The sequence below is a fragment of the Methylobacterium sp. J-118 genome (genome assembly GCF_057836565.1).
In genome coordinates this window covers 443387-666091 of record NZ_JBYQFA010000001.1, presented here as the reverse complement: position 1 = coordinate 666091, position 222705 = coordinate 443387, and the positions used below count along the sequence as shown (strand labels likewise).

Below are 222705 nucleotides of genomic sequence, written 5' to 3'. Positions count from 1 at the left end.
TATCGCTACGGCGGCGCACTGGTCCGGGGCGCCGGGGAGCCTCCGGCGCTCCCGGCGGAGATGGTGGGGGCGATCGCAGCGGGCATCGCGCGGATCGTCGCCGCGACCGGGCTGAAGGGGCTCGGCAGCGGCGACGTGCTGGTCGATGGGTCGGACTGGTGGCTCACCGAGATCAATCCCCGCCCCGGGGCGACGCTCGACATCCTCGACCGAAGCGCGACGCCGCTGCTGGCCGCCCATATCGCGGCGTGTCTCGGCGCGATGCCGGATCCCGGCCCGCAGCCGGCGGGTGCAGCGGCCGCGCAGATCTGTTACGCCGATCGGGAGCTTGCGCCTGTCCCGGACCTCGCTTGGCCGGACTACGTGCGCGACCGCCCGTGCCCCGGCTCGGCGGTCCGCCGCGACGCGCCGCTCTGCACGGTGCTGGCCGAAGGCGCGGACCGGGCGGAGGTGCTCGCCCTGTTGGAGACGCGAACGGCGCGCCTGCGGGCCGTCCACGCGGCGAAGAAAACACATCCCGAGGAAGCCCTGTGATGAGTGCCAGCCAATCCTATCCCAGCGTCAACGCGCTCTCGGCGCCGCTGATCGAGCGGTTCGTGGCCGACGCCGCAACCCTGCGTCTTTCCGTGTCGCAGGCGGCCGGGGGCGCCCGCATGGTCGATGCCGGCGCGCAGGCGAGGGGGTCGATCGAGGCCGGGCGGCGCATCGCCGAGATCTGCCTCGGCGGCCTCGGCACCGTGACCATCGCCCCAAGCGGGCCGATCGCCTCCTGGCCGTACTCGGTGACGGTGCATGCCGCCGATCCGGTGCTCGCCTGCCTCGGAAGCCAGTATGCGGGCTGGAGCCTCGCCGACGAGGGGGGTGACTCCGGATTCTTCGCCCTTGGCTCGGGTCCGGGCCGGGCGGTGGCGGCCGTCGAAGACCTGTACCAGGAACTCGGCTACCGCGACTCCGCCACCCGGACGGCCCTGGTGCTCGAGGCGGCCGGCGGGCCGCCCGACAGCGTCGTCGCCAAGGTCGCCGAGGCGTCCAGCCTCCGGCCCGAGGACCTGACCTTCATCTTCGCCCCGACCCAGAGCCTCGCCGGCTCGACCCAGGTGGTTGCCCGGGTGCTGGAGGTGGCGCTCCACAAGGCCCACACGGTCGGCTTCGACCTGCACGCCATCGTGGACGGGATCGGCTCGGCGCCGCTCTCGCCGCCGCATCCGGACTTCATCAAGGCGATGGGCCGGACCAACGACGCGATCATCTACGGCGGCCGCGTCCAGCTGTTCGTGGATGCGGACGACGCGGACGCCCGCCAGCTCGCCGAGCAGCTGCCGTCCACGACCTCGAGCGATCACGGCGCCCCCTTCGCCGAGATCTTCGGCCGGGTGAACGGCGACTTCTACAAGATCGACGGCGCCCTGTTCTCGCCGGCCGAGGCGATCGTCACGTCGATCCGCTCCGGCGCCACCTATCGCGGCGGGCGCCTGGAGCCGACGCTGGTGGATGCGTCCTTCACCTGAGGCGCCTTGCGCGCCGCCTCCCGATTCGGGGCGGCGCGAGAGGGGGCACGGCCACCGCGGCCCGTCTCCCTAACCCCCTGCGGGCTATGGGACTTACGCATCGGGACCGCCCGGCATCAAGCCATTGACACACAGCGCATTTTTCCTCCCCGCAAGGGGAGGAAAGCGTGGTGCGCCTGTCAGAAGGCAAGGCTTGCGCGGATCGGACCTGCCTATGAAATGCGCCCACCCGACCTGGGTCCACTCCCTCCGGCAGAGAGGACCCGCGCGCGGCAACCCCGCCGGGCCCACCCCTGCAAACCAGTCTCTCCCGTGACGATCAGGCCCCCTATGCGCATCGGGCTCGCCGCCGATAACGGCACCTGGCACAAGAACCGGCTGCTGGCGGCCCTGCAGGCGCAGGGTGTCGAACCGGTTCTGTTCTCGCTCGCCGACGTGGCCATCGTCACCGGCCGCGGCGAGCCGCTCCGGGTCCCGGGTTTCCCCGACGCGCTGCCGGATGGCGTGCTGATGCGCACGATCGCGGGGGGCACCTTCGAGGCGACGACCATGCGCCTCGGCGTCCTCCATGCCCTGGTTGCGGCGGACGTCACCGTCTGGAACGCCCCCACCGCCATCGAGCGCTCCGTGGACAAGGCGGCCACCTCGCTGCTCATCGCCCGGGCCGGCCTGCCGACACCCGCCACCTGGGTGTTCTCGAAGCGCGAGGCCGCCGCCGCCCTGGTCGCCGCCGAGGCCCGGCAGGGGGCGCCGCTCGTCCTCAAGCCGCTGTTCGGCTCGCAGGGGGAGGGGCTCGCCCTGATCGAGCGACCGGAGGATCTCCCCGACGAGGAGGCGGTGGCGCGGGTCTATTACCTGCAGCGCTACATGCCGCGCCGGGACGGCCTGTGGCGCGATTACCGGGTGTTCGTCTGCGACGGCCGGGCGGTCGCCGGCATGATCCGCGAGGGCGACGGTTGGATCACCAACGTCCACAGGGGGGGGCGGCCGCTGCCCTGGGCGTTGCCGCGCTCCGCCGCCGAGCTTGCGGAGGCGGCGGCCGGCGCGGTCGGGGTGGCCTATTCCGGAATCGACCTCGTCGAGGACGGGGAGGGCGGTTTTTCGATCCTGGAGGTGAATTCCATGCCGGCCTGGTCGGGCCTGCAGACCGTCTGCGAGACCGACATCGCCGCCGCGATCGTCCGCGGGTTCCTCGCCGCCGTCCGCAGCGCCAGCCGTCCGCGGCGCGTGGTGGCATGACCCGGCTCGATCCGGCGCTGATCGGGACGCTCTACGGGTCCGCTTGCCGCGCCGAACTCGACGCCCTCAAGCCCGGCAACGTCCATGCCTTCGCGGCGGGACACCGCATGGTGGTGGCCGATTTCGTCACCAGCGCCGAGGTCTCCGCACCGGCTCTGGCACAGGCCGGGGCCGGAGTCGGCGCACGGGTCCGCGCCGGAATCGCCGCGACGGTGGCGGCGGTCGGACAAAACACCAATCTCGGCATCCTGCTGCTCTGCGCCCCCCTGGCGGCGGCGGCGGAGTGCGGGCAGACGCTCGGGGCGGTCCTAGACGCCCTCGACCGCGCCGATTCCGAAGCGGTCTTCGCCGCGATTCGGATCGCCAATCCCGGCGGCCTCGGCCGGGCCGCCCGGCACGATGTCGCCGCCGCCCCGCCCGATGCGCTCCGCGACGCGATGCAGGAAGCCGCCGACCGGGACCGGATCGCCCGGGCCTACGTCACCGGTTTCGCAGATATCCCGGCGATCGGCCTGCCCGCGCTGGCCGAGGCGCGGCGGCGGGGACTCGATCCATCCTGGTGCACGACCGCCGTGCATCTCGCCTACCTGACGGCGATGCCGGACAGCCACGTGGCCCGCAAGGCCGGTGCCGATGCCGCCGAGGATCTTCGCCGGGAGGTCGCGGAAGCCATGCGCGGGATCGATCTCGCCAGGGCGCCGGCCGGACCGCTCCTCGCCCTCGACGCGTCGATGAAGGCGCGCGGCCTCAACCCGGGCACGAGCGCGGATTTCACGGTGGCGACGCTGTTCTGGGACGCGCTCGCGACGGCCGGGGCGGCGTTGGCCTGAGTCGCGCCCCAGTTCCGGTGGTGCCCCGGGCGGAGCAATAGAAATTCCGTCGCGGCAGGGCCTTGCGGGTTGTGAGCCGCAGGGTCGCGCTGTAGGGTCCGGCGCGCTGTCCGGCCCAACCGGCTCGGCCCAACCGGCACGGCCGGAGGATCGGGCGCCGATAACAAGGATGGCTTCCCGGCCGCTGGCATCGTCCGGCGCCGCGGCCCTATTTCGGAATCCAGGGAGAGACACCGAATGGCGAAGATCACCAAGGTTCAGGTTGGCGAAGCCCTCGTCGGCGACGGCAACGAAGTCGCTCACATCGACCTGATCATCGGACCGCGCGGCTCGCCCGCCGAGACGGCTTTCTGCAATGGCCTCGTGAACAACAAGCACGGCTTCACCAGCCTGCTCGCGGTCATCGCGCCGAACCTGCCGTGCAAGCCCAACACCCTGATGTTCAACAAGGTCACCATCAACGACGCCCGTCAGGCCGTCCAGATGTTCGGCCCGGCCCAGCACGGCGTCGCCAAGGCCGTGCAGGACGCGGTCGCCGAGGGCATCATCCCCGCCGATGAGGCCGACGACCTGTTCATCCTGGTCGGCGTGTTCATCCACTGGGAGGCGGCCGACGACGCCAAGATCCAGAAGTACAACTACGAGGCAACCAAGCTGTCGATCCAGCGCGCCGTCAACGGCGAGCCGAAGGCCGCGACGGTCACCGAGCAGCGCAACTCGGCGCAGCACCCCTTCGCCGCCAACGCTTAGATCGGGGACGGTCCTGGGCAGATTGAGCCGCCGCCCGCACCGCGGGGCCTGCTCCAGCGACTGGCCTCGATCTTCTTAGGCCGATAGGAACCACCACCGACGGGACGGCGCGAGCCGTCCCGTTTTTTTGTGTTTTGGTGAGGTGGTCCAGACGCCGCGGTCGTGCGGGCGCGGGTTTTCGCACGACGCTGTCGAGATCATTTCGGAACTGCAACGCGCGTCTCCTGCCCCCCATGCCGGGAGGGTAGCCCCAGCGTCAGCAGGAATTCGGAGAGGGAAGCGACGCGTCTGGACAGATCGCGCAGGGATCCAACGCCCGCAGCATGCCGCTGCCGTCTCTGCAGGACCTCACCCAAACGGCGAGGTGGACGGGCTTAGACATGGCGGTTGGCTGCATCCGGCTCCTCTGTATGCCCATCACAGGCGCCGAATATGAAATTTGGACGGTGTCTCCCGCAACGCTTGGATCTCGATACAACAAAAGAAAAGGGGCCGCCTCTCGGCGACCCCCTTCCTCATCTCTACGGGTGCTGTGGACTCAGAAGTCCATGCCGCCCATGCCGCCGCCGCCCGGCATCGCGGGGGCGCCGCCATCCTTCTTCGGGGCGTCGGCGACCATGGCTTCGGTGGTCACCAGCAGGCCAGCGACCGAAGCCGCGTCCTGCAGGGCGGTGCGTACGACCTTGGCCGGGTCGACGATGCCGGCCTGGATCATGTCGACGTACTCTTCGGTCTGGGCGTTGAAGCCGTAGGTCTCCGAGGAGGTGTTATCGGTGATCTTGCCGACCACGATCGAGCCTTCGACGCCCGCGTTCTGGGCGATCTGGCGCAGGGGGGCTTCGAGGGCCTTGAGGACGATCTTGATGCCGGCCTGGACGTCCGGGATCTCGCTCTTCAGCTCAGCGACGGCCTTCTTGGCGCGCAGCAGTGCGGTGCCGCCGCCGGGGACGATGCCTTCCTCGACCGCCGCGCGGGTGGCGTTGAGGGCGTCATCGACGCGATCCTTCTTCTCCTTGACCTCGACCTCGGTCGCGCCGCCGACGCGGATCACCGCGACGCCGCCCGCGAGCTTGGCCAGACGCTCCTGCAGCTTCTCCCGGTCGTAGTCCGAGGTGGTCTCCTCGATCTGCGCCTTGATCTGGCTGATGCGGCCCTCGATGTCGGACTTCTCGCCGACGCCGTCGATGATCGTGGTGTTCTCCTTCTCGATGCGGACCCGCTTGGCGCGGCCGAGCATCGGCAGGGTCACGTTCTCGAGCTTGATCCCGAGATCCTCGGCGATCATCTGGCCCTTGGTCAGGATCGCGATGTCTTCGAGCATCGCCTTGCGGCGGTCACCGAAGCCCGGCGCCTTCACGGCCGCGACCTTGAGGCCACCGCGCAGCTTGTTGACCACGAGGGTGGCCAGCGCCTCGCCCTCGATGTCCTCGGCGATGATCAGCAGCGGCTTGCCGGTCTGGACCACGGCCTCGAGCACCGGCAGCATCGCCTGGAGCGACGACAGCTTCTTCTCGTGGATGAGGATGTAGGGGTCTTCCAGCTCGGCGACCATCTTCTCCGCGTTGGTGATGAAGTATGGGGAGAGATAGCCGCGGTCGAACTGCATGCCCTCGACGACGTCGAGCTCGGTCTCGGCGGTCTTGGCCTCCTCGACCGTGATGACGCCCTCGTTGCCCACCTTCTGCATGGCGTGGGCGATCATCTCGCCGATCTCCTTGTCGCCGTTGGCGGAGATCGTGCCGACCTGGGCGACCTCGTCGGAGGTCGAGACCTTCTTGGCGCGGGCGATGATGTCCTTCACCGCGGCGGCGGTGGCGAGGTCGATGCCGCGCTTCAGGTCCATCGGGTTGATGCCGGCGGCGACGTACTTGGCGCCCTCGCGGACGATGGCCTGAGCCAGCACGGTGGCGGTGGTGGTGCCGTCACCCGCGATGTCGTTGGTCTTCGAGGCCACTTCGCGCACCATCTGGGCGCCCATGTTCTCGAACTTGTCGGCGAGCTCGATCTCCTTGGCGACCGTCACACCGTCCTTGGTGATGCGCGGGGCGCCGAAGCTCTTCTCGATCACGACGTTGCGGCCTTTGGGGCCGAGCGTCACCTTCACCGCGTCGGCGAGGATGTCGACGCCGCGAAGCATCTTGTCGCGGGCGTCGGCGGAGAAACGAACGTCTTTCGCTGCCATGGTTTGCCTCTTGTCGTTAGGTTAGACCCCAAGGCCGGAGCGGCCTCAAAGGGTCGGGACGGGTGATCCGATCAGAGGGCGACGACGCCCATGATGTCGGATTCCTTCATGATCAGGAGGTCCTGACCGTCGATCTTGACCTCGGTGCCGGACCATTTGCCAAACAGGACGCGGTCGCCCTTCTTGACGTCCAGCGGGTTGATGCGGCCGGTCTCGTCGCGGGCGCCGGGGCCGACGGCGACGATCTCGCCCTCCTGCGGCTTCTCCTTGGCGGTGTCCGGGATGATGATGCCGCCCTTGGTCTTCTCCTCGCTCTCGATGCGACGGACGACCACGCGGTCGTGCAGCGGACGGAAGTTCATGAGCTGCCCTCTTGCTTCAGGTCTGAAGTTGGCGTTGATGCGGCCGCGAGGCCGCGTCCAAACCCGACTGTTAGCACTCTGTCTCGGCGAGTGCCAAAGACCGCGGTGAGGTAGGCTCGGCGGCGTGCCGTGTCAAGACGGTCGCACCCCCGCGCGACGGCGTGATGGCGGGGCGGCCGCCCGTTCTTCCAGATGGATCCCATGCGCCGATGCTGAGCCTGCACGGACCCGAAGGCCCGCTGGCGATCGAGCCCGGCGGGCGTATTCCCGACGGGGCCGTCTGGCTCGACATGAACGATCCGACCCCGGAGGAGGCCGCCGCCGTGGAAGCGTCGACCGGGCTGCGCGTCCCGTCGCGGGCGGCTCTGGCGGAGGTCGAGAATTCGAGCCGCCTGCGCCGGGTGAAGGGCGGGCTCTCCCTCTCGACACCGATGATCACCTTCGAACGCAGCGACTCGCAGCTGAAGCCGCTGGGCCTCATGCTGACGAAGGACCACCTGGTCACCATCCGCTTCCACGAGTTGCGCAGCTTCGCCTCCGCGGCGAAGCGGATCGCCGAGGGTGACGGCAGCGTGACGCCGAGCGAGGTCTTCCTGGTCGTGCTGGAAGAACTCGTCGACAACCTCGCGGACGCGCTGGAGGACATGGCGACGGAACTCGACACGCTCTCGTCGCGGATCTTCGATTTCGATGTCCGCGGCCCCGAGCGGCGCCGGTTGGAAAGCCCGCCCCCGCGGCGCCGCGATCTGGCGCTGCGCCGGATCCTGCACGGGATCAGCCGCCGCGGGAAAGCGTTGGGGAAGATTCGCGCCAGCCTCCTCGGACTGGAGCGGATCGTCCCGTTCGTTTCAGCGGCCTGTGACGGGCTGGGCCTTCCCGAGGATGGCCGCTTCGAGACGATCAAACGGGATATCGAGTCCCTCGACGAGTTCGAGACGCGGCTGGCAGAAAACGTTCAATTCCTGCTCGACGCGGCATTGGGTCTTATCAACATCGAGCAGAACAATGTCTTCCGGGTGCTGACCGTCGTCTCGGTGGTCGGCGTGCCCCCGACCCTGATCGCGTCGATGTACGGCATGAATTTCAAGCACATGCCGGAATTGGACTGGACCTACGGCTACCCCTACGCCCTGGCCCTCATTCTCGTGAGCGCGCTCGCGCCGATCATATATTTTCGGATGCGGGGCTGGTTTTGATACTATAATTTTCGAGTTTTTTTTATTATTCGCTATCGATTGTCGATAATACTTAATTAATCACTTTATATAATATTGTTTTTGACTGATATCAGCACCGTATTATTCAGCCCAAATGGCCAAATCAAAATTCAATTTAGGATTAGGATTGGATTAACGCGTCCATGGTTTTGAAAGATGCATCACAAGCGGGTGCAGCCATGTTCAAGCGGACGACCTACAGCGAATCGCAGGCCAAGATTGATGCGCTCAATCGGTCATTGGCAATCATCGAATTCAATATGGATGGTCACGTTACAAGTGCGAACGAAAACTTCTTGAAATTGATGAAATACGCGCTCGACGAAATCATCAACAAGCACCATTCGATCTTCGTCGATGACGCGTCCGTCAAATCGGACGACTACGCGGCCTTCTGGGCGAAGCTGAGGTCCGGTGAATACGTCACCGGCGAATTCCTCAGGCTCGACAAGGAGAAGCACCCTGTCTGGCTCGAGGCGACGTACAATCCGATCCTGGATGCCAGCGGCAAGCCCGTGAAGGTCATCAAGTTCGCGAGCGACATCTCGGTGAAGAAGAACCAGATCGACCTGCTGATGTCGATGATCGACAACATGCCCGTGGCGGTGATGACCGCCGATCCGCGCGACAACTTCCGGACCAATTACCTGAATACAACCTCGCGCCGTACCCTCGGTCCGCTCAAGCAGCATCTCCCGATCGAGGTCGATGAGATGCTCGAACACTCGTTCGACGTGTTTCACAAGAACCCCCGCCACCAGCGCTCGATGCTGGCGGATGCCAGCCGCCTCCCGCACCGTACCAAGATCAAGGTCGGGCCGGAGACGCTGGACCTGCAGGTCACGGCGGTCAACGACGAGAAGGGGAACTACATCGGACCGATGCTGACCTGGTCGGTGGTGTCGGCCCAGGTCCACATGGCCTCCGAGGTCAACCGGGTGGTCGCGGCGGTCGGGTCGGCGATCGAGGAGATGCAGCAATCGGCGGAGGGGCTCACGCAGTCAGCCGATTCCGCCCGACAGAGGGCCACCTCCGTGGCCGCGACCTCGGAGCAGATGAACAATGCCATCCAGGAGATCTCCGGGCAGGTCGGGCGGGTCTCAGAGCGGGCGCAGCAGATCGCCACCCAGGCCGGGACCACCGACGCGACGATGCGGCAGCTGGCCGAGAATGCCCGGAAGGTCGACGCGGTGGTGGGCATGATCAAGTCGATCGCCGACCAGACCAACCTTCTGGCGCTGAACGCGACCATCGAGGCTGCGCGCGCCGGCGCGGCCGGCCGCGGCTTCGCGGTGGTGGCCAGCGAGGTCAAGGCGCTGGCCGAGCAGACCGCCAAGGCGACCGGCGAGATCACCCAGCAGGTCTCGGCGATTCAGAGCGCGACCGGCGAGGCGGTCGGCGCCATCGAGATGATCACCGCGGCCGTCGGCGAGTTGTCCAAGCTGACCCTGGCGATGGCGAGTGCTGTCGAGGAACAGGCGGTCTCGACCCACGAGATGACGGGCAATATCGGCGGCGTCTCACAGGCGGCCAACGCGACCGGCCAGTTCGCCGAGGCGGTCCGGGGCATCGCCGGAAGCCTGGCGGACCACTCCTCGAGCCTGTCGGAGAGCGTGAACCGCTTCATGTCGGCGAACTGATCCGATCGATCGGACGACGCAAACCGCTGCAGGCTCAGTCCCGGGCGAGCTGTGCCCGTCCAATGGCGAAGACCCGCCCGTCTCCCAGGAGGTGGGCGGTGAAACCCTTCGGGAACAGGCCCTCAATGGCCCTGTCGCGGACGTTGAGGCCCCCCGCATAGGCGCCGAAGGCCGGCATCACCACGCGGCTGCCGTCGGTGACGAAGCAGCGGCGGCGGACCGCGCGGCCGCGCATCGCGACCTTGCCGCAGGGATGGAGGTGCCCGGCGATCTCCCCGGGCGCGTCGCCCGGGCTTGGCTCGTGGCGCAGGACCAAGCCGCCCAGTGTCAGCGCGTCGGCGTAGCGGCCGCCGACCCCCTGGCTGATTGCGGCATCGTGATTGCCGGCGATCCAGACCCAGTCCCTGCCGTCCTGGAGCGCCGCCACCATGGCCCGGTCGCCGGGCTCCATGCGCTCGGGTCCGCGGGCATCGTGGAATGAATCCCCGAGGGCGACGACCCGGGCGGGTTCGTGGCGCGCCACCGCCTCGTGCAGGCAGGCGAGCGTCTCGCGGGTGTCGTAGGGCGGCAGGAATTGGCCGGATCGGGCCGCGTAGGACGAGCCCTTCTCCAGATGCAGATCGGACACGATCAGCGTCCGGTGCTCCGGCAGCCAGAGGCCGCCGCACAGGTCGAGCACCAGGGTCTCGCCCGCGAGGTGCAGAGTCGGGTGCTTGTGAGTCTTCTCGAGTCTCAGGCCGGCCGCCAAGATCGCATCCTCGGTGTCGTCGGGGGAGGGCGGATCGACCGTCAGGACAGGGCCTCTTGAAGAAGCTCCGCCTCGGCCTCGGCCAGGATCTCGTCGGCGCCCTCGCCGTAGACCCGCTCACGCCCGATCTCGAGCATCACGGATACGGAGAGCGGCGAGACCCGGTCGAGAGACCTGTACGTGATTCGCCCCCGGATGCGCTCTAGCATCATGCCGAGGCGCCTCACGTCGAGGAGTCCGGTTGCCGCATCCTGCCGCGCGGCGCGGAGCAGGAGGTGGTCGGGCTGGTGCTTGCGCAGCACGTCGTAGATCAGGTCGGTGGAGATCGTGACCTGGCGCCCGGACTTCTTCAGCCCGGGATGGTGGCGCTCGATCAGCCCGGCGATCACCGCGCATTGTCGGAAGGTGCGCTTCATCATCGCCGACTCGTCGAGCCAGGCTTCCAGGTCGTCGCCCAGCATGTCGACGGCGAACAGGTCGCCGATGAAGTCCGGATCGAGGGCGGCGCGCTCGGACACGTCACGGGTCGTCCAGATGGCGATGCCGTAATCGTTGGCTGCAAAACCGAGGGGGCGCAGGCCGTCGCGCTCCAGCCGCCGGGTGAGCAGCATGCCGAGGGTCTGGTGGGCGAGCCGGCCCTCGAACGGAAACGCCGTCAGATAGTGCCGCTTGCCCCGGGGAAAGGTCTCGACCAGGAGATCCTGCTCCCCCGGGAGCACCGAGCGGCGGCGCTGCTGCAGCAGATACGCGCCGATCTGCTCCGGCAGGCGGTCCCATTCGGACGGGTCGGCGATCAGCGCCCGGACCCGCGCAGCCAGGAAGGTCGAGAGCGGGAATTTCGCCCCCGCGTAGGACGGGATCGCCGGGTCGGTACCGGGCGGCGCGCGGGTCACGAGGCACTCGTCCTCCGCGAGCCCCTCGAAGCGCAGGGTCTCCCCGGCAAACAGGAAGGTGTCGCCCACCGTCAGGGTCTCGGCGAACTCGTCCTCGATCTCGCCCAGCACCCGGCCGGACTTGGGCAGGACCGTTCCGGGCTTGCCCCGCAGGCTCCGGCCGAGGCGCACCCGCACCCGCGCCGCCTCCACGATGGTGCCGACATTCATCCGATAGGCCTGGGCGGTGCGAGCGTCGCGCACCCGCCACAGCCCGTCCGGACCGCGCAGGATCTTGGCGAAGCGCTCGTAGGCACGCAGGGCGTAGCCGCCGGTGGCGACGTAATCGACCACCTGCTCGAAGGATTCCCAGGTCAGCCCGGCATAGGGCGTGGCCGAGACAATCTCGTCGTAGAGATCCAGCGGATCGAAGGCGTCGGCGCAGGCCATGCCGAGAACGTGCTGGGCGAGCACGTCGAGGGCGCCCTGGCGGGCGTCGGGGGTGTCCTGGGCGGCCTCCTCGACGGCGTCCAGCGCCGCTTGGCATTCCAGCATCTCGAAGCGGTTCCCCGGGACGAGATAGGCCTTCGAGGGCTCGTCCATCCGGTGGTTGGCCCGGCCGATCCGCTGCATGATCCGGCTCGCCCCCTTCGGCGCGCCGACATTGACCACAAGGTCGACGTCGCCCCAGTCGATGCCGAGATCGAGAGTCGCGGTGCAGACGATCGCCCGCAATTGCCCCGCCGCCATGGCGGCCTCGACCCGGCGGCGCTGCTGCGCGTCGAGCGAGCCGTGGTGGATCGCGATCGGCAGGGCGTCCTCGTTGAGCCGCCACAGCTCCTGGAACGTGTATTCTGCCTGCAGGCGGGTGTTCACGAAGACCAGCGTGGTGCGGTGGTCTTTGATCAGCGCGTAGATCGCCGGCATGGAGTGCCAGGCGGTGTGGCCGGAGATCGGCAGCGCCCGGCCGAGGTCGAGCATGCGCAGATCCGCCCGCGCGCCGCCGGCCACGGTGACGAGGTCGGCCATGGGCGCCGCGGTTTTCCCTCCCCCCTCTGCGGGGGAGGGTGGGCCGGCCGCCAGGCCCGGTCGGGAGGGGGGAGCGACGCGGCAAGACATCGCGCGACTGCCATGAAGGCTTTCGCCCGTTCCGGACGCCGGGTTCCCCTCTCCCCCCCTGCTGCGCAGGGTACCCTCCCCCGCGGAGGGGGGAGGGGGAAGCGGGCCCTGCGGCACCAGATATTTCCGCAATTCATCCGGCTCGCGCACGGTCGCCGAGAGCCCGATCGCCGAGAGCCCCGGGCTCAGGCGGTGCAGCCGCGCCAGCGCCAGCGACAGGAGATCGCCGCGCTTGGAGGTCACGAGCGCGTGGAGCTCGTCGAGGATCACGCAGCGCAGGCCCGCGAAGAACGCCGCGGCCTCGCGGTGGGCGATCAGCAGCGCCAGCTGCTCGGGCGTGGTCAGCAGGATGTCGGGGGGGCGGCTGATCTGCCGGGTCCGCTTGTGCGCGGGCGTGTCGCCGGTGCGGGTCTCGACGCGCACCGGCAACGCCATCTCGGCGATGGGCGCGTCGAGGTTGCGGGCGATGTCGACGGCGAGCGCCTTGAGCGGCGAGACGTAGAGGGTGTGCAGCCCCTTCGGGACCAATTTCTGGCGCCCACGCTCCGAGAGTTCGACGAGGCTCGGCAGGAATCCCGCTAGGGTCTTTCCGGCGCCGGTCGGCGCCACCAGCAGGGCCGAGCGGCCGGTCCCGGCGATCCGCAGGAGTTCGAGCTGGTGCGGCCGGGGCGCCCAGCCGCGCGTCGCGAACCAGGCCCGGAACCGCTCCGGCAGGACCGCGGACGGATCGCTCAGGCGAGCGCCATCAGGAAGCGGTCAATCAGTTCCAGGGCTCGCTCGCTCATGGGGCCCGCGTAGCGGGCGAAGACATGGCAGCCGCCGGGATAGATCGCCGTGTGCCCGCCATTGCCCGCCGCGGCCCAGCGCGCCGACATGTACAGGGTATCGTCGAGGAGCGGATCGGCGGTCCCGATGGTGAACAGGGCGGGCGGAAGGCCCTTCAAGTCCGCGTAGATCGGCGACACGTCCGGCCGGCGCCGGTCGATGCCCTCACGGACGTAGCCATCGGCGAATCGGGTGAGGTCGCGGGTGTTGACCACCAGGCGCTCCTCGCCCCAGTTGCGCACCGACGGGGTCAGGCCGAGGTCGAAGAAGCCGGCATTGAGGTTCGCGCCCCGGAAGGCCCGCGGCAGGCCGTGCTGGTCGCGCAGCCGCAGCAGCACCATCACGGCCAGATGCGCCCCCACTGACTCGCCGCCGATCGTCAGCGCATGGACCCCGAACTCGGCCTTGCCGGGCCCCGCCAGCCACAGGGCCGCGGCCTCACAGTCGAGGAGGGCGGCCGGGTAGGGATGCTCGGGGGCGAGGCGGTATTCCACCGACAGGACGACGAAGCCGCAGGCGTCGGCGATGCGTTCGAGCCAGGGATCCTGCTCGTCCGCGGAGCCCCAGACCCATCCGCCGCGGTGGATGTGGAGATAGGCGCCGCGCAGCTTCGCACCCGGCTTCGGGCGGATCACCCGCAGCTTGAGTGGGCCGCCGGGACCGTCGATGGTCAGCCACTCGGCCCGGGCGCTGTTCGGCATCGCGGGCGCGGCCTTGGTCCCGGCCCGGCGCCGGGCGCGCACTTCGGCGATCGGCAGCGACCAGGGATCGGGCAGCGCGGCGTGGGCGGCGACGATCTCGGCATTGAGCCGGAGCGTCTCGGGATCGATCGTCGCCGGGTCGAAGAGGGCGTGGTCGATCATCGTGCGTCTGGTCCCGTCGGCACTCGAAGCCTCTCACGAAACGTCCGGGATCCGGAAATCGCCCCCTGGCCCGGGCGGGACAACGGGAATTCGGCGACGGCTCCCTCCGTCGCCGAGTCCGACATCTTGGCGAGATCGACGCCGGTTGCCATCTCGGGTTGGCGGCAGAACCCTGCCAACGCCCGATCGGCCCTCGGGTTTCGACGCGGTGTGGTGTCCCGGCCACGGTTCCGCCCGCTTCATCCCCGATCCCCGCGGCACGACTTTTCACGAGGGTACGATGCTCGTCGATCACCAGCGGCGCCCACAGGGCTACGGGCAGGATGCACCGCCGCCGGGCGGTGTCTACGGGGCGGAGCCTTCTCGACCCCGGGACTCGGCCTTGCGGCGCTTCCTCGGCGGCTCTCCGGCCGGCGTGTTCCTGCGCCTGTTGCTCCTGTCGGTGCTGGTCGGTGCCTTCATGTCGATGCTCGGCCTGACGCCCGGGCGCCTGTTTTGGCGCCTGTACGATTCGGCGCGGGCGCTGTTGGAGATCGGCCTGGCATCGCTGCACGATTTCGGCGGCTGGATCGTCGCCGGGGCGATCGTGGTCGTGCCGCTCTGGCTGATCGCGCGGCTCTTCGCCGTCTCGCGCTGACCGACCGTCCGCCGGCGCGGGTTCACGAATCGTTCGCCACCGCTAAGCTGGTGGCATGAGGCCCATGACCACCCGTTCGGGCCGGCCGACGCATCGCCGCGTGCTGGCCCTGGCCCTGCCGATGACGCTCGCCAACGTTACGACGCCGATGCTCGGCTTCGTCGGCGCGGCGGTGATCGGACGCCTCGGCGACGCGGCCCTGCTCGGCGCCATCGCGCTGGGCGCCGTGATCTTCGACGCGATCTTCTGGTCCTTCGGCACCCTGCGCATGGCGACCGCGGGGCTCACCGCGCAGGCGGTCGGGGCCCGCGACGATGGGGAGGTCGACCGGATCCTGGCCCGGACCCTTGCGGCGGGCGCCCTGATCGGTCTTGCCCTGGTGGTGCTCCATTGGCCGGTCGGCGAGGCCGCCTTCGCGATCAGCGGGGCGAGCAGTGCCGTGGTCGCCGGCCTGACCACCTATTTTCACATCCGCATCCTGTCCGCACCCTTCGTCCTGGCGAGCTACGGCGTGCTCGGCTCGGTGCTGGGCCGCGGGCGGACCGATCTCGGCCTGCTGCTCCAGGTGGCGATCAACCTGACCAATATCGCACTGACGCTCGCCCTGGTTCTGGGCTTTGGCCTCGGTCTGGCGGGCGCGGCGCTGGCGACCCTCGGCGCGGAGGCGCTGGGACTGGGACTCGGGCTCGTCATCCTGGCGCGGCTCGGCTCGCACCCGTTCCGGGTGCCGCTGCGCGACCTGCGTGAAGCGGCGGCGCTACGCAGGACGCTCAGCGTCAACGTCGACGTGATGCTCCGGACCCTGGCGCTGATCACCGGGATCGTCCTGTTCTCGGCCCTGGGCGCCCGGCAGGGCGACGTGGTGCTCGCCGCCAATTCGGTGCTGTGGAATCTCTTCCTGATCGGCGGCTTCTTCCTTGACGGCTTCGCCACGGCGGCCGAGACCCTGTGCGGCCGCGCGGTCGGCGCCCGGGACGCGGCGACGTTCCGCGCGGCCGCGGGCTTGAGCCTGCGCTGGTGCCTGGGATTCGGGCTGGGCGTCAGCCTCCTGTCCTTCGCCGGCGGCCACGCGTTCATCGATTTCGTGACCACGAACGGCCCGGTGCGCGAGACCGCACGGACCTACCTGCCGCTCGCCGCGCTGGCGCCGCTCGCGGCTGCGGCACCCTTCGCCTATGACGGCATCTATATCGGTGCGACCTGGACCCGGGCGATGCGCAACCTCATGCTCTGCGCGCTGGCGGCCTATGGAACGGCACTCGGGATCGTGCAGACCCTGGATCTCGGCAATGCCGGGCTGTGGATCGCCTTCGTGACGTTCCTGGGCGCCCGCGGCGTCGGACAGGCCGTCGCCTATCCCGCCCTCGCCCGGGCGACGTTCACGAGCGCGGACTTGCAGGTGCTCCGCCCGGCCGCCTGACGCGGATCGCAGTGCCGCTCATCATGCAGGCCATCCGCGAACCGGATGTCGCCGCGGCTCGGGTACGCCCTAATGCGGATCCTTCCAGGTCGTGGCGACGGTGGCGGGCGCAGCCTGTGCCGCTTGGGCCACCGGACGCGGGGCGCGCGCCGCCACCGCATCCGCCCGGCGCGGGAGCGCCCGCCGCGGCGCCGCATATCCGTAGCGGCGGCTTCTCCGGACCCGGCGATGCCCCCGCTCGGACGCGTGCCCCACGAAGCCGCCGACCACCGCGCCGGCCACCGCACCGATCGGGCCGCCCACCAGCGCCCCCGCGACCGCGCCGGATCCGACCCCCAGCGTCGTCCGGCCTTGAGCCGAGGCAGCCCCCGGTGCCGCGAGGGCCGCGACCACGGTGAGTGCGGCCAACACTGTGCGCATGATTGAATTTCCAAACGTAGAGACTTGCGTTGCGGCCGCCTTTAAGCGGCGGAACATGACCAAACCGCGGCCTCGCTCCGCGAAGACCCGCGCCGGTGTCAAACGGCGGCGGAACTCACGGGACCCGACTTTCTGGGTGTGGCGCGCGCCGCCGCCTGCTTTAGGGTGCGCCGCAACGACGGGAGGCCGCCCGGCGGCCGCGGGACGAAGCAGGAGGAAGACACGCATGGCCATCACGACGGATCTGCGCCTGCGCCGGAGCGTGCTCTACATGCCCGGCTCGAATCAGCGCGCCCTCGACAAGGCGAAATCCCTGCCCGTGGACAGCATCATCCTCGACCTCGAGGATGCGGTCGGCCCGGAGGAGAAGGAGATCGCCCGGACGCAGGTCTGCGCCGCGGTTAAAAGCGGGGCCTATGGCGACCGGGAGCTGGTGATCCGGGTCAACGCGCCGCAGACGCCCTGGGGCGAGGCGGATCTCCACGCGGCCATCGAGGCCAAGCCCGACGCGATCCTGATGCCGAAGGTCTCGTCCTCGGCCGTGCTGGAGAGCATCGCCGACCGGCTCGAATCCCTCGACGCGGCTGAGGATATCGCGATCTGGGCGATGATCGAGACGCCGGCCTCGATCCTCAACATCCAGGAGATCGCCCGGGCCAAGCGCGATCCGCGCAAGCGCCTGACCTGCCTGGTGCTCGGCACCAACGACCTCGCCAAGGACACCTGGGCGAAGATCGTGCCGGGGCGGGTCCCGATGCTGCCCTGGATGATGATGGCGCTCGCCGCCGCCCGGGCCGAGGGTCTCGCGATCCTGGACGGCGTCTACAACGACATCGCCGATACGGACGGATGCCGGGACGAGTGTCGGCAGGCCCGCGACCTCGGCTTCGACGGCAAGACGCTGATCCATCCGACGCAGCTGGAGCCGGCCAATTCCTCCTTCGCGCCCACCGAGGAGGAGGTGCGCCGGGCAAAACTGGTGATTGAGGCGTTCGAGCGCCCCGAATACGCCAAGCGCGGCGCGATCAAACTCGAAGGCCGGCTCTACGAGCGGCAGCATCTCGGGGTGAACCGCCGCGCCGTGACCTGGGCCGAGGCGATCAAGGCGAAGGGGTTCTGACCCACCCTCCGCCGGCTGCCGTGAAGCGCGTCCGCTGGGTGCGCGCGTCGCGGGCCGTGACGGCGACCCGCCCGCCCGCCTCGAGCTCCGCCAAGGCACGCAGCACCAGGGCATGCTCCACCCCGAAGGTGCGGGCGAAGGCGCGGCTGTCACCCGGAAGGCCGAGGTCCAGCGCCGCCAAGAGTCCCGCCGCCAGCGGATCGAGGTCCGAATGCGCCCCCGAGATCCGCGCGAGGGCGGCGACGAACGCCGCCTCGTCGGGCGCCTGACTCACGCGGCGGCACGTGCCCGCAGGGTCACCAGCACCGACTTGGACGTCGGCGTGTCGCTCTTCTCACCGTAGGTCGAGAGCGGCACCAGCACATTAAGCTCCGGATAGTAACCGGCGAGAGAGCCACGGGGCATGTCGAAGGGCACGAGGCGGAAATCCTCAGCCCGTCGGGCGACGCCGTCGTCGTGCGTCCCGACGATGTCGACCCGCTCCCCGAACCGGTCGCGGAGGTCCGCGCAATCGTCCGGGTGCGCGAACAGCACCCGGCGCTCGCCGTAGACCCCGCGGTAGCGGTCGTCCAAGCCGTAGAATGGCCCCGCACCGGGCACAGCCCGGCGCCGGGACGGCCGATATGGCCGCGCAGGAACAGGAGGTTGGCGATCTCGCGGACGGTCGCCACCGAGTGGCGGTGCTGGGTCACGCCCATCGCCCAGGTGGCGATCACGCGCTGCGCCTTCAGATAGACGTCCGCCATCGCGGCGATCGCGTCCATCGTCAGGCCGGACTGGTCGAGGATGGCCTCCCACGCGGTCGCCTCGACGGCGGCGCGGTAGGCGTCGAGACCCGCCGTGTGGTGCTCCAGGAAGGCGTGGTCCAGCAGCGACGGGCGGCCGGCCGCCAGGGCCTCGGCATCGCGGGCGAACACGATCTTGGCGATGCCGCGGAAGGCCGCCATGTCGCCGCCGGAGCGGGGCTGGAGGTACTGGCTGGCGATCGGGCGGCTCGCTCCGCGCAGCATCTCGACGGTGTTCTGCGGGTCGGCGAAACGCTCCAGACCGCGCTCGCGTACTGGATTCAGCACCACGACCTCGGCGCCCCGCTCGGCGGCGCGGCGCAGGTCGCCGAGCATCCGCGGATGGTTGGTCCCGGGATTCTGGCCGACGCAGAAGATCGCGTCCGCCTTCTCGAAATCCTCCAGCAGGACGGTGCCCTTGCCGATGCCGATGGCGTCGATCAGGGCGACGCCGCTCGCCTCGTGGCACATGTTCGAGCAGTCGGGGAAGTTGTTGGTCCCGTAGGCCCGGGCGAAGAGCTGGTACAGGTAGGCCGCCTCGTTCGAGGCGCGGCCCGAGGTGTAGAACTCGGCCTGGTCCGGATGATCGAGCCCGCGCAACGTCGCGCCGATCTCCGCGTAGGCCTCCTCCCAGCTCACCGGCAGGTAGCGGTCGCTTGCCGCATCGTAGCGCATCGGGTGCGTGAGCCGGCCCTCACCCTCCAGGGCGTAGTCGCTCCAGCTCCGCAGCTCGGTCACGGTGTGACGCGCGAAGAAGGCGGGCGGCGTCCGCTTGTCGGTCGCCTCCCAGGAGACCGCCTTCACGCCGTTCTCGCAGAATTCGAAGGACGAGCCGTGCTCCGGATCGCCCCAGGCGCAGCCGGGGCAATCGAACCCGTCGGGCTGATTGGCCTTCAGCAGGGCACGGGCGCCCGTGAGCGGCGCGCGGCTGCCGAGCAGGTGCTTGCCGCAGCTCTTCAGAGCGCCCCAGCCGCCGGCGGCGGAGGAACGCTTGGAAGACCCTTCGGACTGGGCCATGGATCGGTCCTGAAATGGCTGGCGCGAGCGATCTCGCAAACGCGAGATAAGCGTCTGCGCATGGGCCTCACAATGGCGTGCGGGCGCAGGCCCCTCATGCGTCGGACACAGGCTAAGCTTCGGCTCCGCAAAGCCTTTCTAAACGGCGTTCGCGATCGTTCAGGCGGCCCGGGCGAGATCCGCGGCCTCGCGGCCCACCAGCGACGTCAGGCTCGTGACCCCCGCCCGGTCCATCCGCTCCAGCAGGCCCGCCTTGATGCGTCCGACGAGCCCTGGACCGTCGTAGACCAGGGCCGAGTAGAGCTGGACGAGGCTCGCCCCGGCCAGGATCTTGATCCAAGCCGCCTCGGCCGAATCGACGCCGCCGACGCCGATCAGCGGCACCGCATCCCCGATCCGCAGCCGGGCCTGCGCCAGCATCCGGGTCGCCGGCCCGAACAGCGGCCGGCCGGACAGGCCGCCGGTTTCCCGGGCGAGCCCCCGCTCGACGAGGCTTTCCGGCCGCGCCACCGTCGTGTTCGACACCACCAGCGCCTGGACGCCCCGGCGTCGGGCGGTGGCGCAGACGGCGTCGAGGGCGTCCAAGGTCATGTCGGGCGCGATCTTCAACAGGATCGCCGCCGAAGCCCCCGCGGCGTCGCGGGCCTCCACCGTCCGGGCGAGCAGCTCGTCGAGGAACGCCTCCCCCTGGAGGTCGCGCAGCCCCGGTGTGTTCGGTGAGGAGACGTTGACGGTGACGAAATCGACGAGCGGCGCAAGGGCAGCCGTGCAGGCGGCGTAGTCGGCGAGGCGGTCGGTCGAATCCTTGTTGGCCCCGATATTGACGCCCACGATCCCGGGCCGGCCCGCCCGGGCCCGCAGCCGGGCGGCCACCACCGCCAGACCCTCGCTGTTCAGCCCGTAGCGGTTGATCACCGCCCGGTCGGCGCGCAGCCGGAAGACCCGCGGCTGCGGGTTGCCCGGCTGCGGTCGCGGCACGACGCCACCGACCTCCACGAATCCGAAACCGAGGCCGAGCAGGGCGTCCGGCACCCGCGCGCCCTTGTCGAAGCCGGCCGCGAGCCCGACCGGATTGGGGAACCGGCGGCCGAGGAGTTCGACGGCGAGGCGCGGGTCGTCCTTCGGAATCCCCACAGGCGGTATCAGCGCGAGGGCCCGCAGGGTCAGATCGTGCGCGCGCTCCGCGTCGAGGCGGTGCAGCAGCGGCAGCACGAGCGGGAAGGCGCGCCCGATCATGCCGGGGGGAGCCCGGTGGGGAAAACGTGGCGACCGTCCGCGCCCAGGGGCAGCGGCTCCACAGATATCACCGCTTCGAGCGGCAGCGCGCCGTAGAGGTGGGGGAACAGATCGCCCCCCCGCGAGGGCTCGAAGCGCAGCGCCGCACCGAGCGTGTCGGCCTCGACGGCGATCAGGAGCAGGTCGGCCTGCCCGGCGAAATGGCGGGCCGCCGTCTCGGCGACCTGCGCCGCCGTGGAGAAGTGGATGTAGCCGTCCTGGCGATCGATGGGCGCCCCCGTGAACCGGCCCGCCGCCTCGGCCTCCCGCCACAGGCCCCGTGGACAGATCTTGTAGACGAGCGGCATCGAAGCTCCCCGGAACCGACGCGTGGGTGGATAGAGGTGCCGCCCGCCCGCGGCAACTCGGGACCGCCCCGGGATTCGAGGAGCGATTGCATTCTGCGGGCCGTAGTTCTACTTTCCTACGATGAGGCCGAGCGTCATAGCGCAGCGTCCGAACCGGGATATGTGCGCACGACCGTACAACGTCTGGTATTTCCGCTCGTAACCGCGGGGTGTCGACCATACCCGGCGGCGCAACGTTCCAGCGCCCCCACGGCAGCCGATTCCGGGCTGGCGGGATGGGGGTTGCCGGCCTCGTCAGGGTGATCCATCGAGCCCGCTATGCTGTCGCACGAGCAGATCTGGAACGCCATCGACCGGCTCGCCGAGCGCCACGGCTATTCGGCCTCCGGCCTTGCCCGACGCGCCGGGCTCGACGCGACGAGTTTCAACCGGTCCAAACGCGTCGGCGCCGACGGGCGCAAGCGCTGGCCGTCGACGGAATCGGTGTCGAAGGTGCTGGCCGCCACCGGATCGAGCCTGGACGAGTTCCTGCGCCTCATCGAGGCCCGCGAGATCCCGGCGCGCACCATGGTCCCGCTGATCGGCCTGACCCAGGCCGGCGCCGGCCGCCTGTTCACCGATGAGGGCATGCCGACCGGCGGCGCGGGTTGGGAGGAGATCGAGTTTCCCGATCTCGGCGAGGAGCGCGCCTTCGCCCTCGAGATCCAGGGCGATTCCATGCTGCCCCTCTTCCGGGACGGAGACGTGCTGATCGTCTCGCCCACGGCCAGCGTGCGCAAGGGCGACCGCGTCGTGGTCCGCCTGCACGGGGGCGAGGTGCTCGCCAAGGAGTTGAAGCGGCGCACGGCCCGGACCGTGGAGCTGGCCTCCCTCAACCCCGAGCACGAGGACAGGGTCCTGAACCTCGGCGAGGTCGCCTGGATCGCCCGGGTGATGTGGGTGCGGCAGTAGCCGAAACGGCCCGGGGCCCTGTAGCGAATTCGGTCACGGATTCGGTCGCGGCTTGGCCGAAGCGCCGTTCGCCGCTATCGCTGGCCCGTCGCGGGCCTTCCGCATCCGCTGAGCGCGAACGCAGCATGGCGAAGCCCGAGACGGATCGAGATGCCGGGGCCCGCGTGCCGCTGACGCACGAGGCCCGCACGCTCTTCGACGCCCTGCCCACGCCGAGCCTTTTGCTCGACGCGCAAGGCCACATCCACCACGCCAATCCCGCCGCCGAGCGGCTCACGGGCCACCCGGCGGAGGCGCTGGTCCGGCAGGGTCTCGACCTGATCCTGGCCGCCCGTGCGACCGCACCCGATCCGGCCCGCGACGGGGACCAGGTATTTACGGCGGCACATGCCGACGGGACGAGCTTCTGGGCCTGCCTCACCACGGCGCCTCTGCCCGGTACGACCGGACGGATCGGCCAGCTCATCGACGTCACGGCGCGCCGCGAGGCGGAGGGGGCGCTCGCCCTGTCCCGGCAGCGCGAGGCGCTGGGCCTGCTGACCAACAGCGTCGCGCACGAGTTCAACAACTTCCTCCAGATCCTGATCGGCTACATCGACGGTCTGAAGCGCCGGCTCGGCGACCGCCAGGAACCGTTCATCCAGCGGGCGATCTCCCGCTCCGCCGACGCGACCGAGCGGGCCGCCATCCTGACCCGGCAGCTGCTCGCCTATTCCCGCCGCATCGCGCCGGAGGTGCGCGCGGTCGACCTCGACGCCATCGTGGCGGATCTCGCGGACCGCATCGGGTCCGATCTACCCTCCGGGATCCGCCTGACCGTGACGGCCACGCCCGGCCTGCCGCGGGCGATCAGCAACCCGACGCAGATCGAGTTCGCCGTCCGGCATCTCGTGGCCAATGCCTGCGAAGCGATGCCGTCCGGCGGCATGCTGACGCTGTCGACCTTCCGGACCGATCCCGGCGACCGCGCGATGCAGGCGCCGGGCGAGGGGAGCGTCGGCATCCTCGTGGGCGATACCGGGCAGGGCATGTCGCCCGAGATGCTCGCCCGGGCGCTGGCGCCGTTCCAGACCAGCCGCGAAGCGGGGCGTGGCGCCGGCCTCGCGATCGTCCACGGCCTGATGAAACGTCAGAACGGCACGATCACCCTCGACAGCCGAAGCGGGGAGGGGACTCAGGTCCGGCTGTCGTTCCCGGCGGCGCCGGAGCGGACGCTCCACTGAATCTGTGGGAAACGGCATCGCGTGGATCGCGGCCAGGACTAAAACGCGCGGTGGGCCGTTCCCATATTGTTGCTGGCGCTCCGCGCCGTTCAGTTCTCGTCCTCAGAGGCGTGTACATGTTGACCCAGATCTCGCGCCGCCGGCGCGTGGCCGCCCTCCTGGCACTGGCCGCGACGCTGACCGTCGCGGCGCCCGCCGCCGAAGCCCGTCCGGGCGGGGGCGGCTCCATGGGCTCCCGCGGCTCGCGCACCTTCACGGCCCCCTCCGCCACGCCGACGGCGCCGGGCGGCGGCATGACGATGCAGCGCTCGCAGACGGCGCCGTCCCCCGGCATGGGCAATCCGGGCCTGCAGGCTCCGGGCGCGTCCGGCCGCCGGTTCGGGGGCGGGTTCTTCGCGGGCCTGCTCGGCGCCGGCCTGATCGGCGCCCTGCTGGGCGGCGGCTTCTTCGGCGGCCTCGGCGGCCTGACCTCGATGATCGGGCTGCTGTTCCAGATCGGGCTCGTCGTCTTCGTGGTGATGCTGGCCCTGCGCTTCTTCCGGCGCCGGAACGAGCCGGCCGGGGCCGGCGCACCCTACACGCGCTCGTCCATGGACGGCGCTCAGGGTCCCGCCGGCCCGATGGGTGGTGCCGGGGCCGGGGGCGGCCTGTTCGGCGGCTCACGCCCCGTGCAGACGCGCCCGGTGCAGGTCAGCCCGGCCGACTACCAGGCGTTCGAGCGGCTGCTTGCCGATGTCCAGGATGCCTATACCCGCGAGGATCGGGTAACGCTCGGCAATCTGTCGACGCCGGAGATGGTGAGCTACTTCGATGAGGAGTTGCGCAACAACGCCGCCCGCGGCGTCGTGAACAAGATCTCCGACGTGAAGCTCCTGCAGGGCGACCTGGCAGAGGCCTGGGCCGAGGACCGCACGGAATACGCCACCGTGGCCATGCGCTACGCCCTCAAGGACGTGATGGTGGAGCGCGGCAGCGGCCGGATCGTGCAGACCGACGCGCCGGAGGTCACGGAACTGTGGACCTTCCAGCGGCAGCCCGGCCGTGGCTGGGTGCTGTCGGCGATCCAGCAGACCCGCTGACCGCAACCGCGCCCCGGGGGGCGTGATTTACGCCGGCGCCGTCACAGCGGCGCCGGCGTTTCTGTGTGCGTCCCAGAGGTTGGCGAGATCGACGAAGCCCGCCACCGGAATCTCCTCGGCCCGCGCCGTCTCGGCCAGACCGGCGGCGTCCAGCAGGCGGCTGGCCTCCGGCGTCAGCGCCTTGAGGCTCTGGCGCAGCATCTTGCGACGCTGTCCGAAGGCCGCACGGGTCACTGCCTCAAGGGCCCCGGCCCGGCAGGGCAGGGGACGCGCCCGCGGTACCAGCCGGACCACGCTCGACGTGACCTTGGGTGGCGGCACGAAGGCCGAGGGGCTCACGTCGAACAGGATCTCGGCCTCGGTGCGCCAGCCGCAGAGGACGCCGAGGCGGCCGTAATCGGCCCGCTCCTCCGGCCCGGCCACGATCCGCTCGGCCACCTCGCGCTGGAACATCAGCACCGCCTGATCCCACCAGGGCGGCCAGGCGTCGCCGTCGAGCCAGCCGGTGAGCAACGCCGTCCCGACATTGTAGGGCAGGTTGGCGACGATCCGCGCCGGCCCGGACCCCACGAGGGGCCGCGGATCGAAGGCGAGGGCGTCGGCATCGACGACGTCGAGGCGGCCGGGATAGTGGGCGGCGATCTCGGCGAGCGCCGGCAGGGCGCGGGCATCGCGCTCGATCGCCACGACCCGGGCGGCCCCCTCTGCCAGCAGCGCCCGGGTCAGGCCGCCCGGGCCGGGGCCGACCTCCACCACCGTCACGCCCTCGAGGGGCCCCGCGGCGCGGGCGATCCGGCCAGTGAGGTTGAGGTCGTACAGGAAGTTCTGGCCGAGCGCCTTGCGGGGCTCCAGCCCGTGCCGGGCGACGACATCACGCAGCGGCGGAAGACCGTCCCCGGCGCTCACAGCTCGTCCTCGGGTTCGAAATGCCGGGCACCCGGGGACCGGGGCCGACCGGCATAGATGCTGAACGGGATGATGTCGGCGCCGTCGGGCGCCTGCGCGCGACCGGTTGCGTTGGCGGCAAGCTGCGCGGCCAGGCGCAGGGCCGCCATCAGGCTGTCGGCCCGCGCGATGCCCTGGCCGGCGATGTCGAAGGCGGTGCCATGGTCCGGCGAGGTTCGCACGAAGGGTAGCCCGAGGGTGACGTTGACGCCGTCGTCGAACGCGATGGTCTTGATCGGGATCAGGGCCTGATCGTGGGTCGGCGCCAGGGCGACGTCATAGGTCGCGCGGGCGCGGGCGTGGAACAGCGTGTCGGCGGGCAGGGGCCCGCGGATGTCGATGCCGGCGGCGCGCAGGCGGGCCACCGCGGGGGCGAGCACATCCCGGTCCTCATGGCCGATCGTGCCGGCCTCGCCCGCATGGGGATTCAGACCGGCCAGGACGAGGCGCGGCTCGGGCAGGCCGAATCTTTGCCGCAGGTCCCGGGCGACGATGGTGGCGGTCTCCTCCACCAGTTCCTGTGTGAGGAGGCGGGGGACGTCCTTGATGGGCACGTGGATCGTCACCGGCACCACGGCGAGGTCGGTGCTCCAGATCATCATCACCGGCCGCGGCGGCGTGAGGCCGGGGGGCACCGCGAGGGCCGCCAGGAACTCGGTGTGGCCCGGATGGGCGAACCCGGCCCGGGTCAGCACGAACTTGGCGATCGGATTGGTTACCACGGCGCTGGCACGCCCGGCCTTCACGAAGCCCACCGCAGCGGTGATCGACTCGATGGTGGCGCCGGCATTCACCGTATCCGGCAGCCCGGGCACCGCTTCGACGGTGGCGCCGCTCGGCAGCGGCACCACCGGCAGGGCCCGGGGGAAGACCTCGGCGGCGGTCTCGGGATCGACCTCGGCCACGGGAACGAGGCGTCCGAGACGGTTGGCCAGGCGCTCGATGAAGGCCGGATCGCCCACCAGGAAGAAGGGCGGCAGCGGATCCGCGCCGCCGCGCCCGAGCCAGGCGCTGAGCGCCAGTTCCGGACCGATCCCGGCGGGGTCTCCGAGGGTGAGGGCAAGCGGCGGCATGGACGGTCTATAGCGCCGGCGCGGCGTAGGCGCACCCGCGCTGTTCTGTTCCCACCTCTCCATTTGAGGAGGCCGGATCCGCGTGGTTCTCCCCCCCTCTCCGGGGGAGGGAGGGCGCGTGCCACCTCCGCGGTGCCATACCCGGCGACCCGACTGTGTTCCCAACCGCGATGGGTGAAGCCGCAAGCCAATCCGCGGACCGTCACCGCACCGAGGCGATGCCGTCCGCCGTGGTCGCCGTGCCGACGTTCTGGCGAAGATCCGCCTCGCCGAGCGTCTTCAGCTCGACCCGCAGCAGCACCGTCTGGTTGCGCTCGCGCACGCCCGTGGCGGTGGCGATCGGCGAGTTGATGTAGTTCAGCGAGACGGTGGTGCACTCGTCCTGATAACCGCCGCCGAAGCTCGCCCCCGAGAGGTAGAACCGTCCCGGATTCTGGTAGACCGGCACGGTCCCGACCGAGTTCGCCAGGTAGGAGGTCAGCGCGTCCTGATAGGTGTTGCGCACGTCGAGATAGTGCGTGAGGTCGACCAGCAGCGAGCCCGAGATGAACCAGTTCGGCGTGATGTTGTAGGTGGCGGTGGCGGTGATGCCCTCGCGGTAATGGCTGTAGCCCAGCAGCGGCTGCGCCTCGTAGTAGGAGTAGAAGGCCGACAGGGTCAGCGGCAGGAACGGCGCGAACCGTGCCGTCGCGCCGGTCTCGAACCGCGCCACGTGGAAGTCGGCCTGGTTGAAGCGGGCGCGGGTGATGAAGGTGATGTTCTGGTTGGGCGAGACTTGGAACCGCCCCACGAAATCCGACCGCTGGGTCTCCAGTCCGGAATCGAGGCCGACATCGGCGATGTCGCCGCGGCGGAACGAGTTGACGCCGGCGAGCTGGATCGACTCGCCGAACAGGACGTTCGCGTACCAGCCCGACGGCGTCACGACCGAGTACTGGCCGCCGAGATTGGTGCGCACGCCGCCCTCGACCCGGTCGTAGCCCGAGAACTTGTCCCACTCGAACAGCGACGTGTCATCGAAGACGAGGCTCTGGGCGTCCTCGTTGGGCAGGTGGCCGATCCGCGTCTCGGACGGGCGCGCGATGATCTGGCCGATCGGCTCCAGGGTATGGACGCCGAGCGCGCCGAAATTGGCGACGAACGGATACCGGTAGTCCAGGCCGATCGCGGGCATCACCCGGCCGGCCAATCCCTGATCGACGTGCGCGATCTGTGGGACGAGGTCGTTCTGGTAGCCCGAGAAGCTGGTGCTGTTGAAGAACGCGTCGGTGCGCAGATAGGCGAAGGGCGTGAACTTCTGACCCATGTCGTCGATGAAGCTGCGCCGCCAGGAGAGTTCCGCCGAGGCGCGGGTGTTGTTGCCGGCGAGCCCCTGGATCGCGCAGGTCCCGCGCTGGAACACCGTGCAGGTCTGATAGAGCGGGAAGCTCACGCCGTTCACGCTCGGCGAGAACAGGTAGCTCGCGGTGCGCGGCAGGCCCTGATACTGGGTCGTCTCGCGGTTCAGGCTGGTGATGTTGGCCTGGAAGCGCACCTCGCCGCCGATCTCCGCGGGGCCGTTGATGCGCTTGTCGTAGTCGATGACCGGCGCGACGATCGGCTGCTGCTTCTGCCAGTCGAAGCTCGACAGTCCCTTGAAGTAGTAGCCCCGCGCCTCGAACCACGAGCGGTCGCCCTGGCCGATCAGGTAGCCGGTCGAGGTCGCCTCACGGAAATAATCCGTGGTGATGTTCTGGTTGCGGATCCGATAATTGTCGAGGAACCACTTGTCGGTGACGCCGACGACGTCCCAGCCGGTGCGCCAGCGCTCGTTGATGTAGAACCGGCCCTGCGATTCGACCGAGCCGCGGAAATCGCGCTCGCCGGCCCCGAGGGGGCTCGGCAGGAAGGCCGAGGGCGTGGTCTGCGAGATGCCGGACAGGCGCAGGTTGTAGAAGCCGTTGTCGATCCGCTGGCGGAACTCGCCCTGTGCCAGCACGCCCTGGCGGCTGAGCACGGTCGGCGTCAGGGTCAGGTCGTAGTTGGGCGCGAGATCCACGAAATAGGGGAGCGACACGCCGCTGCCCAGGGCCGTCGTCGAGATGAAACGCGGCGTCAAGAAGCCGGTCTTGCGCTTCACCGTGGGATCGGGTGCCTCGAAATACGGCAGATAGGCGACCGGGATCCCGGCGATCTCAAGGGTCGAATCGTCGAAGTAGACCGTGTGGGTCTCGTTGTCGTGGATGATCTTCTGCGCCTTGATCTGCCAGAGCGGCGGCGTCTCGGGGTGGTCCTTACAGGGCTCGCAGGCGGTGTAGCTGCCGGACTCGAAGCTGGTCTGCTCGCCGTTCAGGCGCTCCGCCCGGGGGGCGGAGAAGCGGGTGCGCACCGTCTCGAACTTGCGCTGCACCGTCTGCTGGCCGCGGAAGGCGTCGACGAAGCCGGTCTTGAAGTCGTCGGTGAGTTCCATGCGCGCGCCGGTCACGACGCCGCCATCGGCTTCGGTGAGGCGGACGTTGCCCTCGGCGAAGACGCGGCCGGTGTTGCGGTCGTAGCGCACCCGGTCGGCCTGAAGCGTCCGCGGGCCGTAATGCAGCTCGGCGTTGCCCCGGGCGGTCACGGTGCTGTGGTCGTTGTCGTAGATCAGCTCGTCGGCCTCGACGAGGAGCTTCTCGCCCGGCTTGCCGGTCCTGAGTTCGGGCAAACCCTGGGCATGCGCCGACAGGCCTCCCGCCAGCGGCGCGGCGAGCGCCAGCATCGCCAGGAGACCTACCTTCCGCAGGATGTCGGTGACCTTACGCAACGCGCGTCCCAACCCCTGTGACGTCTGCCGCCACCAACCTCACCACCGGTCTCCCTGCCCGCGACGGATCGCGGGTGTCAGCCGTCTTCCTGGTACAGAAGCGTGAGCGTACCGAGAAGACTGCCTACCACGGCGGGGAACCACGCCGCCACCGGTGCGGCCACGAGTCCGGACGCGCCGAGCCCCTCCATGACCTGTCGGATCACGTAGAGGGCGAAGCCGGCCGCGACGCCACCGAGGACGAGTTTGCCAACACCACCAAAGCGGAAGAACCGTAAGGAAACGGTTGCCGCGACGATGACCATGGCCACGAACAAGACCGGTCTTGCCCACAGGACATCGTACTGGAGACGGTATCGCGTGGCGTCCAAACCGGCCCGTTCGGTCCGTGCGATGGTTGTGGGAAGTTGCCAGAAAGGCACAGATTCCGGGGGGGTGAAGCGCTGCCGCACCTGTCCGGGGTCGAGATTCGAGGCGATCAGGTAGGTGTCGAACGACTCGGGCGGTGCGTCCGGCGTCAGAACCCGCACATCCGAGAGCTCCCAGTAGCCGTCGTGGAGCGCGGCCCGGGCGGCCACGAGCTGGTCGACGAACTTGCCGGCATCGTCGAAGGCGAAGACCGACACACCGGAGAGGGTCGTGGTGCCCTCGATGGCGGTCTCGGCGCGCAGGATCGCCTCGCCGTCGATGCCCTTCTGGCGGATCCAGAGGTCCTTGCCCGAACTCGCCTTGGTCGCCTTCGCGAAGATCCGGGCCTCGATCTCGGTGGAGCGCTGCTTCAGCAGCGCCGAGACGGGGTTGTAGATCCCGACCGCGGCGGCCCCAAGGGCCAGAGCCACGAAGATCCCGGGCTGGAGGAACTGCCACGCGGAGATCCCGGCGGCCCGGGCGACGACCAGTTCCAGCTTGCGCGAGAGCTGGAGCAGCGCCGCCATGGATCCGAACAGGACCGCGAAGGGCAGCACGCCCTCCGCCACCGCGGGGGTGCGGTACAGGGACAGCTGGGCCATCAGGCCCGTGGAGGCACCCTCGGCCTCGCCGGCGCGGCGCAGCAGCTCCACGAAGTCCAGCGTGTAGACCAGCGCGAAGACGGTGACGAAGACACCCAGCACCGTGCGGGCGAAGCGGGCGGCGAAGTACCGCCCCAGGGTCGGACCGATCAGCATCACGGGATCAGGCCGCCGGGGCGAGGCGGCGGCCCGACCCGGGGCCGCGCAGTCCCCGCGCCAGGGCGGCGTTGAAGGCCTGCACCCGAGGCCGGCAATAGATCAGCAGGCAGGACAGCCCGATCGCGAGCAGCGGCACGCCGTAGATCGCCGCCACCGCGGCCTGGCTGCGCGCGGCCGCGCTGACCGCGGCGAAGCCGGCGATCCGCAGGCCGACCACGGCGAGGATCGCGCCCGCGATGGCGAGACCGCGCCCCTGGCGGGTGGTCCTCGGATCTCCGAGCGCCGCGAAGGCGATGAAGGCGAGGGCAAGGGGATAGAGGCAGGCGGACAGCCGATCGTGCAGTTCGGCCCGGAAGCGGCCCTTCTGCAGCTTGTAGTAGCCCTCGCTCTGATCGGGGAACAGGAGCTGCGTGGTCGAGCGCTCGCGCGGCTTGTAGATCGTGTCGGAATCCGGGGGCGCGAAGGCGGCGAGGTCGATCGTGTAGCGTTCGAAGGTCAGGATCGAGGAGTCGCGCGAGTCCTTCTGCTGCTGGTGGACGCTGCCGTTCTCCAGGATGAGGTAGCTCTGCCCGTCGATATCCACGGCGTTGCCGCGATCGGCGAGATAGACCTTGGTCTTGCCGGCTTCCCGGCGGTCCTGAATGAACAAGCCCTTCAGCGTGCCACCGGGTCCGCGCTCGCGGAAGTGGAAGGTGATGCCGTTGTCGAGCTGGGTGAACTGCCCCTCCTTGACCACGTTGGCGATGAAGTCGCCGCGGACTCGGGTGATCACGTCGCGCAGCTCCTGGAAGCTCGCCGGCATGACGACCACCACCAGGAACCCCACCAGGAAGCTGACGATCACCGCCAGCCTCCGGAACGGGCGCAGGAGCGCGCCCGGCGGCATGCCGGCCGCCGCCATCACGATCAGCTCGGAATCGCCGTTCAGCTTGTTGAGGGCATAGACACTGCCGATGAACAGCGCGACCGGGGCGATCACCACGATCAGCGTCGGCAGCGACAATCCCGTGACGAACAGGAAGACCAGCAGCGTCTGGCCCTTCGCGGTCACGAGATCGAGTTCGCGCAGGGCCTGCGTCAGCCAGATCGTCCCGGTCAGGCCGACCAGGCAGGCCAGGGTGGCGCCCAGGGCGATCCGGAAAATGTAGCGCTCGATCTGCCTCATCGGCCCGGCAGTCCCGCTCCAGCATCGTCCCGCAAGGCAGCCACGGCGTCCGGCGAAAGACGATGCGTATCGAGTGAACGCGCCCGGCGCACCGAATCCGTCATCCGGCCCGTCGCTCCAATCCCTACGCGCCCCCGGTGCGGCAGGGACCCGACAAAAGGGGCGATTCGAGGGCTCTCAAGCCGCGTTGCGTTCTCCGCCTCAGCGGCTACACAGGGCGGATGGCCCGCGCGGCGGCGTGCGGGCGGTATGGACGGCTCCGGACAATCGGGCAGGGCGGACGGGTATGGCGGACGGTATCGAGATCGGTTTCGGTCCCCTCGAACGGGGCGGCCAGGGCCCGGGAGGATCCGGCGATCTCGTGGTTTTCGTCGGCGACGACCTCGCCCTCGGGACCGGAGCCCGGGAGGTGCTGGGCGCCGCCGGGGCGGATCTCGTCGCCCGCGCGGCCACGTCCGAGAAGTTCAAGGGCCGGTCCCTCAGCGCCATGGTCCTGGCCGCACCCTCGGGCATCGAGGCCGACCGCCTCGTGGTGGTGGGCCTCGGCTCCGACAAGGACCGGGCCAAGACCGACTGGCCGGTGCTCGGCGGCTTCACCGCCGGCAAGGTCTCGGGCCGCACGGCCCGCGTGGTGCTCGACTGGCCGGGCGCGACCGTGACCGCCCATCAGGCCGGTGAGTTCGCCCTGGGCGCGCGGCTGCGCGTCTATACGTTCGATCGCTACAAGACCAAGAAGAAGCCCGATGCCGAGGATAAGGCCGGCACGGCACTGACCCTGCTGCTGGCGGATCACGGCGCCGCTACCCGCGAGGGAGAGGGTGCCAAGTCTCTGGCCGAGAGCGTTGTCCTGGCCCGCGACCTCGTGAACGAGCCGCCGAACGTGCTATTCCCGGAGGAATTCGCCCGGCGCGCCTCCGAACTCACCAAGCTCGGCGTCGAGATCGAGGTGCTGGAGCCGGCCCGGATGCAGGAGCTCGGCATGGGCGCGCTGCTGGCTGTGGCGCAGGGCTCGGTCCGGGAGCCGCGGATCGTGATCATGCGCTGGAACGGCGGGCCGGCCGGCGAGGCGCCGGTGGCCTTCATCGGCAAGGGCGTGATCTTCGATTCCGGCGGCGTCTCGATCAAGCCCGGCGGCGGCATGGAGGACATGAAGGGCGACATGGGCGGGGCGGCCGCGGTGGTCGGCGCCCTGCACGCGCTGGCCGCCCGCAAGGCGCGCTGCAACGTGATCGGCGCCATCGGCATCGTGGAGAACATGCCGGATGGCGGGTCGTATCGGCCGTCCGATATCCTGACCTCGATGTCCGGCCAGACCATCGAGGTGATCAACACCGATGCCGAGGGTCGGCTCGTGCTGGCGGACGTGATCACCCATGTCGTCCGCAGCTACAAGCCGAAGGCGATGGTGGATCTCGCCACGCTCACCGGGGCGATCATCGTGGCTCTGGGCCAGGACATCGCCGGGATGTTCTCGAACGACGACGCGCTGGCGGGCAACATCCACGCCGTGGGCGAAGCGACGGGCGAGAAGGTCTGGCGGATGCCGCTGATCCCCGCCTACGACAAGGCGATCGACTCGAAGTTCGCCGACATGAAGAACACCGGCGGGCGTCATGGCGGCGCGGCCACCGCGGCCTCGTTCATCAAGCGCTACGTCGAGGACGTGCCGTGGGCGCATCTCGACATCGCCGGCGTGGCGATGTCGTCGAATGCCAGCGAGATCAACCGCAGCTGGGGCGCAGGCTGGGGCGTGCGCCTCCTCGACCGGCTGGTCCGGGACCATTACGAGGCCCGGTAGGATCGGCCCGGCCATCCCGGCCCTGCCCGTTCGGATCGCGTGCCCGGCATGAAGCCCGCCTCCCCGAGAACCGTGCCCGATCCGGGTCGGGGTGGTGCGCGCCTGGGGGGCGCGCTGCTCGCGGCGTCCGCTCCGATCCTGGCGATGCTGGCCGCGCTGGTGCTGGTGGCGGTCACCGGCTTCAGCCAGCGCTCGGCGATGCCGGAGACCGTCGAGCCCTGGGTCTTCGGATTCTTCGCCGGGCGTTACCCGCTCTTCGCCTTCGCGCTGGTCTACGGGCTCGCGCATCTGGCCCGCGTAGCGGCGGAACCGGGTCCCGCCTCCGGCGCGCGCCGCATCGTGTTCGGTGTCGCCGGCGCGGTGATCCTGGCCCTGGCGGGGCTGTATCCGACCTTCGGCGGGGTGATCCTGCGGGCGGGCTTCGCCACCGGTGGGATGGCCTACCTGACGCATCAGCCCCTGTGGCTCGCCTACGGGCTCGGGGCCGGGGTGGCGGCGGCCCTGTTCGGCGGCGTCGCGGGCGTGGCCGCATTCGCCGCGAATCGCCCGCTGCGGCCGCGGCTGAGGCGGCTCGGCGTCGGGGCGCTCGCCTTCCTGACCCTCTGGTTCGGTGCCATCGTGCTGGGTCTCTCCGGCCCTCTGGGGCTCGGCCCCTGGCCGCGCCGGGCCCTCCGGCCCGAGGAGGCCGGCCTCGCCGCACTGCTGCTGGTCGCCGCCGCGCTGCCGCACGCCCTGCTGACGACAGCGCGCCGACTTCGTCCAGCCGCCTGAGCGCCGCGCCTTGCGGGGCGCCCGTCGTTCCCGCAGAGTCGGCGCGTTCTGCGTTGAGGGACTCGGCCGTCGAGAGTCGGGCCCGAGGGAGGCTTCGCGATGGAAGAGGCGAACGTGATCGCGCACGGCGCTCAAGCGGCCACGTCGCGGTCGACGACGGGCGCGTCGGTCGAGGCGGGCTCACCGGACCGTCCCTGGCTCGATGCGTATCCCCGCAGGGTCCCGGCGGAGATCGATCCGGCGCGGCTCGGGACCCTGGTCGACCTGTTCGAGACCAGCGTGACCGCCTTCGCCGACCGGCCGGCGATGCTGTGCTTCGGTTCGACCCTGACCTACGCGACCCTGGGCCGGCAGGCCCGCGACCTTGCGGCTTGGCTCCGGGCCGAGGGGCTGTCGAAGGGCGACCGGGTCGCCATCATGCTGCCGAACGTGCCCGCCTACGCGGTGGCGATCTTCGGCGTGCTGCTCGCGGGCGGCACGGTCGTGAATACCAACCCGCTCTACACCCCCCGGGAGCTCACGCAGCAGATCGCGGATTCCGGGGCGCGGATCCTGATCGTGCTGGAGAATTTCGGCGCCACGGTCGCCGCCACCCTGTCGGACCTCGCCCTCGACCGGGTCGTCCTCGTCGGGCCCGGCGACGGCCTCGGCGTGAAGGGCCACGTCGTCAATCTCGCCAGCCGGCACGTGCGCAAGGCGGTGCCGCCGTTCCGGCTGCCGGAGGGTCTCGCGGTCCCGTTCGCCACCGTTCTGCGGCGCGCGCGGGGACTGCCCCGGGCCGCGGCCGCGGCCTCGGTCGGTTCGGAGGATCTCGCCTTCCTGCAATATACCGGCGGCACGACCGGCATCGCGAAGGCGGCGATGCTGAGCCACCGCAACATCATGGCGAATGTCGAGCAGTCGCAGCTCTGGTTCGACTCGAAGGATCCGAGCGTCCCGCGCTGCTGCGTCACGGCGCTGCCGCTCTACCACATCTTCGCGCTCACCGCGTGCTTCTTCCAGTTCATGCGCAGCGGCGGATCGTGCCTGCTCATCCCCAACCCGCGGGATTGCGACGGCATGGTCAAGACGCTGAGCCAAACGCGCTTCACCCACCTCATGGGCGTGAACACGCTGTTCAACGTGCTGATCAACCACCCGAAGATCGGGACGGTGGACTTCTCGAAGCTCGACTTCGTAGTCGGCGGCGGCACCGCGGTCCAGCGGGCGGTGGCCGAGCGCTGGAAAGCGCTGACCGGCAACACGATCATCGAGGGCTACGGCCTTTCGGAGACCTCCCCGGTCGTCTGCGTGAATCCGCGCGGGATGCGCGACTTCTCCGGCACCATCGGTTTCCCGCTGCCGTCGACCGAGGTCTCGATCCGCGACGCGGCCGGCCGGGCGGTCCCGCCCGGGCAGCCGGGGGAGATCTGCGTGCGCGGTCCGCAGGTGATGCGCGGCTACTGGAACCGCCCGGAGGAGACCGCGCGCGCCCTGACGGCGGACGGCTTCTTCCGCACCGGCGACGTCGCCGTGATGCTCCCGGACGGCCAGTTCAAGATCGTCGACCGGATGAAGGACATGATCCTCGTCTCCGGGTTCAACGTCTACCCGAACGAGGTGGAGGAGGTGCTCGCCGCCCATCCCAACGTGCTCGAATGCGCCGTCGTCGGAGCGCCGAGCGAGGAGACCGGCGAGATGGTCGTGGCCCACGTCGTCCTGAAGGATCCAACCGTCGCGCCCGAGGCCCTGCGTGCCTACGCGCGCACGCAGCTCACCGGCTACAAGGTGCCCCGCCGGGTCGTGCTCCACGACACGCTGCCCAAGACCAATGTCGGGAAGGTGCTGCGCCGGGTGCTGCGCGACGGGACCCCGGAGGCCTGACGGGCCCGCGACCGCCGGACGCGGCCCGACGCAGGTAACTGCCCGACCCCGCTCGCCGAAAGGTGAGACTGCGGCGCTTGCGCCCCTGTCGGCCCGGGCCGATCTGTGGGCTGTTCGCGCCGAGGATGCGAGGAGGCGACCATGCTGATCAAGACCAGGCGCGGATGGGAGATTTCCGAGCACCTCGCCACGCCCGAATCCGTGTTCCTGAACCGCCGCACGCTGATCGGCGGCGCGGCCGGTCTGGCCGCCGGTTCGCTGCTCGGCAGTCGCGCCGCATGGGCGGCGGGGGGCGATCAGCCGCTCTACCCGGCTCAGCAGAACCCGGCCTACACCCTCGATCGACCGGTCACGCCCGAACGATTCAGCGCCGACTACAACAATTTCTACGAGTTCGGCACATCCAAGACCGTGCTCCCGGCCGCGAATGCGCTCAAGACCCAGCCCTGGTCCCTGAAGATCGACGGTCTCGTCGAGAAGCCGTTCGAGATCGGCGTCGACGACCTAATCCGGAAGGTCGGCCTGGAGGAACGGCTCTATCGCCACCGCTGTGTCGAGGCATGGTCGATGGCGGTGCCCTGGACCGGCTTCCCGCTCGCGAAGCTGGTGGCCCTCGCCAAGCCGACTTCCGGGGCGAAGTACATCCGGTTCGAGACCTTCATGGACAAGGCCATGGCCCCGGGCCAGCGGGCGTTCTTCTATCCCTGGCCGTACACCGAGGGACTGACCCTGGCGGAGGCCGGCAACGATCTCGCCTTCGTGGTGACCGGCATCTACGGCAAGCCGCTGCCGAACCAGTTCGGCGCTCCGATCCGGGTCGCCGTGCCGTGGAAATACGGCTTCAAATCCGCGAAGTCGCTGGTGAAGATCTCGTTCACCGCCGACCGGCCCAAGACCTTCTGGGAGGGCCTGCAGGCCTCGGAGTACGGCTTCTGGGCCAACGTGAACCCGGCGGTGCCGCATCCCCGCTGGAGCCAGGCGAGCGAGCGGGTGCTCGGGACCGACCAGCGCGTGCCGACCCTGATCTACAACGGCTACGGCGATCAGGTCGCGGGGCTGTACAAGGGCCTGGAGGGCGAGCGGCTGTTCGTCTGAGCCGCCCCTGCGCCGCTCAGTAGGTCCAGCGCTGGGCCTTCGAGACCAGGAAGTCACGGAACGCCTGGACCCGGGCGACGGAGCGCATCTCCTCGGCGTAGACGAGGTAGCTCTCCAGGCTCGGCATTTCGGTCTCGCGCAGGACCTGCACGAGCTGCTGGTCCCCATCCACGGCGTAGTCGGGCAGGATCCCGATTCCGGCGCCCGCCTCCATGGCGCGCTGGAGGGCGCCGATATTGTTCACCGTCAGGTGGACGTGGCGCCGCTCGCGGCCGTCGCGCCCGGCATCGGCCAGCCAATGGGCGGCGAGCAGGTATGACGGCTCGTTGCCGCCGAACGACACGAGGCGATGGTCGTCGAGGTCCTCGATCGTCTTGGGTTCGCCGAAGCGCTTGACGTAATCCTGGCTCGCGAACGCATGGTAATGCACCGTGAATAACCGGCGTTGGATCAGGTCCGGCTGGGCCGGGCGGCGCATGCGGATCGCCACGTCGGCCTCGCGCATGGCGAGATCGAGTTCCTCGTTGGTGAGGATCAGCTCGATGCGCACGTCCGGGTAGAGGTCGAGGAACTCGCCCACGCGCTGCGACAGCCAGGACGTTCCGAGCCCGACCGTCGTGGTGACCTTGAGGTCACCGGTCGGCCGCTCCGAAGTTTCCACGAGCCGCGCGCGGGTGTTTTCCAGGCGCAGCTTCATGTCCCGCGCCGCCCGGAACAGCAGGTCGCCCTGTTCGGTCAGCAGCAGACCCCGCGCATGGCGGTGGAACAGCGGCGCCTTGAGCTCACGTTCGAGGGCACTGATCTGACGGCTCACCGCCGACTGGCTGAGGCCGATGTCGTCGCCCGCCTTCGTGAAGCTGCCGGCCTCCGCGACGTTGAGGAAGATCCGGATCTTATCCCAATCCAAGGCCTGAACCCCTACCAGCGCGTGCCCGGGGCCGCATCCCGGCCAGTCCGGCACGCGGCGCATCGGGCGGTTCACCGGGCGACCGGCACGGCGTCGAACGCGGACATCCGCGCGCGTCACCGCGTGGGCATGCAAGCGCAGCATCCCGGCGCAGTCGGCACTCCTATGCACACGGTGCATGGTCGCGCGCAAGCGCCGGCTGGGGATTTGTGAAAATACCGGTGCACCGGTACCGGTCGCACTCCGCCGGCGGGATTCTACTCAGCCGCGGCTGCCCGGATCGGATCCTCGCCGATCTCCAGATTGGCCAAAAACTTCTCCGCTTCGAGTGCAGCCATGCAGCCCATGCCGGCGGCGGTGATCGCCTGACGGTAGACGTCGTCCGTGACGTCCCCCGCGGCGAACACACCCGGAATCTCGGTCTCCGTGGTGCCGGGCTTCACGGTGAGGTAGCCGCCGTGGCGCATCGGCAGTTGCCCCTCGAAGATCGCGGTCGCCGGCTGGTGTCCGATCGCCACGAACACGCCGTCGGCCTTCACCTCGTCGATCGCACCCGTGCGCGGGTCCTGAAGACGGACATGGGTGACGCTCGGCGCCGGCTTCTGCACGCCGCAGATCTCGGCGATCTCCCGGTGCCACAGCACGGTGACGTTCGGATGCTTGAACAGGCGTTCCTGCAGGATCCGTTCGGCCCGGAACGAATCGCGGCGGTGGACCACGGTCACTTTGCTGGCGATGTTGGCGAGGTAGAGCGCCTCCTCGACCGCGGTGTTGCCGCCGCCGACCACCACCACCTCCTTGCCGCGGAAGAAGAATCCGTCGCAGGTGGCGCAGGCCGAGACGCCGCCGCCCTGAAACGTCGCCTCGGAGGGGATCCCGAGCCATTTGGCCTGGGCACCCGTGGCGATGATCAGCGCGTCGCAGGAATAGGTCTCGCCCGAATCGGCCTCCAGCCGGAACGGCCGCTGCTCGAGATCGACCTTCGTGATGTACTCCGACACGATGCGGGTGCCGACGTGCTCGGCCTGTAGCCGCATCTGCTCCATCAGCCAGGGCCCCTGGATCGCCTCGGCGAAGCCCGGGTAGTTCTCCACATCGGTGGTGATCATGAGCTGGCCGCCCGGCTGGAAACCCGAGATCAGCAGCGGCTCGACCATGGCGCGGGCTGCATAGATCGCCGCCGTGTAACCGGCCGGACCCGAGCCGACGATCACCAGCTTGGCATGCGTGTGGGCCATCTCTCTCGGTCTCCTCAGGCGCGATCGGCCGTGCGGCGTGCGGCATAGGCATCGGCCAGCGCCTGCGCGATCACCGGCGTCGCGTCGATGGGCTTGTACGTCAGGTCCACCAACTGACCGGTGAACGGCCGCAGCGCTCCGGCGATGGCCAGACCGGCGAACATCCGCCGATGGCGGATATAGGTGCGCGGCAGGTCGAAGAGCAGGACCGGCGCACCGGTCGCCACCGCCTCGCTCACCATGTTGGCGGAGTCCGAGGTGACCACGATCGCCTCGGCCAACGCCAGCATGGCGACGTAGGGGTTGTCCCCGGTCCCGTCCCAGAGGAACCCGCCCGTGTCGGCGGCGAGGGCCTTCACGGCGTTCCGGAGCGGGTCCGGGGTGCGGCGGGAGATCGTCACCATGAGACGGCAGCCCTGCGCCACCAGCCCGTGCAGATCCTCCACGAGGCGGATCATGTCGGTCTTGCGGTAGCTCAGATGCCGGCTGTCGCCGCCGACCAGGACCGCCACCCGCGGCCCGTCGAGGCGCGCGAGCCGCGGATCGGGGCGGGCGCGGGCCGCGGCCAGGCGCGCCGCGGTGACGAGATGCGGGGCTGTGAGCGTCGTGAAGACGTTGGGACCGCGCAGGTCGTCGTAATCCGGAACCCAAATGAAATCGGCGCTGTCCTCGCCCGTGCGCGGGTCCTTGAGGAAGGCCGTGAAGGTGCGGCCGCCGGTGGCGTTCCGAACCGCCCGGAGATAGGGCACGGCCCGGCGCCCGGAGGCGATCAAGAGGTCGGGATAGGGCCCCGCCAAAGCGCCGGCGCGGCGACGGGGTCCCTCCCGCGGGTCGATGGGCCCCCAGGGCGCCATCCAGCCGAACGGCCCGGACGCGGGGACCTGCCGGATCTCGAAGTCGAGGCCCAGCGTCTCGGCGATCCCGACGCACTGGTTCTCGTCGCCGGCCTTGCCGTCCGTGACGATCCAGGCGCGGGCGCGCGCGAGCTCGGGCAGGAGTTCGGATCGCGCCTCCGGCCGGTTGCGCAGGGCGGATTTCGCCTCCGTCACGTCGATGCTTGCCATGCCCCTCGCTCAGGAAACCCGCTTCTGCTCCGGTGCCAAGCCCGACCGCCGGCGCACCGCATTCCGAGATCGGCCCCTCGATCCCATCCCTTCCCCTCATCCTGACGTGACCGCGTCAGCGGGCCACGAAGGAGGGCTGCACAAATCGCGCGGCCAGCTGGAGGCCTCCGCTGCGCTCCGGCACCCCAGGATGAGGTGGTGGAATGGCGAACTTCACCTGAAGACATCCCGCATCGCCGCATCTCGCCTGCCTTGGCAACGTCTGTCGGCAAAGCACACCTAATCCCGCGGGAGATCCCGCGCGAGCCACTGGGCAAAGATGTCGGCGATCGCTGCCAGCCGACGCCCCTCGAATTGCGGATCGTACCACGCGCCGCCGTAGCTCGACGGCGTCGCGGTCATCTGCGGGTGTCGCCCGAGGATCTGCCCCGTCTGCCCGATGAGCAACGCCTCGCCTTCCAGGTAATCGGTCTGGAAGTTGCCACCCGAGCCATGACGGGCGCCGCTGCCGACATAGGGCCGCAGCGACAGGCCGCTCACTACCACGACGAGGCGCGGTCCTCGCCCCCCGATCCGATCCGCGAACGTCCTGCGCAGGGCCTCGGTCAGGTCGGTGGCCAACGCCTCCGCCTGCAGACCCGCGCCCTTGTCGCGCAAGGGTCGCACGTCGACGCGGATATCGGAAAACCGGGCGGTCGCCGGAAAATCATCCGCCGCCGCGGAGCCCGCGGCGGCGAGGACGATCAACCCGGCGAGCCGGCCCCGAAAACGCGGGCGCATGCGCTCAGCCGCCGAACCGGACAGCCACGACCTCGTAGGACTTGCCTCCGCCCGGCGTCGTGACTTCGACAGTGTCCCCGACGCCCTTGCCGATCAGCGCCCGGGCGATCGGCGAGGTGATCGAGACGCGCCCCGCATGCACGTCGGCCTCGGGCTCTCCGACGATCTGGTAGGTCTTCTCCTCCTCCGTATCCTCGTCCACGAGCTTCACGGTGGCGCCGAACTTGATCTTGTCGCCGGACAGCTTCGCCACGTCGATGATCTCGGCACGCGCGATCATGCTCTCCAGCTCGATGACGCGCCCCTCGTTGTGGGACTGAGCTTCCTTGGCGGCGTGATATTCGGCGTTTTCCGACAGGTCTCCGTGCGCGCGGGCCTCAGCGATGGCCGCCACGATGCGCTGGCGCTCCACCTGCTGGCGGTGTTTCAGCTCCTCTTCGAGGGCTGCGAAACCACGCACCGTGATCGGAACCTTGTCTATCGTCATCGTCTCGCGCCACAATGAAGAGGCCCGGCCGAGAGTGTAGCACTCCCTCCGGGCCACGAGATTAAGTCAGCGGAACCCTGAGGCTCAGGCCGCAAAGTATTCCTGCAACGCGCGGACCTTGAGATCGCCTTCTAGATAGGCCTTGATCCCCTCGGCCGCAGCCATCGCGCCGGCTAGAGTGGTGTAATACGGCACCTTATGCAAGAGGGCGGCGCGCCGGAGCGACCGCGAATCCGAGAGTGCGCCTGCCCCCTCGGTGGTGTTCAGGACGAGCTGGATGCCGCCGTTCTTGATGGCGTCGACCACGTGCGGCCGCCCTTCGAGGACCTTGTTGATCCGCTCGGCCGGGACGCCGTTCTCCACGAGGAAGCGCTGCGTGCCGCCGGTCGCCAGGATTGAGAAGCCGAGATCGGACAGGAGCTTCATGGTCGGCAGGATGCGGACCTTGTCGGCGTCGCGTACCGACACGAACACAGCGCCGGCCTTGGGCACCTGCGTGCCCGAGCCGAGCTGGCTCTTCGCGAAGGCGACCCCGAAGCTCGTGTCCAGACCGATCACCTCGCCGGTGGAGCGCATCTCCGGCCCGAGCAGCACGTCGACGCCCGGGAACCGTGCGAAGGGGAACACGGCCTCCTTCACGGCGATGTGCGGCAGGGTCTTCGGCTTCAGGCCGAAGGTGGCCAGCGGCTCCCCCGCCATGACCCGGGCGGCGATCTTGGCGATCGGCTCACCGATCACCTTGGCGACGAACGGGACCGTGCGCGAGGCCCGGGGGTTCACCTCCAGGACGTAGATGGCCCCGTCCTTGATGGCGTATTGCACGTTCATCAGGCCGACGACGTTGAGCGCCAGCGCCATGGCCTTGGTCTGCCGTTCCAGCTCGGCCATGATCTCGGGAGAGAGCGAGCGCGGCGGCAGGGTGCAGGCCGAGTCGCCGGAATGGATGCCGGCCTCCTCGATGTGCTCCATGATGCCGGCGATGAACACGTCCTTGCCATCGCAGACCGCGTCGACATCGACCTCCACGGCGTCCGAGAGGTAGCGGTCGAACAGGAGCGGGTTCTTGCCCAGAACCGTGTTGATCTGCCCGGTCTTGTCGTTCGGGTAGCGGGCCTTGACCTCCGAGGGGATCAGGCTCGGCAGGGTGTCGAGCAGATAGTCGGCGAATTGGGTCTCGTCGCGGATGATCGCCATGGCGCGGCCACCGAGCACGTAGCTCGGGCGAACCACGAAGGGCAGGCCGAGATCGGCGGCGACCAGGCGTCCCTGCTCCACCGAATAGGCGATGCCGTTCTTGGGCTGCTTCATCCCCAGCTTGTCGAGGAGCCGCTTGAACTGGTCGCGGTCCTCGGCGAGGTCGATGGCGTCCGGCGAGGTGCCGAGGATCGGCACGCCGGCGGCCTCGAGCGCCCGGGCGAGCTTCAGCGGGGTCTGGCCGCCGAACTGTACGATGACGCCGTGCAGGGTGCCGGCCTGCCGCTCGGTCTCGATGATCTCCAGCACGTCCTCAGCGGTCAGCGGCTCGAAGTAGAGCCGGTCCGATGTGTCGTAGTCGGTCGAGACCGTCTCCGGATTACAATTGACCATGATGGTCTCGTAGCCGGCCTCCGACAGCGCGTAGCAGGCGTGGCAGCAGCAATAGTCGAACTCGATGCCCTGGCCGATCCGGTTCGGGCCGCCGCCCAGGATGATGATCTTGTTGGCCCCGGTCGGCTGCGCCTCGTCCACCACCGTGCCGGCGAAGGGCGCCACGTAGGTCGAGTACATGTAGGCGGTGGGCGACTTAAATTCGGCCGCGCAGGTGTCGATCCGCTTGAAGACCGGCCGCACCGCGAGCGCCCGGCGGGCGGCGCTGACCGCGGCGTCGTCGGTGCGGGCGAGCACGGCGAGGCGGGCGTCCGAGAAGCCGGCCGCCTTGAGCTGGCGGAAGGCGCCGGGCGTCGTCGGCAGGCCGTGGGCCTTGACCCGGTTCTCGAGGTCGATGATCGCCTGGAGCTGCTCCAGGAACCACGGGTCGATCTTGCAGGAGGCGTAGACCTGCTCGTGGCTGACGCCCAGCCGCAGGGCCTGCGCGACCTTCAGGAGCCGGTCCGGGGTCGGCGTGCCGATGGCCGCCTTGATTGCGTTGTGGTCGTCGCCCTTGCCGAGGCCCTCGATTTCGATGTCGTCCAAGCCGGTCAGCCCCGTCTCCAGGGAGCGCAGGGCCTTCTGGAGGGATTCCGCGAAGCAGCGGCCGATCGCCATGGCCTCGCCCACCGACTTCATGGCGGTGGTCAGCGTCGGTTCGGCGCCCGGGAACTTTTCGAAGGCGAAACGCGGAATCTTTGTGACCACGTAGTCGATCGTCGGCTCGAACGAGGCCGGGGTCGCGCCGCCGGTGATGTCGTTGGCGATCTCGTCGAGGGTGTAGCCGACCGCGAGCTTGGCCGCGACCTTGGCGATCGGGAAGCCGGTGGCCTTGGAGGCGAGTGCCGAGGAGCGCGACACGCGCGGGTTCATCTCGATCACGATCATCCGCCCGTTCTCGGGGTTGATCGCGAATTGCACATTCGAGCCGCCGGTCTCGACGCCGATCTCGCGCAGCACCGCCAGGGAGGCGTCGCGCATCACCTGGTATTCCTTGTCGGTGAGCGTCAACGCGGGCGCCACGGTGATCGAATCACCGGTATGCACACCCATCGGATCGATGTTCTCGATGGAGCAGACGATGATGCAGTTGTCGTTCCGATCCCGGACGACCTCCATCTCGTACTCCTTCCAGCCGAGCACGCTCTCCTCGATCAGCACCTCGTTGGTCGGCGAGGCATCGATGCCACGCTCGACGATGTCGAGGAATTCCTCACGGTTGTAGGCGATGCCGCCGCCGGTGCCGCCCATGGTGAAGGACGGGCGGATGATCGCCGGCAACCCGACCTCGGCCAGCGCCATCAGGGCCTGGCCGATGGCGTGCTCGCCGTAGCGCTTGCGCCGGTCGGTCTCACCGACCGCCCAGGTCTTCTCGAAGGCGGTCAGCGCCGCCTGGCGCGCCGCGGGATCGGTGTCGGCGGCCTCGATGCGGGCGATCTCGGCAAGATACTTCTCCCGGTCCGCCTTCTTGGCCGCGGAGGCGTTGGCGAGCGCCGATTTCGGGGTGTCGAGCCCGATCTTGGTCATGGCGTCGCGGAACAGGTGCCGGTCCTCGGCCTTGTCGATGGCCTCGGCGGTGGCGCCGATCATCTGGACGCCGTACTTGGCCAGCACGCCCATCTTCTGGAGCGACAGCGCGCAGTTCAGCGCGGTCTGGCCGCCCATCGTCGGCAGGATCGCGTCGGGGCGCTCCTTCTCGATGATCTTGGCGACGATCTCCGGGGTGATCGGCTCGACATAGGTCGCGTCCGCCATGTCCGGGTCGGTCATGATGGTCGCGGGGTTCGAGTTTACCAGGACGATCCGGTAGCCCTCTTCCCGCAGCGCCTTGCAGGCCTGGGTCCCGGAATAGTCGAACTCGCAGGCCTGCCCGATGATGATCGGCCCCGCACCGATGATCAGGATCGAGGAGATGTCGGTGCGCTTGGGCATCTGCGGCCTTGTCAGGCCATGCGTATCCGATCAGGCACGGCCGGTCTCGGCCCTGCTTTCGGACGCGCGTGGCGGGATTGTCGTTGAGCGCCGCGTTTACACGGGCCTCGGGCGCTTTGAAAGACCGGGGTCGGCCTGCGCGTTCCCCGGCGCCGCAGCCCGCGGATCGCTTGGTCAGCCCAGACTCGAACAATTCTCAAGTCTTTGAGTCCGCGCGCACCGTATTGCCGAGTCTTTTCCGGATCCATAAAGGTCGACCGATCGACGGTCCCGTCGATTCAAACGAGACCCATTCGAGATAGACGATGATCAGGGAAACGGTCAGCGCCGCGGTGCTTGCGTTCGCCGCAGCGACAGCGGCTCACGCTACGGAAGTCTCCATCAAGACGCTCAACAGCGGCCCGGGCGGGATGATGGTCTTCGATCCGGCCTTCGTGAAGATTCAGTCCGGCGACACGGTTCGGTTCGTGCCGGCCGACAAGGGACACAACGCCGAACTCATCAAGGGCATGGCGCCCGAGGGCGCGCCGACCTTCAAGACCGTGGTCGGCAAGGAGGAGACCGTGACCTTCAAAAAGCCCGGCCTCTACGGCTTCAAGTGCTCGCCGCACTACATCATGGGCATGGTCGGGCTGATCGAGGTCGGCGACAGGCCGGAGAACCTGGAGACCGCCAAGGCGGTGCAGCACGGCAAGCTCGCTGCCAAGCGCTTCGAGCCCCTGTTCGAGCAGGTGCGGTAGCGGTGCCGGGGGTGGCGCAGGCCACCCCTCCTCAGAAGCCGGCGTAGAGCGCAGCCAACGCCCGGTCGATGGAGAGATAGAAGATCCCGAAGGCGACCACGGCGGCGGCGGCGAATTCCAGGGCGACGTTGGGGAGCGTCTGCGCCCGGCGCAGGGCCTCGCGGCCGAAATACACGGAGACCCAGGCGAGGGCGAGGACGGCCGGCAGGGCGAACAGGTACGACACCGTGCTCTCGACGCGGTCGAGGCCGCCGGTCGGGTCGATCAGCGCCCGGATGTTGCGCACCCAGGGGGCGTAGACGGCGGCGTAGAGGGCCGTCAGCCACGACAGGCCGACCGCGATACCGAGATGGACCGTGAAGGTGCGGTGCAGGCGGGAGAAATCGTCGCGTGCCTCGTCGATGGTCATCCGGCATTCCCCTGCGACGGAGCCGGCCGGCGCGGATGCGCCGCCGCTCTCTGGCCGTCGTGGGTGTTCTTAAGCCGGCGGATTCGGCGGATTTTATGGCCCGGGCGCGGCCCGATTGGGATCGCGCCCGGGATCCGGTCAGGCGGGCTTCACCGTCTCGGGCTCGCCCGCGCGCATCAGCGTGACGAAGCGCTCGAACAGGTAGTGGCTGTCGCGCGGGCCGGGCGAGGCCTCCGGGTGATGCTGCACCGAGAAGGCCGGACGGTCGGTCAGCGTCAGCCCGCAATTCGATCCGTCGAACAGCGAGACGTGGGTCTCCACGGCGGTCGCCGGCAGGCTCGCCGGGTCGACCGCGAAGCCGTGGTTCATCGAGACGATCTCGACCTTGCCGGTGGTCTTGTCCTTCACCGGATGGTTCGCGCCGTGGTGACCCTGGCCCATCTTCACGGTCCGGCCGCCGAGCGCGAGGCCCATGAGCTGGTGCCCAAGGCAGATCCCGAAGGTCGGCACCTTCGCGTCGAGCAGGTTGCGGATCACCGGCACCGCGTAGGCGCCGGTCGCCGCCGGATCGCCGGGGCCATTCGACAGGAACACGCCGTCCGGTTTCATCGCCAGGATTGCCTCTGCGCTGGTGGTGGCCGGCACCACGGTGACGTCGCAGCCGGCCTCGGCCAGCAGCCGCAGGATGTTGCGCTTCACCCCGTAGTCGATGGCCACGACCTTCAGGCCCTGGCCCGGCGCGCGCGTGCCGTAGCCGTTGCCCAGCGCCCACACGGTCTCCGACCATTCCGAGGCTGCGCGGCTCGTCACCGGCGGCACGAGGTCGAGCCCTTCCATCGGCGCCAGCGCCGCCGCCCGGGCCTTCAGGGCCTCCCGGTCGAACCGGCCCTCCGGATCGTTGGCGATCACGGCGTTGGGCATGCCCCGGTCGCGGATGCGAGCGGTGAGCGCCCGCGTATCGACCCCGGTGATGCCCACGATGCCGCGGGCCTTGAGCCAGCCATCGAGATGCGACGACGAGCGCCAGCTCGACGGCTTCGTCACGGCCGAGGCGATGACCGTGCCGCGCACGCCGGAGGCCGGCGCCGCTTCGAGGCTCTCCAGATCCTCGTCGTTGGTGCCGACATTCCCGATATGGGGGAAGGTGAAGGTGACGATCTGCCCGGCATAGGACGGATCGGTCAGGATCTCCTGGTAGCCGGTCATCGCCGTGTTGAAGCAGACCTCGCCGTCCGCGATCCCGGTCTGCCCGATGCCGAAGCCTTCGAGAACGGTCCCGTCGGCGAGGACCAGCAGAGCCGTGGCGACGGGCTCCGACCAGGGCTCGGGGGCCCGGGGCCCGGGGGCATGCGCGGCGGAGTCTTGCGGCATGGGCTGAGTCTCGCTTATGTCCGACCGAAGGCGGGCGCCGCAACGCGGCGCTCTCGGCTTGCGGCATGATCGTGTGCGGCGCTCTTAGCGAGCGGCCCGCGATGGGGTCAATGTGGCCCTGCGGCCCGCAGGGCTCAACACCGACGAGCCGAAAGACCCGCAATCCGCAGGCCAGCCCGCCGTTTTTCCGTTGGAAGGTTCCTCGACATGCTGCGCGCCCGCTTCACCACCGAGATGAAGGAGGCCATGAAGGCCGGCGACAAGGGCAAGCTCGCCACCGTGCGGATGATCCAGGCCGCCCTCAAGGACCGGGACATCGAGGCCCGCGGCAACGGCAAGGATCCGATCGCCGACGAGGAGATCCTGTCGCTCCTCCAGAAGATGATCAAGCAGCGCACCGAATCGGCCGCCGTCTACGAGCAGGGCGGCCGCCCGGAACTCGCCGCCAACGAGCGTGCCGAGATCGGAATCATCGAGAGCTTCCTGCCCAAGCAGATGGACGAGACCGAGATGAAGGCGGCCGTCGAGGCGGCGATCCTGGAGACCGGCGCCGCCGGCCCGAAGGACATGGGCCGGGTGATCGGCGCCCTGAAGGGCACCTTCGCGGGGCGGATGGATTTCGGCAAGGCGAGCGGCCTGGTGAAGGACGCGCTCGCCGCGAAGGGCTGACGAGCGATCAGCGCTCGCGAGCCGTCCGCGCCCTGACGTAGCTGCGCAGGACCGCGTTGATTCGGCTCTGATAGCCGGTGCCCGCGTGCTTGAAGTAGGCGAGTACGTCGGCATCCAGGCGGATCGAGACCGGTACCTTGCGCGGTGGCAGCACCGCCTCGGCACGCGACCAGTCGATGTCGAGGGGCGCGGCATCGGGATCGCCCGCGACCGCTTCCGCGATCTCCGAATCGCGCATCGAGCCGATCCTGTTCAGATCGGTCGATCCGCGCGCACCCTCACGCTCCGAAGCGCGTCGTGTAGGCTTGTCTCTCATTGCGCCTCGCCGCTCGCGCGGAGATGATCCGGATGATGCCAGCCCGATCGGTCCAGACCACGGCGATCACGCACTGCGCGAGCCGACCAAGGCTGACCTTCCGGACTTCGCCATTCCTGATCGTCTGTACGGTCAGGTGGGGATGATCGAAGACGCCGATCGCGTCCCGGAAATCGATACCGTGCTTCTCGAGATTGAGCGTCCGCTTGCGCTCATCCCATTCGAAGCCAACCACCGGCATGTCATAGTCCGGAATCAGGGCTGTGTCGATACAAACGTATATACAGGATCGGCGATCGCATCGCACCGGACTCGCAGCCGTGGAAGCTTGCAGGGCCGGTCAGAGCGCATTCTCCACGCTATCCCCACCCGACATCACTCCGTCCGTGGGGCGGGACTCAACCCCCTTCGCTACGCTAGGATACGCGGTCCCGAAGCCGACCCCAGGTCCCGTGCGCTATCCGTCCCACATCCTGGAAGAGATCCGTGCCCGGCTGCCGGCCTCCTCGGTGGTGGGGCGGCGGGTTCAGCTCAAGAAGGCCGGCCGGGAATGGCGCGGCCTGTCGCCGTTCAACGCCGAGAAGACCCCGTCCTTCTACGTGAACGACCAGAAGCAGTTCTATCACTGCTTCTCGTCCTCGAAGCACGGGGACATTTTCACCTTCCTGATGGAGACGGAGGGCCTGAGCTTCCCGGAGGCCGTCGAGCGGCTGGCCGGGGAGGCGGGCGTCAGCCTGCCCGCGCCGACCGAGGACAACCGCGCCGCGGAGACCAAGCGCGCCGGGGCCATCGAGGTGATGGAGATGGCTGCCCGCTGGTTCGAGGAGCGGCTGCTCTCGAACCAGGGCAGCGAGGCCCGCGCCTATCTCGAACGGCGCGCCCTCGGGCGCGAAACCCAGCAGGCCTTCCGCCTGGGCTACGCGCCGAACGACCGCTATGCCCTGCGCGATCATCTGGCCGGGCAGGGTGTCGACAAGACGCTGATGATCGAGATGGGGCTTCTGGCGACCGGGGAGGGCGTCTCGGTCCCGTACGATTATTTCCGCGATCGGGTGATGTTCCCGATCACCGACACGCGCGGCCGGGTCGTGGCCTTCGGCGGCCGGGCGCTGTCGAAGGACGTGCGCGCCAAGTACCTGAACTCCCCCGAGACGCCGCTCTTCCACAAGGGCCGGACGCTCTACAACCTCCACGGCGCCCGGAAGGCCGCGCACGAGCGCAGCTCGATCATCGCGGTCGAGGGCTACGTCGACGTCATCGCCATGACGCTCGCCGGCCACCCCGAGACGGTGGCGCCGCTTGGCACCGCACTCACCGAGGATCAACTCGCCCTGCTCTGGCGTCATGCCGACGAGCCGATCCTGTGCTTCGACGGCGACAAGGCCGGCCAGCGTGCGGCCTTCCGGGCCCTCGACATCGCGCTGCCGCTCCTCGAACCGGGCCGCTCGCTCCGGATCGCCCTGCTGCCCGGCGGACAGGACCCGGACGACCTGCTGCGCTCCGGCGGGCCGGGGGCGATCGACCAGGTGCTGAAGGCGGCACTGCCCCTGTCCGAGCTGCTCTGGCGGCGCGCCCTGGAATCCGGACCCGTCGACACGCCCGAGCGCCGGGCCGGGCTGACCCAGACCTTGCGCGCGACCGTCGCGGCCATCCGCGACGAGACCGTGCGGCGCTACTACCGCGACGACATCGAGGAGCGGCTTCGCGGCCTGTCGCCCCGCGGGGCGCGGGTCGCCGCGGGACCGGGTGCCCGCGGCCGTACGCGGTTCGTACGGCCCGGCGAACCGGTCTCGCCGCGCATCACCAGCAGCCCGAGCGCGTCGATGACGGCCTCGGCGGGGTTCACCGGCGCCGCTTCGGTCCGGGAGGCGGTGATCGTCGGCACGCTGCTGGCGCATCCCGAGATGATCGGGGAATTCGGCGAGGCGATCGGCGATCTGGACTTTGAGGACCCGGATGCGCGGGCCCTGCTGTCGGTTCTCCTGGACTGCGCGGCCGAGGGCGAACGCACCGATCCGAACGTGTTGCAGAGCCGCATCACCCGCGCCGGGCTGAACGCAGGTGCAGAGAGGATCCTGGCGCTTGCGCGCTCGCGGGACCGCTCGACGCTGGCTCCGCACGCGGATCCCGCACACCGTATGGATGCCCTTCGGCAAGCCATGATCTTGCACCAGCAGGCAGGCGCGCTACATACCGAACTTCGCGAAGCACGGCAGGCGTTTGAGAACGATCCGACCGATGCCGGGTGGGCATGGCTCTGCGAAGTGAAGGCGAGGCTGGAAACCGTCATCGCCGCCGAGGCTGAGGCCGACTTGCCGGTGTCGGGTGACTCGACGGCCGCGTGACGGCTGTGTCATGGCGGAGGCGGCGGCAGGGAGCGGCTCGCCATAGTTAACAATCGGTCAAGCCTCAGGCTTGCATACGGAAACCGACGCAGGCGACCGGAGCGATTCGGCGCCGTTCTCTTACAGCGGCGCCGACGGCGTAGACCGGCCCAGCCAGGGCCTCCGCAACGCGCCACGTGCGAAACAATAGGCTGAACATGGCGACGAAGGCAACGGAACGGGACGAGACGGACGCTGCCCCTGAGCAGCAGACCGACGGGCCGCTCCTCGACCTGACGGATGCTTCGGTCAAGCGGATGGTCAAGCTCGCCAAGAAGCGCGGCTACGTGACCTACGAGGAGGTCAACGAGGTCCTGCCCGAGGGCCAGTCCGACCCGGATCAGCTCGAGGACGTGCTGTCGCAGCTGTCCGAGATGGGCATCAACGTGGTCGAGGCCGAGGAGACCGACGAGGCCGCCGGCGAGAAGCCCGCCGAGAGCGACGAGGAGGAGCCCGAAGGCGGCGAAGTCGCCGAGGTCGCCCCGGCGCGCGCGGTCACGGTTGCGACCACCACCAAGGAGCCCACCGACCGCACCGACGATCCGGTGCGGATGTACCTGCGCGAGATGGGCTCCGTGGAGCTGCTCTCCCGCGAGGGCGAGATCGCCATCGCCAAGCGCATCGAGGCTGGCCGCGAGGCGATGATCGCGGGCCTCTGCGAGAGCCCGCTGACCTTCCAGGCGATCATCATCTGGCGGGACGAGCTCGTGGAGGGCAAGGTCCTCCTGCGCGACATCATCGATCTGGAGGCGACCTATGCCGGTCCGGACGGCAAGAACGCGCCGCAGATCGCCGAGGGCGAGGACGCCGCCGAGGACGGCGAGCCGCCGGCCCCGCCGGAGGGCGGCGACGACGAGGACGACCTGGAGAACAACGTCTCGCTCGCCGCGATGGAAGCCGAGATCAAGCCGCGGGTCCTCGAGACCTTCGATGCGATCGCCGCGAATTACCGCAAGCTGCGCAAGTCCCAGACCGAGGGCACCGAGCGCAAGGCCGCGGGCGAGAAGAACACCCCGGCCCAGAACCAGAAGCAGGCCGAGCTGAAGGACATCGTCGTCGCCGACGTGAAGTCCCTGTCGCTGAACAACAACCGCATCGAGGCGCTAGTCGGGCAGCTCTACTCAATCAACAAGCAGCTAATCGGCCACGAGGGCCGCCTGATGCGCTTCGCCGAGAGCCACGGCGTGGCCCGCGACGAGTTCCTGCGTCACTACCAGGGCTACGAACTCGATCCGAACTGGATGGAGCGCGTCGGCACGCTGGGCGGCAAGGGCTGGAAGAACCTGGTCGAGAAGGGCTCGCGGCAGGTCACCGACCTGCGCGCCCAGATCCTCGACCTCGCCTCCGAGACCGGGTTGGAGATCGGCGAGTACCGCCGCATCGTCAACATGGTCCAGAAGGGCGAGCGCGAGGCCCGGCAGGCCAAGAAGGAGATGATCGAGGCGAACCTGCGCCTCGTGATCTCGATCGCCAAGAAGTACACGAACCGCGGCCTGCAGTTCCTGGACTTGATCCAGGAGGGCAACATCGGCTTGATGAAGGCCGTGGACAAGTTCGAGTACCGGCGCGGCTACAAGTTCTCGACCTACGCCACGTGGTGGATCCGGCAGGCGATCACCCGCTCGATCGCCGATCAGGCGCGCACGATCCGCATCCCGGTGCACATGATCGAGACGATCAACAAGATCGTCCGCACCTCGCGCCAGATGCTCCACGAGATCGGCCGCGAACCGACGCCTGAGGAACTGGCCGAAAAATTGGCCATGCCCTTGGAGAAGGTGCGAAAAGTCCTGAAGATCGCCAAGGAGCCGATCTCCCTCGAAACGCCGATCGGCGACGAGGAGGACAGCCATCTGGGTGACTTCATCGAGGACAAGAACGTCGTCCTGCCGATCGACGCGGCGATCCAGTCGAACCTGCGCGAGACGACGACGCGGGTTCTGGCCTCGCTCACGCCGCGCGAGGAGCGGGTGCTGCGCATGCGCTTCGGCATCGGCATGAACACCGACCACACCCTCGAGGAGGTCGGCCAGCAATTCTCGGTGACCCGCGAGCGCATCCGACAGATCGAGGCGAAGGCCCTGCGCAAGCTGAAGCACCCGTCGCGCAGCCGGAAGCTGAGGAGCTTCCTGGACAATTGAGCCCCCGCCGCGGCCGCTGCCGCGGCGCTTTCCCGTCGTCCGCGCCGTCACGACGCCGCGCGGCATTCAACCTGGCGCCATGCTCGAACGCCGCCCGCCAACGCCCGGAGTGCCGACGGCCTTCGCGGACGGCACCGAGGCCGACGATGTCCCGTTCGGGGCCATCCAACCCTCCGTGGGCATCCGCGACTGGTTGCTGGGCGAAGGCGCGCGTCTTCAGAACGCCGATGACATGCTGTCCGGTCTAGCCGAGCGGCTGATCGCCATCGGCGTGCCGGTGGACCGGGCGTCCACGGCCATCGACACCCTGCACTCGGAATATGCCGGCATCGGCCGGATCTGGACCCGGGATGGCGGCACCACGGTTCGATTGTTCCCGCACGGTGCCCGCTCGACCGATGCGTACCTCAACAGCCCGTTCCACACCGTTCACGAGACCGGCGAGTGGCTGATCCTGGACCTCAGCGAGACGTCCGACGACGCCTACGCGATCGTCCCGGACCTGAAGGCCGAAGGCTACATCCACTACGTCGTGGCCCCGCTGTTCTTCACCAACGGCACCAAGAACGGCATCACCTTCGCGACCCGCTCGCCGGAGGGGTTCGGGGCCGACGACATCGCGATCCTGCGCTTCGTCATGCCGGCGCTGGCCGCCGTCATGGAGATGCGCGTCCTCAACAAACAGCTCGACCACGTGCTGCGGCTCTATGTCGGCGACGAGCCGCACCGGGCGATCCTCGCGGGCGACATCCGCCGCGGTCAGGTCACGCGGATCCGCTCGGCGATCCTGTTTGCCGACATGCGCGACTACACCCGGACCTCCGCCGACATGAGCCCCGAGGAGGTGGTGGGCCTGCTCAACGTGTTCTTCGACTGCCTGGTGCCACCGATCGAGCGCGAGGGCGGCGAGGTGCTGAAATATCTCGGCGACGGACTGCTGGCGATCTTCCGTGAGTCGGGCGACGATCTCGGGGGCGCCGCCAAGGGCGCGTTGACGGCGGCGCAGCACGCCCTGGCGGCCTTGGACGAGGCCAACGCCCTGCGCCAATTCCCGGTGCCGGTGGCCGCCGGGATCGCCCTGCATCACGGCGAGGCGGCCTACGGCAATGTCGGCTCGGGCTCCCGGCTCGACTTCACCGTGATCGGCCGGGACGTGAACCTGGCCAGCCGCCTCGCACAGCTCAACCGCATCCTCGGCGAGCCGCTGCTGATGTCGAAACCGTTCGTGGATTTCCTCTGGGGCGACCCGATCCCGCTGGGCGAGCACGTGCTCGACGGATTTCGGGAGCCGATGGCCGTGTTCAAGCCGAAATTCCTGCGCCCGCGCAAACCGGTTTGAGGCCGCGCCGCGACGGGTTCGTCCGCGGCAGCAGAGCGGCGGTTTCGTGCGGGACTTCGGAACCGTGGGCACAGCACCCCCGAGCTCCAACGCCGTCAGAATTGCCAAGCCGGAGCGAACTCGGCGCTGTAGGCCGATTGCCGGCAGCCCCAGACGGGATCGATCATCCTCGCGAGCGCGCGCCGTGCCAGGGCACAGGAGCGCGCCAAGACGTCGTTCGGAACGTTCGGCTTTTTCAATACCTCGAGACAGGCATGAAGGCTTATGTTATATTGGCCGACATGATAGGCGTTGGCTGAATATTCCTCCAGCATTCCATATTCATAGACCCAGGGATTCAGCGATATGCCTTCGCTCGGCAATGTCAGGGCAATGCCCGCCTCGGCATAGCGGAACCCCTCCGGAAATCTGTCCTTACTCCGGCAATACCGGCTGGCCCCGTGGCGCGCTTCTGCCCGCGCCGGGCGGACCACGATCGCCCGATCGTACAGATGCAACACCGTGTCTTCGGGCTCATCGACGCGTTCCGCGTTGACGGCAGCCATCAGCAGGCTGAAATAGACTTCTTCATCCCATCGACATAGCTTAGCGCTCTTCACAAAACAATCAAGCGCGTTACGGTAGTCCTTCGCTGCATCGTATGTACTGCCCAGATACATCGTGTACCGCGCGACCATGAACGGGTCTTTCTCGACCGCCAGCGCCTGTTCCAGGACGGCGATGTCGCGGGCATCCGCGGTCGTGTCGTGATGGCGTGCCCCGTCTTCGCCCCGGCGCATCGCGAGGGGGAGGATCGGCGTCTCCGGATCCCCAGGGCATTCGAGAAACTCGTGCAGAACGCCGCGATAACGCCAGTTTTTCTTGCTGCTGACCAGTTGTTTACGCCAGTAGCGCGTATGGGTGTCGACGATCTCGAACCTGTATCCTGCCTCATGAAGCTTCGGCATGACGAAGTCCGGAGGGATGATCAGCTCGTCATCGGCGTCGATGATGAGCGCGTACTGCGCGTGCGGACGGGCGAGCTTCAGGGCCTCGTTCCAATTGAACGCGAAATCGACCCAGGGCCGCTCGACGAGCCTGCCGGGCATGTCCGCCATCGCGGCGCGGATGACATCCTGCGTCCCATCCGTCGATCCGGTGTCGACGATGACCCAGTGATCAATGATCGGGCGGACGGAATCGAGGCACCGCCGGATGACATGCGCCTCGTCCTTGACGATCATCGACAAGCAGACGGTCTGACCGGATCTTTTCACGCCAGCATCGCCTAAACATACGTGCGTGCGTCGCACGCACGAACCTGTCAACTCATAGCTCAGCTCGCCGCGCGTCACAAATCAGAGAGTTTATTTTGCTATTGGATGCATAATAGTTCAGCGATTATCATACGTTATTGGCAAATAATACTGCGTGAAAGATGATTATCGATCGATAGCGATCACGATACAGAAAAGTTTCATAAACCAGGCCCGCCCATGACGGACACGGTTCCCGGCCGGCACGGTCGGAGAGGATCCGCCTGCCGCATTCCCTGTAACGCGAACGCCCCCCCCCCTCTTCCCGAGGCGGCGAACCGGCGTTTTGGGAGGAGGGCATTGGTCCCCGCGGCCAACACGCCCGACAGGCTTCCCGCCCAGCGCTTCGTGCGGTGACGAGGCGCACGCAGACATGGCCCCACCGGCTGGCCCGCCCCGGGCGAAGCCCCGGCGCGGTCAGCCCCGCAGCGTCATCGTGGCGCCGGCGACGCTGAAATCGCGCAGGCGGCGTAGGAACGACATGCCCAGCAGGCTGGTGCTGAGGCGGCCGCGCGGGATCACCACCGCCTCCACGTCGCGCACCGTGATCGAGCCGATCTGCATCACCGCAATCCGGATCGGCGCGACCCGGACGGCTCCGTTCGCGGTGTTCCAGACACGGGTGAAGTCGGTGGGACCGACCCGGATCCCGATCCGCGCGGCATCCTCCTCGGAGAAGGCGCAGGCGCTCGCACCGGTATCCACCATCATCGGCAGCGTGCGGCCGTCCAGCAGGACGGTGACGAGGAAATGGCCGTTGCGACCGGCCTGCAGGGCCACGCCCGCGGGCGCTCCGGCGTCGGGTGCCGGTTCGACCGCCGGGGCGATGATATGGGCGACCGGCTCTGTCCGGGACCGCTCACGCAGCTTCTGGACGGCGGTGGCGGCCAGGAAGCCGAACGTACAGACGAGCAGGATGGTGCGCACGCAAGTCCGTTTCTGTGCGTCGGTGCCGGCGCCCGGGACGCGAGCCGAGATCGGGCCGATGAGACCTCGAACCCATGAAGGGATCGTGCGCGCGGGCTGCGGCAGTGGCCGGGGGAAGGCCGATTCCGTTCGGCTTGGTGTCCGATCGGTGACCGCGATCCACGATTGTCGCCGGCCCGGACGGAGCTGGCCCGGCAGCGGGGTTGACCGGCGCGGGCCGTAGCGCCACATCTGCATCTGTTCCAGGGAGATCCCCGGCAAGGGGCTGAGAAACCGCTGGCACGTCCGTCAGGACTTGCGGCGCGGAAATCCTTCGAACCTGATCCGGCTCATACCGGCGTAGGGATTGGACCGCGGCCGCCCGTAAGGCCGGCCACAGCTTCTCACCGAAGCACAGGGCCCATTCTCCGCGACGTCACCCTGTGGAGAGATGCGTGTCCCTGGACCGCCCCCCGTCACCGATCGGACGCCGCCGTGGCGCGGCCAGCCCCTCAGAGCGGGCCGGCCTGCCCGTTCGCGCCGACATCGCAATCGTCGGCGGCGGCCTGATCGGCCTGTCGATCGCCTGGCGGCTGGCCCGTGCGGGCCGGTCCGTGGTGGTGCTGGAGCGCGAGACGATCGGCGCCGGGGCTAGTCTCGCGGCCACCGGCATGCTGGCACCGGCGGCCGAGCACGAGCCAGGCTCCGATCCGCTGCTGCCGCTCGCCCTCGACTCGCTCCGGCGTTGGCCGGGGTTTCGCGACGCGCTGGAGGCCGAGTCGGGTCAGGCGATCGATTACCGGCCGGATGGAACCCTGGTGCTGGCCGTCGGGCGCGACGAGGTCGAGCGCCTGCGCTTCCGCCACGATCTGCAGCGCCGGTCCGGCCTCGACGCGACGTGGCTGCCCGGCAGCGAGGTCCGGCGCCTGGAGCCGGGCCTGCGCCCCTCCGTCACCGCCGGCCTTCACTGCCCGCTGGATCATCAGGTCGATCCGTGCCGTGTCATGGCGGCCCTGGCGGAGGCCTGTCGGCGGGCCGGGGTCGTCGTGGTCGAGCACGCACCCGTGACCGCCCTGGACTGGTCGGGGGGCCGCGTCACGGGCCTGCGCGTCGGCGAGGACGGCGTCGCGGCCGGAACCGTGATCCTGGCATCCGGCGCCTGGAGCGGTGAGGGCGGGTTGCTCCCGCCGACGCTCACGCTGCCGGTGCGCCCGCTCAAGGGCCAATCCCTGGCCCTGCGCACCACCGCGCGCACGGGCACCCTCGGCCGAATGGTCTGGACCGAGCAGGTCCACATGGCCCCGAAGAGCGACGGCCAGCTCATCGTCGGCGCCACCGTGGAGGATTGCGGCTTCCGTCCGGGCGTGACCGCCGGCGGCCTCTACGCACTGCTCGAAGGCGCCCGCCGGGTGCTGCCCGGGATCGAGGAGATGGAGGTCGAGGCCGTGTGGAGCGGCTACCGTCCCACCTCCGACGACGACGCACCGATCATCGATACGCTGGCACCGGGTCTGGTCGTCGCCACGGGGCACCACCGCAACGGCTACCTGCTCGCCCCCGTCACCGCCGATGCCGTGGCCGAACTGGTCATGGGCGGCGCCCTGCCGGAGGTCGCCCGCCCGTTCACCCGGGCGCGGTTCGCGCAGCCGGAGCCCAAGAGGGCGTCGGCATGAGGCTGTTCGTCAACGGCGAGCCGCGCGACTGCGCAGCCGAGACCATCGACGGCCTGTTCCGCGTCGAGGCGGAGGAGACCGGCATGGAGAGTCCGCAGGGCATCGCCATCGCGCTGAACGGCCGCGTCGTGCGCCGCCGGGATTGGGGCGAGACCCCGGTCGCCGAGGGTGACCGCGTCGAGATCGTCCGCGCCATGCAGGGAGGTTGAGCATGGACCCCACCGTCACGCCGCTGCGCCCCGGGACCGGGGCGGATGGTTTCACCGTGGCCGGGGTGGCTCTGTCCTCCCGGCTGTTCATCGGCACCGCCGGGTATCCGACCCAGGCGATCATGCGCGACGCCGTCGCGGCGAGTGGCGCCGAGGTGGTGACCGCCTCGATCCGCCGGGTCTCGCTCCAGGGCCACGGCTCCGACACGGTGACCATCCTGAAGGGCAAGCGCTTCCTGCCGAACACCGCCGGCTGCGAGACCGCCCGCGATGCGATCATGACCGCCGAACTCGCCCGCGAGGCCCTCGACACCAACTGGATCAAGATCGAGGTGATCGGCGACCGCGAGACCCTCTACCCGGACGTGACCGAGCTGATCGAGGCCTGTCGCCACCTCGTCGATGACGGCTTCGTGGTCCTGCCCTACTGCAACGACGACCCGATCGTCTGCCAGCGCCTGGAGGATCTCGGCTGCGCCGCGATCATGCCCATGGGGTCGCTGATCGGCTCCGGGATGGGAGTGGCCAACCCGGCAAATCTCGAACTGATCTGCCGCCGGGCCAAGGTGCCGGTGGTGGTCGATGCCGGGATCGGGACCGCCTCGGACGCGGTGATCGCCATGGAGCTCGGCGCCTCCGCCTGCCTGATCAACACCGCCATCGCGAAGGCCGACGATCCGGTCCGCATGGCCCGCGCCATGGGCCGGGCGGTCGAGGCGGGGCGCGACGCGCATCTGGCCGGGCGGATCCCCCGCCGGGGCCGGGCCGAGCCGTCGAGCCCGCAGCTCGGCCTCGTCGGCTCGTGAGGATGCTGCCGTCGCCGCTGCTCGCGGTGACGGACCGGCACGGGCATCCACGGCCCCTCGCCGAGACCGTGCGGGCGATCCTCGATGGCGGCGCCCGCTGGATCTGGTTTCGCGACCGCGATCTGGAACCGGACGCGCGCCGCCGCCTCGGCGCGGCCGTGGCCGAAGCTGTCCGGGCCCGGGGCGGGGTCCTGACGGTGGGCGGCGACGTCGCCCTGGCGCGCGCCCTCGGCGCCGACGGGGTGCATCTGGGCGGCGGTTCGGGTCCGGAGGCGATCGCGGCGGCCCGGTCCGCCCTGGGGGCGGCGGCGCTGATCGGCGTGTCGGCCCACGCGTTTCAGGAGGCCGTGCGGGCCGCGGCGGCCGGCGCCGATTACGTGACGCTGAGCCCGATCTATCCGACCGCGAGCAAACCGGGCTACGGACCGGCGCTCGGTCCGGACGGTCTCGCGGCGGCGCGGGCCGCCGGCCTTCCGCTGGTGGCGCTCGGCGGGATCGGCCTCGACCAGATCGCGGCCTGCCGCGCGGCGGGCGCGGCAGCGATCGCCATCATGGGCGGATTGATGCAGGCCGACGATCCGTCGGACGCCGCGCGGGACCGGCTGAAAGCCTGGAACGCGGCGCCATGCGCGCGCACGTGATCGGTCTAGCGTCTACGCGCCGCTGATCCGAGCCGGCTATCCGCCTGACCAGCCGAGCCGTCCGAACGGGGTCTCATCGAGGGACCCGTCCGAGATCTACTTCTCAGACGGCCCATAGGGCGGCCGCGGAATCGCCCGGTGCGCGGCCCGCAACGCCGCCGACCAGCGCTCGCGCAGGTCGTGGAAATAGCCCTCGCCGGCCTCGATCCGGTGGTTCACCTCGAGCGTCGGCGCGTTCCGGCGGGCGACCGCGATATCGATCGGCAGGCCGACGCCGAGATTCGACCGCATGGTCGAATCCATCGAGACCAGGCTGACCTTCAGGGCGTCGTACAAATCGGTCCGGTAGGTCACCGCCCGGTCGAGGATCGGCTTGCCGTATTTGTGTTCGCCGATCTGGAGGAACGGGGCGTCCGTGCTGCACTCGATGAAGTTGCCGGCCGAGTAGATGAGATACAGCCGCATGTCGCCGGTGCCGATCTGTCCGCCGAACAGCAGCGAGATCGAGAACCGGATGTTGGCCGCCTCGAACCCATCCTTCTCGATCGACCGCACCCGGCGGATGGCACGGCCGATGAGCTGCGCCGCCTGGAACATGGTCGGCGCCTCAACGAGCTTCTGCGCCGGCTCCTCCCCCTCACCGGGCACGCCCTCCTGAAGCAGGCTCAGCACCGATTGGGTGATCGACAGATTGCCCGCCGAGGCCAGCATCATCACCCGCTCGCCCGGCACGTTGAAGTGGTGCAGCTTCCGGTAGGTCGAGATGTCGTCGAGCCCCGCGTTGGTGCGGGTGTCGGCCACCATCACCAGCCCTTCTTCGACCAGGACACCGACACAGTACGTCATCGTCTTCGGGCTTTCATGCGATGGGACCGCCGTCGCGGGACTCAGGACTGGGCGGCGGCCCTGCCTTGCTCGACGCGAAGCTTCACGTCCAGTGTCTCGGTCCCGCCACCGGTCCGGCTGCCCCGGATCGGCGCGGCGCCGAGATAATCGAGCCCGGTGGCCACGCGGATGTAACTGTCGGACGGGCTCATCGCGAAGCACGGATCGAACGCCACCCAGCCGAGATCCGGCACCAGCGCCTCGGCCCAGCCGTGCGGCGCCTCGACCGTGGCCTCGCCGTCGTCGCGGGCGCGGTAGCCCGCGACGTAGCGCGCGGGGATGCCGACATGCCGGGCCGCCGCGATGAAGACATGCGTCAGATCCTGACAGACACCCCGCTCCGCCGCGAAGGCCTTCGCGGCCGGGACAGCATTGGCGGCCGGGCCGGGCTCGTAGGCCACGACTTCGGGAACGGCCCCCATCAGGCGGTGGAGCAGCGCCAGCGGCGCCGCGTCGCCGGCCGTGGCGACGCGCTCCGCGAAGACCTGCAGCTCCGTGCTAGTCGCGCAGAGATCCGTGTCGCGCAGATAGAACGAATCCGGCAGACGTTCGACGGTCCCGCGCACGATCCCCTGGGTGTCCTCGGTGTCGACCTCGCCGCTGACCCGGATCGTCAGGGCGTCGGCGGCCTCGTCGGGGGTGAACCAGTGAACCAGGTTCCCGAATCCGTCCTCGCGGGCGGTCAGGCGCCCGTCGACGGTGGTGTCGATCCGCCACCCTCGGACGTACTGGCCGTCATGGTCCCGCGGTGTCAGCCGCAGGACCTGGACGAGCCCGCGGGCCGGCTGCTCGTAGGTGTAGATGGTCTCGTGGATCACGCGGATGCGCATGCGCGGGGGGCCTGTGCGTCTTCGTCAGCCGACCAGATACTGCTTGGCGATGGCCTCGCCCACCCTATTGTTCTCGGCGATGAACGCCTCGACGAACTCGTGCAGGCCGGAGGCGAAGACCCGGTCGATATCCTCGGCCTCGAGCTTGGCCAGCATGTTGCCGGCGAACCGCTGGCTCGGTCCGCGCCGGCCATAGGCGTCGGCAATCAGGTCGAGATACTCGACGATCACCCCGTAGCAATTCGCGAAGGACCGGGGCATCTGCTTGTTGAGGATCAGCAGATCGGCCACCAGGAGCGGCTTCACGCTCTCCCGGTACACCCAGTGGTAGGCGTTGAAGGCTGAGACTTCGCGCAGGATTGTGGTCCACTGGAAGTAGTCGAGGCTGCCGCCCACCGTCTCGTCGTGGGGCAGAAGGATCTGGTATTTCACGTCGAGGATGCGCGCCGTGTTGTCGGCCCGCTCGATCGCGGTGCCGAGCCGGGTGAACCAGAAGGAGTCGTTGCGCAGCATCGTGCGGAAGGCCGAGCCGTCGAAGGTGAGCGAGACGGTCTTCACCCAGTCGAGGAAGCGGCCGAACTCGTCGCGGTTGAGGTCCTTGCCGGCATAGTTGCGCAGTTCGAGCCAGGCGCCGTTGATCGCGTCCCACATCTCGGTGGTGAGCGCCGTGCGCACGGAGCGGGCGTTCTCCCGGGCCGCCTCGATGCAGGAGCGGATCGAGGAGGGGTTGTGCGGGCTGAAGGCCAGGAAGTCGCAGACCGTATCGGCGTTGACCGCGCTGTAATGCGTCTTGAACGCGTCCGGGTCGCCGGCCGAGGCGAGGGCGGAGTCCCACTCGTTGCCCTCGCCGCCGCCGTAGCTCGTCGGCAGCGACGCGAAGCGGTGCGCCGCGTCGAGGATGCGCGCGACGAAGTCGGCGCGCTCGACGTAGCGCGAGAGCCAGAAAAGGTTGTCGGCAGTCCTGGAAAGCATTCTTTTTCAGCCACGTCGAGCGGACCGGGGAGCCCGCGCCTCGGGATGTCCGACCCCGTGAAATCAGGCGTCCAGCACCCAGGTATCCTTCGTACCACCACCCTGGCTCGAATTGACAACCAGCGAGCCCTCTTTCAGCGCGACCCGGGTCAGGCCGCCCGGGACGATGCGGATCTGGTCGGCGCCGTTGAGCACGAAGGGCCGCAGGTCGACATGGCGCGGCGCGACCCCGGAGGCCACGAAGGTCGGGCAGGTCGAGAGCGACAGGGTCGGCTGCGCGATGAACCCGTCGGGGGCATGCTTGAGCTTCTTGGCGAAATCGTCGATTTCGCGCTTGCTCGCGTGCGGCCCGACCAGCATGCCGTAGCCGCCCGAGCCGTTGACCTCCTTCACCACCAGCTCCGACAGGTTGTCCATCACGTAGGCGAACGAGTCCTTCTCGCGGCAGCGATAGGTCGGCACGTTGTGCAGGATCGGCTCCTCGCCGGTGAAGAACTTCACGATCTCCGGCATGTAGCTGTAGACCGCCTTGTCATCGGAGATGCCAGTCCCGACCGCGTTGGCCAATGTCACCGAGCCCCGCTCGTAGGCATTCATCAGGCCCGGCACGCCGAGGACTGAGTCGGGGCGGAAGACGAGCGGATCCAGAAAATCGTCGTCGAGGCGGCGGTAGATCACGTCAACCCGGCGCGGACCCTCGGTGGTGCGCATGTAGACCACGTCGTCCTTGGTGAAGAGGTCCGAGGCCTCCACCAGCTCGACGCCGAGCTTGTCGGCAAGGAAGGAGTGCTCGTAGAAGGCCGAGTTGTAGCGGCCGGGGGTCAGCAAGACGACCGTGGGGTCGCGGGTCGCCGAGACCGGGGCGAGGCTGCGCAGGGTGGCGAGCAGCGCGTCGGGATAGTTCTCCACCGGGGCGACCCGGTGCTTGGAGAACAGGTCCGGGAACAGGCGCAGCATCACCTCCCGGTTCTCCAGCATGTAGGACACGCCGGACGGGATCCGGGCGTTGTCCTCCAGGACGAAGAAATCGTTTTCGCCCGTGCGCACGATGTCGATGCCGGCGACGTGGACGTAGAGGTCGTGCGGCACCCGGAACGAGCGCATCTCCATGCGGTAATGGGCGTTGCGATAGACGAGATCGGCCGGGATGATGCCCGCCTTGATGCATTCCTGGGCGCCGTACACGTCCTTCAGGAACAGGTTGATGGCGGTGACCCGCTGCTTCAGCCCGCGCTCCAGGAATGTCCATTCCGGCTTCGTGATCACCCGCGGGATGATGTCGAACGGAATCAGGCGTTCGGTCGATTCGTTGTCGCCGTACACCGCGAAGGTGATGCCGATCCGGCGGAACAGCAGCTCGGCCTGACTGCGGCGGGTGTTGAAATGCTCCGGGGGGGTCGTTTCGAGCCACGTCTTGAGCGTGCCGTAGGCGTCTCGAATCGCGGCCGGATCGGCCGTGCCGGTGCCGAGCCCGGTCATCTCGTCGAAGGCCGTCACCGCCATCTCGCTCCTCCCTAACGCTCCCGCTCTGAGGCAAGAGGCGCGCCATCTGCTCGTGGCTATATCTGCCCTCGATAACGCTCAAGGCGGCGAGAGGATCAGATCAGCTTGAGGCCTTTCAGGCTCGCGTGACCGTTTCGCCCGAGGATCACGTGATCGTGGACGACGATCTTCAGCGGCGCGAGCACGGCCACAATCTCGCGGGTCATCGCCACGTCGGCGGCGGACGGGCTCGGATCGCCGGATGGGTGGTTATGGGCGAGGATGATGGCGGTGGCCGAGAGTTCCAGCGCCCGCCGGGCGACCTCCCGGGGATAGACCGGCGTGTGGTCGACGGTGCCGCGCCCCTGCACCTCGTCGGCGATCAGGTGGTTGCGCTTGTCGAGGAACAGGATCCGGAACTCCTCGCGCGGCGCGAAGGCCATCGTGGCGCGCAGGTAATCCTGCAGTGCGCCCCATGAATCCAACAGCGCCCGCCCGCGGATCGCCCCCCGGGCGAGGCGCCGCCCGGCGGCCTCGATCACCTTGAGGTCGGCGGCGACGCCGGCGCTGACGCCCTGGACCTCCATCAGCCGGGCCGGCTCGGCGCTCAACACCTCGGCGAAGCTGCCGAACCGGGCGACCAGGGCCTTGGCCAGGGGCTTCACGTCGCGCCGCGGGATCGCGCGGAACAGGACCAGTTCCAGCAATTCGTAATCCGGCAGCGCGTCGCCGCCCGCGGCCGCGAACTTCTCGCGGAGCCGGTCGCGATGGCCGTGATAGTGCGGCGCGTCCTTGGCCAGCGACGACGCGCCGCCGGCGTCGGCGAAGAGCCCCGCCTCGGCATCGTCCGGCCGCGGCGCCATGGTCGGTCAGGATGCGGGATTGACGGGCTGGTGCAGCCCCTTCGGCGAGATCGTGAAGATCTCCACCCCCGTCTCCGTCACCGCCACGGTGTGCTCGAACTGGGCGGAGAGCGAGCGGTCGCGGGTCACCGCGGTCCAGCCGTCGCCCAGCACCTTCACGGCCGGCCGCCCAAGGTTGATCATCGGCTCGACGGTGAAGAACTGGCCGGGCTTGAACGGCACGTCGTAGCTCGCCTCGACGTAGTGCAGGATCGTCGGCGCGTCGTGATAGGTGCGCCCGAGCCCGTGGCCGCAGAAATCCCGCACCACCGAGCAGCGCTCGCCCTCCGCGTAGGACTGGATCGCCCGGCCGATATCGTTGGTCGAGCCGCCCGGCTTCACCGCCGCGACGCCGCGCATCAGCGCCTCGTAGGTGATCTCGCACAGGCGCTGGGCCCGGCGCGAGACCTCGCCGACATAGGCCATCCGGCTCGAATCGCCGTGCCAGCCGTCGAGGATCAGGCAGATGTCCAGGTTGACGATGTCGCCCTCGCGCAGGGGCTTGTCGTTGGGGATGCCGTGGCAGACCACGTGATTGATCGAGGTGCAGATCGACTTCGGATAGCCGCGATAGAGCAGCGAGGCCGGATAGGCGCCGTGATCCATGGCGAACTCGTAGGCGAGCCGGTCGAGCGCCTCCGTGGTGACGCCGGGCAGGGTCGCCTCCATCAGCAGGTCCAGGGCCTCGGCGGTGAGCCGGCCGGCGCGGCGCATGCCTTCGAAGCCCTCGGGACCGTGGATCGGCGGCTCCGGGGCGCGGCGCGATCCCTGCGCGGTGGCCTGTTCCTGCTGCATGTCGGGACTTTTCGCGGCGTCATCAATCGGGCGTCCGACCTATGTACGGTGCGCGGCGCGGGAGGCCAAGCCGTGTCCGGCACGCGGACGGGCGTGGCTTGCGCCGGAAGCGGGGCTGGCGGCATAAGCGGCCGCATGGCGCCCGGTGCGCGCGGGTGGATTCGCCGCGCGATCGGTACGGGTCAGGCGAGGGCCGGATGGCAGGCAAGGCGGTACCCCACTTTCACAACGAGCCGGGTGTGCCGGTGGTCGCTGTCGGGGTGAAGGAGTTCATGTGCATCGGCGCGCTGCCGCCGTTCGACCACCCGCACGTCTTCCTCGACATGGGCGCCGACACCGAGATCATCTGCCAGTACTGCTCGACCCTGTACCGTTACCGCGCCGGCCTGAAGGCCGACGAGGCGGATCCGCAGGCCTGCGTCTGGCACGACGACGCCAAGCTCGCGGCGGAGTAGGCGCGCCGTCGCGGTGTCCACCGACAATCGACCATTGCGGATCGGGATCGTCGGGGCCGGGATCGGCGGCCTCACGGCGGCGCTGGCGCTGTCGGATGCCGGCCATGCCGTCACGGTGATCGAGCGCCGCACCGGCTTCAGCGAGGTCGGAGCCGGAATCCAGATCTCCCCCAACGCGAGCCGCGTACTCGCGGGGCTCGGCCTTTCGCCCGCCCTGCGCCGGGCCGCGAGCGAGCCCCCGGGCGTCGAGGTACGCGCTCTCGACAGCGGCCGCCGTCTCGGCGGCGTCGCCCTCGGGGCGGCGGCGCAGACGGTGTTCGGCGCGCCCTACTACGTGATCCACCGGGCCGATCTGCAGACCCTCCTGCTCGATGCCCTGCGCGGACGGCCGGCGATCCGCCTGATGATGGGCCGCACCGTAACGCGCCTGGCCGAGACGGAGTCGGAAGTCCTCCTCGCCGCGGAGGGCGCCAGCGGCGTGCAGGATCTGGCCTTCGATCTGGCGATCGGGGCCGATGGGCTGCGCTCGCGCCTGCGCGGACATCTCGATGCGGCGCCGCTCCGGCCCGGCCATGCGGCGGCGTGGCGGGCGCTCATCCCGATCGAGGCCGTGCCGGAACCCCTGCGCGGTGCGGCGACGGGGCTCTGGCTCGGCCGGAACCGGCACGTGGTGCATTACCCGGTCCGGGACAGCCAGTTCCTCAACGTCGTGGCGGTCGTCCCCGAGGCGGTGGGCGACGAGGGCTGGGGCCGGCTCGGGGAGCCGGCGGTGCTGCGCGCCTGCTTTCGCGGCTGTGCCGAGCCCCTGCGCGGATTGCTCGGCCTGCCGGATTCCTGGCTGGTCTGGTCGCTGGCCGATCGGGCCGTGGCGCGCCCGCTCGCCCGCGGCCGGATCGCGCTGATCGGCGACGCCGCCCATCCGGTGCTGCCCTATCTCGCGCAGGGCGCCGCCCTCGCCATCGAAGACGCCGCGGTACTGACGCGCGCGCTCTCCCACCAAGTCCAGGTGCCGGCCGCGCTCGCCTCCTTCGCGGCGGACCGGGCGGCCCGCGTCCGGCGCGTCCAGAGGGCCGCCCGCGCCAACGGCCGGACCTATCACGCCAGGGGATTGGTGGCGTTCGCCCGCAACGCCGTGATGGCGCGGCTCGGCCCCGACGGCATGCGCGACCGCTACGCGTGGCTGTACGGCTGGACGCCCCCGGCTTGATCGCGCGGCCGGCCGCGGCTACCGAAGGCCCGATGCGGACGTGGCGGAACCGGTAGACGCACGAGACTTAAAATCTTGCGGCCGCAAGGCCGTGCGGGTTCGAGTCCCGCCGTCCGCACCACCCCGTTCCTTCGCGCGCAGGACAGCCTTCGGATAAGGCAGCGATCCCTCAAATCCGCGCGATCTCCGCAACGGTCCCGCAGCGTTCGCCTGGCAGGATCGGCGCAGGGAGATTGCGCATGATCGACGCCCTTCAGACCGCCACGACCGGCATGACCCGGGCCTCCGACCTCCTCGGAAATGCGGCCCAGACCATCGCGTCCGCCGGGGCGCCCGTCGCCGAGACGGCTTTGCAACCCGCCGCGCAGGTGGACCTGTCCAGCGCCGCCGCCGAACTCGTCGGCTCCAAGTCTGCCTTCGCGCTGAACGCCGCCGTGGCGCGGACCGCCGACCGGATGACCGGTCAGCTCCTCGACATCAACGCCTGAGCGCCGGCAGCGCCAGCGACGCCAGGATCGCGGCCGCCGCGAACAGCAGGGCCACGCCGACGGCGCGATAGGCGACGACGCCCACGAGCCCGCCCGCGAGGAACGCCCCGACGGTCAGCACGTGAAGGCGCAGCCGCGTGGGGTCGTGGCGCTTCAGCGGAATCCGATCGGGCGCGGCGCGATCCAGCCAGCGCGCCAGCTCGATGCCGATATCGGTGATCGTGCCGGTGACATGCGTCGTCCGCACGCGCGCCTCGGAGATCTTCGTCGCCGCGGCGTTCTGCACACCCAGGGCGAAGCTCAGGCCGAGCACCAGGGCATGGCCCCGCGCCGGCTCCGCGAGGGGAAGCGCCACGAGGCCGATGGCGACGAGGAGCACCGCTTCCGCACAGACGCTGTAGGCGTAGGCCCCGTGCTCGGCGCACCGGCGGCGGTAGCGGATCAGCAGCGTCGACACCGCCGCACCGAGCACGAACAGCAGGACGAGGAGCAGCGCCTCCGCCGCCAGGACGAGATCGCCGGTTCCCGTGCGGTCGGAGATGGCCGAGACGTTCCCGGTCATGTTCGAGGCGTAGAGGCCGACCGCATAGAACCCCGCGGTGTTCAGCGCCCCGGCCACCGCCGCTAGGGACAGGCCGAGCTTGCGATCGGCTTCAGGGGTGCGCGTCGCGCCTTCGTGGACCAGCATCGAATCGTCTTACCGCCGCGACCTGAACACCCGGTTCACGCCACGTGCGAGTGGGCTGAATGGGGCGCTGCCGGAGCGGCGCCGCGCCATGTCGCTAGCGTATCGCCCCGGACACCGAAACCACGATGGATGGCGGCCGCCGTCCGGGCCCGGGGTCGTCAGACCCAGGGAGCCATCTCACCAGCCGTAATGGCTGCGGTCGCCGTAGCCGTAGCCGCCGTAGCCGTCATCCCAGTCCCGGTGCCAGCGGCGGGCGGGACCGTAGCCGACCGGCACCCGTTCGTAGGTGACCGTCCGGCGGGTGGCGTAGACCGGTCCGTCCTCCTCGTACACCCGGTAGGCGGGGGCGGGCCGCACCACCACGGGCGTGTATCCGTAGGACTCACCGTACCCGTAAGCGGGCGCCGCGTGGGCCTGGGTCGCGGCGCCGATCAGCGCGCCCGCCGCGAGGCCGCCGATGATGCCGGCCGCGATGGCCCCGCCGCCGCGGGCTTCCGCGGTCGAAGAGGCCAGGCTGCCCGCGCCGATCAGCGCGGCGGCCGAGAGCAGAGCGACGCGTGTCATGACCTGTCTCCATGGATGCCCGGATGCACGAGACGTCCGGGATCATGGGGCGGAGGATTCCACAGCCACGCTGCAGCCAGCCTGAATCGCGCGTGCAGCGTGCGTTCAGCTGGCGCGGCCGGCCGCCGGATCGAAGGCTTCCCGCACGTAGCCCCGGGAGATCAGGCGGCTGCGTTCGCGGGTGCGCCGCTCGGCCTCCATCAGGTCGGACAGGGCATCGGCGATCGCGCAGCGCAGGGCGATCCCGGCATCGCCGCCGGCGAAGCCGAGATAGGCGGCGCTGATCGCCTCGACGGGACAGGCATGCGCGTCGCGCGCGGGACTGGCAGCGGTCAGCATCGTGTTCTCCTCGTTCGCGTTCGGGAACGAAAAGAGAACAGGCCATAAAGGTTAACGAATGGTCAACGCCGGCCCCGCGGCCCGATCTTCGGCCGCGGAACCCTGTGGACAACGGGGATGCAGATGCCCGGACCCTGTGGATAAGCGGGCTCACTCGGGCATGCGCGGCAGGGGTTTGCCATCCTCGGGTATCGGGTAGCGCGCGGCGTTCAGCTCCATGGCGAGCAGCGTGTAGTAGCCGGAGATCGCCGCAAGATCGACGATCGCCGGCTTACCGAACCGGGCCTCGGCGCGGGCGTAGGTCGTGTCCGACACGCGCTTGGTGTCCTGCAGTTCCGCGGTGAACTCGTAGACGATGGTCTCGTCATCGCTCATCCGCGCCGGCCGGCGCCCGTCGCGGATCGCCGCGACGATCTCCGGGGCGATCCCCGCCTTCTCGGCGATGGGCGCATGGACGTACCACTCGTAGTCCTGCGTCCAGCGCCGCGCCGTCATCAGGATCACCAGTTCCGACAGGGTTGTGCCGATCTTGGGCTTGAACCGCAGGTAGTCGCCCATCGACCGGGCGAGGGTCATGACCTCGGGCGAATACATCAGCGGCTCGAAGGGCCCGAAGGGCGGTTTGCCCCGGGCCTGCGCGAAGGCCTCGGCCGCCTGCTTCTGCTCGGGCGTGTAATCCTGCGGCGGTATCGTCGGCAGCCGATCCTGCGCAAACGCGGGCGCGAGCGCGAGAGGCAGCGCGGCCAGGGCCAGCGCCATCGGGCGGAATTTCATCGTTTCACTCCGGGGTCTTTTGAATGCGCCGCACGTTCGCGGCTCGGCGTGCCGGAGGCCAGGGCCGCGGAGTCGGATCGGTATCGAACGCCGCCCGGCGTCACCGGTCGGCCGCCGCGGTTGCGCCCGTCGCCGGTCCGCGCCATCAGCGGCATCGATGCCCGGTCTTCCCACCCCATTGCCGATCGAGGCGGCCCTGCCCGACCTGCGCGCCGCGCTCGGCGCGCGGAACGCCGCCGTGCTGGTGGCGCCGCCGGGCGCGGGCAAGACCACGCGCGTGCCTCTCGACCTGCTGGGGGCACCCTGGCTCGACGGGCGCAAGATCGTCCTGCTGGAGCCGCGCCGCCTCGCGGCCCGGGCGGCGGCGGCCCGGATGGCGCAGACGCTCGGCGAGCCGGTCGGCGGCACGGTCGGCCTGCGCGTCCGGCTCGGATCGAAGATCTCGGCCCGCACCCGGATCGAGGTGGTGACCGAGGGCGTGTTCACGCGGATGATCCTCGACGACCCGGAACTCGCCGGCATCGGCGCGGTGCTGTTCGATGAGTTCCACGAACGCTCCCTGGATGCCGATCTGGGCCTCGCGCTGGCCCTCGACGCCCAGGGCGGCCTGCGCGAGGATCTGCGGATCCTGGTGATGTCGGCGACCCTCGACGGCGCCCGGGTCGCGCGGCTGATGGGCGATGCGCCGGTGGTCGCCTCGGAGGGTCGCGCCTTCCCGGTGGAGACCCGCCACGTCGAGCGCGACCCGAACCGGCGGATCGAGGAGGCGGTGGCCGAGGTCACCCTCCGGGCCCTGCGCTCCGATCCGGGCTCGGTGCTGGTGTTCCTGCCCGGACAGGCGGAGATCCGCAGGACCGTCGCCCTCCTGGCGGATCGCATCGGGCCGGACGTGCAGCTCGCGCCGCTCTACGGCGCCCTCCCACCGGCCGAGCAGGACCGCGCCGTCGCCCCGGCGCCCCCCGGAACCCGCAAGGTGGTGCTCGCCACCAGCATCGCCGAGACCTCGCTGACCATCGAGGGGGTCCGGATCGTGGTCGATTCCGGGCTCTCGCGGGTCCCCGTCTATGAGCCTGGGCTCGGCCTGACGCGGCTCGTGACCGCGCGCGCCTCCCGCGCCTCCGTGGATCAGCGGCGGGGCCGCGCCGGCCGGACCGAGCCCGGCTTGTGCTGGCGGCTCTGGTCGGAGGCCGGCACCAGCGCCCTTGAACCCTTCTCGCGGCCCGAAATCCTGTCGGCGGATCTGGCGAGCCTGCTCCTCGACTGCGCCGCCTGGGGGGTGGCCGATCCGTGCACGCTCGCCTTCCTCGATCCGCCCCCGGCGCCCGCCTTGACCGAAGCCCGGACCATGCTGTCGGACCTCGGGGCGATCGACCCGAATGGACGGCTCACGGAGGCCGGCGCGCGGCTGCGCGCCCTGCCGCTTCCGCCGCGTCTCGCCCGTATGGTCACGGTCGCGGCCGGGTCCGGGCGGGCGCGTGCCGCCGCGGAACTCGCCGCGGTCCTGGTGGAACGCGGCCTCGGGGGGGACGAGGTCGATCTCGACGCGCGGGTCGAACGGTTCCGCCGCGACCGGGCCGGGCGTTCAGCCGACATGCGCCGGCTCGCCGAGGGCTGGGCGCGGATCGCGGGCGGCGGCCCGGATGCCGGACCGGCGCCGGCCGGCCCGCTCCTGGCCCTGGCCTATCCGGACCGCGTCGCGCGGGCGCGGGGGCGCGAGGGCGAGTTCGTCATGGCGAGCGGCCGCGCCGGCCGCCTCGATCCGGCCCATGCGCTCGCCCGGGAGACCCATCTGGTCGTCGCCGACCTCGTCGGCGCGGCGGGCAATGCCCGCATCCTGGCGGCGGCGGCGATCGACGCCGGGGCCATCGAGCAGCTCTTCGCCGACAGGATCGAGTCCCGCACCGAGATCACCTTCGATGCGGAAACGGCGTCCCTCCGGGCCCGGGCGGTCCGGCGGCTGGGGGCGGTCAGCCTCGGCGCCCGGCCGCTGCCAGTCCTGACTGATCTGGAGAGCGCCGCGGTCCTGGCCCGGGCAATCGCCGCACTGGGGATCGATCGGCTGCCCTGGACGCAGGCCCTGTCGCAATGGCGCGCCCGGGTGCGCTTCCTGCACGCGGCGGAGGGCGATGCCTGGCCAGACCTGTCCGACGATGCGCTCGCCGCGACCGTGGATGCGTGGCTCGCGACGTCCCTCGTCGGGCGCACCGCCCTGGCCTCGATCACGGCCGACGACCTCAGCGGTGCCGTGCAGGGCCTGCTGCCCTGGACGTTGCGCACCCGCCTCGACGCCGAGGCGCCGACCCATGTGGAGGTGCCCACCGGCTCGCGCATCGCGGTGGATTACGCCGCCGACGAGCCCGCCCTATCCGTGCGGGTGCAGGAGTTGTTCGGCCTCGACCGGCACCCGCGGGCCGGCGGACGGCCCCTGGTCCTGCACCTGCTGTCGCCCGCCCACCGCCCCATCCAGATCACCCGCGACCTCCCGGGTTTCTGGCGCGGATCCTGGGCCGCGGTGCGGGCCGAGATGCGCGGGCGCTATCCCCGCCATCCCTGGCCGGAGGACCCGCTCACCGAGGCTCCGACCCGGCGGGCCAAGCCACGGGGAACCTGACTGACGGTACCGGTTTCCACCGCCGCGACAGCTACGGACGATGCACGATGACCGACGATACCGATCCCTTCGACCCATCCGACCCGGGCTGGACACCCATCGAGGATGCCGGCTTCATCGCCCATGTCGGGCCGGTGCATTGGCGCGAAGCGGACGGCGCCTACGCGTTCCGGGCGGAGCAGAAGCACGCCAACCTCATCGGCGTGGTCCATGGCGGCATGCTGATGAGCTTCGCCGACCGGGCGCTCGGCGAGACGGCCATGCGGGCGGCCGATGGCGCCAATTGCGTGACGATCCAGCTCGAGATGAAGTTCATCGATGTGGGACGCCTCGGGAACTGGATCGGCATCCGCCCGCAGGTGGTGAAACGGACCGGCTCGCTCGTCTTCATGCGCGCCGACGTGCGGGACGGGAGTCGCCTGTTGGCCTCGGCGGATGGGGTGTGGAAGATCCTGCGGCGCAGGCCCGGTTGACGCGAACAGGATTTTGGTCCCAGTCTTTGGACGCGGCGCGCCAACGATGCGCGCAGACGCGAACCGGGGGGATCGCATGCGACACGGGGAGACAGGCCGATCCGGAGGTGAGGCGCATCGCGGGCCCGTTCCGCCCTCGCGCCGTTCGGTCCTCGCAGGGTTGGGCGCCGTCCTGGCCTCGGCCGGTCCGGCGTCCGCCGAGCCGGCGCCGCCCAGCACGGTGACGAACCCGCCGCGCGACTTCCGCCCCGGCGCAGCCCCCACCACCTATTTCACCGATCCCGACGTGCTCGCAGTGGATCCGGCTTTCGAGGCCTGCATCGTCCCGAACAGCGCGATCCGCCGCCTCTGGACCGGCGCCCTCTGGGCGGAGGGGCCGGCCTGGAATGCGGTCGGCCGGTATCTGGTCTGGAGCGATATCCCAAACAACCGCCAGATGCGGTGGCTCGAGGAGGACGGGCACGTCTCCGCCTTCCGCGCGCCGAGCAACAATTCCAACGGCAACAGCTTCGATCGGCAGGGGCGGCAGCTCAGCTGCGAGCACACCAGCCGGCGCGTGGTCCGCTACGAACTCGACGGCTCGGCGACGGTTCTGGCCGACAGCTTCGCGGGCAAGCCGCTGACCTCGCCGAACGACGTGGTCCAGCACGTCGACGGATCGTATTGGTTCACCGATCCGCCCTACGGCGGCCTGCTCTACGAGGGTCTGCCGGACGAGCCGGGCGGTCCCTCGAACCCCCAGGGCCATCTCAACCCGCGCCTCGGTCAGCCCGCCGGGGTCGCACCAGGACGGCGGGCGCTGCCGAACGCGGTCTACCGCATCGACCCGTCCGGCCAGGTCGACCGGGTGCTGACCGACGATGCGGTTCCGGACCCCAACGGCCTCTGTTTCTCCCCCGACCATCGGACCCTCTATGTCTGTTCCACCGGCAAGGGACCGGGCGAGACCGGCCCCGGGGGCAAGGGCGAGATCTACGCCTTCGACGTCGGAGACGGCGGCAGGCTCTCCGGACAACGGCTGTTCGCCGATTGCGTGGTCGACGGCGTCAAATGCGGGCCGGACGGCGTGCGGACCGACGTCGACGGCAATGTCTGGGCGTCGAGCAACGCCGGCCGGGCCGTGGGCTATAACGGTGTGACGATCTGGAACCCGGCGGGGAGACTGATCGGGCGGATCCGCCTGCCGGAGGTCTGCGGCAACCTCACCTTCGGCGGCCCCAAGCGGAACCGCCTGTTCATGACGGCCAGCCAGTCGCTCTACGCCCTGACGGTGAACACCCAGGGCGCCGGACCGGCCTGACGGCCGCGACCCGGGCCGCCATGGCTGTCCGGGCGCCGGAGCGCTATCTGTCATGGGCATGAGTGAGGATTCCGCCGACCCGACCCTAGCCCGCCTCAGCGCGGCCCTCGGGGATCTGCCGACCCGGGGGCTGCCGCCGGTGGAGCGCTGGAACCCGCCCTATTGCGGCGAGATCGACATCCGCATCGCCGCGGACGGGACCTGGTACCACAACGGCACGCCGATCCGCCGGACAAAGCTGGTCCGCCTGTTCTCCACCATCCTGCGGCGCGAGCCCGACGGCCGCACCGTGCTGGTCACGCCGGTGGAGAGCGTCGGCATCACGGTCGAGGACGCAGCCTTCGCGGCGGTCGAGATGGCGGTCGACGGTTCCGGGCCGAACCGGCGCCTCTCCTTCCGGACCAATGTCGACGACCTCGTGCCCGTCGACGCCGAACACGCCCTGCGCTTCGAGGAAGAGCCGGACGGGGCCCTGAAACCCTATCTGCATGTCCGCGGCGGCCTCTGGGCGCTCGTCACCCGGGCTCTGACCTACGACCTCGTGGATCTCGCTGAGGAGCATCCCGTCGACGGACGGTCCTGGCTCGGGCTATGGGCCGGGGGCACCTTCTATCCCATCGCACCGGCCGCCGCGTGAGCGATCCCCGCGCCGCATTCCTCGCCCGCGCCGCGTCGGGCCTGTCGCCGCATCCCCCCGGGCCGGACGATCCGACCTCCAACCCGCGCGGCGACCATAGCCTCGATCCGGACGGCTCGGCCGTGATCCCGCCGCCGCCGCACCGGCGGGCCGCCGTGCTCGTGCCGGTGGTGTTCCGCCCGGAGGGGCCGAACCTCATCCTGACGCAGCGCGCCGCCAACCTCCGCGACCATTCCGGACAGGTCGCCCTGCCGGGGGGCAAGATCGACCCGTCCGATCCCACCCCCGCCGCCGCGGCCCTGCGGGAGGCCGAGGAGGAGATCGGCCTGCACCCCACCGCGGTGCAGCTCGTCGGCTATATCGACCCCTACCTGTCGGGAACGGGTTTCCTCGTCACCCCGGTGATCGGCCTCGTCGCGCCTGAGGCGACCTACCGGCCCAATCCCGCCGAGGTGGCCGACGTGTTCGAGGTACCGCTGCCGGTGCTGATGGACCGGGAGCGCTATCGGCTGCGGTCGCGGGACTGGCAGGGCCGCACCCGCTGGTTCTACGCCGTCAACTTCGGCGAGCGACTGATCTGGGGTGTCACCGCCGGGATTTTGAACAACCTCCGCGAACGGCTCTATCCGGAATCCGAACCGGGCGGGATCCGTCGCCCGGCCGTTTAGGCAACGAACACCCATGCTGCGTCGCGTCCTCGAAGAGTTCGGCCTCTTCCTCATCCCCTTCGGGTTATTTCTGGTCTACCTGCTGCTGGCGGGCCGCAACCCGCTGCGCCGGGTCCACTGGGATCCGCACCTTTTTCGCCTCGTGCTCGCCGGGTTGGCCGTTGTGATCGGCACGCTCGTCTACGAGGGCCTGTTCTCCGAGCGCCGGGCCGGCGGCTACGTGCCCACGCACATGGAGAACGGCCGATTGGTCCCCGGCGGCTTCCGGTGAGGCAGATCCTCGACCGCGCCGGCCTCTCGGCCCTCCTCGACCGGCCGGGCGTACGCCGGGCGCTCATGGCCCTGGACGATCCGGGTGCCGAGACCCGTCTGGTCGGCGGATGCGTCCGCGATGCCCTTCTCGGCGTGTCGGCCGCCGATATCGACCTCGCGACGACGCTTCGGCCGGACGCCGTGATGACGCGCGCCCGCGCGGCCCCGGGCCTGAAGGCGGTACCGACCGGGATCGCGCACGGAACCGTCACGCTGATCACCGAGGACGGGCCGATCGAGGTCACTACGCTTCGCGAGGATATCGAGACCGACGGGCGCCACGCGGTCGTCCGGTTCGGCAGCAACTTCGCGCGGGACGCGGAACGGCGCGACTTCACGGTCAACGCCCTGTCGCTCGGCATCGACGGGCAACTGCACGACACCGTCGGCGGGTTGGCGGATCTGGCGGGCGGACGGGTGCGTTTCATCGGCGATCCCGCGACCCGGATCCGTGAGGATGCCCTGCGGATCCTGCGCTTCTTCCGTTTCCACGCACGCTTCGGCCGCGGGGCGCCCGACGCGGCGGCGCTCGCGGCCTGCGTGGCCGCCCGCGACAGCCTGGACCGGCTGTCGCGGGAGCGAGTCCGCGACGAGTTTTTGAAACTTCTGGCGGCAACCGGAGGCCCGACGATGGTCGTGACTCTGAGCGGCACCGGCCTGCTGCAGCGGATCACGGGCGGCGTCGGCGAGCTCGGGCGGCTGGAGCGCGCCGCCGGGGCGGGTCTGCCGCCGGTGATGCGGCTCGCGGCGCTGGCGGTCGCCGGCCGGCACGACGCGGATCGGTTGCGCGATCGGTTGCGGCTCTCGAACCAGGCCCACGCGCAGCTCACCGGCTACGCCGACACCCTGGCGGATCTGCACGGTCGGGCGCTGATCAGCACGATCGAGGCGCGGGTCCTCGCGGCCGCACACGGCTTCCCGCTCCTGACCGCCACACTGGCGATTCTGGCCGGCGAGCCGAGGCCGGACATCACCGAGGATGCGTGGCAGACGCTGCGGATGATGGACGGGGCAGGGGGCGCGCCGACCTTTCCGCTGGCCGGGGCGGATCTGGTGGCGGCGGGCGTGGCGCCCGGTCCGGCGATTGGCCGGGGATTGTCCGCGGCCCGCAGGCTCTGGCTGGAAAGCGGCTGTCCCATCGGACCGGACGCCCGGGCCGAACTCCTGGCCCAGGCGCTGGCCGGCGCCGGCAAAGCGTAGCGTCTCGATCCGTCGGCCCGGCGCTGTGATCGGGACGATCCGATCGGCCGTCAGAGCTTGAGCAGCGCCTTGGTCTCCCGGAGCTGGACGATCTGGCCGTTCAGCTCCTCGCGCTTCTGCAGATCCTCGGTGGAATCGCGCAGCAATTCGGCCGCCTCGATATCCTTGTCGAGCGATTCGGGCGTGAGTTCCTCGATCGGCGCGGCACGCTCGGCCAGCACAGTCACGGCGGTGGGACCAATATCGGCGAACCCGCCGCGGACATAGATGCGCTTGCCGCTGCTCTGGCTCTCGGTGACCACGATCACCCCGACCCGCAGGGAGGTCAGGACGGGGGCGTGGCCCGGCATCACGGTCATCTCGCCTTCGGTACCGGGCAGCTGAACGGCGGTCACCTCGCCGGAATACAGCGTCCGCTCGGGGCCGACGAAATCGAAGTGGAAGGTGGCCATCTCAGGACAATCCCGGATCCGCGACAAGCTCTCCTCCCCCTTGCGGGGAGGAGGTGGAGGTGGGGGTGGTGCAGGATCGAGCGCAGCGGTTCCCTCTGCACCACCCCCACCCCCCGGGCCCCTCCCAACTAGATCGGGCATGCCCGATCCGGGCAAGTCCGATTCTGATCTCAGGCATGCCTGAGATCATGGGGGAGGGGAGGGTGCAGCCTTACGCGGCCTTCAGCTTCTTGGCCTTCTCCTGGGCCTGCTCGATCGTGCCGACCATATAGAAGGCCGCCTCGGGCAGGTCGTCGTAATCGCCGTTCACGAGGCCCTTGAAGCCCTTGATCGTGTCCTCCAGCGGCACCTGCACGCCGGGCGAGCCGGTGAACACCTCGGCCACCGTGAAGGGCTGCGAGAAGAAGCGCTCGATCTTGCGGGCGCGGGCCACGGTGAGCTTATCCTCCTCGGACAGCTCGTCCATGCCCAGGATCGCGATGATGTCCTGGAGCGCCTTGTAGCGCTGCAGGGTCTGCTGGACCCGGCGGGCGACGTCGTAATGCTCCTCGCCGAGGATCGCCGGCGACAGCATGCGCGAGGTCGAGTCGAGCGGATCCACCGCCGGGTAGATGCCCTTCTCGGCGATCGAGCGCGACAGCACGGTCGTGGCGTCGAGGTGGGCGAAGGAGGCGGCGGGCGCCGGATCGGTCAGATCGTCGGCCGGCACGTAGATCGCCTGCACCGAGGTGATCGAGCCCTTGTTGGTGGTGGTGATGCGCTCCTGGAGGGCACCCATGTCGGTGGCCAGCGTCGGCTGATAGCCTACCGCCGAGGGGATGCGGCCCAGCAGCGCCGACACTTCGGAGCCGGCCTGCGTGAAGCGGAAGATGTTGTCCACGAAGAACAGCACGTCCTGGCCCTCGTCGCGGAACTGCTCCGCGATGGTCAGGCCGGTGAGCGCCACCCGCGAGCGGGCGCCGGGCGACTCGTTCATCTGCCCGTAGACCAGGGCGCACTTGGAGCCCTCGGCCGAGCCGCCATGCTCCTTCGGGTCGACGTTCACCTTGGACTCGATCATCTCGTGATAGAGATCGTTGCCCTCGCGGGTCCGCTCACCGACGCCGGCGAACACCGAATAGCCGGAGTGCACCTTGGCGATGTTGTTGATCAGCTCCATGATCAGCACGGTCTTGCCGACGCCCGCGCCGCCGAACAGGCCGACCTTGCCGCCCTTCGAGTAGGGGGCCAGCAGGTCCACCACCTTGATGCCGGTGACGAGGATCTGCGCCTCGGTCGACTGGTCGGCGTAGGACGGGGCCGGCTGGTGGATGGCGCGGTAGGTGTCGCACACCACAGGGCCGAGCTCGTCGATCGGCTCACCGATCACGTTCATGATCCGGCCGAGGGTGTTCATGCCCACCGGAACCTTGATCGGCTCACCGGTATCCGTGCATTCCTGGCCCCGGGTCAGGCCCTCGGACGTGTCCATGGCGATGCAGCGGACGGTCTGCTCGCCGAGTTGCTGGGCGACCTCGAGGACGAGGCGGGCGCCGTTGTTCTTGGTCTCCAGGGCGTTCAGGATCTCGGGCAGATGCCCGTCGAACTGCACGTCGACCACGGGGCCGATGACCTGGGTGATCTTGCCGACCTTGTTGGAGCCGGCGCCGGGGAGTGCGGTGTTGGCCATGATATCCTCGTTGTCCGTGCCGGCGCACGAATCGCGCCGGCCATATCCTCGATCGATCAGATCCGGCTCAAGCGTCCGTCAGCTCGAGCCGTACTTCGACACGGGCCATACGCTCGTCGAAACGGTCCATGCGCCCATTCATGGTCGCAACCTGCATCTCGATGGCGGTCAGCCGCGACTTCACGTCCTTGAGGTCGAGGCGCGCTTCGGAGACGTCACGCCGGAGGGCGCGCAGGTGCTCCAAAACCAGGTTCTCGACCTCGCTCGTCATCGTGTGACGCCTCCGGCACGCCCTCTTATCACAACGCCTCGGCGCCGGAGATGATCTCGATGAGTTCCTTGGTGATCATGGCCTGACGCGTGCGGTTGTAGATAAGCGTCTGCTTCTTGATCATCTCGCCCGCGTTGCGGGTGGCCGAGTCCATGGCGCTCATGCGGGCGCCCTGTTCGGAGGCGGCATTCTCGAGGAGCGCCCGGTAGATCTGCACCGTCAGGTTCTTCGGCAGCAGCGTCTCCAGGATCGCCTCCTCGGAGGGCTCGAATTCCAGGGCGGCGTCGCCTCCGACCGCCTTCGCGCTGGTGTCGGCCTCGGGCAGTTCGGCCGGGATCAGCCGCTGGGCGGTGGGGACCTGCGAGATGACCGACCGGAATTCGGAGAAGAACAGGGTCGCCACGTCGAACTCGCCGGCCTCGAAGCGGGCCAGGATCCGGTCGGCGATCTCGGCGGCGAACGGGTAATCCACCGGACGGTTGCCACGGATATCCATGCTCTCGACGATCTGGTCGCGGTACAGGCGCCGCAGCTGGTCGTAGCCCTTCTTGCCGACGGTCATGATCTTGACGGTCTTGCCCGCGGCGGTGAGCTTCTGGGCATATTCGCGGACCGCGAGACGGACGATCGAGGAGTTGAAGGCACCGCACAGGCCGCGATCACCGGTGCAGACCACCAGGAGATGGGTCTGCTCCGAGCCGGTGCCGGACAGGAGCCTCGGCGCGCCGACGCCGCCGATCAGGTTGCCGGCGAGATTGCCAAGAACCATGGCCATCTTCTCGGCATAGGGACGGCCCGCCTCGGCGGCCATCTGCGCCCGGCGCAGCTTGGCGGCGGCGACCATCTGCATAGCCTTGGTGATCTTCTGCGTCGCCTTCACCGAGGTGATGCGGTTACGCAGGTCCTTCAAACTCGCCATCGGGTGAGGTCCAGGTCCGTTCCAAAGGGCCTCTCCTCCCCGTAGCGGGGAGGAGCCGGAGGTGGGGTGGTTCAGGATGGAGCGGCGCCGGTGCCTCCTGCACCACCCCCACCCCTACCCCTCTCCGCAAGGAGGAGGGGCCGCTGCCTCAGCGGATCGGGATGCCTTACCCAATCGACTTGGCGACGCTTTCGACCACGCCCTTCAGCTTGCCGGCGCTCTCGTCCGACAGGTCCTTCGAGGTGGCGATCGCGTCGAGCAGATCCTTGTGCTTCGTGCGCAGGGTGCTCAGCAGCGCATCCTCGAAGGGACGGACCTTGCTGACCGGCATCTTGTCGAGATAGCCGTTCACGCCGGCGTAGATAACCGCGACCTGCTCCTCCATCTTCAGCGGCGAGAATTGCGGCTGCTTCAGGAGTTCGGTGAGCCGCGACCCGCGGTTCAAGAGCTGCTGGGTCGAAGCATCGAGATCGGAGCCGAACTGCGCGAAGGCCGCCATCTCGCGGTACTGCGCCAGCTCGCCCTTGATCTTGCCGGCGACCTTCTTCATCGCCTTGGTCTGGGCCGAGGAGCCCACCCGCGACACCGAGAGGCCGACGTTCACCGCCGGGCGGATGCCCTGGTAGAACAGGTCGGTCTCGAGGAAGATCTGGCCGTCGGTGATCGAGATCACGTTGGTCGGGATGTAGGCCGAGACGTCGTTGGCCTGGGTCTCGATGACCGGCAGCGCGGTCAGCGAGCCGTTGCCAGCGGCGTCGCCCATCTTGGCGGCGCGCTCGAGCAGGCGGCTGTGCAGGTAGAACACGTCGCCCGGGTAGGCCTCGCGGCCCGGCGGGCGGCGCAGCAGCAGCGACATCTGGCGGTAGGCCACCGCCTGCTTCGAGAGATCGTCGTACACGATCACGGCGTGCATGCCGTTATCGCGAAAATACTCGCCCATGGCGCAGCCGGCGAAGGGCGCGATGAACTGCATCGGCGCGGCGTCCGAGGCGGTCGCGGCGATGACGATGGAGTATTCCAGGGCGCCCTGGTCCTCCAGCACCTTCACGAACTGGGCCACCGTCGAGCGCTTCTGGCCGATGGCGACGTAGATGCAGTAGAGCTTGGACTTCTCGTCCCCGCCTGCGGCGTGGCCGGGCTTCTGGTTGAGGATCGTGTCGAGGGCGATGGCGGTCTTGCCGGTCTGGCGGTCGCCGATGATCAGCTCGCGCTGGCCGCGGCCCACCGGGATCAGGGCGTCGATCGCCTTCAGACCCGTGGCCATCGGCTCGTGCACCGACTTGCGCGGGATGATGCCCGGGGCCTTCACGTCGACCCGGCGACGCTCGGTCGAGGTGATCGGGCCCTTGCCGTCGATCGGGTTGCCCAGCGCGTCGACGACGCGGCCGAGCAGGCCCTTGCCCACCGGCACGTCCACGATGGCGCCGGTCCGCTTGACGGTCTGGCCTTCCTTGATCTCGCGGTCGGAGCCGAAGATCACGATGCCGACGTTGTCCTGCTCGAGGTTCAGGGCCATGCCGCGCACGCCCGATTCGAACTCGACCATCTCGCCGGCCTGGACGTTGTCGAGGCCGTAGGCGCGGGCGATGCCGTCGCCGACGGACAGTACCTGCCCGACCTCGGAGACCTCGGCCTCCTCGCCGAAGTTCTTGATCTGCTCTTTCAGGATCGCGGAGATCTCGGCGGCGCGGATGTCCATACTCGGGCCTCTGTCGCTGATGCGTTCTGTGCGTGTTCGGATCGGATGGGGGCGCTTACGGCGCGGCCCGCATCGCGAGGCGGATACCGTTGAGCTTGGTCCTGAGGGACGCGTCGACCATGCGCGATCCCATCTTCACGATCAGGCCGCCGATCAGGCTCGGATCGACGATCAGGTCGAGGTCGATATCGGCCTTGGCGATGTCGCGCAGCGACGCCTTGATCTCCTCGATCACGGTGTCGGAGGGCTTCTCGGCCACCCGCACCTGGGCGCGCACGATCCCCTTCGAATCCTGCACCAGGGCCCGGAACGCGGTGATCATGTCGGGGAGGGCGAAGAGCCGGCGGTTGGAGGCCGCCAGGCGGATGAAGTTGGCGGCGAGTCCGCCGATTTCGGCCTTGTCGAGCACCGCGCCGATGGCGGCCGCCTGCTCCTCGGCGCCGAAGACGGGGCTGCGGACCAAGCGGCGCAGATCCGCGCTCTCCCGCAACATTGCCTCGAACCGACCGAGCGCCTCGGCGACGGCGTCGACCTGGCGCTCGTCGCGCGCCAAGTCGAACAGGGCGGAAGCGTACCGGCCCGCCACGCCTGCGACCAGGGGACCAGCCTCGGAACCGTTCTGCGCCACCCGTCGCTCTCTTCTCTGGTTGCCCGCCCGCTCCGTGCGCTCCGGCGGGGAGCGCGGTGCGAGACCGTTCGGGACGTGGGGTCGCGCCGACAGCGGGCAGGGTCGAAGACCGCCCCTTGTGGCGCGGCGACCGCCTAGCATGCCGGCATGGCCGCGCGCAACACGGACGCGGCTGTCGCTGCGCGGTAGGACGGCGGAAGTGTGACGCCGGGCGGCCCTCAGCAGGCGAGCCGGTCGCAGCGCCGCATGCTCGCGATCATCTTCGCCATCGCGCGGGCCCCCGGATGGCCGAGGATGCCGCTGTTGCCGAGAACGTAGGACGGCGTGGCGTAGAGCCCGAGATCCGCGGCCATCCGCATCTGGCTCTTGAGTGCGACGCGCACCTCGTCGCTGTCGGCGATCTCCTCGATCTCCGCCTGCGGAACGCCCAGGGCGGTGGCCGCATTCAGCGCGCCGGGCCCGTCGATCCGGCCTGGCTTGCCGAGAACGGTCCGATAGAAGCCCCAGGCCGCCTCCGATCCGAGCCTGCGCTGCACGGCCAGCATGACCTTGGCGGCCTGGGCCGATTGCGGCGACAGAATCGGATTGTGGACAAGCCCGATGCGCAGTTCGGCGTCGCCGTCGTGCAGTGCCACGACGTCGGCCGCGGCCTTCCGACAATACGGACAGTTGAAGTCGAAGAACTCGTAGAGGGTGGTCCCGGGATCGCGCGGCCCGACATAGGTGACGCCGTGCAAGGTTGGGATCTGGCCTGTGATCTCCCCGGGCAGGATCGCGTTGGCGACCGGCTTCCCGTCGTCGCCGTTGACCGCGACCCGCTGTCCGTAGGATTGCGCGGCCGCGCGGCCGAGGCCTGAGCCCAGCACGACGCCGGCGGCGGCGAGGAGGTGACGTCGGGAAAAAGGCATGAGTCTCGTCCGGGGCATCGCGGGTCCGCTCGGGCCGCAGGCGGATCGGAACGACGGGGTCGCGTCGGATTGATGGCCGGGCCGGGTGAACGTGGCCCTACCGGAGGCCCTTCGGCCGCTCGCCCACGGCCCAGGCCAGTGCCTGCTCCAACCGGTCGTTGCCCCAGAACAGCTCGCCGTCATCCGCCAGGAAGGTCGGGGCCCCGTAGATTCCGCGGGAGCGCGCCTCCTCGACGCTGACCCGCAGCTTGGTCTTGTTGGCCTCGGCGGCGGCGGCCCGCACGGTCTGCGTCCCGTCTAGGCCCAGCGTGTCGAGGATCTCGGCGACGGAAGCGGGCTCCGCGATGGAGCGGCCCTCGGCGAAACTCGCGGCAAAGACGGCCTTCGAGAACGGCACCAGCCAATCCTGGTCCTGGCCCAGGATGGCGACCCGCACGGCGCTGAGGCTGTTCTGCGGGAATTGGGCCGGGCGGGTCAGCGGTGGCAGGCCGAGGCGCGCGGCCTCGCGCTCGACGTCCCGCCACATATTCTTGCCCTTGGCCGGGTAGAGGTTGAACGGTGAGGACGTCCAGCCCTGCGAGGCGAAGAGCGGCCCGACCAGGAAGGGCCGCCACCGCACCGCGACCCCGGCCTCCGCGGCGGCGTCCTCGACGCGCATCGCCGCGAGATACGAATACGTGGAGGCGAATTCGTACCAGAACTCCAGAATCGGCTGGCGCGCCATAGACTTCGCTTCTCCGATGCACTCACGCGGCGATGACGACAGGCAACGCCCGCGCCGTTTCTTGCACAGCCGCAAGGCCGCCGTGAGGCGAAACGCGGCCGATCCTCCGGCATCGGGCCTACGCGCGAGACGGCACGCCGGTTGCAGGCCGATGACACCCGCGATAAGCCGCGGATGCCCCGCCTCAGTTCCGGAAGCCGCATGTCCGTCCCCGCGAAGAGCCCCGTGAAGAAGGTCGTGCTGGCCTATTCCGGCGGCCTCGATACCTCGATCATCCTGAAGTGGCTGCAGACCACCTACGGCTGCGAAGTGGTGACCTTCACGGCCGATCTCGGCCAGGGGGAGGAGCTGGAGCCGGCGCGCCGCAAGGCCGAGCTGCTCGGGATCAAGCCCGAGAACATCTTCATCGAGGACCTGCGCGAGGAATTCGTCCGCGACTACGTCTTCCCGATGTTCCGGGCGAACGCCGTCTACGAGGGTGTCTACCTGCTGGGCACCTCGATCGCCCGGCCGCTGATCGCCAAGAAACAGATCGAGATCGCCGAACGGGTCGGGGCTGACGCGGTCTGCCACGGCGCCACCGGCAAGGGCAACGACCAGGTCCGATTCGAGCTCGGCTACTACGCCCTGAAGCCGGACGTGACGGTGATCGCGCCGTGGCGCGAATGGGACCTGCGCTCCCGCGAGCAGCTGATCGCCTTCGCCGAGCAACACCAGATCCCGATCGCCAAGGACAAGCGCGGCGAGAGCCCGTTCTCGGTGGACGCTAACCTCCTGCATGCCTCCTCGGAGGGCAAGGTGCTGGAGGATCCGGCTGTCGAGGTGCCCGATTACGTTTTCTCCCGGACGATCTCGCCCGAGCAGGCGCCGGACACGCCGACCGTCATCACCATCGGGTTCGAAAAGGGCGACGCGGTCTCGATCGACGGCGAGAAACTCTCGCCCGCGAGCCTGCTGGCCAAGCTCAACCAGCTCGGCCACGACAACGGCATCGGGCGGCTCGACCTCGTGGAGAATCGCTTCGTCGGCATGAAGAGCCGCGGCATGTACGAGACGCCCGGCGGCACGATCCTGCTGCCGGCCCACAGGGCGATCGAGTCGATCACGCTCGACCGCGGCGCCGCCCATCTCAAGGACCAGCTGATGCCGCAATACGCGGAGCTGATCTACAACGGCTTCTGGTTCTCGCCGGAGCGCGAGATGATCCAGGCGCTGATCGACCGGAGCCAGGAGAAGGTCACCGGCACGGTGCGGTTGAAGCTCTACAAGGGCGGTGTCCACGTGATCGGCCGCGAGAGCCCGTACTCCCTCTACGACCAGGATCTCGTGACCTTCGAAGAAGGCGCCGTCGCCTATGACCATCGCGACGCGGCGGGCTTCATCAAGCTCAACGCGCTCCGGCTGCGGACGCTGGCGCAGCGCGGGAAGCGCGGGGGCTGAGCCGCCCGCCGCTCAGGCGGGTTCCCACGCCGGGGACCCGCCGGTCCGACGGAACGTACCGGGCCCGAGATCGGCGTAGCGCAGGAAGATCTGCAGGGCCGGCTGCATCTCGCGGTGGAGGCGGACGAGATGCGTCTGCGCATCTTCGTCGTCATTGGCGGCCGCTCCGGGGACCGCAGCCAAGTGGCGGGCCATATCGGCGGTGTAGGGACCCGGTCCGCCGTAAGGCTGGGCGGGATCGACATAGGGCACGCCCCGGGCGGTATCCCAGGCGTAGCCGAGCCTTGGAATCAGCGCCAGATGCTCCGGGGTCACCGCGAAGGTGATGTGCTCGGGCGTCTCGCCGGTCTGCGCATCCCGGAACACGTCGCCGACCGTGCTGTGGTCCAGCTTGGCCAGCGCATTGTGATACTGGTAGCGGCCGGGCTTCAGCTGCGCATTCTGTGCGAAGACCGCGAGGCCGTCCTCCAGGGCCCGGTGCTCCTCCTCGGCGCCCTCGTCGTCACCGGTGACGTTGGCGATATCGCCGTCCCGGTCGAGGCTGCCATAGGGCGCCTCCGGGTGGACGGTGGGCGCCCCCGGCTCGACACCGCCCCAGGCGACGACCATCCGGCGGATCAGCGCGATGCGCTCCAGGGTGAGGTCGTAGACGGCGTCGGTCATTGGAGGTCGGCCCCGGGTGTCACGTTTCGAAGGCACGTCTTACAGAGACGGATGGGCGCCTGCTACCGCCGCAGGCACCCCGTCAGCCCCTCGACCTGACCCATCATCGCCTGGATCCGCGCGGCGCGGCGGCGCACCCCGGGGGAGGGGTGGCCGGCGCTGCGGGTGATCGGATTCGGCAGGACGGCAGCCAGGAGCGCCGCCTCGCCGCGGGTCAGCCGGCTCGCATCCTTGCCGAACCAGTGCCGGCTTGCGGCCTGCGCGCCGTAGATCCCGTCGCCCCACTCGGCGACGTTCAGGTAGATCTCCATCATCCGCCGCTTGCCCCAGAGGGCGTCGAGGGCCAGCGCCAGCGGGATCTCCAGGCCCTTCCGGATGTAGGATCGGCCCGGCCACAGGAAGACGTTCTTCACCGTCTGCATGGCGATCGTCGAGGCGCCGCGGCTCGGCGAATCCTCGTCCTCCACAACCTCGCGGATCGCCCCGAGATCGACGCCGTTGTCGAGGCAGAAGCGCTGGTCCTCCGAGGCGATCACCGCCTGCGGCAGCACCGGCGCGATCGCCGAGAGCGGGACCGGATCCCGACTGACCGGCTGAAGCGTCAACCACCGTCCAAGCATCAGGGTCGACGGCGGCATCATCGCGCTATAGACGAGCGCCAAGACGAGCACGAGACCGAAACCGGTGGCGGGGAGCAGCAGCAGCATCCCCACGACTTGGCGGACACGGCGGGGGCGTCGCGGGCGGGCGCGCGGGAGATCGCGTTCCGCCGCATCGCCCCTGCCTTCGACCCCGCCCACCGTGATTTCGTTCCCGTGCAACAGACACGCGATTGGTTTTCGCAAGGCCAGGACCGGACGCAGCGCTCGATGACCCCGACCTCCTCAACGCAGGCTCAGACTGGTTCGGTCAAGACTGGTCCGCAAGCCGTCGACTTTACCCACAGGCTGACCGAGGTCGCCGGGACGGTCGAGACCTTCCTGGTGGAACGGCTCGGACCGGAGGTGGGCGCCGGCGAGATCACCCGGCCGCCCCGACTCATGGCGGCGATGCGGCACGCGGTGCTGGGCGGCGGCAAGCGCCTGCGGCCGTTCCTGGCCATCGAGACCGCCCGGATGCTCGGCGGCTCCGAGGCGGCGGCGCTGGCCGCCGGCGCCGGGGTCGAGCTGGTGCATTGCTACAGCCTCGTTCACGACGATCTGCCCGCCATGGACGACGACGACATGCGCCGCGGCAAGCCGACGGTCCATAAGGCCTACGACGAGGCCACCGCGATCCTGGTCGGCGACGCCCTGCAGACGCTGGCCTTCGAGATCGTGGCCGACCCGACCTGGCAGCCGGACGCACGGATCCGGGCCGACCTCGTGCTCGGCCTCGCCCGGGCCTCGGGACTCGGCGGCATGGTCGGCGGACAGCTCCTCGACCTCACCGCCGAAGGCCGCTTCGGCACGGCCACCCTGGACGTGGACGACACCCTGCGGATGCAGGCGATGAAGACCGGCGCGATCCTGGCCTTCTCGGTGGAGGCCGGCGCGATCGTCGGCGGTGCCGACGAGGGCCAGAAGGCAGCCCTGCTGCGCTACGGTCTGGCCCTGGGCCAGGCCTTCCAGATCGCCGACGACATCCTCGATCGGGAGGCCTCGCCCGAAGCCATGGGCAAGGCCACCGGCAAGGACAAGGAGGCCGGGAAAGCGACCCTGGTCGACCGCCTTGGCCTCGACGGGGCCCGGGCCGAGTGCGACCGCCTCGTCGGCGTCTGCGAGGTTGCGGTCGGCCCCTGGGGCGAGGGCGCCCGGATCCTGCGGGACGCCGCCCGCTTCACGGTGGCGCGCAAGACCTGAGGGCCGGAACCTCGACATTTGAGCGGATCGGTTTGACCGGGCCGCAACCGGGCTGCGCCGATGGAGAGGCGTGCCGTCCCGCGATTCGACATACCGTCTCCTGGCCGCCGGCTTCGGCCTCGGCGGCCTCGCTTATCTGATGAGCCGGTCCGAGCCCGACCTGGACGACATCCTCATCGGCCTCGGCTGCCTGGTCCTCTGCGGCGGTTTCTCGGCCATCGCACCCGCCAAGCGGCCTGGGCAGGTCGAGACCCTGCCACCGGAACCCGCCGGTCGCGCGATCGCGAGCGCGGAGGTTCCGAAATCCCATCGGCTGCTCCGGATGGAGGTCCCGCAATCGGCCTCGCGCCTGCCGGAGGCACCCGCCCACCGGCGGCGCGACGGCGATCGGCGGCCGCCGGGGCAGTCGTGAGCGGCGCCGGCTCGGTCAGGCCCGGTTGTTCTTGTTGTAGACGTCGAGGCAGACGGCGGCGAGCAGGACCACGCCCTTGATCACCAGCTGCCAGTCGCTGCCGATGCCCATCATCGACATGCCGTTGTTCATGATTCCGATGATGAAAGCGCCGATCACGACACCCGACACTTTGCCGATGCCGCCGGCCGCTGAGGCGCCGCCGATGAAGCAGGCGGCGATCGCGTCGAGTTCGAACCCAACGCCGCCCTTCGAATTCGCGGTGTTGAGACGGGCGACCAGGATCAAGCCCGCGAGGCCCGCGAGCGCGCCCATGTTGGCGAAGGTCAGAAAGGTCAGCCGCTCGGTCTTGATGCCGGACAGGCGGGCGGCCTTGACATTGCCGCCGAGCGCGTAGATCCGCCGCCCGATCGTCGTCCGCGTGGTGACGAACTGGTACAGCATCACCAGTGCGAACATCACGAGCAGCACGTTGGGCAAGCCGCGATAGTCGCTCATCTGGTAAGCGAAGGCGAGGATCACGATCGTCGTCACACCGTTGCGGGCGAGGAACGCCGCCGGAGAATCGGCCGGGCCGCCGTTTCTGACCCGCGCCTGCCGGCGGCGCCAGTTCAGGCCAACGAGCGACATCGTGAGTCCGAGAGCGATCAGAACCGCGGTCCAAGGCCCGGCGAAATTGGCGAGGAAGCCCTTGGAGAGCGCCTGAAAGACTTCCGGGAACGGCCCGACAGAGGCGCCCTGCAGGAGCGCCTGCGTCAGACCGCGGAACACCAGCATGCCGGCCAGGGTGACGATGAAACTCGGGATACCGAGATACGCCACGAAGTAGCCCTGCAGCCCGCCGATCGCGGCGCCCACCACCAGGCACAGGACGGTGGCCGTCAGCGGATCGACGCCGAACCGGACCATCAGCAGCGCCGCGAGCGCCCCGACGAAGGCGACCACCGAGCCGATCGACAGATCGATATGCCCGGCCACGATGACAAGCAGCATCCCAAGCGCCATCACCACGACGTAGCTGTTCTGCAGGACCAGGTAGGTCAGGTTCAACGGCTGAAACAGCACGCCGCCGGTCGTGTACTCGAAGAACAGGGTGATGACGGCCAGGGCGAAGACCAGCCCGTATTCGTGCAGCTGGGCCGTCGGGAGGAAGCCGCGCCAGGATCGAGGCGCGCTGCGGGGCTCACTGGCAGCCATGGGGCCTGATAGTCCTTCGCTCACGGGGATCATGGGGTTGCGCACAGTGGAGTCGGTCATCCGTTCAGGTCCTTGGAGCGCATGATCGCGCGCATGATCGCTTCCTGGCTGGCCTCGGCGCGGGGGAACTCGCCGACGAAGCGCCCCTCGTTCATGACGTAAATCCGGTCGCACAGGCCGAGGAGTTCGGGCATCTCAGACGAGATCATCACGACGCCCCGGCCCTCGTCGGCCAGTGCATTGACGATGCTGTAGATCTCGTACTTGGCGCCGACATCGATGCCGCGGGTCGGCTCGTCCAGGATCAGCACCTTGGGCTCGGTAAACAGCCACTTGCTGAGCACCACCTTTTGCTGGTTGCCACCCGACAGGTTCACCGTCTGCTGGGACACGCCGAAGGAGCGGATCCGCATCTTGCTCCGATAGGCGCTCGCGACCCGGTGCTCCAACGCCTCGTCGATCACCGCGGCGGTGGAGACCCCCGGCAGGTTCGCCAGGGTGGTGTTCTTGGTGATGTCCTCACCCAGGACGAGGCCGAGCTGCTTGCGGTCCTCGGTGACGTAGGCGATCCCCGCCGCGATCGCCCGGTCGATCGTCGAGACGTCCACCGTCGCGCCGTCGATCCGGACGGTGCCGCTGATGCCCTGTCCGTAGGACCGCCCGAAGATGCTCATGGCGAGCTCGGTCCGACCCGAGCCCATCAGGCCGGCGATCCCGACGATCTCGCCCCGGCGCACGGTCAGGCCGACCCTGCGCACCACCGCCCGGTCGGGATGGATCGGGTGGTGGACCGTCCAGTCGCGCACCTCCATCAGCAGGGCGCCGATCTTCGGTTCGCGCACCGGATAGCGGTTCGCCATCGTGCGCCCGACCATGCCCCGGATGATGCGATCCTCGTCCACCGCCTCGCTCCGGCAGTCGAGGGTCTCGATGGTGGTGCCGTCGCGCAGGACGGTGATCCGGTCGGCAACCTTCGAGATCTCGTTGAGCTTGTGCGAGATCAGGATCGACGCGATGCCCTGGTCCTTGAAGTTCAGCAGCAGCTGCAGCAGCGCCGCGCTGTCCGTCTCGCTCAGGCTGGCGGTCGGCTCGTCGAGGATGAGCAGCTTGACCTTCTTGGACAGGGCCTTGGCGATCTCGACGAGCTGCTGCTTGCCGACGCCGAGATGGGTCACCAGGGTATCGGGGCTCTCGTGGAGCCCCACGGTGGCCATGAGCGCGCGCGCCCGCGCATAGACCTGCTCCCGGTCGATGATGCCGAACCGAGCCGGCTCGTTGCCGAGGAAGATGTTCTCGGCGATCGACAGGAACGGCACCATGGCCAGTTCCTGGTGGATGATCACGATGCCCAGGCGCTCGCTGTCGGAGATGTCCCGGAAGCGGCCCGGATGCCCCTCGTAGACGATCTCACCCGCATAGGAGCCGTGCGGATAGACTCCGCTCAGCACCTTCATGAGCGTCGACTTGCCGGCGCCGTTCTCGCCGACCAGGGCGTGGATCTCGGCGGGCGCGACCGTGAGGTTGACGTCGTTGAGGGCCTTGACGCCGGGGAACGTCTTGGAGATCCCCCGCATTTCGAGGACGGGCTGCATGCGACCCCTTCAGGCTCGGCCTGCACAGATGTGGCTGCGCCGGTGGGATGCCGGCTCAGGATTCAGGGCACCGTCCCGAAAGGTGGCCTTCGGCTTTCGGAACGGTGCGGATCGGGACGCGGGCGCAGCGTGCCGGTTCCGCGATCCGGCACGCTGCGCGAGGGGCCGGCGCCGGCCCGACGGTCACTTTAGCTGTTCGAGGGTATAGTAACCCGTATCGACCAGGGCCGACTTCCAGTTGTCCTTGGTGACGATCACCGGTGTCAGCAGGTATGACGGGACGACCTTCTTGCCGTTGTTGTAGGTCTTCGAATCGTTGATCTCGGGTTGCCGGCCGGCCTCGATGGCGTCGATCATCGCCACCGTGACCCTCGCGAGCTCGCGGGTATCCTTGAAGATTGTCGCCGTCTGCTCGCCCGCGATGATCGACTTGATCGATTGCGACTCGGCGTCCTGGCCGCTGATCACCGGCAGCTTGAGCCCCCCGGATCCGTAGCCGAAGCCTTTCACCGACGAGATGATCGCCGTGGAGATGCCGTCGTAGGGGGAGAGCACCGCGTCGAGCCGGGCATTGCCGTAGAAGGCCGAGAGCAGGTTATCCATCCGGGCCTGGGCGGTGGCCGAGTCCCAGCGCAGGGTCGAGACCTTGTCCATGCCGAACTGGCCCGACCGCACCACGAGCTTCTTCGCGTCGAGGTACGGTTTCAGCACCGACATGGCGCCGTCGTAGAAGAAGTAGGCGTTGTTGTCGTCGGGCGATCCGCCGAACAGCTCGATGTTGAACGGTCCCTTGCCGTCCTTCAGGCCGAGCGCATCGACGATGGACGTCGCCTGCTGTACGCCGACCTTGAAGTTGTCGAAGGTGGTGTAATAGTCGACGTTCGGCGTGCCCCTGATGAGCCGGTCGTAGGCGATGACCTTGACCCCGCGCTCAATGGCCTTCGACAGCACGTCGCCTAGGGTCGTTCCGTCGATCGAGGCGACCACGAGAACCTTCACCCCCTTGGTGAGCATGTTCTCGATCTGCGCGAGCTGGGTCGGGATGTCGTCGTCCGCGTATTGCAGGTCGGGCTTGTAACCTTTGGTCTGCAGCAGCTTCACGATGTTGTTGCCATCGTCGATCCAGCGCTGGGACGACTTGGTCGGCATGGCCACGCCGATGGGATCGCCGTTCGCGGCCTGCGCCGACGGCATGGACACGCCACCCAGGAGCGCGGCACCGAGAACCAGCTTGAGAAACCTCTTCTTGGCGAACATGATTCCCCCCGTCCGTGTTGTCGTGCCGGTGACGGCGTGCGGGCTACCGAACCCGCCGCGTCATCCCTGTCTTTCGGCACTGTCAGATCGTGATCTTGGAACCTCACCTACAGGCCCGCGTGTTTTGACAGACGAATATCGAAATTCGCCGCCCCATGTGCCGAGTGCGGAATCCGATAGTCTGTCAATGTCTTGAAACATCACGGCCGCCCTGGGCGGTCCGTGGCGGCATGGCCGCTCAGTCGGCGTGGAGGTGGCGTGATCCCGCTCCCAACTCAGGCTGGGTTGGCCCCGCCCGCTCTTCGTTGTCGAATTTGTATGAGTTATAGATCGAGCCGTCAATCGCGTCGCCGCGCGTATGGCGCGGATCGCCACGACAAATGCACAGCCGGCAACGACGCCGTGCGGCCTGGCGGCGGGTCGGCGCGGAACCGGCACACATTGTCGCCCGGCCGAAACCTCGGATCCGGGCGCGAGGACGCGGCGCGCGGCGGCGCCGACCGGTCCCCGCTCAGCCGCGTCCGACGAACGGCATCTTGGTGGCCATGATCGTCATGAACTGGACATTGGCTTCGAGCGGCAGGCTCGCCATGGTCAGCACCGCCTGGCCGACATGGTCGGGATCCATCACCGCCTCGGCGCGCAGAGACCCGTCCGCCTGCGGGACGCCGGCCTTCATCTTGCCGCCCATCGGCGTGTCGGCGTTGCCGATGTCGATCTGGCCGCAGGCGATGTCGTAGGCGCGCCCATCAAGGGACGTGGCTTTTGTCAGACCCGTGACGGCGTGCTTGGTCGCGGTGTAGGCGATCGAGTTGGGTCGCGGGGCATGCGCCGAGATCGAGCCGTTGTTGATGATGCGTCCGCCCCGGGGATCCTGGTCGCGCATGATCCGGAAAGCGTGCTGCGTGCACAGGAACAGCGCGGTCAGGTTGGTGTCGACCACCTGGCGCCAGGTCTCCAGCGGCAGGTCCTCCAGGGGCACCGCCGGAGCGCCGATCCCGGCATTGTTGAACAGCAGGTCCAGGCGCCCGAATCGATCCCGGGTGCGGGCGAACAGGCTGGCGATCGACTCGGGATCGGTGACGTCGGTGGGGACTGCGAGGGCGCGGTCGTCCCCGATCTCGGCCGCCGTCTCTTCGAGGGGGGCCGGCCGACGCCCGGACAGCACCACGCGCCACCCGGCACCGGCGAGCGCCAGGGCGGCGGCCTTGCCGACTCCCGTGCCCGCCCCGGTCACGATCGCGATCCGCTCCGACATCGTTTCCTCCCGGCTGTTCTCCGGTCCGCCTGTACCGGATGGCGGCCACGGCGCGAAGGGATCGGCGTTTCAGAAGCCCCGCGCGGTCACGGAGAAGGCCTGGCGGAGCCGCTGCGCTATGTTGGCCTGAGGCTCGTGAATGGGGGGACCGAGACGATGCGCCTGCGCCCGGCGGCAGGACCACCCGCGACCGTGGATCCGGCGGTGCGGCGGTGAACGCGCCCGAAATCCCGTTCCTGGCCGGCCTCGATGCGGAGGCCGGCGCGGCCGTGCGCGCCCGCATGGTACCGGTCGCGGTGCCGGCAGGCCGGATCCTGTTCGAGCAGGGTGCGACCGGCGACGCGCTCTACACGCTCGTCTCCGGTGCCGTCGGCGTCTCGGCCCGGGACCACAACGGGGTACCCACGCGGATCGCCCGCCTGCGGCCGCCGGCGATCTTCGGCGAGATGGCGCTCCTGTCCGACGCCCCCCGGGCGGCCACGGTGATCGCCCTGCGCGACACGCACCTGCTGCAGCTCACCCGCAGCGCCTTCGAGGCGGTGATCGCCGAGCATCCGCAGACGCTGCTCTACTTCGCCCGGATGCTCGCCGACCGGCTGCGCGCGCTCTACGACGGCTACTCGGTCCACCACGCACCGCGGATCTTCACGATCCTGGCGGTCACCGACGGGCCCGACCCCGAGATCCTGGCCCGCCGGCTCGCCGCCGCCTTCGACGCGCTCCTGCCCGGGGAGACCGGCTGCCTGACCGACTGGCCCGGGGGTGCCGACGAGGCGTGGTTCCAGGCCTTCGAGGCGCGGCACGCGCGCACGATCCTCGCGGCGCGGAACATCGACTGCCCCTGGTGCCGGCAGAGCCAGCGGCGGGGGGACCACGTGCTGCTGCTGGCCGAGCCGGGAGCGCCGCCGCGGCCGGGCGCGGCGGCCTATCTTGAGCGGGTGCGCTCCGACTGGATCCGGATGGATCTCGTCGTCCGGCAGGACGCCGCGGCGCGGCGCCCGAAGCCGGTGCATCCCGCCGTCGCCGCGCTGCCCGCGGCGCTGCGCATCCAGCTCCGGGACGGCTGGGCGGCGGATCTCGATCGCCTGGCCCGGCTCGCCTCCGGCGCCGCCCGGGGGCTCGTCCTCGGCGGCGGCGGCGCCCGGGGGCTCGCCCATCTCGGGGTGCTGAAGGCCCTCGACGAGGTGTCCTGCGCCCCCGACTTCGTCGGCGGCACCAGCATGGGTGCGATCATCGCGGCGAGCCTCGCCATGGGCTGGAGCATCGCGGAGATCCAGGCCCAGACCGAGGCCTTCTTCGCGACCAGCAACCCAATCAACGACTACACGCTGCCGCTCCACGCCCTGACCCGGGGCGCCAAGGTCGATGCCGGACTCGCCGCGCGCTACGGCGGCGCGCGGATCGAGGATCTGTGGCTGCCGTTCTTCTGCGTCTCGTCCAATCTCACCACCGGCAGCACGATGGTGCATCGCGCGGGGGCGCTGACGCAGGCCCTGCGCGCCAGCATCGCCATCCCGGGGCTGCTGCCGCCGGTGATCTGCGACGAAGGCGTGCTGGTCGATGGCGGCATGATGAACAACCTCCCGGCCGATGTCGCCGCCGACCTGGAGCGCGGGCCGGTGCTGGCCGTCGACGTCGGCAGCGACCGGGCCTTCCAGGACATGCCCCGGCGCGGCTGGACCGGACGCCTCGTGCGCAGGCTCATCGGCTCGCCGCCGGCCATGCCGGGGCTCGCACCGCTGCTGCTGCGCGCCGCCACGGTGTCGAGCGACGCCCAGAGCCTGATGGCGGCCGCCCACGCCACGGTCGTCCTGAAGCCCCAGCTCTCCGGGATCGACCTGCGGGCCTGGTCGCGGTTCCGCGAAACGGCCGAGCTCGGCTACCAGGAGACCCGTGCGGGCATCGCCAGCGGCAGCCTCGCCCGCTGGTTGGACCCCCTGCGCTGATCCGTCCGCGTGCGGCAGCGCACCCGGACGCCGCGCGGCCCTGTAACCCGCGGGGCCGTGCGCCGATCTCCCGAGTACAGACGGCCCTTGGAGCTCGACGCCATGACCCAGCCCGACACGATCCGCACCGACGCCCCGCCCGCCGCCGATCCCGCCCGCGGTCTGCTGGAGGGAGCGGCCTTCGTCCTGCTCTGCCTGTGGACCCGAACCTCCCCGGTCCGCCTGCGCGACCAGCTCTCGCCGGAAGCCGGTGCCTGCGCCACGCTCGGCTTCTGACGGGACCGCCCCCGGATAGACGGAGCATCGACGCCGATGGATGTCGCAGGTGTCACCTTTCGCCGGGTCGCGCTACCCGGGCTGAGCCTGAACGTGGCTGAAGCCGGCCCCACTTCGGGCGCGCCGACGATCCTGCTGCACGGTTTCCCGGAGTTCTGGTACGGCTGGCGCCACCAGATCGGCCCGCTCGCCGAGGCGGGCCTGCGGGTCCTGGCGCCGGATCAGCGCGGCTACGGCCTCAGCGACAAGCCGTCCGGCATCGAGGCCTATCATCTGGACCGGCTGGCCGGCGACGTCCTCGCCCTGGCCGACGCCTACGGCTTCGCAGAAATCCGGTTGGTCGGCCACGATTGGGGTGGGATCGTCGCGTGGTGGCTGGCGAGCCGGCATCCCGACCGGATCGCGCGGCTCGCCATCCTGAACGCGCCGCATCCCGCCATCGTCGGCGACTACATGCGCCACCATCCCGGCCAGTGGCTGCGCAGCTCCTATGTCGGCCTGTTCCAGATCCCCGGCCTGCCCGAGCGCCTGCTCACCGCGGATCGGTGCCGGGCCCTGCGGCGCGCGCTGACCAACACAAGCCGGCCGGGGGCCTTCGCGGCCGCCGATCTCGACCGCTATGTCGAGGCTTGGCTCCGGCCCGGCGCGATGACCGCCATGCTGAACTGGTATCGCGCTCTGGTTCGCCTGCCCCGGGCGACGCCACCGCGGGTCCGCGTCCCCACCTTGATCCTCTGGGGGCGCCAGGACACCGCACTGCAGCCGGGCCTGGCGGAGGCGAGCCTGGCCTTCTGCGACGCCGGCCGGATCCGCTGGTACGACCGCGCCAGCCACTGGCTCGCGCACGAGGAGCCGGCCTCGGTCAACGCCGATCTCGCCGACTTCCTCGCTTGAACGCCGCTATAGTAGAGGGGCAGAGGATCCGGCACAGTCGAAATGTGCCGTGGCTTGCAGGTCCTCTTCTAGTCTCGGAAGCGTCGAGGGATCGGGCGCGGTGTACGTTCAGGACGATCGATTAATCCTGCGTCCAGAATAAATTCAATCCTGCGTTCTCCGCAACATTCCGGAACTATTCGATCACTTTCCGTTTGGGTGGGTGCTCATGAGAGCGCTCCGGAGATACGCGACGATGTCTTTACACACCCTGTTGACTGCGGGCTTCGTCTTCGGCGGCATCATGGCCGCCACGGCGACCGCCCAGGCCGCTCCGGCCGTGCCACAGTCCGGCCTGGCCGGGCACGACTTGGTCGAGACCATCGCGATGCATCACCATCACCGGATGCACCGCCATCATTCCACCCGCCACGAGCGGCGGATGCGCCGCCTCAACACGATGCGCCACGGCAATCCGAACGCGCGCAATCCGTCGCGGCCCGGCTATCAGCAGCAGCTCGGCAACACCACGGGCGGCCCGCGCTACTGAGCCTCAGGATACGGGTACGGCGCCGCGCTCTTTCGGGAGCGGCAGCCTGCGATCATCCACCGCCGCGGCGGCTTCTCCCCAGCCGCGTCGGTGTACGTGTCCTGATTCGCGGACGCCGCTCTGCTAAGAGGCGTCATGGCTCGAACCGCCGTCCGCCCCGCCGCCGATATCACGCACGCCCCCGGCCTCGACCCGGCCGGCGCCACGCCGATGATGGCGCAGTACATCGAGATCAAGGCCGCTAATCCGGATTGCCTGCTGTTTTACCGGATGGGCGACTTCTACGAGCTGTTCTTCGAGGATGCCGAGATCGCCTCCCGGGCGCTCGGGATCGTCCTGACGAAGCGCGGCCGGCACGCGGGGACCGAGATCCCGATGTGCGGCGTGCCGGTCGAGCGCTCCGACGATTACCTGAGTCGCCTGATCGCCCTTGGGCACCGGGTCGCCGTGTGCGAGCAGACCGAGGATCCCGCCGAGGCCAAGAAACGGGGCCCGAAATCGGTCGTGCGCCGGGAGGTGGTGCGCCTCGTCACGCTGGGCACGATCACGGAGGACCGGCTCCTCGATCCGGCCCGGGCCAACCTTCTGCTGGCGATCGGACGTCGCAAGACCGGGGAGGGGGTGGTCGCCTACGGTCTGGCCGCCGTCGACATCTCCACCGGGCGCTTCGCCCTGAGCGAGGTCGCGGGTGGCGATCTCGCCGGCGCCATCGCCCGGCACGACCCGCGGGAGATCGTCCTGTCGGAGGCGATCCACGCGGATCCCGCCCTGGCGCGGCTCTGGCAGGAGAGCCGCGCCGCGATCGTGCCGCTCGCGCAGGCGGAACTGGAACCGCAGGCGGCCGAGCGGCGGCTGCGCGAGCAGTACGGCGTCTCGACCCTCGACGGCTTCGGCCAGTTCACCCGGGCCGAGATCGCGGCCGCCGGTGCCGCGCTCCTCTACATCGCCCGGACGCAGCTCGCGGCCCGGCCGACCCTGGCGGTCCCGACCCGCGAGGATGCGGGCGGCACACTGGCGATCGACGCGGCGACCCGGCTCAATCTCGAACTCACCCGCACCCTGTCCGGGGAGCGCGCCGGCAGCCTCCTCGCCACCATCGACCGCACCGTGACGGCCAACGGGGCACGTCTCCTGGCCGAGCACCTCGCCGGACCGCTGACCCAGCTCGAGGCCATCGCCCGGCGCCATGCCGCCGTGACGCATCTCGTGGACGATGCCGCCCTGCGCGGCGGCCTGCGCGACGCCCTGGCCCGGGCCCCCGACCTCGCCCGCGCCCTGTCGCGGACCGGCCTCGGCCGGGCGGGACCGCGCGACCTCGCGGCGATCCGGGACGGCCTGGCCGTGGCGGCGGAACTCGGGGGGCGCATGTCCGCCATCCCGGCCCTGCCGGAGGATCTCGCCCGGCTGGCCGGCCACCTCGCCGCGGCCGATCCGGAGCTGATCGCGACGCTGACGGCGGCGCTTGCCGACGACCTTCCCCTGAGCCGGAGGGACGGCGGCTTCGTGCGGGCCGGCTACCATGCGGAAATCGACGAAGCCCGGATCCTCGGCCAGGATTCCCGCAAGGTCGTCGCCGCCCTGCAGGCGCGCTACGCCGAGCAGACCGGCTGCCGGACGCTGCGCATCAAGCACAACAACCTCCTCGGATATTTCATCGAGGTTCCGCAATCCGTCGGCGAAGCCTGTCTGAAGGGACTCCAGAGCGACTTCGTCCATCGCCAGACCATGGTGGACGCGATGCGCTTCACCAGCGTCGAACTGGGCGCGCTCGAATCCAAGATCTCGGGGGCCTCCGACCGGGCGCTGGCCCTGGAGGCGGCGGTGTTCGACGACCTCTCGGCCCGCGTCCTCGCCCGGGCCGACGCCGTCGCCGAGGTCGCCGAGGCGCTGGCCGGCCTCGACGTGGCGGCGAGCCACGCCGAACTCGCGGTCGAGCTCGACTGGCGCCGGCCCGTGGTCGACGATTCGCTAAGCTTCGTCGTGGCGGGCGGCCGGCACCCGGTAGTCGAGGCGGCCCTGCGCCGGGCGGGGGAGCCGTTCATCGCCAACGATTGCGACCTCACGGGCGAGACCCGCGGCCGGATCCGGTTGATCACCGGCCCCAACATGGGCGGCAAGTCCACGTTCCTGCGCCAGAACGCGCTGATCGCGGTGCTCGCCCAGATCGGCGCCTTCGTGCCGGCCGCCGAGGCACGGATCGGGCGGGTCGACCGGCTGTTCTCCCGAGTCGGCGCCGCCGACGACCTCGCCCGGGGGCAATCGACCTTCATGGTCGAGATGGTCGAGACCGCCGCGATCCTCAATCAGGCGAGCCGCCGCTCGCTGGTGATCCTGGACGAGATCGGCCGCGGTACCGCGACCTTCGACGGCCTGTCCATCGCCTGGGCCTGCCTGGAGCACCTGCATGAGGTGAACGCCTGCCGGGCGCTCTTCGCCACGCATTTCCACGAGCTGACCGCTTTGGGCGACCGCCTCGCCCGCCTTGAGAACGCCACCCTGAAGGTGGCCGAGCACCGGGACGGCGTCGTGTTCCTGCACGAGGTCGTGCCGGGGGTGGCCGAGCGCAGCTACGGCCTTCAGGTGGCCCGCCTGGCCGGGCTACCGGGCAGCGTCGTGACCCGGGCCGGGGCGATCCTCAAGAGTCTGGAGAAGGCCGAGCGCGGCCGCCCCGCCCGAGCCCGAATCGACGACCTGCCACTCTTCGCCGCCCTGGCGCCGCCTCCGCCCCCGGAGGCGCCCCCCGAGGATCCCCTCGGGGCGATGCTCGACACCATCGATCCGGATGCGCTGACGCCCCGGGAGGCGCTGGATGCCCTCTACCGGCTGAAGCGCGAGCGGGCAGGGCGGGGCTGAGGGGTTCGCCTCTGGCACGTCGCGGTTGGAGAGTGGGAGCGGCCGATAGCGCGCTCCCACTCACCCCTGCGGAACCACCGGATTTACAGATCGCTGCCGGATAGGGGTAATGATTGGACCCACGCGCGGGTCTCCGCTCCCGTCCAAGGGAAGGGAAATGGTTTGGCAGTCCCGGGCTGCGCGTCTTCTCGATCAGCCCAAGAATCGTCCCTCGCAGACGGTTCAGTGCCGCCGCACCGGTTCGACCCAGCCCTCAGACCGGTGCAGGCCAGAACCCGTCCGGACAAGCCGGCTCGCCGCGGCCGGCGCGCCGGTCGGCCACGTAGTCGAGGGTGCTGGCCACCACGCGCTCGGAATAGGGCTTGGCGATCACCCCGATGGCGCCGGCGAAATCCTTGGGGATGCGCTTCGCGTTGGCGGTCATGAACACCACGGTGGTGCGCCGGTCCTGCGAGAGCGCCCGGGCGACCTCGATGCCGGTCGGGCCGTCGATGAGATGAATATCCACCAGCGCGACGTCGGGTGCGGTCGAACGGCCCATGGCGATGGCCTCGGTGGAATTTCCGGCGATACCCACCGTGATATGGCCAAGCTCGTCCAGCAGGCATTCGAGTTCGAGCGCGATCAGCGCCTCGTCCTCCACCACGAGGACGCGGAGCGCGGCTTCCAACGCGGCGTTCCCGGTGCCCATGCGTTCTCCGTGTCACCGTGCCGTGGACGCCGCCGCAAGCTTGGAGCGTTCACACGCAAGACTCAAGACACGGACTTCAGCGGGATATCGATCTCCACGACGGTGCCCGGTCCGGCATCCGCCCAGGCTATGGTTCCGCGCATCTGCCGCACAACCATCTCCACGAGATTGCGCCCGAAACCCGCCGGATTGGGCGACACGGCCGCCAGCCCGACCCCGTCATCGCGGATCGTCAGGTGCATGCCGCTCTCCGTCCGCCGGGCGGCGATCGAGACCCGCCCCTCGCGGGCGTCCGGGAAGGCGTGGCGCAACGCATTGGCGGTCAGTTCGTGGATGAGCAGGGCCAGCGGCGCCGCCATGGCGGCCGCCACCGCGATCGGCTCAACGTCGGCCTCGATCCGGCGCAGTTCCGGATCGAGGCCGGCATTCATGTCGGCCAGGAACTCGGCCGCGAAGTCGCCGAGGTTGAAATGCGCGCAGTCCCCCTCGGAATAGAGCAGGCGGTGCGCCGTCGACAAGGCACCGATGCGCTCGGCCATGTTCTGAAGCGCGTCGCGCGCCTCGCCCTCCGGCGTCCGGCGGGCCTTGAGAAGCATCAGCGAAGAGATCACCTGCAGGTTGTTTTTCACCCGGTGATCGACTTCGTGCAGCAGGGCAGTCTTCTGCTCCAGGGCTGCGCTCAGGGCATGCGTGCGTGCCTCGACCAGGCGTTCCAGCTCGCCGGTGGTGTCACGCATGGTGTCTTCGAGCTGATGGACATAGGTCATGTCCGCCTGAGCGGCGTAATAGAACGCCACGCCCTCCGTATCGCTCACCGGCGTGATGGTCATCGCGTTCCAGAACGGCGTACCGTCCTTGCGATAGTTCAGCAGTTCCACCGAGATCGGTTCCGCCACCTGAATCGCAGCGCGGATCCGCTCGACGGCGGTTCGGTCGGTCGCAGGGCCCTGAAGCATGCGGCAATTGCGCCCGACGACCTCCTGCAGGCCGTACCCGGTAACCTGCAGGAACGCATCGTTGGCCCAGGCAACAGGATTGTCCGGCGCGCGCGCGTCGGTGATCACCATGGGCGACGGGCTTCGAGCGAAGGCATCGACCAGCGTCGCCGGCGGCAGGGCGGGCTCGGACCGGGCACTCAACGCATCATTCCATACTCTGTGCAGCGACGTGGGGGTCCGCCGGCGTCTTCTGCACGCCGCGATCCCCCGGTGGTGGACATCGCGTTAAGCGGCGTTCGATCAAGCCTCCGGCAAGTGGCATCACAATCCGGCGAGACACTCCGCGGCGCAAGGTTGCCACGATTTCGCGAGATCAAGGCCATGAGGGCTCAGGAGTTCCATGCCATGGGCAACCCACCACAGGCGATGCGCCGCTTCCGCCTCCGCGACATCGTCGAGGATCGGCGCATCGCGCTGATGCTTGCGCTCGGATTCTCGTCTGGCCTGCCGCTGCTGCTGGTGCTGGGGACCTTCACGCTCCGCCTCGCCTTCTCGGATATCGACGTGCGGGCCATCGGGCTGTTCAGCTATGTGGCACTGCCCTACTCGCTGAAGTTCCTGTGGGCCTCGGCGATCGACCGCCTGGACGTGCCGGTCCTGAGCGCCCGGCTCGGACGCCGCCGGGCCTGGATGGTCACGACCCAGGCAGCGGTCGCCCTGTGCCTCGTCCTGATGGCCTTCGCCGACCCGAAGACGAACCTGGCGCTGCTGGGGCTCGCGGCCTTCTTGATGGCGTTCTGCGCGGCGAGCCAGGACGTGGTCATCGACGGCTGGCGCATCGACGCGGCGGGCAGCGACTTCCAGGGCATCCTGGCGGCGACCTCGAACCTCGGCTACCGCCTCGGCCTGATCGCTGCGGGCGCGGGCGCGCTGTTCATCGCCGCGGCCGGGGGCTGGACGCTGGCCTACCTGATCATGGCCGCGCTCATGCTGGTGGGGATGGTCGCGGCCCTGCTGGCGCCGGCCTTCGACGTCGCCCGCGCAGCCCCGGCGGAGACCATAGGCGGCTCGCGAATCCAGTCGATGCGCCGCGCCATCCTGGAGCCCCTGACCGAGCTCCACATCCGCTTCGGGAACGCCCTCTGGGGCATCCTCCTGCTCGTGGCCCTCTTCCGCCTGCCGGACTTCCTGTCCGGGGTGATGGCGAGCCCGCTCTATCGGACCCTGGGCTTCGACCTCCGGGAGATCGCCACCGTCACCAAGCTCTACGGGATCTGGGTGGGGATCGCGGGCGGTTTCGCCGGCGGTTGGGCGCTCGCCCGACTCGGGCTGTTCCCGACATTACTCCTCGGCGCGTTCCTGGCCGCGGCCTCGCACCTCGCCTTCGCGTGGCTGTCGGCCGGCGGGCCGGAGGTCTGGCGCCTGACCGTGGCGATCTCCGTCGAGAATTTCTGCGGCTCCTTTGCGGGCATCGTGCTGATCGCCTACATGTCGAGCCTCACCAGCACGGCCTACGCGGCGACGCAGTATGCGCTGTTCTCGTCGCTCTACGCCCTGCCGGGCAAGCTGATCGCGGGGGCGTCGGGCTTCGTGGTCGCGGCGATCGGGTATCCGGCCTTCTTTGTGATAACATCGCTGGTCGGCATCCCGGTGCTGGTCCTCTGCCTCGCCGTCGGGCGCCGCGGCACCCGGCCGGCCGCCGAGGCGGCGCGGGCCGCCGACATGGCGGGGAACCGCATGCCGGGCGCCGAGCTTCCTTCCACGGCGCGGGCCCCGGGCACCGCGTGACCGGAACAGATCCAGGGATCTACGGATGAGCACGACCGACCTCACCCGCGCCGGCGAAATCCTGCCGGCGGTGACCCGAGAGACCGTGCTGAGCGACGCGGATCTCGCCGCCCTGCGCCGGGCGGTGGCGGCCCTGGAGCGCCCGAGCCTCGCCGCGCGCCTCTCCGCGGCGGCGGGAGCCCCCCTCGACCTCATCGGCCGCTCGCTGCCCGCCCCCGTGACCGAGGCGGTCAGCCGCAGCACCGAGGCCGCGATGCGGGTGGCGCTGCGGGTCGCCCTGGCGACGCTGCCGCGCAAGGCCTTGGCGCCCACGTCGGACGATGCCGTGGGTGTGGCCACCGCGAAGGCCGCGAGCCGGATGACGCGGCTCCTCGGTTCGGGCGATGCCAAGCACAAGGCCTTGGCGGCGCTCTCCGGAGCGGTGGGAGGCGCGTTCGGCCTTACGACCCTGGCCGTCGAACTCCCGGTCTCCACGACGCTGATGCTGCGCTCGATCGCCGAGATCGCCCGCGAGGAGGGCGAGGATCTTGAAACGCCCGAAGGCGCGCTCGCCTGCGTCCAGGTCTTCGCCCTGAGCGGCCGGACGTCGGCCGCGACGGAGGCGGGCTCCGCCCTGACGGAGAGCGGCTACTTCGCCGTGCGCGCCGCCCTGGCCAAGACCCTGGCGGAGGCCGCCCGCTATGCCGGCAGCAAGACGCTCCTCGACCAGTCGGCCCCGGCCCTGATCCGGTTCACCGCGCAGATCGCGGCGCGTTTCGGCCTCGTGGTGTCGCAGAAGGTCGCCGCGCAGACCGTACCGATCCTGGGCGCGTTCGGGGGCGCTGCTGTCAACACCGCCTTCATGAACCACTTCCAGGCGACGGCGCACGCCCATTTCACGGTCCGGCGCCTGGAACGGACCTATGGGGAACCGGCCATCCGCGCCGCCTACGAGGTCGAGAAGGCCGCCCTCGGCACCGCTTGATCGGCCGGCGCTCCATCCTCCAGGATAGGCCGCTTCCCTGCGGAGCGGCGGAGCGGAGGCGGCATTGATCGGCAACGGGGAGATGGTGGCGCGGCTGGCACTGGCGGCACTGTCCGGCAGCGTGATCGGGCTGGAGCGCGAGCGCTTGCTCTGGGCGGCCGGCCTGCGCACGCACATGCTGGTCTGCGTCGGGTCCTGCCTGATCATGATCGTCTCGGCCTACGGCTTCGGCGACGTGCTCGGCGCGGACCATGTCGTCCTCGATCCCTCGCGCATCGCCGCGCAGGTGGTGTCGGGCATCGGCTTCCTGGGTGCGGGCACGATCCTGCTGCGCGGCGAGGTGGTGAAGGGGCTGACAACGGCGGCGAGCCTTTGGGGCGTCGCAGCGATCGGCCTGGCCGTAGGCAGCGGGCTCTACGTGCCGGCGCTGACGACGACCGCGCTCGTCGTCGGCATCCTGGCTGGCGTGAAACCCTTCGAGGAGCGCTGGCGCGCGCGGATGCGCGCGCAGACCCTGCGGCTCACCATGCGGAAGGACGCACTGTCGATCGACACCCTCCAGGCGGCGACCGGCGAGCGCGCCTCACGGGTGCGGACCTTCACGGTCCGGCCGAGCGCCGACCCGGACTACGACGAGGTTGCCATCACCTTCGTGCGGCTGTCCCGGACGAGCGTCGCGGCGATCGCCGCCAAGCTGCGGGCGCTGCCGGACGTCGTCACGGTGGAGGAGGCGGAGGCGTGATCCGACTCCGCCGTCAAGCCGCACCGCGACTTTCGCCGTCGAGGAACAGCCGATAGGCCGGGTTCTCGGTCTCGTCGGTGGCCGGGTAGCCCAGGGCCTCGATCACGGCATCGAACCTGGCCCGCTCCGCCGGCGGGACCGCGATTCCGGCGAGCACGCGGCCGTAATCCGCCCCGTGGTTGCGGTAGTGGAACAGCGTGATGTCGAAATCCGGACCCAGCGCGTCCAGGAACTTCATCAGCGCGCCCGGCCGCTCCGGGAACTGGAATCGGAACAGGCGCTCATGCGCCACGCCCACGGCCCGCCCGCCGACCATGTAGCGGACATGGACCTTGGCCATCTCGTTGTCGCTCATGTCGAGGGCCCGGTAGCCGGCCTCCCGCAGGGCGGCGAGCAGCGCCTGCTTCTCGCGCCTGCCGCCGGCGACGTTGATGCCCACGAAGATCTGCGCCTCGGCGCCCGGCGCGTGGCGGTAGTTGAACTCGGTGATGGCCCGCGGCCCGAGGGCGTTGATGAAGGCCCGGTAGGCGCCGGGCCGCTCCGGGATGGTCACGCCGATCAGGACCTCCCGCTGCTCACCGATCTCGGCCCGCTCGGCGATGTGGCGCAGGCGGTCGAAATTGAGGTTCGCCCCCGACGAGATGGCGATCAGCGTGCCGGTGCCGCCCTCGCGCTCGGCGTAGACCTTGGCGCCCGCGACGCTCAGCGCGCCGGAGGGCTCCGACACCGCGCGGGTATCGTCAAAGATGTCCTTGACGGCGGCGCACATGGCGTCCGTGTCGACGGTGATGACCTCGTCGAGGTGCTCCCGGCAGAGCCGGAACGTCTCCTCGCCGGCCTGGCGCACGGCGACGCCATCGGCGAACAGGCCGACCGAGGGGAGGCTGACCCGGGTGTCCGCCGCCAGCGCCGCGGCCATGCAGGCGGCATCCTCCGGCTCGACGCCGATCACCTTGGTGCCGGGCCGCAGGTACTTCACGAAGGTGGCGATGCCGGCGGCGAGCCCGCCGCCGCCCACGGGCACGAAGATCGCCTCGATCGGGCCGGTATGCTGCTCCAAAATCTCCTTGCCGATCGTGCCCTGGCCGGCGATCACGTCGGGATCGTCGAACGGGTGCAGGAAGGTCAGGCCCTCCTCGGCCTCGCGGATCTTCGCCTCGGCGAGCGCCTCGTCGAAGGCGTCGCCGTGCAGCACGACCTCGGCCCCGCGCGCCCGGCAGGCATCGACCTTGATCGACGGGGTGGTGCGCGGCATCACGATCACCGCCCGGGCGCCGAGCTTGGCGGCGGCCAGGGCCACGCCCTGGGCGTGGTTGCCCGCGGAGGCGCAGACCACGCCGCGGGCGATCTGGTCCGCGCTGAGGGCCGACATCTTGTTGTAGGCGCCGCGCAGCTTGAACGAGAAGACCGGCTGCAGATCCTCGCGCTTCAGCAGCACCGGCCGGCCGAGCCGCTTTGTCATCCGCGGCATCGGATCGAGCGGGCTCTCGATCGCCACGTCATAGACGCGGGCGGTGAGGATCTTGCGGATGTAGTCCGTCACGGTGCGGGGTCTCGAGCGGGTGCGATGGAACGTGCCCGCCAGATAGACCCTCCCGGCCAGGGATGCGAGCGCCCGGCCGGCGGGGCAGATCAGCCCAGCCGCTCCACGAGTGCCGCCACCCAGACCAGCAGCGCTGCCGCCTGTGCCATGAAGGTGCCGGCGGAGGCGAGGTCCTTCACGGTGCCGATCATCGGGTGGTGGCTGGGGTGGACGTGATCGCAGAGCTTCTCGACGGCGGTGTTGAGGAATTCGGCGGCCAGCATCAGCAGCAGGCTGACCATCAGGGCGACGCGCACCCATAAGGTCGCGCCGAGAAACAGCGCGAGCGGCACGCCCAGCGCCAGCAGCGCCAATTCCTGGCGCACCGCCCGCTCGGTGCGCGCGCCGTGGCGCAGGCCGCGCCAGGAATTGAGGAAGGCGAGGACCAGGGCGTTCATCGCGCCGCGCCTTCGGGCACGGACCGGCTGATCCACTTGGCGAGCAGCGGACCGGTGAGCAGCACCACGAACAGGCGCAGCGTCTGGACTGCCAGGACGAAGGACACATCGGCCTTCGAGCCCACGGCGATGATCGCCACCGAGTCGAGGCCGCCGGGGCTCGTGGCGAGGACGGCGGTGAGCAGGTCGATCGGCAGCAGCAGGGTCAGCCCCCAGCCCCAGGCGGCGCAGAGGGCGATGACCGAGAAGGTCGCCACTAGGATGCCCGGCAGGGCCGACACGGTCAGGCGCAGGGTCTCCCGGGTGAAGCGCAGGCCGACATAGATGCCGATGCAGGCATAGGCGAGTTCCAGGATCGGCACCGGCAGCGCCATGCGGACGAGCCCGGTGGCGTGGAGCAGGCTGCCGAGCACCATCGGTCCGACCTGCGCGCCGGCCGGGACCCGGAGAGCCAGGGCCGCGCCGGCGCCCACCACGGCGACCGACAGCGTCGCCAGGAGCGAGAGCGGCCCGGTCACCTCGCCGGCCCCCGCCGAAGCCCCCGGGACCGGCGTCTCCATCAGGAAGCGGGCGGCGAGGGAAGCCGAGAACACCACCGCCGCCACGCGGACATATTGCATGAAGGCCACCAGGCGCGGGTCCGCGCCGAAATCCTCGGCCATCGCCACCATCGCGGAGGCGCCACCCGGCGACGAGCCCCAGGCGGCCGTGGTGCCGGGCAGCACGCGCAGGCGGGTCAGGACCCAACCGACGACGCCGCTGACCGCCACAGTCACCAGCACGACGGCGACGATGAGCGGGCCGTCCTCCAGCAGGGTCTGGGCGATCTGCCCGGTCACCGCATGCGCCACGAGGCAACCGATCATCGCCTGCGCGGCCTGGAAGGCGGCGCGCGGCACGTGCAGCCCGGATCCGCCGACCCCGAAGGCGATCGCCCCGATCATCGGCCCGAGCAGCAGCGCAGCCGGGAACTGCGCGGACATCAGGCCGAACGAGATGGCCGCGGAGGCGGCAGCGAGGGCGGCCCAGAGGCCGAGGGTGCGGAAGGAGGGCAAGGCGACCGACGGAGGCTACCCGCGCGGAACGTCGGGCGTGAGGCGCGCTATAGCGCAATATTGGCCCTCTTACGGCGACGTTTCGGCACGGTGGCCCCGCGCCGAGATCAGGGCTCCCGGGCCAAGTCAGAGAAGGCGGCGTCGCGTTTCCCCCGGGCGGTAGCGAGGCCCGCACGGCGTCCGGCGAGCCAGTCGCGATCGGCCTCCAGGCGCGCCCGGGCACCGGAGAGCATGCGCCGGACCTCCGCGGGCTGCGGGCCGCCGAGCCCCTTCGCCGCATCGATCATGCCCCGGGCCGACAGCGACGCCCGGAATCGGGCCTCGTCCAGGGGCAGGTCCGGCTTCAACCCCGTCCCGGCGGCCGCCTCGGCGTAGATCCGTCGGACCTCCAGGAAGGGCAGGTCGGCCGGGCGCAGGTCGTGGCTGCGCCCGTAGCTCACGAGCTCTGACGCGAAATGGTGGCCGAGGCGGAACGGCACGTCCGCCTCGCGCTGGAGCGTATCGGCGAGTTCGGTGGTGGTCGCGTAATCGGCCGCGACCTCGTCGGCGGCCCGCGCGCGGTCGACGACGAGACCATCGAAGATGCTGGTCCAGCGCCGGCACATCGTGGCGGCCTCGGCGAGGGTCCGGCCCGGCGGTTCGGCCTGATTGCGCTTGTAGTCCGGCATGCCGGAATCGACGTTGTGGGCCATGACCGCGAAGGCCTGCGCGGCGCCCACGACGTCGCTGGCCTTCATCCGCAGGGCGTAGAGCGCCACGGGATTGCGCTTCTGCGGCATGATGCTGCTCGGGCCGGTCAGCGCCCCCTCCCGCAGCAGGATCCACGGCCGGGTCTGGTGATACTGCGCGTAGAGATCCTGCGCGAAGCTGCCCGCGGTGGTCGCGAGGTTCGCGGCGAGCGCCGTCAGCTCCAGGCCCATATCCATCGGGGCGAGCTGGCCCGCGTCGTAGCTGTTCTCCACGGGCGCGTCGAAGCCGAGGAGCGCCGCCAGGCGCGCGCGGTCCACCGGAAAGCTCGACGTCCCGAGGGCCGCGGCGCCGAGGGGCGACAGGTTCAGGCGGCCCCAGGCCTCGTGCAGCCGATCCGCATCGCGGGCGAGCACCTCCGCGTAGCCCAACAGGTAGTGGCCCAGCGTCGTCGGCTGGGCCTGGACCCCGTTGGTGTAGGCGGGGACGATCGTGTCGGCCTCGCCCTCGGCCCGCGTCAGCAGGGCGGCCCGCGTTTCGTCCAGGGCCTCGGCGAGGGCGAGGAGGCGGTCGCGCTGTTCGAGCTTGAGCACCGTCGGGATGATGTCCTGGCGGCTGCGGCCGGAATGCAGGCGCGTGGCGTCCGGACCGGCCTTGGCCACGATCAGGGGCTCGATCCGGAGATAATCGTCCGGCCGGTCGGCGCCGGGCTTGGCGGCCTCCGCGGCGACCTGATCCAGGGCCCGCGCGATACGGGCTCCGAGGGCGCGCGGGACGATGCCGATCTCGACAGTCATCACCAGGGAGGCGCGGTTGATCGCGTCGACGCGGGCGAAGCTGTCCTCGGGCTCGGCCCGGGCCGCCGCGGGGGCCACCATCGCGAGAACCGCCCAGAGTGCCGTGCGCCGCATCGACCCGTTCCCGCCCCTCGCCGAGATCTCGGACGATCCACCTATCCCATCCCCGCCCGCATCCCGCGGTCAAGGCCCACGGATTCGGGGCGTCGGGCGCCGGGTCCGAACGGTCGGCCCGGGCCGGCCTTGACGACCCGCGCGGGGCTTCGAAGCGCCGTCAGACCACCGGCTCCCCGTCGCGGCAGGCGGCGGTGCCGGGCGGCGCATGGGCCCGGAAGAAGGCGGCGAGGTTCGTGAGCCCCGCGGCGCGCGGGTCGCTCGCCCGCCAGACCAGTGCGATGGTCCGCCCCGGCCCATCGACGTCGAAGGCCCGGGTGACCGTCAGCCCGGTCGGATCGGGGCCGGCAGGCACCGCGAGGGCCGGCAGCAACGTGTATCCCGCACCAGCCGCCACCATCGAGCGCAGGGTCTCCAGGCTCGTGGCGTGCCGCCCGACCGACGAGCCGGCGCCGCAGGCCGCGATCGCCTGGTCGCGCAGGCAATTGCCCTCGTCGAGCAGCAGCAAATCCGGCCCGGCGATCTCGGTCGCCGAGAGCGCGCCGCCCCGGGCCAGGGCGTGCTCGGCCGGACAGGCGAGCCAGAACGGCTCCACGAAGAGCGGCGAGACGGCGAGCCCGTGCAAAGGCAGCGGCAGGGAGACCAGGGCCGCGTCGATGCGGCCATCGCGCAGGCCATCCACGATCTCGGCGGTGCGCGACTCCGACAGCGAGAGCATCAGCGACGGGTACTGCTCGCGCAGCGGCCGCAGCACCAGCGGGAAGAAGTACGGACCCAGCGTCTGGATCGCCGCCAGCACCAGACGTCCCGTCAGCGGGGAGCCGCGCCCCTCGCTGGCGAGCGCCAGCAGGCGCTGCGCCTCCGCCAGCACGACCCGTGCCTGCCGGACGATCGCCTGACCAGCCTCGGTGAGCAGGACCCGCCGGTTCGAGCGCTCGAACAAGGTCAGGCCGAGGGCGGTTTCCAGCTTGCGGACCTGCACGCTGAGGGTCGGCTGGCTGACATTGCAGCGCTCGGCCGCCCGGCCGAAATGCCCCTCGTCGGCGACGGCCACGACATATTCAAGATCGCGGAGCGAGAGGCCAGCGAGATTCATAGACTGCGCCTATCACGCTCTTTGCAACGATGCATTTGCCTCCGGGTCATGCCGGGGTCATAACGTTTCACCAGAACACTTCCAGGTTGGCTTCGCGCACATGAGCGAGCCTTCGCCCCATGGAGAGATGCTGCGCATGAGCGATCAACGCCCGATCCTGACCACCCGCCAGGGCCATCCGGTCCGCGACAACCAAAGCACCCGCACGGTCGGTGAGCGCGGCCCGGCGACCCTCGAGAACTACCAGTTCATCGAGAAGATCACCCATTTCGATCGCGAGCGGATCCCGGAGCGCGTCGTTCATGCCCGCGGCGCCGGCGCCCACGGCTATTTCGAGGCCTACGGCAAGATCGGCAACGAGCCGGCCTCCAAGTACACCCGCGCCCGCGTGCTGACCGAGACCGGCGTGAAGACGCCGATGTTCGTGCGCTTCTCCACCGTCGCCGGCGCCAAGGAGAGCCCCGAGACCGAGCGCGACCCGCGCGGCTTCGCGGTGAAGTTCAAGACCGTCGACGGCAATTGGGACCTGGTTGGCAACAACCTCAAGGTGTTCTTCATCCGCGACGCGATCAAGTTCCCCGACATGATCCACGCGTTCAAGCCGGATCCGGTGACCAACCGCCAGGAGGCGTGGCGCTTCTTCGACTTCGTGTCCCAGCACCCCGAGTCGATCCACATGGTGACACATCTGAAGTCGCCCTGGGGCATCCCGGCCAATTACCGTGAGATGGAAGGCTCGGGCGTCAACACCTACAAGCTGGTCAACGACCAGGGCGAGGCCGTGCTCTGCAAGTTCCACTGGATCCCGAAGCAGGGCGTCCGCAACCTGACCTCGGCCCAGGCCGCCGAGATCCAGGGCAAGGACGTGGGTCACGCGACCCGCGACCTCTACGACAACATCAAGGCCGGCAATTTCCCAGAGTGGGAATTCGCCGTGCAGATCATGCCGGACGGCCCGAACGACCATCTCTCGTTCGATCCGCTGGACGATACGAAGCTGTGGCCGGTGGACCAGTTCCCGCTTCTGCCGTGCGGCCGCATGGTGCTTGACCGGGTGCCGGACAACTTCTTCGCCGAGGTCGAGCAGTCGGCCTTCGGCACCGGCGTCCTGGTCGACGGTGTCGACTTCTCGGACGACAAGATGCTGCAGGGCCGGACGCTGTCCTACTCGGACACCCAGCGCTACCGGGTCGGCGCCAACTACCTGCAGCTGCCGATCAACGCGCCGCAGCCCGGTGTGAAGGTCTATTCGAACCAGCGGGACGGCCAGATGACCTATTCGGTCGACGGGACCGGTCCGAACAAGCACATCAACTACGAGCCCTCGACGCTCGCCGAGGGCCTGCGCGAGGCCCCGAAGCCGGCCCGGGACTACCACCAGCCGGTGGAGGGCAATCTCGGCCGCTACCAGACCTCGCGCACCGAGGACGACTACACCCAGGCCGGCGTCCGCTACCGCTCGTTCCAGGATTGGGAGCGGGACGACCTGATCGCCAACCTGGTCGGTGACATGAAGCAGTGCCCGGAGCCGATCCAGCTGCGGATGGTCTGGCACTTCTGGCATGCCGACGCGGATTACGGCCGTCGCGTGGCCGAGGGCGCGGGCATCGATCTGGAGAAGGCCAAGGCCCTGCCGCCGCTGCCGGGCCGCGCCGCCCCGGGCAAGCGTCTGCAGGCCGAGACCTATACGGACGGCTCGCAGGCCCACCGGGTCGCCGCAGAGTAGGTTTTTCTCTACCTCACTCGGCCGACAGATGAGAGGCCCCGCGGATGCAAATCCGCGGGGCCTTTTCCTTGGACCGGGCGTCATCGCGAGGGGCGGTCGCCGGAAGTCTCGAGACGATGCGCCATGCCCCTTCAAGGGCAGCGGCGGCGCACATAGCCTTTGCTGACATAGGTCCGGCTCGCCGGATCGTAGGTCTTGAACCGATGCGCGCAGGCCGCGACGGCGGCAGGCTCATCCGGCGCGGGTTCTTCGGTCTCGACGATCACCTCGACCGGAGGACGATCGATGGGCGGCCTGTAGACGTAGACATCGTCGTACCAGGGATAGCCGTACCCGCCGAACAGGCCGCCGTAGCCGAGGCCCAGGCCCAAGCCTCCGAGCCCGTACACGTAGCCCCAGGGGCCATGACGCCACGGATGAGAGACGTGGGGCCGGAAGGCGAAGCCGGGGCGGACCGGCCCGAGGGGCCGCCCCCAGGCGCCGACCCGGGGCCCGATCATGCCGCCATGGAACCCGCCGCCGAACCCGCGCGCCTCAGCCTTGGCCGTCATAACAGCCAACGCGAGCAGGGCCGCGGATATCCGCGGGATCCTCGCCGTGTCGACGCCCGTCATTCCGATTCTCCGATACCCGACGCAGACACGCCGACCGGCGGACGGCGCGCAATACTCTGAGTAATCGAAGGCCGCGGGGACCTTTCGTCAAGGGCGTTTTTCTGCTGAGCTGGGGTGCACGCTGGACGTTTTACCTGCCAACCGCATCGGCACCGCATGATTGGCGCCCTGCCATGGCACCAATGCGCTGAGTATTGCGAGGCGGCGCAGCGTCTTTCGGGATGCTGCACCGCCATCGCATGTCCGGGGACGGCAGCTCGCCCCTCGGATCGCGCCACGAGGAGCGCCGTCAGGGTGCCCGACGATCAGGACCCGCTCGCCGGGCCTGACGTCTGGAACGCGCCCAGCGGCTGAGCGGCAGGTCCGCGCGGGTCCGGCGCTACGCCGCTGACCTTGCGGTCGCGGCCGGCGGCGAGGCCGAACAGGATCGCGGCGGTCGCGATGCCCACGAACAGGGTACCGGGCACCGCCCAGCCCCCCGTGGCCTCGTGGGCGAGGCCGAACGCCAGCGGGCCGAGGCAGGCGCCCGCGTAACCGATGCCCTGCGCCATGGCCGACAGGCCCGCGGCGCTCGCGGCATCCGCCGCGCGGAGCACGATCAGCGTGAGCCCGAGACCGAAACAGCCGCCGATGCCGAAGCCGAGCGCGCAGGCGGCCGGGATCCGCAGGGAGGCCGACCCGAAGGCCAGGACCAGGAAGGCGGCCGCGGTCAGCCCAGCGATCGCGACGATCCACCCCCGCTGGTCGCGGGCGCGGGCGGCCAGCATCGCCGTCAGGAGGGCGCCGGGCGCCTGGACCAGCGTGGTGAGCGACGCGTAGAGGCCGGCCTCCAGCGGTGACAGGCCCCGCCCCTGGAGCAGCAGCGGCAGCCAGCCGAACAGGATGTAGGCGAGCGACGATTGCAGGCCCATGAAGCCCGTCACCCACCAGGCCAGGGGGTTGCGCAGCAGCCGCCCGGCCGAGGGCGCCGCGCTCGCATGGGTCCGGCGGGCGAACGGGATCCAGAGGAAGGCGGAGACCAGCGCCGGCAGCGCCCAGACCGCCAGGGCCGACGGCCATCCGCCCCCGAGGGCATTCTCGACCGGCACCGACGCGCCGGCCCCGGCGGCGGCGCCGAGGCAGAGCGTCATGGTGTAGAGCCCGGTCATCAGACCGCCGCTGGCGGCGAAATCGCGCTTCACCAGGGCGGGTAACAGGACGTTGTCGAGCCCGATGCCGATGGCGGCGAGCGCCGTCCCGGCGAAGAGCGGGACGAGGCCGCCGAGGCCGCGCAGCGCCAGGCCGGCCGCCAGGATGGTGGACCCCAGGAGCACGGCCAGATCGGGTCCGATCCGGCGGATCAGCGGGGCGGCCAGGGCGCAGGCGATGCCGAGGCACAGGACCGGCAGGGTCGTGAGGATCGCGGCCCCGCCGGCGCCGAGGCCGGTCCCGTCCCGGATGGTCGCCAGCAGGGGACCGACCGAACTCAGGGCCGGCCGCAAGTTGAACGCGACCAGCATCAGGGCGAGGGCGAGCAGGATCCGGCGGGGGCCGGCCGGGTCCGTGCTCATGTCCGGCGTCCCGCGTGCAGGGCCCCGCCGAGACAGGCGGCGAGCATCAGCGCGAAGGCGGCGTCGCCGAAACGGCCGTACAGGGTGCCGCCGACGATGCGGGCGGGCAGGTCGGCATCGAGCCAGGTCTCCTTGTCGAGCGGCGTGCGGGCGACGATCCGGCCATGCGGATCGATCACCGCAGAGATCCCGGTATTGGCGTCCCGGACCATGGGCAGCCCCTCCTCGACGGCGCGCAGGCGCGCCTGCGCCAAATGCTGGCGCGGGCCCGGGGTGTCGCCGAACCACGCGTCGTTGGTGACGTTCAGGATCAGCCCGGGCGGCCGATCCGACGGCGCGACGTGGCCCGCCGGCAGGATGGCGCCGGGGAAGATCGCCTCGTAGCAGATCGTGGCCACCACCGGCGGCAGACCCGGAACCGCCAGGATCCGCTGGGCCGCGCGCGCCCCCGCCGAGAAGCCGCCCGGGATCGCCACGAACTGGCGCAGGCCCAGCGCCCGCAACGCGGCGTCGAGGGGTGCGGGCAGGTACTCGCCGAACGGGACGAGATGAACTTTGTCGTAGCTGTCGGAGATCGTCCCGTCGGGACCGATCACCAGGACGGCGTTGAAGTAGCGCAGGCGCTCGCCGGGCAGCGGCTCCTCGGCCCGGGCCGCGCCGGTGATCAGGTGTTGCCCCGGCTTGAGGCCGGCCGCCACCTTCGCCAGGGCGTCGGGATCGCGCTGGATCAGGAACGGGAAGGCGGATTCGGGCCAGACGATGTGGGTCGGCTCCGGCTCCCCGGCCTCCGCCGGGCGCTGGCTCAGCTCGATGTAACGGTCGACGATGTCGGTACGGTTCTCGGGCCTGAACTTGGCATCCTGCGGCAGGTTCGGCTGAACGAGCCGCAGCCGGACGCCCGCCACCACCGGATCGAGCGGCCCGAGACGGACGGCGCCGTAGAGGGACATGCCGATCAGGACGATCGCGGCCGCGGCGCTCGGACCGAAGCGGCTGCGCGGGCGGGAACCGGTGGCCAGCGTCGCCGGGGCCGCGCAGATCAGCACCGCCAGCACGGTGAGGCCATAAAGGCCGATCGCGGCGGCCCATTGCATCAGCCAGAGGTTCTGGGCGAGGGCCATGCCCAGCGTGTTCCACGGGAAGCCGGTGAACAGGTGGCCGCGCAGCCATTCCGCGGCCCCGATCCCGAAGGCGAGGGCGGCGATCCGCCCCGGCCCGCGGCGCCACATCAGGCCGGCGGCGCCGAAGCCGGCCCCGTAGAACAGGCCGAGCCCGAAGGGCAGGCCGATGACGCCGAGTGGGAGCGCCCACAGGAACGCGTCGGCTTCCACCAGGAAGGCCTGGCCCAGCCACCACAGGCCGGCGGTGAGATAACCGAAGCCCCAGGCCCAGCCGATCAGGAAGCAGGGCCAGAACCGCCGCGGGGTGGTCCGGTCGGAAGCGGCCCCGTCCAGAAGCCACGTTGCCGCCGACAGGGACACGGCGAGCGCCGGAAGCATACCGAAGGGCGGCATCGCCAAAGCCGCGACGGCGCCCACGAGCCAAGCCAGCCCGAGGCGGCGCCAGCCGGTCAGGCGCCTGATCGCCCGGACGAATCCAGGCGCCGGGACGTTCTCGGTGCCCGATGCCGGTGCGACCCGGGCGGGCCCCGCCGCCGTGCGCGTCACGCCTGGACCGTCACGGGTGCGACGTCTCGGGGGCCGGCGGGCTGGAGGGCGGGGGCAGGGCAAGGGGAACGACATTTCCGATCCGGGTGGCGCCCTTGTGGAAGCGCAGCCGCTTCAGGCGCCGCGGATCGGCATCCAGCACCTCGAATTCGAGGTCGCCGGGGCCGGCGATCAGCTCTCCGCGGGAGGGGACCCGTCCGGCCAGCGTCACGATCATGCCGCCCAGGGTGTCGATCTCCTCGGCCATCTCGCCGACCGCCGCCACCAGATCCACGCCGGTCGCCTCGGAGACCTCCGCCAGGGGCGTTCGGGCATCGGCCACGAAGACCTCGCCCTCGCCGTCGACGCGCTGGACATGCTTGTCCTCCGCGACGTCGTGCTCGTCCTCGATGTCGCCGACCACCACCTCGATCAGGTCCTCGATGGAGATCAGCCCGTCGGTGCCGCCATACTCGTCGATGACCAGCGCCATGTGGGTACGCGTGGCCTGCATCCGGACCAGCAGGTCGATCGCTGGCATGGAGGGGGGGACGAACAGCACCGGCCGCTGGATGCGCGCGGCCGCCAGGGTGGTCGTCAGATCGACCTTGCCGAGGTCGAGGCCGCGCGGGACCCGGGGGACCGGCCGGCGGATCCGCGGGGGTGGGGCCGGGGGCTCGCCGGCCTCGACCTCGACGACCGGCGCCGGGGGCTTCGCCGCCGCCGCGACGCTGCGCCGGGACGGCTCGGCCTTCGCGGCGATGTGGTCCACGAGGTCGCGGATGTGGACCATGCCGCGGGGGTCGTCGAGGGTCTCGCCGTAGACCGGCAGGCGCGAATGCCCGGCCGTGCGGAACAGCTTGAGCAGGTCGCCGAGGCTCGTCTCGTTGGAGACCGCCATGATATCGGCCCGGGGGACCATCACGTCGTCGACGCGCACCTTGTGCAGGCCGAGGACGTTCTTGAGCATGATGCGCTCGAGCGGGGTGAGGCCGCTCTCGCCGGCATCCGGCTCCGCCAGCGCTTCCTCGAGCCCCTCGCGCAGCGAATCGCGCGGCTTGAGGTGGAGCGCCTGGAGCAGGCGGTCGTACCAGGGCTCCCGGTTCTGGGATTCACCCTCGGTGGAACTGGGCGCGGCCAGGGCCGCGCCGCGACTTCGATCGTTGCTCATGTCTCTCGGGTCTGGGGTCGTTCGGGCGTCGCGCGCTCAGGCGTAGGGGTCCGGGATGCCGAGGGTCGCGAGCGCCGCGACCTCGAGGGCCTCCATGGCGTCGGCCTCGGCCTCGCCGGTCTCGTGGTCCTGACCGAGACAATGCAGGGTGCCATGGACGAGGAGGTGGGCGAGATGATTCTGGAGCGGCTTCGACTGCTCCGCACTTTCGCGCACCAGGGTCTCGTACGCAAGGACCACATCGCCGAGCGGACGCGCGGACCCGGCATGAAGCGGTTGCGGGGCTGCCGGGAAGGACAGGACGTTGGTGGGCTTGTCCTTGCCGCGCCAGGTCCGGTTGAGTTCCCGCACGGCGGCGTCGTCCGTCAGCAGGACGCTGACTTCGACCGGGCCGTCCGGCCTCCCGGGGGCGACGGCGAGCCCGGCCTCTACGGCGCGGGTGACGAGCGATTCGAGGTCGGGGACGGCGGCTTCCCAGCGCGCATCCTCGACGGCGAGGTCGATTTCGTTCGGCATGGTCACCCCAGCGGCCGGCGCCGGGGGTTCGGGTTGCGGTCGGCCTCGTCCACCCCGTGGGCGGCGCGCTCGTAGGCGGTGACGATCCGGCGCACGAGGTCGTGGCGCACCACATCGACGTCCTTGAACGTCACCCGCCCGATTCCCTCGACTCCGTCCAGCACCTTCACCGCCTCCACCAGGCCCGACTTCTGCCCCGGCGGCAGGTCGATCTGGCTCGGATCGCCGGTGATGATCATGCGCGATCCCTCGCCGAGGCGGGTGAGGAACATCTTCATCTGCATGGAGGTGGTGTTCTGCGCCTCGTCGAGGAGCACCACGGCGTTGGTCAGGGTCCGCCCGCGCATGAAGGCCAGCGGCGCGATCTCGATCGTACCGGTCTGCAAGCCGCGGTCGACGTGGCGCGCCTCCATGAAGTCGTAGAGGGCGTCGTAGATCGGGCGCAGATACGGATCGACCTTCTCGCGCATGTCGCCGGGCAGGAAGCCCAGGCGCTCGCCGGCCTCCACCGCCGGACGCGACAGGATCAGCCGCTCGGCATGGCCCTGCTCCAGCAGCGACACCGCGTGGCCGACGGCCAGCCAGGTCTTACCGGTGCCGGCCGGTCCCTCGGCGAAGACCAGCTCGTTGGTGCGCAGGAGCTTGATGTAGGCGTCCTGCGCCGGGTTGCGCGCCCGCACGGCGCCGCGCTTGCGGGTTGCGATCTGCTCGAAATGCGGCTTGTCGGCTTCAGCCGTGATCGCCTCGGCCGGGAACAGGGTCGCCTGCGCGGAGGCCTCGCGGATGGCGCCGTCCACATCGCCCAGGGTCAGCGTGCTGCCGCCGGTGCGTACCCGCGCATAGAGCTTCTGGAACACCCGGCGGGCGGTCTCCGTCGCCGCCGGAGAGCCCTTGATCACGAGATGATTGCCGAGCGCCGTCGCAGTGACGTCGAGCCGCCGCTCGAGATGGGCCACGTTCTGATCGTATTGACCGAAGACGAGGCTCGCGAGGCGGTTGTCGTCGAAGGTCAGCTGCACCTCGACGGGCTCGTCCGAACCCGACGGCCGCGTCGCTGGACCGCGTCCCCGAAGAGCGCCCCGCGCGCCCGCCCCGTCCGAAGCGCTCAAGCCGTCATCCTCGTCCATCCTCAGGCGGCCGCGGCCGCGGAGATCAGCTGTCCGAACAGGCTGTTGGTGCCCGCCTCGGTGATCCGCACCGGAACCACAGTTCCGATATGGTGAGCCGCGGCGTCGAACTGGACGGCGAGCAGGTGCGGCGTCTTGCCCGCCACCTGACCCGGATGCCGGCCGGGCTTCTCCACCAGGACGTCGAAGACCCGGCCCGCCGCGGCCCGCTGGTAGGCATAGCGCTGGCCGTCGAGCAGCGCCTGGAGTTCGGCCAGCCGCGCCGCCATGACGGGTTCGGGCACCTGATCGCCCCGCTCGGCCGCCGGGGTCCCGGGGCGGGGGCTGTACTTGAACGAGTACGCGCTCTCGAAGCCGATCTCGCGCACGAGCCGCAGGGTCTCGGCGAAATCCGCGTCGGTCTCGCCGGGGAAGCCGACGATGAAGTCCGAGGAGAGGGCGATGTCGGGCCGCGCCGCGCGGACGCGGTCGATCAGGCGCCGGTACTGGTCGCCGGTATGCTTGCGGTTCATAGCGGCGAGGATCCGGTCCGCGCCCGACTGCACCGGCAAGTGCAGGTAGGGCATCAGGGCCGGAACCTCGGCATGGGCCCGGATCAGCGCGTCGTCGAAATCGTTCGGGTGGCTCGTGGTGTAGCGGATCCGGACGATGCCCGGGATCCGTGCCACCGCCCGGACCAGTTCGGCGAGGCCCACCGGCGCCCCGTCGGCGCCGGCGCCGTGATAGGCGTTGACGTTCTGACCGATCAGCGTGACCTCGCGGACGCCGCCTTCGGCCAGCCGCTCGGCCTCGGCCAGCACCGCCGCCACCGGCCGCGAGACCTCGGCGCCGCGGGTGTAGGGCACCACGCAAAAGGCGCAGAACTTGTCACAGCCCTCCTGAACGGTGAGGAAGGCCGACGCCCCGACGGTGCGGCGCCGGGGCAGGTGATCGAACTTGTCGTCGATGGGGAACTCGGTATCGACCACGCGCCGCTCCCGGGAGCGGGCCAGCAGGTCCGGCAGACGGTGATAGCTCTGCGGGCCGACCACTACGTCGACGGCCGGTTGGCGGGCCTGGATCTCGGCGCCCTCGGCCTGGGCGACGCAGCCGGCCACCACGATGCGGGTGTCGAGCCCCTGCGCCTTGCGCTCACCCTTCAGGACGCGCAGGCGGCCGAGTTCGGAATAGACCTTCTCGGCGGCCTTCTCGCGGATGTGACAGGTGTTGAGGACGACGACGTCGGCCTCCTCGACCGAATCGGTCGGCGCGTAGCCCTCGGCCCCCAGGACGTCGGCCATGCGGGCCGCGTCGTAGGCGTTCATCTGGCACCCGTAGGATTTGACGTAGGCCTTCTTCAACGCGCGCCGTCCCGAACCCGTCCACGTGATCCCTGCGCCGGCCCCGCAGGATCCGGCCTGCGGCCTGTAGCACGGATCGCGCGGGCCGTCGCGACACCCGAAACGCGACCGGCCGCCCGAGGGCGGCCGGCCATTGGGTGCAGCGGAGAGAATCGGCCTCAGTGGGCGGCCGGCGCCGCCGCGGGCAGGTCGATCACCATGTGCTGAAAGAACGGCACGTAGGCCTGCAGCATCACGAAGCAGCCGACCAAGCAGGCGAGCGCCACCGAGTGCCAGAACACGAAGCGCAGGATCTTGCCCTCCTGGCCGAAATAGCCGGTGGCCGTGGAGGCGACGACGATCGACTGGGCGTCGATCATCTTGCCCATCACGCCGCCCGACGAGTTCGCCGCCGCCATCAGCACGCCGGGCAGGCCGAGCTGCTCGGAGGTGATCCGCTGCAGGCTGCCGAACAGGACGTTCGAAGCCGTATCGGATCCGGTCAGCGCCACGCCGAGCCAGCCCAGCAGCGTCCCGAAGAATGGGTAGAGGATGCCGGTTCCCGCGAAGGCGAGGCCGAGCGTGGCGTCGACGCCCGCGTAGCGGGTGAGAACGCCGAGCGCGAGCATCGCCGCGATGGTGATCAGCGAATACCGCAGCGCCCAGATCGTCTCGAAATAGGCGGTCACGAGGCGCAGCGGCGAGAACCGCATGATCAATCCGGAGATCAGCGCCGCGATGAGCACCCCCGTCCCGGTGAAGGACATGTAGGTGAACAGGAAGACCGCGCCCTCGGGTGCCGGCTTCGGCACCACCGGCGGCACCTTCATGATCATGTTGTGCAGGCCCGGCACCTCGTACTTCCAGGTGAAGAGCGGATTCACGATGCCCTTGAACCAACCGGTTCCCCAGATCGCCACGATGATCGAGAGGATGATCCACGGCAGCCAGGCCATCAGGATCTCGCCCTGCGAGGCGGTGCGCGCGCCGGTATGGACCGGGGGCGCCCCCGGAACGCCGGCGCCGACCGCCACCGGGCGCGGGCCCGCCACGGCGAGCGACGGGTCGTGCCCGCGCAGGGCCGGCGACGTCCAGATCTCCCGGGGCTGCCAGACCTTCAGGAACAGCACCAGGGCGAGCATCGAGGCGAGCGATGCCCCGATGTCGACGATCCACGGATTGACGTAGTTCGAGATCAGGAACTGCGCCACCGCGAAGGAGGCGCCGCAGACCAGGATCGGCGGCCACACCCGGATCATGCCGCGGAAGCCGGCGAACACCCAGATCAGCCAGAACGGGACGATCAGCGAGAACAGCGGCAGCTGCCGGCCGATCATCGCGCCGAGGATCTCCGGCGCGTAGCCGGTGACCGAGGCAAGACCCTGGATCGGCGCGCCGAGCGCCCCGAAGGCGACGGGGGCGGTGTTGGCGATCAGCGACAGGCCCGAGGCGGCCAGCGGCGAGAAGCCGAGTCCGATCAGGATCGCGCCGGTGACGGCGACCGGGGTGCCGAACCCGCCCGCGCCCTCGAAGAAGGCGCCGAACGCGAAGGCCACCAGGAGCAGCTGCAACCGCCGATCGGCGGTGATGCCCGCCACCGATTGCTGGAGCACGGAGAACCAGCCCTTCTCCACCGTAAGCCGGTAGAGGAAGATGACGTTGAGGATGATCCAGCCGATCGGGAAGAAGCCGGTGACCATCCCGAGGATCGCCGCCCGGGTGGCGAGCCCCGTGGGCATGCCGAAGCCGACGATGGCCACCAGCATGGCGAGGCCGAGGGCGATGACGGCCGCGAGATGGGCTTTCACACGCCCGCTGGCGATCATGGCGAGCAGTGCGATGACCGGCACTGAGGCGGCGATCGTCGAGAGCCAGGCGCTCCCGAACGGATCGTAAACCTGATTCCAGGTTTGCAACGGGCGTCCTCCCATGGTCCCGACTGATACGGGTTCCGGCCTAGCTAGCAGAGCGCTTCCGAGCGCTCAACGGAGATGAATCATGTATTCTCCGCGATTTCCGCCGAAATGTACGCAGAGACGGATCCAGGTCTGACGGCGGCGATCGAGACCTTGTCGATCCTGCGGGCCGCGAAAAGACGCGGAATCGACGTGGCCTGACGGTTGTGCGTCGAAAGCATTCATCCGCCCGTCATCCCGATCACCATAAATAAAATGCCGTCGGTCCTTGAACATGGACGTCATCGCCATGATTTTTTTTCGCAAAAAATCATTGTTATTTCTATTCAACACAGTATCATCGTTGTGTTGCGCTACAATATTGCTTGCCAATAGCGATACGTCGGCCACTGAGAGCCGCAGAACGCAGACCGACGATCTGACCCTGTATGCCGGCAAGAGGGGCTCGGACAAAATCGGGGGCGTCGACATCCTGCACCATCCGAAGTTCCTGGATGCAACCCGCGCGGCCGTCGCGGATCCGGTCGCCCGGGCGTGGATACAGGGACGGAAGGTGCCTCAGAATGACCCGTCGATCTCCAGGATCGGAGACTACGTGATCGTCTCCGGTTGCGAGACGCACGGCTGCGGCCCGCATCAATGGGCGGTCTACATCACGCCGGACGGATCGCGCGTGAAGGCGTGCTATTTCGATGAGGGGCGGGACCCGACGCACGCGGTCTGGTCCGCGCCGCATGGCGTCGTCCGCCTCGCCCCCCCGCATTGCGAAGCCGGTAAGGACGCCAGCGGTATCGAACTGGCGATGCCGCGCCCACAGCGGTCGTGAGGGCGGTCCGGGCGATCGCTGCCGGGGAGCAGGCCGATCCGGTGGCGCGCGCGACCGGGACGCTCTCCCTGTCGCGCCTCCGCGGGAATCGTCGCTCCTGACAGCCGGAGATGAGTCAAATACCGATCCGTGGATCGGCCGGCCCGCACGGAGACGGCCCGTCGGTCAGACGGCCGCGGCCTCCCGCTCGCGGAGGCCGACCTCCGGCGGTACCAGCCGCGCTGCCGCCGAAGCGCCGTCGTCCTCACGCCCCGTGACGACGCCCCGCAGGGCGGCTCGGACCTCGGCCTCCGCGGCCGCCGTGACGGCCTTTCGGTCGGTGCCCGCCTCGAAGGCGATCGGCGCACACCAGGTCACGTGCACGTCGATCGGGCCGCCCTGCACGAAGGCGGCGAGGTGCGGGGCCAGGTCCATGTCGCCGTACCAGGCGATCCCGGCGCGCTCGGAACGCACCACCGGCAGGCCGTTGCGCCGGGGATAGGCGATGGCCAGGGGCTGGAGGCGGACGCGGCCGCGCTCGACCTCCCCCTGCAGCGCCGTGCGGGCGGCACCGACCAGCGACGAGCGGAACGGCAGGAGCCGGGTGCCGTCGCCGGTTGTGCCTTCCGCGAACAGAACGACGAGCTCACCCTCGGCCAGACGATGCCCCATTGCGGCGCTGACCGTGGCGGTCGCCCCGCGCCGTTGCCGGTCGATGAAGATCGTGCGCTGCAGCCCGGCCAGGATCCCGATCACCGGCCAGCCGGCGATCTCCGACTTCGCCACGAAGGAGAGCGGGCGGAGGGCGCCGATCACGATGATGTCGAGCCAGGAGACGTGGTTGGCGAGGATGAGAGCCGCCTCGCCGGGGGCGGGCGGCGTGCCGGTCTGCGTTACGCGCACCGCGAACAGGCGCAGGAAGACGCGGTGGAACAGGAGCGGCGCCAGGGTAGCCCGGCGGCCGAGCAACCGCAGCGCGATCCAATGCGACGGCGCCAGGATCGCGAGGGCGAGGGCCAGGGCCGCGACCCGATACGCGACGCCGAACCGGCTCACGGCGTCACAGATCGGCGCTCATCGTCAGCGCGGTCGCCCGGCTGCCGTCGGCCTTGAGATAGTAGCCCGTGCGCGCCCCCACCTGGCGGAACCCGTGACGGGCATAGAGGCGCAGCGCCGGCGCGTTGCCCTCGTCCACCTCCAGATGCACCCGGGCGGCCCCCGCCAGCGCGAGGCTCGACAGGTGCTCGCGCAGGAGCCGCCGGCTGTGGCCGCCGCCGCGGAGCGCGGGCGACAGCACGACCGTCAGGATCTCGGCCTCGTCGGCCGCCCGGCGCGAGAGCACGAAGCCCTGGAGCGCCCCCGCCCGCCACAGGCCATGCGCCTGCGTCGAGCGCTCGCAGAGCATCCGCTCGAATTCGTGGGCCTCCCAGGGGCGCGCGAAGGCGGTGGCATGCAGGCGGGCGAGGGCCGGGGCCTGCGCGGCGTCGGCGAGCGGCGCGACATAGGGCTCGGGGGTCAGCGCGTCCCACCACGCGAACCACCAGTCGAACGGCCAGAAGGGCAGGGGACGCGTCATCGCCGGGCGATCCGCGCATGGTCCTGGGGCCGCGCATCGGGACCGTGCAGGTACATCGGACGCGGCAAGGCCTGGACCGGATCCGCCAGGAAGCCGAGGGATGCCACCGAGGCGATGTCCGGTCCCGTGACGCCGGCGACCTGCGCGCGCACGCCGCGCGCCGTCAGCGCCGCCGCCAGCAGCGGTGCCCCCGAACCGGCGATCGCCACGGGCCCGCGGCCCACCAGGCGCTCGGCGGCCGTTTCGATGCTGAGATGCGCCGGGGCGATGCCGTCGCCGGGACCGAGGGCGTGGATGTAGATCGCGCCGTGCCGGGCATCGATCGCCGCCGCGATCGACCCCTCGACGGTATCGGCCAGCAGGGAGGTGAGCAGCGCCGACAGGGTCCCGACGCCGACCACGGGCTTGCCGGTGGCCAACCCGATGGCGCGGGCCGCCGAGAGACCGACGCGCAGGCCGGTATAGCTGCCGGGCCCGACCGTCACGGCGATGCGGTCGAGCGCCGCGAAACCGCCCTCCACCCGGGCAATGACCCGCTCGATCAGGGGCAGCAGCGATTCGGCATGGCCGCGCGCCATTGGGAGCGACTCGGTTGAGAGGGGCGCTTCGGCATCCTCGTCCGCGACGCAGGCGGCGCAGGTATCCAGCGCTGTGTCGATGGCAAGAATACGCACGCTCACTCCCGCGGCCGGTCCGGGCCGCCGTCGCCTCCCTCCGGCCGTGGACGGCACGAAGAGCCGCCAGCGATAGAGCAAATCCGCCGCTCCGTCAGCGCCGGGGCGGGCCGGTCGCGCGCATCGCCCGCGGAGTGTTGCCGGCTTGCGCCGGTCCCGGACCACCGCCGGCCCGGAGGCCGGCGATCCCGGAGCTGGACGGCGCGAAGGCCCGGATGGGCCTCAGATCGCCTGGACCTCGCGCACCTCCGGGAGGAAGTGCTTGAAGAGGTTCTGCACGCCGTGCCGCAGCGTCGCGGTCGAGGACGGGCAGCCGGAGCAGGCACCCTTCATCTCCAGGTAGACCACGCCTTCCTTGTAGCCGCGGAAGGTGATGTCGCCGCCGTCGCCGGCCACGGCCGGCCGCACGCGGGTCTCGAGCAGGTCCTTGATGGTCACCACGGTGTCGTGGTCGGCCTCGTCGTAGAACTCGTCGCCCGCCTCGGCCTCGTCGTGGCCGCCCTCGGCCATCACGGGCGCGCCGGACTGGAAATGCTCCATGATCGCGCCGAGCACCGCGGGCTTGACCTGCGCCCAATCGGAGCCGTCCTCGGCCTTCGTGACGGAGATGAAATCGTGTCCGAAATAAACGCCGGACACGCCCGGAACCGCGAACAGAGCCGCCGCGAGGGGCGAGCGGGTGGCGGCCTCGGCGTCCCGGGCTTCGAAGGTCGATTCGGAAAGGACCACGCGCCCGGGGAGGAACTTCAGGGTCGCCGGGTTCGGCGTGGCTTCGGTCTGGATGAACATGGTGGACTCACTCCGCTGCGCCGGTTCAAGGCCGGCCGGGACAGGCGCCCTCAGGGCGCTGCGTTCCATGTGGACCGGCGACCGGATTTTCTCAACCTGGACCGAGGGTCTGGAGAGTGGACATTCCGCCCGGCGCGCGAGAGTGAGGTGCCGATTCGGGGCGCAGAGGAGCCGGCGGTGACCGTGACCGGGGATGAGACGTCCGTGCAGGATCTGCTCAAGGACCTGCGCGAGACCCAGGCCAGGCTGGAGGCGGCCCAGGCCGAAGCGGCATCCCTCAAGGTCCTGCTCGCGCTGCGTACGCACCAGTACGACCAGGCTTGGCAGGCCGGACAGCGCGCCGCGGCCGAGCTCGACGTCGCGCGGTCCGGGGAGGTCGCCCGGACGGCGGAGCGTGCGGGCGCCTGGGCCCGGGAGGCCGACCTGGCGCGCCAGCTTGACGCGGCACGGGCGGCAACCACGTCCCTGGAGGCCGTCGGCCGGGCCGAGGCGCGTGCGGATGCCGTCCGGACCGTGCTCGGAGCGGTCCTCGCCAGCCTGCGCGCCTGGGGCCTGGACCGTCGCCGCTTCCGAGGCCTCATCGATCAGGCCAGCCGCGACGCACCGGACGCGGGATCCGGGGCGGAGCGACATGCCGTCCTGCTGGCGGAGGCACGACGCGTTCTGGGGCTGACCAAATAGGCGGCGTTCGCACCGTCGCTTCCCCCTTCGCCGGCGGGTGATCCGCCGCACCGATAGTCTTGATCGCGGAACGACGGCGTCGTCGGGGGACTCTTCGCGCGATCACGGCGTTCGCCGCGCGGACCTCGCGCGCGACACTCGGCCCGCCCCGCCGAGGGCAGGATTAACGGCCCTTTAACCACGCCCTCCCATCGTCTCTCACGGGACGGACAGGAGATCGACGGCATGCAGATCAGCGAGCATCAGGTGCGCGAGTGCGCCTACTTTATCTGGGAGAACGAGGGCCGCGTTCACGGTCAGGCCGCGGCGCACTGGCTCCGCGCAGAGATCGAGCTGCGCGCCAACGCCACGCTGGCGGCCGGCGCAGCCGTCCCGGCCCCGAAGGCCGCCGCGAAGGCGCCGGCGAAGGTCGCGGCGCCCAAGAGCATCGCTCAGAAGGCCGCTGCTCCGAAGGATGCTGCCCCGAAGGCAGTGATTGCCAAGCCTGCGGCCCCGAAGGCCGTCCGGGCCCCCAAGGCTGCGGCGAATGCCGCCCTGGCCGCGAAGGCGAAGCCCGCCCGCGCCCCGGCCTCCATGCACTGACACGCCCGCGCACCGGCGCCAGGCTGACGTCCGAAGCCCGCTCCCCAACAGGGGGCGGGCTTCTGCCGTTACGGCGCCGGCCGACGGAACGGGTCGCCGGTCGCCCCTGTTGACGGGCCGGAAGCGGGCACCATGCGCCGCGATGAGGCGGCTATGCGCGCGGCGATCTTCGACATCGACGGGACCCTGCTCGACAGCGTCGATCTGCACGCCCGGGCCTGGGTCGAGGCCTTCGCGCATTTCGGGGTCGAGACCGATCAGGCGCGGGTCCGGAGCCAGATCGGTAAGGGCGGCGACGAGCTGATGCCGGTCTTCCTGTCGCAGGATCGGATCAAGCGGGAGGGCGAGGCGATCGAATCCTATCGGTCCGATCTGTTCAAGCGCAGCTATCTGCCGGAGGTCCGGCCATTCCCGAGCGTCCGCCCCCTGTTCGAGCGGATCCGCGCGGACGGCCTCACGATCGCGCTGGCCTCCTCGGGCAAGCGCGCGGAGGTCGAGCGCTACACGGACATCCTGAAGATCGGCGACCTCGTCGACGTATCGACCAGCTCCGACGACGCCGAACGCTCGAAGCCGCATCCCGACATCTTCCAGGCCGCCCTGACGAAGCTCGGCGCGACAGCGTCCGACACGATCCACGTGATCGGCGACACGCCCTACGATGCCGAGGCCGCCGCGAAAGCGGGCTTGCGCACCATCGGCCTGCTCTGCGGCGGCTTTCCGGAGGCCGATCTCTCCGCCGCCGGCTGCGTGGCGATCTTCCGCGACCCGCAAGATCTGCTCGACGGATACGCGCGCTCACCCCTCGCCACCCGCTGAGCGCCGGGCCGACCCTATGGATCGAAAGCATCCACAGCTTTCGTTCGGGCTGTTGCCGTGCGGTGACTCAGACCGATGCCGGCTACGTAAAACGGCGAAAAGGGCTGGTGCGGCGCGGGGGAAAGGCGTAGCGACCCGGCCGCCAATCTGGATCCTTTCGAAGGACGAGCGCCTCGCATGCCCCAGACCCATCAGGCCGAGCCGGCGGCGCGTTTCATTCCCGCCGCCAAGCCGCTTCTGGAGCAGATCGCCGACGCCATCGCGTGCCGGTCGACCCCGCTCAGCCACCTGCTGCGCCTGATGTCGGCGCTCCAGGCCGAGGGCGGAAACGAGGCCCTGCGCCTGCGCCTGCGTGCCCGGATCGGCGCCCCGCTCGACGCCTGATCGGCTCCACGCCCGCCGTTCAACGGCGCCGATGGCGGCGTGAATGGCGGCGGCCCACCCGCTGAACCGGCTCGGCCGCCTGGCTGAGGCGCTTCATGCAGGCATAGTAGATCTGCCGCCCAAGTTCTTCCAACTCCAGGCCGCGCGGGTTGGGTGCCACGAACACCTTCGCGCGGGCCTCAATACGGCACGCCGCATCCTCTGGGCTGCGGATCGGGGGCTCGGCTCGACTGGGGCTCGCAGCCATCACAAGGCCAATGAGCGCCCCGAACGTCATCCAGGCAAGACTGCGCGTTCTGGCCCGGAAACTCGGCATACGAACCGTGGTCCTCACTCCAACGAGACGCCGACATAGAGCATCTCGGTCCACAGTGAACCGTGTTCGAAATACGTGGCCGCCCGCAATCGCCTCGGGCGCCGCTCAGGGTACGATCCAGAGGCAGCGTCCCGCGCCGGTGATCGTCATGCACTCATAGGGCGCACCACCGATCAGCGCCCGCTGCTCCACGGACCCGATCGTGCTCCGGTCGACACTGTGGCAGCCGGCATCGACGGCCGCGTTGCGGTCTGAGCCGGACGCCGCATTGACCCGGCGGGCCGCCAGCAGGCTGTCGCAGGCGATCGCCGTGACCTTGTCCTGTCCGAGGGCGGCGCCTGCCCACAGGATCGCGGGAACCAGCGCGAGGATCGTTCGGGAGGGCATCGCGTATGCTCGCCAATATACGGACCGCACGAATAAGTTTGGCGGGCCTGAGCGTTTGCAACACCACCGGCGAGGTTTTGGTTTCGCGAGGCCAACCTTCATCCACTTACGGTTTGGGTCGGGCGCGGATTTCGCAGTACCGCAGGGCCTATTCTGAAATGCCGCTGCGTTGAGACGCCTGGAAACGCGACGACGCCCGCCATGGGGCGAGCGTCGTCCGGTTCAAACGGCCGTCTTGGAGGCCGCGCGACCTCAGCGCTTCACTTTGACCTTGGCCTTGCGCGCCGCATAGCGAGCGTCGCGCTGGGCTTTCTTGGCGGCCAGTTCCGCAGACTTGCGTTCCTGCGCGGCGGCGAGCTCCGCGGCCTCACGGGCGAGTTGCGCGGCGAGTTCGGCCTCTTCGCGTTGACGCTTCTCCGCGGCGGCCTTCAGCTCGGCGGCGATGCGCGCAGCCTCGCGTTCGCGGGTGCGCTCCTCGCGCGCCTTGGCGATTTCGGCCCGGGCCCTGGCCTTGGCGATCATATCCGGATCGTCGGCCGGGGTCCGCGCCTTGAACTTGGCCAGGAGGGCAGCCTTGGCGTTCTGCGAGTTCTGGCGGCGGTCGTCGAAATTCCTGTAGTCGAATGCGCTCATCTGACCTTTCTCAGTTCGGTAGGTTGGGCGTCGGGCAGGGACATCCGGCAGGGCCGGAGAGGGACCTCAGTCTGCAGGCTCCGACGGCGTCCCCGGACACCGGAACCATGCCGATCCATCGGCTCACCGATGGTTCGACCTGAGCGCTCAGCCTGCGCCGGAGCGCTCAGGTCGAACCAAGTTTTGAAAAACGGAACGCCCTTAACCAGAGCGACCAGGCGGATGCAATCGCGCCCGCACACGCAGTCGACCGCCGGAGGGACAATCCGTAGCGTCTCTGTAAGAGTCTCGCCGGGCGATGCAGAAAAACATCACGTGGAGGCCGCGTTGAACACGCCGTGGCATGGGGAACGGCGTCTGTGCTGCGTGGATCCGAGATAGGTCGACGGGTGAGCCGCGGCAAGGCTACTGACGCAGCATGGATCGCCACGATGCGCTGGGAAAAACGCGCAGATGCCGAGCTTTAGGCTGAGTGGACGACCCGACCCAAGCAATGTCCGTCTTTAAAGGGGTCGCTTACTCAAGTTGATCAACCCAGGCCTGCGAATGCGGCATCGGCTCCGGCACCCGGATTGGGGGAAAGGCGACATCGGCCGATAAAGGTTGCTGCGACAGAGCGACTCCTGCCACGCGATAAGTTGGACGCCCCATCGACGAATGCCTAGAAAATAATCAGATCTGACTGGCTAACGTGCAATCCGCCGATGGCGGCGGTGTTGCACAACCATTGGGCAGCCAATCGGGTGCGTCATCGGCGGTGCGCGCGGCACGAGGCCTGCTACCAACTCGATCCATCCGCCACGAACCCGCTGAAGGATCGCGATGCCCGAAAGTCCCAGCCCGTTCGATCCGGAGACCTACGCGGCGGCAACGGCACCGCTTCTCGGCCTCACGCTCGATGCAACGTGGATTGCCTCCGTCACCGCCAATCTGCGCGTCCTGGCCGCAGCCGCCGCGTTGGTGCAGGACTTCCCGCTGCCCGACGAGGTCGACGCCGCTCCGAGATTCGAGGCGTGAGTACAGACAATCAGATGGATGCGGCCTCGATCGCCGCCGCGGTCGCCGGGGGACGGACCAGTGCCCGGACCATCGTCACCGAGGCCCTGGGCCGGATCGCGCGATGCGACGACCAGCTCAATGCCTTCACCGACGTGCTCGGCGCGCGGGCCCTGGCCCGGGCCGATGCCGTCGATGCGGCCCTGCGCGGCGGTGACACGGCCGGGCCGCTGGCCGGTGTCCCCTTCGCGGTGAAGAACCTGATCGACATCGCGGGCCTGCCCACCCGGGCCGGCTCCAAGATCAATCGGGACCGCGCCCCGGCCGCGCAGGACGGGACCCTGGTACGCCGCCTCGAAGCGGCTGGGGCGATCCTGATCGGCGCCCTCAACATGGGTGAATACGCCTACGACTTCACCGGCGAGAACGTCCACGACGGGGACGCGCACAATCCGCACGCCCTGGATCGGATGACCGGCGGCTCGTCCAGTGGGTCCGGGGCGGCGATCGCCGCCGGGATGGTGCCGCTGACGCTCGGCTCCGACACCAACGGCTCGATCCGGGTCCCCGCGGCCTTCTGCGGCTGCTTCGGTCTGAAGCCGACCTACGGCCGGCTCAGCCGGGCCGGGAGCTTCCCGTTCGTCGGCAGCCTCGACCACCTCGGGCCGATGGCCCGGACGGTCACGGACCTGGCGCTCGCCTACGACGCGATGCAGGGCCCCGATCCGGACGATCCGGTGGCGACGGCCCGCGCTTCGGAGCCGACGCTGCCGATCCTCGAAGCCGGCCTGGACGGCCTGCGGATCGCGGTGGCGGGCGGTTACTTCGCCCGGGGCGGCGATCCGGACGCCTTCGCGGCCGTGGCCCGCGTCGCCGAGGCCCTGGGGGCGAGCCGGACCGTGGAATTGCCGGAGGCGCAGCGCGCCCGCGCCGCGGGCTACCTGATCACCGCAGCCGAGGGCGCGACGCTCCATCTCGACCGCCTGCGCACCCGGCCGCGGGACTTCGATCCGGCGGTGCGGGACCGCCTGATCGCCGGAGCGATGATCCCGGCGCCCTTCGTCGAGCGGGCGCAGCGCTTCCGCCGCTGGTACCAAGCGGCGGTCCTCGGCCTGTTCGACAGCGTCGACGTGATCCTGGCGCCGACCACGCCGTGCCGGGCTCCGAAGGGCGGACAGACCCACTTCGTCCTCGACGGCGTCAGCCTGCCGGTGCGGGCCAATATCGGGGTGTTCACGCAGCCGATCTCGTTCATCGGGCTGCCGGTGGTCGCCGCGCCGGTCTGGCTCGACGACGGCCTGCCGCTGGGCGTGCAGGTGATCGCCCCACCCTGGCGCGAGGATCTGGCCCTGCGCGTCGCCCGCCACCTCGAACGGATCGGCACCTGCGCGGCGCCGATCGCGGAGCTCCCCTGATGGTGATCGACGATCCCTCCGTGAAGGCCGAGGTCGAGGCCGCCTTCCGGGCCTACGAGGCGGCGCTGACCACCAACGACGTTCCCACCCTGGAGGCGCTGTTCCGGGACGATCCGCTGACCATCCGCTACGGCATCGGCGAGAACCTCTACGGCATGGCGGCGATCCGTGCCTTCCGCCGTGCCCGCTCGCCGGTCGGTCTCGACCGGACGCTCGCCCAGACAGTGATCACCACCTATGGGCGGGATGCGGCCACCGCCATGACGCTGTTCACCCGCGCGAACGCCCCCGGCAAAGTCGGTCGCCAGAGCCAGACCTGGATGCGCTTCCCCGAGGGCTGGCGGGTGGTCGCCGCGCATGTCAGCGTCATCGACGCCGCGTAGCCTCGCGCCGCCGCGGGGCGAGTGGCCGCGCGCTTGCATATGGTCGAGTGTATGCCGGCCCCTCCGGACCCGGCCAACGCGAGTACCCGATCCGCGATGCTGTCCCGTCTGAGAAACTTCGGCGCCCGTGCGGCGCTGGCCAGTGCCCTGGTGTTGTCGGCAAGCACCGCCGTCCTCGCCCAGGGGACGCTGCGGATCGGCATGACCGCCTCCGACATCCCGCTGACCACCGGCCAGACCGACAATGGCGGCGAGGGCATGCGGTTCATGGGCTACACGGTCTATGACGGCCTCATCAATTGGGACCTGTCGAGCGCCGAACTCGCCTCCGACCTCGTACCCGGTCTGGCGACGAGCTGGGGCGTCGATGCCAGCGACAAGACCAAATGGACCTTCAAGCTGCGGCCCGGCGTGAAATTCCACGACGGCTCTGACTTCACCGCCGACGCGGTGGTGTGGAACCTCGACAAGCTCCTGAAGGCCGACGCGCCGCAATACGACCCGCGCCAGTCCGCGCAGGGCAAGACCCGGATCCCGGCGGTGGCCAGCTACCGCGTGGTCGATCCGCTCACGGTCGAGATCACCACCAAGGCCCCGGATGCGACGCTGCCCTACCAGATCGCCTGGATCATGATGTCGTCCCCGGCCCAGTGGGAGAAACTCGGCAAGTCCTGGGACGCCTTCGCCAAGCAGCCCTCGGGCACCGGCCCGTGGAAGCTGACCCTGTTCGCCCCGCGCGAGCGCGCCGAGATGGTGCCGTTCAAGGCGTATTGGGACGCGAACCGGGTGCCGAAGCTCGACAAGCTCGTGCTCGTGCCGCTGCCGGAGGCCAATGCCCGAGTCGCGGCCCTCCGCTCGGGCCAGGTCGACTGGATCGAGGCGCCGGCGCCCGACGCCGTGGAATCGCTGAAGGGTGCCGGCTTCACGATCGTCACCAACGCCTACCCGCACAACTGGACATGGCACCTGTCGCGGGTCGAGGGTTCGCCCTGGAACGACATCCGGGTGCGCAAGGCCGCCAACCTCGCCATCGACCGCGACGGCCTGAAGGAGCTGCTCGGCGGGCTCGCGATCCCGGCCAAGGGCTTCATGCCCCCCGGCCACCAATGGTTCGGCCACCCGACCTTCGACGTGAAGTACGATCCGGAGGCCGCCAAGAAGCTGCTCGCGGAGGCGGGCTACAGCCCGGCCAAGCCCCTCAAGCTCAAGGTCGCGATCTCGGCCTCGGGCTCCGGCCAGATGCAGCCGCTGCCGATGAACGAATTCGTCCAGCAGAACCTCGGCGAGGTCGGCATCCAGGTCGATTACGAGGTGGTCGAGTGGAACACGCTGATCAACATCTGGCGCGCCGGGGCCAAGGCCGACATCTCCCGCGGCGTCTCGGCGATCAACTACTCGTATTTCATCCAGGACCCGTTCACCGGCTTCATCCGCCATCTCCAGTGCAATTTTGCCCCACCGAACGGCACGAACTGGGGCTATTACTGTGATCCCGCGATGGACAAGCTGTTCGATCAGGTCCGCAACACCTTCGACAAGGTCGAGCAGACAAAGGTCCTCGAGAAGGTCCACGAGAAATACGTGGATGATGCCCTGTTCATCATGATCACCCACGACGTGAATCCCCGGGCCATGAGCCCGAAGGTCAAGGGTTTCGTCCAGGCGCAGAACTGGTTCCAGGACTTTTCGAAGATCACCATCGCGACGGCGGGGCGGTAGCCGGGCGGGACCCATCTCTCCTCCCCTTTGCGGGGAGGAGCCGGAGGTGGGGGTGGGGCAGAATTGAGCGCAGCGGTTCCGTCTGCACCACCCCCACCCCTAACCCCTCCCCGCAAGGGGGAGGGGAGTCGCCTCGACTGTGCATGACAACAGGTCTTGGAATGCTGCTCTACATCCTCAAACGACTGGTCTACGTGACGCCCGTGGCGTTCGGGGTCAGCGTCGTCTGCTTCCTTCTGGTGCACCTCGCGCCGGGCGATCCCTTGAGCGCGGTGCTGCCGGCAGACGCCACCCAGGCCACCATCGACGAGATGCGGGCCGCCTACGGCTTCGATAAGCCGCTCCCGGTCCAGTATCTGATCTGGCTGTGGCACGTGCTGCACGGGGATCTCGGCGTCTCGATCGCCACCGGCCGGCCGGTGCTGGGCGAGGTCACCCGCGCGGTGGTCAATTCGCTGATCCTCGCCTCCGTGGCGACGGTGATCGGCTTCACCTTCGGCACGCTGTTCGGCTTCGTGGCGGGCTACCACCGCAACTCGCTGGCCGACCGGGCGGCCTCGGCCCTCTCGGTCTTCGGCGTGAGCGTGCCGCATTACTGGCTCGGCATGGTTCTGGTGATCGTGTTCTCGGCGACGCTCGGCTGGCTGCCGCCGACCGGCGCCGGGCCCGACGGCTCCGGCAACTGGCGGCCGGACTTCGAACACCTGCGCTACCTGATCCTGCCGGCGGTGACGATGTCGGTGATCCCGATGGGCATCATCGCCCGCACGGTGCGGGCGCTTGTGGCCGACATCCTGTCCCAGGACTTCGTCGAGGCTCTGCGCGCCAAGGGCATGGACGAGCGCGGCGTGTTCAAGCACGTGGTCCGCAACGCCGCTCCGACGGCGCTGGCCATCATGGGCCTCCAGCTCGGCTACCTCCTCGGCGGCTCGATCCTGGTCGAGACCGTCTTCGCGTGGCCCGGCACCGGTTTCCTCCTCAACGCCGCGATCTTCCAGCGCGACCTGCCGCTGCTGCAGGGCTCGATCCTGGTCCTGGCGATGTTCTTCGTGGTCCTCAACCTGCTGGTGGACGTGATGCAGACCGCCCTCGACCCGCGCATCGAGCGCGCCTGACCCGGAGGCCGACGATGACCGCACCCATCACCGCCGCCTCCGTGGCCCTCGACGGCGGCGTGCTGGCCGCCGAGGATGCCGCGCACGGCCCCGCAGCCGCCTTCGTCCCGTCGCGCGGCTTCTGGGGCCATGTCGGCCACCGGCTGATCCGCGACCCCGTCGCCATGGCTGCGGGCGCGGTGATCGTGCTCGTCGTCCTCATGGCGATCCTGGCGCCCTGGATCACCCCGATGGACCCCTACAAGGGGTCCATGCTGCGCCGACTCAGGCATGTCGGCGACGCAACCTACTGGCTGGGCTCCGATGAACTCGGCCGCGACATGATCAGCCGGCTGATGCTGGGCTCGCGGCTGTCGCTGTTCATCGGCGTCACGCCGGTGCTGATCGCCTTCGTGCTCGGCTCCGGCATCGGAATCCTGGCGGGCTATGTCGGCGGCTGGACCAACACGATCCTGATGCGCACCATCGACGTGTTCTTCGCCTTCCCCTCCGTGCTGCTGGCGATCGCGCTGTCCGGGGCCCTGGGGGCCGGCATCTTCAACTCGATCGTGTCGCTGACCTGCGTGTTCGTCCCTCAGATCGCCCGGGTTGCCGAGAGCGTGACCACAGGCATCCGCCGCCGCGACTACATCGACGCCGCCAAGCTGTCCGGAGCCTCGGCGCTGACGATCATGCGGGTGCAGGTTCTGGGCAACGTCGTCGGGCCGATCTTCGTCTACGCGACCAGCCTGATCTCGGTCTCGATGATCCTGGCCTCGGGCCTGTCGTTCCTTGGCCTGGGCGTGCGCCCGCCGGAGCCGGAATGGGGCCTGATGCTCAACACCCTGCGCACCGCGATCTACGTCAATCCGGTCGTCGCGGCCCTGCCGGGGGTGTGCATCTTCATCGTCTCGATCGCCTTCAACCTGTTCTCGGACGGCCTGCGCACGGCCATGGAGATTCGCCAGTGAGCGTCATCCCGGACGCCTCCGATCCCTTCGCCCGCGACCGCGGCGGCCCCGCCCAGCCGCTCCTGTCGGTCTCGGGCCTGATCAAGCACTTCCCGGTCCGCAAGGCCGGGGGCAAGAAGCAGGTGGTCCGCGCCGTCGACGGTGTCGATTTCGACGTGCTCAAGGGCGAGACCCTCGGCATCGTCGGCGAGTCCGGCTGCGGCAAGTCGACCACCGCCAAGCTGCTCATGGGCCTGATCGCGCGCGACACCGGCACGCTGCTCTACGACGGCCAGCCGGTCGGCGAGCGGGTGATGCCGTGGCGGTCCTACCGCCGCCAGGTCCAGATGGTTTTCCAGGACAGCTATGCCTCGCTCAACCCGCGCATGACCGTGGAGCAGTCGATCGCCTTCGGCCCGAAGGTCAACGGCGTGCCCGGCCGGGAGGCGGTGGAGCGGGCGCGCGCCCTGCTCGCCCGGGTCGGCCTGGAGCCCAAGCGCTTCGCCGGGCGCTACCCGCACGAGATCTCCGGCGGCCAGCGCCAGCGGGTCAACATCGCCCGCTCGCTGGCCCTGGAGCCCCGGCTGGTGCTCCTCGACGAGGCGGTCTCGGCGCTGGACAAGTCGGTGGAGGCGCAGGTGCTCAACCTCCTCCTCGATCTCAAGGCCGAGTTCGGCCTGACCTACATCTTCATCAGCCACGATTTGAACGTCGTCCGGTTCATCTCCGACCGGGTGATGGTGATGTATCTCGGCCGGGTCTCCGAGATCGGCCCCTCCGACACGGTGCTGGCCGCCCCGGCCCATCCCTACACCGAGGCGCTGCTGGCCTCGATGCCGTCCCTCGACCCGGACAACCGCACCCAGGCCGCCCTGCTGCAGGGCGATCCGCCGAATCCGATCGATCCCCCATCGGGCTGCCGGTTCCACCCGCGCTGCGCCCTCGCCGAGCCCGTGTGCAGCGAGAAGGAGCCGCCGCTCGACACGACCGGGCCACTGCACCGGGTCGCCTGCCTCGCCCGCCAGCCGGGCTCCGGCCATTCCGCCGCCCCGGCCCGGGCGCTCGCGGCATGAGCGCCCAGATGTCGGGATCCGAGCCGGCCGTCACCCTCGAGAATCTGCGCGTCGCCTTCGGCAAGGTGCAGGTCGTCGACGGCGTCGACCTCACGGTCGAGCGCGGGCAGGCGATGGCGCTCATCGGCGAGTCGGGCTCGGGCAAGAGCGTGACCCTGCGGGCGATCCTGCGCCTGTTCGCGCACGGCCGCAGCCGGATCGAAGGCACGATCCGGGCGGCCGGCAGGGACGTGCAGGCGCTGACACAGCGCCAGCTCGCCGATTTCCGCGGCGGCGACGTCTCGATGATCTTTCAGGAGCCGCTGCTCGCCTTCGACCCGGTCTACACGGTCGGCCAGCAGATCACCGAGGCGATCCACCGGCACGAAAAGATCTCCAAGGACGAAGCCCGCAAGCGCGCGCTCGCCCTGTTCGAGCGGGTCCGGATCCCGAGCCCGGAACGGCGGCTCGACAATTACCCGCACGAGATGTCGGGGGGCATGCGCCAGCGGGCCATGATCGCCCTGGCGCTCGCCTGCCGGCCGCAGGTGCTGCTCGCCGACGAGCCGACCACGGCGCTCGACGCCACGGTGCAGATCCAGGTGCTGCTGCTCCTGCGCGAGTTGCAGCGCGACCTCGGCCTGTCGATCGTCATCGTCACCCACGATCTGGGCGCCGCCGTGGAAGTCGCGGACCGGATCGCCGTGATGTACGCGGGCAAGATCGTCGAGACCGGGACCGCCCATCAGGTGGTGCTCGACCCGCACCACCCCTACACGATCGGCCTCCTGCGCAGCCGGGCCGAGGGGGCGCTGGCCAAGGGCTCGCGGCTCCAGACCATTCCCGGCAGTCCGCCCGACCTCGCCAATCGCCCGCCGGGCTGCCCCTTCGCGCCGCGCTGCTTTCTGGTCGAGGAGCGCTGCCGCCGGGAGATGCCGCCGGTGGCCGAGATCGGCCCGGGCCACAGGGTTGCCTGCTGGCGGACCGAGGAGGCCTCGGCGGCCTACCGGGCAGGCCCGACCCCGGTCCGCGCTGCGGAGCCGGTTCCGGCCTGAGCTTCAGGGTCGCCGATCCCGAAGCCTCATCCAGAACGGGCGTCGCCCAAGGGCGGGCCCCGCACGCCGGCGGCGCGCCGCAGCGCCTCGGCCATCTGCCGCACCGCCGGCCCGATGGCGCGTTCCGGCACCGCGGCATAGCCGAGCAACAGGCCGGGCTCCGGCGGTCCGGCGTGATAGGCGGAGAGCGCCACCGCGGAGATCCCGGCGCGGCCGAGCGCCGCCGCGGCGGCCGCGTCGGAGAGGGACGGGGCCCAGGCCGGGCCGGGCCTGGCGATCAGGTGCATCCCGCCCTCCATCGGCGCCACCGTGATCACGTCGGCGGCCACGCGCCCCGCGGCCTCGACCAGGGCACCCTGCCGCTGGGCGTAGAGGCGGCGGGTCCGGCGCAAATGGCCGGCGAGGTGCCCGTCCTCGATGAAGCGCGCCAGCGCCCATTGCCCGATCCCGGGGGGCGTCGGGCCGATCTCGGCCAGAGCCTGGTTCACCGGCGCCACGAGGCCGCGCGGCAGGACGAGGTAGCTGAGGCCGAGGGCCGGGAGCAGGACCTTCGAGAAGCTGCCCACGTAGATGACCCGCCCGGTGCGGTCGAGGGCGCGCAGCGGCGCCAGCGGGCGTCCGGCGTAGCGGTAGGCGCCGTCGTAATCGTCCTCGACGATCCAGCCCGCGGTGGAATCCACCCAGGCCAGGAGATCGAGACGGTTCTCGAGGCTCATGGCGTGTCCGAGGGGATAATGATGGGCCGGCGTAACCACGGCGAGCCGCGCGCCGGGCGCCAGGATCGCGGCCCGGGCCACCGAGAGCCCGCCCGGGCCGACCGGGACCGGGACCGGCCGGAGGCCGGCGCTGGAGAGGGCCTGCGCGATCCCGGGAAAGCCCGGCTCCTCGATCAGGGCTGTCTCCCCGGGGTCGAGCAGCAGCTCCGCGAGCAGCCTCAGGCTCTGCCGGATCCCCGCGGTGACGATCACGTCCTCGGCCTCGCAGGCGACGCCCCGGGCCTGCGCCAGATAGGCGGCGATGGCACTCCGCAGCGCCGGCGAGCCGCGCGGATCCGACTCCTCGGCCGGTCCCCGGCGCCACTCGGCCTGGAGCAGCCGGGCCCAGACCGCATACGGGAAGGCATCGTGCGCCGGCCGCCCGAGGGCGAAGGCGTCCGGGGCCGCGGATCCGGCCATGTACCGCCGCGGCGGCGCGGCGGCGAGGTCGGTGCCGCGCTGCGAAAGCCGGGGCGCGGACACGGTCGCCGGATGCGCGATCCGGCCGGGCGACGGCACCGTATCGTCCGGCAGGGTCGCGGCGACGCGGGTGGCCGAGCCGGGACGCGCCGTCAGGTATCCCTCGGCGGCGAGCTGTTCCAGGGCGAGGACCACCGTACCCCGGGCGCAGCCGAGATCTGCCGCGAGTACCCGCGATGCTGGGAGCCGGGCCCCACGCGGCAACCGGCGGTCGAGGATCGCCGTGCGCAACGCCTCCCGGAGTTGCACATGCAGCGGGACCGGACTCGACGGATCGAGGCTGACGGGCGACGGCAATGGACCCCGGGCCATGGCGCAAAGCGGTCCAGTCGGTTTTTCGGAACTGGACCTTTTCGCTGGTCCACCGAACCGTCAAGCATCCGCGGATCGAGGCGCCAGACAGGACGTGGCCCGTGTACCAGCCGCCGCACTTCAGGGAGGATGATCGGGACGCGCAGCACGCGCTGATCCGGGCGTATCCGCTCGGCCTGCTGATCACCGCCGGGCCGGCGGGACTCATCGCCAACCCGATCCCGTTCCTCCTCGACGACAATGCCAACGGGATCCTGCGCGCGCATCTGGCGCGGGCGAATCCGCAGGGGCAGGATCTCGCCACGGTCGAGGAGTGCCTGGTGGCGTTCCAGGGACCGCAGGGCTACGTCAGTCCGAGCTGGTACGCGAGCAAGCGCGCCCACGGCCGCGTCGTGCCGACCTGGAACTACGCCACCGTCCATGCCTGGGGCCGGCCGCAGGTGATCGAGGATGCGGCCTGGCTCCGGCGCCAGATCGCGGATCTCACCGCGCTCCGCGAGACGCCGCGGGCCGCACCCTGGGCGGTCTCCGACGCGCCGGAGCCGTTCGTGGCCGCGCAGGTCCAGGCGCTGATCGGCGTCGAGATCCCGATCACCCGCATCGAGGGGAAGTGGAAGATGAGCCAGAACAGACCCGAGCCCGACCGGGCCGGTGTCATCGCGGGGTTCGAAGCGGAGGGCGAGACCGTGCTCGCCGGGCTGGTCGGCGGGCGGAGCGGATCATGAGCGCAGGCGTGAACACCTTCGGCCAGCCGGTCGGACCAGCCCTGCCGGACTGGACCCCGCGCCCCCGTCCACCGCGGACGCCCCTGGAGGGCCGCACCTGCCGGGTCGTGCCGCTCGACGCGGCAGCCCACGCGGCGGGCCTGTTCGCCACCTACAGTGCCGCCCCCGACCGCAGCGGCTGGACCTATCTCCCCGACACGATGCCCGAGAACGAGGCGGAACTCCGCACGCGGCTCGAATCCCGGGCGGCGAGCGAGGATCCGCTGTTCCACGCGATCCTGGACCGGGGAACCGGCGCGCCCCTGGGGATCGCCTCGTATCTCCGGATCGACCCGGGGAACGGCGTGATCGAGGTCGGCCATCTCCATTTCGGGCCGACGCTCCAGCGCGCCCCGGCCGCCACGGAGGCGATGGCGCTGATGATGGGCCGGGCCTTCGACGAACTGGGCTACCGGCGCTACGAGTGGAAATGCGACAGCCTCAACACCCCGTCCCGGGCGGCGGCCCTGCGCCTGGGCTTCACCTTCGAGGGGATCTTCCGCAACGCCGTCGTGGTGAAGGGCCGCTCCCGCGACACCGCTTGGTTCTCGGTCACCGACGCCGAGTGGCCGCGTCTGCGCGCAGGCTTCGCGGCCTGGCTCGACCCGGCGAATTTCGACGCAGGGGGCCGGCAGAAGCGCGGATTGGCGGATCTGCGCGCCACGCTTGGGTGAGCGCGGCGACGCCGCGCGCTCAGCCCTGCCCCGAGGGTCCGGCCGCCAGGAATGCCTCGGCGGTGCGCAGGCTGAGCGCCATGATGGTGAGTGCCGGGTTGGCGGCCAGCGAACTTGGGAAGGTCGAGCCGTCGCAGATCCACAGGTTGTCGATGTCGAAGCTGCGGCCGACCGGATCGACCACGGCGCTCGACCCGTCACGCCCCATCCGGCAGGTGCCGATCGTGTGGGCGACGCGCTCCAGCACCCAGATATCCTCGGCACCGGCCGCCTCCCACAGGCCGCGCATCACCTTGGTGGCATGCGCGTTCAGCCGGTCCTCGTTGGTGCCGTAGCCGAAGCTGACCTGAGCCTTGCGCATCCCGCGCGCATCGGTTTCGTCCGACAGGGTCAGCACGTTGTCGTCGCGCGGAAGGGTTTCGCCGTTGATGCCGATGCCGGCGAGGTTGTTGTAGCGGTCGAGATAGTCGAGAAGCGGCTTGCCCCACAGGCCGCGCCCCCGGGCCACGGCATTGCCGAAGGTCACCGGCACGACGCCGAGGCTCTGGATCAGATAGCCGCCGGCGAAATCGGCACCCGCCCGGATGAAGTCCTCGGTGATCAGCGACGAGGGGTAGCCGCGGTTCATCCGCACCTCGTGCGGGAACGTACCCCAGACCTGGGTCGCCACGTGGCCCATGTAGTTCCGGCCGACCTGATCGCTGGAATTGGCGAGTCCCAGATGCAGCAGGAGCCGCGGGGTCTCGACCGCACCGGCGCAGAGGAACACCGCCGCGCAGCGCTGGCGCCGGTCCTGGCCGCCCTGGCGGTAGACCACCCCGGTGACCCGGCCGTCGGCGCCGCGCTCGAGGCCGTGCACGAAGGCTTCGGCCCGGATCTCCGCCCCGCGGGCGACGGCCAGCGGCAGGTAGGTGACGTCCATGCTGGTCTTGGCGCCGTTGCGGCAGCCCTGATGGCAGTAGCCGCAATTGATGCAGGCCTCGCGCAGGGGGCCGTCCTCGGACTGGAAGTCCCGTGAGACCACGGCGGCGGGGGCGTCGGCCCAGCGGATGCCGCGTGCCTCGCAGGCCTGCGCCATGATCTGCGCCGGGCCGTTGCGCGGCACGGGGGGGAGGGGGTAGCGCCGCCCGGGATCCCACGGATAATCCTGCGCCCCCGAGACGCCGATGAAGCCCTCGACCCGCTCGTAGAACGGCACCAGATCCTCGTAGGCGAGGGGCCAGTCCACGCCCTCGCCGCTCTCCGTATGGAGGCGGAGGTCGCGGGCGTCGGCCCGGGGCACGAAGGCGCCCCAGTGCAGCGTCGAGCCGCCGACCCCGGTGCCGCTGTTGTTCGCCCCGAAGGCCTCCGGGGTCGCGCCGCCGCTGAGCCGCTCCTCGGTCCAGTAGATCTCGGCGGCGAGGGTCTCGTCGAAGGCGAAGCGCTCCGGCGTGAAGTTCGGCCCGGCCTCCAGGGCCACGACCTTCAGGCCGGCCGCGGCGAGTCGCGCCAGGAGCGGCGCGCCGCCCGCCCCGGTCCCGACGATCACCGCATCGACCACGTCGTCCTCGCGGTAGCTCCGCATCCCCGCGAGGTTCATCGTCCCGCCTCCATCCGTTGCAGCGTGCCCTGTTGAGGTTCGGGCTCCCAGGCCTCCGGTGCGTCGAGCCCGACTTCGTGGAAGCCCGGTAGATCCGACGCGATCTCGCCCGGCCGGTCGCCGCCGGCACCGATCCCCGAGAAGCCGATCCGCGCCAGTGCCGCCGGATGGCCGAGCCAGAGGCGCACCGCGTCGGCGCGCAGATCCTCGAACCAGAACCGCATCCGGTCTGCGTCGAGCCGGCCGCCGAGCGCGTCCGGGACCTTCAATCCGGTCTGTGCGCAGAGCGTGAGCAGCGCATCCTGGTGCGCGCCGTCGAGGGCCACGAACGGGCGGTCCTGCGCCGCGCGGGCGGCTGCGTCGAGGGTGCGCAGGGCCGCCCGGTAGGCCTCCGCGTCCGGCGGCAGGGCCGAGAAGCGCCAGCCGTCGCCGTCCCCGGAGGCGAGGCGCCGATCGAGCCGGGCGGCGAAGTCGATGCCCGACGCCGGCAGGACCCGGGCGAAGGCGGCGCGCAGGATCGCGAGTTCCACAGGATCCAGAGCCTCCGGGCGGTAGGCGGGATCGTCCGGCTCGGCGCGCGCATGGAGCGCGCCGCGGAGGCGGCCGTTGACCCGCTCCGAGGCGATCAGCGCCGCGTAGGCCGGCGGTACCGTTGGCGCTGGCCGGTCCGGTCCCGCGGGCCGCGCCCCGAGATGCTCGCGAATCAGACCGGCCAGGGCGTCGGGACGTTCCAGCGGCAGGAGATGACCGACGCCGTCGACGGTGACGCGGCGATGGTGCGCGAGGTGCGGGGCGGTCAGGGCAAGCTGCGCGTCGGGGCCGAGATCGGCATCCTCCGAACCCGCCAGGATCAGCGCCGGCGTGCGCAGGAGACCGACGCGGCGGCACCAATCCTCGCGGGCGCCGGAATCGAGCCATGCCTTCCACGCCGCCGGTGCGGCCTGGAGTACGTCGGCCACCGCCCGATCCTCGGTCTCGGCGTCGAGACCGGTCCCGACATTCGCACGGACGAAGTCTCGCGCCTCGCGCTGGCGCGTCTCCGGATCGGCGTCGATCCAGCTGCGCATGTGCGAACGGCGCTCCTCGGGGATCGGCTCCGGGCTCGGCGGCGAGCCGGAAACCAGGATCAGGTCCGTAAGCCCTTCGAGGCCCGGCACACCGTCCTCGGATCGCCGGGCCAGCGCCAGCGCAACCTTGGCGCCCATGCTGTGGCCGGCGATGGCGAAGGCGGCGGGCGCCCGCGCGCGGATCGCCTCCGCCACGTGATCGGCCATCGCTTCAACGGAAAACCCCGATTGGCCGGCTTCTTGGCCGAAGCCCGGCAGCTCCACGGGGACGCAGGTCAGTGTGCCGTCGAGCGCCCGGGCGAGGGGCGCCCAGCTGCGGGCACTTCCGCCCAGGAAATGCAGGCAGAACAGGAGTTCGGGTTCAGACATCGCGGTGACATCGCGCGACCCGGACAGGCTTCAAGCGTACGCGACGCCGCACGGGCGAAGCCTTGCCACAGGGCCTGTTGGCCCGATCGCGGCCCCGTGCGATCACGGCCGCCGGAGGTTCCCATGAGCACGGACGCCGACCTCGCCTGGCGCGTGGAGGAGGCCTGCCTCAACGCCTGGCCGAGCCCGCGCCAGATCCTGGTGGACGGATACCTGCTGCGCGCCGCGGGCGGCCGGTCGAAGCGGCAGAACTCGGTCAATCCGATGCGCGGGAGCGGCGCCCCCGAATCGGCGATCCCAGCTGCATGCGCGATCTACGCCGCCCTCGGGCAGCGTCCGATCTTCCGCATCCCGACGATCGCACCGCAGATGGAACCGCTTCTCGCGCGCGCCGACTACGCGGTCGCCGACGCGACTTGTACCCTGTACCGCGCCCTCGATGACCGTCCGGCTGAGCCGGATCCCGCCGTCACCGTCGCGCCGGCGCCCTGGGCCGACTGGCTGGCTCTGCGCGACACGGTGAACCGCGCCGACGCCGCGGCCGCGCGAGTGTTCCGCGACACGGTCGCCGCGCTGATGCTGCCGCGGGCCTTCGCGGCGACCTCCGAGGCGGGCGGGATCGGCGCCATCGCCTTCGGCGTGCTCGACCGTGCCCTGCTGGTGATCGAAGCGGTTGCCACCCCCGAGCCCCTGCGCGGCCGCGGCCATGCGCGGCGCGCCGTGGGCGCGCTGCTCCGCTGGAGCCGGGCACAGGGCGCGGAAGCCGCCTGCCTGCAGGTCGTGGCGGCGAACGCGCCGGCGCGGGCGCTCTACCGCGGGCTCGGATTCGAGCGCGAATTGTACCGCTACCATTACCGCATCGGACCGGAGCCGGGTTGAGCCGCCCGGCGGATCGCCGTCGACGCGGTCCACGCCAACGGCGAGCGCTCTCGCTCTGATGGCGGAGACCGGGACGCGGCGGGTTGGGAACTGCCTCAGAACCGCGCCGTCAGGAACAGCCGCAGGTTCCGCCCCGGCAGCAGGATCTCGTCCTTCTTGAACGAGGTCGAATTACGGATGTCGGCGTTCAGCAGGTTGCGCCCCTGAAGGCCGAGAGTGATCGCGCTCGCCCCATAGACCGCGGGGTCGAGGGCCTTGGTGTAGCTCAGCTCGGCGCGCAGGTCGTCGTAGCCGGGGGTCGGGGTCTCGAACATCGCCGTGGCGTCGTGGCTGAAGGCGTGAAGCAGGTTCACCCGGGCGAACCAGCCGTCGGCCCGCAGGTAGACGCCGCCGCCGAGCCGGTAGGGCGGGATGCGCGGCACGTTGGTGCCGTCATCGAATTGGGCGCGCACGAAGTCGAACTGCGCCTCGATCCCGGCAAAGCCGTTGCCCACCGGCACGAGGTCGTACTGTCCGATGATCTCGGCGCCGTAGAAGGTGGCGTTCTGCTGCTGGTAGACGATCTGCCGGTTGTCGGTGCCGATGCCACAGGAGGCGAAGTCGTCGTCGCAGGTGAGCCCGGTGTAGTTGCGGTAGATGAAACCGGTGTAGCGCGTGTAGTAGCCGGTGGCGTCGAGGCGCAGCGGCCCCTCGGCCCGGCGGATGCTGGCCTCCACCGTCCGGGCGCGCTCCTTCTTGAGGTCCGGGTTGCCGATCTCGAAGGTGGCCGTCGCGTCGTGCGGCCCCTGGGAGAACAGTTCGTAGCCGGTGGGACCGCGCTCGACATAGGACCCGGTCAGGCTCGCCACGAATCCGTAGGGCAGGTCCTGCAGGGCGCCGAAGCTGGCGCTCTTCGGGGCGAAGCGGCGGGTCCGGGCGTATTGGAATGGCTCCTGCCCGTCGACCGGAACGTAGTCGGCGGGGAACTGGGCGGCCGTGCTCGACAGCCGGTCGACCTCGTAGCGCCCGGCCGCCTGGATCCGGGTGCCCGGGCGCAGTTCCAGCTCCTCGAACAGGTAGACCGCGTTGGCGCGGGACTCGGTCTTGGGCAGGAAGGATTCGAGCTGGGTGTTGATCACCCGCCGGTCCGACTGGAAGCCCAGCGCCCCGGTCAGTTTGCCGAACGCGGTGAAGACCGGAACGTGTTGCAGTTCCAGGCGCCCCTCCGCCTCCCGGTTCTTGAAGATCGCCTGGACGCCCTCGATCCCGTCCGCGCCGAAGCCGACCTCGTCGTGGCGGTAGACCGAGTAGCCGGCCCAGTAGCGGATCACCTCGAACGGGCCGTCGAGGGGTCGGTACTCGCCGCGGGACAGCACCCGGTCCTGGTTCGGGGTCAGGCGGGTGCGGTCCTGCTCGGCCACGCCGCCGGGGATCGCGTAGACCGCGTCGTAATGGCTGAAGGAGATGCCGACGAAACCGCGGTCGCCGATCGCCGAGATGCCGACCGCGCCGCCCTGCGACTCGTTGTAGGAATTGCGCTGAATGCCGCCGGGGATCGCGTAGCTGTCGTTGGCGGTCTTGAAGCCGTCGGCATGAACCGCGATGCCGTCGCCGCCGGCATCCACCGTGGCGGCGCCGAGCCGGCCGTTGTCGACGCTGGAGAAGCCGCTGGTCACCTGACCCTGGATGCCGTTCGCCGGGATGAAGGTCGGCACCCGGTTGTTGTCAGCCGAGACCACGTCGCCGATGGCGCCGGACCCGTAGCGCAGGGTCGCGGGCCCGCGGATCACCTCGATCCGGTCGGCGACCAGTGGGTTCACCGGAACCGCGTGGTCCTCGCCGAGGTCGGACACGCCGCCGTTGACGATGCCGTTCTCCTGGATCCGCACCCGGGCATTGTCGAGACCGCGGATGATCGGCCGCGAGGCCGCGCCCGGGGCGTAGCGGGTGCCCGAGATGCCGGGCCGGTCGAACAACGCGTCGCCGAGCGTCCGGGGCTGATCGCGGGCGATCTGGTCCTGGGTGACGACCGTCACAGGCGAGAAGGTGTTGGTCGCCACCGGCAGGATCCCGATCGGAACGGGGGGCTCCGCGGCCGGCGCAGAACGCGGCGCCTGGATCGGGCTGGGGCTGGTGACGCTGATCTCGTCGAGGGCGACGGCCTGCTGGGCCTGTGCGGCGGGGGGAGCCAGGAGGGTGGCGCAGACGGTCGAGGAGAGGACCATGCTGGCGAGGAAGCCGGAGTGGCGCGTGGCGGACATCGAAACTCACGTATTGTTATACTGTTTCAGTGCCGCGGTATGTCTGTTCCGCGCAAGGGCAGATGAGGCCGGCCGCCCAACTCGCCGAGCAACGTTACATCATTACAACATTTTCTGACGAGCGCGCGATCGACAGCCCAGCGATCGGGCCGATGCCGCAAAAACCAAACGGTCAATCAGCACTGGGCTAAAGGGCGATGCGCACCTGCCAGCACGTCCTCCCGTGGGCCTTCAGAAACGGGACTCCGGACCGGCGCGGCGGGGCTGCCGAGGGTTTACCGGTGGCATAGCCGCGCTGCGCGCGGCGACACCGCCGCCGGGGATAGACCAACACACGGGACGCGGTCGGCGCAGGGAATGGACTATCGGCGCAGGATGCGTCGCCGGACGCGCTCACCAACCGAACGCCACAGTCAGGTCGGCAGCACCTCGGCCTCGTCGTCGACCTCGGCCTCGATTTCGGCGTCGACGTCGGTGGATTGTCCGGAGGCGCCGGCCGCCTCGGCGAGACCGCGGGCGGCCTTGCGCAGGAGCTTGCGAAGGCGGCGGCGGTCGGTCTTGTCGAGGTGATCGAGCAGCTCGGCCTCGACCTCCTCCTGGATCTGCTCGATGGCCTCCGCCTTCGCCAGACCTGCAGGGGTGAGCTGGACCCGGACCACGCGCCCGTCGCCCGATTCGGCGCGGCGCTCGACGATGCCGAGGGCGGCGAGCCGGGTCACGGTCTTCGACGCCGTGGGCGGGCGCACCCGCAGCAGGGCGGCGAGATCGCCCATCGTCATCGTGCCGGCGGAGGCCAGAGCCTGCACCACCTGCTCCTGCCCGGCAAACAGGCCGAGCTTGGCGAGGCGGTCGCCGGTGCGGGCGCGATGCAGGCGCGCCGCCTGCACGAGCGCCCAGCCGACACTTCGGACGCCGGGCGGACGCATCCGCTTGGATGACAGCTCCTGAGCCGCATCCTCACCGTCCCGACGATCGCGTTTCTGTTTATCGCCCACCGGAGCGCCCGAGTTTGTGCCGGCGGCGGCCGGATGATCCAGGGTCTGCACGATCCATCTCCGTCACCGGCCGCCCGGGACCCTGTGGCGCCGGCCGGTGACGCTGAGATGACGGGCCCGGGCCCGGAGCCGCTCAGCAGTGCATGAGTCGATGGAGGCGATCGAGGATATCCTCGCCCGTGCACGGCCGCGCGATGAAGTCGGCGTGCCCGGGCATGCGGGCCGGGTCCGGCGCCGCCCGGCCGGACACGATCAGGATCGGCAGCTGTGGCCGAGCCTCGGCCACCGAACTGGCGAGGTCGAACCCATCCGTCTTGCCCGAGAGCTGGACGTCCGTGACCAGCCCGCAGATATCCGGGCGCGCCTGGAGTATGCTGAGCGCCCGCTCGGCGGACGCGCATTGTACGGTCTCGTAGCCGCCTTCCTCCAGCACGTCGCCGAGGTCCATGATCGTCAGTGCCTCGTCCTCGACGAGGAGGATTACCGGCCGATCGCCGCCCGAAGCCGTCTGCTCACTCGCCACTGTGCACTCCCTCCGGCAGCGTCCGGCTGCGAGGGCCGCCGCACGCGTCTTCAGCCGCAGGTCCAACGGCAGAAACGGTTCCGGGTTGCAGCCGTCACGGCGTCGCGGCGCCCCGTTCGGTCACCACGGCGGTCACCGCGTCGATCAACCGGTCCAGGTCCGCCGCGCCGATGGTCAGCGCAGGCGTGAGATACACGATGTCGCCGAACGGCCGGACCCAGACGCCCCGGTCAAGAAACCGCGCCTTTAGGCCGGCGAGATCGGGAGCGCCGGCGAACTGGACTGCACCGATGGCGCCGAGGATCCGGACATCCGCCACGCCGGGCACGCGCCGGAGGGGTTCCAGCCCGTCCGCCAGCCGGGCTGCGATGACGCGGGCCTGTTCGAGGCGCGGCTCGGATTCGAACAGGTCGAGGCTGGCGTTGGCGGCCGCGCAGGCCAGCGGATTGGCCATGAAGGTCGGGCCGTGCATCAAGGCCGCCGCCGGATCCTCGGACCAGAACGCCTCGTACACCTCCCGCCGGGCGACGGTGGCGGCGAGCGCCAGGGTGCCGCCGGTCAACGCCTTCGACAGGCACAGGATGTCGGGCACGATCCCGGCCTGCTCGCAGGCGAACAGGCTGCCGGTGCGGCCGAAGCCGGCGAAGATCTCGTCGGCGATCAGCGGCAGGCCGTGGCGACGGGCGAGACGCGCCACCGTGGCGAGCACCTCCGGCGGGTGCATGCGCATGCCGCCGGCCCCCTGGACCAGCGGCTCGACAATGACGGCTGCGAGTTCTTCGCGGTGGGCGGCCAGAGTCGCATCGAGGGAATCGGTCTCGGCGAGGCTGCGCGGCAAGTCACAGAAAACCTGGGTGGGCAGATAGGCGCCGAAGCGGCGGTGCATGCCCTCCTCGGGGTCGCAGACCGACATCGCCCCCATCGTGTCGCCGTGATAGCCGCCCCGGAACGCCAGGACCTTGGTACGGCCGCGCACCCCGCGGTTCAGCCACATCTGGGCGGCCATCTTCAGCGCGACCTCGACGGCGACCGAGCCCGAATCGCTGAGGAAGACGTGGTCGAGGTCGCCCGGCAGCAGGGCGGCCAGACGGGCCGCGAGGCGCTCGGCCGGGGCATGGGTGAGGCCGCCGAACATCACGTGCGGCATGCGCGCCAGCTGGTCGGCGACGGCGCCGGCTATATGCGGGTGATTGTAGCCGTGAACCGCCGTCCACCAGGAGGCGATACCGTCCACGAGCTCGCGCCCGTCGGCGAGGACGATGCGGCTGCCATGGGTCGCCACGGCCTCCAAAGGCTGGGCGGCGCCGCGCATCTGCGTGTAGGGCCGCCAGAGGGTGTTCCGGGACGCGTCTGAGGACATGCCTCCCGCATGGTCAGCTGCCTGCGCCCGGTCAAGGGCGCGGATCCGGCTTGACATCGGGCCGGCCCGCGGCCCCATCCCGCCGGATGGACAGCCTCGACGCCTTTGCCCGCACCAAGCTCGCTGCGCTGGAGGTCGGCAGCCTGCGCCGCCGGCTGGTCCCGACCGAGCGGGGATCCGGCGCTTCGGCGGCCCGCGGGGGCAGGGCGCTCGTCTCCTTCTCCTGCAACGACTATCTCGGCCTGTCGCATCACCCGCGGGTGATCGCCGCCGCCCAGGACGCCGCGGCGCGGTACGGTGCCGGGGCCGGCGGCTCGCGGCTGGTGACCGGCGACCACCCGTATCTCGGCGCCCTGGAAGACGGGCTCGCGCGCCACAAGGGCACCGGGGCGGCTTTGGTCTTCGGCAGCGGTTACCTCGCCAATCTCGGGATCACCCCGGCGCTGGCCGGGCGCGGGGACCTCGTCGTGTTGGACGAACTCTCCCATGCCTGCATGTGGGCCGGGGCGCGGCTGTCCGGGGCGCGGGTGCTCACCTTCCGCCACAACGATCCCGGTGACCTCGCGGCGACGCTCGCCGCGCACCGAGCCGGGCACGGCCGCGCCCTGGTCCTCACCGAGCGGGTGTTCAGCATGGACGGCGACCGGGCGCCGCTCGGCGACCTCCTGGCCGTGGCCGAGGATTTCGACGCCTGGACGCTGGTCGACGACGCCCACGGGATCGGGGTGGTCGAGGATGGGCCGCGGGCGCCGCTGGAGATGGGCACCCTGTCGAAGGCGCTGGGCTCCTACGGCGGCTATCTCTGCGCCTCGCGGGCGGTGGTCGACCTGATGACGAGCCGCGCCCGCAGCTTCGTCTACACGACCGGCCTGCCGCCGGCCTCGGCGGCCGCCGCCCTGGAGGCCCTGGCGATCCTGGAGGCCGAGCCGGAGCGGCGCGCCCGCCCCCTCGCCCTCGCCCGGCGCTTCACCGCCCGCCTGGGGCTCCCGGACGCCGTGAGCGCCGTCGTGCCGGTGATGGTGGGTGAAGCCCAGGCGGCGCTGGACATCTCGGCGGCTTTGGAGGCGGAGGGCTACCTCGTGGTGGCGATCCGTCCGCCGACCGTGCCCGCCGGGACCGCGCGGCTGCGGGTCGCTTTCTCGGCGGCCCATGACGAGGCCCAGGTCGATGGACTCGCCGAGGCGATCGCGGCCCTGACCGGCCGCGCCGGGGCACACTTTCCGTCCGCCAGGCCCGGACCTATACCGCAGGCCTGACACGTTTGGCAGACGGACAACCCGTTCCGGCGCTGAGCCGCGCCCGAGACCGGGACGGACACCATCGAGAGGACGACGCCATGGACGCGACGGCTTTGCGAGCCCTCCAGGCTCCGCTCAAGGACCGGTACCGCTCGGCCCCGGATTCGGCGGTCGTGACCCTGAAGGCGAAGGGTACGCTCGACGACACGAAGATCGCCTGCAAGGTCGAGACCGGCCGGGCGATCGCCGAGGCCGGGCTGCACCCGGCGACCGGCGGTTCGGGGATGGAGCTGTGCTCGGGCGACATGCTGCTCGAGGCGCTGGTCGCCTGCGCGGGCGTCACCGTGAAGGCGGTGGCGACCGCGCTGGAAATCCCGTTGCGGGCGGGCACGGTGAGCGCCGAGGGCGATCTCGATTTCCGCGGCACGCTCGGCGTCGACAAGGAGGCGGCGGTCGGGTTTCGCGCGATCCGCCTGTTCTTCCAGCTGGACACGGACGCCTCGGAGGAACAGCTCGCGCAGCTCCTGAAGCTCACCGAGCGCTACTGCGTTGTGTTCCAGACGCTGAACCACAAGACGACCTTGTCGGTGGCGGCGACCACGGCCTGAAGGGAAACGGCCATGGCCGGCGACATCACCCAGATCGAGTACTGGAACGGCGAAGTCGGCGCCCGCTGGGCCCGCAACCAGGCGGTGCTCGACGCGGTGTTCGCGCCGCTCACCGAGGCCCTGTTCGACCGTGCGGGACTGAGCCAGGGGGCATCGGTACTCGATATCGGCTGCGGATCAGGGACGACGAGTCTCGAGGCCGCGCAGCGGGTCGGGGCCGCGGGCGCCGTCATGGGCGCCGACATCTCGGCGCCGCTCCTCGCCGTCGCCCGGTCTCGCCTCGGCGCGCAGGCGCCCGGCGCCGCGCCGGTCACGTTCGTCGAGGCCGACGTGGAGCACGCGGATCTCGGCGGCTTCGACGCGGCGTTGTCCCGCTTCGGCGTGATGTTCTTTCCGGATTCGGACCGCACTTTCGCCAATCTCCGGCGCATGCTGCGGCCGGGGGGACGGCTGACCTTCCTGTGCTGGCGGGCCCTGCCGGAGAATCCGTGGGTTCAGGTGCCCCGCGAGGCGGTGCTGCCGCTCCTGCCGGAGGTACCGCCGCCTGTGACCCCAGATGCGCCCGGGCCGTTCCGCTTCGCCGACCCGGACCACCTCGCCGGGCTCCTCCGGGGCGCCGGCTTCGGGACCGTCGCCTGCGAGGCGGTCGACCGCGACGTCGTCCTCGGCCGGGGCGAGTCCGACGCCGCCGCCGCCGAGGCGGCGGCACACGTGGCGCTCAACCTCGGGCCGAGCGCGCGCCTCGTCCGCGAAGCCGAGCCCGACCTGCGGGCGCGGGCCGAAGCGGCGGTGACCGAGGCCCTGCGCGGCTATGCAGTGGGCGGTGCGGTGCGCCTGCGCGCCGCCTGCTGGCTCGTTCAGGCGGGGTGAAGCTGGGCCGCTTCACGGGGTGGCGGCGAGACGGGCATCGGAGCCGTCAGCGCGCCAGGACCTTGGCGGCCTCGCGGGTGGTCCCGACCGCCTTCGAGACGTCGGAGACCGACGTCACGATCGCTCCGATGTTGCCGGTGATGGCGGAGACCGCCCCCGAGGCGCTCTGCATGCTCTCGGCGAGGTCGCGGGTCACCGCGCTCTGCTCCTCGATCGCCGCCGCGGTGGCCACCACCGTCTCGCGCATCACCGAGACCGAGGCCCCGATCGAGCTGAGCGCCGTCACCACCTCCTGCGAGACCCGTTGCACGCTGGCGATCTCGCCGTTGATCTGGCCGGTGGCGCGGGCCGCTTGGTCGGCCAGGGCCTTCACCTCGGCAGCGACCACCGCGAAGCCGCGGCCGGCCTCGCCCGCACGGGCCGCCTCGATCGTGGCGTTGAGCGCCAGCAGGTTGATCTGACCCGCGATGTTCTGGATCAGGCCGACGATGCCGGTCATCGCGGTGGCGGTGTCGGCCAGCCGCTTGGTGTGGCCGTCGGCGTCCTGGACGCAGGCATAGGCCGTGTCGGTGGCGCCCTGCGAGCGGACGATGCTCTGCGACATCTCCGCGACGGAGGCGGCCAGCTCCTCGGCGGCGGCCGCGACGGTCTGCACATTGTCGGCGGTCGAATCCGCGGCCGCGGAGGCCAGGGTGGCCGCCTTGGTCGAGTGCGCTACCGCGTGCTCGATCTCGCCGAAGTTGCGGTCGATGAGCGTCCGCAGATCGGCCAGCAGGCGGACCTGCTCGGTGATGTCGGTGGCGAACTTCACCACCTTGTAGGGCCGACCGGCGGCGTCGAGGATCGGGTTGTAGGAGGCCTGGATCCAGACCTCGCGGCCGCCCTTGCCGAGACGCCGGAACTGGGCAGCCTGATAGGTGCCGTTCCGCAGCGACGCCCAGAACGCCCGATAGGCCTCGCCGTCGCGATAGGCCGGCTCGACGAACAGGCTGTGATGCTGGCCGATCACCTCGGCGCGGCCGTAGCCCATCGCGGCCAGGAAGTTGTCGTTCGCCTCGATCACGGTGCCGTCGAGGTCGAAGGTGATCACCGCCTGCACCTTGTGGATCGCCGCGATCTGCCCGGCCCGATCGGCCTCCTCGGTCCGCTGCTGGGTGATGTCGGTGGCGAACTTCACCACCTTGTAGGGCCGGCCCCGGGCGTCGAGCATCGGATTGTAGGAGGCCTGGATCCAGACCGGGCGACCGCCCCGGCCGACCCGCTGGAACTGCCCGGATTCGAAGGTGCCGGACCGCAGGCGATCCCAGAAGGCGCGGTATTCCGGCGAATCCCGCTCGGCCTGGGCCATGAACAGGCTGTGGTGCTGGCCGACGACCTCCGGAAGCGTGTAGCCGACCACATCCAGGAAGTTGCCGTTCGCCGCGAGGATCCTGCCCTGGAGGTCGAACTCGATCACGCCCTGGACCCGGTCGAGGGCCGCCAGCTTGGCATGGGCTTCACGGACGTTCAGGCTGGAGAACATGGCGCGCGTGCTTCCGCTGGGCGGACCGACCGTCGCCGTGCGGCCATCAGGGCAGGCTGCACGCCGATCCGCGAATTACACGCGAAAGTTGCACTGAGAGATTTAAAATAGAGTGACTTCTGGTCAATATAGAACGGAGGGAATACCGGTTTCGTGAGGCGAAAAACGTCCCGGGATCGCCGGTCGAGCGGGTGCAGGCGGGACCCCGGCCCGGCAGCTCATCGGCCACCGTCCGGCGGCGAACGGACGGACGACGGGGCCTGGCATAAGTCTCCGTTTACCATTCGCGCACAGGATCCCCCCGACCCGTGCGGACCGGCTTCCGCGCGGCCTGGAGTCGTTGCCCGGCATGATCTCACGCGCCGAACGGACCCCCCTGACCGACTGGTGGTGGACGGTCGACCGCGGGCTGCTCGCGGCCTTGTTCGCCCTGATGGTGGCGGGTCTCGTCTTCCTGATGGGCGGCGGGCCGCCGGTGGCCGAGCGGATCGGCCTGCCGACTTTCTATTTCCTGAACCGTCAGGCGATGTATCTCGCCCCGACCATTCTGCTGATCTGCCTGGTCTCGTTCCTGTCCCTGCGCGGCATCCGGCGTCTGGCGCTGATGACCTGGATCTGCGGCGTCGCCCTCTGCCTGCTGGCCGGCAAGTTCGGCCCCGAGATCAAGGGTGCGCACCGCTGGATCCAGTTCGGCCCCTTCGGCCTGCAGCCCTCGGAATTCGTGAAGCCGGCCTTCGTTGTTGTGGCCGCCTGGGCCTTCTCCGAGGGCGCGCAGCGCCGCGACATGCCGGGCGGCATCCTGGCGCTGCTGCTCCTGCCGATCACCATCGTGCCGCTGCTGCTCCAGCCCGATTTCGGCCAGACCATGCTGATTACCATGGTGTGGTGCGCGCTGTTCTTCGTGGCCGGCCTGCACCTGATCTGGGTCGCGGTGCTCGGGGTGCTCGGGCTCGGGGGCGTCTTTGCGGCTTACCTGTTCTTCCACCACGTGCGCGAGCGCTTCAACAAGTTCCTCGACCGGGATTCGGGCGGCGGCTTCCAGGATTTCTGGTCGCGGGAATCGTTCCGCTCCGGCGGCTGGTTCGGCACCGGCCCGGGGGAGGGGGTGGCCAAGCGCCACCTGCCGGACGCCCATACCGACTTCATCTTCTCGGTCACCGGCGAGGAGTTCGGCGTGATCGTCTGCCTGTGCCTCGTGGCCCTGTTCGCCTTCATCGTGCTGCGCGGCCTCAAGCTCGCCCGCCGCACCGACGATACGTTCTCGCGGCTGGCGATCACCGGACTGACCACCCTGTTCGGCCTCCAGGCCTGCATCAACATGGCGGTGAACACCCAGCTGATGCCCGCCAAGGGCATGACGCTGCCGTTCGTCTCCTACGGCGGCTCGTCGCTGATCTCGCTGGCGCTCGGCACCGGCTTCCTCGTTGCCCTGACCCGCAAGCGTCCCCGGACCGTGATGCTCAGCCAGAAGCCCCCCGGCACCGCGCCGGCTACCGTCGCCGGGGTGATGCGGTGACCGTCTTCACCCCCACGATCCTGCTCTGCGCGGGGGGCACCGGCGGCCACCTGTTCCCGGCCGAGAGCCTCGCCCATGCCCTGCGCGCCCGCGGGATCCGGGTGGCGCTCGCCACCGACGCGCGGGTCGACGCGATCTCGGGCGAATTCCCCGCCTCCGAAGTGATCACGATCGCCTCGGCGACGCCCTCGGGGCGCTCGCTGGTGCAGCGCGCCGGCGCCGTGCTGACCCTCGGCCGCGGTTTTGGCGTGGCCGCCAGGGAGATCCGGCGGATCAACCCGGCCGCCATCGTCGGATTCGGAGGCTATCCGACCGTGCCGCCGGTTTTGGCCGGCCAGATCCTGCGGGTGCCCACGGTGCTGCACGAGCAGAACGCCGTGATGGGCCGGGCCAACGCCTTCCTGGCCCGGGGCGCCCGGACCATCGCCACCGGCTTCAAGGACGTGCGGGGCGTGCCCGACAGCGCGCGCGCGCCCCGCATCCACACCGGCAACCCGCTCCGCCCCGCGGTGATCGCGGCGGCCAAAGTCCCGTATCCGCCCTTTGGCGCGGACGAGGTCCTGCGGCTCCTGGTGTTCGGCGGAAGCCAGGGTGCCCGGGTCATGGGCGAGGTCGTTCCAGAGGCGATCGCGCGCCTGCCCGAGGCCCTGCGGGCCCGGCTGCACCTCGTTCAGCAGGTCCGGCCCGAGGACCTGACGGCGGTCCAGAACCGCTACCTCGCCCTGGGCCTCGCCGGGATCGAGGCGGCCCCGTTCTTCAAGGACCTGCCGGCCCGCATGGCCGCCAGCCACCTCGTGGTGGCGCGCTCGGGCGCCTCGACGGTCTCGGAACTGGCGGCGATCGGCCGGCCCGCGATCCTCGTGCCGCTGCCCGGCGCCCTCGACCAGGATCAGGCCGCCAATGCCGCGACCCTCGACGCCATCGGCGCCGCGCTGGCCATCAAGCAGTCCGATTTCACCCCGGATCGCCTCGCCGCGGAACTCACCGCCTGCTTCACCACGCCGGCAAAATTGACCGCGGCGGCCGATGCCGCCAGAAGCGCGGGCATCCACGACGCCGCCGAGCGGCTGGCCGAGGTCGTCGTCGAGACGGCTGCCCGCACCTGATCCTCAAGGGCTCTCGCACCGGCGATCCCGCCACCAGACGGTTCGACCCATGAAGCTGCCCGACAAGCTCGGCCCCATCCACTTCATCGGCATCGGCGGCATCGGCATGTCCGGCATCGCCGAGGTGATGCACAATCTCGGCTATACGGTGCAGGGGTCGGACGCCTCCGACAACGCCAATGTCCGACGCCTCGCCGAGAAGGGCATGCGCACCTTCGTCGGCCACGACGCCGCGAATGTCGAGGAGGCCGCCCTCGTCGTCGTCTCCACGGCGATCCAGCGCGACAATCCAGAGTTGCAAGCCGCCCGGGAGCGCCGGCTCCCCGTAGTGCGCCGGGCCGAGATGCTGGCCGAGCTGATGCGCTTCAAGTCCTGCGTCGCCATCGCGGGCACGCACGGCAAGACCACGACCACGTCCCTGGTCGCGACCCTGCTGGATGCCGGCAATCTCGACCCGACCGTCATCAATGGCGGCATCATCAACGCCTACGGCACCAACGCCCGGATGGGCGCGGGCGAGTGGATGGTGGTGGAGGCCGACGAGTCCGACGGCACCTTCCTGAAGCTGCCCGCCGACGTGGCGATCGTCACCAATATCGACCCCGAGCACCTCGACCATTTCGGCTCGTTCGACGCCATCAAGGACGCGTTCCGGCGCTTCATCGACAACATCCCGTTCTACGGCTTCGCGGTGATGTGCATCGACCATCCGGTGGTGCAGGACCTCGTCGGCCACATCGAGGACCGGCGGATCATCACCTACGGCGAGAACCCGCAGGCCGACGTGCGCCTGATCGACGTGGACCTGCGCGGCGGCCAGAGCCGGTTTCGGGTGATGATCCGCGACCGCCGCCCCGGCTACCGGATGGAGATGGAGGATCTGGTCCTGCCGATGCCGGGCAAGCACAACGCGCTCAACGCCACGGCGGCGCTCGCGGTGGCGCACGAGCTCGGCGTAAAGCCCGAGGCGCTTCGCAACGCGCTGGCCGGGTTCGGCGGCGTCAAGCGGCGCTTCACCCGCACCGGCGAGTGGAACGGCGCGACGATCTTCGACGATTACGGGCACCATCCGGTGGAGATCAAGGCAGTGCTCAAGGCCGCCCGCGCCTCGACCGAGCACGGGGTGATCGCCATCGTGCAGCCCCACCGCTACACACGGCTGCAATCGCTGTTCGACGATTTCTGCACCTGCTTCAACGATGCCGACACGGTGATCGTCGCCCCGGTCTACGCCGCCGGCGAGCCGCCGATCGAGGGCTTCGACCGCGACAGCCTCGTGGCCGGCCTGCGCTCCCGCGGCCACCGCGACGCCCGGGCGCTCGAGCGGCCGGAGGAGCTGGCGGGGATCGTCGCGGATCTCGCCAAGCCCGGCGATTACGTGGTGTTCCTTGGCGCGGGTAACATTACGCAGTGGGCCTACGCGCTGCCGGGCGAACTCGCCGCGCGGGGGCGGTGAGGGGATGCGCGCGGCCGATCCGGAACGGACCCGCTTCCGGCGGGGCCTGCGCGGATCGCAGACGGAGGTGGAACGCCATCTCTGGGATCGCCTGCGCGACCGGCGCCGCGCTGGGTTCAAGTTCGTGCGGCAGGAGGTGATCGGACGTTACGTCGCCGACTTCAGCTGCCGGGAAGCACGGCTGATCGTCGAACGCGATGGCGGCCAACATGCCGGCAGCGAGCACGATCGCGATGCATGGCTGACCGAGCAGGGTCACCGTGTTCTGCGATTTTGGAATACCGCGGTCGTAGACACCATCGTAAGCGTTTTGGACACCATCCTGGCCGCGCTTCCCCCCTCTCCCCGCGCGCGGGGAGAGGGACGCGACGCCCTCGTCGTCGGCGCGGCGAGCCCGAAGGGCGAAGGTGAGGGGGCGGCTCCGGTCGAGATACACCCGGAACCGCCCCCTCACCCTCGGCTGCCGCCTCGCTCCAGCGACGACAAGGTCGCCGGAGCCCTCTCCCCGCAGGCGGGGCGAGGGGAGAAACACCCATGACCGCATCCCTCCACGATCGCATCCGTGCCGCCGCGCCGGACCTCCGCGGGCGCCTGCTCGCGGACCAGCCTCTGGCCGACCTGACCTGGTTCCGGGTCGGCGGCCCGGCCGAGGTGCTGTTCACCCCGGCCGACGAGGAGGATCTCGCCCGGCTCCTCGCCGCCCTCGATCCGGACGTGCCTGTCACGGTGATCGGCCTCGGCTCCAACTTGATCGTCCGCGACGGCGGCGTGCCCGGCGTGGTGATCCGCCTCGGCGGCAGGGCCTTCGGCGGAATCACGATCGACGGCGACCTCCTCGCGGTCGGCACCGCCGTTCCGGACATGCGCCTCGCCAAGGCGGCGGCCGAGGCCGGGCTCGACGGGCTCGCCTTCTATCGCGGCATCCCGGGGTCGATCGGCGGGGCGCTGCGGATGAATGCCGGCGCCCATGGCGGCGAGACCACGGACGTGCTGGTCGAGGCGCGCGGCATCGACCGCCGGGGCGAGCTGTGCACCTTCAGCCACGCCGCGATGGGTTTCTCCTACCGGCATTCGGGGCCCCCAGAGGACGTGATCTTCACCCGCGCGTCGTTCCGGGGCAGACCCGGTGACCGGGGCGCCATCGAGGCCGAAATGGAGCGGGTCACCGCCGCCCGCGAAGCGGCGCAGCCGATCCGCGAACGCACCGGCGGCTCGACCTTCGCCAACCCCGAGGGCGGCAAGGCCTGGCAGCTCATCGACGCCGCCGGCTGCCGCGGCCTGACCCGGGGCGGCGCCCAGGTCAGCCCGATGCACTGCAACTTCCTGATCAACACCGGCGGCGCCACGGCGGCCGATATCGAAGAGCTGGGCGAGGAGGTCCGGCGCCGGGTGCGGGAGACGAGTGGAGTTGAACTGCGCTGGGAGATCCGGCGGATCGGATTGCCGTCACCATCTGTAAGTCGGTAAGATGTAAGCCGAATGCGGGGGTGACGAGCATGCCGGATCGATCCGCGCGGACGGCCTATTCGAAGATCTCCGTCAAGAGCCAGACGGTCCTGCCGGTGGAAGTCCGTGAGCACCTGGCGATCGGGCCGGGGGACCGCCTGCGCTACCGGATTACGCCGGACGGCATTCGGATCGACAAGGCGCCCCTGGACGGCGAGGACCCGTTCGTCGCCTTCACGGAATGGGCCGGCCCGATCGACGATGAAGATTATGCCGACCTCTGAGACGCCGCACCTGCCGGCCGGGGCCGTCGTGGTCGTGTCGTTCCCCTATTCGGACCGCTTGGCGGAGAAGCGGCGGCCCGCCGTAATCGTGTCGGGCGGGGCCGTCGCCGAAGCCGGCTATGTGTGGATCGCGATGATCACGAGTGCCCGCAACACGCGCATCGCCGGCGATGTCCCGATCGACGATACCGCGTCCGCCGGGCTCGGTGTCGCCTCGGTGGTCCGCCCGCTCAAGCTCGCCTGCATCGAACCCGCCCGGATCCTGCGGCGCGTCGGGACGCTGCCGGACGACACGGCCGCGCAGGTCTACGCCACGATTCGAAGCCTGGTCGGCGCGGCATGAGCCGATCGCCCATCCCAAGTCCCGCCCCGGAGCCTACCATGTCCAAGCACGTCGCCGTCCTCCTGGGCGGCACCTCCGCCGAGCGCGCGGTCTCGCTCAGTTCGGGCAAGGCCTGCGCGGACGCGCTGGAAGGCGAAGGCTACCGGGTCACCCGGGTCGATGTCGGGCCCGATATCGCGTCGGTCCTCACGATGCTGCGGCCGGACGTGGCCTTCAACGCGCTCCACGGCCCCGACGGGGAGGACGGCACGATCCAGGGCCTGCTGGAGATCCTCAAGATCCCCTACAGCCATTCCGGCGTCCTCGCCTCGGCCCTCGCCATGAACAAGGAGCGCGCCAAGACCGTGATGCGCGCCGCCGGGGTCGACGTGCCGGAGGGCCGGATCGTTAACCGCTTCGAGGCCGCGAAAAACCACCCCCTGCCGCCACCCTACGTGGTGAAGCCGATCGCGGAGGGGTCCTCCGTCGGTGTGATCATCGTGCGCGACGGCCGCTCGCACCCGCCCCAGATCCTGGCATCGGAGGAATGGCGGTTCGGCGAGCAAGTCCTTGCGGAGCCTTACATACCTGGCCGTGAGCTCACCTGCGGGGTGATGGGCGACCGGCCCCTGGGGGTCATCGAGGTGAAGGCCGCGACGGGGGATTGGTACGACTACGACGCGAAGTACGCCCCGGGGGGCTCGGTCCACGTGCTCCCCGCCGAACTTAAACCAAATGTTTACCAGCGTGTCCAAGAACTGTCGTTAACGGCGCATCAAGCACTGGGCTGCCGGGGCGTCAGCCGTGCCGACCTTCGCTACGACGACACGCCGGGTGGAACCGGCCGGCTCGTGGTGCTGGAGGTCAACACGCAACCCGGCATGACCCAGACGAGCCTTGTGCCGGATATGGCGGCCCATGCGGGCCTGAGTTTCGGTGAGCTCGTCCGATGGATGGTGGAGGACGCTTCCCTGAATCGCTGAGCGGCGGTGACGCCGCCGGCCGGAGCCGTCCCGCGCGTCTCGCCGGGATGGTCCTCGGCCGGCTTCCGTCCCGGTCACTCTCGGTCCGCCGGGCCCGGTCCGGGCAGCGCCTGAGCGAGCGCCTGCCCCGCGGGGCCGGCACGGTCGGCGCTGCGATGACCCTGGCCGCCGTGGCGCTCGCCGGTTTCGTGGCGAGCGGCCGCTACGATGCCTTCGTGGCCGATCAGGGCCGTCCCCTCGACATCGCCGCGCGGCTCGCGGGCTTCGGCGTCGAGCGCGTCACGATCTCGGGCATCTCCCGGATGTACGAGCGCGAGGTGCTGGCCGCCGCCGGCATCGACTGGCGCTCCTCCGTGCCCTTCCTGGATGTCGGCGCGGTGCGCGAGAAGCTGCTGCGCGTGCCGCTCATCGCCCAGGCCTCGGTCCGCAAGATCTATCCGAACGAGATCGCCATCACCCAGGTGGAGCGCGAGCCCGCCGCCCTCTGGCAGAAGAATGGCGAGATCAGCGTGATCGCAGCCGACGGCACGGTCATCGACGCCATGCGCGACGACCGCTACGCCAGCCTGCCCCTGGTGGTCGGCGACGAGGCCAACGCCAGGCTTCCCGAATATCTCGCCCTGATCGCCGCGGCGGGTCCGCTCGCGGATCGGATCAAGGCCGGCACCTACGTCTCCGGCCGCCGCTGGACCCTCAAGCTCGACGGCGTCGACGTGCGCCTGCCCGAGAACGATCCGGCCGCGGCGCTCGCCCGCCTCGTCCGGTACGAGCGTGAGGCCGGGCTTCTGGAAAAGGATATCATCGCGGTCGACCTGCGCATGCCGGATCGCCTCGTGGTGCGCCTGACCGAGGAGGCCGCCGCCGCCCGTGCGGAAGCCCAGAAGGCGAAGAAGAAGGGCGCGGCCAGCTGATGCCCTTCCACGCGATCTCCGCCCGTCCCGCCTTCCGCGTCCGGTAGCGTCAATGCACAGCCAACACGGCCTCACGCCGCGCCTGAAGCCGCTCTCGGCCCGACGCTCGACCACCCTCTCGGTGCTCGACATCGGCACCAGCAAGGTCGTCTGCCTCATCGCCGAGCTGCAGCCGGCCGAGGCGCTGACGACGCTGCGCGGCCGCACACACCTCGCGCGGATCATCGGCATCGGCCATCAGCGCTCGCTCGGGCTGAAGGGCGGCGCCATCGTCGATCTCGCCGCCGCCGAGGGGGCGATCCGCCAGGCGGTGCACGCCGCCGAGCGGATGGCCAAGGTCGAAGTGCAGTCGGTCATCGTCAACATGTCGGGGGGCCGGCTCGCCTCGCAGCATTTCCAGGCGCGGGTCAACGTCCGGTCCGGCACCGTCACCGGCAGCGACGTCGAGCGGGTCCTCGAGACCGCGAGCGCCCACGGGGTCAGCCCGGGCCGCGCGGTCCTCCACGCCCTGCCCACCGGCTACGGGCTGGACGGGCAGGGCGCGGTGATCGACCCGTCGGGCATGATCGGCGAGGCGCTCAGCGTCGATCTCCACGTCGTCACCAGCGAGCTGGCCGCGGCCCGCAACGTCATGCTGGCGGTGGAGCATTGCCATCTCGGCGTCGAGGCGGTGATCGCCACCCCCTACGCGGCCGGCCTCTCGGCGCTGGTCGACGACGAGGCCGAAATGGGTGTCTGCGTCGTCGACATGGGCGGCGGCACCACGAGCGTCGGCGTGTTCTCCGGCGGCCACCTCGTCCACGTGGACGCCGTCGCGGTCGGCGGCCACCATGTCACCATGGACATCGCCCGCGGCCTCTCGACCCGCATGGCGGCGGCCGAGCGGCTGAAGACGCTCTACGGCTCGGCCCTCTCCACCCCCTCCGACGACCGGGACATGATCGCGGTCCACGGCGTCGGCGAGGACGAGGGCGACGCCCCGGCCCACATCCCGCGCTCGCAGCTGGTGCGGATCATCAAGCCGCGGGTCGAGGAGGTGGTCGAGCTGGTGCGCGACCGCCTGCGCGAGGCGGGCTTCGCCGCCCAGGCCGGGCGGCGGGTCGTCCTCACGGGGGGGGCCAGCCAGCTCGTCGGCCTGCCGGAGGTCGCCCGGCGCGTGCTCCAGGGCCAGGTCCGGATCGGCCGGCCCCTGGGGATCCGCGGCCTGCCAGAAGCCGCCAAGGGTCCGGCCTTCTCGGCGGCGGTCGGACTGCTCGTCTACCCGCAGGTGGCCCATGCCGAGCATTTCGAGCCGCGGGGGCATGGCGCCTTCGCGGCGACCGGAACCGACAACTACCTGAACCGGGTCGGCCGTTGGCTCCGGGACAGCTTCTAGTTTCGCGTCCGCCCTCGGGCGGGTCGTAGAGAATCCGGCGCCTCGGCGTCGCACGGAAAGCAGAGTAAGCGAGAGGCTCGACACCATGGCCATTACCCTCCAGGCGCCGGACATCCGGGAACTCAAGCCCCGCATCACGGTCTTCGGCGTCGGCGGCGCCGGCGGCAACGCCGTCAACAACATGATCGAATCGGGCCTCCTGGGCTGCGAATTCGTCGTGGCCAACACCGACGCGCAGGCGCTCACCTCCTCGAAGGCCGAGCGGGTGATCCAGATGGGCCTGGGCGTCACCCAGGGCCTCGGCGCCGGCTCGCACCCGGAGGTCGGCTCGGCGGCCGCCGACGAGGTGATCGACGAGATCCGCGACCAGCTCTCGGGCGCCCACATGTGCTTCATCACCGCCGGCATGGGCGGCGGCACCGGCACCGGCGCGGCCCCGGTCATCGCCCGCGCGGCCCGCGACATGGGCATCCTGACCGTCGGCGTCGTCACGAAGCCGTTCCAGTTCGAGGGCGTGCGCCGCATGCGCACCGCCGAGTCGGGCATCCAGGAGCTGCAGGCCGCAGTCGACACCCTGATCGTGATCCCGAACCAGAACCTGTTCCGGGTCGCCAACGAGAAGACGACCTTCGCGGACGCCTTCGCGATGGCCGACCAGGTGCTCTATTCCGGCGTCGCCTGCATCACCGACCTGATGGTGAAGGAGGGCCTCATCAACCTCGACTTCGCCGACGTGCGGGCGATCATGCGCGGCATGGGCAAGGCCATGATGGGCACCGGCGAGGCCTCGGGCGAGAAGCGCGCCAACCGCGCCGCGGAAGCCGCCATCGCCAACCCGCTCCTCGACGACGTCTCCATGAAGGGCGCCCGCGGCCTGCTGATCTCGATCACCGGCGGCTCGGACCTGACCCTGTACGAGCTCGACGAGGCCGCCACCCGCATCCGCGAGGAGGTCGATCAGGACGCCAACATCATCCTGGGCGCCACCTTCGACGAGAGCCTGGACGGCATCATCCGCGTGTCGGTGGTCGCCACCGGCATCGAGCCGCTGCTGATCTCGGCCAACTCGCCCAACAACCCGGCCATCGCCGAGACCGAGCAGCGTATCGCCGAGGTTGCCGAGCGCCTGCGGGCCGAGGCCCGCGCCCGCGCGTCCTCGCCGGTGCCGAGCATCCGCACCGAGGCGGCCGCCCCGGCGCCGAGCCCCGCTCCGGCCCCCGCGCCGCAGCCGGCTCACGAGATGCGGCCGGAGCCCCACGTCGCCCGCGAGCCCGTCGCTCCCGTGACCCGCGACGACGTGGTGCTCGCCCAGGTTCAGCCCCGGGCCGCGGCCGCCTTCGTCCCGCCGCCCGCGCCGCTCCCGGCCGAACCCGCCCCGCAGTACCAGGCCGGCCCGTTCGTGCCGCCGCGCCCGGCCGCCCCGGGTGCCACGCCGCTCGCCCGCGCCCCGCGGATGCCGCAGATCCACGAGCTGCCGCCGATCGCCCAGAACCAGATCATGGCGAACCGCGCCGCCGAGGATTCGGCCCCGGAATCGAAGCGGACCTCGCTCCTGCGCCGGCTCGCGACGGTGGGTTTCGGCGGTCGCCGCGACGAGGTCGAGGGCGCTGCGCCCGCGGCCAGGAATGCGGCGCCCGCCATGCCGCAGCCGCAGATGGCGCAGCCGCACGTGCCCCCGGCGCCGCGCGCTCCCGTCGCTCCGGCGGTGCCGCAGTACCGCCCGGCCCAGGGCCATCTCGACCCGCAGGGCCGGGTGGCACCCCAGCCCCGGATGATGGACGACGACCAGCTGGAGATTCCCGCCTTCCTCCGCCGTCAGGCGAACTGAAGGTCCGGCAGACTCTGGCGACGCGGAGGGCCGGCGGGCGACCGCCGGCTCTTCGCGTCGCCGCATTTCAACCTGAAGTTCGGCACGGCTGGCCGTTGCCGGCCCTTGAAGTGCCGCGTGCCCTGTCGTGAGGGGATGCGTGGTGCATCCGCGACACAGAACGGCCGCGAGTTAGCCACGCATTAACCAATCTTTAAACCTCTGACGGGACAGCACTTTACGACCGCGAGGCCGCAAGCGTGTCTGTAACAGAGCGTAAGAATCCGTGATTTGGCTGCCCTGTGCAGTGCAGCTATAGAAGCATCGAGACCGACGAGACATGCATCGGGATACAACCTGATCGCGTGGGCAGGGGCATCAAGCAGCGGACGGATCAGTCAGTTTCCTCCATTCCCGGTCGGAATGGCGGACCCTGATCGCGGCCGGGGGCTAAGGAATGCGAACGCTTAAACAGACGACCCTCAAAGGGCCGGCGACTCTCTCGGGCATCGGGGTCCATTCCGGGAACCCCGCCGAGATCACGCTCCGCCCCGCCCCCGCCAATCATGGCGTCGCCTTCCTCCGCACCGGTACCACCCACGGCAACGATCGCCTGATCAAAGCGCATCATGCCCTCGTCTCCGCCACCGAGCTCTGCACCGTCCTCGGACAGGTCGACACCGGCGCGGTGGCCACCGTCGAGCATCTGATGTCCGCCCTCTACGGTCTGGGCGTCGACAACGCCCTGGTCGAGATCGACGGGCCCGAGATGCCGATCCTCGACGGTTCCGCACTCCCCTTCATCCAGGCGATCGACCGGGTCGGGATCGCCACCTGCGACATGCCGCGGCGCTGGCTCAAGATCCTGCGCCACATCCGCATCGAGACCGGCCGCTCCTTCGCGGAACTCCGGCCGATCGACAGGGGCTTCCGCCTCGACGTCGAGATCGATTTCGAGAGCCCGGTGATCGGCCGCTCGCGCAAGGCGATGGACCTGTCGCCCGCCGTGTACCGCCGCGAGATCGCCGGCGCCCGTACCTTCGGGATGATGCGGGACGTGGAGCGCTACTGGAAGGCGGGCTTCGCCCTGGGCGCCTCGCTGGAGAACACCGTGGCGGTCGGCGAGACCGCGGTGGTCAACCCCGAGGGGCTGCGCTTCCCGGACGAGTTCGTCCGGCACAAGATTCTCGACGCGATCGGCGACCTCGCTCTGGCCGGTCTGCCGATCCAGGGGGCCTACCGCTCCTATTGTGGCGGCCACCGGATGAATGTCGGCGTGCTCTCCGCCCTCTTCTCCGACCGGGCGAACTACGCCATCGTGGAGGCGCAGGGCTCGCGGCGCGAGACCGTTCTCTCGGAACTCGGCGTCGGCCTCGGCATCGCCGCCTTCGCCGGCGATCTCTGAAACGTCTCTGTGGCCTGCGGGACACAGCCGGCCAAGGATCCTCGCCGCCTCAGCCTTGCCGCTTTCGTGCCCGAATCGAACGGCACGGTTTAACGGTCCGTGAACGGCGGCCGAGACCCGAACGGGTCGAGTCCACCCACGCGATGGCATGACGGCGCAGGATGGCGCCAGTTCGGGAAAGAGCGCCAGATGCCTGTCACCATTCGTCATCGCCGGGCGGCGGCCTTCGCGGCCCCCCTCGTGGCCATCCTCGGCCTGGGCCTCGGCGGCTGCGACTTCGACCCGACCAACCTCTTCTCCGAGAAGTACAAGCCCGAGGTCGTCCCCGACGTCCCGGCCGACAAGCTCTACAGTGACGGCTTGGCCAAGCTCGAGGACAGCGACTACGAGGGCGCGGTCAAGAAGTTCGACAGCCTCGACAAGCAGTACCAGTATTCGGAATGGTCCCGGAAGGCGCTGCTGATGACGGCCTACGCCAATTACGAGGGCCAGAAGTACGACGACGCGATCAGCGCCTCGAAGCGCTACCTGCAGCGGCACCCGGCCAGCAAGGACGCGGCCTACGCGCAGTACTTGATGGCGATGTCGAACTACAAGCAGATCCCGGACGTGACCCGCGACCAGGAGCGCTCCGAGAAGGCGCTCGCCTCCCTGCAGGAGCTGGTCCAGAAGTATCCGACCTCCGAATACGCCACCGACGCCAAGGCGAAGATCCAGATCACCCGCGACCAGCTCGCCGGTAAGGAGATGGAAGTCGGACGCTTCTACCTGGAGCGGCGCAACTTCCCGGCGGCGATCAACCGCTTCCGCGACGTGGTGTCCAAGTATCAGACCACCCGCCATGCCGAGGAGGCGCTGGAGCGCCTGACCGAGGCCTACTGGGCGCTCGGCATCACCCAGGAGGCGCAGAACGCCGCCGCGGTGCTCGGGCACAACTTCCCGGAAAGCCCCTGGTACAAGGACGCGCACGCGCTCCTGGCCCAGAACGGCGTGGAGCCCCGCGAGGAGAAGTCGTCCTTCCTCTCGAAGATCTACCGCACGGTCACGGGCAAGACCGCCTCGGCCGAGTGAGGGGCCGGCCCCCGATCGGGCCGTTCTCGATATGTCAGGGCCCGGAGCCTCCGCTCCGGGCCCTTGCCGTTCTTGGGCACCGGGCGACCGGGCGGCCGCATTTTTGGGGTGAATCGGCGCCCCGTCGGGCTTATGTCTGCGATCCCGCCCTGAGGAACAGTCTCGCCGCATGCTGGCGCAGCTCGCGATCCGCGACATCGTCCTGATCGATCGACTCGAACTCAATTTCCGCTCGGGCCTCAGCGTCCTGACCGGGGAGACAGGCGCGGGCAAATCGATCCTGCTCGATGCCTTCGCCCTGGCGCTCGGCGGCCGCGGCGACGGCCGCCTCGTCCGGCACGGGGAAGCGCAGGGCGTGGTCACGGCGGTATTCGACCTGCCCCTCGGCCATCCGGCGCGCCGGATCGCCGCCGAGGCCGAGATCGACACCGAGGGCGACCTGATCCTGCGGCGGTCCCAGATGGCGGACGGCCGCACCCGCGCCTTCGTCAACGATCAGCCGGTGGGCGTCCAGGTCCTGCGGGCGATCGGCGCGGCTCTCGTGGAGATCCACGGGCAGCACGACGACCGGGCGCTGGCCGATCCGGCCACGCACCGGGCGATCCTCGACGCCTTCGGGGGCCTTCAGGGCCCGCTCGCCAAGGTGGCGACGGCCTCCCGGGCGGTGCGCTCGGCCCGCGCCGCGCTCGCCGAGCACCGCGCGCGCATCGAGGCGGCCCGCAAGGAGGCCGAGTTCCTGCGCCACGCCGTGGAGGAACTGGCCGCGCTCGCGCCACTCCCGGGGGAGGAAGCCCAGCTCGCCGAGCGCCGCAGCATCATGCAGCAATCGGAGAAGGTGGCGCGCGAGCTCAACGAGGCGCTCGAGGCCGTGGGCGGCCCCCATTCGGGCGTACCCCACATCTCGGCCGCCCTGCGCAAGCTCGAACGCCGCGCCGCGCAGCTCCCGGCCCTCGTGGATCCCTGCGTCAACACCCTGGACGCCGCGCTGGTCGCCCTCGACGAGGCCCGCGCCGTGCTCGACGCGGCGGTGGCGGAGACCGAGTTCGACCCCCGCGATCTGGAACGGGTGGAGGAACGCCTGTTCGCCCTGCGGGCCGCCGCCCGCAAATACGACGTCCCGGCCGACGATCTCGCCGCCCTAGCCGAGCGCTACGCCGGCGACGTGGCGGCGATCGATGCCGGCGAGGCGGCGCTGACCGGCCTGGAACAGGCGCTCGCCGGGGCGGAGACCGGCTACGCGGAGGCGGCCGAGAAGCTCAGCGCCGGCCGCCGCCGCGCGGCCAAGCAGCTCGACGCCGCCGTGAAGGCCGAGCTGCCGCCCCTGAAGCTGGAGCGTGCCCGTTTCATCACCGAGATCGCCACCGACCCGGAGTCACGCGATCCGGCCGGCACAGACCGCGTCGAGTTCTGGGCGCAGACCAATCCCGGGACCAAGCCGGGCCCGATGATGAAGGTCGCCTCGGGGGGCGAGTTGTCGCGGTTCATGCTGGCGCTCAAGGTGGTGCTGGCCGACAAGGGCTCGGCCCCGACACTGATCTTCGATGAGATCGATACCGGCGTCGGGGGTGCGGTGGCCGACGCCATCGGCCTGCGCCTTGCCCGGCTGGCGACCACCGTGCAGGTCGTCGCCGTCACCCACGCCCCGCAGGTAGCCGCGCGCGCCGACACGCATTTCCTGATCGCCAAGGCGCCGGTGAAGGGCGCCGGCCGCGTCGCCACCCGTGTGGAGAGCTTGCCCGTCGCCGAGCGCCGGGAGGAGATCGCCCGGATGCTGGCCGGCGCCACAATAACCGACGAGGCCCGCGCGGCCGCGGCGCGGTTGCTCCAGGGTGCCGACGGTTGAGACTGCGTCCCGCGCGGCGGCCTTCGTAGCGCGGGAAGCGGTCGGATAATGGTCGAGGGTCCGAGGTTCGCGCCAAGGTCTGTCGTGACAGGTAAGCTTAACCGTTGGTTGAGAGTAACGGTTCGTTAACCATTCCGGCTGACACTTAACAAATCCCGGCGCCGCAGCGGGTTTGGGCGGTCGATGGGCGGGAGGTAAACATGAAGCTGTCAGTCGTCGAGCCCGATGCGCTCCCGTGCGCGGGACAGCCGCTCAAACAGGCGATCGATACGCGCCAACTCGGCCTGTCCCTGCGCACAGTCTACGAGGGCAGCGTCGATACGCAACCGATCACCGACACCCACGTGGAGCTGCTGCTGCGCCTGCGCCAGAAGGAGCGGGAGCTGCGCCGGGCGAGCTGACGCGGAACTCCGCAGCCCCGACGCTACCAGCGGCGCGCTCCGGGCGTCCGGCGATACTCGGCGGCCCGAATCAAGGTCAGCACGCGATCGAGATTGACCAGCAGGTCCGCCTCGTCGCGCCGTGCCGCGGCGGCGGCCTCCGGATCGGTGCTGAACTTCTGGCGCGCCTGCGCGAGGGTGAGGGCGCGCTCCACGGCTTCGCGCTCGGCATGCAGGGCAAGCCAGCCCGGATCGGCCTCACTCGCTGAATCGGCCCGTTCGCCCGCCACCAATGCAACGTCCTTCCGATGCCATTCCCGGTGAGGAACGCGCGAGACCCATGAACCGTGCCGCCGGAACTGCGGCGCGATGTCATGCCGGTGTCATCTCCCTGTCGTAACCGCGCCCCATCGGGCGGCCGGCGCTAAGTCTCATCGTAGACGGCCGCAAGGCTCTGCCGCGGGCATGAGCATGCCGGCGGGGCAGCGCAGGCTCTCGCCCGACGGCAACGGAGATACCATTGAGACCCTTCGCTTACGCGCTCGCCGTCGGCCTCGCGACGGTTCAACTGGCGTCCGCTGCGCTCGCCGCCGACATCACCGGTGCCGGCGCCACATTTCCATTCCCGGTCTATTCGAAGTGGGCCGAGGCCTACCGCAAGGATTCCGGATCGGGCCTGAACTATCAGTCGATCGGGTCCGGCGGCGGGATCAAGCAGATCCAGGCCAAGACGGTCGATTTCGGCGCCACCGACGCGCCCCTGAAGGGCGAGCAGCTCGCCAAGGACGGTCTCGTCCAGTTCCCGACGGTAATGGGCGGCGTCGTTCCGGTCGTGAACATCGCGGGCGTCGAGCCCGGCAAGCTCAAGCTCACCGGCGAGATCCTGGCCGACATCTACGCCGGCAAGATCTCCAAATGGACCGATCCGCGGATCGCCAAGCTCAATGACGGTCTGAAGCTGCCCGAGACCAACATCACCCCGGTCTACCGCTCCGATGCCTCGGGCACGACCAACATCTTCACCACCTATCTGGCCCAGGCCTCGGAATCCTGGAAGAAGGATTACGGTGCGGCCACGACGATCTCCTGGCCGGTGGGTCAGGGCGGCAAGGGCAACGAGGGCGTGACCGCCACCGTGAAGCAGGTGCCGAATTCGATCGGCTACGTCGAATCCGCCTACGCCAAGCAGAACAAGCTTGCCTACGCCCTGCTGCAGAACAAGTCCGGCAAGTTCCCGCAGCCGGACGACAAGGCGTTCCAGGCCGCCGCCGCCAGCGCCGACTGGAAGTCGGCCCCGGGCTTCGGCATCTCGCTCACCAACCAGGCGGGCGACGACGCGTGGCCGATCACCGCCGCGACCTTCATCCTGATCCACAAGGATCCGGCTGATCCGACCAAGGCCGCCGCCGTGCTCAAGTTCTTCGACTGGGCCTACAAGAACGGCGACAAGCTCGCCTCCGATCTCGACTATGTTCCTCTGCCCGACAACGTCGTGGCACTGATCCACGACGAGTGGAAAAACGTGAAGGACAAGGACGGGAAGCCCGTCTTCAACATGTGAGCGTGGCGGGGAGGAGGTTTCGGCCTCCTCCCTCGCTTCTGGGATCGCACCGCGTTACCACGCCACCCTTCGCAGAGAATCGCGGATGCCCGCCTTGACTGAAACGATTGTCCTCGCCCGAACCCGAGCGACCGCCGCGCGGAAGGGGCCGAGCAAGAATCTCGACACCCTGTTCCGGGCCAGTGCCTACGGGGCGGCGCTCCTGGTGCTGATCGTCCTCGCCGGCATCCTCAGCGCCATCATCTACGGCGGCCTTCCCGCCTTCCACCAGTTCGGCCTCGGTTTCCTGACCTCGAGCGCCTGGAACGTCGGCACCGAACAGTACGGCGCGCTGGTGGCCGTCACCGGGACGCTGATCTCGGCGCTCCTGGCCCTCGCCATCGGCGTCCCGATCTCCCTCGGCATCGCGATCTACCTGACGCAGCTCTGCCCGAACTGGGCACGCAAGCCCGTCGCCATGACGATCGAGCTCCTCGCCGCGGTGCCGAGCATCATCTACGGCATGTGGGGCCTGTTCATCTTCGCCCCGCTCTTCGCGCAGTTCGTCGAGATCCCGGTTTCCAACATCGTCGAGGGCCTGCCGATCATCGGGACCGTGCTGTACGCTCGGATCCCGTCAGGCGTCGGCGTGCTCACGGCGGGCATCATCCTGGCGATCATGATCGTGCCGTTCGTGGCCTCCATCGCCCGCGACATGATCGACCAGATCCCCACGATCATGCGGGAGAGCGCCTACGGGGTCGGTTGCACCACCTGGGAGGTGGTGCGCTTCGTGCTGATCCGGCACGCCTCGGTGTCGATCATCGGCGCGATCATGCTCGGCCTCGGCCGTGCGCTCGGCGAGACGATGGCGGTCACCTTCGTGGTCGGCAACGCCAACAGGCTCTCGGCCTCGATCTTCGATCCCGGCTCGACCATCGCGTCCCGGATCGCCAACGAGTTCAACGAGGCGGACGGCATGCAGCTCAACGCCCTGATGGCCCTCGGCTGCATTCTCTTCGTCATCACCTTCATCGTTCTGGTCGCCGCGCGCATCCTGACGCGGCGCGTGCGGGTCGGTTGAGGAGCCCCATGGACGCGACCAACACCCTTGCGGCGCCTCCGCTCGCGCAGAGCCGCGTCCGTCCCGGCCGGCGCCGGGCCGACGCGGTGCTCCGCGGCTTCTGCGCCCTCGCCACGCTCCTCGGCGTCATCGTGCTGGGTTCGATCCTGCTGATGCTGATCGTCCAGGGTGTGCGCGGGTTCACGTCGACCCTGCTGACCCAGCCGACGCCGGGACCCGGCAGCGAGGGCGGCGGCATCGCCAACGCGGTCCTCGGCAGCCTCGTGCTCACCACCATCGGCATCGTCATCGCGACCCCGGTCGGCGTGATGGCCGGAACCTTCCTGGCAGAATACGGCCGGACCTCGAAACTGTCCTTCGTGATCCGCTTCCTTAACGACATCCTGCTCTCGGCCCCGTCGATCCTGATCGGCCTGTTCATCTACACGCTGATGGTGCGACCGATGGGCAGCTATTCGGGCTGGGCCGGCGGCGTCGCCCTCGCCATCATCGCCACGCCCGTGATCGTGCGCACCACCGAGGACATGCTGAGCCTGGTCCCCGGCACCCTGCGGGAAGCGGGCGTGGCCCTGGGGGCGCCGCCCTCCACGGTGATCATGAAGGTGACCTGGCGGGCGGCCTCGGCCGGCATCGTCACCGGCATCATCCTGGCTCTGGCCCGCATCGCGGGCGAGACAGCCCCGCTCCTGTTCACGGCCCTCAACAACAACAGCTGGTTCAATGCCGACCTGATGGGCGGCATCCCGAACCTGCCCGTGATGATCTACCAATTCGCGCTCTCGCCGTATCCCAACTGGCAGCAGCTCGCCTGGGCCGGGGCACTCCTGATCACCATGACCATCCTCGCCCTCTCGGTCATCGCCCGCGTGGTGATCAAGCCGCAGCGTGCCCGCTGAAGCGCAAGCCCGAAGGATCAACCCGATGAGCACCGCCGCAGCGTCCGTCACCACCGACCGCCAGTTCCAGGCCTCCGCCAAGACCGTGGCCGACACCAATGCCCCCGTACGCATCGCCGTGAAGGGGCTGAACTTCTACTACGGCCATTTTCACGGCCTGAAGAACATCGACCTGAACTTCCACGACCGGCAGGTGACGGCCCTGATCGGCCCCTCGGGCTGCGGGAAGTCGACCCTGCTGCGGACCTTCAACCGGATCTACAGCCTCTATCCGGAGCAGCGCGCCGAGGGACAGATCCTTCTGGACGGCATGAACATCCTGGATCCCAAGATCGATCTCAACGATCTGCGCGCCCGGGTCGGCATGGTCTTCCAGAAGCCGACGCCGTTCCCGATGTCGATCTACGACAACGTCGCCTTCGGCATCCGCCTCTACGAGAAGCTGGGGAAATCGGATCTCGACGACCGGGTCGAGACGTCGCTGCGCAAGGCGGCGCTCTGGGACGAGGTGAAGGACAAGCTCAAGCAGTCCGGCATGGGCCTGTCGGGCGGCCAGCAGCAGCGCCTGTGCATCGCCCGCACCGTGGCCCAGCGCCCGGACGTCATCCTGTTCGACGAGCCGACCTCGGCGCTGGACCCGATCTCGACGGGGCGCATCGAGGAACTGATCGAGCAGCTGCGCGACGAATTCACCATCGCGATCGTCACCCACAACATGCAGCAGGCGGCGCGCATCTCGCAGTTCACCGCGTTCATGTATCTCGGCGAGCTCGTCGAAGTCGGGCCGACCGACAGGCTGTTCATGAACCCGACCGAGCGGCGGACGCAGGATTACATCACCGGCCGTTTCGGCTGATCAGCCTCGGAAACCGCACCCCCGCGGCGCTGCGCGCGAGCATAGCCGCCGCGGCCGGGTAAGATCTGCATCAGACCCGAGGCATCGCACGTCCCCGAGGCATCGCACGTCGCGGCCCCCATCGAAGGATCTCCCCCATGCCCGGCCATATCGTCTCGTCCTACGATACCGACCTGGAGAACCTGCGCCGCTCGATCTCGGAGATGGGCGGCGTGGCCGAGAAGATGACCGCCGAGGCAACCGACGCCCTCGTCCGGCGGGACGACGGGCTCGCCCAGGCGGTGATCCTCGCGGACAAGCGCCTCGACGCCCTCCAGCGGGACATCGAGGAGCGGTCCGTCCTGCTGATCGCCCGGCGCCAGCCGCTCGCGATCGACCTGCGCGAGACCATCTCGGCGATCCGCGTCTCGGGCGATCTCGAGCGGATCGGCGACCTCGCCAAGAACGTGGCGAAGCGTGTGGTTGCGATCTCCGATCAGGCCCCGGCACAGAAGATCGTGCTGGGCGTCCGCCACATGAGCGACCTCGCAGAGGGCCAGCTCAAGGACGTACTGGATGCCTACGCGAGTCGCGACATCGAGGCCGCCCATGACGTGTGGGAGCGCGACGGCGAGATCGATGCGCTGTACAATTCGCTGTTTCGCGAGCTCCTGACCTATATGATGGAGGATCCGCGCAACATTTCGTTCTGCACCCACCTGCTGTTCTGCGCCAAGAACGTCGAACGCATCGGCGACCACACCACCAATATCGCCGAGACCATCCACTATCTCGCCACCGGCGAGACTCTGGCGGGCGACCGGCCCAAGAACGATGCGTCGAACTACGCGACGGTCGAGCACGAATAGGTCCCGGAGCGAACCCACGGCGCCTCACCATCTTCGGGGCGGTCGCCGCGGCGACGGCTGGTTCCAGTTGAGACGGGCTGGGCCTCCAGAACGCGCGGCGGGTTCGCCCTTAGAACAGGTCATCGAACGTGAGCATGCAAGTCCTGATTGTCGAGGACGAGGAGGCACTGACCACGCTGCTGCGCTACAACCTGGAGGCCGAGGGCTTTCTGGTCGATACGGCGGCCCGCGGTGACGATGCGGAACTGCTCCTGGCCGAGCGCATGCCCGATCTGGTCCTGCTCGACTGGATGCTGCCGGGCCTCTCCGGGATCGAGCTCTGCCGCCGCATCCGCGCCCGGCGCGAGACCGAGCGTCTACCGGTGATCATGCTCACCGCCCGGGGGGAGGAGGGGGACCGGGTCCGCGGCCTCGGCACGGGCGCGGACGACTATATCGTCAAGCCGTTCTCGGTCCCGGAGCTGCTCGCCCGGATCCGCGCCCTCCTGCGCCGGGCCAAGCCCGCCCATGTCTCGGATCGGCTGGCCGCCGGGGATCTCGAACTCGACCGCACCGGCCACCGGGTGCGCCGCGCCGGCGAGGAGCTGCATCTCGGCCCCACCGAGTTCCGCCTGCTCGAATTCCTGATGCTCGCCCCGGGGCGGGTCTTCTCCCGGGAACAGCTCCTCGACGGGGTCTGGGGCCACGACGTCTATATCGACGAGCGCACCGTGGACGTGCATGTCGGGCGCCTGCGCAAGGCGCTGAACGGTCCGCGCCAGCCCGATCCGATCCGCACCGTCCGCGGCTCCGGATACGCCTTCGACGAGACCTTCTCGCTCGAGGCTTGAGCGGCGCGGTCTCTCGGATTCAAAATGTCCGGGATCCAGCCCGTTTGGAAACCCTGCATCGACACCGGCCGCGCTGCTCAGCGGGTCAGCGCGGCGCTCTTGTCGGCGGTCGGAACCGAGGCCAGAGCCTGAAGCACCGTCCCCTCGGTGAGGATCTGGGGCAGCACCAGAGGCTCCCCCGCGCCGGCATAGAGCAGGTATAGCGGCACGCCGCTCCGCCCGTGCTTTTCCAGGAGGCGGGTGATCTCGGGATTCTGGTTGGTCCAGTCGCCCTTCAGGTACGTCACGCCCCGCTCGGTCATCGCGGTCCGCACCGCCTTCGTGGAGAGGGAGGTGGTCTCGTTGACCGCGCAGGTGATGCACCAGGCCGCGGTCATGTTGACGAAGACAGGTCTGCCCGCGTTCACCAGCGTGTCCAGGCGCGCCTGGGTAAATGGCTCGGCGCCGCCGGTGAAGGCCTGCGCGCCCGGACCCGCACGGTCCTGCGGGAGGGTGAGCGCGAGGGCCGCGACGGCGAAGAGCGCCAGGGCCGCGCCGACCTGCGCGATCCGGGCGGCCCCGGGCGCAGCGCCGCGCCCGCGCTCCCAGGCCCAGGCGGCGAAGCCCACCAGCACCAAGCCGATCAACGCCGCCAGAAGGCCCCTCGGCTCGACCTGCTGCGCCAGGACCCAGATCAGCCAGGCCACGGTGGCATAGACCGGGAAGGCGAGCCCCTGCTTGAGGGTCTCCATCCAGGCGCCCGGCCGCGGCAGCGCCCGCAGGGCCGGCGGCCAGAGGGTCAGCGCCAGGAATGGCAGGGCCAGGCCGAGCCCGAGGCTCGCGAAGACGGCGAGCGCCACGCCGACGCTCTGGGTCAGGGCGAAGCCCACCGCCGAGCCCATGAACGGCGCCGTGCAGGGCGTCGCCACCAGCGTGGCGAGCACGCCGGTGAAGAACGAGCCGCTCAGGCCGGCGCGCCGGGCCAGCCCGTCGCCGAGACCGGCGAGCCGGCCCCCGATCTGAACCGCCCCGGACAGGTTCAGGCCCATCGCGAACAGCAGATAGGCGAGCCCCGCCACCACGGCGGGCGATTGCAGTTGGAAGCCCCAGCCGATCGCAGCCCCGCCGCCCTTCAGGGCGATCAGCAGGGCGGCGAGCCCCAGGAAGCTCGCCAGCACGCCGGCCGTGTAGGCGAAGCCGTGCAACCGGAGGCGGGCCGGGCTCTCGCCGGCATGCCGGACGAGACCCAGCACCTTGATCGACAGCACCGGGAAGACGCAGGGCATCAGGTTCAGGATCAAGCCGCCGAGGAAGGCGAAGGCGGCGGCGGTCGCGAGGGTCAGCGCATCCCCGTCGGGGACGGACGCCGGCCGCGGGGTCGCCGCGTCGACCGGCGGCCCAACGGCCGGGAGCATGGGCTCGTCGCCATACGCGAAGGCGAGGTGGCGGCTGCCGTCCTCCGTCACTTCGTCCAGGGTCAGCACGCCGGGAAGGGCCTCGGGCGCCGGATCGGTCGGGCTGCTCCGGGCGAGGGTGAGGTGCAGGCCGGTCCCGTCGGCCGACATCACCTGTGCGGCGGCATTGTCGATCGCGGTTTCGGCATAGGGGAAATAGGCGGCGTTCCGGACCGCGTCGGGCCGGAGGCCAGCCGCCGCGAAGTCGAGCCGCAGAGTGTCGCCCTGGCTCGACAGGCGCAGTGGCCAAAGCGCCGGTGCGGGGAGGGCGGCCCGGGCGCGGGCGAACAGGGCCGCGATGTCGGGATCGGGCCGCGGTGCCCCCACCGGCAGGGTCAGGGCGAGGTCCGCCGAGCCCGGCACGCATTCGGTTTCGCAGACGAGGTAGGTCAGCTTGGCCCGGATCTCCACCGGGGTCGCGGGATCGAGGCTCGGCGGCGGCGTCACGGGGACGAGGAGCGTGACCTCGCCCTCGTAGCCGTAATTCATCAGCGTCGCGATCGGGATGCGCTCCGGCGCCGGCCACCGGATCGCCCCGGCGTTGAAGCCGGCCGGCAGGGTCCAGGTGACCTCGGGCGGCAGCCCGGAATCCCCCGGATTGCGCCAGTAGACGTGCCAGCCGGGCTTCACCTGCATGCGCACGGCCAGGGTGAAGGGCTGCGCCCCCGTCACCGCGCCGGGCTCGGCCACGAGGCTCGACCGCACGAGATCCGGCGGCGTGCGCAGGCCCTGCGCCAAAGCGGGCGTGCAGCAGGCGGCGAGCAGCAGGAGTTGGAAGGCGAAGCGGCGGATCATGCTGTCCCTTCGCGCGCCGGGCGGGCGCGGTTTCACGCGCGGTCTCTTCGAGCCTGGGGCGGACTTTTCCGTGACGGACGCCTTATAGCGCGCCGAATCGATGCGTGTCCCGCACCCGGATGATCGACCCATGGGCCGCGACATCGACGGCCTTCAACCGCGGGGCTCAAAGAGCACCAGGTCGAGGAACGCCGTCCGTTGATCGTCCCGCAACCGGCAAAAGTGGTCGACTGCCGAGCGGGCGGAGTCCGAGGGCGGCGCGCGCATCTGTCGGAACGAACGACTGTGCGGGATCGTCATCGGCGGCCTGCCGCCGCTTCTGCAATTCCACGACCGCACGGGCGATCGAACGAAAGGGCGCCCAAATCCTCCAGCCGGCTCGGCGAGATACAGGGCACGTTGAGGCATGTGCCGATACGCTCCGGGACCACGGCCGGAGCGCGCACCGGCTTCGAGACATCTGTCGATCCGTTCTGCGCCGCGCGGCAGCACAAGAGCGGCCATCTTGCGCCCCAAGGCCGTAACGGCGTCAGCCCGGCAGCGGCGCCGTCGCCCGCTCCAGCCATGTGCGCGCGCCGGCATCAAGGACCGGTATCAGGACCTCGCGGACCCGCGCGTGATAGGCGTCGATCCAGATCCGCTCGCCCGGATCGAGCAGGTCCGGATCGATCAACCGCCGGTCGTAGGGCGCGAGCGTCAGCGTCTCGAAGCCGAGCATCGGGCGCTCGCCGCCCGCAACCGCGCGCGGCTCGACCAGGACGAGGTTCTCGATCCGGATGCCGTAGGCGCCGGCGGCGTAGTAGCCAGGCTCGTTCGACAGGATCATCCCAGGCTCCAGCGCCACCGTGCCGGTCTTGGCGATGCGCTGCGGCCCCTCGTGGACCGAGAGGAACGCCCCGACTCCATGGCCCGTGCCGTGGTCGAAATCGAGCCCCGCCTGCCAGAGGGGCGCCCGGGCGAAGGCGTCGATCTGGGCGCCGGTCGTGCCCCTCGGGAAGACCGCCCGGGCGATAGCGACGTGGCCCTTCAGCACCCGGGTGAAGCGATCGCGCATCGCGGCGCTCGGCTCCCCCATCGCGACGGTGCGGGTGATATCGGTGGTGCCGTCCAGGTATTGCGCCCCGGAATCGATCAGGAACAGCTCGCCGGGCCGGACCGCCCGGTCGCTAGCGCGGGTGACCCGGTAGTGGACGATCGCCCCATTCGGTCCGGATCCCGAGATCGTCGGAAACGACACGTCGCGCAGGTCGCCACCGGCGGCGCGGAAATCCTCCAGCGCCTCGACCACGGCGATCTCGGTGAGACCGCCCGCCGCGGCCGCATCGTCGAGCCAGGCGAGGAAGCGCACGACGCTCGCCCCGTCGCGGCCATGGGCATCGCGCGCGCCGGCGATCTCGGCGGCGTTCTTCACCGCCTTCATCCCGGTGATCGGATCCTTGCCGACATCGACGGTGCCGCCGGCCGCCTCGATCTTTTCCTTCAGGGCGACGGCGCCCGTCGCCGCATCGAGCCGGACCCGTACCCCGCTCAAGGATCCGAGCCCGTCCTCCAGCGCGGCCCGGGGCAGGATCTCGGCGACGGGGGCGAGGGCCGCGCGCAGGGCCGGGTCGACCTCCGCCGAGACCAGGAAGAGGCGTGCCAGCCCCTCGCGGGGCAGAATCGCGTAGCCGAGCGCCAGGGGCGTATGGCCGATATCGGCACCCCGCAGGTTGAACGCCCAGGCGAGGTTGTGAGGGTCCGAGATCACCAGGGCGTCGCAGCCGGCCTCGGCCAGGATCGCGCGCACCCGAACCAGCTTCTCCTCGACCGTCTCGCCCGCCAGGGCATCCGGGTGGCGGACGACCGGCCCGGCGGGCGGCTTCGGCCGGCCGGCCCAGACCGCGTCGACCAGATTCGGCACGGCGCGCATCGCGCCCCCCGCTTTGGTGGCGGCCCGGTCCAGGCGCGCGAGCCCGTCCGGCGTATGCAGCCACGGATCATAACCGAGCACGTGGTCGCGCTTGAGGTGAGCGCCGATCCACGCCTCCGGCGTCGACTCGGCCAGGGGCACGACCGTGAGGATGGCGGTATCGATTTGCTCGGGCGCCTGAAGGGTGTAGCGGCCGTCCACCACCAGGGCGGCGGAATCCGTCAGGATCACCGCGGTCCCGGCGGAGCCGGTGAAGCCGGTGAGCCAGGCCAGCCGCTCGGCATCGGCGGGCACGTATTCCGACTGATGCTCGTCGGCGCGCGGCACGACGAAACCGTCGAGGCCGGCCTCGCGCAGGGCCGACCGCAGCGCCTCGATCCGCTCGGCGCCCTTGCGGTGGCCCGGATCGTCGAAGGTCTGGAAGCGCTGGCGCGGTCGGGAAGGAGGCGGCTCGATCATGCGGCGAGGGTAGAGCGCCCGCCGCCAGGGTGGCAACCGGCCTGTTCGGCGCGCGTGCCGGTGACACGGCACGCGCGCGGGGCCGGCGGCGTCGAAGGAGCGATAGCCGCGACGGGTCCCTGTTTTACCGTGAAAAAATCGCGAACAATCTTATCACGCCGCGGGTTTTGGCCTATTTTCGAACCATGGCACGGCGCGTCTATTACTGGATCAGCGACGGACCGGACGGCACTTTCGACGCCGTAGTGACGATCGAACCCGAGACCGTGATCCGGCGCGACAGCTTCGCGTCGCTCGCCGAGGTCGAGGAGTGGATCGACGGTCTGCGCATTCTCATGGCGGCGCTCGGCGCGCCGGTAGCCCAGACAGACGCGGCCGATGCGCCGGCCTCGATCGAGGCCGAACCGGACAGGTTCTGCCGACCGGGGATTCTGCGCACGGCGCGCTAGCGGATCGGATTGTCGATCGAGTCGGTGAAGCGGAATCTTGCTGGTGGAGCGGACGGCGCTGAACGGGTAAGCGGCGACCCACCGGGCACCGCGCTCACGCGCCAGGATCGTGCAGCCCGTGGACGGGCCCTTGGCGAGAAGGCCGGCCCGGCCCGCGTCTGAAGTGCCAAGCCCCGGGATTGGGCCGCTGGCTCGCTCCGGGACGGCCCGCCGAGGCCCGGGGGTGCCAGCGGCTCCCTCAGCATCCGCTTGCGCCCCGGGGCCGCTTCGAGCAATCCTCGACCCTCCCGTCCCGGTTCTCGACGGCACCCGTGAGGTTTTCGAGAGAAGGACCGCGTTGTCCGTGCATCTGCTGATCGTCGACGACCACCCGCTGTTCCGGGACGCCCTGGCGGCCACGATTCGTCTCGCGCATCCGGACGCGGTGCTGGACGAGGCCGACGGCATCGAGGCGGCCTGCGCGGTGCTGGGGGCCAACCGGGGCATCGACCTGACGCTCCTCGACCTGTCGATGCGGGGCACCTCCGGCTTCGACGGGCTGATCTCGATCCGGGCGCGCTTCCCGCGCGTCCCGATCCTGATCGTCTCCGGTCACGAGGACCCGCGGATCATGCGCGAGGCCCTGCAGCACGGGGCGGCCGGCTTCGTCCCGAAGGCCATGGACAAGGCGACGCTCACCCGGGCGATCGACGCTGTGCTGAGCGGGTCGCTGTTCCTGCCGCCGGGCCTCACCGAGGCGGATGCGCCGGAATCCCGGTCCAAGAAGGCGCCGCTGCCTGAGCGCCTTGCCCGCCTCACCCCGCAGCAAGTGCGGGTTCTGATGATGATCCGGCAGGGCAAGCTGAACAAGCAGATCGCCCACGAGCTTCAGGTCGGCGACTCGACCGTGAAGGCCCATGTCTCGGAGATCCTGCGCAAGCTCGAAGTGATCAGCCGGACGCAGATCGTGATCGACACGGCGTCCCTCGACTTCGACCAGATCCACAACGCCCAGCCAGCCTGACGGTCGCCGGATCCGCAGGCGGGCAGTCGCGGGCCGCCGGTGGCGCCCGACAGCCCGCTTCCCGAGCGGCGTCAGCCGCCGAGCCCGCCGACGCAGAGGTACTTGGTGTTCAGGTAATCCTCGATGCCCTGGTAGGAGCCCTCGCGGCCGAGGCCGGATTCCTTCACGCCGCCGAAGGGCGCCACCTCAGTGGTGATGATCCCCTCGTTGATGCCGACCATGCCGTATTCCAGCGCCTCGGCGACCCGGAAGGTCCGGCCGAGGTCGCGGGTGTAGAAGTAGCAGGCGAGCCCGAACTCGGTGTCGTTGGCCAGGCGGATCGCCTCGGCCTCGTCGCGGAAGCGGAACAAAGGCGCCAGGGGCCCGAAAGTCTCCTCGCGGGCCACCGCCATGTCGGGGGTCGCGCCGGTGATCACCGTGGGCTCGAAGAACTGGCCGCCCAGCGCGTGCCGGTGGCCGCCGGCGATCACCCGACCGCCCTTCGCGACGGCGTCGCGGATATGCGCCTCGGTCTTCTCGATCGCCGCCATGTCGATCAGCGGACCCTGGGCCACGCCTTCCTCGGTGCCGTTGCCGACCTTCAGGCGGTTGGCCGCCTCGGCCATCTTCTCCGCGAAGGCGTCGTAGATCCCGTCCTGCACGAGGAAGCGATTGGTGCAGATGCAGGTCTGGCCGGAATTGCGGAACTTGGCGAGCATCGCACCGGCCACCGCCCGGTCGAGATCGGCGTCGTCGAACACGATGAACGGCGCGTTGCCGCCCAGTTCCATCGAGACCTTCTTCACCGTGTGGGAGGCCTGCTCCAGCAGCACCTTGCCGACCTCGGTGGAGCCGGTGAACGTGATTTTCTTGACCAAGGGGTTGCCGGTCATCTCCCCGCCAATCGCGCGGGCGGAGCCGGTGAGGATGCTCACCACCCCGGCCGGGAAACCCGCGCGCTCGCACAGCACGCCCCAGGCCAGCCCCGAGAGCGGCGTCTGCGAGGCGGGTTTGATCACGATCGGGCAGCCGGCCGCCAGCGCCGGGGCGATCTTGCGGGCGATCATCGAGGACGGGAAGTTCCACGGGGTGATCGCCGCGACCACGCCCACCGGTTCCTTGGTGACGAGGATCTTGCGGTCCCCCCAGGGGGAGGGGATCACGTCGCCGTAGACGCGCCGGGCCTCCTCGGCGAACCACAGCACGTAGGCCGCCGACATGGCGACCTCACCGCGGGATTCGGCCAGCGACTTGCCCTGCTCGGCGGTGAGGATCTGTGCGAGATCCTCCTGATGCTCGGTCACGAGCGCGGCGAGCTTGCGCAGCAGCACCGCGCGCTCGTTGGCGGTCATGGCGCGCCACGCCTGATAGGCCGCATGCGCCGCCTCGATCGCCTTGCGGGTCTCCGCGGCGCCGGCATTCGGCACCCGGGCGATCACCGCGCCGGTGGCCGGGTTGGTGACGTCGATGCTGCCGGAGCCGGCCTCCGACCATTGGCCGCCGATCAGGCAGGCTTCGACCAGGAGGGCGCGGTCCTTCAGGGACAGGGTTTCGGTCTCAGGCATTCAACGGTTCCTTCGGCGGCTGCGGCCTGTCGGGCTCGGACATGGCCGTCCGCGTCTTGAGCGGCACGCTCTGGGACGTATTCCTCGCCTGCGCCTCGGCTTTTGTCTCGAACACATGGGGAGCCAGATCGCGGCTCGCCAACGAGGCACCGAGTTTCAATCGCAGGAACGCGCTGGTCGTGTAGCGCGACGCGGTCTCGTAGTACCGCTTTTCCAGATAGGCGATCGCCGAGAAATAGGCGTCGCTCACCGTCGGGTCGATCTCGAACCCGTCGTAATTGGCGATCAGATGGACCTTGCGGCCGATCTCCTGGCAGGCACGCTCGTATTCCCGGCGCACCAGCTCGACATCGTCGATGGTCCGGACCTGAAAACCCTCCAGGTTCGAGAACAGGATGTTGCGCTCCGGATCGTAGCTGATCCGCTCCGCCATGGAGAGGCCGAGCAGCCAGGGTTCCAGCCCCATCACGGCCTCGCGGAACAGGCGGGGATCCATCGGCTTCGGATCGCGCACGATCGGCGTGAAGCCCATCCGGCCCAGGATGTCCCGTTCGATGTCGATTCCCGGGGCGACCTCGGCGAGTTCCATGCCGGCCCGGGTCCGGCGGAACACGCAGCGCTCGGTGACGTAGAGCACCGGTTGGCCGCGCTCGGCCGCGTAGGCCCCCGAGAAGGTCACCTGCTCGACCGCGGCGATGAATTTCTGGGAGCGGCCCTCGGCGAGGATGCGGACGCCGCCGTCCTCCACCGTCACCTTCAGCCCATCGGCCGTGAAGGTGCCGGCGAAGACGAGGCTCTTGGCGTTCTGCGAGATGTTGATGAAGCCGCCTGCGCCCGCGAGCCGCTTGCCGAAGCGGCTGACGTTGACGTTGCCCTCCGCGTCGCACTGGGCGAGCCCGAGGCAGGCGAGGTCGAGGCCGCCGCCGTCGTAGAAGTCGAATTGCTGGTTCTGGTGCAGCACCGCGGCCGGGTTCAGCGCGGCGCCGAAATCGAGCCCGCCCTGCGGCAGGCCGCCGATCACGCCGGGCTCGGCGGTGAGCGTCAGGTATTTGAGCACTCGCTCCTCGGCGGCGACCGCCGCGACCCCCTCGGGCATGCCGATCCCGAGATTGACCACGCCCCCCGGGGGCAATTCGAAGGCGCAGCGGCGGGCGACCACCTTGCGGGCGTCGAGGGCCATGGGCGGGATCCGGTCCAGCGGGACCCGCTGCCGGCCCGTGAAGGCATGGTTGTAGGGCGTGCCGTAGGTCTGGCGGTGGTTCTCGGGTTGGCTGAGCACTACGCAATCGACCAGGATGCCCGGCACCTGGACCTCGCGGGGGGCGAGCGAGCCGGCCTCGGCCAGCCGCTCGACCTGGGCGATGACGAAGCCGCCGGAGTTCTTGGCCGCCATGGCGGCGGCGAGATTGTCGAGGGTCAGCGCCTCCCGCTCCATGGTGATGTTGCCGGCGGGATCGGCCGTGGTGCCGCGGATCAGCGCGACGTTCACCGGGAAGGCCTTGTAGTGGAGCCAGGACTCGCCGCCGAGCTCGACCACGCTGACGAGGTCTTCCTGTGTCACCGCGTTGAGCTTGCCGCCCTCCAACCGCGGATCCACGAAGGTGCGCAGGCCGACCTTGGTGATGTGGCCCGGCGTATGGGCGGCGATCTCCCGGTAGAGGTGCGAGACCACGCCGAGCGGCAGGTTGTAGGCCTCGATCAGGCCCTCGACCGCCATCGCGCCGAGCTTCGGTACCAGGGCCCAATGGCCGCCGACCACGCGCTGCACGAGCCCCGGGATGGCGAGCCGGTTGAGGCCGCGCTCCTTGCCGTCTCCGGGGGCGGCGGCGAACATCAGCCCGATCCCGCGCGGGCCGGCGCCGGACTCGAACCGCCGGGCCAGCGCCAGGATCAGCTCGTCCGGCGTCCCGATGCCGACGAAGCCCGAGACCGCGACCATGTCGCCGTCCTGGAGGATGGCGATGGCCTCGTCGGCACTGACGATCTTGTTCTTCAGGCTGCCCATGGGGTGGTCCTCTGGGCCTGGCGCGCGCGCGTCTCCCTCCCCCCTCTGCGGGGGACTACGATGCCCCCCGATCTGCATCGAGCACTGGCGTTGGCGGCGGAGCGCGGCGCGCGCCCTCTCCCGTGCGGGAGGGGGTTGGGGTGAGGGGCGAGAAACTTCAGGATGGAACACACCAGAGACGTGCGTTCAGGGCGCGTCTCGTCCTGATAGTTCTCGTCCCTCACCCTGTCCCTCTCCCGCACGGGAGAGGGGACCTGCGCTTCATCCTGCCGCCGCAGCGCCGCGCGCACTGTGTGGGTCCCGCATTCTTCTCCGGAGAGAGGGGAGGGCGGGGGCGTCGCGCTTTGCGAGGACCGTGGCGCGATCATCCTATCCCCGCTCGCCCAGCCACTCGGCGATGCCCGACCCCAGCAACTTCTGCGCCTTGCCGCCGACGAAGACGCCGACATGGCCGCCGGGCAGGCCCATCTCGGTATAGTCGTCCGTGCCGATCTGATCCTTCAGCGCCTGCGAGGTGGCCGGCGGGATGATGTGGTCGTCCTGGGCGAAGACGTTCAGCACCGGGCAGGTGATGGCCTTCAGGTCCACCGTCCTGCCACCGAGCTCGAAGGCGCTCCGGACGAGCTTGTTGTCCTGGTAGAGGTCCTTCAGCCACTGCTTGGCGGCCTCGCCGGGATGGTCCGGACGGTCGGCGATCCACTTCTCCATGCGCAGGAAGTTCAGGAACTTCTTCTTGTCGTCCAGGGCGTCGAGCAGGTCGAGGTTGTACTTCGTCATGGTGCGCATCGGCGTCATCATCGAGAAGACCGAGCCCATGAACGACCCGGGCAGTGAGCCCTGCGCCTCGATCAGCCGGTCGATATCCTCGGGGGTGAGCGACCGCATCCAGACGTTGATGAAGCCGTGGCCGGCCCGCTCGTCCCGGACATCGGCGTGGAAGTCGATCGGCGTGATGGTCAGCACCATCGCGTTGACGGTCTCGGGGTAGAGCGCCGCGTAGCAGGTGGTGAAGACCCCGCCCTCGCAGATGCCGAGCAGGCTGATCCGCTCGCGCCCGGCCGCCTCCTGGATGAAGGCGACGCACTCGGCGAGGTAGCCGTCCACGTAATCGTCGATGGTGACGTAGCGGTCGGCCCGGCCCGGATTGCCCCAATCGACCACGTAGAGGTCGAGGCCGAGGTTCAGGAGGTTGCGGACCAGCGACCGGTCCTCCTGCAGGTCGGCCATCGTGTAGCGGCCGATCAGCCCGTAGACGATCAGCACCGGCGGCAGGCCTCGGCGCTGCGCGAGCGGCCGGTAGCGGTAGAGCCGGACCTTGTCCTGGCTCCAGACCAGATCCTTGGGCGTGGTGGCGATCTCCACGTCCGCGTCGCGCACCTCCGCGAACAGCTTGGCGCCCGCGCTGATGCGCTGGCCGAGGGCGCCGACCTCGGCCAGCATCTCGGCGGGGGAGAGGGCGAGCGGCACCGCCGGGCCCGTCGGACCGTCCCTGTCAGCCATGATGCATCTCCCCGTTGGCCGCGGCCCCGCCGCCGCGGGCCGGCCGCGCCGCCGCCATCCGGCGTTCCCGGCGCAGGGCCCGCACCTCTCGGCGCAGTTCGGTGAGGCTCCTGTGCACGTCGTCGAGTTCGGCCCGGGTCGGTTGGCCGTAGAAGTCCGCCAGGAAGGCGGCCAGATCCTGCTGCGCGAGGCGCAGATCGGTCGAGGCCTTGAGCACGGCGCGCTGCGAGGCCAGGAATTTCTCCGAGCGCTGGACCTCGAGCAGGATCGCGTTGGCGGTCTCGACCCAGCGCGTCACCATCGCCCGGGCGGAGGCGAAGCCCTCGCCGCGTTCGGCACGGGCGTTGGCCTCCTGGGCGAAGGTACCGGCAGCCCGCGTCCAGGCGTCGAGCATCACGGCCTGATGCTCGCCCTGCGTCCGGCGCAGAGCCGCCCAGGCGGTGAACACGGCCCCGTAGCGCCGTTCCGTCTGCCACAGGTCGGCGAGCTGCGGGCCCTCGGCCATGCGGGTCAGCGCCGCGTCGAACTCGGCCGAGCCGCCGAGCCAGGCCTGCGGATCGAAGATCCGGGCGAGCACCGCCCCGGCGGTCGGGTCCGGCGCGCCGGGGCCGCCCTGCAACGACTCGGCCAGGGTCTGCGACAGGGCGGTGGCGGCGGTCCAAGCCTCGGTCAGCTTGGCCTGCGCGGCGGCGAGGCCGGCGAGATCCCCCTCCGGCAAGACCGGCCAGCCGGAGCCGGGCGCGGCCTGGCCGGCGCTCCCCGACAGGAATCCCAAACCGGTACGGGTCCAGAACTCGCCCATCGCCCGGAACGCGTCGAACTGATCCATGCTGGCGTTCCCTCCCGGTCTTTTTGGGCTTCGCGTATTCGCGAAGCCTGTCGTCAGCTTACAGACTCGATCGCATGACCCGCCTCTTCCCTCCCCCCTCTGCGGGGGAGGGAAGGCGCGCGTGGGTTGGTCGTCGGTCTCATCCGTCGATGTGCAAATCCGCAAGGGATGAGGTGGATGGCGGGACATCGCACGCCACCCGCACCCTCACGCCGCCGGTCGTGTCTCTCCCAGCGCCTCGGCGTAGATCGCGAAGGCGTCGTCGTAGGTGACCTCCCGCGGGTTGTTCACGAGAAGCCGCGTCTGCTTCATCGCGTCGGCGGCCATGCGCTCCAGATCCTGGCGGGCGACGCCGACCTCGGCGAGCGAGGCCGGCACCTTGCAGTCGCGGCAGATCGCGTCGAGGCAGTCCACGAAGCGGGCGGCGGCCTGGGCCGGCGGCAGGTCCGCGGCCGCGGGATCGAGGATCGGCGCGAGTTCCGCGTAGAGCGCCTCCGCGTGGGAGAGGTTGAAGCGCATCACCCCCATCAGCACCAGGGCGTTCGAGAGGCCGTGGGGCACGTGGAAAAGCGCGCCGACCGGGTAGGCCAGGGCGTGCACCGCCGCCACGGGGGCGTTGGCGAAGGCCATGCCGGCCAGCATCGAGCCGAGCAGCATGCCGGAGCGCGCCTCGAGGTTCCTGCCGTCCGTGCAGGCCGTGCGGATGTTGGCCGAGAGCAGCGCCAGCGCCTGCTTGGCGAGCTGGTCGGAGATCGGGTTCTTCCTGTTCTTGCTGGTGAAGGCCTCGATGGCGTGGACCATGGCGTCGATGCCGGTGGCCGCCGTGACGTGGGCCGGCAGGCCCAGGGTCAGCTCGGGATCGAGCACCGCCCAGTCGGGCAGGAGTTTGGGTGCGACGACGCCCTTCTTCTCAGTGGTGGGCGTCGTGACGATCGAGATCGGCGTCACCTCCGAGCCGGTGCCGGCCGTGGTCGGCACGAGGATCAGCGGCAGCCGGTCGCCCTTGGCGAGACCGACGCCGTAGATCGAATCGAGCGACTCGTCGGACTTCGCGAGATAGGCCACGAGCTTGGCGGTATCGAGCGCCGAGCCGCCGCCGATCGACAGGACGAGATCGGTCCCGAGTTCCCGGGCACGCTTGGCCGCCGCCTCGATCACCGTGGAGGGCGGGTCAGCCACCACGTCCTCGTACACGTCGAGGGTGACGCCGGCCTCCGCCAGCGCCGCTTCGGCGGCCCGCGTCAGCCCGGCGCTGCGCACGCCCTTGTCGGTGACCAGCAGGACGCGCTTGGCGCCGAAGCTGCCGACGATCTCCGGCAGCTTCCTGGAGGCGCCGGCCTCGAACAGCACGTTCGGTGTGGTCTGGAAGGTGAACGGGTTCATCGCACAGCCCTGTCTTTGCCGACCGATCCGCGACGCCGAACTCACTCGGCGGGTTCGAAGTCCTTCACCTTGGCGCGCAGCTCGTCGACCAGCACCCGGGTGTTCTCGGAATAGTCGATCGGCACCGCCACGAGGTGGACGCCGCCCGCCGCGAAGGCGCGGTCGAGGGTCGGCACGAGGTCGTTGACCGTTTCCACCCGGTGGCCGCTGGCCCCGTACGACTGGGCGTAGAGGACGAAATCCGGGTTGTTGAAGGTCATGCCGTAATCGGCGAACTTGTCGACCGCCTGCTTCCAGCGGATCATCCCGTAGGCCGAGTCGTCGAGCACCAGCACGACGAGGTTGAGCTTGAGCCGAACCGCGGTCTCCAGCTCCTGGCTGTTCATCATGAACCCGCCGTCGCCGCACACCGCCATCACGCGGCGGTTGGGGTAGAGCATCGCCGCCATCATGGCGGAGGGCAGGCCCGCGCCCATCGTGGCGAGCGCATTGTCGAGGAGCAGCGTGTTGGCGACGTAGGTGCGGTAGTTCCGCGCGAACCAGATCTTGTACATCCCGTTGTCGAGGCAGACGATGCCGTCCTCCGGGATCACCCGGCGCACGTCGCGCACGAGGCGCTGCGGCGTCACCGGGAAGCGGTCCTCGCCGGCCCGGTCGGCGATGTGGCTGAGGATGTGCTCGCGCAGGTGCAGCAGCGCGCCGGCGTTGGGGAGCTTCCCGTCCAGCCTGTCGGCCAGCAGCTTCAGCGTCGGCCCGAGGTCGCCGACCACCTCGGCATCGGGGAAGTACACCTGCTCGACGTTGGCCGGCATGTAGCCGATGTGGAGGACCTTCTGGTCCGCCTGTCCCATGAAGAACGGCGGCTTCTCCACCGTGTCGTGGCCGATGGCGATGATCAGGTCGGCCCGGTCGATCGCCTCGTGCACGTAGTCGCGCTCCGACAGCGCCGCGGTGCCCATATAGAGGTTGGTGCCGCTCGCGACGGTGCCCTTGCCCATCTGGGTGGTGAAGAACGGGATCTGGGTGCGCTGCACGAAGCCGCCGAGTTCGCCGGTGGCGCGCGGGCGGCTCGCGGCGGCACCCAGCATGATCAGCGGCCGTTCGGCCTTCAGGATCATGGCGGCGGCGCGCTCGATGGCGGCCGGATGGGCGACCGGGATGTCGATCGGGTGCGAGGGCACGAGGTCGGCTTCGGCCTTCTCGGCGGCGATGTCCTCAGGCAGTTCCAGAAGCACCGGGCCCGGCCGCTCCTCGGTGGCGACCCGGAACGCGTCGCGCACGATGGTGGGGATCGAGGAGGCGGAGACGATCTGCCGGGCCATCTTGGTGATCGGCTTCATGGAGCTGATCACGTCGACGATCTGGAACCGCGCCTGGCGGGACGACAGGATGCCCTTCTGGCCGGTGATGATGATCATCGGCATCGCGCCGAGATACGCGTAGGCCGCGCCGGTGGAGAAGTTCAGCGCCCCCGGGCCGAGGGTCGACAGGCAGACCCCGGGCCGGCCGGTGAGGCGGCCGTGGGTCGCCGCCATGAAGCTCGCCGCCTGCTCGTGGCGGGTCAGGACCAGCTCAATCTTGGAGTTGCGCAGGGATTCGACGACGTCGAGATTCTCTTCGCCGGGGATGCCGAAGATGCGGTCGACACCCTCGTTCTCGAGGGCCGCGACGAGGAGATCTGAACCCTTGGGCATGCGAAGTCCCGCTGCTGCATCGGCGTGCCTGCGGCGCCCGGACCGTCCCGGCCAGCGCGTCGCACCGTCCCGGCGGAGGAAGCCCGTCCGAGGCGTCGGTCGGTTAGAGTGCCGCCACCGGAAGTGGTCAAGGCCGGTCCGGGCCTTAACCGTCACAAGGGTGCGTCGATGCTATCCTCCGGAGACTCGGCGAGGCCCGGAACGGCGTCGCACGGTCAAGGTTGACCTCCGCTTAGGGAATTATGAATTCATGGATCGGGCGACCAGCGAACGGGTAGAATCGGCGGATGCCGCGCCGCAATCGTCGGCGCCGGAGACGGATCCGGTGCTGGCACCGATCGCGGATTTCCCGCGCATCGACCTCCGCACCGGGGTCGAATCCTGGGACAAGCGCCGTCACGCGGGCAAGCGGCTGCGGGCGGAGGTTCCCTTCGCGGCGCAGGGCACCTTCGGGTCCGATCCCGAGCGCCCCGATCCGGTCGCCCTGATCGAGGGGGCCCATCGCGGGCGGCAGCCGCACCTGATCCCGCTGCGGGTCGCCCGCATGGCGACGTCGCCCTTCGCGTTCCTCCGGGGGGCCGCCCATGTCATGGCCTACGACCTGTCGCGCGGGCCGCGCAGCGGCATCGACGTGGTGATGAACGGAGATGCCCACACCGACAATTTCGGCCTGTTCGGCACGCCCCAGCGCGACATCGTCCTCGACCTCAACGATTTCGACGAGGTCACGATCGGCCCGTGGGAATGGGATCTGAAGCGCCTCGCCGCCGGCCTGACGGTCGCCACCGCGGATGCCGGTGCGCCCGCCACCGCGCGCCGCGAAGCCGTCATGGAGGCGGTCGCCGGCTATCAGCAGACGATGCGCCGGCTGGCGCCCCAGGGCTCCCTGGAGGTCTGGTACCAGACGACGCGGGCCGACACGCCCCACCTCGCCGGCCTGCGGCTCGACGCCGAAGCCCGGGCCATGGTCCGGCGGGCGGTGGACAAGGCGCGGCGGCGGAACAACCGCAGCCTCCTCGCCCAGGTGGCCGAGCGGCGCACCGACGGGAGTTGGCGCCTGCAATCGGATGCGCCGATCCTCACGCCGGTGGACGACGCCACGCGGGAGGACATCGTCACCGGGTTGGAGCGCTACGCCGAGACCCTCCCGCGCGAGCGGCGCTTCATGCTCGACCGCTATCACGTGGTCGATGTCGCCCACCGGGTCGTGGGCGTCGGCAGCGTCGGGACCCGGGCCTATCTCGCCCTGCTGTTCGGCAATTCCGACGCGGACGCGCTCTTCCTCCAGGTCAAGGAGGCGCTTACCCCCGCGCATGCCCCCTACCTGCCGGGCATGCCGGCCCCCTATGCTGACCACCAGGGCGAACGGGTGATCTACGGCCAGCGGCTGTTGCAGGCGGTGGGCGATCCGCTGCTCGGCTGGACCAGCATCGCGGGCCGCCCGTTCTACGTGCGCCAGATGAAGAACCTGAAGGGCGCGATCCCGATCGCCCGGATGTCGGGCGCCTCACTCCTGACCTTCTCCTACGCCTACGGGGCGCTCCTCGCCCGCGCCCATGCCCGGACCGGGGACGCGGCGGCGATCACCGGCTATTGCGGCAGCGGCAAGAACACCGAACTCGCCGCCGCCATCGCCGACTGGGCGGCGGCCTACGCCGAGCGCAACGCCGCCGATTTCGCCCTGTTCCGCGACGCGATCGCGGGCGATCGCCTGGAGGCCGCGGAGGATCCCTGCCTGTGAGGCAGGCCGTCAGATCATGCCGGGCGGCGGCGGCACGTGGGCGAGCTTCACCAGCTGGTCCCGGAGCCAGCGGTGGGCCGGATCGCGGTCGTAGGAGGCGTGCCAGAGCATCGTCACGGCCACGTCGTCCAGCGCCACCGGGACCGGGCTGACGCTCAGCGCCAGGGCGCTGGCGAAGGAGGTGGCGAGCCGCGCGTGCATCGTGGCGATCACCGGGGCGGCCCGCACCAGGAACGGCACGACCAGGAAGCGGGGCGTGGTCACGGCCAGCGTGCGGGTCCGGCCGATCAGGGCGAGGGCATCGTCCACCACCCCGTGTGCGGTCTCGCGCAGGGAGGTCAGGACGTGGGGGAAGCGCAGGTATTCCTCGAGGTCGATCGGCGGCTGGAGGCCGATCAGGTCGGTGTTGAACAGGACGACGTAGCTGTCCCGGTAGAGCAGCCGCTGCTTGTGGTGGATCTGTCCCTCGGAGAAAAACCCGATGGCGATATCGACCCGATCGGCATCGAGTTCATCGAGGATGCGAGCCTGCTCGACGGAGCGCAGGAGCAGCCGGATCCCGGGCGCCTCCTGGCGGAGCTGGGCGATGAGCCGCGGCCCGAGCAGCACCTCGACGCTGTCGGGCAGGCTGACCGTGAACGTGCGCGCGACCGTGGCCGGATCGAAGCGCTCCTCCCGATGCACCAGCGCCTGCACCTGCCGGAGGGTGGCGCGCAGGGGCTCGGCGATCTTGAGGGCCCGCGGCGTCGGCCGCATCCCGTCCGGCGCGCGGGTGAGGAGCTCGTCGTCGAACAGGCGCCGGAGGCGGGCGAGGCTCGAACTCATCGCCGACTGGCCGACCCCCACCCGGGCGGCCGCCCGGGTGACGCTGCGCTCGTCGAGCAGCGCGTCCAGGGCGACCAGCAGGTTCAGGTCAATCCGGCTGAGATCGATATGGTCGATGGCCATGGGCGTCTCGATCGGTTGGTGCCACCGCCGAGCTATAGCAACATCCGCTACCGCATCATCCCGAAAGGTGGTTTCCGGCTTTCGGCAAAAGGTGATGCCGAATCAGAGACCTAGCGCATCGTCCTGACTCTGATATCCAGGCCGGTGCGCCAGGCTTTGGCCCGCCCCGGTCAGGCCGGCAGCGGCTCGCGCGGCTCGGTGTAGTCGTAGAGGCGGGGCGGCGGAATTTGGTCCCGGGCGCCCATCCGCGCGACGAGGTGATCGGCCACCCGCAATGCGTTGGCGACGATCGTGAGCGTCGGGTTCACCGCCCCGATCGACGGGAAGAAGCTCGCGTCGGTGACGTAGAGGTTGTCGAGCTGGTGCGCCTTGCAGTGCCGGTCGAGGACCGAGGTGGCCGGATCGTCGCCGAACCGCAGGGTCCCGGCCTGGTGGGCGGTCCCGCCGATCGGCACGTTCTTGCCGAGATAGAGCGAGCGGTCGAACAGGTGCGGGTGGATGTCGGTGAAGCTGCAGATCTCCCGCAGCTTGTGCCGCAGCCGCTTGTGCGCCGCTGCGTTCGTCTCGGTGAGGTCGAGATGGACCTTGCCGTCCTTGTAGTAGACCCGGTTCTGCGCCAGCGGGATGTCCTCCGAGGTCAGCCAGAAATCCACGGAGTGTTTTGCGATCCAGTCGAACGGCTTGTCGGGGAACCACTGGAGAAAGCCGGGCAGGCCCTCGCCGTGGATCTGGGCCCCGTCTGACTTGCCGACCATCTGGATGTGGCCGAGCGGGAAATCCCAGCCGTCCTTCGGGTCGGGGTCGCCGAAGTAGAAGTCGTTGACCCCGAGGGTCTTCTGGAACCGGGTCGGGTTCGGCGTCTTCGAGATCGCCAGAACGGTCGAGTTGTTGTGGCGCATGTAGTTGCGCCCGACCTGATCGGACCCGTTGGCGAGGCCGTTCGGGTGCTGCCCGCTGGCCGAGCGCAGCAGCAGCAGCGCCGACGACAGGGCGCCGCAGGCCACCACCACGAGGTCCGCCGAGGCCTCGAAGGGCGCCCCGTCGCGGTTCCCGACGACGCCGGTGACGGTGCGCCCGGCCGGATCGGTGACGAGGCGCTCGATGTAGGTCCGGGTGAGGAGCGTCAGGTTCGGGCAGTCCCGCAGGGCGGGATCGACCACCATGGTCTGGGCGTCAGACTTGCCGTTCGTAGGGCAGGGAAAGCCGTCGAAGGACTCGCACTTGATGCAGGGGGAGGTCGGGACGGCCCGGCCATCCTTCTCGACGAGGCGCACGCCCACCGGCAGGTGGAACGGGTGGTGGCCGGCCCGCTTCAGATTGTCATACAGCTCCTGAATCCGCGGTTCGTTCGCCACCGGCGGATGGGCGTAGGGCTTCTTCGACCACGGCTCGGTCGGATCCTCGCCGCGCTGGCCGTGGACGTGGAACAGCTCCTCGGCGGCCTGGTAGTAGGGCTCGAACTCGTCGTAGCCCACGGGCCAGGCCGGCGCGATCCCGTCCTCGTGGCGGATCGCGCCGAAATCCCGCTCCCGCAAACGGAACAGGATCGAGCCGTAGAATTTCGAGTTCCCCCCGACGTAATAGTGGAGCCCCGGGTGGAAGCTGCTGCCGTCGGAGGAGTACCAGGTCTCCTTGGTCTGGTAGTAGCCGTCGACGATCACCGCCTGGCTGTCCCAGTTCCGCGGCTCGCGCAGCAGGTAGTCGCCGCGCTCGATCAGCAGGATGCGCTTGCCGGTCTGGGCCAGACGCCACGCCATCGTGCCGCCCCCGGGACCGGATCCGACGATGATGACGTCGTAATGCTCGCCGGGCATAGGTGTCTCCATCCGGGCCGTAATCCTGGCAGGCAACTCCCGGGGCGCCGTTCGGATCGCGGTGCGGCGAACATTTCAGGTCGCAGCGTTCGGCAACCGGCGGTTAAGGGCCTTTCCCAACGACGCCTTCAGCTTCGCCTGCGATCCTGCGGCGGACCGGCCTCCTGCCGGGGAGGCATCGATGGTCGTCGAGGACATCGCGCTGGTGCTGGCGCTCCTGGTCGCGGCGGCGCTGGCGTTCGACCGCTGGCGGGCGCGGCGGGTCGGACCGGACGAGGCCGAGCGGCTGCACGACCGCCTGTGGCGGATCAGCGAGAGCGAGGACCGCTACCGGGCCCTGGTCGCCGCCACCACGGAGGTGATCGTCCAGCGCGATGCCAGGGGCCGCATCACCTACGCCAACGACGATTACGCGCGCCTGCTCGGACGCGCGCCGATCGAACTGCTCGGCGCGCAGATCGACCTGGAGATCCTGGAGCGCGACGCCGTCGAGATCGGGGCGGATGGCGTGCGTCGCCTCGAGGCGCAGGTCCGCTCGGTCGACGGGCGCGTGCGCTGGTTCGCCTTCGTGGAGATGCCGGTGGCGCATGGCGACGCGACGCACTGGCTGCAGGCGGGCCGGGACGTGACCGCCCGGGTCGAGGCGATCCGCAGCCGCGACGCGGCCCTGGAGCGGGCCGAATCGGCGAGCGTCGCGAAATCCCGGTTCCTGGCGACGGTGAGCCATGAGATGCGCACGCCCCTCAACGGCATCCTGGGGATGGCCGACCTCGTCCTCGGGACCGCGCTCGATCCGGAGCAGCGTACCTACGTGGAGGCCGTCCGCACCAGCGGCGGGGCGCTGCTCGGCCTGATCGACGGTGTCCTCGACTTCTCGCGGATCGAGGCGGGGCGCCTGGACCTCGCCGCCGAACCGTTCAGTCTGCCCGCGATCGCCGAAGGCGTCGTCGAGCTCCTCGCGCCCCGGGCCCAGGACAAGGGGATCGAGATCGCCCTCGACGTGGCGGAAGAGTTCCCCGCGAGCCTCGTGGGCGATGCCGACCGGGTGCGGCAGATCCTCATCAACCTCGCGGGCAACGCCATCAAGTTCACCGAGCGCGGCGGCGTCGGTGTCAGCCTGACCTTCGAGCGGGCGGAGACCGGACCGGGGGAAGTGGTGGTCGCCGTGGCGGATACCGGCCCGGGCATCCCGGAGGAGCGCCTGCCCGTCCTGTTCGAGGAGTTCGAGCAGGGGGACGGCAGCGCCAGCCGCAGCCACGAGGGCACCGGACTGGGGCTGGCCATCACCCGGCGGCTGGTGACCCGGATGGGCGGCCGGATCGACGCGGCCTCGCGCCTCGGGCGGGGCACGACCTTCCGGGTCGCGCTGCCGCTGCCGGAGCTGGTCGCGGTCGCGCGGTCCGGCCCCGATCCGCTGCCGCGCCTGGACGGCCGCCGGTGCCTTATCGTGGCCGATTCGCCATTCCAGGCGCCCTACCTCGCCCGCTGCCTGTCCCGGGCCGGTGCCGCGACGGTGATCGTGGACACGCGCGACGCCGGCCTCGACGCCCTGTCGGGGGCGGCCTTCGACGTCATGCTGGCGGATCGGGCCCTGGGGGACGCGGCCGTGCGGCAGCTCGCCGATGCGGCGCGCGCCTGCGGCGTGCCCTGCAGCCTCGTCCTGCTCTCGCCCTTCGACCGGCGCGGGTTCGGCGCCCCGGGCGCGGCCGGGTTCGACGGCTATCTGATCAAGCCGGTTCGGGACCGGTCCCTGTTCGAGCGCCTGTTGGCACCGACCGGCCCGTCCGAAGCGCCCGCAATCCCGCAAGCGGCCGCACCGCGAGCCGGCGCCGGGATGCGCGTCCTCCTGGCCGAGGACAACCCGATCAACGCCCTGCTGGCGACCCGCGCCCTGGAGCGCCTCGGCGCCGAGGTCGTCCACGCGCCGGACGGCCTCGCGGCGCTGGAGCAGCTCGATGCGAACGGCCCCTTCGACCTCGCCCTGATCGACGTGCGCATGCCGCGGCTCGACGGACACGAGACCGCCCGCCGGATCCGCGCCGCCGAATCGGTTGGCACCGGCCGCCTCCATCTCGTCGCGCTCACGGCCAATGTCGGCCGGGACGACGAGGCCGCCGCCCGGGCGGCCGGCTTCGACGGCTTCCTGGCCAAGCCCCTGAACCTGAAGCTCCTGCCGGCGCTTCTGGAGCGCCGGTCCGCGCGGGCGGCCTGACCGCACCCGCGTTGACAGGCCGGCCCCTCCCACGCCAACAGGACGCCATGTCGTCAGCCGCTCCCTCGTCGTCCGAACCGCGCTCGTCGAGCGGCGTGCTCGCCGCCTGGGGAACCGTGGCGCTCGTCGTCGCGACCGTTCTCCTGGGCGCGTTGCTGCCGGCCCGCCACGGGGCGGCCCCGCGGCCGGTCGCCGAGGATCCGGCCTGCCTCGAATGGAGCGACGGCTGCCGGGTCTGCCAGCGCCTCGCCGAGGGACCGGCCTGCTCGCTCCCGGGCATCGCCTGCCAGCCCGGCGTGCCGCACTGCCTGCGCCGCGGCGACGGGTGAGTTCGGGGGCGCCGGTCCTCCGCTTCGCGCCGAGCCCGAACGGGCGGCTCCATCTCGGCCACGCCTATTCGGCCCTGCTCAATGCCGACCTCGCCGACCGGATGGGCGGCCTCTGCCGCCTGCGAATCGAGGACATCGATCCCCAGCGCTCGAAGCCCGCTCTGATCGACGCGATCGTCGCGGACCTGGCCTGGCTCGGCCTGACCTATCCCGAGCCGGTGCGGCACCAATCCGCCAACATGGACGCCTACCGCGTCGCCCGCGACGGCCTGATCGACCGCGGCCTCGCCTATCCCTGCTTCTGTTCCCGCGCGCAGATCCGGGCAGGCGCCGGGACTGCCTGCGATCCGGACGGCGTGCCGCTCTATCCCGGCACGTGCCGCGGCCTCGACCCGGCGGTCGCGGCGGAGCATCGCGCCCGGGATTGGCCGCATACCTGGCGCCTCGACATGGCGGCGGCCCTGCGCCAGGCCGGCGCGACGCACGGATACGTCGCCTTCGACGCGACCGGTGCGCGCCCCGTCGCCGCCGATCCCGCCCGGTGGGGCGACGTGGTGATCGCCCGTCGCGACGTCCCGACGAGCTACCACCTCGCCGTGGTCCACGACGACGCGCGGGAAGAGATCACCCACGTGGTCCGCGGCCGCGACCTGGAGGCGGCCACCGACCTCCACGTGCTCCTCCAGAGGCTGCTCGGCCTGCCGACCCCGCGCTATCGGCACCATGCGCTGCTCCGCGACGCCGGCGGCGAGAAGCTCGCCAAGTCGCGGGGCTCGCAGTCGCTGGCCGATCTGCGGCAGACCGGTGTGACACCCGCACAGATCCGCGCGCGGCTCGGGTTCTCCTAGCGCTCCGTCAGGATCGATGGGGGTCGTTCGAGCCGGCAGAATTTGCCGCGCTGCCGATCCTGCCCGCATAGCGCGCAGGCGCGCCCTTGATATCATTGGAAAAATTCTGGAACGCACCGTGCCTCACCTGACGGCAGGAAGGTCGTGAGGGCTTGTCATGTCGGTGAACGCGGTATCAGGCACATCTCTCAAGCAGGATCTCGTCAGCGCCCTGCGCCAGGCACGTGCCGCCGGCGCCCAGCAGGTCGATGCCAGCGGATTCAGCACGGCGAGCCAGGATGCCGGCACGACGCAGGGCACCGGCAGCGCCACGCAGACGAGCACCGCGGCCTCGACGCCGGCCATGTCCAGCGACCTGATGGCGTCGCTCCTGCAGCTGCAATCCGATTTCAGCCAGATGGGGCTCCAGACCGGGGTCACGTCCTCGGCGGACACCGGCGACGCGTCCAGCACCACGGCGACATCCGGCACCACTGCGACATCCGGCACGGCTGATGCCAGCCAGGCCTCGAGCGGCGCGGCCCCCGTCCACCACCATCACGGCCACCATGCCCCGCCGCCGGACGACTCGGATGACGCGCAGGTCGGGCAATCCGGCACCGCCACGGACGCGACCTCGACCTCTGCCTCCGCTTCGGCCACCGGATCCTCCGCGAGCATGGAATCCGGGGACGGGCTGCAATCCCTGCTGACGCAGGTGACGAAGGCCATCGCCGCCTACGCCACGGGCGGTCCCATCGGTATCGCGGCCGCCGCGCTGACGACTTCATCGAAGGCCTGAGCCGCCCTCCGGCAGGCGCCGCCTGGAGCGGCGGGCCGTCCTCTGGCATGATCGATCCGACCGGAGGTTGTCATGTCCCTCACCGTGCCCGTGATCCTCGGCAGCGTCCGGAGCGACCGCATCGGCATCCGCGCCGCCCGTTTCCTGACGGCGCGGCTGGAAGCGCGCGGGCATGAAGCTCCACTGGTCGACCCGGCCGAGCTGAAGCTTCCGCTGCTTGACCGGATGTACAAGGAGTATCCGGCCGGCACCGCTCCCGAACCGCTCGAACGGCTGGCCGCGCTCTATCGGCGGTCCGACGCCTTCCTGGTGGTCACCGCCGAGTACAATCACAGCGTTCCGCCGGCGCTCTCGAATACGCTGGACTATTTCCTCGAAGAGTATTTCTGGCGGCCGTCGGCGATCTGCTGCTACTCGGCCGGCCAGTTCGGCGGCGTCCGCGCGGCGATGCCGCTCCGGGCGATGCTCGCCGAGATGGGCATGCCCAGCATCCCCTCGCTCCTTCCCATCCCCCGGCTCCAGACGGCGATCGACCCCGAGGGTACACCCACCGCGCCGTGGCTCGACACGTCCGCCGTGCGGTTTCTCGACGAGTTGGCGTGGTATGCCGAGGCCCTTCGCGAGCGGCGCCTGCGCGGGACGCCGTACTGAGCCAGAGACGCCGCGACGGCCCCGTACGACGGGCCCGCATGCTCTCTTCTGAGGATCTTACGGTCAGGTGGCCGCTCGCCCAGATCCGGGCCGGCTCGAGACTGTATTTTGCTGTTGCAAAAAAGTGGCTGCACGATCCGGGGAAACGTGAGAGCTTAACCGTGTTCCCAGACGCGGATTGATTCCGATGAAGATCGATGAACGGGCGCTCCTTCAGGAGCGTGTACGGACTCTTGTCTTGCGTCACGCCCTCCAGGCCGTACTTGAACGCCTCGCGGCCGCCACGCGCAACGCCGGAGAGGACGCGGAAACGGAGTTGCTCGATCTGGAACAATCCCTGGTCTCGGCCGCACGCAGCATCGCCGATCGCGCCAGCGCCCAGAAGCTGGCGGTGCTCGTCGCCGTCGAGGATGCGACCACGACGATCCGGGCCGCCTTCGACACTGCGCACGACCGCCTTGACGCCCTGGCTCCGCCCCGGCTCGCCCTCGTCGGAGCACCGACCGCGGCCGCCGCGTAGCCGCCGCGCCCGGAGCCGAACTGCTAGGCACTTACTTCCGCCCGTCCGGTCGGATGTGCCACGGACCGCATGAGCTTCGTGCGGTCTATGGGTGCGCGCGACGTCCGGCGCTGGGTCCTGGGGCGCGTTCCGCTGACGTTTTATGCGTCCGGGACAGGGGATGGTCCGAACAAAGCCGCGCGACACCTTCAAAGGTCTGGCCGGCTGGACTTGCGGACGGGTCTGCGCAGGCCGCCCTACGAGAATCACTGCTTGGCGCGGTTGATGATCGACCAGAGGACCCGAGCCACGGATTCGGTGACGGTGCGACGGTACTTGCGATGGACGAGCTGGCCGTTGTGAAAGACGTCCTGCTCCACGTAGAGCCTCTCGCCGTCCCAGCGGACGATGTTGTCGGATTCGAACGTCTCCTCGACTCCGAGATCGCCTCGGAGGATCGAGCTCCCTGTCTGGCTCAGCATACGCGCGTCCTCGTTCACGCCATCGATTCCCTGTCGGGAGCACCGCCCCGGCTCTCGCCGCACCGTCGCGGGCGGCCCCCGATCCGGACAGCATAGGAGGGCATGGCGCGACATGCCAGCGACGCCGCCGACGCAAACGCGCCGCCGTAACACGGCTTGGACGAGACCGGTCGTCCGCCCGGGGTGTTCGATGTGCGCTTTTGCACGTCCAGATCTGGGCGCGGGTGCAATGATGATGGAGCGCGCCAGGGCTGCTTGCAGGACATGTCCTGGGCCCGCGAGCCCGCCATGGAGGCGCTCATGCTCGTTCGCCCGTTCCGCTTCGTCGCCCCGGCGATCGCGGCCCTTGGCCTGATCGGCCTGCGCCTCCTCAGCCCCCTCATCGGACCGCCGACGCCCCCATCGCCCGGGGCGGTCGAGGATCGGCGCGTCGTGTTCCGTCACTACCTCTGACGCTCAGCCCCGGCGGTCGAGGACGATCCCCGGCACCGCGCAGGCGGGCTGCGCCATCGGTCCCAGAACGATGTCGCCCTGCTGCGGGTTGTTGACGGTGAACGGCGCGGTCTCCTGCAGGCCGATGAAGCCCCGTCCGATCTGCGGCACGAACAGGTCGCCGCCGAAGCGCACGAAGCACCGGTCGAGCACGGCCTCGTAGTCGAAGGTCCTCTGGGTCACTGGTGAACCCCCGGCCTGTGGCACGCCGCAATAGGCGGCGAGGTCGAGCTGTCCGGGCCGTGACAGGCGCACCGGCAGGGATTGCCCCGGGAGCAGCATGGCCGGCGGCCCGCCGTCCTGGCGTGCCACCAGGACGAGATTCGAGCGGTTGTAGACTCGGCGCAGGCAATCCGCCGAGGCGCCGGAGGGGGCCGAGGCCGTCCCGGCGAGACCGAGCGCCAGCCCAAGCCATGCGCACCAAACACGCTTCGTCACCGCAAATCCTCCGCCGGTCGACCGTTCGATCAGTATCGGCCGCGTGTCACTAGAACAGCGGCCAGCGTGGCCGCGCAAGACGAACGCTGCAACACGGCGACCGTTCACACCCGCGGCGTCGATATCGCGGATCTCGGTGTTGTGCCGCGCTCAGCGCCGCTCGTAGAGCAGCCGCGCCCGGATCGTACCCGGGATCGCCCGGATCTCCGTCAGCAGCGATTCGGCATCCGTATCGGTGGCATCGGTCTCCAGCACCACGTACCCGACCTCGCCGTCGGTCTGGTAGAACTGCGCCGCGATGTTGACGTGACCGCGGGAAAACACGTCGTTCAGGCGGCCGAGCATGCCGGGCAGGTTGCGCTGGACGTGGATGAAGCGCGTGCCCGTCGGCCGGGCGGGGAGCTGGACCTGCGGGAAATTGACCGCCCCGACCGTCGAGCCGATGTCGGAATAATCCACGAGCTTGCGCGCCACTTCGGAGCCGATGCGCTCCTGGGCCTCCTCGGTGGAGCCGCCGATATGCGGGGTGAGGATCACGTTCTCGATCCCCTGGAGCGGGCTCACGAAGGGTTCGGCATTGGAGCCGGGCTCCACCGGGAAGACGTCGATGGCCGCACCCTTGAGGTGGCCGTCGCGCAGGGCCGCCGCCAGGGCGTCGAGGTCAACCACCGTGCCGCGGGCGTTGTTGATCAGGAAGGCACCGGGCTTCATCGCCCGGATCTCGGCCGCGCCGATCATATTAGCGGTGGCCTCCGTCTCGGGCACGTGCAGCGAGACCACGTCGCACTGGCCGAGCAGGTCGTGCAGGGTCTTGGTCGGCTCGGTGTTGCCGTGGCGCAGCTTGTCGGTGTGGTCGTAGAACAGCACGCGCATGCCCATGGCCTCGGCCAGCGTCGAGAGCTGCGTGCCGATATTGCCGTAGCCGACGATGCCGAGCGTCTTGCCGCGGACTTCGAGGGAGCCCAAAGCCGACTTGTCCCACCGGCCCGCATGGGCGCCGACGGACCGCGGCACGATCCGGCGCAGCAGCATCACGATCTCGCCGATCGTCAGCTCTGCCACCGAGCGGGTGTTGGAGAAGGGTGCGTTGAACACCGGAATCCCCCGGTGACGCGCTGCCTCCAGGTCCACCTGGTTGGTGCCCACCGAGAAGCAGCCCACCGCCAGCAGCCGGTCCGCCGCCTCGAACGCCGCGGCGTCGAGCTGCGTGCGCGAGCGGATGCCCACCATGTGCACGCCCTGCAGCGCCTCATGCAGGGCGTCCCGGTCCAATGCCTTCAAGAGCCGGGTCAGGTTGGTGTAACCGGCCGCCTGCATCAGCCCGACCGCGCTGTCGTTGATGCCTTCGAGCAGCAGGACCCGGATCTTGTCCTTGGGCATGGAGAGCTTGTCGGGCGTCATCGGCATCGATCGTCTGGCGAAGGGTCGCGGCGGCCGAGTGGCTGCCGACCGCGGCGCAGGGCCCGCAGGGATACGAGGGCGCCCTGTGCGATGCAACATGGCGCAGGAACAGGCCAGGATCGCCCGAACGGTATGCGGCCGGCTCCGGGACCGCGCCCGCGCGCGCAATCGACATCCCCGCTGCCATGCCGAATATTCGGGCACCGCGACGCCCGAAACAGCAACGCGCTGTGGAACCGGGTCCACATTCGAGTTTTTACGGGCCTGTACTGTCCACGTCGCCTTCGCTCGGCCCCGCGCCGATCTTCGATACGGTCCTTCCCAATGCACGTCCGCACCGGCTTCACGATCACCCTCGACACCTTCGGCCCGACCCCGATGAACCTGCTCCTGAACGTGCGTCCGGAGCGCCAGGGCGATCTGGTCACGCCGGAGATCATCACCTTCGATCCCCCGGTGCCGGCGCACCAGCACATCGACGCCTTCGGCAACCTGTGCACGCGCATCGTCGCCCCCGGCGGCCCGATCACCATGGCGGCGGATTTCACGATCGCCGACGACGGCCTGCCCGACCCGGTGGTGCCGGAGGCGCGCCAGATCGCGGTCCAGGATCTGCCGGACGCGGTGCTGATGTTCCTGCTCGGCTCGCGCTACTGCGACACCGACAAGCTCTCGCAGACCGCCTGGTCGCTGTTCGGCTCGACCCCGGAGGGCTGGGCCCGGGTCCAGGCGATCGTCGACTACGCCCACCAGCGCCTGCGCTTCGACTACCAGCGCGCCGACGCCACCCGCACCGCCCATGACGGCTTCATGCAGCGCGAGGGCGTCTGCCGCGACTTCGCCCACCTCGCCATCACCCTGTGCCGGTGCATGAACATCCCGGCCCGCTACGCCACCGGCTATCTCGGCGACATCGGCGTGCCCAAGGACCCGGCGCCGATGGATTTCTCCGCCTGGTTCGAGGTCTACCTCGACGGGCCCGGGGGACCGCGCTGGTACACCTTCGACGCCCGCCACAACGGCCCCCGGATCGGCCGCATCGTCATGGCCCGCGGACGCGACGCCACCGATTGCGCCCTGACGACGAGCTTCGGCGCGGCGGCCCTGGTGCGGTTCGACGTCCACACGGACGAGGTCCCCGGCGCCGCCGACACGCTGGCCCGGGCTGCCTGAGGCGGTCCGCGCTGCGTCAGACGGGGTCGGCGGCCTCGCGGACGGGCACGACGGTGCGATCCAGATTCAGGAAGGTCGGGTCGAACTCGGCAACCGCCGCCAGCGCATCCCAGTCCTCGATGGTCAGCGTACCGCCGCTCAGGCTGACGAGGCCGCGCGTCCGCAACGTTCGCAGCACCCGATTCAGGTGGACGCTGGTGAGGCCCAAGGCGTCGGCCATCTCCGCCTGCTTGGGCGCCATGGGACAGCGCAGCCCGCTCGCTAGACCCACGGCGCGCTGACGGAGATAGAGTTCGCAGAACAGGTGGGCGACCCGGCCGAGGGCCTGCCGCCGGCCGAGACTCGTAATCCGTTCGCGATAATGCGCGGCATCGATCAAGGTCTCGCGCCACATCGCGCCGGTGAGGGTCGGGTATCGCCGGAAGACCCGGTGCAGGGCGTCGTGCGCGATGAACGCGATCGTGCAGGACGTCAGGCTGGCGATGTGATGGTCCATCCGGTGGAGGTGCAGGCTCTGCAGATCGGGCATGTCGCCGGCGACATAGAACGACAGGATCTGCCGCCCCCCCTCCGACAGGGCGGCATAGCGCGACACCCAGCCCTGGAGCACGAGGCAGCATTGGCTCGGCTGGTCGCCGAACCGGACGATGTCGTGCCGGGCCGGCAGGCTCCGGATGCTATGGGGCAGGTTCAGGACCGCGGCCCGCTCGGCCTCCCCCAGGCGCCCGCTGCTGTCGAGTTTCCGTGCCAACATCTCCATCGGCGTGCTGTATCCGGCGGGCATCGGACGCTCAGCCTTCCATTTTCCGGGATGCGGGACGCAGGGTATTCTGATGCCTTAGACGTGCATACTGCTATCGAAGCGACGCACGTTTCGTTCTCCGATCGCCGGCTCTCAGGCAAGCCGCTGACGGCGCCGACCCTTCCTCGACTGGGCGATCGTGTCCAGGGGGCGCGTGTCGCCGCGTCCGGACCATGCCTCCATGGACCCGAGGTCGTACAGCGCTCCCGCGGCAGCCGGCAAGACCGCCACGGCTTCGTCATCGCCCGCCGCGGCAGCGAAACCGCCTTCGGTTGAAGTCCCGGTACTGTTGCTGTAAGGCACCCGGTGTCTTTCCGGACCCGCTCTCGCGCGCTCGTCTTCTGGCGCGCCCGCTGAGCCGCCGGACAGACCGTCCTCGTCATCCGTATCGACGCGTCGGCAAGCCGGTTCTTTTGGGACCGGTCGCCTCTCCCGGAAAATGCAGGGGGTGGCCGCGGCGGACGGGGGTGTCTGCAACGCGAGCCGCCGGCGCAACGGGCCTCCGAGGGAGGCCGTTCAGGAGATGGAATGACCGCAGGTACCGCTCTGGGGCATAGCCCGAGCCGCGACGATTTCGCCGCACTCCTCGAGGAGAGCTTCCTCGAGCACGAGATCACCGAAGGGTCCGTCGTCAAGGGTCGCGTCGTCGCGATCGAGAAGGACGTGGCCGTCATCGACATCGGCGCCAAGACGGAGGGCCGTGTCGCACTCAAGGAATTCACCGGCCCCGGCCGGGAAGGCGAGCTGAAGGTCGGCGACGAGGTCGAAGTCTACGTCGACCGGATCGAGAACGCGCTCGGCGAGGCCGTCATCTCGCGCGACAAGGCGCGCCGCGAGGAGAGCTGGGTCAAGCTCGAGAAGTCGTTTGAGAACAACGACCGCGTCACCGGCACGATCTTCAACCAGGTCAAGGGCGGCTACACCGTCGACCTCGACGGCGCCGTGGCGTTCCTGCCGCGCTCGCAGGTCGACATCCGCCCGGTCCGCGACGTCACCCCGCTGCTCGGCACCCCGCAGCCGTTCCAGATCCTCAAGATGGATCGCCGCCGCGGCAACATCGTCGTGTCGCGCCGGACCGTACTCGAAGAGAGCCGCGCCGAGCAGCGCTCCGAGCTGGTGGCCAACCTCGAAGAGGGTCAGGTCATCGACGGCGTCGTCAAGAATATCACCGAGTACGGCGCCTTCGTCGATCTCGGCGGCATCGACGGCCTGCTGCACGTCACCGACATGGCGTGGCGCCGCGTGAACCACCCGTCCGAGGTCGTGACCATCGGCCAGACGGTCAAGGTCAAGATCATCAAGATCAACCACGAGACGCACCGCATCTCGCTCGGCATCAAGCAGCTTCTGGCCGATCCGTGGGAGGGCATCGCCGCCCGCTACCCGGAGGGCGCCAAGCTCAAGGGCCGCGTGACCAACATCACCGATTACGGCGCCTTCGTGGAGCTGGAGCCGGGGATCGAGGGCCTGATTCACGTCTCCGAGATGAGCTGGACCAAGAAGAACGTCCATCCGGGCAAGATCGTCTCCACCTCCCAGGAGGTCGAGGTCCAGATCCTGGAGGTCGATCCGGTCAAGCGCCGCATCTCGCTCGGCCTCAAGCAGACCCTGCAGAACCCCTGGGAGGCCTTCTCCGAGAAGCACCCGGTCGGCTCCGAGGTCGAGGGCGAGGTCAAGAACAAGACCGAGTTCGGCCTGTTCATCGGCCTCGAGGGCGATGTCGACGGCATGGTCCACCTGTCGGATCTCGACTGGAACCGTCCCGGCGAGCAGGTCATCGAGGAGTTCAAGAAGGGCGACATGGTCCGCGCCCAGGTCCTCGACGTCGACGTCGAGAAGGAGCGGATCTCGCTGGGCGTGAAGCAGCTCGGCGGTGACCCCTTCGCCGAGGCCGGCGAGATCAAGAAGGGCCAGATCGTCACCTGCGAGGTGATCGAGGTGAAGGATGCCGGCGTCGAGGTGAAGATCGTCGACACCGACATGACCACCTTCGTCCGCCGCGCCGAACTCGCCCGCGACCGCGGCGACCAGCGCCCCGAGCGTTTCGCCGCCGGCGAGAAGTTCGACGCCCGGGTCGTGCAGTTCGACCGCAAGGCCCACCGCGTCCAGGTCTCGATCAAGGCCCTGGAAGTGGCTGAGGAGAAGGAGGCGATGGCCCAGTTCGGCTCCGCCGATTCGGGCGCCTCGCTGGGCGACATCCTCGGCGCGGCCTTCAACAAGAAGCGCTCCGACGACGATTGAGACCGACGGTCTCGCCGCCCGGCTCGGCCGGGCGGCGGCTTCGGAAGGATCCAGAAGAGCCCGTGTGGGACACCTGTCCCGCGCGGGCTTTTTCGTGCGTTTCCTGCGGCTGCCGCTTCGCTCGGAGGGCCTGATCCGCCCCCTCCCAGCTCGATCGCCTGACGTGATCGCACTGTAGAAGACTGCAATCATTACCGTCCGGGTCCGGAGGTTGGATCGATGCCGTCCATCACGATCCGCAATGTCCCCGGGCGGTGCATCGCGCCCTTCGCACCCGGGCCGCTCTGCACGGTCGCAGCACAGGGGCGGAAATTCGCAGTCTTCTCGCGCAGGCCGCCAAGCCCAAAGGTCGTCTGGAGCTAGGGTCGCTGCTGGTGTCCATCGCGCGCGAAGCCGTTGGAATGACCGAAGCGAAGCATTTCAGAGCGGTGCGCGATCAAACGGCGGTCGGACCGATGCGCTTTGAATGATCGTCCTCGATGCCAGCGTGATTTGCGAGCCCTGGAAGGTCGAACCGGATCCCAGGGTGGTCGCCTGGATCGATGGGCAGAAGATCGAAACCCTCTACCCGTCCACGATCACCATGGCTGCACTGCGCTTCGGCCCTGCGGCGATGCCGGACGGCCGACGGCGCGCGATCGATCAGGAGCGCCTGGAACGCGAGGTCCTGCCCGCCTTCTCGCGGCGGATCCTGTCCTCCGATCTGGGCGCGTCCCAGGCTTATGCCGCGCTGAGGGCACGGGCGAGGACGGCCGGCAGAGCCCTCACCGGGCGGACGGCTCTAGCGCCGCCACGGACGCTGCACGCGGCATGATGGTGGCCACCCGCGACACCGGTCCGTTCGAGGCAGACGGCCTGACCGTTATCAATCCCTCGGATGCGGTGTCGTGCTGCGATAGACGCTGACGATTCTGGTTACACTTGAGTTTCGTGCGGATTGCTCACGTCGGCGTCGCATTCGATCGGCCGTACGGCGGCGATCGACATTTTGATCTGCCCCTTGTCCGGAAACGCGACGCTGCAGGCCACGTAAGACCAGGCTGGCTCGACGGCCGGGGCCGGGTGCCGCATTTTCTTCGCGCGGCCCATATCCAGGCCTGCGGAAAATGCTCTAGAACACCGGCCTCGTACGGCTCCGGCCGCGCGTGGCAAAGGAAACCAAGGACTTGCCCGGCGCGGAGCCTCGCCTCCGCACCCCGTCACGGGGCCAGCCCAGGCAGGCAAGGGGAAGCGTGAGCATGGCAGCCGACGCCGAACTGCTGATTGACCGGCGGCGCCTCCGCCGCAGGTTGTCCCTCTGGCGCGTGCTCGGAATCGGCGGCCTGATCGTGGCGGTCGGCGCCCTCGGCTACCGGGTGCGGACCGGTACGGAAGGCGGCTTCGCCGTGCAGCCGCAGATCGCCCGAATCTCGGTCTCGGGTTTCATCGCCGGCAGCGAGTCGACCGCCAAGCTGATGAAGCGCGTCGGCGAAGCGGATGCCGTGAAGGGCGTGATCGTCTCGATCAATTCGCCGGGCGGCACCACCACGGGCTCGGAGGAGATCTTCCGCAACCTGCGGGCGCTCGCCGCCAAGAAGCCGCTGGTCGCCTTCGTGGACGGCACCGCGGCCTCGGGCGCCTACATCACCGCCATCGCGGCCGACCATATCGTCGCGCGCGAGACGAGCCTCGTCGGCTCCATTGGCGTGCTGTTCCAATATCCGGATCTCTCGGGCCTCCTCGACAAGGTCGGCGTCAAGGTCGAGTCGGTGAAGTCGTCGCCGCTGAAGGCCGAGCCCTCGGGCTTCACTCCGACCACGCCGGAGGCGCGCGCCGCCCTGGCCGCGGTGGTCGGAGACACCTATGCCTGGTTCAAGGGCCTCGTCGCCGAGCGCCGGGGCATGGATGCCGGCCAGGTCGCGGCGGTCTCGGACGGACGGGTGTTCAGCGGGCGCCAGAGCGTGCCGCTGAAGCTCGTCGATGAACTCGGCAGCGAGCGCCAGGCGGTGGCGTGGCTGGAGGGCACCAAAGGCGTCCCGAAGGATCTTCCGGTCAAGGACTGGAAGCCCGCAACGGAGAGCGGGTTCTCGCTCTGGTCCGCCGCCGGCCTCGGGGCGGATCTCCTCGGCTTCGACAGCGTCGCGGCGCGGTTGAGGAGTGTCGGAGCGGAGGCGGAGGCTGCCCGCGGCGGGCTCCTCGCCCTGTGGCACCCGGAACCCTGACCGGGCCGCCGCACGAAGCCCGCCCCGATCCCGCGAGAAGATTAGGCGCCATGATCAAGTCGGAGCTCGTCCTCAAGATCGCCGAGCAGAACCCGCATCTCTACCAGCGTGACGTGGAGATCCTGGTCAACGCGATCCTCGATACCATCTCCGACGCACTGGCCCGCGGCGACCGGGTGGAGCTTCGCGGCTTCGGGGCCTTCTCGGTGAAGCGCCGCGAGGCGCGCCGGGGACGCAACCCGCGGACGGGGGCGGCCGTTGCCGTGTCCGAGAAGGCGATCCCCGTGTTCAAGACCGGCAAGGAGATGCGCCAGCGCCTCAATGCGGCGGGCATCGGCGAGAGCGCCTCGGCCGCAGAGTAGGAAGAGAGCTGTGAGCGCGATGATCCGTTTTCTGAAGAGCCTCGTGCTGCTGCCGGTCGCCGCTCTGGTGATCCTGCTGGCGGTGGCCAACCGTGCACCGGTCCGGCTCTCCTTCGATCCGTTCAACGCGGACGCGCCGGTGTTCAGCGTCGACCTGCCGCTCTACGCGATCCTATTCGGCGCGGTGGCTCTGGGGATCGTCGTCGGCGGCATCTTCACGTGGCTGGGCCAGGGCAGGACCCGAGCCCGGGCCCGTCATCACCGCCGGGAGGCCGTGCGCTACGAGCGCGAGGCGTCACGGCTACGGACCTACGCGCCGGAGAGCGAAGTGCCGGGCCCCTACACCGTGCCGAATACCGGCCGCGCGGCGCTGCCCGCGCCGCGGTAAGGTCAGCGCGCCGCCCGCGCGGCCGCCACGAAGGCCGCGATCCGCTCCGGATCCTTGACGCCGGGCTCCGATTCAACCCCCGAAGAGACATCGACGGCGCCGAGGCCGGTACAGGCCAGGGCCTCGGCGACGTTGGCGGCGTCGAGCCCCCCCGACAGCATCGTGTCCCGCGGCAAGTCCAGGCCAGCGAGGATCGTCCAATCGAAGCGCCGGCCATTGCCGCCCGGCAGGATCGCCCCGGGGGGCGCCTTGGCATCCAGGAGGATCCGGTCGGCCACGGCCGCGTAGGCGGCCAGCGGCGTGAGATCCGCGGCCGTCGCGACGCCGATCGCCTTCATCACCGGACGCCCGGTCAGGGTGCGGATCGCCGCGACCCGCTCGGGACTCTCACGCCCATGCAACTGGATCAGGTCCGGATCCACGACCTCGACCGCGCGAATCAGGAGGACGTCGTCCGGATCGACCAGCAGCACCACGCGCTCGGCCCGCCCCCGGGCGCGGGCCGACAGCGCTGCGGCCCGCGCGAGGTCCACATGGCGGGGGCTGCGCGGGAAATGGACGAGGCCGATCCAGTCCGCGCCCGCCCCTAAGGCGGCATCGAGGGTGTCCTCGGTGCTCAGCCCGCAGATCTTGACGCGGGGCGGGAAGACGGTCTCGGAGGCCATCGGCACCTTATAGCGCATGATCCCGCCCGCCGCGCGCGCGCCGGCGTCAATACAGCGCCGGCACGTGGACGTTGGGGATCGGGAAGCCGCTGAAGACGAGCTTGCCGTCGACGAGGCGGAGCGGGGGCAGGTCCTTCAGCGGCACGGTATCGGCCTGCGCGTCCGGCTGCGGGCGCCGGCTCAGCCCCAGCAGGCCGCCAACGAGCTGGCCGACCAGGGCGCCCCGGTCCGAACCGAAGCGCTGGCCGACGAGGTTACCGACGAGCGCATCGATCCCGGCCGCCCGCAGGTCGATCTGGCCCGCCGGCCGGTGGGCGGCATCGATGGCCAGCGTGCCCTTCGCCTGGACGCGCTGCGGCCCCTTGGCCAGGGACAGGGCCGTGATGTCCAGGGTGCCGCCGGCCTGACGCCAGCGCTCCAGCTCACGGGGCAGCGGCCCGGTGCGCAGCACGGTGGCCTGGGCCAGCGTCGCGTCGAGGGCGAGGTCGGCCGGATCCTGGGTGCCGGTGAGGGCGTCGAGCTGCGGAACCGCGGCCTGCGCGAGGCGCAGGCTGACATCCACCGCGCCCTCGGACGCGTAGCGGCCGGGATCGGGCCGGGCATGCAGTTCCAGATGCTGGCCCGAGATGGCGATGGGTCCCGGATCGGCACCCGCGACGGTGACCGTCGGATCGTCGATCACCACCGAGGCCCGGGTGAACCCGTCCGAGGCACCGTGGAAGCTGCCCTGCAGGGCGCGCCAAGCGGCGTCACCGATCAGGGCGCCCTGCTCGACATGGAACGGACCGGCGCTCTCGAACACGACGAGACGCGGCTGATAGACCTGCGCCACCGCGGTGCTCGGCCCCAAACGGAAGCGACCGTCCGACCGCTCCAGGGTCACGGTGCTGCAGCGCAGCTCGATGCGGAAGGGGTACCCGGTCAGCGACCGGTCGGCGCAGGCCCAGTTGCGACCTGCGGCTGCCTCCCGCGCCATCCAGCCATCGATCTCACTGGCCGCCCGGCTACGGATCCAGACCCAGCCGATCGACCACGCGACCACCACGAGGGCGAGCAGGATGTAGGGCAGGAACAGCCCACGCCGCGACCGAACTGCGACCCGCCCCGGGGGCGTCTGTGCCGCGCTCTCCGGCCGCGTCCGATCCTGCGCCATGCGTTTCGCTCCGCACCCCGGTCCCGTCGGGGCATTCCGACCCCGGCTTGAAGCCATGCAAGGGGCGAAACTGGGGCGGCGGCTTTCCCGTTCGATGGTTGCCCGGACCGGACCGCGCGAAGACCCGGGTTTTCCAGCTCAGACCTGAGCCGGTTCCGCCGTATCCACCCGCAGGTCCGCCACGATCGCCACCCGCTCGGCCTCGTTCTCAGCTAGGCGATGCACATGCATCTCGGTGGCGCCGCCGTGCCGGACACGGTCCAGCCAGGTCCGGCGGAGATGGTCGCGCGGGCTCTCCTTCGAGGTGGCGACCGACAGCATCTCGGCGATCCCGGACGCGTCGCGGCGCACCGCGATCACCACGGCCTGCGCCATCTCGTCGAGGTCGAATCCCCCGGCCGGATGGACCCCGACCACGTAGCGACGGCCGGAGCGGCCGCGCCAAGCCGAGAGCGGGAGCGCGGGCGTGCCGCGCAGGCCGGCTGTCGTCTTGAGACGTTCTTCGCGCACATCCTGCCTCCGGCTGCGATCGTCCTTCAGGTCGCGGAGCGCGGCCGACCAGGACAGGGCTCTTCTGTTCGCCATTTGTTCCAACCTAGCGCGGTCTATCCACAGCCGTCAAGGACGACGTCGTTTGGTCAGAAAATGGGATCTGTACCCGTTATCCACAAGCCTGCACCGCCCGTGCGTGAACGTTCACGCACGGGCGGTGCAGGCGGGACTTCAGTGGCGCCGCGCCGCCACCGCGCGGACTTCGGTGGCCGGAATCGGCTGGCCGGCAGCGGCCGATCCGCCGAGGCCGCCCTCCACGAGGGCGTTCGAGGCCGCCTCCAGGCGCTCCTGCGCGAGGGCTTGGAATTCCTGCCGGGACAGGCCCGGGGGAATGGTCGGCAGGAACGCGATGATGGCGGTGCCGGGCCGGCGGACGACGCTGTTGCGCGGCCAGAACAGGCCGGTGTTCAGGGCCACGGGAAGGCAGGGGACCTGCAGGGCCGTGTACAGGTGCGACAGGCCCTGCTTGTAGGCCGGCGGCGCCCCCGCCGGACGGCGGGTCCCCTCCGGGAAGATGATCAGCTGGCGGCCCTGGCGGATCGCCTCCCCGGCGGCGGCGTTCATCAGGCTCATGGCCCGGTTGCCCTTGGACCGGTCGATCGCCACCATGCCGCTGCGCGACAGGTACCAGCCGATCAGCGGGATGAACAACAGCTCCCGTTTCAGGATGTAGGCGAAGTTCGGCAGCACCGTGCCCAGCGCCAGCGTTTCCAAGGCCGATTGGTGCTTGGCCGCGACGAGGAGCGGCCCCTCCGGGATGTTCTCAAGGCCTCGGAACTCGACCCGCGTGCCCGCGATCACCCGCAGCAGCCACAGGGTGATCCGTCCCCAGAGGCGCGCCAGCCCCAGCACCGCCCGCCCGGAGATCAGCGTCGGCAGGCCGGCGACCGCCAGGACGGTCGTGACGGCGTAGAAGCAGATGTTGAAGGCGAGGGAGCGCAGGGCGAGCATCGGAATCCGAGGGGTGGCGGCCTCCCTGTAGCGCGCCCGGACGCCCGGGGCCAAGGGCGCCCGGCGCCGGTGCGCCTCACGCGGCCCCGGCCGGGCGGTCGTCCCGGGCGGGACCGGCCCCGCGACCGGCGACCAGCCAGTAGACCAGGCCGGCGCAGGCTCCGGCGACGAACAGGATCAGGGTCAGTCGCGCCTCAGCGGCCAGGCGATTCGGGTCGAGGCCGGCCTCCCCGGACCGCGTCGCGCCCCGGGCAAACCAGGGGAGGGCGGCCGTCAGCGCCCCGCAGCCGGCGCCGTACCACAGAAGGCCGCGCCGCCCGAGGATCTCGCCGCCGAGGCCGATGAGCGCCGGGGGCACGACCAGCAGCACGAACAGCGCCTTGGCGAGGCCGGCGATCAGTAGCGCCAGCGATTCCGGCGGCAGGCCCGCGGAGATGTCGGACAGGGCCATGTCGAGCCCGGCGAGCGCCCCGCCGGTCAGCCACGCCTGTGCGGTCGGGTCGACGAGGAGCGCCAGGGCCAGCACCGCGAAGCCCGCCGGGACGGCGAGGAGGAGGGCGAAGGCCCCGAGGAACAGGCGGCCGAGGGCGTGCATGGTCCAAGCCTGTACACCCGGCGGGCCCGACCGTTGCGCGCATGCCGCGCCCGATCCCCACGGATCCGGCGCGGCTGCGAACGGCGTATCAGCCGTGGGCGGGCGCGGCGTCCCCGTGATCCCCGTGCGTGTGCTTCTTGCGGAACCGGCCGAGCCAGTTTGAGAGGTGCCGGATCACCACATAGAAAACCGGGGTCAGGAACAGGCCGAAGAAGGTCGCACCGATCATCCCGAAGAACACCGCGGTGCCGAGCGCCTGGCGCATCTCGGCGCCGGGACCGGTGGCGATCACCAGCGGCAGGGTGCCGAGGATGAACGCGAAGGCGGTCATCAGGATCGGGCGCAGGCGCAGGCGGCAGGCTTCCACCGCCGCCTCCACGGGGCCGCGGTGCTCGCGCTGCTCGATGTCGTGCGCGAATTCCACGATCAGGATCGCGTTCTTGGCAGCCAGGCCGATCAGCACGATCAGGCCGATCTGGGTCAGGATATTGTTGTCCTGCCCCCGGAACTGCACGCCCGCCAGCGCGGCCAGCACGCCGGTCGGCACCACCAGCAGGATCGCGAGCGGCAGGGCCCAGGATTCGTACTGCGCGGCCAGCACCAGGAAGACCAGCAGCACGCCCAGCGCGAACACGGCGCCGGCGGTGCCGCTCGCGGCCTTCTGCTGGAAGGCGATCTCGGTCCAGTCGTAGGCGAAGCCGTCGGGCAGGGCCTTCTTGGCAATCGCCTCCATGGCGTCGAGGGCCTGTCCGGTGGAGACACCGGGCTTGGCCACGCCCTGTACCGGGACCGAGTAGTACAGGTTGAACCGCTGCACGATCTGCGGGCCGGTCACATCGCGCACGGAGGCCAGCGTGCCCATCGGAACCAGCGCGCCGGTCGAGGAGCGCACCTTGATCTGCGAGATGTCCTGGATCGAGGTGCGGAAGGCGGCGTCGCCCTGCAGGCGCACCTGGTAGATCCGGCCCAGGGTGTTGAAGTCGTTGACGTAGGTGCCGCCGAGATCGGCCTGGACCGACGAGAACACGTTGGCCAGCGGCACGTTCAGCATGCGCGCGATGGTGCGGTCGATGTCGAGGAAGAGCTGCGGCGTCGAGTTGTCGAACGTCGTGAAGACGCGCTGGACATCGGCGCTCTGGTTGGCCTGACCGATCACCTCGCCGGCCGCCGCCATCAGCGGGCCGATATCCGAGGATTGGCGGCTCTCGATCTGCATTTTGAAGCCGCCGCCATTGCCGAGGCCGCGGACGGGCGGCGGCGGAATGACGATCACCCGCGCCTCCTGGATGTCCGCGGTGGCCTTGAGCACCTCGCCGGTGATCACCCCGGCACTGCGCCCCTGCCCGGCGCGTTCCTTGGCCCCCGTTAGGGTGAGGAACATCACGCCGGCATTGGTGGTGTTGGTGAAGGTCGCCCCGTCGAAGCCCGCGATGATCACCGCGTTGGCGACGCCGGGCACCGTCCTGGCCTGCTTGGCGGCCCGCAGGATCACCTCCGTGGTGCGGTCAAGGGAGGCGCCGGAGGGGAGCTGCACGACGCCGATCAGGTAGCCCTGGTCCTGGTCCGGGATGAAGCCCGTGGGCGTGGTCTGCGCGAGGTGCAGGGTGCCGGCGATCACGGCGGCATAGACCAGCAGCATCACGCCGATGCCGACGATCCCGCCGGTGAGGACGCGAATGGCCCGGCCGTAGGCGTTCGACGTGGCATCGAAGGCGCGGTTGAAGCCGTTGGCCAGCCAGGCCACGAACCGCGTCAGGAAGAACTTCGGCTCCTTGCGGGCGTGGTGCGGCACGAGCAGCAGCTTGCAGAGCGCCGGCGACAGGGTCAGCGAATTGAAGGCCGAGATCAGCGTCGAGGCCGCGATGGTCAGCGCGAACTGCTTGTAGAACTGGCCCGAGATGCCCGGGATGAACGCGGTCGGCACGAACACCGCGGCGAGCACCAGCGCGATGGCGATGACCGCGCCGCCGACCTCGTCCATGGTCTTGTGGGCGGCGTCGCCGGGGGAGAGCCCCTCGGCCATGTTGCGCTCGACGTTCTCCACCACCACGATGGCGTCGTCGACCACGATGCCGATGGCCAGCACCAGCCCGAACAGGGTCAGGTTGTTGAGTGAGAAGCCGAAGGCCGCCATCGCCGCGAAGGTACCGATCAGCGACACCGGAATCGCGATCACCGGGATCAGGGCGGTCCGCCAGCTCTGGAGGAACACCAGCACCACGATGACGACCAGGCCCACCGCCTCGAACAGGGTCTTGTAGACCTCCTGGATCGACTCCTCGATGAACTCGGTCGGGTTGTAGGCGATCCGGTACTCGACGTCCGGCGGGAAGTTCTTCTTGACCGTCTCCATCACCTTCTTGACCGAGGTCGCCGCGTCGAGCGCGTTCGTGCCCGGCCGCTGGAAGGCGCCGATGCCCACCGCCGGCGTGTCGTTGAGGTAGGAGTTGGTCGTGTAGTCCTTCTGGCCCATCTCGACGCGGGCGATGTCCTTCACCCGGACGAGGCGCCCGTCCTGCGCCTTGATGATCACCTCTGCGAACTGCTCGGGCGTCTTGAACCGCGCCTGCGACTGCACGACGAGCTGGAACGCCTCGCTGGGTGCCGCCGGGGGGCCGTTGAGCTGGCCGGCCGCCACCTGGACGTTCTGCTCCTGCAGCGCCGTGGTGACGTCGGTCACCGACAGGCCGTAGGCGGCGAGCTTGTTGGGATCGACCCAGATCCGCTCGGCGTATTCGTTACCGCCGAAGATCGTGATGTCGCCGACGCCGTCGAGGCGCAGCAGCTCGTCGCGGATGTTCAGGTAGATGTAGTTGGCGAGGTAGTTCTGGTCGTAGGTCTTGTTGGGCGAGAGCAGGTGCACGACCAGCATCAGGTCGGGCGAGGCCTTGCGCACGGTGACGCCGAGGTTGCGCACGTCCGGCGGCAGGCGCGGCTGGGCGACCGAAAGGCGGTTCTGCACCAGCACGTTGGCGATATCGAGGTTGGTGCCGACCTTGAAGGTCACGGTCAGCAGCATGTTGCCGTCGTTGGTCGACAACGACGTCATGTACAGCATGTTGTCGACGCCGTTGACCTCCTGCTCGATCGGCGTCGCGATCGTGGCGGCGACGGTCTCGGCGTTGGCGCCCGGATAGGAGGCGCGCACGGTCACGGTCGGCGGCACGATCTCGGGGTACTGCGAGACCGGCAGGGTCTCGTAGGCCACGAAGCCGAGGATTAGGAAGACGATCGACGTGACCGACGCGAAGATCGGCCTGTCGACGAAGAAGTGGGCGAAACGCATCGGTCAAACCTCTGAGGCCCGCCGGTCACCCGGCCGGGGCCCTGCGTCATCGGTGCGGCGCGCGCCGTGCGGCGCGCTCGTAGGCAGTCGCGGCGAGCCCGTCGGGCTCACGTCTTGCTCGGGGGCAGCTCGACGGTCTCGGGGGTCACCTTCGCGCCGGGCCGGACCCGGGCGATGCCGTTGACCACCACCGTCTCGTCGCCCTTCAGCCCGGACTGAATCACCCGGTAGCCGTCGACCTTCGGCCCGAGCACCACGTCCTTCTGCTGGATGACGTTGTCGGCGCCGACCAGATAGACGATCCGCTTGTCCTGGTTGGCGGCCACCGCCTCGTCGGGAATCATCACCCCCTGGAACGGCTTGGTGGCGGGCATCGACACGATGCCGAACAGGCCGGGCTTGATGAACAGGTCGCCGTTCGGCACCGTGGCCCGCAGCAGGATCGTGCCGGTGGCGGTGTCGACCCGGTTGTCCACGAAGTCGAGGGTGCCCTTGCGGGTCGGTTTCGCCTCGCCCGACAGCGAGATCAGGATCGGCACGCCCTTGCCCTGCTGGGTCTGGCCCATGCCGATGCCGAGGCTGGTCTGATATTTCAGGAACGCCTTCTCATCGACCGTGAAGCTGAAATAGATCGGATCGAGCGACACGATCGTCGTCAGCATCGTCTGGTCGGCGCTGACGATGTTCCCCTCCGTGACCAGCCGCCGGCTGATCCGGCCGTTGATCGGCGCCTTCACCTCGCTGAAATCGAAGTTGAGCTGAGCGTTGTTCAGCGCGGCCTGGGCGCTGTCGACATCCGCCTGGGCGGTCTGCGAGGCCTGCCGGCGCTGGTCGGTCACCTGCTCGGAGATGTTTCCGCTCTTCGAAAGGGTCTGCGCGCGCTCCAGGTCGGTCTGCGAGAACGACTGGCGCGCCTTGGCCGAAGTCAGCGCCGCCTGAGCCTGCTCCAGTGCGGCCTTGTAGGGCCGCCGGTCGATGACGAACAGGACGTCGCCCTTCTTCACCGTCTGGCCGTCGGTGAAGTTGATCTTCTCCAGGTACCCGGTGACCCGCGCGCGGACTTCGACGTACTCGATCGGGTCGAAGCGGCCGGTATATTGGTCCTGCTCGACGATCTGACGCACCACCGGCTTCGCCACGGTGACCTTCGGCGGTGGACCGCCCGGGGCCTGGGCGTGCGCGGGCGTCGCGAGCGGACCTGCGGCGAGGCCGGCGGCCAGTCCTGAGAGAACGGTGAGGAGGCTGGTAAGCCGGCTGCGCATCGGGTCCTGCTGTCCATTGGCCGACCGAGGGTCGCGCCGAGCTTGACGATAGTTCCGCCGCAGACGCGCCGTAACCCGCGGGCAACGATGTTGCTTGTGCGCGAGCGCACATGACAGCGGCGCAGTCCGGATTGATCCGGCCGCTACGCGATCGTTTCCCCCGCCCCGTACCAGTCCTTGAAGCCACCCTTGTAGTGGCGGGTGATGTCGAGACCGGCATTCTGCGCCGCGATCAGCGCGTGGACCGAACGCACCCCGGAGGCGCAGGAGAAGACGGGCTGCCGCCCGTCCTCGGCGACGAGGGCAGCCACGGCCTCCGGATCGAATTCGGAGAGCGGATGCGAGACGGCGCCGGGAATATGTCCAGCGCTGTATTCGTGCGGTTCGCGTACATCGATGATCAGCATCGTGCCGTCATCGAGCCCGCGCTTGACCGTATCACGATCGAGGTCGACCACCTGCATCGGCAGGATCTCCGTTCCACCCGAGATTGTTCGGCCGACAGGCTGCATCCGCCTCGCAGACCGACGCTTTTCCTTATTGATCGGGCCGGGGCGGCGCAACTCGGGCCATGGTCAGAGCGCCGCCAGGGTCGGTCCGACCGCGTCGAAATGGGCCGTCCAGTCCGGCGGCACGTAGGCGTCGAGTCGGGCGGCCAGGTCCCGCCGCAGCGGCGACGCCGGAGCGGCCAGCGCCTCGATCGCCGCGAGCCAGCCCGGACCGTCGAGGGGATCGCGGAACAGGGCGAAGCCGTCGGCGATCTCCCGATGGACGGGGATGTCGGAGGCCACCACCGGCAGCCCGGAGGCCGCGGCCTCGACCAGCGGGATCCCGTAGCCCTCCGTGAACGACGGCATTAGCAGCGCGGTGCAGCTGCGCATCAGCGCCGCCAGGCCGTGGGTGGACAGCCCCGTGGCCTCTATCACGTGGGCGCGCACGCCGGGGCACCGCTCCAGCATGTCGATGGCGCTCTCGGCCTCCCAGCCGCGGCGCCCGACCACGACGAGGCGCGGCACGGCGGCGCCGTGGCGCTCGGCCAGGAGCCGCCAGATCTGGAACAGCAGCAGGTGGTTCTTGCGCGACTCGATCGTGCCGCACACCAGGAAGGTCGGCCGGTCGGGCCGGAACCGCGGCCCCGCGCGCCCGAAGGCGGCCTCGACGCCGAGATGGCCCACCGCCACCGGCGGCCGGCCGAAGCCTTCGGCGGCCAGGTGTTCGAGGGTGCGCCAGCCGGTATCGTCCGAGTTCACCAGGATCGCGGCGGCATGCCGCCCGATGGTGCGCAGGCGCGCCCTGTGGCGCTCGGCCTCGCCGGCGCGGCCGTATTCGGGATGGGTGATCGGGATGAGGTCGTGGACGAAGAAGGCGGCGCGTACGTCCCGGCGCGTGTAGAGCCAGTCGAAGCGCCGGGGATCGTCGAGGCGCAGGTGCGAGGTGTGGAGATAGAGCGTGTCGCGGGGGAGCGCGGCCACCGGACGGCCGCGCAGCACGATATCGGCC

Annotated in this window: 207 protein-coding genes, 1 tRNA gene, 3 pseudogenes and 1 riboswitch (2 of these 212 only partly in view); of the genes and pseudogenes, 106 read left to right on the top strand and 105 right to left on the bottom strand. The window is 70.0% G+C overall.

The features are described from left to right. The 5 genes from AC3IF3_RS03130 to fae all read left to right on the top strand — a co-directional run. Nucleotides 1-534, top strand: partial view of an ATP-grasp domain-containing protein gene (locus AC3IF3_RS03130; protein ID WP_489227229.1) — the end only. 615 nt of this gene lie to the left of the window's left edge; only the last 534 of its 1149 coding nucleotides appear in the window; the start codon falls outside the window, past its left edge; its stop codon occupies nucleotides 532-534. Further along, nucleotides 534-1508, top strand: coding sequence for a methenyltetrahydromethanopterin cyclohydrolase (mch, locus tag AC3IF3_RS03125; RefSeq protein WP_489227228.1), 975 nt, complete (start codon nucleotides 534-536; stop codon nucleotides 1506-1508). Before AC3IF3_RS03130 ends, mch begins: the two co-directional genes overlap by 1 nt. 330 nt (nucleotides 1509-1838) lie before the next feature. Further along, nucleotides 1839-2747, top strand: a complete 909-nt coding sequence (locus tag AC3IF3_RS03120; protein WP_489227227.1) for an ATP-grasp domain-containing protein — start codon at nucleotides 1839-1841, stop codon at nucleotides 2745-2747. Then, a complete protein-coding gene (locus AC3IF3_RS03115) occupies nucleotides 2744-3577 on the top strand; it encodes a triphosphoribosyl-dephospho-CoA synthase (protein ID WP_489227226.1) in 834 nt (277 codons plus the stop codon). Before AC3IF3_RS03120 ends, AC3IF3_RS03115 begins: the two co-directional genes overlap by 4 nt. Before the next feature lie 237 nt (nucleotides 3578-3814). Continuing rightward, the gene (gene fae, locus AC3IF3_RS03110; RefSeq protein ID WP_243966825.1) at nucleotides 3815-4327 is read left to right on the top strand and encodes a 5,6,7,8-tetrahydromethanopterin hydro-lyase; all 513 of its coding nucleotides are present in this window, start codon (nucleotides 3815-3817) and stop codon (nucleotides 4325-4327) included. A gap of 538 nt (nucleotides 4328-4865) precedes the next feature. On the opposite strand, the gene groL is transcribed toward fae, so the two are convergent. Beyond that, complete coding sequence (gene groL, locus AC3IF3_RS03105; RefSeq protein ID WP_489219666.1) at nucleotides 4866-6509, bottom strand: chaperonin GroEL; 1644 nt, start codon at nucleotides 6507-6509, stop codon at nucleotides 4866-4868. A 71-nt stretch (nucleotides 6510-6580) separates the two neighbouring features. Further along, a complete protein-coding gene (groES, locus tag AC3IF3_RS03100; protein WP_243973424.1) occupies nucleotides 6581-6871 on the bottom strand; it encodes a co-chaperone GroES in 291 nt (96 codons plus the stop codon). Nucleotides 6872-7080: 209 nt separating this feature from the next. Between groES and AC3IF3_RS03095 the strand changes: the two genes are divergently transcribed. Beyond that, on the top strand, nucleotides 7081-8067 hold the full coding sequence (locus AC3IF3_RS03095; protein WP_243973425.1) for a CorA family divalent cation transporter: 987 nt from the start codon (nucleotides 7081-7083) through the stop codon (nucleotides 8065-8067). Between the two features lie 200 nt (nucleotides 8068-8267). Then, a complete protein-coding gene (locus AC3IF3_RS03090; protein WP_489227225.1) occupies nucleotides 8268-9728 on the top strand; it encodes a methyl-accepting chemotaxis protein in 1461 nt (486 codons plus the stop codon). A gap of 34 nt (nucleotides 9729-9762) precedes the next feature. On the opposite strand, the gene pdeM is transcribed toward AC3IF3_RS03090, so the two are convergent. The 3 genes from pdeM to AC3IF3_RS03075 are packed head-to-tail and all read right to left on the bottom strand — an operon-like array spanning nucleotide 9763 to nucleotide 14155. Then, nucleotides 9763-10476: a ligase-associated DNA damage response endonuclease PdeM gene (gene pdeM / locus AC3IF3_RS03085; protein WP_489227224.1), complete on the bottom strand. Its 714-nt coding sequence runs from the start codon at nucleotides 10474-10476 to the stop codon at nucleotides 9763-9765. A gap of 41 nt (nucleotides 10477-10517) precedes the next feature. Beyond that, nucleotides 10518-13202: a ligase-associated DNA damage response DEXH box helicase gene (locus AC3IF3_RS03080; protein ID WP_489231223.1), complete on the bottom strand. Its 2685-nt coding sequence runs from the start codon at nucleotides 13200-13202 to the stop codon at nucleotides 10518-10520. After that, complete coding sequence (locus tag AC3IF3_RS03075; protein WP_243973428.1) at nucleotides 13199-14155, bottom strand: alpha/beta hydrolase; 957 nt, start codon at nucleotides 14153-14155, stop codon at nucleotides 13199-13201. The genes AC3IF3_RS03080 and AC3IF3_RS03075 overlap by 4 nt, the downstream gene beginning before the upstream one ends. 280 nt (nucleotides 14156-14435) lie before the next feature. Between AC3IF3_RS03075 and AC3IF3_RS03070 the strand changes: the two genes are divergently transcribed. Both AC3IF3_RS03070 and AC3IF3_RS03065 read left to right on the top strand, forming a co-directional pair. Next, a complete protein-coding gene (locus tag AC3IF3_RS03070) occupies nucleotides 14436-14792 on the top strand; it encodes a DUF6460 domain-containing protein (RefSeq protein WP_489219662.1) in 357 nt (118 codons plus the stop codon). 64 nt (nucleotides 14793-14856) lie between these two features. Next, nucleotides 14857-16212 carry an MATE family efflux transporter gene (locus AC3IF3_RS03065; RefSeq protein WP_489227222.1) on the top strand — a complete coding sequence of 452 codons (1356 nt, stop codon included), beginning with the start codon at nucleotides 14857-14859 and terminating at the stop codon, nucleotides 16210-16212. A 69-nt stretch (nucleotides 16213-16281) separates the two neighbouring features. On the opposite strand, the gene AC3IF3_RS03060 is transcribed toward AC3IF3_RS03065, so the two are convergent. Beyond that, nucleotides 16282-16632, bottom strand: coding sequence for a hypothetical protein (locus tag AC3IF3_RS03060; RefSeq protein ID WP_489227221.1), 351 nt, complete (start codon nucleotides 16630-16632; stop codon nucleotides 16282-16284). A 226-nt stretch (nucleotides 16633-16858) separates the two neighbouring features. On the opposite strand from AC3IF3_RS03060, the gene AC3IF3_RS03055 reads away from it, so the two are divergent. Next, on the top strand, nucleotides 16859-17752 hold the full coding sequence (locus tag AC3IF3_RS03055) for an HpcH/HpaI aldolase/citrate lyase family protein (RefSeq protein ID WP_243973432.1): 894 nt from the start codon (nucleotides 16859-16861) through the stop codon (nucleotides 17750-17752). Here AC3IF3_RS03055 and AC3IF3_RS03050 read toward each other — a convergent pair. The 4 genes and pseudogenes from AC3IF3_RS03050 to AC3IF3_RS03035 all read right to left on the bottom strand — a co-directional run bounded on the left by AC3IF3_RS03050 (nucleotide 17733) and on the right by AC3IF3_RS03035 (nucleotide 21137). After that, entirely contained in the window at nucleotides 17733-18026 is a 294-nt protein-coding gene (locus tag AC3IF3_RS03050; protein WP_489227220.1) for a hypothetical protein, read from the bottom strand. The two genes, AC3IF3_RS03055 and AC3IF3_RS03050, sit on opposite strands and share 20 nt — an antisense overlap. Nucleotides 18027-18303: 277 nt before the next feature. Then, nucleotides 18304-19554 (bottom strand): annotated as a pseudogene (locus AC3IF3_RS03045) (molybdopterin-dependent oxidoreductase); the annotation flags it as partial. Nucleotides 19555-19713: 159 nt separating this feature from the next. Then, nucleotides 19714-20790 carry a quinone-dependent dihydroorotate dehydrogenase gene (locus AC3IF3_RS03040; protein WP_489227219.1) on the bottom strand — a complete coding sequence of 359 codons (1077 nt, stop codon included), beginning with the start codon at nucleotides 20788-20790 and terminating at the stop codon, nucleotides 19714-19716. Further along, nucleotides 20787-21137 (bottom strand): DUF952 domain-containing protein, encoded by a 351-nt coding sequence (locus tag AC3IF3_RS03035; RefSeq protein ID WP_489227218.1) that lies wholly within the window; start codon nucleotides 21135-21137, stop codon nucleotides 20787-20789. Before AC3IF3_RS03035 ends, AC3IF3_RS03040 begins: the two co-directional genes overlap by 4 nt. Nucleotides 21138-21455: 318 nt before the next feature. Between AC3IF3_RS03035 and AC3IF3_RS03030 the strand changes: the two genes are divergently transcribed. The 3 genes from AC3IF3_RS03030 (at nucleotide 21456) to AC3IF3_RS03020 (ending at nucleotide 24390) form a co-directional block, all read left to right on the top strand. Continuing rightward, nucleotides 21456-22088 carry a S24 family peptidase gene (locus AC3IF3_RS03030; protein WP_243973437.1) on the top strand — a complete coding sequence of 211 codons (633 nt, stop codon included), beginning with the start codon at nucleotides 21456-21458 and terminating at the stop codon, nucleotides 22086-22088. A gap of 125 nt (nucleotides 22089-22213) precedes the next feature. Continuing rightward, nucleotides 22214-23311: a two-component system sensor histidine kinase NtrB gene (locus AC3IF3_RS03025; protein WP_489227217.1), complete on the top strand. Its 1098-nt coding sequence runs from the start codon at nucleotides 22214-22216 to the stop codon at nucleotides 23309-23311. 116 nt (nucleotides 23312-23427) lie between these two features. Continuing rightward, a complete protein-coding gene (locus AC3IF3_RS03020; protein WP_489227215.1) occupies nucleotides 23428-24390 on the top strand; it encodes a TIM44-like domain-containing protein in 963 nt (320 codons plus the stop codon). Nucleotides 24391-24417: 27 nt separating this feature from the next. Here AC3IF3_RS03020 and rsmA read toward each other — a convergent pair whose 3' ends face one another. From rsmA to lptF, 5 genes are all read right to left on the bottom strand, one after another. After that, nucleotides 24418-25296, bottom strand: a complete 879-nt coding sequence (gene rsmA, locus AC3IF3_RS03015) for a 16S rRNA (adenine(1518)-N(6)/adenine(1519)-N(6))-dimethyltransferase RsmA (RefSeq protein ID WP_489227213.1) — start codon at nucleotides 25294-25296, stop codon at nucleotides 24418-24420. Next, the gene (gene pdxA, locus AC3IF3_RS03010) at nucleotides 25293-26408 is read right to left on the bottom strand and encodes a 4-hydroxythreonine-4-phosphate dehydrogenase PdxA (RefSeq protein WP_489227211.1); all 1116 of its coding nucleotides are present in this window, start codon (nucleotides 26406-26408) and stop codon (nucleotides 25293-25295) included. The genes rsmA and pdxA overlap by 4 nt, the downstream gene beginning before the upstream one ends. Nucleotides 26409-26610: 202 nt before the next feature. Next, on the bottom strand, nucleotides 26611-29190 hold the full coding sequence (locus AC3IF3_RS03005) for an LPS-assembly protein LptD (protein WP_243973442.1): 2580 nt from the start codon (nucleotides 29188-29190) through the stop codon (nucleotides 26611-26613). A 77-nt stretch (nucleotides 29191-29267) separates the two neighbouring features. Beyond that, on the bottom strand, nucleotides 29268-30356 hold the full coding sequence (gene lptG / locus AC3IF3_RS03000) for an LPS export ABC transporter permease LptG (protein ID WP_243973443.1): 1089 nt from the start codon (nucleotides 30354-30356) through the stop codon (nucleotides 29268-29270). A 7-nt stretch (nucleotides 30357-30363) separates the two neighbouring features. Continuing rightward, complete coding sequence (lptF, locus tag AC3IF3_RS02995; protein ID WP_243973444.1) at nucleotides 30364-31524, bottom strand: LPS export ABC transporter permease LptF; 1161 nt, start codon at nucleotides 31522-31524, stop codon at nucleotides 30364-30366. 286 nt (nucleotides 31525-31810) lie between these two features. Between lptF and AC3IF3_RS02990 the strand changes: the two genes are divergently transcribed. The 4 genes from AC3IF3_RS02990 to msrP all read left to right on the top strand — a co-directional run bounded on the left by AC3IF3_RS02990 (nucleotide 31811) and on the right by msrP (nucleotide 37051). Then, on the top strand, nucleotides 31811-33322 hold the full coding sequence (locus tag AC3IF3_RS02990; protein ID WP_243973445.1) for a leucyl aminopeptidase: 1512 nt from the start codon (nucleotides 31811-31813) through the stop codon (nucleotides 33320-33322). 48 nt (nucleotides 33323-33370) lie between these two features. Further along, nucleotides 33371-34093, top strand: a complete 723-nt coding sequence (locus tag AC3IF3_RS02985; RefSeq protein ID WP_489227210.1) for a hypothetical protein — start codon at nucleotides 33371-33373, stop codon at nucleotides 34091-34093. A gap of 99 nt (nucleotides 34094-34192) precedes the next feature. Then, nucleotides 34193-35956 (top strand): AMP-binding protein, encoded by a 1764-nt coding sequence (locus AC3IF3_RS02980; protein ID WP_489227208.1) that lies wholly within the window; start codon nucleotides 34193-34195, stop codon nucleotides 35954-35956. A gap of 141 nt (nucleotides 35957-36097) precedes the next feature. Next, a complete protein-coding gene (gene msrP, locus AC3IF3_RS02975; protein ID WP_489227206.1) occupies nucleotides 36098-37051 on the top strand; it encodes a protein-methionine-sulfoxide reductase catalytic subunit MsrP in 954 nt (317 codons plus the stop codon). Between the two features lie 16 nt (nucleotides 37052-37067). Here the strand turns inward: msrP and AC3IF3_RS02970 are convergent, their stop codons facing one another. From AC3IF3_RS02970 to carB, 6 genes are all read right to left on the bottom strand, one after another. After that, nucleotides 37068-37958 carry a LysR family transcriptional regulator gene (locus AC3IF3_RS02970; RefSeq protein WP_010681976.1) on the bottom strand — a complete coding sequence of 297 codons (891 nt, stop codon included), beginning with the start codon at nucleotides 37956-37958 and terminating at the stop codon, nucleotides 37068-37070. A 257-nt stretch (nucleotides 37959-38215) separates the two neighbouring features. Beyond that, a complete protein-coding gene (gene trxB / locus AC3IF3_RS02965; RefSeq protein WP_489227204.1) occupies nucleotides 38216-39196 on the bottom strand; it encodes a thioredoxin-disulfide reductase in 981 nt (326 codons plus the stop codon). Between the two features lie 14 nt (nucleotides 39197-39210). Beyond that, nucleotides 39211-40260 (bottom strand): mitochondrial fission ELM1 family protein, encoded by a 1050-nt coding sequence (locus AC3IF3_RS02960; RefSeq protein WP_489227202.1) that lies wholly within the window; start codon nucleotides 40258-40260, stop codon nucleotides 39211-39213. Between the two features lie 279 nt (nucleotides 40261-40539). Beyond that, complete coding sequence (locus AC3IF3_RS02955) at nucleotides 40540-41040, bottom strand: hypothetical protein (protein WP_489227200.1); 501 nt, start codon at nucleotides 41038-41040, stop codon at nucleotides 40540-40542. A 4-nt stretch (nucleotides 41041-41044) separates the two neighbouring features. After that, nucleotides 41045-41521 (bottom strand): transcription elongation factor GreA, encoded by a 477-nt coding sequence (gene greA, locus AC3IF3_RS02950; RefSeq protein WP_243973596.1) that lies wholly within the window; start codon nucleotides 41519-41521, stop codon nucleotides 41045-41047. Between the two features lie 90 nt (nucleotides 41522-41611). After that, nucleotides 41612-45085 carry a carbamoyl-phosphate synthase large subunit gene (carB, locus tag AC3IF3_RS02945; RefSeq protein WP_489227198.1) on the bottom strand — a complete coding sequence of 1158 codons (3474 nt, stop codon included), beginning with the start codon at nucleotides 45083-45085 and terminating at the stop codon, nucleotides 41612-41614. Between the two features lie 305 nt (nucleotides 45086-45390). On the opposite strand from carB, the gene AC3IF3_RS02940 reads away from it, so the two are divergent. Beyond that, the gene (locus AC3IF3_RS02940) at nucleotides 45391-45825 is read left to right on the top strand and encodes a pseudoazurin (protein ID WP_489227196.1); all 435 of its coding nucleotides are present in this window, start codon (nucleotides 45391-45393) and stop codon (nucleotides 45823-45825) included. A gap of 31 nt (nucleotides 45826-45856) precedes the next feature. Here AC3IF3_RS02940 and AC3IF3_RS02935 read toward each other — a convergent pair whose 3' ends face one another. Beyond that, on the bottom strand, nucleotides 45857-46234 hold the full coding sequence (locus AC3IF3_RS02935) for a hypothetical protein (RefSeq protein WP_243973454.1): 378 nt from the start codon (nucleotides 46232-46234) through the stop codon (nucleotides 45857-45859). A gap of 138 nt (nucleotides 46235-46372) precedes the next feature. Further along, nucleotides 46373-47605 carry a glutamine-hydrolyzing carbamoyl-phosphate synthase small subunit gene (carA, locus tag AC3IF3_RS02930; RefSeq protein WP_489227194.1) on the bottom strand — a complete coding sequence of 411 codons (1233 nt, stop codon included), beginning with the start codon at nucleotides 47603-47605 and terminating at the stop codon, nucleotides 46373-46375. Nucleotides 47606-47812: 207 nt separating this feature from the next. Between carA and AC3IF3_RS02925 the strand changes: the two genes are divergently transcribed. Then, on the top strand, nucleotides 47813-48274 hold the full coding sequence (locus AC3IF3_RS02925) for a GatB/YqeY domain-containing protein (RefSeq protein WP_243973456.1): 462 nt from the start codon (nucleotides 47813-47815) through the stop codon (nucleotides 48272-48274). Between the two features lie 7 nt (nucleotides 48275-48281). Here AC3IF3_RS02925 and AC3IF3_RS02920 read toward each other — a convergent pair whose 3' ends face one another. Both AC3IF3_RS02920 and AC3IF3_RS02915 read right to left on the bottom strand, forming a co-directional pair. Then, the gene (locus AC3IF3_RS02920; RefSeq protein WP_243973457.1) at nucleotides 48282-48512 is read right to left on the bottom strand and encodes a BrnA antitoxin family protein; all 231 of its coding nucleotides are present in this window, start codon (nucleotides 48510-48512) and stop codon (nucleotides 48282-48284) included. 40 nt (nucleotides 48513-48552) lie between these two features. Beyond that, on the bottom strand, nucleotides 48553-48831 hold the full coding sequence (locus AC3IF3_RS02915) for a BrnT family toxin (protein ID WP_243973458.1): 279 nt from the start codon (nucleotides 48829-48831) through the stop codon (nucleotides 48553-48555). Between the two features lie 211 nt (nucleotides 48832-49042). Here AC3IF3_RS02915 and dnaG point away from each other — a divergent pair, with 211 nt between their 5' ends. The 3 genes from dnaG to AC3IF3_RS02900 all read left to right on the top strand — a co-directional run bounded on the left by dnaG (nucleotide 49043) and on the right by AC3IF3_RS02900 (nucleotide 54454). Then, nucleotides 49043-50935 (top strand): DNA primase, encoded by a 1893-nt coding sequence (gene dnaG / locus AC3IF3_RS02910; protein ID WP_489227193.1) that lies wholly within the window; start codon nucleotides 49043-49045, stop codon nucleotides 50933-50935. Between the two features lie 197 nt (nucleotides 50936-51132). Further along, nucleotides 51133-53115: an RNA polymerase sigma factor RpoD gene (gene rpoD / locus AC3IF3_RS02905; RefSeq protein ID WP_243973460.1), complete on the top strand. Its 1983-nt coding sequence runs from the start codon at nucleotides 51133-51135 to the stop codon at nucleotides 53113-53115. Nucleotides 53116-53194: 79 nt separating this feature from the next. Then, nucleotides 53195-54454 carry an adenylate/guanylate cyclase domain-containing protein gene (locus AC3IF3_RS02900; protein ID WP_489227191.1) on the top strand — a complete coding sequence of 420 codons (1260 nt, stop codon included), beginning with the start codon at nucleotides 53195-53197 and terminating at the stop codon, nucleotides 54452-54454. Nucleotides 54455-54549: 95 nt separating this feature from the next. Here AC3IF3_RS02900 and AC3IF3_RS02895 read toward each other — a convergent pair whose 3' ends face one another. Together AC3IF3_RS02895 and AC3IF3_RS02890 are read right to left on the bottom strand one after the other, a co-directional pair. Next, complete coding sequence (locus AC3IF3_RS02895) at nucleotides 54550-55677, bottom strand: glycosyltransferase (RefSeq protein ID WP_489227189.1); 1128 nt, start codon at nucleotides 55675-55677, stop codon at nucleotides 54550-54552. Between the two features lie 489 nt (nucleotides 55678-56166). Next, nucleotides 56167-56676: a retropepsin-like aspartic protease family protein gene (locus AC3IF3_RS02890; RefSeq protein WP_243973462.1), complete on the bottom strand. Its 510-nt coding sequence runs from the start codon at nucleotides 56674-56676 to the stop codon at nucleotides 56167-56169. A 235-nt stretch (nucleotides 56677-56911) separates the two neighbouring features. Beyond that, nucleotides 56912-57040: riboswitch (TPP riboswitch) on the top strand. Nucleotides 57041-57110: 70 nt separating this feature from the next. Here AC3IF3_RS02890 and thiO point away from each other — a divergent pair. Genes thiO through AC3IF3_RS02870 form a run of 4 tightly spaced genes read left to right on the top strand, consistent with a single transcriptional unit; the run spans nucleotide 57111 to nucleotide 59984 of the window. Continuing rightward, nucleotides 57111-58328 (top strand): glycine oxidase ThiO, encoded by a 1218-nt coding sequence (gene thiO / locus AC3IF3_RS02885; RefSeq protein ID WP_489227187.1) that lies wholly within the window; start codon nucleotides 57111-57113, stop codon nucleotides 58326-58328. Further along, on the top strand, nucleotides 58325-58537 hold the full coding sequence (gene thiS / locus AC3IF3_RS02880; protein WP_243973464.1) for a sulfur carrier protein ThiS: 213 nt from the start codon (nucleotides 58325-58327) through the stop codon (nucleotides 58535-58537). Before thiO ends, thiS begins: the two co-directional genes overlap by 4 nt. A 2-nt stretch (nucleotides 58538-58539) precedes the next feature. Then, nucleotides 58540-59343 (top strand): thiazole synthase, encoded by an 804-nt coding sequence (locus tag AC3IF3_RS02875; protein WP_489227185.1) that lies wholly within the window; start codon nucleotides 58540-58542, stop codon nucleotides 59341-59343. A 2-nt stretch (nucleotides 59344-59345) separates the two neighbouring features. Further along, on the top strand, nucleotides 59346-59984 hold the full coding sequence (locus AC3IF3_RS02870) for a thiamine phosphate synthase (RefSeq protein WP_243973466.1): 639 nt from the start codon (nucleotides 59346-59348) through the stop codon (nucleotides 59982-59984). A gap of 96 nt (nucleotides 59985-60080) precedes the next feature. Here AC3IF3_RS02870 and AC3IF3_RS02865 read toward each other — a convergent pair whose 3' ends face one another. The 6 genes from AC3IF3_RS02865 to map form a co-directional block, all read right to left on the bottom strand. Then, the gene (locus AC3IF3_RS02865) at nucleotides 60081-60830 is read right to left on the bottom strand and encodes a proteasome-type protease (protein ID WP_243973467.1); all 750 of its coding nucleotides are present in this window, start codon (nucleotides 60828-60830) and stop codon (nucleotides 60081-60083) included. A 41-nt stretch (nucleotides 60831-60871) separates the two neighbouring features. Next, nucleotides 60872-61699, bottom strand: a complete 828-nt coding sequence (locus AC3IF3_RS02860) for a transglutaminase family protein (protein ID WP_243973468.1) — start codon at nucleotides 61697-61699, stop codon at nucleotides 60872-60874. Between the two features lie 24 nt (nucleotides 61700-61723). Next, a complete protein-coding gene (locus AC3IF3_RS02855; RefSeq protein WP_243973469.1) occupies nucleotides 61724-62671 on the bottom strand; it encodes an alpha-E domain-containing protein in 948 nt (315 codons plus the stop codon). 63 nt (nucleotides 62672-62734) lie between these two features. Continuing rightward, nucleotides 62735-64174, bottom strand: coding sequence for a circularly permuted type 2 ATP-grasp protein (locus tag AC3IF3_RS02850; protein ID WP_243973470.1), 1440 nt, complete (start codon nucleotides 64172-64174; stop codon nucleotides 62735-62737). Nucleotides 64175-64269: 95 nt separating this feature from the next. Beyond that, nucleotides 64270-65016 carry a RadC family protein gene (radC, locus tag AC3IF3_RS02845; RefSeq protein ID WP_489219626.1) on the bottom strand — a complete coding sequence of 249 codons (747 nt, stop codon included), beginning with the start codon at nucleotides 65014-65016 and terminating at the stop codon, nucleotides 64270-64272. Between the two features lie 6 nt (nucleotides 65017-65022). Further along, nucleotides 65023-65850: a type I methionyl aminopeptidase gene (map, locus tag AC3IF3_RS02840; protein WP_243973472.1), complete on the bottom strand. Its 828-nt coding sequence runs from the start codon at nucleotides 65848-65850 to the stop codon at nucleotides 65023-65025. Between the two features lie 197 nt (nucleotides 65851-66047). Here map and AC3IF3_RS02835 point away from each other — a divergent pair, with 197 nt between their 5' ends. The 4 genes from AC3IF3_RS02835 (at nucleotide 66048) to AC3IF3_RS02820 (ending at nucleotide 68000) form a co-directional block, all read left to right on the top strand. Then, the gene (locus tag AC3IF3_RS02835) at nucleotides 66048-66305 is read left to right on the top strand and encodes a zinc-finger domain-containing protein (RefSeq protein WP_091713381.1); all 258 of its coding nucleotides are present in this window, start codon (nucleotides 66048-66050) and stop codon (nucleotides 66303-66305) included. Between the two features lie 13 nt (nucleotides 66306-66318). Continuing rightward, a complete protein-coding gene (locus tag AC3IF3_RS02830; protein ID WP_489227183.1) occupies nucleotides 66319-67512 on the top strand; it encodes an FAD-dependent monooxygenase in 1194 nt (397 codons plus the stop codon). Nucleotides 67513-67546: 34 nt separating this feature from the next. Further along, nucleotides 67547-67633, top strand: a tRNA-Leu gene (locus AC3IF3_RS02825). A gap of 118 nt (nucleotides 67634-67751) precedes the next feature. Further along, nucleotides 67752-68000 carry a flagellar protein gene (locus AC3IF3_RS02820; protein WP_489227182.1) on the top strand — a complete coding sequence of 83 codons (249 nt, stop codon included), beginning with the start codon at nucleotides 67752-67754 and terminating at the stop codon, nucleotides 67998-68000. Here the strand turns inward: AC3IF3_RS02820 and AC3IF3_RS02815 are convergent. The 4 genes from AC3IF3_RS02815 to AC3IF3_RS02800 form a co-directional block, all read right to left on the bottom strand. After that, nucleotides 67990-68688 (bottom strand): YoaK family protein, encoded by a 699-nt coding sequence (locus AC3IF3_RS02815; protein WP_489227180.1) that lies wholly within the window; start codon nucleotides 68686-68688, stop codon nucleotides 67990-67992. The genes AC3IF3_RS02820 and AC3IF3_RS02815 overlap by 11 nt on opposite strands. A gap of 177 nt (nucleotides 68689-68865) precedes the next feature. Next, entirely contained in the window at nucleotides 68866-69252 is a 387-nt protein-coding gene (locus AC3IF3_RS02810; protein WP_489227178.1) for a hypothetical protein, read from the bottom strand. A gap of 105 nt (nucleotides 69253-69357) precedes the next feature. Further along, nucleotides 69358-69591 carry a hypothetical protein gene (locus AC3IF3_RS02805; protein WP_243973477.1) on the bottom strand — a complete coding sequence of 78 codons (234 nt, stop codon included), beginning with the start codon at nucleotides 69589-69591 and terminating at the stop codon, nucleotides 69358-69360. Between the two features lie 150 nt (nucleotides 69592-69741). Further along, entirely contained in the window at nucleotides 69742-70365 is a 624-nt protein-coding gene (locus tag AC3IF3_RS02800) for a carboxymuconolactone decarboxylase family protein (protein ID WP_489227176.1), read from the bottom strand. Nucleotides 70366-70522: 157 nt separating this feature from the next. Between AC3IF3_RS02800 and hrpB the strand changes: the two genes are divergently transcribed. The 7 genes from hrpB to AC3IF3_RS02765 all read left to right on the top strand — a co-directional run bounded on the left by hrpB (nucleotide 70523) and on the right by AC3IF3_RS02765 (nucleotide 77566). Next, nucleotides 70523-72976: an ATP-dependent helicase HrpB gene (gene hrpB / locus AC3IF3_RS02795; protein WP_489227174.1), complete on the top strand. Its 2454-nt coding sequence runs from the start codon at nucleotides 70523-70525 to the stop codon at nucleotides 72974-72976. A 47-nt stretch (nucleotides 72977-73023) separates the two neighbouring features. After that, nucleotides 73024-73449: a PaaI family thioesterase gene (locus tag AC3IF3_RS02790; protein WP_489227172.1), complete on the top strand. Its 426-nt coding sequence runs from the start codon at nucleotides 73024-73026 to the stop codon at nucleotides 73447-73449. Between the two features lie 76 nt (nucleotides 73450-73525). Further along, nucleotides 73526-74749 (top strand): SMP-30/gluconolactonase/LRE family protein, encoded by a 1224-nt coding sequence (locus AC3IF3_RS02785; RefSeq protein ID WP_489227170.1) that lies wholly within the window; start codon nucleotides 73526-73528, stop codon nucleotides 74747-74749. Between the two features lie 58 nt (nucleotides 74750-74807). Continuing rightward, complete coding sequence (locus tag AC3IF3_RS02780) at nucleotides 74808-75386, top strand: DUF1285 domain-containing protein (RefSeq protein ID WP_489231222.1); 579 nt, start codon at nucleotides 74808-74810, stop codon at nucleotides 75384-75386. Then, on the top strand, nucleotides 75341-76054 hold the full coding sequence (locus AC3IF3_RS02775) for a CoA pyrophosphatase (protein ID WP_489227169.1): 714 nt from the start codon (nucleotides 75341-75343) through the stop codon (nucleotides 76052-76054). The genes AC3IF3_RS02780 and AC3IF3_RS02775 overlap by 46 nt, the downstream gene beginning before the upstream one ends. 13 nt (nucleotides 76055-76067) lie before the next feature. Continuing rightward, complete coding sequence (locus AC3IF3_RS02770; protein ID WP_489219615.1) at nucleotides 76068-76325, top strand: DUF6111 family protein; 258 nt, start codon at nucleotides 76068-76070, stop codon at nucleotides 76323-76325. Next, entirely contained in the window at nucleotides 76322-77566 is a 1245-nt protein-coding gene (locus AC3IF3_RS02765) for a CCA tRNA nucleotidyltransferase (protein WP_489227167.1), read from the top strand. Before AC3IF3_RS02770 ends, AC3IF3_RS02765 begins: the two co-directional genes overlap by 4 nt. A 50-nt stretch (nucleotides 77567-77616) precedes the next feature. On the opposite strand, the gene AC3IF3_RS02760 is transcribed toward AC3IF3_RS02765, so the two are convergent. From AC3IF3_RS02760 to AC3IF3_RS02725, 8 genes are all read right to left on the bottom strand, one after another. Beyond that, nucleotides 77617-78018: a F0F1 ATP synthase subunit epsilon gene (locus tag AC3IF3_RS02760; protein ID WP_489227165.1), complete on the bottom strand. Its 402-nt coding sequence runs from the start codon at nucleotides 78016-78018 to the stop codon at nucleotides 77617-77619. Nucleotides 78019-78229: 211 nt separating this feature from the next. Then, nucleotides 78230-79687, bottom strand: coding sequence for a F0F1 ATP synthase subunit beta (atpD, locus tag AC3IF3_RS02755; protein WP_243973487.1), 1458 nt, complete (start codon nucleotides 79685-79687; stop codon nucleotides 78230-78232). A 67-nt stretch (nucleotides 79688-79754) separates the two neighbouring features. After that, nucleotides 79755-79958 (bottom strand): hypothetical protein, encoded by a 204-nt coding sequence (locus tag AC3IF3_RS02750; protein WP_489219613.1) that lies wholly within the window; start codon nucleotides 79956-79958, stop codon nucleotides 79755-79757. Nucleotides 79959-79986: 28 nt separating this feature from the next. Continuing rightward, nucleotides 79987-80877 carry a F0F1 ATP synthase subunit gamma gene (locus AC3IF3_RS02745; protein WP_489227163.1) on the bottom strand — a complete coding sequence of 297 codons (891 nt, stop codon included), beginning with the start codon at nucleotides 80875-80877 and terminating at the stop codon, nucleotides 79987-79989. A gap of 166 nt (nucleotides 80878-81043) precedes the next feature. Next, complete coding sequence (gene atpA / locus AC3IF3_RS02740; protein WP_489219611.1) at nucleotides 81044-82576, bottom strand: F0F1 ATP synthase subunit alpha; 1533 nt, start codon at nucleotides 82574-82576, stop codon at nucleotides 81044-81046. Between the two features lie 55 nt (nucleotides 82577-82631). Next, a complete protein-coding gene (locus tag AC3IF3_RS02735; protein WP_243973491.1) occupies nucleotides 82632-83204 on the bottom strand; it encodes a F0F1 ATP synthase subunit delta in 573 nt (190 codons plus the stop codon). 218 nt (nucleotides 83205-83422) lie between these two features. Continuing rightward, on the bottom strand, nucleotides 83423-84112 hold the full coding sequence (locus tag AC3IF3_RS02730) for a DsbA family protein (RefSeq protein WP_489227162.1): 690 nt from the start codon (nucleotides 84110-84112) through the stop codon (nucleotides 83423-83425). 97 nt (nucleotides 84113-84209) lie between these two features. After that, nucleotides 84210-84836: a 2-hydroxychromene-2-carboxylate isomerase gene (locus AC3IF3_RS02725; RefSeq protein WP_243973493.1), complete on the bottom strand. Its 627-nt coding sequence runs from the start codon at nucleotides 84834-84836 to the stop codon at nucleotides 84210-84212. Between the two features lie 201 nt (nucleotides 84837-85037). Between AC3IF3_RS02725 and AC3IF3_RS02720 the strand changes: the two genes are divergently transcribed. Continuing rightward, nucleotides 85038-86276, top strand: coding sequence for an argininosuccinate synthase (locus AC3IF3_RS02720; protein ID WP_489219607.1), 1239 nt, complete (start codon nucleotides 85038-85040; stop codon nucleotides 86274-86276). Between the two features lie 12 nt (nucleotides 86277-86288). On the opposite strand, the gene AC3IF3_RS02715 is transcribed toward AC3IF3_RS02720, so the two are convergent. Beyond that, nucleotides 86289-86939: a hypothetical protein gene (locus AC3IF3_RS02715; RefSeq protein WP_243973495.1), complete on the bottom strand. Its 651-nt coding sequence runs from the start codon at nucleotides 86937-86939 to the stop codon at nucleotides 86289-86291. 62 nt (nucleotides 86940-87001) lie between these two features. Then, nucleotides 87002-87646, bottom strand: a complete 645-nt coding sequence (gene mtgA / locus AC3IF3_RS02710) for a monofunctional biosynthetic peptidoglycan transglycosylase (RefSeq protein ID WP_243973496.1) — start codon at nucleotides 87644-87646, stop codon at nucleotides 87002-87004. A gap of 162 nt (nucleotides 87647-87808) precedes the next feature. Between mtgA and AC3IF3_RS02705 the strand changes: the two genes are divergently transcribed. After that, nucleotides 87809-88780, top strand: coding sequence for a polyprenyl synthetase family protein (locus AC3IF3_RS02705; protein WP_489227160.1), 972 nt, complete (start codon nucleotides 87809-87811; stop codon nucleotides 88778-88780). Nucleotides 88781-88850: 70 nt separating this feature from the next. Continuing rightward, the gene (locus AC3IF3_RS02700) at nucleotides 88851-89192 is read left to right on the top strand and encodes a hypothetical protein (RefSeq protein WP_489227158.1); all 342 of its coding nucleotides are present in this window, start codon (nucleotides 88851-88853) and stop codon (nucleotides 89190-89192) included. Nucleotides 89193-89207: 15 nt separating this feature from the next. On the opposite strand, the gene mmsB is transcribed toward AC3IF3_RS02700, so the two are convergent. The 4 genes from mmsB to AC3IF3_RS02680 all read right to left on the bottom strand — a co-directional run bounded on the left by mmsB (nucleotide 89208) and on the right by AC3IF3_RS02680 (nucleotide 94496). Next, nucleotides 89208-90389, bottom strand: coding sequence for a multiple monosaccharide ABC transporter permease (gene mmsB / locus AC3IF3_RS02695; RefSeq protein ID WP_489219603.1), 1182 nt, complete (start codon nucleotides 90387-90389; stop codon nucleotides 89208-89210). Between the two features lie 56 nt (nucleotides 90390-90445). Further along, nucleotides 90446-91981, bottom strand: a complete 1536-nt coding sequence (mmsA, locus tag AC3IF3_RS02690) for a multiple monosaccharide ABC transporter ATP-binding protein (RefSeq protein WP_489227156.1) — start codon at nucleotides 91979-91981, stop codon at nucleotides 90446-90448. A 183-nt stretch (nucleotides 91982-92164) separates the two neighbouring features. Next, nucleotides 92165-93175 (bottom strand): multiple monosaccharide ABC transporter substrate-binding protein, encoded by a 1011-nt coding sequence (gene chvE, locus AC3IF3_RS02685; protein WP_489231221.1) that lies wholly within the window; start codon nucleotides 93173-93175, stop codon nucleotides 92165-92167. Nucleotides 93176-93749: 574 nt separating this feature from the next. Then, nucleotides 93750-94496: an SDR family oxidoreductase gene (locus AC3IF3_RS02680; RefSeq protein ID WP_489227155.1), complete on the bottom strand. Its 747-nt coding sequence runs from the start codon at nucleotides 94494-94496 to the stop codon at nucleotides 93750-93752. 212 nt (nucleotides 94497-94708) lie between these two features. Between AC3IF3_RS02680 and AC3IF3_RS02675 the strand changes: the two genes are divergently transcribed. The 5 genes from AC3IF3_RS02675 (at nucleotide 94709) to mutS (ending at nucleotide 100994) form a co-directional block, all read left to right on the top strand. Beyond that, nucleotides 94709-96442, top strand: a complete 1734-nt coding sequence (locus AC3IF3_RS02675) for a patatin-like phospholipase family protein (RefSeq protein ID WP_489227154.1) — start codon at nucleotides 94709-94711, stop codon at nucleotides 96440-96442. 102 nt (nucleotides 96443-96544) lie between these two features. Continuing rightward, entirely contained in the window at nucleotides 96545-96718 is a 174-nt protein-coding gene (locus tag AC3IF3_RS02670) for a hypothetical protein (RefSeq protein WP_243973503.1), read from the top strand. A gap of 36 nt (nucleotides 96719-96754) precedes the next feature. Further along, nucleotides 96755-97612 carry an alpha/beta fold hydrolase gene (locus AC3IF3_RS02665; protein WP_489227152.1) on the top strand — a complete coding sequence of 286 codons (858 nt, stop codon included), beginning with the start codon at nucleotides 96755-96757 and terminating at the stop codon, nucleotides 97610-97612. Nucleotides 97613-97847: 235 nt separating this feature from the next. After that, nucleotides 97848-98141, top strand: coding sequence for a hypothetical protein (locus tag AC3IF3_RS02660; RefSeq protein ID WP_489227151.1), 294 nt, complete (start codon nucleotides 97848-97850; stop codon nucleotides 98139-98141). A gap of 135 nt (nucleotides 98142-98276) precedes the next feature. After that, nucleotides 98277-100994, top strand: coding sequence for a DNA mismatch repair protein MutS (gene mutS, locus AC3IF3_RS02655; protein WP_489227149.1), 2718 nt, complete (start codon nucleotides 98277-98279; stop codon nucleotides 100992-100994). Nucleotides 100995-101247: 253 nt separating this feature from the next. On the opposite strand, the gene AC3IF3_RS02650 is transcribed toward mutS, so the two are convergent. After that, nucleotides 101248-101685: a response regulator gene (locus tag AC3IF3_RS02650; RefSeq protein ID WP_489219592.1), complete on the bottom strand. Its 438-nt coding sequence runs from the start codon at nucleotides 101683-101685 to the stop codon at nucleotides 101248-101250. Between the two features lie 62 nt (nucleotides 101686-101747). Next, nucleotides 101748-102824 carry a histidine kinase dimerization/phosphoacceptor domain -containing protein gene (locus tag AC3IF3_RS02645; protein WP_489227147.1) on the bottom strand — a complete coding sequence of 359 codons (1077 nt, stop codon included), beginning with the start codon at nucleotides 102822-102824 and terminating at the stop codon, nucleotides 101748-101750. Between the two features lie 204 nt (nucleotides 102825-103028). Here AC3IF3_RS02645 and AC3IF3_RS02640 point away from each other — a divergent pair, with 204 nt between their 5' ends. From AC3IF3_RS02640 to AC3IF3_RS02630, 3 genes are all read left to right on the top strand, one after another. Next, the gene (locus tag AC3IF3_RS02640) at nucleotides 103029-104411 is read left to right on the top strand and encodes an AmpG family muropeptide MFS transporter (RefSeq protein ID WP_489227145.1); all 1383 of its coding nucleotides are present in this window, start codon (nucleotides 103029-103031) and stop codon (nucleotides 104409-104411) included. A gap of 25 nt (nucleotides 104412-104436) precedes the next feature. Beyond that, nucleotides 104437-105375, top strand: a complete 939-nt coding sequence (locus tag AC3IF3_RS02635; protein WP_489227143.1) for an EcsC family protein — start codon at nucleotides 104437-104439, stop codon at nucleotides 105373-105375. Nucleotides 105376-105457: 82 nt separating this feature from the next. Next, nucleotides 105458-106117, top strand: a complete 660-nt coding sequence (locus AC3IF3_RS02630; RefSeq protein ID WP_489231220.1) for an MgtC/SapB family protein — start codon at nucleotides 105458-105460, stop codon at nucleotides 106115-106117. A gap of 13 nt (nucleotides 106118-106130) precedes the next feature. On the opposite strand, the gene ilvA is transcribed toward AC3IF3_RS02630, so the two are convergent. From ilvA to AC3IF3_RS02605, 5 genes are all read right to left on the bottom strand, one after another. After that, nucleotides 106131-107702: a threonine ammonia-lyase, biosynthetic gene (gene ilvA, locus AC3IF3_RS02625; RefSeq protein WP_489231219.1), complete on the bottom strand. Its 1572-nt coding sequence runs from the start codon at nucleotides 107700-107702 to the stop codon at nucleotides 106131-106133. 47 nt (nucleotides 107703-107749) lie between these two features. Next, nucleotides 107750-108097, bottom strand: coding sequence for a diacylglycerol kinase (locus AC3IF3_RS02620; protein ID WP_243973512.1), 348 nt, complete (start codon nucleotides 108095-108097; stop codon nucleotides 107750-107752). Next, on the bottom strand, nucleotides 108094-109152 hold the full coding sequence (locus tag AC3IF3_RS02615) for an AbrB family transcriptional regulator (protein ID WP_489219588.1): 1059 nt from the start codon (nucleotides 109150-109152) through the stop codon (nucleotides 108094-108096). Before AC3IF3_RS02615 ends, AC3IF3_RS02620 begins: the two co-directional genes overlap by 4 nt. A 107-nt stretch (nucleotides 109153-109259) precedes the next feature. Then, entirely contained in the window at nucleotides 109260-110750 is a 1491-nt protein-coding gene (locus AC3IF3_RS02610) for an argininosuccinate lyase (RefSeq protein WP_489219587.1), read from the bottom strand. A 160-nt stretch (nucleotides 110751-110910) separates the two neighbouring features. Then, a complete protein-coding gene (locus tag AC3IF3_RS02605) occupies nucleotides 110911-111846 on the bottom strand; it encodes a LysR substrate-binding domain-containing protein (RefSeq protein WP_489219586.1) in 936 nt (311 codons plus the stop codon). A gap of 136 nt (nucleotides 111847-111982) precedes the next feature. Between AC3IF3_RS02605 and AC3IF3_RS02600 the strand changes: the two genes are divergently transcribed. After that, complete coding sequence (locus tag AC3IF3_RS02600) at nucleotides 111983-113572, top strand: catalase (protein WP_243973516.1); 1590 nt, start codon at nucleotides 111983-111985, stop codon at nucleotides 113570-113572. Between the two features lie 131 nt (nucleotides 113573-113703). Here the strand turns inward: AC3IF3_RS02600 and AC3IF3_RS02595 are convergent, their stop codons facing one another. From AC3IF3_RS02595 to AC3IF3_RS02560, 8 genes are all read right to left on the bottom strand, one after another. Next, on the bottom strand, nucleotides 113704-114186 hold the full coding sequence (locus AC3IF3_RS02595) for a hypothetical protein (RefSeq protein ID WP_489227142.1): 483 nt from the start codon (nucleotides 114184-114186) through the stop codon (nucleotides 113704-113706). 305 nt (nucleotides 114187-114491) lie between these two features. Then, the gene (locus tag AC3IF3_RS02590; RefSeq protein ID WP_489227141.1) at nucleotides 114492-115736 is read right to left on the bottom strand and encodes an MFS transporter; all 1245 of its coding nucleotides are present in this window, start codon (nucleotides 115734-115736) and stop codon (nucleotides 114492-114494) included. Next, a complete protein-coding gene (lnt, locus tag AC3IF3_RS02585) occupies nucleotides 115733-117403 on the bottom strand; it encodes an apolipoprotein N-acyltransferase (RefSeq protein WP_489227139.1) in 1671 nt (556 codons plus the stop codon). The genes AC3IF3_RS02590 and lnt overlap by 4 nt, the downstream gene beginning before the upstream one ends. A 10-nt stretch (nucleotides 117404-117413) precedes the next feature. Then, the gene (locus AC3IF3_RS02580; RefSeq protein WP_489227138.1) at nucleotides 117414-118553 is read right to left on the bottom strand and encodes a hemolysin family protein; all 1140 of its coding nucleotides are present in this window, start codon (nucleotides 118551-118553) and stop codon (nucleotides 117414-117416) included. A 36-nt stretch (nucleotides 118554-118589) separates the two neighbouring features. Beyond that, nucleotides 118590-119069 (bottom strand): rRNA maturation RNase YbeY, encoded by a 480-nt coding sequence (gene ybeY, locus AC3IF3_RS02575; RefSeq protein ID WP_489219581.1) that lies wholly within the window; start codon nucleotides 119067-119069, stop codon nucleotides 118590-118592. A 2-nt stretch (nucleotides 119070-119071) separates the two neighbouring features. Next, nucleotides 119072-120196, bottom strand: a complete 1125-nt coding sequence (locus tag AC3IF3_RS02570) for a PhoH family protein (RefSeq protein ID WP_489219580.1) — start codon at nucleotides 120194-120196, stop codon at nucleotides 119072-119074. Between the two features lie 2 nt (nucleotides 120197-120198). After that, nucleotides 120199-121536 carry a tRNA (N6-isopentenyl adenosine(37)-C2)-methylthiotransferase MiaB gene (miaB, locus tag AC3IF3_RS02565; protein ID WP_489219579.1) on the bottom strand — a complete coding sequence of 446 codons (1338 nt, stop codon included), beginning with the start codon at nucleotides 121534-121536 and terminating at the stop codon, nucleotides 120199-120201. A gap of 158 nt (nucleotides 121537-121694) precedes the next feature. Further along, nucleotides 121695-123431, bottom strand: a complete 1737-nt coding sequence (locus AC3IF3_RS02560; protein ID WP_489219577.1) for an L-lactate permease — start codon at nucleotides 123429-123431, stop codon at nucleotides 121695-121697. Nucleotides 123432-123705: 274 nt separating this feature from the next. On the opposite strand from AC3IF3_RS02560, the gene AC3IF3_RS02555 reads away from it, so the two are divergent. After that, nucleotides 123706-124257, top strand: coding sequence for an Ivy family c-type lysozyme inhibitor (locus tag AC3IF3_RS02555; protein ID WP_489227136.1), 552 nt, complete (start codon nucleotides 123706-123708; stop codon nucleotides 124255-124257). Between the two features lie 165 nt (nucleotides 124258-124422). Here the strand turns inward: AC3IF3_RS02555 and AC3IF3_RS02550 are convergent, their stop codons facing one another. The 4 genes from AC3IF3_RS02550 to AC3IF3_RS02535 all read right to left on the bottom strand — a co-directional run bounded on the left by AC3IF3_RS02550 (nucleotide 124423) and on the right by AC3IF3_RS02535 (nucleotide 127275). Then, nucleotides 124423-125292, bottom strand: a complete 870-nt coding sequence (locus tag AC3IF3_RS02550; RefSeq protein ID WP_489227134.1) for a lysophospholipid acyltransferase family protein — start codon at nucleotides 125290-125292, stop codon at nucleotides 124423-124425. A 4-nt stretch (nucleotides 125293-125296) separates the two neighbouring features. Next, the gene (locus tag AC3IF3_RS02545; RefSeq protein ID WP_243973526.1) at nucleotides 125297-125812 is read right to left on the bottom strand and encodes a GNAT family N-acetyltransferase; all 516 of its coding nucleotides are present in this window, start codon (nucleotides 125810-125812) and stop codon (nucleotides 125297-125299) included. Then, complete coding sequence (gene tsaB / locus AC3IF3_RS02540; RefSeq protein ID WP_489227132.1) at nucleotides 125809-126486, bottom strand: tRNA (adenosine(37)-N6)-threonylcarbamoyltransferase complex dimerization subunit type 1 TsaB; 678 nt, start codon at nucleotides 126484-126486, stop codon at nucleotides 125809-125811. The genes AC3IF3_RS02545 and tsaB overlap by 4 nt, the downstream gene beginning before the upstream one ends. 222 nt (nucleotides 126487-126708) lie before the next feature. Further along, nucleotides 126709-127275: a NifU family protein gene (locus AC3IF3_RS02535; protein ID WP_243973528.1), complete on the bottom strand. Its 567-nt coding sequence runs from the start codon at nucleotides 127273-127275 to the stop codon at nucleotides 126709-126711. Nucleotides 127276-127422: 147 nt separating this feature from the next. Here AC3IF3_RS02535 and AC3IF3_RS02530 point away from each other — a divergent pair, with 147 nt between their 5' ends. The 4 genes from AC3IF3_RS02530 (at nucleotide 127423) to AC3IF3_RS02515 (ending at nucleotide 129741) form a co-directional block, all read left to right on the top strand. After that, entirely contained in the window at nucleotides 127423-127956 is a 534-nt protein-coding gene (locus tag AC3IF3_RS02530) for an atp-dependent helicase (protein ID WP_489227130.1), read from the top strand. A gap of 225 nt (nucleotides 127957-128181) precedes the next feature. Then, nucleotides 128182-128538 (top strand): DUF2934 domain-containing protein, encoded by a 357-nt coding sequence (locus AC3IF3_RS02525; protein WP_489227129.1) that lies wholly within the window; start codon nucleotides 128182-128184, stop codon nucleotides 128536-128538. Between the two features lie 153 nt (nucleotides 128539-128691). Beyond that, nucleotides 128692-129357 (top strand): HAD family hydrolase, encoded by a 666-nt coding sequence (locus tag AC3IF3_RS02520; protein WP_489231218.1) that lies wholly within the window; start codon nucleotides 128692-128694, stop codon nucleotides 129355-129357. 177 nt (nucleotides 129358-129534) lie between these two features. Next, a complete protein-coding gene (locus AC3IF3_RS02515; RefSeq protein ID WP_489227128.1) occupies nucleotides 129535-129741 on the top strand; it encodes a hypothetical protein in 207 nt (68 codons plus the stop codon). 421 nt (nucleotides 129742-130162) lie between these two features. Here AC3IF3_RS02515 and AC3IF3_RS02510 read toward each other — a convergent pair whose 3' ends face one another. Together AC3IF3_RS02510 and AC3IF3_RS02505 are read right to left on the bottom strand one after the other, a co-directional pair. Continuing rightward, nucleotides 130163-130444, bottom strand: a complete 282-nt coding sequence (locus AC3IF3_RS02510) for a hypothetical protein (protein WP_489227126.1) — start codon at nucleotides 130442-130444, stop codon at nucleotides 130163-130165. A 252-nt stretch (nucleotides 130445-130696) separates the two neighbouring features. Next, on the bottom strand, nucleotides 130697-131077 hold the full coding sequence (locus tag AC3IF3_RS02505) for a DUF6481 family protein (protein WP_489227124.1): 381 nt from the start codon (nucleotides 131075-131077) through the stop codon (nucleotides 130697-130699). Nucleotides 131078-131899: 822 nt separating this feature from the next. Between AC3IF3_RS02505 and AC3IF3_RS02500 the strand changes: the two genes are divergently transcribed. From AC3IF3_RS02500 to AC3IF3_RS02465, 8 genes are all read left to right on the top strand, one after another. Beyond that, complete coding sequence (locus AC3IF3_RS02500; protein WP_489227122.1) at nucleotides 131900-132094, top strand: DUF4089 domain-containing protein; 195 nt, start codon at nucleotides 131900-131902, stop codon at nucleotides 132092-132094. Nucleotides 132095-132108: 14 nt separating this feature from the next. Continuing rightward, nucleotides 132109-133488 carry an AtzE family amidohydrolase gene (locus AC3IF3_RS02495; RefSeq protein WP_489231217.1) on the top strand — a complete coding sequence of 460 codons (1380 nt, stop codon included), beginning with the start codon at nucleotides 132109-132111 and terminating at the stop codon, nucleotides 133486-133488. After that, complete coding sequence (hpxZ, locus tag AC3IF3_RS02490; protein ID WP_489219564.1) at nucleotides 133488-133871, top strand: oxalurate catabolism protein HpxZ; 384 nt, start codon at nucleotides 133488-133490, stop codon at nucleotides 133869-133871. The genes AC3IF3_RS02495 and hpxZ overlap by 1 nt, the downstream gene beginning before the upstream one ends. 96 nt (nucleotides 133872-133967) lie before the next feature. After that, nucleotides 133968-135590 carry an ABC transporter substrate-binding protein gene (locus AC3IF3_RS02485; protein ID WP_489227121.1) on the top strand — a complete coding sequence of 541 codons (1623 nt, stop codon included), beginning with the start codon at nucleotides 133968-133970 and terminating at the stop codon, nucleotides 135588-135590. 161 nt (nucleotides 135591-135751) lie between these two features. After that, entirely contained in the window at nucleotides 135752-136705 is a 954-nt protein-coding gene (locus tag AC3IF3_RS02480) for an ABC transporter permease (protein ID WP_243973538.1), read from the top strand. Between the two features lie 14 nt (nucleotides 136706-136719). After that, nucleotides 136720-137655: an ABC transporter permease gene (locus AC3IF3_RS02475; RefSeq protein ID WP_243973539.1), complete on the top strand. Its 936-nt coding sequence runs from the start codon at nucleotides 136720-136722 to the stop codon at nucleotides 137653-137655. Further along, the gene (locus tag AC3IF3_RS02470) at nucleotides 137652-138707 is read left to right on the top strand and encodes an ABC transporter ATP-binding protein (RefSeq protein ID WP_489219562.1); all 1056 of its coding nucleotides are present in this window, start codon (nucleotides 137652-137654) and stop codon (nucleotides 138705-138707) included. Before AC3IF3_RS02475 ends, AC3IF3_RS02470 begins: the two co-directional genes overlap by 4 nt. An 8-nt stretch (nucleotides 138708-138715) precedes the next feature. Further along, on the top strand, nucleotides 138716-139741 hold the full coding sequence (locus AC3IF3_RS02465; protein WP_489227119.1) for an ABC transporter ATP-binding protein: 1026 nt from the start codon (nucleotides 138716-138718) through the stop codon (nucleotides 139739-139741). A 26-nt stretch (nucleotides 139742-139767) separates the two neighbouring features. Here the strand turns inward: AC3IF3_RS02465 and pdxR are convergent, their stop codons facing one another. Continuing rightward, on the bottom strand, nucleotides 139768-141288 hold the full coding sequence (gene pdxR / locus AC3IF3_RS02460) for a MocR-like pyridoxine biosynthesis transcription factor PdxR (protein WP_489227117.1): 1521 nt from the start codon (nucleotides 141286-141288) through the stop codon (nucleotides 139768-139770). Between the two features lie 101 nt (nucleotides 141289-141389). On the opposite strand from pdxR, the gene AC3IF3_RS02455 reads away from it, so the two are divergent. Together AC3IF3_RS02455 and AC3IF3_RS02450 are read left to right on the top strand one after the other, a co-directional pair. After that, nucleotides 141390-142013 (top strand): FMN-binding negative transcriptional regulator, encoded by a 624-nt coding sequence (locus AC3IF3_RS02455; protein WP_243973543.1) that lies wholly within the window; start codon nucleotides 141390-141392, stop codon nucleotides 142011-142013. Then, nucleotides 142010-142726 carry a GNAT family N-acetyltransferase gene (locus AC3IF3_RS02450; RefSeq protein WP_489227116.1) on the top strand — a complete coding sequence of 239 codons (717 nt, stop codon included), beginning with the start codon at nucleotides 142010-142012 and terminating at the stop codon, nucleotides 142724-142726. Before AC3IF3_RS02455 ends, AC3IF3_RS02450 begins: the two co-directional genes overlap by 4 nt. Before the next feature lie 19 nt (nucleotides 142727-142745). Here the strand turns inward: AC3IF3_RS02450 and AC3IF3_RS02445 are convergent, their stop codons facing one another. Both AC3IF3_RS02445 and AC3IF3_RS02440 read right to left on the bottom strand, forming a co-directional pair. Beyond that, nucleotides 142746-144305, bottom strand: coding sequence for a GMC family oxidoreductase (locus tag AC3IF3_RS02445; RefSeq protein ID WP_489227114.1), 1560 nt, complete (start codon nucleotides 144303-144305; stop codon nucleotides 142746-142748). After that, nucleotides 144302-145741, bottom strand: coding sequence for an alpha/beta hydrolase (locus tag AC3IF3_RS02440; protein ID WP_489227112.1), 1440 nt, complete (start codon nucleotides 145739-145741; stop codon nucleotides 144302-144304). The genes AC3IF3_RS02445 and AC3IF3_RS02440 overlap by 4 nt, the downstream gene beginning before the upstream one ends. A gap of 123 nt (nucleotides 145742-145864) precedes the next feature. Here AC3IF3_RS02440 and AC3IF3_RS02435 point away from each other — a divergent pair, with 123 nt between their 5' ends. Then, nucleotides 145865-146620: a GNAT family N-acetyltransferase gene (locus tag AC3IF3_RS02435; protein WP_489227110.1), complete on the top strand. Its 756-nt coding sequence runs from the start codon at nucleotides 145865-145867 to the stop codon at nucleotides 146618-146620. Nucleotides 146621-146715: 95 nt separating this feature from the next. Here AC3IF3_RS02435 and AC3IF3_RS02430 read toward each other — a convergent pair whose 3' ends face one another. The 4 genes from AC3IF3_RS02430 to AC3IF3_RS02415 all read right to left on the bottom strand — a co-directional run bounded on the left by AC3IF3_RS02430 (nucleotide 146716) and on the right by AC3IF3_RS02415 (nucleotide 151738). Next, nucleotides 146716-148824 (bottom strand): TonB-dependent receptor, encoded by a 2109-nt coding sequence (locus AC3IF3_RS02430; protein WP_489231216.1) that lies wholly within the window; start codon nucleotides 148822-148824, stop codon nucleotides 146716-146718. 449 nt (nucleotides 148825-149273) lie between these two features. After that, a complete protein-coding gene (locus AC3IF3_RS02425; RefSeq protein WP_409564906.1) occupies nucleotides 149274-149906 on the bottom strand; it encodes a MarR family winged helix-turn-helix transcriptional regulator in 633 nt (210 codons plus the stop codon). An 82-nt stretch (nucleotides 149907-149988) separates the two neighbouring features. Next, complete coding sequence (locus AC3IF3_RS02420) at nucleotides 149989-150378, bottom strand: response regulator (RefSeq protein ID WP_243973549.1); 390 nt, start codon at nucleotides 150376-150378, stop codon at nucleotides 149989-149991. Between the two features lie 94 nt (nucleotides 150379-150472). After that, nucleotides 150473-151738 carry an adenosylmethionine--8-amino-7-oxononanoate transaminase gene (locus AC3IF3_RS02415; protein ID WP_489227108.1) on the bottom strand — a complete coding sequence of 422 codons (1266 nt, stop codon included), beginning with the start codon at nucleotides 151736-151738 and terminating at the stop codon, nucleotides 150473-150475. Nucleotides 151739-151824: 86 nt separating this feature from the next. On the opposite strand from AC3IF3_RS02415, the gene AC3IF3_RS02410 reads away from it, so the two are divergent. From AC3IF3_RS02410 to AC3IF3_RS02400, 3 genes are all read left to right on the top strand, one after another. Next, nucleotides 151825-152994, top strand: coding sequence for an aminotransferase class I/II-fold pyridoxal phosphate-dependent enzyme (locus tag AC3IF3_RS02410; RefSeq protein WP_489219552.1), 1170 nt, complete (start codon nucleotides 151825-151827; stop codon nucleotides 152992-152994). Nucleotides 152995-153074: 80 nt separating this feature from the next. Further along, nucleotides 153075-153584, top strand: a complete 510-nt coding sequence (locus tag AC3IF3_RS02405; RefSeq protein WP_489227106.1) for an OsmC family protein — start codon at nucleotides 153075-153077, stop codon at nucleotides 153582-153584. Between the two features lie 12 nt (nucleotides 153585-153596). Next, a complete protein-coding gene (locus AC3IF3_RS02400) occupies nucleotides 153597-154454 on the top strand; it encodes a class I SAM-dependent methyltransferase (RefSeq protein ID WP_489227104.1) in 858 nt (285 codons plus the stop codon). Nucleotides 154455-154500: 46 nt separating this feature from the next. On the opposite strand, the gene AC3IF3_RS02395 is transcribed toward AC3IF3_RS02400, so the two are convergent. Further along, on the bottom strand, nucleotides 154501-155976 hold the full coding sequence (locus AC3IF3_RS02395; RefSeq protein ID WP_489227102.1) for a methyl-accepting chemotaxis protein: 1476 nt from the start codon (nucleotides 155974-155976) through the stop codon (nucleotides 154501-154503). A 349-nt stretch (nucleotides 155977-156325) separates the two neighbouring features. Here AC3IF3_RS02395 and AC3IF3_RS02390 point away from each other — a divergent pair, with 349 nt between their 5' ends. From AC3IF3_RS02390 to AC3IF3_RS02320, 15 genes are all read left to right on the top strand, one after another. After that, the gene (locus tag AC3IF3_RS02390) at nucleotides 156326-157492 is read left to right on the top strand and encodes an FtsW/RodA/SpoVE family cell cycle protein (protein WP_243973555.1); all 1167 of its coding nucleotides are present in this window, start codon (nucleotides 156326-156328) and stop codon (nucleotides 157490-157492) included. Continuing rightward, the gene (gene murG, locus AC3IF3_RS02385) at nucleotides 157489-158598 is read left to right on the top strand and encodes an undecaprenyldiphospho-muramoylpentapeptide beta-N-acetylglucosaminyltransferase (RefSeq protein WP_489227100.1); all 1110 of its coding nucleotides are present in this window, start codon (nucleotides 157489-157491) and stop codon (nucleotides 158596-158598) included. Before AC3IF3_RS02390 ends, murG begins: the two co-directional genes overlap by 4 nt. A gap of 49 nt (nucleotides 158599-158647) precedes the next feature. Then, entirely contained in the window at nucleotides 158648-160054 is a 1407-nt protein-coding gene (murC, locus tag AC3IF3_RS02380) for a UDP-N-acetylmuramate--L-alanine ligase (protein ID WP_243973557.1), read from the top strand. A 4-nt stretch (nucleotides 160055-160058) separates the two neighbouring features. Continuing rightward, nucleotides 160059-160592 (top strand): DUF559 domain-containing protein, encoded by a 534-nt coding sequence (locus AC3IF3_RS02375; RefSeq protein WP_489227098.1) that lies wholly within the window; start codon nucleotides 160059-160061, stop codon nucleotides 160590-160592. After that, nucleotides 160589-161521 carry a UDP-N-acetylmuramate dehydrogenase gene (murB, locus tag AC3IF3_RS02370; RefSeq protein ID WP_489227096.1) on the top strand — a complete coding sequence of 311 codons (933 nt, stop codon included), beginning with the start codon at nucleotides 160589-160591 and terminating at the stop codon, nucleotides 161519-161521. The genes AC3IF3_RS02375 and murB overlap by 4 nt, the downstream gene beginning before the upstream one ends. 29 nt (nucleotides 161522-161550) lie before the next feature. Then, a complete protein-coding gene (locus tag AC3IF3_RS02365; RefSeq protein ID WP_489227094.1) occupies nucleotides 161551-161784 on the top strand; it encodes an AbrB/MazE/SpoVT family DNA-binding domain-containing protein in 234 nt (77 codons plus the stop codon). Next, entirely contained in the window at nucleotides 161771-162127 is a 357-nt protein-coding gene (locus tag AC3IF3_RS02360) for a type II toxin-antitoxin system PemK/MazF family toxin (protein ID WP_489227092.1), read from the top strand. Before AC3IF3_RS02365 ends, AC3IF3_RS02360 begins: the two co-directional genes overlap by 14 nt. Nucleotides 162128-162165: 38 nt before the next feature. Continuing rightward, nucleotides 162166-163089, top strand: coding sequence for a D-alanine--D-alanine ligase (locus tag AC3IF3_RS02355; protein WP_489227090.1), 924 nt, complete (start codon nucleotides 162166-162168; stop codon nucleotides 163087-163089). Beyond that, nucleotides 163056-164000 (top strand): cell division protein FtsQ/DivIB, encoded by a 945-nt coding sequence (locus AC3IF3_RS02350; RefSeq protein WP_243973563.1) that lies wholly within the window; start codon nucleotides 163056-163058, stop codon nucleotides 163998-164000. The genes AC3IF3_RS02355 and AC3IF3_RS02350 overlap by 34 nt, the downstream gene beginning before the upstream one ends. A gap of 52 nt (nucleotides 164001-164052) precedes the next feature. Further along, entirely contained in the window at nucleotides 164053-165375 is a 1323-nt protein-coding gene (ftsA, locus tag AC3IF3_RS02345) for a cell division protein FtsA (protein WP_243973564.1), read from the top strand. 85 nt (nucleotides 165376-165460) lie between these two features. Next, nucleotides 165461-167203, top strand: coding sequence for a cell division protein FtsZ (gene ftsZ, locus AC3IF3_RS02340; protein ID WP_243973565.1), 1743 nt, complete (start codon nucleotides 165461-165463; stop codon nucleotides 167201-167203). A 436-nt stretch (nucleotides 167204-167639) separates the two neighbouring features. Then, a complete protein-coding gene (gene lpxC, locus AC3IF3_RS02335; protein ID WP_243973566.1) occupies nucleotides 167640-168587 on the top strand; it encodes a UDP-3-O-acyl-N-acetylglucosamine deacetylase in 948 nt (315 codons plus the stop codon). 189 nt (nucleotides 168588-168776) lie between these two features. Then, the gene (locus tag AC3IF3_RS02330; protein ID WP_243973567.1) at nucleotides 168777-169658 is read left to right on the top strand and encodes an outer membrane protein assembly factor BamD; all 882 of its coding nucleotides are present in this window, start codon (nucleotides 168777-168779) and stop codon (nucleotides 169656-169658) included. A gap of 169 nt (nucleotides 169659-169827) precedes the next feature. Then, entirely contained in the window at nucleotides 169828-171501 is a 1674-nt protein-coding gene (recN, locus tag AC3IF3_RS02325; protein WP_243973568.1) for a DNA repair protein RecN, read from the top strand. A 200-nt stretch (nucleotides 171502-171701) separates the two neighbouring features. Then, nucleotides 171702-171902 (top strand): hypothetical protein, encoded by a 201-nt coding sequence (locus AC3IF3_RS02320; RefSeq protein WP_243973569.1) that lies wholly within the window; start codon nucleotides 171702-171704, stop codon nucleotides 171900-171902. 23 nt (nucleotides 171903-171925) lie between these two features. On the opposite strand, the gene AC3IF3_RS02315 is transcribed toward AC3IF3_RS02320, so the two are convergent. Beyond that, nucleotides 171926-172171 (bottom strand): hypothetical protein, encoded by a 246-nt coding sequence (locus AC3IF3_RS02315; RefSeq protein WP_243973570.1) that lies wholly within the window; start codon nucleotides 172169-172171, stop codon nucleotides 171926-171928. A gap of 230 nt (nucleotides 172172-172401) precedes the next feature. Here AC3IF3_RS02315 and pstS point away from each other — a divergent pair, with 230 nt between their 5' ends. The 6 genes from pstS to phoB all read left to right on the top strand — a co-directional run bounded on the left by pstS (nucleotide 172402) and on the right by phoB (nucleotide 177935). After that, on the top strand, nucleotides 172402-173442 hold the full coding sequence (gene pstS, locus AC3IF3_RS02310) for a phosphate ABC transporter substrate-binding protein PstS (RefSeq protein WP_489219541.1): 1041 nt from the start codon (nucleotides 172402-172404) through the stop codon (nucleotides 173440-173442). Between the two features lie 85 nt (nucleotides 173443-173527). Next, nucleotides 173528-174505 (top strand): phosphate ABC transporter permease subunit PstC, encoded by a 978-nt coding sequence (gene pstC, locus AC3IF3_RS02305; protein WP_489219540.1) that lies wholly within the window; start codon nucleotides 173528-173530, stop codon nucleotides 174503-174505. Between the two features lie 8 nt (nucleotides 174506-174513). Then, nucleotides 174514-175401, top strand: coding sequence for a phosphate ABC transporter permease PstA (pstA, locus tag AC3IF3_RS02300; protein ID WP_243973573.1), 888 nt, complete (start codon nucleotides 174514-174516; stop codon nucleotides 175399-175401). Between the two features lie 25 nt (nucleotides 175402-175426). Then, nucleotides 175427-176257, top strand: a complete 831-nt coding sequence (gene pstB, locus AC3IF3_RS02295; RefSeq protein ID WP_489227086.1) for a phosphate ABC transporter ATP-binding protein PstB — start codon at nucleotides 175427-175429, stop codon at nucleotides 176255-176257. A gap of 137 nt (nucleotides 176258-176394) precedes the next feature. Continuing rightward, a complete protein-coding gene (gene phoU, locus AC3IF3_RS02290) occupies nucleotides 176395-177105 on the top strand; it encodes a phosphate signaling complex protein PhoU (protein WP_243973575.1) in 711 nt (236 codons plus the stop codon). 134 nt (nucleotides 177106-177239) lie between these two features. Further along, nucleotides 177240-177935, top strand: a complete 696-nt coding sequence (phoB, locus tag AC3IF3_RS02285) for a phosphate regulon transcriptional regulator PhoB (protein ID WP_243973576.1) — start codon at nucleotides 177240-177242, stop codon at nucleotides 177933-177935. A gap of 77 nt (nucleotides 177936-178012) precedes the next feature. Here the strand turns inward: phoB and AC3IF3_RS02280 are convergent, their stop codons facing one another. Both AC3IF3_RS02280 and AC3IF3_RS02275 read right to left on the bottom strand, forming a co-directional pair. Further along, nucleotides 178013-180163 (bottom strand): protein-disulfide reductase DsbD family protein, encoded by a 2151-nt coding sequence (locus AC3IF3_RS02280; protein ID WP_489227084.1) that lies wholly within the window; start codon nucleotides 180161-180163, stop codon nucleotides 178013-178015. A 529-nt stretch (nucleotides 180164-180692) separates the two neighbouring features. Further along, a complete protein-coding gene (locus AC3IF3_RS02275) occupies nucleotides 180693-182531 on the bottom strand; it encodes an aminopeptidase P family protein (RefSeq protein ID WP_489227082.1) in 1839 nt (612 codons plus the stop codon). Nucleotides 182532-182560: 29 nt separating this feature from the next. On the opposite strand from AC3IF3_RS02275, the gene AC3IF3_RS02270 reads away from it, so the two are divergent. Together AC3IF3_RS02270 and AC3IF3_RS02265 are read left to right on the top strand one after the other, a co-directional pair. Further along, nucleotides 182561-182980, top strand: coding sequence for a hypothetical protein (locus AC3IF3_RS02270; protein ID WP_489227080.1), 420 nt, complete (start codon nucleotides 182561-182563; stop codon nucleotides 182978-182980). A 343-nt stretch (nucleotides 182981-183323) separates the two neighbouring features. Beyond that, nucleotides 183324-183983 (top strand): response regulator, encoded by a 660-nt coding sequence (locus AC3IF3_RS02265; RefSeq protein WP_489231215.1) that lies wholly within the window; start codon nucleotides 183324-183326, stop codon nucleotides 183981-183983. A 71-nt stretch (nucleotides 183984-184054) separates the two neighbouring features. Here AC3IF3_RS02265 and AC3IF3_RS02260 read toward each other — a convergent pair whose 3' ends face one another. From AC3IF3_RS02260 to AC3IF3_RS02235, 6 genes are all read right to left on the bottom strand, one after another. Beyond that, complete coding sequence (locus AC3IF3_RS02260) at nucleotides 184055-185527, bottom strand: NAD-dependent succinate-semialdehyde dehydrogenase (RefSeq protein ID WP_489227079.1); 1473 nt, start codon at nucleotides 185525-185527, stop codon at nucleotides 184055-184057. After that, the gene (locus tag AC3IF3_RS02255; protein WP_489227078.1) at nucleotides 185520-187532 is read right to left on the bottom strand and encodes an acyl CoA:acetate/3-ketoacid CoA transferase; all 2013 of its coding nucleotides are present in this window, start codon (nucleotides 187530-187532) and stop codon (nucleotides 185520-185522) included. The genes AC3IF3_RS02260 and AC3IF3_RS02255 overlap by 8 nt, the downstream gene beginning before the upstream one ends. 369 nt (nucleotides 187533-187901) lie before the next feature. Continuing rightward, nucleotides 187902-189032: a class III poly(R)-hydroxyalkanoic acid synthase subunit PhaC gene (gene phaC / locus AC3IF3_RS02250; protein ID WP_243973582.1), complete on the bottom strand. Its 1131-nt coding sequence runs from the start codon at nucleotides 189030-189032 to the stop codon at nucleotides 187902-187904. Beyond that, nucleotides 189025-189861 carry a poly(R)-hydroxyalkanoic acid synthase subunit PhaE gene (locus tag AC3IF3_RS02245; protein WP_243973583.1) on the bottom strand — a complete coding sequence of 279 codons (837 nt, stop codon included), beginning with the start codon at nucleotides 189859-189861 and terminating at the stop codon, nucleotides 189025-189027. The genes phaC and AC3IF3_RS02245 overlap by 8 nt, the downstream gene beginning before the upstream one ends. Before the next feature lie 207 nt (nucleotides 189862-190068). Next, on the bottom strand, nucleotides 190069-191244 hold the full coding sequence (locus tag AC3IF3_RS02240) for an iron-containing alcohol dehydrogenase (protein ID WP_489227075.1): 1176 nt from the start codon (nucleotides 191242-191244) through the stop codon (nucleotides 190069-190071). A 41-nt stretch (nucleotides 191245-191285) separates the two neighbouring features. Beyond that, complete coding sequence (locus AC3IF3_RS02235) at nucleotides 191286-192938, bottom strand: acetolactate synthase large subunit (protein ID WP_243973585.1); 1653 nt, start codon at nucleotides 192936-192938, stop codon at nucleotides 191286-191288. A gap of 325 nt (nucleotides 192939-193263) precedes the next feature. Here AC3IF3_RS02235 and AC3IF3_RS02230 point away from each other — a divergent pair, with 325 nt between their 5' ends. Further along, nucleotides 193264-194679 (top strand): DUF2252 domain-containing protein, encoded by a 1416-nt coding sequence (locus AC3IF3_RS02230; protein WP_489227073.1) that lies wholly within the window; start codon nucleotides 193264-193266, stop codon nucleotides 194677-194679. A gap of 9 nt (nucleotides 194680-194688) precedes the next feature. On the opposite strand, the gene AC3IF3_RS02225 is transcribed toward AC3IF3_RS02230, so the two are convergent. Together AC3IF3_RS02225 and AC3IF3_RS02220 are read right to left on the bottom strand one after the other, a co-directional pair. Continuing rightward, on the bottom strand, nucleotides 194689-195627 hold the full coding sequence (locus tag AC3IF3_RS02225) for a LysR family transcriptional regulator (protein ID WP_489227071.1): 939 nt from the start codon (nucleotides 195625-195627) through the stop codon (nucleotides 194689-194691). A 170-nt stretch (nucleotides 195628-195797) separates the two neighbouring features. Beyond that, the gene (locus AC3IF3_RS02220; RefSeq protein WP_243973588.1) at nucleotides 195798-197441 is read right to left on the bottom strand and encodes an FAD-dependent oxidoreductase; all 1644 of its coding nucleotides are present in this window, start codon (nucleotides 197439-197441) and stop codon (nucleotides 195798-195800) included. Between the two features lie 181 nt (nucleotides 197442-197622). Between AC3IF3_RS02220 and AC3IF3_RS02215 the strand changes: the two genes are divergently transcribed. The 6 genes from AC3IF3_RS02215 (at nucleotide 197623) to AC3IF3_RS02190 (ending at nucleotide 202782) form a co-directional block, all read left to right on the top strand. Next, nucleotides 197623-199653 (top strand): ATP-binding protein, encoded by a 2031-nt coding sequence (locus AC3IF3_RS02215; protein ID WP_489227069.1) that lies wholly within the window; start codon nucleotides 197623-197625, stop codon nucleotides 199651-199653. Nucleotides 199654-199700: 47 nt separating this feature from the next. Continuing rightward, nucleotides 199701-199982: a hypothetical protein gene (locus tag AC3IF3_RS02210; RefSeq protein ID WP_243973590.1), complete on the top strand. Its 282-nt coding sequence runs from the start codon at nucleotides 199701-199703 to the stop codon at nucleotides 199980-199982. Beyond that, nucleotides 199979-200830: a tRNA glutamyl-Q(34) synthetase GluQRS gene (gluQRS, locus tag AC3IF3_RS02205; protein WP_489227068.1), complete on the top strand. Its 852-nt coding sequence runs from the start codon at nucleotides 199979-199981 to the stop codon at nucleotides 200828-200830. Before AC3IF3_RS02210 ends, gluQRS begins: the two co-directional genes overlap by 4 nt. A 157-nt stretch (nucleotides 200831-200987) precedes the next feature. Continuing rightward, nucleotides 200988-201611 carry a cell wall anchor protein gene (locus tag AC3IF3_RS02200; protein WP_243973592.1) on the top strand — a complete coding sequence of 208 codons (624 nt, stop codon included), beginning with the start codon at nucleotides 200988-200990 and terminating at the stop codon, nucleotides 201609-201611. 72 nt (nucleotides 201612-201683) lie between these two features. Further along, nucleotides 201684-202262 (top strand): NADPH-dependent FMN reductase, encoded by a 579-nt coding sequence (locus AC3IF3_RS02195; protein WP_489227065.1) that lies wholly within the window; start codon nucleotides 201684-201686, stop codon nucleotides 202260-202262. Between the two features lie 187 nt (nucleotides 202263-202449). Beyond that, nucleotides 202450-202782 carry a hypothetical protein gene (locus tag AC3IF3_RS02190; protein WP_489219524.1) on the top strand — a complete coding sequence of 111 codons (333 nt, stop codon included), beginning with the start codon at nucleotides 202450-202452 and terminating at the stop codon, nucleotides 202780-202782. 245 nt (nucleotides 202783-203027) lie between these two features. On the opposite strand, the gene AC3IF3_RS02185 is transcribed toward AC3IF3_RS02190, so the two are convergent. Beyond that, nucleotides 203028-203243 (bottom strand): hypothetical protein, encoded by a 216-nt coding sequence (locus tag AC3IF3_RS02185; protein ID WP_489227064.1) that lies wholly within the window; start codon nucleotides 203241-203243, stop codon nucleotides 203028-203030. 300 nt (nucleotides 203244-203543) lie between these two features. On the opposite strand from AC3IF3_RS02185, the gene AC3IF3_RS02180 reads away from it, so the two are divergent. Next, a complete protein-coding gene (locus AC3IF3_RS02180) occupies nucleotides 203544-203696 on the top strand; it encodes a hypothetical protein (protein ID WP_489227062.1) in 153 nt (50 codons plus the stop codon). A 3-nt stretch (nucleotides 203697-203699) separates the two neighbouring features. On the opposite strand, the gene AC3IF3_RS02175 is transcribed toward AC3IF3_RS02180, so the two are convergent. Further along, nucleotides 203700-204173: a hypothetical protein gene (locus tag AC3IF3_RS02175; protein WP_243972665.1), complete on the bottom strand. Its 474-nt coding sequence runs from the start codon at nucleotides 204171-204173 to the stop codon at nucleotides 203700-203702. A 150-nt stretch (nucleotides 204174-204323) separates the two neighbouring features. Continuing rightward, complete coding sequence (gene serA, locus AC3IF3_RS02170) at nucleotides 204324-205574, bottom strand: phosphoglycerate dehydrogenase (protein ID WP_489227060.1); 1251 nt, start codon at nucleotides 205572-205574, stop codon at nucleotides 204324-204326. Between the two features lie 324 nt (nucleotides 205575-205898). Between serA and AC3IF3_RS02165 the strand changes: the two genes are divergently transcribed. Further along, entirely contained in the window at nucleotides 205899-206747 is an 849-nt protein-coding gene (locus AC3IF3_RS02165) for a transglutaminase-like domain-containing protein (RefSeq protein WP_489227058.1), read from the top strand. 16 nt (nucleotides 206748-206763) lie between these two features. Here the strand turns inward: AC3IF3_RS02165 and AC3IF3_RS02160 are convergent, their stop codons facing one another. Further along, complete coding sequence (locus AC3IF3_RS02160) at nucleotides 206764-207531, bottom strand: Crp/Fnr family transcriptional regulator (protein ID WP_489227057.1); 768 nt, start codon at nucleotides 207529-207531, stop codon at nucleotides 206764-206766. 546 nt (nucleotides 207532-208077) lie between these two features. On the opposite strand from AC3IF3_RS02160, the gene rpsA reads away from it, so the two are divergent. From rpsA to AC3IF3_RS02145, 3 genes and pseudogenes are all read left to right on the top strand, one after another. Then, entirely contained in the window at nucleotides 208078-209790 is a 1713-nt protein-coding gene (gene rpsA / locus AC3IF3_RS02155; protein ID WP_243970625.1) for a 30S ribosomal protein S1, read from the top strand. Between the two features lie 219 nt (nucleotides 209791-210009). Continuing rightward, nucleotides 210010-210260, top strand: a pseudogene (locus tag AC3IF3_RS02150) (FitA-like ribbon-helix-helix domain-containing protein). Then, nucleotides 210257-210696 (top strand): annotated as a pseudogene (locus AC3IF3_RS02145) (PIN domain-containing protein). Before AC3IF3_RS02150 ends, AC3IF3_RS02145 begins: the two co-directional pseudogenes overlap by 4 nt. A 9-nt stretch (nucleotides 210697-210705) precedes the next feature. Here AC3IF3_RS02145 and AC3IF3_RS02140 read toward each other — a convergent pair. Then, on the bottom strand, nucleotides 210706-210879 hold the full coding sequence (locus AC3IF3_RS02140) for a hypothetical protein (RefSeq protein ID WP_243970627.1): 174 nt from the start codon (nucleotides 210877-210879) through the stop codon (nucleotides 210706-210708). Nucleotides 210880-211028: 149 nt separating this feature from the next. Here AC3IF3_RS02140 and sppA point away from each other — a divergent pair, with 149 nt between their 5' ends. From sppA to AC3IF3_RS02125, 3 genes are read left to right on the top strand one after another with little or no spacing between them, the layout of a single operon-like run. Further along, entirely contained in the window at nucleotides 211029-211991 is a 963-nt protein-coding gene (sppA, locus tag AC3IF3_RS02135) for a signal peptide peptidase SppA (protein ID WP_243970629.1), read from the top strand. A 50-nt stretch (nucleotides 211992-212041) separates the two neighbouring features. After that, complete coding sequence (locus AC3IF3_RS02130) at nucleotides 212042-212353, top strand: integration host factor subunit beta (RefSeq protein ID WP_091785957.1); 312 nt, start codon at nucleotides 212042-212044, stop codon at nucleotides 212351-212353. A gap of 19 nt (nucleotides 212354-212372) precedes the next feature. Further along, nucleotides 212373-212741, top strand: a complete 369-nt coding sequence (locus AC3IF3_RS02125; protein WP_243970697.1) for a LapA family protein — start codon at nucleotides 212373-212375, stop codon at nucleotides 212739-212741. Between the two features lie 2 nt (nucleotides 212742-212743). On the opposite strand, the gene AC3IF3_RS02120 is transcribed toward AC3IF3_RS02125, so the two are convergent. The 9 genes from AC3IF3_RS02120 to AC3IF3_RS02080 all read right to left on the bottom strand — a co-directional run. Continuing rightward, nucleotides 212744-213424, bottom strand: coding sequence for a phosphoribosylanthranilate isomerase (locus AC3IF3_RS02120; RefSeq protein ID WP_489227056.1), 681 nt, complete (start codon nucleotides 213422-213424; stop codon nucleotides 212744-212746). A gap of 28 nt (nucleotides 213425-213452) precedes the next feature. Then, nucleotides 213453-214559, bottom strand: coding sequence for a DUF2125 domain-containing protein (locus tag AC3IF3_RS02115; protein ID WP_489227055.1), 1107 nt, complete (start codon nucleotides 214557-214559; stop codon nucleotides 213453-213455). Nucleotides 214560-214697: 138 nt separating this feature from the next. Then, complete coding sequence (locus tag AC3IF3_RS02110) at nucleotides 214698-215144, bottom strand: hypothetical protein (RefSeq protein ID WP_489227053.1); 447 nt, start codon at nucleotides 215142-215144, stop codon at nucleotides 214698-214700. 138 nt (nucleotides 215145-215282) lie between these two features. Continuing rightward, complete coding sequence (locus AC3IF3_RS02105) at nucleotides 215283-216062, bottom strand: lysophospholipid acyltransferase family protein (protein WP_489227051.1); 780 nt, start codon at nucleotides 216060-216062, stop codon at nucleotides 215283-215285. Nucleotides 216063-216138: 76 nt separating this feature from the next. Continuing rightward, nucleotides 216139-216657, bottom strand: coding sequence for a hypothetical protein (locus tag AC3IF3_RS02100; RefSeq protein ID WP_243970638.1), 519 nt, complete (start codon nucleotides 216655-216657; stop codon nucleotides 216139-216141). An 88-nt stretch (nucleotides 216658-216745) separates the two neighbouring features. Continuing rightward, on the bottom strand, nucleotides 216746-219943 hold the full coding sequence (locus AC3IF3_RS02095) for an efflux RND transporter permease subunit (RefSeq protein ID WP_243970640.1): 3198 nt from the start codon (nucleotides 219941-219943) through the stop codon (nucleotides 216746-216748). Nucleotides 219944-220050: 107 nt separating this feature from the next. After that, on the bottom strand, nucleotides 220051-221205 hold the full coding sequence (locus AC3IF3_RS02090; protein WP_489219514.1) for an efflux RND transporter periplasmic adaptor subunit: 1155 nt from the start codon (nucleotides 221203-221205) through the stop codon (nucleotides 220051-220053). A gap of 143 nt (nucleotides 221206-221348) precedes the next feature. Beyond that, nucleotides 221349-221669 (bottom strand): rhodanese-like domain-containing protein, encoded by a 321-nt coding sequence (locus tag AC3IF3_RS02085; protein ID WP_243970643.1) that lies wholly within the window; start codon nucleotides 221667-221669, stop codon nucleotides 221349-221351. Between the two features lie 111 nt (nucleotides 221670-221780). Further along, on the bottom strand, nucleotides 221781-222705 hold the 3' portion of the coding sequence (locus AC3IF3_RS02080) for a glycosyltransferase family 4 protein (RefSeq protein ID WP_489227050.1). It continues 359 nt past the right edge of the window; only the last 925 of its 1284 coding nucleotides appear in the window; its start codon lies off the right edge, out of view; its stop codon occupies nucleotides 221781-221783.

What these genes read in the sequence shown, in the direction of transcription:
- AC3IF3_RS02190 (WP_489219524.1), top strand. Translation starts at nt 202,450, where the DNA reads ATGAAGATCGATGAACGGGCGCTCCTTCAGGAGCGTGTACGGACTCTT.
- AC3IF3_RS02165 (WP_489227058.1), top strand. Translation starts at nt 205,899, where the DNA reads ATGCACGTCCGCACCGGCTTCACGATCACCCTCGACACCTTCGGCCCG.
- AC3IF3_RS02580 (WP_489227138.1), bottom strand. Translation starts at nt 118,553, where the DNA reads ATGAGCAACGATCGAAGTCGCGGCGCGGCCCTGGCCGCGCCCAGTTCC.
- AC3IF3_RS02720 (WP_489219607.1), top strand. Translation starts at nt 85,038, where the DNA reads ATGTCCGTCCCCGCGAAGAGCCCCGTGAAGAAGGTCGTGCTGGCCTAT.
- AC3IF3_RS03025 (WP_489227217.1), top strand. Translation starts at nt 22,214, where the DNA reads ATGGCGAAGCCCGAGACGGATCGAGATGCCGGGGCCCGCGTGCCGCTG.
- AC3IF3_RS02180 (WP_489227062.1), top strand. Translation starts at nt 203,544, where the DNA reads ATGCTCGTTCGCCCGTTCCGCTTCGTCGCCCCGGCGATCGCGGCCCTT.
- AC3IF3_RS02200 (WP_243973592.1), top strand. Translation starts at nt 200,988, where the DNA reads ATGTCGGTGAACGCGGTATCAGGCACATCTCTCAAGCAGGATCTCGTC.
- AC3IF3_RS02835 (WP_091713381.1), top strand. Translation starts at nt 66,048, where the DNA reads ATGGCAGGCAAGGCGGTACCCCACTTTCACAACGAGCCGGGTGTGCCG.
- AC3IF3_RS02365 (WP_489227094.1), top strand. Translation starts at nt 161,551, where the DNA reads ATGCCGGATCGATCCGCGCGGACGGCCTATTCGAAGATCTCCGTCAAG.
- AC3IF3_RS03055 (WP_243973432.1), top strand. Translation starts at nt 16,859, where the DNA reads ATGGCCATCACGACGGATCTGCGCCTGCGCCGGAGCGTGCTCTACATG.
- ybeY (WP_489219581.1), bottom strand. Translation starts at nt 119,069, where the DNA reads ATGCCGAACGAAATCGACCTCGCCGTCGAGGATGCGCGCTGGGAAGCC.
- chvE (WP_489231221.1), bottom strand. Translation starts at nt 93,175, where the DNA reads ATGCCGTCGGCGCAGGCCGCGAACGGCGATCCCATCGGCGTGGCCATG.
- AC3IF3_RS02480 (WP_243973538.1), top strand. Translation starts at nt 135,752, where the DNA reads ATGCTGCTCTACATCCTCAAACGACTGGTCTACGTGACGCCCGTGGCG.
- AC3IF3_RS02745 (WP_489227163.1), bottom strand. Translation starts at nt 80,877, where the DNA reads ATGGCGAGTTTGAAGGACCTGCGTAACCGCATCACCTCGGTGAAGGCG.
- AC3IF3_RS02545 (WP_243973526.1), bottom strand. Translation starts at nt 125,812, where the DNA reads ATGACGCGTCCCCTGCCCTTCTGGCCGTTCGACTGGTGGTTCGCGTGG.
- AC3IF3_RS02605 (WP_489219586.1), bottom strand. Translation starts at nt 111,846, where the DNA reads ATGAATCTCGCTGGCCTCTCGCTCCGCGATCTTGAATATGTCGTGGCC.
- AC3IF3_RS02920 (WP_243973457.1), bottom strand. Translation starts at nt 48,512, where the DNA reads ATGCGCGATTCGGAGATCGCGGAAGCGGTCGCGGGCGATCCCGATGCC.
- AC3IF3_RS02985 (WP_489227210.1), top strand. Translation starts at nt 33,371, where the DNA reads ATGAAGCCCGCCTCCCCGAGAACCGTGCCCGATCCGGGTCGGGGTGGT.
- mmsB (WP_489219603.1), bottom strand. Translation starts at nt 90,389, where the DNA reads ATGGCTGCCAGTGAGCCCCGCAGCGCGCCTCGATCCTGGCGCGGCTTC.
- AC3IF3_RS03040 (WP_489227219.1), bottom strand. Translation starts at nt 20,790, where the DNA reads ATGATCGGGCGCGCCTTCCCGCTCGTGCTGCCGCTGCTGCACCGCCTC.
- AC3IF3_RS02400 (WP_489227104.1), top strand. Translation starts at nt 153,597, where the DNA reads ATGGCCGGCGACATCACCCAGATCGAGTACTGGAACGGCGAAGTCGGC.
- AC3IF3_RS02535 (WP_243973528.1), bottom strand. Translation starts at nt 127,275, where the DNA reads ATGTTCATCCAGACCGAAGCCACGCCGAACCCGGCGACCCTGAAGTTC.
- lptG (WP_243973443.1), bottom strand. Translation starts at nt 30,356, where the DNA reads ATGCTGATCGGTCCGACCCTGGGGCGGTACTTCGCCGCCCGCTTCGCC.
- AC3IF3_RS02515 (WP_489227128.1), top strand. Translation starts at nt 129,535, where the DNA reads ATGCCCCAGACCCATCAGGCCGAGCCGGCGGCGCGTTTCATTCCCGCC.
- AC3IF3_RS02100 (WP_243970638.1), bottom strand. Translation starts at nt 216,657, where the DNA reads ATGCACGCCCTCGGCCGCCTGTTCCTCGGGGCCTTCGCCCTCCTCCTC.
- pstC (WP_489219540.1), top strand. Translation starts at nt 173,528, where the DNA reads ATGCCCGCCTTGACTGAAACGATTGTCCTCGCCCGAACCCGAGCGACC.
- AC3IF3_RS02240 (WP_489227075.1), bottom strand. Translation starts at nt 191,244, where the DNA reads ATGAACCCGTTCACCTTCCAGACCACACCGAACGTGCTGTTCGAGGCC.
- mutS (WP_489227149.1), top strand. Translation starts at nt 98,277, where the DNA reads ATGGCTCGAACCGCCGTCCGCCCCGCCGCCGATATCACGCACGCCCCC.
- fae (WP_243966825.1), top strand. Translation starts at nt 3,815, where the DNA reads ATGGCGAAGATCACCAAGGTTCAGGTTGGCGAAGCCCTCGTCGGCGAC.
- AC3IF3_RS02260 (WP_489227079.1), bottom strand. Translation starts at nt 185,527, where the DNA reads ATGCCTGAGACCGAAACCCTGTCCCTGAAGGACCGCGCCCTCCTGGTC.
- AC3IF3_RS02140 (WP_243970627.1), bottom strand. Translation starts at nt 210,879, where the DNA reads ATGGGCCGCGCGAAGAAAATGCGGCACCCGGCCCCGGCCGTCGAGCCA.
- AC3IF3_RS02925 (WP_243973456.1), top strand. Translation starts at nt 47,813, where the DNA reads ATGCTGCGCGCCCGCTTCACCACCGAGATGAAGGAGGCCATGAAGGCC.
- AC3IF3_RS02935 (WP_243973454.1), bottom strand. Translation starts at nt 46,234, where the DNA reads ATGACCATCGACGAGGCACGCGACGATTTCTCCCGCCTGCACCGCACC.
- msrP (WP_489227206.1), top strand. Translation starts at nt 36,098, where the DNA reads ATGCTGATCAAGACCAGGCGCGGATGGGAGATTTCCGAGCACCTCGCC.
- AC3IF3_RS02570 (WP_489219580.1), bottom strand. Translation starts at nt 120,196, where the DNA reads ATGGACGAGGATGACGGCTTGAGCGCTTCGGACGGGGCGGGCGCGCGG.
- hrpB (WP_489227174.1), top strand. Translation starts at nt 70,523, where the DNA reads ATGCCCGGTCTTCCCACCCCATTGCCGATCGAGGCGGCCCTGCCCGAC.
- AC3IF3_RS02790 (WP_489227172.1), top strand. Translation starts at nt 73,024, where the DNA reads ATGACCGACGATACCGATCCCTTCGACCCATCCGACCCGGGCTGGACA.
- AC3IF3_RS02670 (WP_243973503.1), top strand. Translation starts at nt 96,545, where the DNA reads ATGACCCAGCCCGACACGATCCGCACCGACGCCCCGCCCGCCGCCGAT.
- AC3IF3_RS02440 (WP_489227112.1), bottom strand. Translation starts at nt 145,741, where the DNA reads ATGTCTGAACCCGAACTCCTGTTCTGCCTGCATTTCCTGGGCGGAAGT.
- AC3IF3_RS02620 (WP_243973512.1), bottom strand. Translation starts at nt 108,097, where the DNA reads ATGAACGCCCTGGTCCTCGCCTTCCTCAATTCCTGGCGCGGCCTGCGC.
- AC3IF3_RS02750 (WP_489219613.1), bottom strand. Translation starts at nt 79,958, where the DNA reads ATGACGAGCGAGGTCGAGAACCTGGTTTTGGAGCACCTGCGCGCCCTC.
- AC3IF3_RS02915 (WP_243973458.1), bottom strand. Translation starts at nt 48,831, where the DNA reads ATGCCGGTGGTTGGCTTCGAATGGGATGAGCGCAAGCGGACGCTCAAT.
- AC3IF3_RS02660 (WP_489227151.1), top strand. Translation starts at nt 97,848, where the DNA reads ATGTCTTTACACACCCTGTTGACTGCGGGCTTCGTCTTCGGCGGCATC.
- AC3IF3_RS02715 (WP_243973495.1), bottom strand. Translation starts at nt 86,939, where the DNA reads ATGACCGACGCCGTCTACGACCTCACCCTGGAGCGCATCGCGCTGATC.
- sppA (WP_243970629.1), top strand. Translation starts at nt 211,029, where the DNA reads ATGGCAGCCGACGCCGAACTGCTGATTGACCGGCGGCGCCTCCGCCGC.
- AC3IF3_RS02595 (WP_489227142.1), bottom strand. Translation starts at nt 114,186, where the DNA reads ATGACGGGCGTCGACACGGCGAGGATCCCGCGGATATCCGCGGCCCTG.
- AC3IF3_RS02555 (WP_489227136.1), top strand. Translation starts at nt 123,706, where the DNA reads ATGGACGTCATCGCCATGATTTTTTTTCGCAAAAAATCATTGTTATTT.
- mtgA (WP_243973496.1), bottom strand. Translation starts at nt 87,646, where the DNA reads ATGCTGCTGCTGCTCCCCGCCACCGGTTTCGGTCTCGTGCTCGTCTTG.
- AC3IF3_RS02235 (WP_243973585.1), bottom strand. Translation starts at nt 192,938, where the DNA reads ATGCCCAAGGGTTCAGATCTCCTCGTCGCGGCCCTCGAGAACGAGGGT.
- AC3IF3_RS02410 (WP_489219552.1), top strand. Translation starts at nt 151,825, where the DNA reads ATGGACAGCCTCGACGCCTTTGCCCGCACCAAGCTCGCTGCGCTGGAG.
- AC3IF3_RS02495 (WP_489231217.1), top strand. Translation starts at nt 132,109, where the DNA reads ATGGATGCGGCCTCGATCGCCGCCGCGGTCGCCGGGGGACGGACCAGT.
- AC3IF3_RS02415 (WP_489227108.1), bottom strand. Translation starts at nt 151,738, where the DNA reads ATGTCCTCAGACGCGTCCCGGAACACCCTCTGGCGGCCCTACACGCAG.
- phoU (WP_243973575.1), top strand. Translation starts at nt 176,395, where the DNA reads ATGCCCGGCCATATCGTCTCGTCCTACGATACCGACCTGGAGAACCTG.
- AC3IF3_RS02475 (WP_243973539.1), top strand. Translation starts at nt 136,720, where the DNA reads ATGACCGCACCCATCACCGCCGCCTCCGTGGCCCTCGACGGCGGCGTG.
- AC3IF3_RS02590 (WP_489227141.1), bottom strand. Translation starts at nt 115,736, where the DNA reads ATGAGCACGGACCCGGCCGGCCCCCGCCGGATCCTGCTCGCCCTCGCC.
- pstB (WP_489227086.1), top strand. Translation starts at nt 175,427, where the DNA reads ATGAGCACCGCCGCAGCGTCCGTCACCACCGACCGCCAGTTCCAGGCC.
- AC3IF3_RS02280 (WP_489227084.1), bottom strand. Translation starts at nt 180,163, where the DNA reads ATGATCCGCCGCTTCGCCTTCCAACTCCTGCTGCTCGCCGCCTGCTGC.
- AC3IF3_RS02120 (WP_489227056.1), bottom strand. Translation starts at nt 213,424, where the DNA reads ATGCGCTATAAGGTGCCGATGGCCTCCGAGACCGTCTTCCCGCCCCGC.
- pdxA (WP_489227211.1), bottom strand. Translation starts at nt 26,408, where the DNA reads ATGCCGCCGCTTGCCCTCACCCTCGGAGACCCCGCCGGGATCGGTCCG.
- AC3IF3_RS02610 (WP_489219587.1), bottom strand. Translation starts at nt 110,750, where the DNA reads ATGCGGCGCACGGCACTCTGGGCGGTTCTCGCGATGGTGGCCCCCGCG.
- AC3IF3_RS02805 (WP_243973477.1), bottom strand. Translation starts at nt 69,591, where the DNA reads ATGCTGACCGCTGCCAGTCCCGCGCGCGACGCGCATGCCTGTCCCGTC.
- AC3IF3_RS02630 (WP_489231220.1), top strand. Translation starts at nt 105,458, where the DNA reads ATGGTGGCGCGGCTGGCACTGGCGGCACTGTCCGGCAGCGTGATCGGG.
- phoB (WP_243973576.1), top strand. Translation starts at nt 177,240, where the DNA reads ATGCAAGTCCTGATTGTCGAGGACGAGGAGGCACTGACCACGCTGCTG.
- carB (WP_489227198.1), bottom strand. Translation starts at nt 45,085, where the DNA reads ATGCCCAAGCGCACCGACATCTCCTCGATCCTGATCATCGGTGCGGGG.
- AC3IF3_RS02990 (WP_243973445.1), top strand. Translation starts at nt 31,811, where the DNA reads ATGGCGGACGGTATCGAGATCGGTTTCGGTCCCCTCGAACGGGGCGGC.
- carA (WP_489227194.1), bottom strand. Translation starts at nt 47,605, where the DNA reads ATGCCGCAAGACTCCGCCGCGCATGCCCCCGGGCCCCGGGCCCCCGAG.
- AC3IF3_RS02775 (WP_489227169.1), top strand. Translation starts at nt 75,341, where the DNA reads ATGGGCCGGGGGCACCTTCTATCCCATCGCACCGGCCGCCGCGTGAGC.
- AC3IF3_RS02395 (WP_489227102.1), bottom strand. Translation starts at nt 155,976, where the DNA reads ATGTTCTCCAGCCTGAACGTCCGTGAAGCCCATGCCAAGCTGGCGGCC.
- AC3IF3_RS02785 (WP_489227170.1), top strand. Translation starts at nt 73,526, where the DNA reads ATGCGACACGGGGAGACAGGCCGATCCGGAGGTGAGGCGCATCGCGGG.
- AC3IF3_RS02160 (WP_489227057.1), bottom strand. Translation starts at nt 207,531, where the DNA reads ATGCCCGCCGGATACAGCACGCCGATGGAGATGTTGGCACGGAAACTC.
- AC3IF3_RS02870 (WP_243973466.1), top strand. Translation starts at nt 59,346, where the DNA reads ATGCTGCCGTCGCCGCTGCTCGCGGTGACGGACCGGCACGGGCATCCA.
- atpA (WP_489219611.1), bottom strand. Translation starts at nt 82,576, where the DNA reads ATGGACATCCGCGCCGCCGAGATCTCCGCGATCCTGAAAGAGCAGATC.
- AC3IF3_RS02085 (WP_243970643.1), bottom strand. Translation starts at nt 221,669, where the DNA reads ATGCAGGTGGTCGACCTCGATCGTGATACGGTCAAGCGCGGGCTCGAT.
- AC3IF3_RS02390 (WP_243973555.1), top strand. Translation starts at nt 156,326, where the DNA reads ATGATCTCACGCGCCGAACGGACCCCCCTGACCGACTGGTGGTGGACG.
- AC3IF3_RS03020 (WP_489227215.1), top strand. Translation starts at nt 23,428, where the DNA reads ATGTTGACCCAGATCTCGCGCCGCCGGCGCGTGGCCGCCCTCCTGGCA.
- AC3IF3_RS02770 (WP_489219615.1), top strand. Translation starts at nt 76,068, where the DNA reads ATGCTGCGTCGCGTCCTCGAAGAGTTCGGCCTCTTCCTCATCCCCTTC.
- lptF (WP_243973444.1), bottom strand. Translation starts at nt 31,524, where the DNA reads ATGAGGCAGATCGAGCGCTACATTTTCCGGATCGCCCTGGGCGCCACC.
- AC3IF3_RS02640 (WP_489227145.1), top strand. Translation starts at nt 103,029, where the DNA reads ATGGGCAACCCACCACAGGCGATGCGCCGCTTCCGCCTCCGCGACATC.
- AC3IF3_RS03070 (WP_489219662.1), top strand. Translation starts at nt 14,436, where the DNA reads ATGCTCGTCGATCACCAGCGGCGCCCACAGGGCTACGGGCAGGATGCA.
- AC3IF3_RS02110 (WP_489227053.1), bottom strand. Translation starts at nt 215,144, where the DNA reads ATGGCGAACAGAAGAGCCCTGTCCTGGTCGGCCGCGCTCCGCGACCTG.
- AC3IF3_RS02665 (WP_489227152.1), top strand. Translation starts at nt 96,755, where the DNA reads ATGGATGTCGCAGGTGTCACCTTTCGCCGGGTCGCGCTACCCGGGCTG.
- AC3IF3_RS02855 (WP_243973469.1), bottom strand. Translation starts at nt 62,671, where the DNA reads ATGCTTTCCAGGACTGCCGACAACCTTTTCTGGCTCTCGCGCTACGTC.
- trxB (WP_489227204.1), bottom strand. Translation starts at nt 39,196, where the DNA reads ATGGCCCACACGCATGCCAAGCTGGTGATCGTCGGCTCGGGTCCGGCC.
- AC3IF3_RS02095 (WP_243970640.1), bottom strand. Translation starts at nt 219,943, where the DNA reads ATGCGTTTCGCCCACTTCTTCGTCGACAGGCCGATCTTCGCGTCGGTC.
- AC3IF3_RS02320 (WP_243973569.1), top strand. Translation starts at nt 171,702, where the DNA reads ATGAAGCTGTCAGTCGTCGAGCCCGATGCGCTCCCGTGCGCGGGACAG.
- AC3IF3_RS02650 (WP_489219592.1), bottom strand. Translation starts at nt 101,685, where the DNA reads ATGGGCACCGGGAACGCCGCGTTGGAAGCCGCGCTCCGCGTCCTCGTG.
- AC3IF3_RS02800 (WP_489227176.1), bottom strand. Translation starts at nt 70,365, where the DNA reads ATGAAATTCCGCCCGATGGCGCTGGCCCTGGCCGCGCTGCCTCTCGCG.
- AC3IF3_RS02900 (WP_489227191.1), top strand. Translation starts at nt 53,195, where the DNA reads ATGCTCGAACGCCGCCCGCCAACGCCCGGAGTGCCGACGGCCTTCGCG.
- AC3IF3_RS02105 (WP_489227051.1), bottom strand. Translation starts at nt 216,062, where the DNA reads ATGCTCGCCCTGCGCTCCCTCGCCTTCAACATCTGCTTCTACGCCGTC.
- AC3IF3_RS02820 (WP_489227182.1), top strand. Translation starts at nt 67,752, where the DNA reads ATGATCGACGCCCTTCAGACCGCCACGACCGGCATGACCCGGGCCTCC.
- AC3IF3_RS02960 (WP_489227202.1), bottom strand. Translation starts at nt 40,260, where the DNA reads ATGGCAAGCATCGACGTGACGGAGGCGAAATCCGCCCTGCGCAACCGG.
- AC3IF3_RS02465 (WP_489227119.1), top strand. Translation starts at nt 138,716, where the DNA reads ATGTCGGGATCCGAGCCGGCCGTCACCCTCGAGAATCTGCGCGTCGCC.
- AC3IF3_RS02680 (WP_489227155.1), bottom strand. Translation starts at nt 94,496, where the DNA reads ATGTCGGAGCGGATCGCGATCGTGACCGGGGCGGGCACGGGAGTCGGC.
- AC3IF3_RS02485 (WP_489227121.1), top strand. Translation starts at nt 133,968, where the DNA reads ATGCTGTCCCGTCTGAGAAACTTCGGCGCCCGTGCGGCGCTGGCCAGT.
- AC3IF3_RS02115 (WP_489227055.1), bottom strand. Translation starts at nt 214,559, where the DNA reads ATGGCGCAGGATCGGACGCGGCCGGAGAGCGCGGCACAGACGCCCCCG.
- AC3IF3_RS02330 (WP_243973567.1), top strand. Translation starts at nt 168,777, where the DNA reads ATGCCTGTCACCATTCGTCATCGCCGGGCGGCGGCCTTCGCGGCCCCC.
- AC3IF3_RS02125 (WP_243970697.1), top strand. Translation starts at nt 212,373, where the DNA reads ATGATCCGTTTTCTGAAGAGCCTCGTGCTGCTGCCGGTCGCCGCTCTG.
- AC3IF3_RS02405 (WP_489227106.1), top strand. Translation starts at nt 153,075, where the DNA reads ATGGACGCGACGGCTTTGCGAGCCCTCCAGGCTCCGCTCAAGGACCGG.
- AC3IF3_RS02220 (WP_243973588.1), bottom strand. Translation starts at nt 197,441, where the DNA reads ATGCCCGGCGAGCATTACGACGTCATCATCGTCGGATCCGGTCCCGGG.
- AC3IF3_RS03035 (WP_489227218.1), bottom strand. Translation starts at nt 21,137, where the DNA reads ATGCCGCTCGTCTACAAGATCTGTCCACGGGGCCTGTGGCGGGAGGCC.
- groL (WP_489219666.1), bottom strand. Translation starts at nt 6,509, where the DNA reads ATGGCAGCGAAAGACGTTCGTTTCTCCGCCGACGCCCGCGACAAGATG.
- AC3IF3_RS02225 (WP_489227071.1), bottom strand. Translation starts at nt 195,627, where the DNA reads ATGGCCATCGACCATATCGATCTCAGCCGGATTGACCTGAACCTGCTG.
- AC3IF3_RS02815 (WP_489227180.1), bottom strand. Translation starts at nt 68,688, where the DNA reads ATGCTGGTCCACGAAGGCGCGACGCGCACCCCTGAAGCCGATCGCAAG.
- AC3IF3_RS02635 (WP_489227143.1), top strand. Translation starts at nt 104,437, where the DNA reads ATGAGCACGACCGACCTCACCCGCGCCGGCGAAATCCTGCCGGCGGTG.
- AC3IF3_RS02730 (WP_489227162.1), bottom strand. Translation starts at nt 84,112, where the DNA reads ATGCCTTTTTCCCGACGTCACCTCCTCGCCGCCGCCGGCGTCGTGCTG.
- AC3IF3_RS02955 (WP_489227200.1), bottom strand. Translation starts at nt 41,040, where the DNA reads ATGCGCCCGCGTTTTCGGGGCCGGCTCGCCGGGTTGATCGTCCTCGCC.
- AC3IF3_RS02090 (WP_489219514.1), bottom strand. Translation starts at nt 221,205, where the DNA reads ATGCGCAGCCGGCTTACCAGCCTCCTCACCGTTCTCTCAGGACTGGCC.
- hpxZ (WP_489219564.1), top strand. Translation starts at nt 133,488, where the DNA reads ATGGTGATCGACGATCCCTCCGTGAAGGCCGAGGTCGAGGCCGCCTTC.
- AC3IF3_RS02275 (WP_489227082.1), bottom strand. Translation starts at nt 182,531, where the DNA reads ATGATCGAGCCGCCTCCTTCCCGACCGCGCCAGCGCTTCCAGACCTTC.
- murC (WP_243973557.1), top strand. Translation starts at nt 158,648, where the DNA reads ATGAAGCTGCCCGACAAGCTCGGCCCCATCCACTTCATCGGCATCGGC.
- lpxC (WP_243973566.1), top strand. Translation starts at nt 167,640, where the DNA reads ATGCGAACGCTTAAACAGACGACCCTCAAAGGGCCGGCGACTCTCTCG.
- AC3IF3_RS03060 (WP_489227221.1), bottom strand. Translation starts at nt 16,632, where the DNA reads ATGCGCACAGTGTTGGCCGCACTCACCGTGGTCGCGGCCCTCGCGGCA.
- AC3IF3_RS02510 (WP_489227126.1), bottom strand. Translation starts at nt 130,444, where the DNA reads ATGCCCTCCCGAACGATCCTCGCGCTGGTTCCCGCGATCCTGTGGGCA.
- AC3IF3_RS02355 (WP_489227090.1), top strand. Translation starts at nt 162,166, where the DNA reads ATGTCCAAGCACGTCGCCGTCCTCCTGGGCGGCACCTCCGCCGAGCGC.
- serA (WP_489227060.1), bottom strand. Translation starts at nt 205,574, where the DNA reads ATGACGCCCGACAAGCTCTCCATGCCCAAGGACAAGATCCGGGTCCTG.
- AC3IF3_RS02430 (WP_489231216.1), bottom strand. Translation starts at nt 148,824, where the DNA reads ATGGTCCTCTCCTCGACCGTCTGCGCCACCCTCCTGGCTCCCCCCGCC.
- atpD (WP_243973487.1), bottom strand. Translation starts at nt 79,687, where the DNA reads ATGGCCAACACCGCACTCCCCGGCGCCGGCTCCAACAAGGTCGGCAAG.
- rpoD (WP_243973460.1), top strand. Translation starts at nt 51,133, where the DNA reads ATGGCGACGAAGGCAACGGAACGGGACGAGACGGACGCTGCCCCTGAG.
- murB (WP_489227096.1), top strand. Translation starts at nt 160,589, where the DNA reads ATGACCGCATCCCTCCACGATCGCATCCGTGCCGCCGCGCCGGACCTC.
- mch (WP_489227228.1), top strand. Translation starts at nt 534, where the DNA reads ATGAGTGCCAGCCAATCCTATCCCAGCGTCAACGCGCTCTCGGCGCCG.
- phaC (WP_243973582.1), bottom strand. Translation starts at nt 189,032, where the DNA reads ATGGCTGACAGGGACGGTCCGACGGGCCCGGCGGTGCCGCTCGCCCTC.
- AC3IF3_RS03075 (WP_243973428.1), bottom strand. Translation starts at nt 14,155, where the DNA reads ATGATCGACCACGCCCTCTTCGACCCGGCGACGATCGATCCCGAGACG.
- AC3IF3_RS02980 (WP_489227208.1), top strand. Translation starts at nt 34,193, where the DNA reads ATGGAAGAGGCGAACGTGATCGCGCACGGCGCTCAAGCGGCCACGTCG.
- AC3IF3_RS02600 (WP_243973516.1), top strand. Translation starts at nt 111,983, where the DNA reads ATGAGCGATCAACGCCCGATCCTGACCACCCGCCAGGGCCATCCGGTC.
- AC3IF3_RS03095 (WP_243973425.1), top strand. Translation starts at nt 7,081, where the DNA reads ATGCTGAGCCTGCACGGACCCGAAGGCCCGCTGGCGATCGAGCCCGGC.
- AC3IF3_RS02940 (WP_489227196.1), top strand. Translation starts at nt 45,391, where the DNA reads ATGATCAGGGAAACGGTCAGCGCCGCGGTGCTTGCGTTCGCCGCAGCG.
- thiS (WP_243973464.1), top strand. Translation starts at nt 58,325, where the DNA reads ATGAGGCTGTTCGTCAACGGCGAGCCGCGCGACTGCGCAGCCGAGACC.
- pdxR (WP_489227117.1), bottom strand. Translation starts at nt 141,288, where the DNA reads ATGGCCCGGGGTCCATTGCCGTCGCCCGTCAGCCTCGATCCGTCGAGT.
- groES (WP_243973424.1), bottom strand. Translation starts at nt 6,871, where the DNA reads ATGAACTTCCGTCCGCTGCACGACCGCGTGGTCGTCCGTCGCATCGAG.
- AC3IF3_RS02245 (WP_243973583.1), bottom strand. Translation starts at nt 189,861, where the DNA reads ATGGATCAGTTCGACGCGTTCCGGGCGATGGGCGAGTTCTGGACCCGT.
- mmsA (WP_489227156.1), bottom strand. Translation starts at nt 91,981, where the DNA reads ATGCAGCCCGTCCTCGAAATGCGGGGGATCTCCAAGACGTTCCCCGGC.
- AC3IF3_RS02130 (WP_091785957.1), top strand. Translation starts at nt 212,042, where the DNA reads ATGATCAAGTCGGAGCTCGTCCTCAAGATCGCCGAGCAGAACCCGCAT.
- AC3IF3_RS02760 (WP_489227165.1), bottom strand. Translation starts at nt 78,018, where the DNA reads ATGGCCACCTTCCACTTCGATTTCGTCGGCCCCGAGCGGACGCTGTAT.
- AC3IF3_RS02450 (WP_489227116.1), top strand. Translation starts at nt 142,010, where the DNA reads ATGAGCGCAGGCGTGAACACCTTCGGCCAGCCGGTCGGACCAGCCCTG.
- AC3IF3_RS02810 (WP_489227178.1), bottom strand. Translation starts at nt 69,252, where the DNA reads ATGACACGCGTCGCTCTGCTCTCGGCCGCCGCGCTGATCGGCGCGGGC.
- AC3IF3_RS02520 (WP_489231218.1), top strand. Translation starts at nt 128,692, where the DNA reads ATGCGCGCGGCGATCTTCGACATCGACGGGACCCTGCTCGACAGCGTC.
- AC3IF3_RS02350 (WP_243973563.1), top strand. Translation starts at nt 163,056, where the DNA reads ATGGATGGTGGAGGACGCTTCCCTGAATCGCTGAGCGGCGGTGACGCC.
- AC3IF3_RS03120 (WP_489227227.1), top strand. Translation starts at nt 1,839, where the DNA reads ATGCGCATCGGGCTCGCCGCCGATAACGGCACCTGGCACAAGAACCGG.
- AC3IF3_RS02875 (WP_489227185.1), top strand. Translation starts at nt 58,540, where the DNA reads ATGGACCCCACCGTCACGCCGCTGCGCCCCGGGACCGGGGCGGATGGT.
- recN (WP_243973568.1), top strand. Translation starts at nt 169,828, where the DNA reads ATGCTGGCGCAGCTCGCGATCCGCGACATCGTCCTGATCGATCGACTC.
- AC3IF3_RS02500 (WP_489227122.1), top strand. Translation starts at nt 131,900, where the DNA reads ATGCCCGAAAGTCCCAGCCCGTTCGATCCGGAGACCTACGCGGCGGCA.
- AC3IF3_RS02215 (WP_489227069.1), top strand. Translation starts at nt 197,623, where the DNA reads ATGGTCGTCGAGGACATCGCGCTGGTGCTGGCGCTCCTGGTCGCGGCG.
- radC (WP_489219626.1), bottom strand. Translation starts at nt 65,016, where the DNA reads ATGGCGCCGCGGCCGGACGATGCCGAGGCGGGGCTCTTCGCCGACGCC.
- AC3IF3_RS02255 (WP_489227078.1), bottom strand. Translation starts at nt 187,532, where the DNA reads ATGGGCAGCCTGAAGAACAAGATCGTCAGTGCCGACGAGGCCATCGCC.
- AC3IF3_RS03115 (WP_489227226.1), top strand. Translation starts at nt 2,744, where the DNA reads ATGACCCGGCTCGATCCGGCGCTGATCGGGACGCTCTACGGGTCCGCT.
- pstA (WP_243973573.1), top strand. Translation starts at nt 174,514, where the DNA reads ATGGACGCGACCAACACCCTTGCGGCGCCTCCGCTCGCGCAGAGCCGC.
- AC3IF3_RS02525 (WP_489227129.1), top strand. Translation starts at nt 128,182, where the DNA reads ATGCAGATCAGCGAGCATCAGGTGCGCGAGTGCGCCTACTTTATCTGG.
- AC3IF3_RS03065 (WP_489227222.1), top strand. Translation starts at nt 14,857, where the DNA reads ATGACCACCCGTTCGGGCCGGCCGACGCATCGCCGCGTGCTGGCCCTG.
- rpsA (WP_243970625.1), top strand. Translation starts at nt 208,078, where the DNA reads ATGACCGCAGGTACCGCTCTGGGGCATAGCCCGAGCCGCGACGATTTC.
- AC3IF3_RS02780 (WP_489231222.1), top strand. Translation starts at nt 74,808, where the DNA reads ATGAGTGAGGATTCCGCCGACCCGACCCTAGCCCGCCTCAGCGCGGCC.
- AC3IF3_RS02725 (WP_243973493.1), bottom strand. Translation starts at nt 84,836, where the DNA reads ATGGCGCGCCAGCCGATTCTGGAGTTCTGGTACGAATTCGCCTCCACG.
- AC3IF3_RS02375 (WP_489227098.1), top strand. Translation starts at nt 160,059, where the DNA reads ATGCGCGCGGCCGATCCGGAACGGACCCGCTTCCGGCGGGGCCTGCGC.
- map (WP_243973472.1), bottom strand. Translation starts at nt 65,850, where the DNA reads ATGCAGCAGGAACAGGCCACCGCGCAGGGATCGCGCCGCGCCCCGGAG.
- AC3IF3_RS02865 (WP_243973467.1), bottom strand. Translation starts at nt 60,830, where the DNA reads ATGACGTACTGTGTCGGTGTCCTGGTCGAAGAAGGGCTGGTGATGGTG.
- AC3IF3_RS02850 (WP_243973470.1), bottom strand. Translation starts at nt 64,174, where the DNA reads ATGGCGGTGACGGCCTTCGACGAGATGACCGGGCTCGGCACCGGCACG.
- AC3IF3_RS02505 (WP_489227124.1), bottom strand. Translation starts at nt 131,077, where the DNA reads ATGAGCGCATTCGACTACAGGAATTTCGACGACCGCCGCCAGAACTCG.
- AC3IF3_RS03030 (WP_243973437.1), top strand. Translation starts at nt 21,456, where the DNA reads ATGCTGTCGCACGAGCAGATCTGGAACGCCATCGACCGGCTCGCCGAG.
- AC3IF3_RS02360 (WP_489227092.1), top strand. Translation starts at nt 161,771, where the DNA reads ATGCCGACCTCTGAGACGCCGCACCTGCCGGCCGGGGCCGTCGTGGTC.
- AC3IF3_RS02435 (WP_489227110.1), top strand. Translation starts at nt 145,865, where the DNA reads ATGAGCACGGACGCCGACCTCGCCTGGCGCGTGGAGGAGGCCTGCCTC.
- AC3IF3_RS02445 (WP_489227114.1), bottom strand. Translation starts at nt 144,305, where the DNA reads ATGAACCTCGCGGGGATGCGGAGCTACCGCGAGGACGACGTGGTCGAT.
- AC3IF3_RS03090 (WP_489227225.1), top strand. Translation starts at nt 8,268, where the DNA reads ATGTTCAAGCGGACGACCTACAGCGAATCGCAGGCCAAGATTGATGCG.
- ftsZ (WP_243973565.1), top strand. Translation starts at nt 165,461, where the DNA reads ATGGCCATTACCCTCCAGGCGCCGGACATCCGGGAACTCAAGCCCCGC.
- AC3IF3_RS02705 (WP_489227160.1), top strand. Translation starts at nt 87,809, where the DNA reads ATGACCCCGACCTCCTCAACGCAGGCTCAGACTGGTTCGGTCAAGACT.
- AC3IF3_RS02195 (WP_489227065.1), top strand. Translation starts at nt 201,684, where the DNA reads ATGTCCCTCACCGTGCCCGTGATCCTCGGCAGCGTCCGGAGCGACCGC.
- AC3IF3_RS02895 (WP_489227189.1), bottom strand. Translation starts at nt 55,677, where the DNA reads ATGATCGTCAAGGACGAGGCGCATGTCATCCGGCGGTGCCTCGATTCC.
- AC3IF3_RS02860 (WP_243973468.1), bottom strand. Translation starts at nt 61,699, where the DNA reads ATGCGCATCCGCGTGATCCACGAGACCATCTACACCTACGAGCAGCCG.
- ftsA (WP_243973564.1), top strand. Translation starts at nt 164,053, where the DNA reads ATGCACAGCCAACACGGCCTCACGCCGCGCCTGAAGCCGCTCTCGGCC.
- AC3IF3_RS02210 (WP_243973590.1), top strand. Translation starts at nt 199,701, where the DNA reads ATGTCGTCAGCCGCTCCCTCGTCGTCCGAACCGCGCTCGTCGAGCGGC.
- AC3IF3_RS02185 (WP_489227064.1), bottom strand. Translation starts at nt 203,243, where the DNA reads ATGCTGAGCCAGACAGGGAGCTCGATCCTCCGAGGCGATCTCGGAGTC.